General features: G+C 40.9%; 199 protein-coding genes, 8 tRNA genes, 1 other RNA gene and 1 pseudogene (2 of these 209 only partly in view). 106 read left to right on the top strand and 103 right to left on the bottom strand.

Features of this window, described 5'->3' with window-relative positions:
- The 6 genes from BST86_RS09630 to BST86_RS09605 form a co-directional block, all read right to left on the bottom strand.
- Window positions 1-18 carry the start of a deoxyhypusine synthase family protein gene (locus BST86_RS09630; RefSeq protein ID WP_105983065.1) on the bottom strand. The gene continues 951 nt to the left of window position 1, outside the view, so only the first 18 of its 969 coding nucleotides appear in the window; the start codon lies at window positions 16-18; the stop codon falls past the left edge of the window.
- Window positions 19-36: 18 nt separating this feature from the next.
- Window positions 37-975, bottom strand: a complete 939-nt coding sequence (gene speB, locus BST86_RS09625) for an agmatinase (RefSeq protein ID WP_105983064.1) — start codon at window positions 973-975, stop codon at window positions 37-39.
- 52 nt (window positions 976-1,027) lie between these two features.
- Window positions 1,028-2,419, bottom strand: a complete 1,392-nt coding sequence (locus BST86_RS09620; protein ID WP_055411013.1) for a type III PLP-dependent enzyme domain-containing protein — start codon at window positions 2,417-2,419, stop codon at window positions 1,028-1,030.
- Between the two features lie 74 nt (window positions 2,420-2,493).
- Window positions 2,494-3,474 carry a pseudouridine synthase gene (locus BST86_RS09615; protein WP_105983995.1) on the bottom strand — a complete coding sequence of 327 codons (981 nt, stop codon included), beginning with the start codon at window positions 3,472-3,474 and terminating at the stop codon, window positions 2,494-2,496.
- 197 nt (window positions 3,475-3,671) lie between these two features.
- Window positions 3,672-4,625: a carbon-nitrogen hydrolase family protein gene (locus tag BST86_RS09610; RefSeq protein ID WP_105983063.1), complete on the bottom strand. Its 954-nt coding sequence runs from the start codon at window positions 4,623-4,625 to the stop codon at window positions 3,672-3,674.
- Window positions 4,622-5,560 (bottom strand): geranylgeranylglycerol-phosphate geranylgeranyltransferase, encoded by a 939-nt coding sequence (locus BST86_RS09605; protein WP_082438498.1) that lies wholly within the window; start codon window positions 5,558-5,560, stop codon window positions 4,622-4,624. The genes BST86_RS09610 and BST86_RS09605 overlap by 4 nt, the downstream gene beginning before the upstream one ends.
- Window positions 5,561-5,748: 188 nt before the next feature.
- Here BST86_RS09605 and BST86_RS09600 point away from each other — a divergent pair, with 188 nt between their 5' ends.
- Window positions 5,749-6,375 carry a hypothetical protein gene (locus BST86_RS09600; RefSeq protein ID WP_146126750.1) on the top strand — a complete coding sequence of 209 codons (627 nt, stop codon included), beginning with the start codon at window positions 5,749-5,751 and terminating at the stop codon, window positions 6,373-6,375.
- Between the two features lie 100 nt (window positions 6,376-6,475).
- On the opposite strand, the gene BST86_RS09595 is transcribed toward BST86_RS09600, so the two are convergent.
- The 3 genes from BST86_RS09595 to BST86_RS09585 form a co-directional block, all read right to left on the bottom strand.
- Window positions 6,476-7,414 (bottom strand): mevalonate kinase family protein, encoded by a 939-nt coding sequence (locus BST86_RS09595; protein ID WP_105983061.1) that lies wholly within the window; start codon window positions 7,412-7,414, stop codon window positions 6,476-6,478.
- Window positions 7,415-7,424: 10 nt separating this feature from the next.
- Window positions 7,425-8,483, bottom strand: coding sequence for a diphosphomevalonate decarboxylase (locus tag BST86_RS09590; RefSeq protein ID WP_105983060.1), 1,059 nt, complete (start codon window positions 8,481-8,483; stop codon window positions 7,425-7,427).
- Window positions 8,484-8,554: 71 nt separating this feature from the next.
- Entirely contained in the window at window positions 8,555-9,814 is a 1,260-nt protein-coding gene (locus BST86_RS09585; RefSeq protein ID WP_105983059.1) for an ABC transporter permease, read from the bottom strand.
- A 211-nt stretch (window positions 9,815-10,025) separates the two neighbouring features.
- On the opposite strand from BST86_RS09585, the gene purH reads away from it, so the two are divergent.
- The 6 genes from purH to rodA are packed head-to-tail and all read left to right on the top strand — an operon-like array spanning window position 10,026 to window position 17,199.
- Window positions 10,026-11,573: a bifunctional phosphoribosylaminoimidazolecarboxamide formyltransferase/IMP cyclohydrolase gene (purH, locus tag BST86_RS09580; protein WP_105983058.1), complete on the top strand. Its 1,548-nt coding sequence runs from the start codon at window positions 10,026-10,028 to the stop codon at window positions 11,571-11,573.
- A gap of 53 nt (window positions 11,574-11,626) precedes the next feature.
- Window positions 11,627-12,658 carry a rod shape-determining protein gene (locus BST86_RS09575; protein ID WP_055411006.1) on the top strand — a complete coding sequence of 344 codons (1,032 nt, stop codon included), beginning with the start codon at window positions 11,627-11,629 and terminating at the stop codon, window positions 12,656-12,658.
- A 6-nt stretch (window positions 12,659-12,664) separates the two neighbouring features.
- The gene (gene mreC / locus BST86_RS09570) at window positions 12,665-13,489 is read left to right on the top strand and encodes a rod shape-determining protein MreC (protein WP_105983057.1); all 825 of its coding nucleotides are present in this window, start codon (window positions 12,665-12,667) and stop codon (window positions 13,487-13,489) included.
- 55 nt (window positions 13,490-13,544) lie between these two features.
- Window positions 13,545-13,985 (top strand): hypothetical protein, encoded by a 441-nt coding sequence (locus tag BST86_RS09565; protein WP_242446506.1) that lies wholly within the window; start codon window positions 13,545-13,547, stop codon window positions 13,983-13,985.
- A 5-nt stretch (window positions 13,986-13,990) separates the two neighbouring features.
- The gene (gene mrdA / locus BST86_RS09560; RefSeq protein ID WP_105983056.1) at window positions 13,991-15,913 is read left to right on the top strand and encodes a penicillin-binding protein 2; all 1,923 of its coding nucleotides are present in this window, start codon (window positions 13,991-13,993) and stop codon (window positions 15,911-15,913) included.
- Window positions 15,913-17,199 carry a rod shape-determining protein RodA gene (gene rodA, locus BST86_RS09555; RefSeq protein ID WP_242446505.1) on the top strand — a complete coding sequence of 429 codons (1,287 nt, stop codon included), beginning with the start codon at window positions 15,913-15,915 and terminating at the stop codon, window positions 17,197-17,199. Before mrdA ends, rodA begins: the two co-directional genes overlap by 1 nt.
- 2 nt (window positions 17,200-17,201) lie before the next feature.
- Here the strand turns inward: rodA and BST86_RS09550 are convergent, their stop codons facing one another.
- The 3 genes from BST86_RS09550 to BST86_RS09540 are packed head-to-tail and all read right to left on the bottom strand — an operon-like array spanning window position 17,202 to window position 21,255.
- Window positions 17,202-17,999, bottom strand: coding sequence for a DNA/RNA non-specific endonuclease (locus tag BST86_RS09550; RefSeq protein WP_105983055.1), 798 nt, complete (start codon window positions 17,997-17,999; stop codon window positions 17,202-17,204).
- Window positions 17,996-19,099: an ABC transporter permease gene (locus BST86_RS09545; protein ID WP_394340886.1), complete on the bottom strand. Its 1,104-nt coding sequence runs from the start codon at window positions 19,097-19,099 to the stop codon at window positions 17,996-17,998. The genes BST86_RS09550 and BST86_RS09545 overlap by 4 nt, the downstream gene beginning before the upstream one ends.
- 2 nt (window positions 19,100-19,101) lie before the next feature.
- The gene (locus BST86_RS09540; protein WP_105983992.1) at window positions 19,102-21,255 is read right to left on the bottom strand and encodes a carboxy terminal-processing peptidase; all 2,154 of its coding nucleotides are present in this window, start codon (window positions 21,253-21,255) and stop codon (window positions 19,102-19,104) included.
- 123 nt (window positions 21,256-21,378) lie between these two features.
- Between BST86_RS09540 and surE the strand changes: the two genes are divergently transcribed.
- The 5 genes from surE to BST86_RS09515 are packed head-to-tail and all read left to right on the top strand — an operon-like array spanning window position 21,379 to window position 26,333.
- Complete coding sequence (surE, locus tag BST86_RS09535) at window positions 21,379-22,161, top strand: 5'/3'-nucleotidase SurE (RefSeq protein ID WP_105983053.1); 783 nt, start codon at window positions 21,379-21,381, stop codon at window positions 22,159-22,161.
- A complete protein-coding gene (locus BST86_RS09530; protein WP_105983052.1) occupies window positions 22,151-22,450 on the top strand; it encodes a hypothetical protein in 300 nt (99 codons plus the stop codon). The genes surE and BST86_RS09530 overlap by 11 nt, the downstream gene beginning before the upstream one ends.
- Before the next feature lie 3 nt (window positions 22,451-22,453).
- Window positions 22,454-23,581, top strand: coding sequence for a lipid-A-disaccharide synthase (lpxB, locus tag BST86_RS09525; RefSeq protein ID WP_105983051.1), 1,128 nt, complete (start codon window positions 22,454-22,456; stop codon window positions 23,579-23,581).
- Window positions 23,582-23,636: 55 nt separating this feature from the next.
- Entirely contained in the window at window positions 23,637-24,242 is a 606-nt protein-coding gene (locus BST86_RS09520) for a C40 family peptidase (RefSeq protein ID WP_172443342.1), read from the top strand.
- Window positions 24,243-24,254: 12 nt separating this feature from the next.
- On the top strand, window positions 24,255-26,333 hold the full coding sequence (locus tag BST86_RS09515; RefSeq protein ID WP_105983049.1) for a ComEC/Rec2 family competence protein: 2,079 nt from the start codon (window positions 24,255-24,257) through the stop codon (window positions 26,331-26,333).
- Here the strand turns inward: BST86_RS09515 and BST86_RS09510 are convergent.
- From BST86_RS09510 to BST86_RS09500, 3 genes are all read right to left on the bottom strand, one after another.
- Window positions 26,330-26,857, bottom strand: a complete 528-nt coding sequence (locus BST86_RS09510) for a thioredoxin family protein (RefSeq protein ID WP_105983048.1) — start codon at window positions 26,855-26,857, stop codon at window positions 26,330-26,332. The genes BST86_RS09515 and BST86_RS09510 overlap by 4 nt on opposite strands.
- A gap of 76 nt (window positions 26,858-26,933) precedes the next feature.
- Window positions 26,934-28,559: a peptide MFS transporter gene (locus BST86_RS09505; RefSeq protein WP_105983047.1), complete on the bottom strand. Its 1,626-nt coding sequence runs from the start codon at window positions 28,557-28,559 to the stop codon at window positions 26,934-26,936.
- Between the two features lie 24 nt (window positions 28,560-28,583).
- Window positions 28,584-30,737 carry a S9 family peptidase gene (locus tag BST86_RS09500; RefSeq protein WP_105983046.1) on the bottom strand — a complete coding sequence of 718 codons (2,154 nt, stop codon included), beginning with the start codon at window positions 30,735-30,737 and terminating at the stop codon, window positions 28,584-28,586.
- Window positions 30,738-30,887: 150 nt separating this feature from the next.
- Between BST86_RS09500 and BST86_RS09495 the strand changes: the two genes are divergently transcribed.
- Window positions 30,888-32,195, top strand: coding sequence for a hydroxymethylglutaryl-CoA reductase, degradative (locus BST86_RS09495; RefSeq protein WP_105983045.1), 1,308 nt, complete (start codon window positions 30,888-30,890; stop codon window positions 32,193-32,195).
- Entirely contained in the window at window positions 32,195-33,139 is a 945-nt protein-coding gene (locus BST86_RS09490; protein WP_105983044.1) for a GYDIA family GHMP kinase, read from the top strand. The genes BST86_RS09495 and BST86_RS09490 overlap by 1 nt, the downstream gene beginning before the upstream one ends.
- Window positions 33,140-33,212: 73 nt before the next feature.
- Here BST86_RS09490 and BST86_RS09485 read toward each other — a convergent pair whose 3' ends face one another.
- The 11 genes from BST86_RS09485 to gldJ all read right to left on the bottom strand — a co-directional run bounded on the left by BST86_RS09485 (window position 33,213) and on the right by gldJ (window position 44,268).
- A complete protein-coding gene (locus BST86_RS09485; RefSeq protein ID WP_105983043.1) occupies window positions 33,213-35,330 on the bottom strand; it encodes a SurA N-terminal domain-containing protein in 2,118 nt (705 codons plus the stop codon).
- 208 nt (window positions 35,331-35,538) lie between these two features.
- On the bottom strand, window positions 35,539-36,813 hold the full coding sequence (locus BST86_RS09480) for a hemolysin family protein (RefSeq protein ID WP_105983042.1): 1,275 nt from the start codon (window positions 36,811-36,813) through the stop codon (window positions 35,539-35,541).
- Window positions 36,813-37,007 (bottom strand): hypothetical protein, encoded by a 195-nt coding sequence (locus BST86_RS09475; protein WP_055410989.1) that lies wholly within the window; start codon window positions 37,005-37,007, stop codon window positions 36,813-36,815. Before BST86_RS09475 ends, BST86_RS09480 begins: the two co-directional genes overlap by 1 nt.
- On the bottom strand, window positions 37,000-37,572 hold the full coding sequence (gene lptC, locus BST86_RS09470) for an LPS export ABC transporter periplasmic protein LptC (protein WP_055410988.1): 573 nt from the start codon (window positions 37,570-37,572) through the stop codon (window positions 37,000-37,002). Before lptC ends, BST86_RS09475 begins: the two co-directional genes overlap by 8 nt.
- Entirely contained in the window at window positions 37,573-38,931 is a 1,359-nt protein-coding gene (locus tag BST86_RS09465) for a hypothetical protein (RefSeq protein WP_105983041.1), read from the bottom strand.
- Window positions 38,932-38,967: 36 nt separating this feature from the next.
- The gene (locus BST86_RS09460) at window positions 38,968-40,218 is read right to left on the bottom strand and encodes a BamG family beta-barrel-assembly machinery protein (protein ID WP_242446504.1); all 1,251 of its coding nucleotides are present in this window, start codon (window positions 40,216-40,218) and stop codon (window positions 38,968-38,970) included.
- The gene (locus BST86_RS09455; RefSeq protein WP_105983040.1) at window positions 40,215-40,934 is read right to left on the bottom strand and encodes a type III pantothenate kinase; all 720 of its coding nucleotides are present in this window, start codon (window positions 40,932-40,934) and stop codon (window positions 40,215-40,217) included. Before BST86_RS09455 ends, BST86_RS09460 begins: the two co-directional genes overlap by 4 nt.
- A 13-nt stretch (window positions 40,935-40,947) precedes the next feature.
- Window positions 40,948-41,022: transfer RNA gene (locus tag BST86_RS09450), tRNA-Val, on the bottom strand.
- Between the two features lie 58 nt (window positions 41,023-41,080).
- Window positions 41,081-41,153 (bottom strand) — tRNA-Phe (locus BST86_RS09445).
- Between the two features lie 89 nt (window positions 41,154-41,242).
- Entirely contained in the window at window positions 41,243-42,496 is a 1,254-nt protein-coding gene (locus BST86_RS09440; RefSeq protein ID WP_105983039.1) for a UDP-N-acetylmuramoyl-tripeptide--D-alanyl-D-alanine ligase, read from the bottom strand.
- Window positions 42,497-42,588: 92 nt separating this feature from the next.
- Window positions 42,589-44,268, bottom strand: coding sequence for a gliding motility lipoprotein GldJ (gene gldJ, locus BST86_RS09435; protein WP_105983038.1), 1,680 nt, complete (start codon window positions 44,266-44,268; stop codon window positions 42,589-42,591).
- Between the two features lie 192 nt (window positions 44,269-44,460).
- On the opposite strand from gldJ, the gene porU reads away from it, so the two are divergent.
- The 8 genes from porU to BST86_RS09395 all read left to right on the top strand — a co-directional run bounded on the left by porU (window position 44,461) and on the right by BST86_RS09395 (window position 55,476).
- Window positions 44,461-48,291, top strand: a complete 3,831-nt coding sequence (gene porU, locus BST86_RS09430; protein ID WP_242446559.1) for a type IX secretion system sortase PorU — start codon at window positions 44,461-44,463, stop codon at window positions 48,289-48,291.
- A gap of 40 nt (window positions 48,292-48,331) precedes the next feature.
- The gene (gene porV, locus BST86_RS09425; RefSeq protein WP_105983036.1) at window positions 48,332-49,516 is read left to right on the top strand and encodes a type IX secretion system outer membrane channel protein PorV; all 1,185 of its coding nucleotides are present in this window, start codon (window positions 48,332-48,334) and stop codon (window positions 49,514-49,516) included.
- Window positions 49,517-49,519: 3 nt separating this feature from the next.
- Window positions 49,520-50,002, top strand: coding sequence for a cytidine deaminase (gene cdd, locus BST86_RS09420; RefSeq protein ID WP_172443373.1), 483 nt, complete (start codon window positions 49,520-49,522; stop codon window positions 50,000-50,002).
- Between the two features lie 151 nt (window positions 50,003-50,153).
- The gene (gene pdhA / locus BST86_RS09415; protein WP_105983035.1) at window positions 50,154-51,152 is read left to right on the top strand and encodes a pyruvate dehydrogenase (acetyl-transferring) E1 component subunit alpha; all 999 of its coding nucleotides are present in this window, start codon (window positions 50,154-50,156) and stop codon (window positions 51,150-51,152) included.
- Between the two features lie 3 nt (window positions 51,153-51,155).
- Entirely contained in the window at window positions 51,156-52,859 is a 1,704-nt protein-coding gene (locus BST86_RS09410) for a pyruvate dehydrogenase complex dihydrolipoamide acetyltransferase (protein ID WP_105983034.1), read from the top strand.
- Between the two features lie 126 nt (window positions 52,860-52,985).
- Window positions 52,986-53,981, top strand: a complete 996-nt coding sequence (locus BST86_RS09405) for a M20/M25/M40 family metallo-hydrolase (protein ID WP_105983033.1) — start codon at window positions 52,986-52,988, stop codon at window positions 53,979-53,981.
- Complete coding sequence (locus BST86_RS09400; protein ID WP_105983032.1) at window positions 53,974-54,657, top strand: SDR family NAD(P)-dependent oxidoreductase; 684 nt, start codon at window positions 53,974-53,976, stop codon at window positions 54,655-54,657. The genes BST86_RS09405 and BST86_RS09400 overlap by 8 nt, the downstream gene beginning before the upstream one ends.
- 81 nt (window positions 54,658-54,738) lie before the next feature.
- A complete protein-coding gene (locus BST86_RS09395; protein WP_146126747.1) occupies window positions 54,739-55,476 on the top strand; it encodes a hypothetical protein in 738 nt (245 codons plus the stop codon).
- A 63-nt stretch (window positions 55,477-55,539) separates the two neighbouring features.
- Here BST86_RS09395 and purK read toward each other — a convergent pair whose 3' ends face one another.
- Window positions 55,540-56,688: a 5-(carboxyamino)imidazole ribonucleotide synthase gene (gene purK, locus BST86_RS09390; protein WP_105983030.1), complete on the bottom strand. Its 1,149-nt coding sequence runs from the start codon at window positions 56,686-56,688 to the stop codon at window positions 55,540-55,542.
- Window positions 56,689-56,958: 270 nt separating this feature from the next.
- On the opposite strand from purK, the gene BST86_RS09385 reads away from it, so the two are divergent.
- Together BST86_RS09385 and obgE are read left to right on the top strand one after the other, a co-directional pair.
- The gene (locus BST86_RS09385; RefSeq protein WP_105983989.1) at window positions 56,959-58,062 is read left to right on the top strand and encodes an adenylate kinase; all 1,104 of its coding nucleotides are present in this window, start codon (window positions 56,959-56,961) and stop codon (window positions 58,060-58,062) included.
- A gap of 77 nt (window positions 58,063-58,139) precedes the next feature.
- A complete protein-coding gene (gene obgE / locus BST86_RS09380) occupies window positions 58,140-59,147 on the top strand; it encodes a GTPase ObgE (RefSeq protein ID WP_105983029.1) in 1,008 nt (335 codons plus the stop codon).
- Between the two features lie 13 nt (window positions 59,148-59,160).
- Here obgE and BST86_RS09375 read toward each other — a convergent pair whose 3' ends face one another.
- The gene (locus tag BST86_RS09375; RefSeq protein WP_105983028.1) at window positions 59,161-59,604 is read right to left on the bottom strand and encodes a DUF1569 domain-containing protein; all 444 of its coding nucleotides are present in this window, start codon (window positions 59,602-59,604) and stop codon (window positions 59,161-59,163) included.
- A 16-nt stretch (window positions 59,605-59,620) separates the two neighbouring features.
- The gene (locus BST86_RS09370; protein ID WP_242446503.1) at window positions 59,621-60,874 is read right to left on the bottom strand and encodes an exo-beta-N-acetylmuramidase NamZ family protein; all 1,254 of its coding nucleotides are present in this window, start codon (window positions 60,872-60,874) and stop codon (window positions 59,621-59,623) included.
- 16 nt (window positions 60,875-60,890) lie between these two features.
- On the opposite strand from BST86_RS09370, the gene BST86_RS09365 reads away from it, so the two are divergent.
- The 29 genes from BST86_RS09365 to BST86_RS09225 all read left to right on the top strand — a co-directional run bounded on the left by BST86_RS09365 (window position 60,891) and on the right by BST86_RS09225 (window position 98,810).
- Window positions 60,891-62,153 carry an ABC transporter permease gene (locus tag BST86_RS09365; RefSeq protein ID WP_242446502.1) on the top strand — a complete coding sequence of 421 codons (1,263 nt, stop codon included), beginning with the start codon at window positions 60,891-60,893 and terminating at the stop codon, window positions 62,151-62,153.
- Window positions 62,154-62,296: 143 nt separating this feature from the next.
- A complete protein-coding gene (locus tag BST86_RS09360; RefSeq protein WP_105983988.1) occupies window positions 62,297-63,283 on the top strand; it encodes a PLP-dependent cysteine synthase family protein in 987 nt (328 codons plus the stop codon).
- 297 nt (window positions 63,284-63,580) lie between these two features.
- Window positions 63,581-64,852, top strand: a complete 1,272-nt coding sequence (locus tag BST86_RS09355; protein ID WP_105983025.1) for a DUF2851 family protein — start codon at window positions 63,581-63,583, stop codon at window positions 64,850-64,852.
- A gap of 37 nt (window positions 64,853-64,889) precedes the next feature.
- Complete coding sequence (locus BST86_RS09350; protein ID WP_055410969.1) at window positions 64,890-65,117, top strand: PspC family transcriptional regulator; 228 nt, start codon at window positions 64,890-64,892, stop codon at window positions 65,115-65,117.
- An 8-nt stretch (window positions 65,118-65,125) separates the two neighbouring features.
- Window positions 65,126-66,127 (top strand): potassium channel family protein, encoded by a 1,002-nt coding sequence (locus BST86_RS09345; RefSeq protein WP_105983024.1) that lies wholly within the window; start codon window positions 65,126-65,128, stop codon window positions 66,125-66,127.
- Between the two features lie 89 nt (window positions 66,128-66,216).
- The gene (locus BST86_RS09340; RefSeq protein WP_105983023.1) at window positions 66,217-68,301 is read left to right on the top strand and encodes an amino acid carrier protein; all 2,085 of its coding nucleotides are present in this window, start codon (window positions 66,217-66,219) and stop codon (window positions 68,299-68,301) included.
- 9 nt (window positions 68,302-68,310) lie between these two features.
- A complete protein-coding gene (locus BST86_RS09335) occupies window positions 68,311-69,165 on the top strand; it encodes a helix-hairpin-helix domain-containing protein (RefSeq protein WP_105983022.1) in 855 nt (284 codons plus the stop codon).
- Between the two features lie 23 nt (window positions 69,166-69,188).
- Complete coding sequence (locus BST86_RS09330; protein ID WP_105983021.1) at window positions 69,189-70,358, top strand: acyl-CoA dehydrogenase family protein; 1,170 nt, start codon at window positions 69,189-69,191, stop codon at window positions 70,356-70,358.
- A 104-nt stretch (window positions 70,359-70,462) separates the two neighbouring features.
- On the top strand, window positions 70,463-70,657 hold the full coding sequence (gene rpsU / locus BST86_RS09325; RefSeq protein WP_055413606.1) for a 30S ribosomal protein S21: 195 nt from the start codon (window positions 70,463-70,465) through the stop codon (window positions 70,655-70,657).
- Between the two features lie 64 nt (window positions 70,658-70,721).
- On the top strand, window positions 70,722-71,606 hold the full coding sequence (locus BST86_RS09320) for a tyrosine-type recombinase/integrase (RefSeq protein WP_105983020.1): 885 nt from the start codon (window positions 70,722-70,724) through the stop codon (window positions 71,604-71,606).
- A 156-nt stretch (window positions 71,607-71,762) separates the two neighbouring features.
- Window positions 71,763-71,836 (top strand) — tRNA-Thr (locus tag BST86_RS09315).
- Window positions 71,837-71,867: 31 nt separating this feature from the next.
- Window positions 71,868-71,948 (top strand) — tRNA-Tyr (locus BST86_RS09310).
- A gap of 32 nt (window positions 71,949-71,980) precedes the next feature.
- Window positions 71,981-72,053: transfer RNA gene (locus BST86_RS09305), tRNA-Gly, on the top strand.
- A 102-nt stretch (window positions 72,054-72,155) separates the two neighbouring features.
- A tRNA-Thr gene (locus BST86_RS09300) sits at window positions 72,156-72,227 on the top strand.
- A gap of 116 nt (window positions 72,228-72,343) precedes the next feature.
- The gene (tuf, locus tag BST86_RS09295; protein WP_055413604.1) at window positions 72,344-73,531 is read left to right on the top strand and encodes an elongation factor Tu; all 1,188 of its coding nucleotides are present in this window, start codon (window positions 72,344-72,346) and stop codon (window positions 73,529-73,531) included.
- Between the two features lie 131 nt (window positions 73,532-73,662).
- A tRNA-Trp gene (locus BST86_RS09290) sits at window positions 73,663-73,735 on the top strand.
- Between the two features lie 102 nt (window positions 73,736-73,837).
- Window positions 73,838-74,035 (top strand): preprotein translocase subunit SecE, encoded by a 198-nt coding sequence (gene secE / locus BST86_RS09285; protein WP_082438647.1) that lies wholly within the window; start codon window positions 73,838-73,840, stop codon window positions 74,033-74,035.
- A gap of 9 nt (window positions 74,036-74,044) precedes the next feature.
- A complete protein-coding gene (nusG, locus tag BST86_RS09280; RefSeq protein WP_105983019.1) occupies window positions 74,045-74,599 on the top strand; it encodes a transcription termination/antitermination protein NusG in 555 nt (184 codons plus the stop codon).
- Between the two features lie 69 nt (window positions 74,600-74,668).
- Window positions 74,669-75,109, top strand: coding sequence for a 50S ribosomal protein L11 (gene rplK, locus BST86_RS09275; protein WP_055413601.1), 441 nt, complete (start codon window positions 74,669-74,671; stop codon window positions 75,107-75,109).
- 11 nt (window positions 75,110-75,120) lie between these two features.
- Entirely contained in the window at window positions 75,121-75,822 is a 702-nt protein-coding gene (gene rplA, locus BST86_RS09270) for a 50S ribosomal protein L1 (RefSeq protein ID WP_055413600.1), read from the top strand.
- An 11-nt stretch (window positions 75,823-75,833) separates the two neighbouring features.
- A complete protein-coding gene (gene rplJ / locus BST86_RS09265; RefSeq protein WP_055413599.1) occupies window positions 75,834-76,349 on the top strand; it encodes a 50S ribosomal protein L10 in 516 nt (171 codons plus the stop codon).
- Window positions 76,350-76,402: 53 nt separating this feature from the next.
- Window positions 76,403-76,777, top strand: coding sequence for a 50S ribosomal protein L7/L12 (gene rplL / locus BST86_RS09260; protein ID WP_055413598.1), 375 nt, complete (start codon window positions 76,403-76,405; stop codon window positions 76,775-76,777).
- Window positions 76,778-76,900: 123 nt separating this feature from the next.
- Complete coding sequence (rpoB, locus tag BST86_RS09255; protein WP_055413597.1) at window positions 76,901-80,710, top strand: DNA-directed RNA polymerase subunit beta; 3,810 nt, start codon at window positions 76,901-76,903, stop codon at window positions 80,708-80,710.
- A 93-nt stretch (window positions 80,711-80,803) separates the two neighbouring features.
- A complete protein-coding gene (gene rpoC / locus BST86_RS09250; protein ID WP_105983018.1) occupies window positions 80,804-85,111 on the top strand; it encodes a DNA-directed RNA polymerase subunit beta' in 4,308 nt (1,435 codons plus the stop codon).
- Window positions 85,111-85,416 (top strand): DUF3467 domain-containing protein, encoded by a 306-nt coding sequence (locus BST86_RS09245; RefSeq protein WP_055413595.1) that lies wholly within the window; start codon window positions 85,111-85,113, stop codon window positions 85,414-85,416. Before rpoC ends, BST86_RS09245 begins: the two co-directional genes overlap by 1 nt.
- 312 nt (window positions 85,417-85,728) lie before the next feature.
- Window positions 85,729-86,661, top strand: a complete 933-nt coding sequence (locus BST86_RS09240; protein ID WP_105983017.1) for a hypothetical protein — start codon at window positions 85,729-85,731, stop codon at window positions 86,659-86,661.
- A complete protein-coding gene (locus BST86_RS09235) occupies window positions 86,658-95,816 on the top strand; it encodes a T9SS type B sorting domain-containing protein (RefSeq protein ID WP_105983016.1) in 9,159 nt (3,052 codons plus the stop codon). Before BST86_RS09240 ends, BST86_RS09235 begins: the two co-directional genes overlap by 4 nt.
- Before the next feature lie 51 nt (window positions 95,817-95,867).
- Window positions 95,868-96,800 (top strand): PorP/SprF family type IX secretion system membrane protein, encoded by a 933-nt coding sequence (locus tag BST86_RS09230; RefSeq protein ID WP_082438646.1) that lies wholly within the window; start codon window positions 95,868-95,870, stop codon window positions 96,798-96,800.
- Window positions 96,801-96,818: 18 nt separating this feature from the next.
- Window positions 96,819-98,810, top strand: coding sequence for an OmpA family protein (locus tag BST86_RS09225; protein WP_105983015.1), 1,992 nt, complete (start codon window positions 96,819-96,821; stop codon window positions 98,808-98,810).
- Between the two features lie 71 nt (window positions 98,811-98,881).
- Here the strand turns inward: BST86_RS09225 and BST86_RS09220 are convergent, their stop codons facing one another.
- Window positions 98,882-100,483 carry a peptide chain release factor 3 gene (locus tag BST86_RS09220; RefSeq protein WP_105983014.1) on the bottom strand — a complete coding sequence of 534 codons (1,602 nt, stop codon included), beginning with the start codon at window positions 100,481-100,483 and terminating at the stop codon, window positions 98,882-98,884.
- Window positions 100,484-100,619: 136 nt separating this feature from the next.
- Here BST86_RS09220 and idi point away from each other — a divergent pair, with 136 nt between their 5' ends.
- Genes idi through BST86_RS09200 form a run of 4 tightly spaced genes read left to right on the top strand, consistent with a single transcriptional unit; the run spans window position 100,620 to window position 102,816 of the window.
- A complete protein-coding gene (idi, locus tag BST86_RS09215; RefSeq protein ID WP_105983013.1) occupies window positions 100,620-101,132 on the top strand; it encodes an isopentenyl-diphosphate Delta-isomerase in 513 nt (170 codons plus the stop codon).
- Complete coding sequence (locus BST86_RS09210; protein WP_105983012.1) at window positions 101,129-101,539, top strand: 6-pyruvoyl trahydropterin synthase family protein; 411 nt, start codon at window positions 101,129-101,131, stop codon at window positions 101,537-101,539. Before idi ends, BST86_RS09210 begins: the two co-directional genes overlap by 4 nt.
- Window positions 101,536-102,510: a type I phosphomannose isomerase catalytic subunit gene (locus BST86_RS09205; RefSeq protein ID WP_105983011.1), complete on the top strand. Its 975-nt coding sequence runs from the start codon at window positions 101,536-101,538 to the stop codon at window positions 102,508-102,510. The genes BST86_RS09210 and BST86_RS09205 overlap by 4 nt, the downstream gene beginning before the upstream one ends.
- Before the next feature lie 39 nt (window positions 102,511-102,549).
- Window positions 102,550-102,816 carry a hypothetical protein gene (locus BST86_RS09200; RefSeq protein ID WP_055413588.1) on the top strand — a complete coding sequence of 89 codons (267 nt, stop codon included), beginning with the start codon at window positions 102,550-102,552 and terminating at the stop codon, window positions 102,814-102,816.
- On the opposite strand, the gene BST86_RS09195 is transcribed toward BST86_RS09200, so the two are convergent.
- The 5 genes from BST86_RS09195 to BST86_RS09175 form a co-directional block, all read right to left on the bottom strand.
- Complete coding sequence (locus BST86_RS09195; RefSeq protein ID WP_105983010.1) at window positions 102,813-103,523, bottom strand: DUF4369 domain-containing protein; 711 nt, start codon at window positions 103,521-103,523, stop codon at window positions 102,813-102,815. The genes BST86_RS09200 and BST86_RS09195 overlap by 4 nt on opposite strands.
- A 43-nt stretch (window positions 103,524-103,566) precedes the next feature.
- Window positions 103,567-104,883 (bottom strand): DUF819 family protein, encoded by a 1,317-nt coding sequence (locus tag BST86_RS09190; RefSeq protein ID WP_105983009.1) that lies wholly within the window; start codon window positions 104,881-104,883, stop codon window positions 103,567-103,569.
- A gap of 99 nt (window positions 104,884-104,982) precedes the next feature.
- The gene (locus BST86_RS09185) at window positions 104,983-105,930 is read right to left on the bottom strand and encodes an alpha/beta hydrolase (RefSeq protein ID WP_105983008.1); all 948 of its coding nucleotides are present in this window, start codon (window positions 105,928-105,930) and stop codon (window positions 104,983-104,985) included.
- Window positions 105,931-106,039: 109 nt separating this feature from the next.
- Window positions 106,040-106,336: a TIGR03643 family protein gene (locus tag BST86_RS09180; RefSeq protein ID WP_055413584.1), complete on the bottom strand. Its 297-nt coding sequence runs from the start codon at window positions 106,334-106,336 to the stop codon at window positions 106,040-106,042.
- Window positions 106,337-106,379: 43 nt separating this feature from the next.
- The gene (locus BST86_RS09175) at window positions 106,380-107,057 is read right to left on the bottom strand and encodes an alpha-ketoglutarate-dependent dioxygenase AlkB family protein (protein ID WP_242446500.1); all 678 of its coding nucleotides are present in this window, start codon (window positions 107,055-107,057) and stop codon (window positions 106,380-106,382) included.
- A gap of 9 nt (window positions 107,058-107,066) precedes the next feature.
- Between BST86_RS09175 and BST86_RS09170 the strand changes: the two genes are divergently transcribed.
- Window positions 107,067-108,074: a 3-oxoacyl-ACP synthase III family protein gene (locus BST86_RS09170; protein WP_105983007.1), complete on the top strand. Its 1,008-nt coding sequence runs from the start codon at window positions 107,067-107,069 to the stop codon at window positions 108,072-108,074.
- A 236-nt stretch (window positions 108,075-108,310) separates the two neighbouring features.
- Entirely contained in the window at window positions 108,311-108,673 is a 363-nt protein-coding gene (locus BST86_RS09165) for a CoA-binding protein (protein ID WP_055413581.1), read from the top strand.
- Window positions 108,674-109,118: 445 nt separating this feature from the next.
- On the opposite strand, the gene BST86_RS09160 is transcribed toward BST86_RS09165, so the two are convergent.
- Complete coding sequence (locus tag BST86_RS09160; protein WP_105983006.1) at window positions 109,119-110,600, bottom strand: sodium:solute symporter; 1,482 nt, start codon at window positions 110,598-110,600, stop codon at window positions 109,119-109,121.
- A gap of 94 nt (window positions 110,601-110,694) precedes the next feature.
- On the opposite strand from BST86_RS09160, the gene recR reads away from it, so the two are divergent.
- The 4 genes from recR (at window position 110,695) to BST86_RS09140 (ending at window position 114,384) form a co-directional block, all read left to right on the top strand.
- A complete protein-coding gene (gene recR / locus BST86_RS09155) occupies window positions 110,695-111,312 on the top strand; it encodes a recombination mediator RecR (protein ID WP_055413579.1) in 618 nt (205 codons plus the stop codon).
- A 1-nt stretch (window position 111,313) separates the two neighbouring features.
- The gene (locus tag BST86_RS09150; RefSeq protein WP_105983005.1) at window positions 111,314-112,489 is read left to right on the top strand and encodes a glycosyltransferase family 2 protein; all 1,176 of its coding nucleotides are present in this window, start codon (window positions 111,314-111,316) and stop codon (window positions 112,487-112,489) included.
- Window positions 112,490-112,618: 129 nt separating this feature from the next.
- Window positions 112,619-113,977 carry a dihydrolipoamide acetyltransferase family protein gene (locus tag BST86_RS09145; protein WP_105983004.1) on the top strand — a complete coding sequence of 453 codons (1,359 nt, stop codon included), beginning with the start codon at window positions 112,619-112,621 and terminating at the stop codon, window positions 113,975-113,977.
- A gap of 122 nt (window positions 113,978-114,099) precedes the next feature.
- Window positions 114,100-114,384, top strand: coding sequence for a hypothetical protein (locus tag BST86_RS09140; RefSeq protein WP_105983003.1), 285 nt, complete (start codon window positions 114,100-114,102; stop codon window positions 114,382-114,384).
- 30 nt (window positions 114,385-114,414) lie between these two features.
- Here BST86_RS09140 and BST86_RS09135 read toward each other — a convergent pair whose 3' ends face one another.
- Window positions 114,415-115,554, bottom strand: coding sequence for a glycosyltransferase (locus BST86_RS09135; RefSeq protein ID WP_105983002.1), 1,140 nt, complete (start codon window positions 115,552-115,554; stop codon window positions 114,415-114,417).
- Between BST86_RS09135 and BST86_RS09130 the strand changes: the two genes are divergently transcribed.
- Window positions 115,516-116,436, top strand: a complete 921-nt coding sequence (locus tag BST86_RS09130) for a glycosyltransferase (protein WP_146126745.1) — start codon at window positions 115,516-115,518, stop codon at window positions 116,434-116,436. The genes BST86_RS09135 and BST86_RS09130 overlap by 39 nt on opposite strands.
- A 12-nt stretch (window positions 116,437-116,448) precedes the next feature.
- Window positions 116,449-116,844: a sugar 3,4-ketoisomerase gene (locus BST86_RS09125; RefSeq protein WP_105983000.1), complete on the top strand. Its 396-nt coding sequence runs from the start codon at window positions 116,449-116,451 to the stop codon at window positions 116,842-116,844.
- On the opposite strand, the gene BST86_RS09120 is transcribed toward BST86_RS09125, so the two are convergent.
- Genes BST86_RS09120 through BST86_RS09110 form a run of 3 tightly spaced genes read right to left on the bottom strand, consistent with a single transcriptional unit; the run spans window position 116,827 to window position 119,208 of the window.
- A complete protein-coding gene (locus BST86_RS09120) occupies window positions 116,827-117,762 on the bottom strand; it encodes a glycosyltransferase family 2 protein (RefSeq protein ID WP_105982999.1) in 936 nt (311 codons plus the stop codon). The two genes, BST86_RS09125 and BST86_RS09120, sit on opposite strands and share 18 nt — an antisense overlap.
- Before the next feature lie 4 nt (window positions 117,763-117,766).
- Window positions 117,767-118,510 (bottom strand): glycosyltransferase family 2 protein, encoded by a 744-nt coding sequence (locus tag BST86_RS09115; RefSeq protein WP_105982998.1) that lies wholly within the window; start codon window positions 118,508-118,510, stop codon window positions 117,767-117,769.
- A 14-nt stretch (window positions 118,511-118,524) separates the two neighbouring features.
- A complete protein-coding gene (locus BST86_RS09110; RefSeq protein WP_105982997.1) occupies window positions 118,525-119,208 on the bottom strand; it encodes a cell division ATP-binding protein FtsE in 684 nt (227 codons plus the stop codon).
- A gap of 125 nt (window positions 119,209-119,333) precedes the next feature.
- On the opposite strand from BST86_RS09110, the gene BST86_RS09105 reads away from it, so the two are divergent.
- The 3 genes from BST86_RS09105 (at window position 119,334) to BST86_RS09095 (ending at window position 125,889) form a co-directional block, all read left to right on the top strand.
- Window positions 119,334-122,369 carry a tetratricopeptide repeat protein gene (locus tag BST86_RS09105; protein WP_105982996.1) on the top strand — a complete coding sequence of 1,012 codons (3,036 nt, stop codon included), beginning with the start codon at window positions 119,334-119,336 and terminating at the stop codon, window positions 122,367-122,369.
- A 1-nt stretch (window position 122,370) separates the two neighbouring features.
- Window positions 122,371-124,107 (top strand): TonB-dependent receptor, encoded by a 1,737-nt coding sequence (locus BST86_RS09100; RefSeq protein WP_242446499.1) that lies wholly within the window; start codon window positions 122,371-122,373, stop codon window positions 124,105-124,107.
- Window positions 124,108-124,254: 147 nt separating this feature from the next.
- Entirely contained in the window at window positions 124,255-125,889 is a 1,635-nt protein-coding gene (locus tag BST86_RS09095; protein ID WP_105982994.1) for an amidohydrolase, read from the top strand.
- Here BST86_RS09095 and BST86_RS09090 read toward each other — a convergent pair.
- The 9 genes from BST86_RS09090 to BST86_RS09050 all read right to left on the bottom strand — a co-directional run bounded on the left by BST86_RS09090 (window position 125,883) and on the right by BST86_RS09050 (window position 132,398).
- Complete coding sequence (locus tag BST86_RS09090; protein WP_105982993.1) at window positions 125,883-126,320, bottom strand: YkvA family protein; 438 nt, start codon at window positions 126,318-126,320, stop codon at window positions 125,883-125,885. The genes BST86_RS09095 and BST86_RS09090 overlap by 7 nt on opposite strands.
- Window positions 126,317-126,733, bottom strand: coding sequence for a VOC family protein (locus BST86_RS09085; protein ID WP_105982992.1), 417 nt, complete (start codon window positions 126,731-126,733; stop codon window positions 126,317-126,319). Before BST86_RS09085 ends, BST86_RS09090 begins: the two co-directional genes overlap by 4 nt.
- Before the next feature lie 63 nt (window positions 126,734-126,796).
- On the bottom strand, window positions 126,797-127,339 hold the full coding sequence (locus BST86_RS09080) for a ClpP family protease (protein ID WP_105982991.1): 543 nt from the start codon (window positions 127,337-127,339) through the stop codon (window positions 126,797-126,799).
- A gap of 58 nt (window positions 127,340-127,397) precedes the next feature.
- Complete coding sequence (locus BST86_RS09075; RefSeq protein ID WP_105982990.1) at window positions 127,398-128,420, bottom strand: AI-2E family transporter; 1,023 nt, start codon at window positions 128,418-128,420, stop codon at window positions 127,398-127,400.
- A gap of 1 nt (window position 128,421) precedes the next feature.
- Window positions 128,422-128,661, bottom strand: a complete 240-nt coding sequence (locus tag BST86_RS09070; RefSeq protein ID WP_055413562.1) for a Rho termination factor N-terminal domain-containing protein — start codon at window positions 128,659-128,661, stop codon at window positions 128,422-128,424.
- Window positions 128,662-128,702: 41 nt separating this feature from the next.
- The gene (locus BST86_RS09065) at window positions 128,703-129,539 is read right to left on the bottom strand and encodes an alpha/beta fold hydrolase (protein WP_242446498.1); all 837 of its coding nucleotides are present in this window, start codon (window positions 129,537-129,539) and stop codon (window positions 128,703-128,705) included.
- A gap of 9 nt (window positions 129,540-129,548) precedes the next feature.
- Window positions 129,549-130,094, bottom strand: coding sequence for a hypothetical protein (locus tag BST86_RS09060; RefSeq protein ID WP_055413561.1), 546 nt, complete (start codon window positions 130,092-130,094; stop codon window positions 129,549-129,551).
- A 121-nt stretch (window positions 130,095-130,215) separates the two neighbouring features.
- Entirely contained in the window at window positions 130,216-131,736 is a 1,521-nt protein-coding gene (locus BST86_RS09055; protein WP_105982989.1) for a helicase HerA-like domain-containing protein, read from the bottom strand.
- A gap of 83 nt (window positions 131,737-131,819) precedes the next feature.
- Window positions 131,820-132,398: a hypothetical protein gene (locus BST86_RS09050; RefSeq protein ID WP_146126744.1), complete on the bottom strand. Its 579-nt coding sequence runs from the start codon at window positions 132,396-132,398 to the stop codon at window positions 131,820-131,822.
- Between the two features lie 277 nt (window positions 132,399-132,675).
- On the opposite strand from BST86_RS09050, the gene BST86_RS09045 reads away from it, so the two are divergent.
- Entirely contained in the window at window positions 132,676-133,305 is a 630-nt protein-coding gene (locus tag BST86_RS09045) for a 7-carboxy-7-deazaguanine synthase QueE (RefSeq protein WP_105982987.1), read from the top strand.
- Here the strand turns inward: BST86_RS09045 and BST86_RS09040 are convergent.
- Window positions 133,302-133,841 (bottom strand): DUF2911 domain-containing protein, encoded by a 540-nt coding sequence (locus tag BST86_RS09040; protein WP_105983985.1) that lies wholly within the window; start codon window positions 133,839-133,841, stop codon window positions 133,302-133,304. The two genes, BST86_RS09045 and BST86_RS09040, sit on opposite strands and share 4 nt — an antisense overlap.
- 164 nt (window positions 133,842-134,005) lie before the next feature.
- On the opposite strand from BST86_RS09040, the gene gyrB reads away from it, so the two are divergent.
- The 5 genes from gyrB to BST86_RS09015 all read left to right on the top strand — a co-directional run bounded on the left by gyrB (window position 134,006) and on the right by BST86_RS09015 (window position 142,042).
- Entirely contained in the window at window positions 134,006-135,943 is a 1,938-nt protein-coding gene (gene gyrB / locus BST86_RS09035) for a DNA topoisomerase (ATP-hydrolyzing) subunit B (protein ID WP_105982986.1), read from the top strand.
- Between the two features lie 87 nt (window positions 135,944-136,030).
- On the top strand, window positions 136,031-137,113 hold the full coding sequence (locus BST86_RS09030) for a DUF6588 family protein (RefSeq protein WP_105982985.1): 1,083 nt from the start codon (window positions 136,031-136,033) through the stop codon (window positions 137,111-137,113).
- Window positions 137,114-137,259: 146 nt separating this feature from the next.
- Window positions 137,260-138,180 carry a malate dehydrogenase gene (mdh, locus tag BST86_RS09025; protein ID WP_055413555.1) on the top strand — a complete coding sequence of 307 codons (921 nt, stop codon included), beginning with the start codon at window positions 137,260-137,262 and terminating at the stop codon, window positions 138,178-138,180.
- A 261-nt stretch (window positions 138,181-138,441) separates the two neighbouring features.
- Window positions 138,442-141,507, top strand: a complete 3,066-nt coding sequence (gene secDF / locus BST86_RS09020; protein ID WP_105982984.1) for a protein translocase subunit SecDF — start codon at window positions 138,442-138,444, stop codon at window positions 141,505-141,507.
- Window positions 141,508-141,751: 244 nt separating this feature from the next.
- Window positions 141,752-142,042, top strand: coding sequence for a Bor family protein (locus BST86_RS09015; protein WP_105982983.1), 291 nt, complete (start codon window positions 141,752-141,754; stop codon window positions 142,040-142,042).
- A 251-nt stretch (window positions 142,043-142,293) separates the two neighbouring features.
- Here the strand turns inward: BST86_RS09015 and lgt are convergent, their stop codons facing one another.
- From lgt to folE, 4 genes are all read right to left on the bottom strand, one after another.
- Entirely contained in the window at window positions 142,294-143,229 is a 936-nt protein-coding gene (gene lgt, locus BST86_RS09010) for a prolipoprotein diacylglyceryl transferase (protein WP_105982982.1), read from the bottom strand.
- 69 nt (window positions 143,230-143,298) lie between these two features.
- Window positions 143,299-143,523, bottom strand: coding sequence for a membrane protein insertion efficiency factor YidD (yidD, locus tag BST86_RS09005; RefSeq protein WP_105982981.1), 225 nt, complete (start codon window positions 143,521-143,523; stop codon window positions 143,299-143,301).
- Window positions 143,524-145,011 (bottom strand): cysteine--tRNA ligase, encoded by a 1,488-nt coding sequence (gene cysS / locus BST86_RS09000; RefSeq protein WP_105982980.1) that lies wholly within the window; start codon window positions 145,009-145,011, stop codon window positions 143,524-143,526.
- A 77-nt stretch (window positions 145,012-145,088) separates the two neighbouring features.
- Window positions 145,089-145,760: a GTP cyclohydrolase I FolE gene (gene folE / locus BST86_RS08995; RefSeq protein ID WP_055413550.1), complete on the bottom strand. Its 672-nt coding sequence runs from the start codon at window positions 145,758-145,760 to the stop codon at window positions 145,089-145,091.
- A gap of 168 nt (window positions 145,761-145,928) precedes the next feature.
- Here folE and BST86_RS08990 point away from each other — a divergent pair, with 168 nt between their 5' ends.
- Window positions 145,929-149,939: a T9SS type B sorting domain-containing protein gene (locus tag BST86_RS08990; protein ID WP_105982979.1), complete on the top strand. Its 4,011-nt coding sequence runs from the start codon at window positions 145,929-145,931 to the stop codon at window positions 149,937-149,939.
- Between the two features lie 87 nt (window positions 149,940-150,026).
- Here BST86_RS08990 and BST86_RS08985 read toward each other — a convergent pair whose 3' ends face one another.
- Together BST86_RS08985 and BST86_RS08980 are read right to left on the bottom strand one after the other, a co-directional pair.
- Entirely contained in the window at window positions 150,027-151,550 is a 1,524-nt protein-coding gene (locus tag BST86_RS08985; protein ID WP_105982978.1) for an OmpP1/FadL family transporter, read from the bottom strand.
- Between the two features lie 14 nt (window positions 151,551-151,564).
- Complete coding sequence (locus tag BST86_RS08980; protein ID WP_146126743.1) at window positions 151,565-152,620, bottom strand: hypothetical protein; 1,056 nt, start codon at window positions 152,618-152,620, stop codon at window positions 151,565-151,567.
- A gap of 107 nt (window positions 152,621-152,727) precedes the next feature.
- Here BST86_RS08980 and proS point away from each other — a divergent pair, with 107 nt between their 5' ends.
- The 3 genes from proS (at window position 152,728) to rpsT (ending at window position 154,651) form a co-directional block, all read left to right on the top strand.
- Window positions 152,728-154,206, top strand: coding sequence for a proline--tRNA ligase (proS, locus tag BST86_RS08975; RefSeq protein ID WP_105982976.1), 1,479 nt, complete (start codon window positions 152,728-152,730; stop codon window positions 154,204-154,206).
- 78 nt (window positions 154,207-154,284) lie between these two features.
- Window positions 154,285-154,356 (top strand) — tRNA-Glu (locus BST86_RS08970).
- 43 nt (window positions 154,357-154,399) lie between these two features.
- Window positions 154,400-154,651, top strand: coding sequence for a 30S ribosomal protein S20 (gene rpsT / locus BST86_RS08965; RefSeq protein WP_105982975.1), 252 nt, complete (start codon window positions 154,400-154,402; stop codon window positions 154,649-154,651).
- A gap of 132 nt (window positions 154,652-154,783) precedes the next feature.
- Here rpsT and BST86_RS08960 read toward each other — a convergent pair whose 3' ends face one another.
- A complete protein-coding gene (locus tag BST86_RS08960; protein ID WP_105982974.1) occupies window positions 154,784-155,371 on the bottom strand; it encodes a hypothetical protein in 588 nt (195 codons plus the stop codon).
- A 244-nt stretch (window positions 155,372-155,615) separates the two neighbouring features.
- Entirely contained in the window at window positions 155,616-157,391 is a 1,776-nt protein-coding gene (gene rho, locus BST86_RS08955) for a transcription termination factor Rho (protein ID WP_105982973.1), read from the bottom strand.
- A gap of 208 nt (window positions 157,392-157,599) precedes the next feature.
- On the opposite strand from rho, the gene BST86_RS08950 reads away from it, so the two are divergent.
- The 5 genes from BST86_RS08950 (at window position 157,600) to BST86_RS08930 (ending at window position 161,876) form a co-directional block, all read left to right on the top strand.
- Window positions 157,600-158,010 carry a DUF4293 domain-containing protein gene (locus tag BST86_RS08950; RefSeq protein ID WP_105982972.1) on the top strand — a complete coding sequence of 137 codons (411 nt, stop codon included), beginning with the start codon at window positions 157,600-157,602 and terminating at the stop codon, window positions 158,008-158,010.
- Between the two features lie 171 nt (window positions 158,011-158,181).
- Entirely contained in the window at window positions 158,182-158,934 is a 753-nt protein-coding gene (locus BST86_RS08945; RefSeq protein WP_105982971.1) for a LytR/AlgR family response regulator transcription factor, read from the top strand.
- A complete protein-coding gene (locus BST86_RS08940; protein WP_105982970.1) occupies window positions 158,921-159,316 on the top strand; it encodes a two-component regulator propeller domain-containing protein in 396 nt (131 codons plus the stop codon). Before BST86_RS08945 ends, BST86_RS08940 begins: the two co-directional genes overlap by 14 nt.
- Window positions 159,307-159,918, top strand: coding sequence for a hypothetical protein (locus BST86_RS08935; RefSeq protein WP_105982969.1), 612 nt, complete (start codon window positions 159,307-159,309; stop codon window positions 159,916-159,918). Before BST86_RS08940 ends, BST86_RS08935 begins: the two co-directional genes overlap by 10 nt.
- Window positions 159,919-159,944: 26 nt before the next feature.
- Complete coding sequence (locus tag BST86_RS08930; RefSeq protein WP_105982968.1) at window positions 159,945-161,876, top strand: histidine kinase; 1,932 nt, start codon at window positions 159,945-159,947, stop codon at window positions 161,874-161,876.
- Between the two features lie 173 nt (window positions 161,877-162,049).
- Here BST86_RS08930 and BST86_RS08925 read toward each other — a convergent pair whose 3' ends face one another.
- Entirely contained in the window at window positions 162,050-162,538 is a 489-nt protein-coding gene (locus BST86_RS08925) for a metallophosphoesterase family protein (RefSeq protein ID WP_105982967.1), read from the bottom strand.
- 298 nt (window positions 162,539-162,836) lie between these two features.
- Here BST86_RS08925 and truA point away from each other — a divergent pair, with 298 nt between their 5' ends.
- Genes truA through BST86_RS08910 form a run of 3 tightly spaced genes read left to right on the top strand, consistent with a single transcriptional unit; the run spans window position 162,837 to window position 165,831 of the window.
- Window positions 162,837-163,595, top strand: coding sequence for a tRNA pseudouridine(38-40) synthase TruA (gene truA / locus BST86_RS08920; RefSeq protein WP_105982966.1), 759 nt, complete (start codon window positions 162,837-162,839; stop codon window positions 163,593-163,595).
- Complete coding sequence (locus tag BST86_RS08915) at window positions 163,588-164,055, top strand: hypothetical protein (RefSeq protein WP_105982965.1); 468 nt, start codon at window positions 163,588-163,590, stop codon at window positions 164,053-164,055. Before truA ends, BST86_RS08915 begins: the two co-directional genes overlap by 8 nt.
- Window positions 164,056-164,058: 3 nt before the next feature.
- The gene (locus tag BST86_RS08910; protein WP_105982964.1) at window positions 164,059-165,831 is read left to right on the top strand and encodes an ABC transporter ATP-binding protein; all 1,773 of its coding nucleotides are present in this window, start codon (window positions 164,059-164,061) and stop codon (window positions 165,829-165,831) included.
- On the opposite strand, the gene BST86_RS08905 is transcribed toward BST86_RS08910, so the two are convergent.
- The 3 genes from BST86_RS08905 to folP are packed head-to-tail and all read right to left on the bottom strand — an operon-like array spanning window position 165,828 to window position 168,297.
- Window positions 165,828-166,673 (bottom strand): DUF3667 domain-containing protein, encoded by an 846-nt coding sequence (locus BST86_RS08905; RefSeq protein ID WP_105982963.1) that lies wholly within the window; start codon window positions 166,671-166,673, stop codon window positions 165,828-165,830. The genes BST86_RS08910 and BST86_RS08905 overlap by 4 nt on opposite strands.
- Window positions 166,673-167,449: a diadenylate cyclase CdaA gene (gene cdaA / locus BST86_RS08900; RefSeq protein ID WP_055413534.1), complete on the bottom strand. Its 777-nt coding sequence runs from the start codon at window positions 167,447-167,449 to the stop codon at window positions 166,673-166,675. Before cdaA ends, BST86_RS08905 begins: the two co-directional genes overlap by 1 nt.
- Window positions 167,450-167,466: 17 nt before the next feature.
- Entirely contained in the window at window positions 167,467-168,297 is an 831-nt protein-coding gene (folP, locus tag BST86_RS08895) for a dihydropteroate synthase (protein WP_105982962.1), read from the bottom strand.
- Window positions 168,298-168,351: 54 nt separating this feature from the next.
- Between folP and BST86_RS08890 the strand changes: the two genes are divergently transcribed.
- Together BST86_RS08890 and BST86_RS08885 are read left to right on the top strand one after the other, a co-directional pair.
- Window positions 168,352-168,897 (top strand): DUF1599 domain-containing protein, encoded by a 546-nt coding sequence (locus tag BST86_RS08890; RefSeq protein WP_105982961.1) that lies wholly within the window; start codon window positions 168,352-168,354, stop codon window positions 168,895-168,897.
- A 13-nt stretch (window positions 168,898-168,910) separates the two neighbouring features.
- A complete protein-coding gene (locus tag BST86_RS08885) occupies window positions 168,911-169,891 on the top strand; it encodes an AbiH family protein (RefSeq protein ID WP_172443339.1) in 981 nt (326 codons plus the stop codon).
- Window positions 169,892-169,912: 21 nt separating this feature from the next.
- Here BST86_RS08885 and BST86_RS08880 read toward each other — a convergent pair whose 3' ends face one another.
- Window positions 169,913-170,467, bottom strand: a complete 555-nt coding sequence (locus tag BST86_RS08880; RefSeq protein ID WP_105982959.1) for a thioredoxin family protein — start codon at window positions 170,465-170,467, stop codon at window positions 169,913-169,915.
- A gap of 126 nt (window positions 170,468-170,593) precedes the next feature.
- Here BST86_RS08880 and BST86_RS08875 point away from each other — a divergent pair, with 126 nt between their 5' ends.
- Together BST86_RS08875 and BST86_RS08870 are read left to right on the top strand one after the other, a co-directional pair.
- The gene (locus tag BST86_RS08875; protein ID WP_105982958.1) at window positions 170,594-170,914 is read left to right on the top strand and encodes a phosphoribosylpyrophosphate synthetase; all 321 of its coding nucleotides are present in this window, start codon (window positions 170,594-170,596) and stop codon (window positions 170,912-170,914) included.
- Window positions 170,898-171,239, top strand: a complete 342-nt coding sequence (locus BST86_RS08870; RefSeq protein ID WP_105982957.1) for a tRNA-binding protein — start codon at window positions 170,898-170,900, stop codon at window positions 171,237-171,239. The genes BST86_RS08875 and BST86_RS08870 overlap by 17 nt, the downstream gene beginning before the upstream one ends.
- A gap of 4 nt (window positions 171,240-171,243) precedes the next feature.
- Here the strand turns inward: BST86_RS08870 and BST86_RS08865 are convergent, their stop codons facing one another.
- Together BST86_RS08865 and rlmF are read right to left on the bottom strand one after the other, a co-directional pair.
- On the bottom strand, window positions 171,244-171,414 hold the full coding sequence (locus tag BST86_RS08865; RefSeq protein WP_055413526.1) for a Lacal_2735 family protein: 171 nt from the start codon (window positions 171,412-171,414) through the stop codon (window positions 171,244-171,246).
- A 31-nt stretch (window positions 171,415-171,445) separates the two neighbouring features.
- Window positions 171,446-172,279: a 23S rRNA (adenine(1618)-N(6))-methyltransferase RlmF gene (gene rlmF / locus BST86_RS08860; protein WP_105982956.1), complete on the bottom strand. Its 834-nt coding sequence runs from the start codon at window positions 172,277-172,279 to the stop codon at window positions 171,446-171,448.
- A gap of 221 nt (window positions 172,280-172,500) precedes the next feature.
- Here rlmF and BST86_RS08855 point away from each other — a divergent pair, with 221 nt between their 5' ends.
- Window positions 172,501-173,850, top strand: a complete 1,350-nt coding sequence (locus BST86_RS08855; protein WP_105982955.1) for a DEAD/DEAH box helicase — start codon at window positions 172,501-172,503, stop codon at window positions 173,848-173,850.
- A 109-nt stretch (window positions 173,851-173,959) separates the two neighbouring features.
- On the top strand, window positions 173,960-174,484 hold the full coding sequence (locus BST86_RS08850) for an OmpH/Skp family outer membrane protein (protein ID WP_146126742.1): 525 nt from the start codon (window positions 173,960-173,962) through the stop codon (window positions 174,482-174,484).
- A gap of 153 nt (window positions 174,485-174,637) precedes the next feature.
- Here the strand turns inward: BST86_RS08850 and BST86_RS08845 are convergent, their stop codons facing one another.
- The 6 genes from BST86_RS08845 to BST86_RS08820 all read right to left on the bottom strand — a co-directional run bounded on the left by BST86_RS08845 (window position 174,638) and on the right by BST86_RS08820 (window position 179,372).
- Entirely contained in the window at window positions 174,638-175,363 is a 726-nt protein-coding gene (locus BST86_RS08845) for a heavy metal translocating P-type ATPase (RefSeq protein WP_105982953.1), read from the bottom strand.
- Between the two features lie 6 nt (window positions 175,364-175,369).
- A complete protein-coding gene (locus tag BST86_RS08840; RefSeq protein WP_105982952.1) occupies window positions 175,370-176,596 on the bottom strand; it encodes a permease in 1,227 nt (408 codons plus the stop codon).
- Window position 176,597: 1 nt separating this feature from the next.
- A complete protein-coding gene (locus BST86_RS08835) occupies window positions 176,598-177,476 on the bottom strand; it encodes an NHL repeat-containing protein (protein WP_105982951.1) in 879 nt (292 codons plus the stop codon).
- Window positions 177,476-178,108: a heavy-metal-associated domain-containing protein gene (locus BST86_RS08830; protein WP_105982950.1), complete on the bottom strand. Its 633-nt coding sequence runs from the start codon at window positions 178,106-178,108 to the stop codon at window positions 177,476-177,478. The genes BST86_RS08835 and BST86_RS08830 overlap by 1 nt, the downstream gene beginning before the upstream one ends.
- 17 nt (window positions 178,109-178,125) lie before the next feature.
- The gene (locus BST86_RS08825) at window positions 178,126-178,890 is read right to left on the bottom strand and encodes a hypothetical protein (RefSeq protein WP_105982949.1); all 765 of its coding nucleotides are present in this window, start codon (window positions 178,888-178,890) and stop codon (window positions 178,126-178,128) included.
- A 68-nt stretch (window positions 178,891-178,958) separates the two neighbouring features.
- On the bottom strand, window positions 178,959-179,372 hold the full coding sequence (locus tag BST86_RS08820; RefSeq protein WP_105982948.1) for an HYC_CC_PP family protein: 414 nt from the start codon (window positions 179,370-179,372) through the stop codon (window positions 178,959-178,961).
- Window positions 179,373-179,488: 116 nt separating this feature from the next.
- Here BST86_RS08820 and BST86_RS08815 point away from each other — a divergent pair, with 116 nt between their 5' ends.
- Entirely contained in the window at window positions 179,489-181,216 is a 1,728-nt protein-coding gene (locus BST86_RS08815) for a mechanosensitive ion channel family protein (RefSeq protein WP_105982947.1), read from the top strand.
- On the opposite strand, the gene BST86_RS08810 is transcribed toward BST86_RS08815, so the two are convergent.
- Together BST86_RS08810 and BST86_RS08805 are read right to left on the bottom strand one after the other, a co-directional pair.
- On the bottom strand, window positions 181,213-181,629 hold the full coding sequence (locus BST86_RS08810) for a response regulator (RefSeq protein WP_105982946.1): 417 nt from the start codon (window positions 181,627-181,629) through the stop codon (window positions 181,213-181,215). The genes BST86_RS08815 and BST86_RS08810 overlap by 4 nt on opposite strands.
- Window positions 181,626-182,954 carry an ATP-binding protein gene (locus tag BST86_RS08805; RefSeq protein WP_105982945.1) on the bottom strand — a complete coding sequence of 443 codons (1,329 nt, stop codon included), beginning with the start codon at window positions 182,952-182,954 and terminating at the stop codon, window positions 181,626-181,628. The genes BST86_RS08810 and BST86_RS08805 overlap by 4 nt, the downstream gene beginning before the upstream one ends.
- 448 nt (window positions 182,955-183,402) lie before the next feature.
- On the opposite strand from BST86_RS08805, the gene BST86_RS08800 reads away from it, so the two are divergent.
- Window positions 183,403-184,782, top strand: a complete 1,380-nt coding sequence (locus tag BST86_RS08800) for a DUF7467 domain-containing protein (protein ID WP_105982944.1) — start codon at window positions 183,403-183,405, stop codon at window positions 184,780-184,782.
- Between the two features lie 155 nt (window positions 184,783-184,937).
- Here BST86_RS08800 and ssrA read toward each other — a convergent pair.
- Window positions 184,938-185,336: a transfer-messenger RNA gene (ssrA, locus tag BST86_RS08795) on the bottom strand.
- 217 nt (window positions 185,337-185,553) lie between these two features.
- Between ssrA and BST86_RS08790 the strand changes: the two genes are divergently transcribed.
- Window positions 185,554-186,786: an NAD(P)-dependent oxidoreductase gene (locus BST86_RS08790; protein WP_105982943.1), complete on the top strand. Its 1,233-nt coding sequence runs from the start codon at window positions 185,554-185,556 to the stop codon at window positions 186,784-186,786.
- Between the two features lie 93 nt (window positions 186,787-186,879).
- On the opposite strand, the gene BST86_RS08785 is transcribed toward BST86_RS08790, so the two are convergent.
- The 4 genes from BST86_RS08785 to BST86_RS08770 form a co-directional block, all read right to left on the bottom strand.
- Window positions 186,880-190,155, bottom strand: a complete 3,276-nt coding sequence (locus BST86_RS08785) for a S41 family peptidase (RefSeq protein ID WP_105982942.1) — start codon at window positions 190,153-190,155, stop codon at window positions 186,880-186,882.
- Between the two features lie 212 nt (window positions 190,156-190,367).
- Window positions 190,368-190,844, bottom strand: coding sequence for a GIN domain-containing protein (locus BST86_RS08780; protein WP_105982941.1), 477 nt, complete (start codon window positions 190,842-190,844; stop codon window positions 190,368-190,370).
- 397 nt (window positions 190,845-191,241) lie between these two features.
- A complete protein-coding gene (locus tag BST86_RS08775; protein WP_105982940.1) occupies window positions 191,242-192,312 on the bottom strand; it encodes a hypothetical protein in 1,071 nt (356 codons plus the stop codon).
- A 461-nt stretch (window positions 192,313-192,773) separates the two neighbouring features.
- The gene (locus BST86_RS08770; protein WP_105982939.1) at window positions 192,774-193,463 is read right to left on the bottom strand and encodes a T9SS type A sorting domain-containing protein; all 690 of its coding nucleotides are present in this window, start codon (window positions 193,461-193,463) and stop codon (window positions 192,774-192,776) included.
- Window positions 193,464-193,796: 333 nt separating this feature from the next.
- Here BST86_RS08770 and BST86_RS08765 point away from each other — a divergent pair, with 333 nt between their 5' ends.
- Entirely contained in the window at window positions 193,797-196,067 is a 2,271-nt protein-coding gene (locus tag BST86_RS08765) for a tetratricopeptide repeat-containing hybrid sensor histidine kinase/response regulator (protein ID WP_146126741.1), read from the top strand.
- Between the two features lie 282 nt (window positions 196,068-196,349).
- Here BST86_RS08765 and BST86_RS08760 read toward each other — a convergent pair whose 3' ends face one another.
- The 7 genes from BST86_RS08760 to BST86_RS08730 all read right to left on the bottom strand — a co-directional run bounded on the left by BST86_RS08760 (window position 196,350) and on the right by BST86_RS08730 (window position 201,723).
- Window positions 196,350-197,009, bottom strand: a complete 660-nt coding sequence (locus tag BST86_RS08760; RefSeq protein WP_105982937.1) for a hypothetical protein — start codon at window positions 197,007-197,009, stop codon at window positions 196,350-196,352.
- Between the two features lie 281 nt (window positions 197,010-197,290).
- Entirely contained in the window at window positions 197,291-198,112 is an 822-nt protein-coding gene (gene kdsA / locus BST86_RS08755) for a 3-deoxy-8-phosphooctulonate synthase (RefSeq protein ID WP_105982936.1), read from the bottom strand.
- Window positions 198,113-198,154: 42 nt separating this feature from the next.
- Window positions 198,155-198,472, bottom strand: a complete 318-nt coding sequence (locus tag BST86_RS08750; RefSeq protein ID WP_105982935.1) for a rhodanese-like domain-containing protein — start codon at window positions 198,470-198,472, stop codon at window positions 198,155-198,157.
- Entirely contained in the window at window positions 198,469-199,869 is a 1,401-nt protein-coding gene (locus BST86_RS08745) for an MBL fold metallo-hydrolase (RefSeq protein WP_105982934.1), read from the bottom strand. Before BST86_RS08745 ends, BST86_RS08750 begins: the two co-directional genes overlap by 4 nt.
- Window positions 199,870-199,938: 69 nt before the next feature.
- Complete coding sequence (locus BST86_RS08740) at window positions 199,939-200,655, bottom strand: thioredoxin family protein (RefSeq protein WP_105982933.1); 717 nt, start codon at window positions 200,653-200,655, stop codon at window positions 199,939-199,941.
- On the bottom strand, window positions 200,652-201,128 hold the full coding sequence (locus tag BST86_RS08735; protein WP_105982932.1) for a TlpA disulfide reductase family protein: 477 nt from the start codon (window positions 201,126-201,128) through the stop codon (window positions 200,652-200,654). The genes BST86_RS08740 and BST86_RS08735 overlap by 4 nt, the downstream gene beginning before the upstream one ends.
- A 103-nt stretch (window positions 201,129-201,231) precedes the next feature.
- The gene (locus tag BST86_RS08730) at window positions 201,232-201,723 is read right to left on the bottom strand and encodes a YkgJ family cysteine cluster protein (protein ID WP_105982931.1); all 492 of its coding nucleotides are present in this window, start codon (window positions 201,721-201,723) and stop codon (window positions 201,232-201,234) included.
- Window positions 201,724-201,821: 98 nt separating this feature from the next.
- Here BST86_RS08730 and BST86_RS08725 point away from each other — a divergent pair, with 98 nt between their 5' ends.
- On the top strand, window positions 201,822-202,595 hold the full coding sequence (locus tag BST86_RS08725; RefSeq protein WP_105982930.1) for a hypothetical protein: 774 nt from the start codon (window positions 201,822-201,824) through the stop codon (window positions 202,593-202,595).
- A gap of 4 nt (window positions 202,596-202,599) precedes the next feature.
- Here the strand turns inward: BST86_RS08725 and BST86_RS08720 are convergent, their stop codons facing one another.
- From BST86_RS08720 to ffh, 3 genes are all read right to left on the bottom strand, one after another.
- Window positions 202,600-203,079 (bottom strand): hypothetical protein, encoded by a 480-nt coding sequence (locus BST86_RS08720; RefSeq protein ID WP_105982929.1) that lies wholly within the window; start codon window positions 203,077-203,079, stop codon window positions 202,600-202,602.
- A gap of 97 nt (window positions 203,080-203,176) precedes the next feature.
- Window positions 203,177-204,067, bottom strand: coding sequence for a bifunctional 5,10-methylenetetrahydrofolate dehydrogenase/5,10-methenyltetrahydrofolate cyclohydrolase (locus BST86_RS08715; RefSeq protein WP_105982928.1), 891 nt, complete (start codon window positions 204,065-204,067; stop codon window positions 203,177-203,179).
- 26 nt (window positions 204,068-204,093) lie between these two features.
- Complete coding sequence (gene ffh, locus BST86_RS08710; RefSeq protein ID WP_055413464.1) at window positions 204,094-205,422, bottom strand: signal recognition particle protein; 1,329 nt, start codon at window positions 205,420-205,422, stop codon at window positions 204,094-204,096.
- A gap of 337 nt (window positions 205,423-205,759) precedes the next feature.
- Here ffh and BST86_RS08705 point away from each other — a divergent pair, with 337 nt between their 5' ends.
- Both BST86_RS08705 and BST86_RS08700 read left to right on the top strand, forming a co-directional pair.
- Window positions 205,760-206,524: a bacteriorhodopsin-like gene (locus tag BST86_RS08705; RefSeq protein ID WP_105982927.1), complete on the top strand. Its 765-nt coding sequence runs from the start codon at window positions 205,760-205,762 to the stop codon at window positions 206,522-206,524.
- A 150-nt stretch (window positions 206,525-206,674) separates the two neighbouring features.
- Window positions 206,675-207,052 carry a PH domain-containing protein gene (locus BST86_RS08700; RefSeq protein ID WP_105982926.1) on the top strand — a complete coding sequence of 126 codons (378 nt, stop codon included), beginning with the start codon at window positions 206,675-206,677 and terminating at the stop codon, window positions 207,050-207,052.
- A 191-nt stretch (window positions 207,053-207,243) separates the two neighbouring features.
- On the opposite strand, the gene BST86_RS08695 is transcribed toward BST86_RS08700, so the two are convergent.
- From BST86_RS08695 to BST86_RS08675, 5 genes are all read right to left on the bottom strand, one after another.
- A complete protein-coding gene (locus tag BST86_RS08695) occupies window positions 207,244-207,675 on the bottom strand; it encodes an FKBP-type peptidyl-prolyl cis-trans isomerase (RefSeq protein WP_055413461.1) in 432 nt (143 codons plus the stop codon).
- A 386-nt stretch (window positions 207,676-208,061) separates the two neighbouring features.
- Entirely contained in the window at window positions 208,062-208,760 is a 699-nt protein-coding gene (locus BST86_RS08690; protein WP_105982925.1) for a hypothetical protein, read from the bottom strand.
- 500 nt (window positions 208,761-209,260) lie between these two features.
- Window positions 209,261-210,250 carry a hypothetical protein gene (locus tag BST86_RS08685; protein WP_105982924.1) on the bottom strand — a complete coding sequence of 330 codons (990 nt, stop codon included), beginning with the start codon at window positions 210,248-210,250 and terminating at the stop codon, window positions 209,261-209,263.
- 218 nt (window positions 210,251-210,468) lie between these two features.
- Entirely contained in the window at window positions 210,469-211,287 is an 819-nt protein-coding gene (locus tag BST86_RS08680) for a hypothetical protein (RefSeq protein ID WP_172443338.1), read from the bottom strand.
- A gap of 402 nt (window positions 211,288-211,689) precedes the next feature.
- The gene (locus BST86_RS08675; protein ID WP_146126740.1) at window positions 211,690-212,223 is read right to left on the bottom strand and encodes a Riean_0653 family protein; all 534 of its coding nucleotides are present in this window, start codon (window positions 212,221-212,223) and stop codon (window positions 211,690-211,692) included.
- Window positions 212,224-212,613: 390 nt separating this feature from the next.
- Here BST86_RS08675 and BST86_RS08670 point away from each other — a divergent pair, with 390 nt between their 5' ends.
- Together BST86_RS08670 and BST86_RS08665 are read left to right on the top strand one after the other, a co-directional pair.
- The gene (locus BST86_RS08670) at window positions 212,614-213,579 is read left to right on the top strand and encodes an IS110 family RNA-guided transposase (RefSeq protein WP_105981876.1); all 966 of its coding nucleotides are present in this window, start codon (window positions 212,614-212,616) and stop codon (window positions 213,577-213,579) included.
- 248 nt (window positions 213,580-213,827) lie between these two features.
- Complete coding sequence (locus BST86_RS08665; RefSeq protein ID WP_105981876.1) at window positions 213,828-214,793, top strand: IS110 family RNA-guided transposase; 966 nt, start codon at window positions 213,828-213,830, stop codon at window positions 214,791-214,793.
- Window positions 214,794-214,920: 127 nt separating this feature from the next.
- Here BST86_RS08665 and BST86_RS08660 read toward each other — a convergent pair whose 3' ends face one another.
- Both BST86_RS08660 and BST86_RS08650 read right to left on the bottom strand, forming a co-directional pair.
- Window positions 214,921-215,616 (bottom strand): hypothetical protein, encoded by a 696-nt coding sequence (locus tag BST86_RS08660; RefSeq protein ID WP_146126739.1) that lies wholly within the window; start codon window positions 215,614-215,616, stop codon window positions 214,921-214,923.
- Window positions 215,617-216,012: 396 nt separating this feature from the next.
- Window positions 216,013-216,333, bottom strand: a complete 321-nt coding sequence (locus BST86_RS08650) for a carboxypeptidase-like regulatory domain-containing protein (RefSeq protein ID WP_172443337.1) — start codon at window positions 216,331-216,333, stop codon at window positions 216,013-216,015.
- Between the two features lie 349 nt (window positions 216,334-216,682).
- Here BST86_RS08650 and BST86_RS08645 point away from each other — a divergent pair, with 349 nt between their 5' ends.
- Entirely contained in the window at window positions 216,683-217,648 is a 966-nt protein-coding gene (locus BST86_RS08645; RefSeq protein WP_105981876.1) for an IS110 family RNA-guided transposase, read from the top strand.
- A gap of 127 nt (window positions 217,649-217,775) precedes the next feature.
- On the opposite strand, the gene BST86_RS08640 is transcribed toward BST86_RS08645, so the two are convergent.
- The 6 genes from BST86_RS08640 to BST86_RS08615 form a co-directional block, all read right to left on the bottom strand.
- Window positions 217,776-218,606 (bottom strand): hypothetical protein, encoded by an 831-nt coding sequence (locus BST86_RS08640; RefSeq protein ID WP_105982918.1) that lies wholly within the window; start codon window positions 218,604-218,606, stop codon window positions 217,776-217,778.
- 466 nt (window positions 218,607-219,072) lie between these two features.
- Window positions 219,073-219,723, bottom strand: coding sequence for an LA_2272 family surface repeat-containing protein (locus BST86_RS08635; protein WP_146126737.1), 651 nt, complete (start codon window positions 219,721-219,723; stop codon window positions 219,073-219,075).
- A gap of 194 nt (window positions 219,724-219,917) precedes the next feature.
- Entirely contained in the window at window positions 219,918-220,895 is a 978-nt protein-coding gene (locus BST86_RS08630; RefSeq protein WP_105982916.1) for a hypothetical protein, read from the bottom strand.
- A gap of 666 nt (window positions 220,896-221,561) precedes the next feature.
- Window positions 221,562-222,299: a hypothetical protein gene (locus tag BST86_RS08625; RefSeq protein WP_105982915.1), complete on the bottom strand. Its 738-nt coding sequence runs from the start codon at window positions 222,297-222,299 to the stop codon at window positions 221,562-221,564.
- A gap of 603 nt (window positions 222,300-222,902) precedes the next feature.
- Window positions 222,903-223,202 carry a type II toxin-antitoxin system RelE/ParE family toxin gene (locus BST86_RS08620; RefSeq protein WP_105982914.1) on the bottom strand — a complete coding sequence of 100 codons (300 nt, stop codon included), beginning with the start codon at window positions 223,200-223,202 and terminating at the stop codon, window positions 222,903-222,905.
- Complete coding sequence (locus BST86_RS08615) at window positions 223,195-223,443, bottom strand: type II toxin-antitoxin system ParD family antitoxin (protein WP_055413791.1); 249 nt, start codon at window positions 223,441-223,443, stop codon at window positions 223,195-223,197. Before BST86_RS08615 ends, BST86_RS08620 begins: the two co-directional genes overlap by 8 nt.
- Window positions 223,444-223,856: 413 nt before the next feature.
- Here BST86_RS08615 and BST86_RS08610 point away from each other — a divergent pair, with 413 nt between their 5' ends.
- Window positions 223,857-224,822, top strand: a complete 966-nt coding sequence (locus BST86_RS08610) for an IS110 family RNA-guided transposase (RefSeq protein ID WP_105981876.1) — start codon at window positions 223,857-223,859, stop codon at window positions 224,820-224,822.
- 248 nt (window positions 224,823-225,070) lie between these two features.
- Window positions 225,071-226,036, top strand: coding sequence for an IS110 family RNA-guided transposase (locus BST86_RS08605; RefSeq protein ID WP_105981876.1), 966 nt, complete (start codon window positions 225,071-225,073; stop codon window positions 226,034-226,036).
- Between the two features lie 123 nt (window positions 226,037-226,159).
- Here the strand turns inward: BST86_RS08605 and BST86_RS08600 are convergent, their stop codons facing one another.
- Both BST86_RS08600 and BST86_RS08590 read right to left on the bottom strand, forming a co-directional pair.
- The gene (locus BST86_RS08600; protein ID WP_105982913.1) at window positions 226,160-227,338 is read right to left on the bottom strand and encodes a TlpA family protein disulfide reductase; all 1,179 of its coding nucleotides are present in this window, start codon (window positions 227,336-227,338) and stop codon (window positions 226,160-226,162) included.
- A gap of 963 nt (window positions 227,339-228,301) precedes the next feature.
- A complete protein-coding gene (locus tag BST86_RS08590; protein ID WP_105982911.1) occupies window positions 228,302-228,640 on the bottom strand; it encodes a hypothetical protein in 339 nt (112 codons plus the stop codon).
- Window positions 228,641-228,809: 169 nt separating this feature from the next.
- Between BST86_RS08590 and BST86_RS15035 the strand changes: the two are divergent.
- A pseudogene (locus tag BST86_RS15035) lies at window positions 228,810-229,643 on the top strand (tyrosine-type recombinase/integrase).
- Window positions 229,644-230,081: 438 nt separating this feature from the next.
- Window positions 230,082-230,686, top strand: the 5' portion of a protein-coding gene (typA, locus tag BST86_RS08580; protein WP_105982910.1) for a translational GTPase TypA. It continues 1,201 nt past the right edge of the window; 605 of the gene's 1,806 nt are visible here — the first part of the coding sequence; it begins with the start codon at window positions 230,082-230,084; its stop codon lies off the right edge, out of view.

Here is a 230,686-nt window from a genome sequence, read left to right as displayed (position 1 = left end):
AGTAATTGGTTTACTCATGGATGTGTTTTTGAGGATCTAGTCCTCGTTGATATTTTTCATTTTCTTAAGTCCGGCTTTTGCAAAACCTTTGTCTGCATCATAGCCTTCTTCACCTTCTAGTGCGATGTCTTTGAATTTGTAGCTCAGCATCTTGTAGTACAATTTTGCCGCAAGAAAATCTGACGACTTCTCATTAGGATTAGGACATAATTCTACGATGTCAAAACCTACGACGTTCTTTTCTTCAAAGACGCCTCTCAAAAAGTCTAGGGTCTCGTACCAAAACAAACCTCCAGGTTCTGGTGTACCGGTAGACGGGCAAATGGATGGATCAAAACCGTCAAGATCGATGGTGATAAAAACGTTTTCAGTCAACGCTTCAGTTGCTTTTTCTGACCAGTAATCATCCTGCACCATTTCATGCGCATAGAATATTTTTTCTTCATCATTGATGCCTAGCTCAATGCTGTCCATACTGCGTATACCTACTTGAACAAGATTTGTATTTTGGCTGGCTTCATATACAGCACATGCGTGGTTGCAGCTGCTGCCATCATAGGTTTTACGCAGATCTGCGTGAGCATCGATCTGCAGTACGCTCAAGTTTTCAAACATCTCGTTAAAGGCGCGAATGCTACCTATGGAGATGGAATGCTCGCCACCAAAAAGCGTTACGAACTTATTTCTCTTGATGTATTTTTTGGTTGCGGCATGAACGGCATCCACCATTTTTTCTGGAGAAGAGTTCTCTGAAACTGGATCTGCCAGATAAATACCGTGTTGATACACTTCAGTATCTGTTTCAATGTCATATAATTCCATGTTGCGACTCGCGTCGAGAAAAGCATCTGGACCTTTATCGGCTCCTTTTTGCCAGGTACTGGTTCCATCATAGGGAACAGGGATCAAAACTATGGATGCGTTATCCAATCCAGCATATTGATCCTCGATGCCGGCATAGTTAGATGTACTCATGATAAATTATTTAATGTCAAAGGTTTAAATATAATAAATATGACTTGAGGATTTAGTATCCCAAAATTTCAAGCATCTGTTCAGAGGTTTGCTGGTCTCTAAACAACTCTGTCACGATCTCGCCATTCTCATCTCTATCGATCAAAACATGCTTAGGCGCTGGTATCAAACAGTGCTGAATACCTCCATAACCGCCTATGGTTTCCTGGTATGCACCTGTGTTGAAAAAGCCTATGTAAGTAGGTTTGTCCTTGTGATATTTAGGTAGGTAAATGGCATTGACGTTTTGCTCACTGTTGTAGTAGTCATCACTATCGCAAGTCAACCCTCCTAAAAGGACGCGTTCATATTCATCATTCCAGCGGTTAAGAGGCAACAAAATAAAGCGTTTGCTTATCGCCCAAGAATCTGGTAATGTGGTGATAAAAGAGCTGTTGATCATGCTCCATTTCTCACGGTCGTTTTGCTGCTTTTGGTGTAGAATCTTGTAGATCGCGCCACCGCTTTCTCCAACGGTAAAAGATCCAAATTCTGTGAAAAGATCTGGAACTGGCACTTCTGCATCGTCACAAACGATTTTGATCTGGCTCACGATCTCTTCAATCATGTATTCATAATCAAAATCAAAAGCTAGACTGTTTTTGATAGGGAAACCACCACCTATATTCAAGCTGTCCAGAGATGGACATATTTTTTTAAGACCTATGTAAACCTTCAAACACTTGTGAAGTTCGTTCCAGTAATAAGCCGTGTCGCGTATACCGGTATTGATAAAAAAGTGAAGCATTTTGAGCTCTACTTGATCGTTACCTTCAATCTGGTTTTTGTAAAATGCATTGATGTTTTTATAGCCTATTCCCAATCTACTGGTGTAGAATTCAAATTTTGGCTCTTCCTCACTGGCAATGCGTATTCCTACTTTGAATTTCTTTTCCGTCGCTTGTTGAAGTAATGGCAACTCTTCATGATTGTCAATTACAGGAATACAATTGTGCTGTCCAGAATCAATCAGGCTAGCGATATTCTCTATGTACAAATCACGTTTGAAGCCGTTGCAAATCACAAAAGTATCCTTGGTGATCTTACCACTTTCTCTAAGGCTCTTTACAATATTAATATCAAAAGCACTACTGGTCTCGACATGGATATCATTTTTGAGCGCCTCATCCAGCACGTACTTAAAATGGGAACTCTTAGTGCAATAGCAGTAACGATATTTTGCTTGATAGTCCGCTTTCGCGAAAGCGGATTCAAACCATCCTTTTGCACGGTTGATGTTCTCTGAAATTTTAGGTAGATACGTGAACTTCAATGGGCTGCCATATTCCTGGACCAGTTTCATGAGGTCAATACCGTGGAAGTGCAGTTGCTTTTCTTTGATGTCAAACTCTTCCGTAGGAAAGTGGTAGGTCTGATCAATGAGATCGATGTACTTAGTATTCAATAGGTTGTTTTAAATGTAATTTAAAAGGCTAATATCTTATTTGCTCGCAACTTCTATGTTATACAAATATTAAATTATGCGAGCATTTTAAGGTTGATAATCTCTTGTTTGCTTAGTAATCTATAGTGACCACGAGGCAAGTCTTTTTTAGTCAGGCCACCTATAACGACACGATCCAGAGTCACCACTTCATAGCCTACACTGTCAAAGATACGTTGTACGATGTTGTCCTTGCCGCTGTGCACCTCGATACCTATCTCGTTGTTCTTGCCGCCTTCCACATAATTTATGTCCTCGACTTTAATTTCTTCGCCCTCGATGGTGACACCGTTGCGTATTTTCATGAGGTCTTCATGCTTGAAGCTGCGGTCCAGAGCGACATGATAAATTTTGCGCAAGCGCTTTTTAGGATTGTTCATGATATTTGCGATCTCTAGATCGTTGGTAAATATCATGAGTCCTAATGATTTTCTGCCTAGTCGTCCTATATAGTGCAACCTGCTGGATGAGGCCGTTGCCATCAAATCCATCACGGTTTTGCTTTGCTTTTCTCCGGTTCTAGGTGTGATAAAGCCTTTAGGTTTATTGAGTAGGAAGTATTCTTTTCTTTTAGGCTCTATAGAACGGCCGTCAAATTTCACCTCGTCAGATGGCTGCACTCGGAAACCCATTTCGGTTACCGGCTTGTCGTTTACGGTTACGCTTCCTGCAGCGATGTAGATATCAGCATCGCGACGGCTGCAAAGACCACTGTTCGCTATATATTTATTCAATCTTATTCCAGTTGCTGAGCTCTTTTTGCTGGTAGAGTTCTCTTTCTTCTTGCGATTGATGTATTCCTTTTTGGTTACTGGATTTCCAGATCTGGAAGTACCTATCACCTGGTTTTTACCACCGCGTGTATTTTTTGTGGATGCTCCACCACGACCTGAGGTGTTGCTTTTATGGTCCTGAGAACCAGCATTTCTTCTGTTTCCGCCTTTACTACTGGATCCAGACTTGCCGCCTTGACGGCCACTGCCTTTACCACTAGATCCTTCATTGCCTCTGCTCATCACTGTAATTTTTTGCAAAGATAACTTTTTGATAAATGCAAGGTTCAAAAGAAATTTTAAATGAATATGCTGATCCTAAAATAAATAGAAGGAAAGTGGAGAGAATAGTAGGAGATGTCCTTGTGATTCCTTTCGTACTTCCATTTTAGAACTTCAAAACGCAACTATTTCGATCACTATATCAACGCATCAGGATATCAATCCTTAAACTTCACCGTTGTTTGTCGCTCTCTATTGACGTTTAACTGTGTGACATCAGGTCTGGAATAATGGCCGGCAGCGTCAAAACTCTGTCGTTCTTCAAACACCCGATTTAGATCTAGCGTGGCATAAAGTACTTCTTCCTTGCCTATTTGCGGCTCGATGATCCATTCGCCATCTGGACCTGCGATGCAACTGCCACCATTAGCCAGTACGGCTGGTGCATTTGCCAGAATTTCTTCCAGATGCGGAGTGCCAGCAGGAAAATCTTCTTTGAACATCATGCAGGAAACCGACAACACATACGTTCTTCCTTCTCGTGCGATAAATCTCGTGATGTCCTTTGTGTTGTGATCGCTGCCAGGCCAGGCTGCCACATGCAGATTGGTACCTTGCGCATACATGGCAGCTCGAGGTAAAGGCATCCAGTTTTCCCAGCAGTTCAGGCCACTTACCGTAAAGTCCTCGAGTTTGTGTGTTACCAGTCCATTACCATCACCAGGCGACCAGGTAAGTCGCTCGTCATAGGTGGGCTGTAGTTTGCGATGTACGCTTTGGATTACGCCGTTTTGGTCAATGTAAACCAGGCTCGCGTACAGGGAATGACCGCCGCGATCGCTAGGACGTTCAATGATTCCTAGATAGATTGCTATTCGGTTCGCTTTCGCGAAAGCGCAAACATCCTCCAAATCTCCACGGTCGATGTCCACCGCATTGAGCGCATAATGTCTGTGCAGTTCCTTCACCACGCTTTTGTTCCAGGCAGCGCCATCTGTTAAGGCCAGCCAGAACGGATAACCCGGCAATAGTGCCTCACCGAAAACCACCAGCTCAGCACCATTTGTTTTGGCTTCCTTTAGGGTTTCCAAAACTTTGTGCAGTGTGGCAGCATGATCCAGCCAGACCGGAGCTATTTGTGCGAGAGCTACTTTGATGGTAGAAAGATTCATAAAAAGGTTTGTATTCTATTGACAATGGCTGGTAAATCAATCAGTAAAATGGAAAAGACGCCAGCTACAATAATCACTTTGAGAATGAAATGAATAAGTAAATACTCGCGCTTGCGTCGTGAGGACCATAATAGCGGTAAACAAACGAGCAAAGCACCCGTAATAAACGCAAAATAATAATTCATGTAACCGGTTTCAAATCTCAATATGAGCGCCGCTATGGGAACAATGGTAATGACGGTGAGCACCGTGTAGAACTTCTTTGAGGCACGCTCGCCCAGTACCACAGGCAAAGTCTGGTAATTTTGGGCCAGATCGCCGCGCAGGTTTTCCAGATCCTTGATCAATTCGCGCATACCTATGATGAGAAAGAGAAACAACCCATGAACCAAAATGACTGGATAGAAATTTTTATAGTACATGAACAATACAAAAAACGGACTCACAGCCAGTGCTGCGGCCATCAAGTTCCCTACAAAAAGTACTTTCTTGATCTTGTGTGAATACAACCACATGGCAGTAATATAGAGCGCATAAAAAAGCCCGGCGCGCCAGGAAACGATCATTCCCATCACAAACGCCGCGCCATTGAGTGTGAAGTAAACGGTCCATAAAGTGGACTGTTTTACCTGATTTTCCAAAAGCGTTTTTTGAGGCCTATTGATCAAGTCCTTCTCTCGGTCGTAAAAGTTATTGATGATATAACCACCAGCGATCGCGGCAGCAGATGCGATTATGATGAGCCACAACCTGTAGTCGCTTAAAATTTCTAATACTGGTGTATCTGGCGCGATGATGAAAATAGTGGCAAACAGCTGCGCGATAGCTATCAGACCTATGTTATACAAGCGAACGCTAGAAAACAAGCTCAATACCTTGACGGTAAGAATCCGCGTGCTGGATCTGTTTTTAGTCATCGTTTGTGTTGCTGGCATGAATCAAAGTTAGGTATTTCAAGATAGAGGTAAATTGAATTGAGAGCTGATTTTTCAGCAATATATGAGATACTCAAATAATACTGTCAAAGTTGTTCCTCATATAAGAATAGCAAGTTCTTAATGATCTGAATTAAATATTTATGATATAAATTGACTGTAAATTTTAAAGATTCTGAAAATTGAATGTGAAGATCAGTTATGAAATATTACAATCACTTCCTGCATACGGACCAATGTATATTCCGGTAACACAAAATGGAGAACCTTTCTATCAAGAAGGTTTTGTAGTTAGGTTCTATAAAAAAGATGGGACAGATTGGGTAGCAAATTTTCAACCAGGTTGGAGTAATCTAAATGAGGTTTATGATTTCCCTGAAAAGAACATAGTTGTAGTACTTTCTGGTGGCTTAGGTTATGTCATGAATCCAGAATTTTCAAAACCTCTTCTAACCTTTGGTCTAGATATAACTGATGTGTTTCAAACCGAAAACGGCAGTTTGATTTGCGTTGACTCTACAGCAGTTCAAATTTTGGACAATAAAAGCGGAGAGATTTGGAAAAGTGAACGAATTTCATGGGACGGTTTCAAGGATTTACTTTTTCAAAATGAAGTTTTAAGTGGGTTATCGTTTGACCCGACCAATCCGAATAGGCAATGGGAGAAGTTTTCTTTAAATGTGACCAATAGGAAATTGACCGGTGGAAGTTTCCGCGAATTTTTGAAACTAAATGGAGATTTGGAAATGAAAAATCAACTTGAGATTCAAGAGAGAACAATTCAAAACAAACCTTGGTGGAAGTTCTGGAAGTAACATTCGCAAAAAATGGATTGTTTAGTTATATGGAACTCTGTAGCAAAAAAACTCCGAGTCTTAAAAGAATCGGAGTTAGATTATATCAATGTTGCTGATTTTAGAAATTATAAACTACTTCCAGTTTATAATCCTTTAATGCTTTTTGTGCTTTGGGCAAATCTTCAGTAAAACCGAGGATGTAACCACCACCACCAGATCCACATAGTTTTAAATAGTAATCACCAGTGTCTAATCCTTTTTTCCATAGCTCGTGGAATTGTGCAGGAATCATAGGCTTGAAATTGTCCAGTACGGTTCCAGAAAGTTTTTTGACATTGCCAAAAAGTCCTTTCACATCGCCACTCAAGAAATCCTCCACACAAGAATCGGTGTATTTTACAAATTGCTCCTTTAACATCTTACGGAAACCTTCTTTCTTCATGTTTTCCATAAAAATGTTGACCATAGGCGCCGTTTCTCCCACAACTCCAGAGTCCAATAAGAAGACCGCTCCATTACCGGTAGCAAGTTGCGATGGTATGCCAGCAGGTTCAATATCTTCCTTACTATTTATAAGAATAGGAAGGCTCAAATAACTGTTTAATGGATCCAAGCCAGAACTTTTCCCGTGGAAAAAACTCTCAATCTTGCCAAAAATATCTTTCAGGATCAATAATTTTTCACGCGTTAGGTTTTCTAAAACCGTGATTTTATTGATCGCATACTTGTCATAAATAGACGCTACAAGAGCACCACTACTTCCTACACCATAACCTTGTGGTATGCTACTGTCAAAGTACATACCTGCATCCACATCTGCTCTCATGGACTTGATATCAAACGCTGGAAAGTCCATGTCGTTCTCTACCAGTTGTTCAATATGGTCTGCAAGTCTGGCAAGGCTAGCGTTGGATGCTAGAGCCTTTTCGTCCGGTGTTTCGGCGATTTTAAGCGCTCCTTTGTAAAAATTGTAGGGAATGGAAAGTCCTTTGGAATCCTTGATGATGCCGTACTCGCCAAAAAGAAGAATCTTTGAATAGAATAATGGTCCTTTCATAAAATATGGTCTAAACAGCGCTGGCGCCGTTGCCTATATAATCACAAATATAATGTTCATTTTGACAATACTGCGCTAATTTACTCTTAATCAATTCTTCAACAGCTTGCTTATGCGCCGCAGGATACAGCATGTGTACGTTTGCACCAGCGTCCAGCGTGAAACACACGGAAGTATTTGTACTGGATCTAAATTTCCAGATCTCCTCGATGATCGACAGCGTGTTGGGCTTCATGAGGATAAAATAGGGATGAGACGTCATCATCATGGAGTGCAGTGTGAGTGCTTCACTTTCGGTGATTTTAATGAATCCTTCCAGGTCGCCGTTGAATAAATACTCCTTGATTTTTGATAAGTTGGAATGGGCTTGTTGGAATCTCGCTTTCGCGAAAGCGTGCCCGTTCATAAGCTCATGACCTACTGTAGAACTTACTGTTTTCTCGCCTTTGTCCACTAACAAGATGGTGTCTTGAAAATCCTGAAAAATAGGATGAAGCTTCTCGCTCACGTCAATACCGTATAGATCTGAACTGCCTGCGGTATCTTCATGATTACCCCAAACGACCAGTTTACCTTCAAGACTTCTACAAGCGCTTCCAGAGCCCAAACGTGCCAAAAAACTGGCTTTCTTCTTGTCAATGGCTGTACCGGTTAAGTCACTTTCCATGGCAACAATACACGACGACATCGCAGCCATACTGCTCGCACTACTAGCGATACCGCTGCTGTGCGGGAACGTGTTGCTGGTCTCTATCTTGAAATGATAGTTTTTGATCCATGGCGAGTAGGCCTCAATACGCTCGAAATAAGCTTCGATTTTTGGCGCAAAAGAAGGCTTTGATGTGCCGTCTAACAAGACTTCAAAACCGTGTTTTTCAGATTGAGTAGCGGTCATGGTAGTGATCGTACGGCAATCATTGAGTGTAAAACTAATCGACGGATTTGCAGGCAACTGCATGCCATGCTTGCCCCAATACTTGACTAACGCAATGTTGGATGGTGCTTGCCAGGAAGCACTAAGTTGTGATTTGGGCTGAGGTGTTGCGGTTAGTTGAAACTGTTCTTCCAAGAGAGTTGGGTTTGCTGCAAATATAGTAGTTAGGAGGAAAGAATGGATGCAGTTGAGCGCGATTCCGTTTCTTACATTCCTGTGCGGATAGCCTCTACAGGATCCATGCGCGATGCTAATATTGCAGGAATGATACCAGCCAGCAAACCGACTCCAGCAGATATGCTAGTACCTAGAATAACATTGTAGGCAGAAAGAATAAACTTAAAATTTTCGGACATGGAGTTTGCTACAATAGTACCCAGCCAGACAAATAAAAGTCCAAACAATCCACCGAAAACGGCAAGAATGACAGATTCAAATAGAAATTGTGAAAGTATAAAGCGACTTTTGGCACCTAGGGATTTTTGAATTCCTATGAGGTTAGTACGTTCCTTGACGCTCACAAACATGATGTTGGCAATCCCAAATCCGCCTACCAGCATCGAGAATCCAGAAATGATGACACCTATCAAGGTCATGACTCCAGTGACTTGATCAATAAAATCTGCAAAACCCTTTAATGGATTGATAAAGAAGGTGTTGATGTCTTCACTTTTCAATCCTCTAGCAGTACGCAAACGTTGCTCTACCGTTGCCATGAACTCATCAAGATCAGTTCCTGGTTTGGGCTTCATGATCATGGCGGTGGTCGTGTTTTGGTTTTTATCGCTGTAGATACGACGTATGAAGTTCACGGGAATGTAGGCAGATTCGTCTTTTCCTGGTCCCATGCTCACACCAGATGCTCCTTCTTTTTCCAGTACACCTATAACGGTAAACTTATTACCGTAAAGCCTAACGCGCTTCCCGATGGGATTTTGGTTATCAAATAGATTTTGGGCTATTTCATAACCTAAAACGACGACTGGAGAACCGCTCAAGTCTTCTGATTCATTAAAAAAGCGACCGTCCACCAGTTTAAGACTTTCCAGATCATAGAAATCTGCTGTATGCGGTTGAATATTGACGCCAGTCACGGTATTATCTTCAAACTTGACGTTTTCTGGAGAAGTAAAGAAGGTATAGCTTATGGCGGCTAGATCTGGTACGCTGCGTTTGAGCATGAGGTATTCCTCGTAAGAAACATTGGGGAACTTTTGGTATTGGTAAGGCTCTAACTCTGTAGGGCCAAAGGATATTCGCAACACATAAATTGTTGAAATGTCCAGTGAGCTCAAACCATCCTGAATCTCATTCTCTAGGGAATCGATCGCTGCCAGTACACCTATGATCGCAAAGATCCCTATGGTCACGCCTAGCAATGATAAAAAGGTTCGCAATAGGTTGGTGCGCAATGCATTGAGTGCAAAAAAGAAACTCTCTTTAAGAACTCTAAGATAGATGAGCATGCGCGCGGTTTAATTCAGGTTACGGTTGATTAGACAAGGTGACTGGTAATATGTTACAAAAGTCTTGAAAAAATCGATGATCAATACAAGCTGGATCGCATAAATGTTAACCAACGGTTCAAAACAGATGTAAGCTTATTCGCTAGTTTGACTTTTATAGAATGTCATTGCTTTATTTTTGTATGCTTCATTAACACGCTAGCCTAAAATCATGAGCCAAATCAAAGCAAAAAGTGCCTTAATATCTGTTTTTCATAAAGACGGACTCGCTCCAGTCGTCCAGAAAATGAATGAATTGGGAATCACTATTTATTCTACTGGTGGTACTGAAAAGTTCATCAAGGAATTAAATGTTCCTGTGACTCCAGTCGAGGATGTTACGAGCTATCCATCAATTTTAGGTGGTCGCGTGAAGACTTTGCACCCTAAAGTTTTTGGTGGAATTTTGAATAGGCGTGACCATGATGGCGATCAATCCCAAATTGAGGACTACGATATACCGCAAATCGATATCGTAATCGTGGATCTTTATCCGTTTGAAGATACGGTAGCGAGTGGCGCGAGTGAGCAGGATATTATTGAGAAAATTGATATAGGTGGTATCTCATTGATACGTGCCGCTGCCAAAAACTACAAAGACACCGTTTGTGTGGCTACTATGAACGACTATGAAGAGTTGCTGGAAGTTCTAGAAGCTGGAAACGGTGAAACAAGCCTTGAGCAACGCAAGAAATTTGCAACCACGGCATTTAATATTTCCTCGCATTATGACAGTGCGATCTATAGTTATTTCGCTGGCGATGATGCAGAAAAGGCCCTTAAGGTAAGCGAGCCGCATGTGATGCCGTTGCGCTATGGCGAGAATCCACACCAGCGTGGTTGGTTCTATGGGAATTTTGATGAGATGTTTACTAAGCTTCATGGTAAAGAATTGTCTTATAATAACTTACTGGACGTCGATGCCGCTGTCAATCTGATGAGCGAGTTTGTGGATGATCAACCTACGTTTGCCATTTTCAAACATAACAATGCCTGTGGAGTAGCGCAGCGCGACACGATCCACCAGGCTTATGTAGATGCTTTGGAAGGTGACCCAGTTTCTGCCTTTGGAGGGATTTTGATATCCAATACAGAAATTGATGTCCCGACAGCAGAGAAAATTCACGAACTCTTCTGCGAGGTAGTGATCGCGCCATCTTTTGACCCTAATGCACTGGATATTTTGATGGGTAAAAAGAATAGGATCATGCTGGAACTTGGAGAAGGTGCGCTTTCGCGAAAGCGAGATACCAACAAGCTGGAAGTGCGAGCTTCATTGAATGGTTACCTCGTCCAAGATCCTAACCTCAAAACCGATGAAAAGCAGGATTTGAAGAACGCCACAGAGCGAACTGCCACAGATAGCGAGATTGAAGATCTTCTTTTTGCTTCTAAAATTTGCAAGCATACCAAGTCGAATACCATCGTGCTTGCCAAGGGAAAACAACTTTGCGCCAGTGGTACTGGGCAAACCTCACGTGTTGACGCCTTGAACCAAGCTATTCACAAGGCACAATCCTTCAAATTTGATCTGGATGGTGCGGTCATGGCGAGCGATGCGTTTTTTCCTTTCCCAGATTGTGTAGAAATCGCTGATAACGCGGGAATCAAGGCGGTCATCCAACCTGGTGGCTCGATTAAGGATCAACTTTCCATCGATTATTGCAATAAAAATCAAATTGCCATGGTTTTTACGGGTACAAGACACTTTAAACACTAGAATTGTTTTAGTTTTGCAAGACCCTAATAACTAATGTTTTTCCACTGATTTTTATGGGATTTTTTGATTTTCTTACTGAAGATATTGCCATCGATTTAGGTACGGCAAATACACTCATTGTCCACAACGGTAAAGTTGTCGTGGACAGTCCATCCATTGTCGCTCGTGATCGAACTACAGGCAAGATCATTGCTGTAGGTAAGGAAGCTGCGATGATGCAGGGAAAAACGCATGAAAATATCAAAACCATTCGCCCATTGAAGGATGGCGTTATTGCAGATTTTGATGCCAGTGAAAAGATGATTTCCATGTTTATCAAGGAAATTCCTGCTCTTAAGAAAAAACTCTTTACACCATCCTTGAGAATGGTGATCTGTATACCTTCAGGAATTACTGAGGTTGAAATGCGTGCAGTTAAGGATAGTGCAGAGCGTGTGAATGGTAAAGAAGTGTATTTGATACACGAGCCTATGGCAGCTGCTATCGGTATTGGTATTGATATCATGCAGCCTAAAGGGAACATGATCGTGGACATAGGTGGTGGAACGACAGAAATCGCTGTAATTGCCTTAGGAGGTATCGTTTGTGATAAATCGGTCAAGATTGCAGGTGATGTATTCACCAATGATATTGTTTACTACATGCGCACCCAGCACAATTTATATGTAGGTGAGCGCACTGCAGAGAAAATTAAAATCCAAATAGGAGCAGCGACTGAAGACCTTGAAGTGCCACCAGAAGAGATGAACGTTCAAGGACGTGACTTACTTACCGGTAAACCTAAAGAAGTAAAGATAGGTTATCGCGAGATCGCCAAGGCGCTTGATAAATCCATCCTGCGTGTTGAGGATGCCGTTATGGAGACCTTGTCCCAAACGCCACCAGAACTCGCAGCCGATATCTACAATACGGGTATTTATCTTGCCGGTGGTGGATCCATGTTGAGAGGTCTTGATAAACGACTGTCGCAAAAGACAGACCTGCCAGTGTATATTGCAGAGGATCCATTGCGAGCGGTAGTAAGAGGTACTGGACTAACGCTCAAAAACCTGGATAAATACAAAAGCGTATTAGCTAACAAGTAATCCACAATGCAACATATCATCAATTTTCTGATCAAGTACAGAAACTTGCTGTTGTATCTATTCTTGTTTACTGTAGGATTGGTGTTTACCATCCAGTCGCATGAATATCATCGCAATTCTTTTATTCACTCCACAGGTAACGTGACGGGAAATATTCTCCAAGTGAGAAATGATGTCTATTCCTATTTTGATCTGAACAGACAAAACACCTATTTAAGCGAGGAGAATGCTAGACTGCGCATGAGATTACTGGCCGTAGGTGATACTCTTTTAGGAGATGAGGCGACCTTAATGTTTTCGGACGGTCTTCCTTATAAAGTGATGCCTGCTAGAGTGGTCAAGAATAGCTACGATAAGTTGGATAACTTTATAACGCTGGATATAGGTTCCAGTGAAAATATCCAGCCCGATATGGGTGTGATCACCAGCAATGGAATCGTAGGTATCGTTGATGTTACAAGCGATGAATTCTCACGAGTTATTTCGGTTTTAAATTCTGAGATATCACTCAACGCCCAAATTAAAAATACGGCTACGATAGGTTCGTTAGTTTGGGATGGATCAGATCCTTATAAGATGAGCTTGATTGACGTCCCAAGACTGGCAACAGTTTCTAAAGGTGATACCATTATTACTGGACAACAATCCACAACGTTCCCACCAGATATAGAAATAGGAGTTATTGAAGATGCAGAGCTTATTGACAACGGATCCAGATATAGAATTGATGTGAGGTTATTCAATGACATGACAGATTTAGGTCATGTCTATGTCATCAAAAATCGAGACACTGAGGCGCTCAAGGTAATAGATACATTGACTAATGAATGATTTTCTTAAGATAGCGTTTCGTTTTATAGGGCTGCTATTCGTGCAGATCTTTGTCATGGATCAAATTAATTTCTTGGGATTCATCAATCCCATGATTTACGTGCTATTTATTTTCCTTTATCCCTTTGAAAATAACCGCTTGGCATTTTTATTGATCTCTTTTGGGTACGGCTTGATTATGGATACATTTCAGGATACAGGTGGCGCTCATGCCGCTGCTTGTGTCACCTTGACTTTTTTTAGACCCTACTTATTGAAATTGGTGTATGGAGAAAGTTATTTGATGAAAAACATCAAGGTATTGACGACAAGTCTGGATAGAATTTTTCTGTTCCTTGTTATTGGTATTTTTCTGCACCACTTAGTCTTTTACGGCTTGGTAATTTTTAACGCTTCACAAATATGGGAATGGCTTAAAATGACGTTTGCTGTTGGGACCGCATCAGTAATTTTAGGAATGGTATTGCTACTTATTATTAAACCCAAGCGTTCTTAATACATATGAAAAAATTATTGCTTCTCTTTTTTGTTACACTCACAGGAGTCATCTTCTTAGCAAGATTGATTTACCTGCAGGTTTTTAGTGAAGAACTGAAGCTCAAATCTGAACTTAATGCTGTAAAAACCGTATTTGATTATCCAGAACGTGGTTTCATATATGATCGAAACGGGAAATTAATGGTCGCTAACCAGACCGCTTATGATGTTATGGTAGTGCCTCGTGAGGTCAAAGTTTTTGACACCTTGGAGTTGTGTAATCTTCTCCAAATGGAAAAACCAGATTTGATCAAGCAAATTGAAAAGGCAAAGAATTGGTCCTGGCGCAAACCTAGTGTCATCATGCCACAGCTTACCCAAATGGAGTACGCTCCATTACAGGAAAAGCTCCGCAAATTCCCAGGTTTCTATACGCAACGTCGATCCCTTAGAAAATATTTGGTAGATCATAGCGCCAATGTTTTAGGTTATATACGTGAGGTAAATCAAACTGAGATCGATAGGGATGATTCCTATGAAATGGGTGACTTGAAGGGTAAAAGCGGTATCGAGGCTCAATATGAAAAGGAATTAAGAGGCAAAAAAGGAGTAAAAAGATACTTGAGGGACAACTTTGGTAGACCTATTAGCTCATATGAAAACGGATTGTACGATACCATACCGCAGGCTGGTGTCAACCTTACGATCACATTAGATAGTAAGTTGCAGGAGTACGGCCAGCAATTAATGCAAAATAAGCGCGGTGGTATTGTGGCGATTGAACCTAAAACTGGTGAGATTCTAAGCCTCATCTCAGCACCATTTTACGACCCAAGTATTACCATGGGTCGCGACCGTTCTAAAAACATCAATGCTCTTATAAGAGATACGATCACCAGACCAACGTATGATCGTGGTCTCCAAGCTCAATATGCGCCTGGATCTCCATTCAAGGTTTTGAATGCCCTTATTGGGCTCCAAGAAAATGCCGTAAAACCTACGGATCGATTTTACTGTGCCCATGGTTATGCCTATGGTGGTAGAAAAAAACTAGGCTGTCACAGCCATAGCAGTCCATTGTCCATGGAGCGAGGCATCGCCGAGTCCTGCAACGCCTATTTTGCTCAAGTATATCGCAGGATTATAGAAGGACATAAAAACAGCCATGAAGGTATGGACGCCTGGAGTGACCATGTAAAATCCTTTGGTTTGGGTAATTTTTTGGGTTACGATTTACCAGCTGGTAGAAGAGGTAATGTACCTGATAGTGAGTATTACGATAAGTGGTATCCAGATGGTAATTGGTACGCTACCACGACCATATCCAATAGTATAGGACAAGGCGAGGTATTAGCGACGCCTATACAGCTCGCAAATATGACCGCAGCAATCGCTAACCGTGGTTATTTTTATACACCTCACATCGTTAAAAAGAAGGATGGAAAGGATATTTCAGATCCTAAATACACTTCAAAAAGATACACTACCATAGATGCAGAGCATTTTGAACCGGTCATTGAAGGGATGAACCAAGTGTACAAAACAGGAACGGCTTCTACCGTTCAAATTCCAGGAATTGAGATTTGCGGGAAAACAGGAACGGCAGAAAATTTTGCCAAAATCGACGGTGTCACCACACAGTTGACAGACCACAGTGTATTCATCGCTTTTGCTCCTAAAGATGATCCGCAAATCGCTATTGCGGTATTTATTGAAAATGGATATTGGGGTTCTAGATATGCTGCAAAAATTGCCAGCTTGATGATTGAGAAACACCTAAAAGGCGAGATCACTAGAACAGACCTAGAAAGTTGGGTGCTCAATCATACGCTGGAGCAGGAATATGAAAAACCATATAGTGGTAAACCTTTCCAGATCAATGGGCCACCAGTACCTATTGACGGTCCCAAGGTTACCATTCAAGATCCTTCCCAAATTTTATTTTAGTGTTAGACAGTGCCATAGGTGACAAGCCCAAGTTTGACGTCAGTATTATCCTGATCTATCTGGCATTAGTGCTCATAGGTTGGGTAAGTATCTATAGCGCGGCACCCGTAGAAAGTCACGGTTCAATCTTTGACATCAACGAAGTTTACGGCAAGCAATTCTTACGTATCATACTGGCGATCATCATGATCGTTGTCATTTTTGCCATTGAGGTCAAGTTCTTTGAACGTTTTGCAGGAGTGATTTACGTCATCTCTTTGATTTCGCTTATGGGCTTGTTTGTTTTTGGAGTAGAGATTTCTGGAGCGCGATCATGGTACGGCTTTGGTGGGTTGCGGTTACAGCCCAGTGAGTTTGCAAAGTTTGCCACGGCACTGGCACTGGCAAAATATTTGAGTCAGCTGGATGTTTCTGTAAAAGAGGTAAAGCACTTTTTGATCGTTGCGCTTATCGTGCTGCTACCAGCCATTTTAATTGTGCCACAACCAGATCCTGGAAGTGCACTTATTTACGTTGCCTTTTTCTTTGCGCTAAATCGCGAGGGCTTATCGGTCTGGTTCCTCATGTTGGGACTTATCGGGCTCACTGTTTTCTTGGGTACTATATTAGTAGGTCCATGGTGGATCGTTGGAGCTAGTGTCGTGGTGGTGGCGGTACTTTTTTCGCTTTCGCGAAAGCGATATAAAAAAAGGCTTTCCAAAAAACCTAAAATATCGCTTTACCTACTAGCCATGATTGCCTGTATAGGCCTTGCATTTGCCGTAGGCCCTATTTATGAAAATGTCTTTAGTGAACGGCACCGTAACCGTATCGATATCGTGCTGGGTAGGGTTGAGGACAGTCAAGGAATTCAGTATAATATTATTCAAAGCGAGATCGCGATAGGCAGCGGCGGCATTACTGGTAAGGGATTGCTTAAGGGAACGCAAACGCAAGGGCAGTTTGTTCCAGAGCAACATACCGACTTTATCTTTTCTGCGATAGGTGAGGAATTTGGATTGCTGGGTGCAGGTCTGGTGGTTATCCTTTTCATGCTACTCATCTACCGATTGATCATCATGGCAGAGCGCCAGCGCAACCAGTTTGCCAGAATTTATGGCTACAGCGCCGCAGGAATCTTTTTCCTGCACTTTTTTGTAAATGTAGGTATGGTGCTGGGACTTTTACCTACCGTAGGTATACCGCTACCGTTTCTAAGCTATGGTGGTAGTAGCTTGTGGGGTTTTACTTTGCTACTGTTCATTTTTGTGAAGTTGGATGCTCATAGGATGAGTTACCAGCATTAGAACTACCAACCCGATCGGTCTGTGCTTTTCTCCAGCTCATTTTCTATAGCATCAGGTAATTGTGCAAAGAAATCGGTTCCCGTGATTTGCTCAATGGAATCTACGGGCACCACAAAATCATATATGGATTGTGACGCTTCCTGATGCGGCATTAAGAAAGCCAGCATGGATGGTTTGCCATTATGTTGCTTGTAAATGATCTTGTAAAATTGGTTGGGCACGCTCACATTTTCTGATCCTATACTTTGCAGGCCATCCTCCAAAATGGATCCAGTGACCACATAAATAGCATTATTGCGTTGGGCATAATACCTCACTTTTTGCTCCAACCTATTCCATATTCCCGAATTGAAATCATGACGTTGTGGGCTTATATTGCTGGTGAGAAACGTTTCCTCATAATCTTCATAGGATCCACGCCTGTCGCCCGCAGGGACTAAATGGCCGCGATCATAACCGCTATTTTTGTAATTGCGCCAGCTTGCCGCACCAGTGCTGACCATATCATCTATCTCAAAATAGGGTCTTTCATAGTCAACTGCTTTGATATCGCTGGGTCTTAGAATATGAACGGTCCATTCGGCTTGTTCGTGTTGCTCATTATAGGACAAACTATAAGACTTATGGTGTACGATCTGGTTGTTGGAAACAGGAAGGAAATCGGCGTGAGATAAATCTGTATTGTTTTGTGAAGCATTCTCGATATTCTCATTGGAAATGCTCGTGTTCTGATAGCGTTGTACAAAAAACAAGGCGACCAAAATCCCAATGGCAATTATGGTATAAACGACTTTCTTCATGAGGTAGATTTCACGTCCAGTGCATCTCTTAGGGAATTGCCCAATAACATAAACGCCATGACCAAAACCATAATGGCAACGCCTGGAACAATTGCAAGATAGGCTTTGTCGAGTATGATGTATTGATAGTGGTCTTTGATCATGCTGCCCCAAGAAGGTATAGGTGGCTGTGCGCCCAATCCCAAAAAGCTAAGTCCAGCTTCTATCAAGATGGCGGCAGCAAAATTTGCTGCACTAATGACAATCACCGGCGCTAAGATATTAGGCAGGATATGCCTGGTAATGATGCGCAGATCGTTAAATCCCAACGCTCTTGCCGCAGTGACGTATTGATATTCTTTGGCAACAATCATTTGTCCTCGCACCACACGAGCGATTTCTACCCACATGGTCAAGCCTACGGCAATAAATACGGTAAGAAATCCTTTGCCCAGCGCAATACTAATAGCAATAACCATCAATAGCGTTGGAATGGACCAAGTGACATTGATGACCCACATGATGGCGGCGTCTACTTTACCACCGTAAAATCCAGCAATCGCTCCCAACGGGATTCCGATCAATAAGGAAATAAGCACAGCCACAAACCCAATACTGATGCTTACTCGTGCGCCAATAATCATGCGGCTAAGCAGGTCTCTACCGTATTTATCTGTTCCTAGTATAAAAGTTTTTTGGGTAGTGTAGCTTTCGCGAAAGCGAGATAACGACATCTCTTTTGCAACTGGAGATTCCAGCTTTTGAAAAGGTTGTTGCTGCCCATCCACATCATAGGGTCGATAATAAATTCCATCTGGTTTTCTTTCCAGGGCCTCGTATGGTATTTCAGTGGTGCTGGCGTCATGGCCATTCCAGAAGTCTGTTAGGGAAGTGGACTGGTTTTGTGCTGGTAATTGTATAAAGTCTGCGGTAAAACCAGGTGGCTGCGAGTGGATGGAAATGTGCATCTGGTTAGCATACCTGCTGCTATCTGGCGCGATAACGTATGCAAACAATGCTATCGCAATGAACGCCAAAATAATGGATAAACTCAAAACGCCCCAGAAACTACTTCTTAGTTTCTGGAGCGTTTTAAATGCTACTGAATTGCTTACCGCCATTATTAATTTTTGATGGTCATGCCGTTGTCCTTGATGGTATTGGTCTTTAAGTCTTTCAAGACATTTACGGCTTCTTCAATGTACATATCCTGATTGATAGTCTCGTGCCATCTCTTACGTTTGTCTGCAAGGCTAGAGTCTTTCTCGATCAATAGTTTTTCATCCTTTAGGGAATTGACCGTTAGCGAATTTTTATACTCATCCAGTTTGTTGAATTGATCAGTTTCATCTTCCAATTTTTTCAAACGCTCTTGATAGGATTTGATGCTCAATGGAATTTCATTTTCATCACGTTGGTCTGCCAACCATTTTGCGTTTTTATCAATCAATTGAAAGTATTCATTGTTGTCAATTCGTTTTTGGGAAGCCGCGATGCTTTCTGCAAGATTGAGGTAACCCTTGAACTTTTTGTATTGCGCTGGCGCAATCTCATCATAAGGCAATGGATAATCCTCATCACGTTCGCCTATTTCTATGTAGCTGTAACGATCTGGAGCTACTACATCACTTTTGACACCTTCTAACTGCGTACTACCACCATTGATTCTATAGAACTTTTGGGTAGTCAACTTTAAGGCACCTAGATCACCAAATTCTGAAGTTTGTACGTAACGATTCAAATCATCAAAATTTTGAACAGTTCCTTTACCAAAGGTTTGCTTGCTACCTATCACAATGGCGCGGTCGTAATCCTGTAATGCCGCTGCTAAAATTTCTGAAGCGCTAGCGCTTAATTCGTTGACTAGAATCACTAATGGACCATTCCATAATACAGCACCATTGTCATCGTCATTTAAAGTTTGAGTGCGGTTATTTTTTAAGCCAACTTGGACTACTGGACCATCTGGAATGAAAAGTCCAGCCATCTCTATTACTTCTCTCAAAGATCCACCACCGTTATTTCTCAAATCAATGATGAGTCCTTCCATGCCTTCTTGCTTGAGCTTGACAATTTCTTTTGCGACATCGTCACCTGAGGCTCTGGCCTCACTATTTTCTGTACTGAAATAGAATTTAGGCAAGTTGATGATACCATAGTTGATCGAGTCATCCTGTATCAAGGCAGTTTTTGCAAATGTTTCTTCAATAAGAACCACGTCTCTTACTAGAGTCACATCCTTGATGCTACCGTCAACTTTTTTCAGGGTAAGAGTAACTTTAGTTCCTTTAGGTCCTTTGATCAAGTCAACAGCATCACTAATGCGCATTCCTACAATACTTGTGGCAACCGTATCTTTTTCTTGAGCTACTCTTAGGATTTGATCACCTTTTTCTAGTTTACCACTCGTCCATGCCGGTCCACCAGAAATGATTTCCAAAATTTCAATGTTATCCATCTTCTTTTGAAGTCTGGCACCAATTCCTTCTAAAGTACCGCTGATGGATGTGTCAAATCTATCCTTGGATTGCGGTGCAAAATAATTGGTATGTGGATCAAAGTGAGTCGTAATGTTGTTCAAGAACAAAGAGAAATAATCCAATCGCTCCACATCATCATTCAAATCAAAATTTTCTTCCATGGATTTTTTGACTTCCATGCGAGCCTCCTTTTCTAATTCGGCTAGGGATTTCTTTTTGTCTAGTGACAACTCGCCATTTTTGATTTTTTCTTCTTGGGTTTCAATCTTGTCGTTGAAAATCACAATCGTAGAACGCTTTAACAGTTTCCTCCAGTGATCTTTGAGTTCCTTGCGGTTCTTCGCATAAGGCATTTTCTCAAAATCGGCATCGATGCTTTCTTCCACGGTAAAGTCAAATGGTTTGTCAATGACTTCTTTGAATATTTGTTCAGATTCTTTTTCTCTTTTAAGTAAACGTTCATAAACAATGTTGAACAAGTCCACACGTCCATCGCGTATCTGGTCGTCTATTAAAAATTCAAATGTCTTGAAGTCCTCATAATCGCTAGCTAGGAAGTAACGTTTTGCCGGATCGAGTTCGTAAACAAAATTTTTGAAGACATCCTGCGAGAATTGATCGGTGAGATCTGCGGGCTGATAGTGGTTGCGGCGCAACACGTGATTGATCAATTCTATAAGAAGTTCCTCTTTTTCCTTATCTCCTGGATCAATTTCATTATTTATAAAACTGCAGCTTGCAGTAGCTACCATAAGCGTGATAATACCTATAGCAATATTATTTTTTAGGAAACTCATAAGTTTGTTCATTTTCTCTTTCTTCAGATGTAAAAATCGTGCCACACTGCAATTGTTGAAAGTAGGTAGCAAAACGGACAGATGACGGCTAATTTACTTAATTTTAACCACCTTAAAGAAGCTATGAAAGATAAAAAGAGACCATTGATACTGGTAACCAATGATGATGGTATTACCGCAAAGGGAATCAGGACACTGGTAGACATTGCAAGCAAGTTAGGAGATGTGGTTGTGGTCGCTCCAGACAAGCCGCAAAGCGCCATGGGACATGCGATCACGATCAACGACACGCTTTATGTTAAGGAGTTCAAGATGCACGATTATGACCACAAGGAATATACGACCAGTGGTACACCGGTCGATTGTGTCAAGATGGCCAGTCATGAAATTTTGGAAAGAAAGCCTGATTTATGTGTGAGTGGCATCAATCACGGCAGCAATAGTGCGATCAATGTGATTTACAGCGGTACCATGAGTGCTGCTATGGAAGCTGGAATAGAAGGCATTCCTGCCATAGGATTCTCACTTTGTGATTATGACGCAGATGCAGATTTTGAACCAGCTCGTCCCTATGTCGAGAACATCATTAAACAAGTTTTGGAAAACGGAATGTCCAAAGGCGTCATTCTAAATGTCAATATTCCCAAAGCCACTGCCGAAGAATTAAAAGGCGTAAAGATATGCCGACAGGCTAATGCCTATTGGGAAGAGGAGTTTGACAAAAGAACCAATCCCTATGGTAAGGATTACTACTGGTTGACCGGTAAATTTGTCAACGATGATAAAGGAGAAGACACTGATGAATGGGCACTGGAACATAATTATATTTCTATCGTACCTACTCAATTTGACCTGACGGCGCACCATTACATCAAGGAACTAAATACTTGGGAATTTGGGAATTAAGATTCTTAAAGGATTTATTCTTGGCCTGTTAGCAAACGCTACAGGTACATTTCTTTATGTATATTTTTTTAGTGACAAGCAGTTTGAATATGTAGTTGAAAAAGGAATCGAGCAAGGTTTTATGGGTTCACTCATTGGTTTGGGCGCTCTTTTGAATGTACTTTTATTCTTCTTTTTCCTTACGGGAAGAATTGGAAAATTTCGCAAGCCAGTGCAACCTTATGAAGCCCGTGGCGTTATCATGGCTACCATACTTGCCGCATTTGTTGTTTTATACTTTGAATTTTAATCCATGAAATACTATCTCATTGCAGGCGAGGCCAGCGGCGACCTTCATGGATCACTCCTTATGAAGGAGTTACAGATAACCGATCCCGATGCCAGTTTTAGATTTTGGGGTGGCGACTTGATGGAACAAGTTGGCGGGACGCTCGTCAGACATTACAGGGATCTTGCCTTCATGGGATTTGTAGAGGTGTTGGGAAATCTCAGGACGATTTTGCGTAATATCAATGAGTGCAAAAAGGATATTGAAGAATTTGCGCCAGATGTGATCATTTACATCGATTACCCAGGATTCAACTTTAGAATCATGAAATGGGCGCGATTGAAGGGTTATCGCAACCATTATTATATCTCGCCACAGATATGGGCGTGGAAGGAAAGCCGCATCAAGGCTATAAAGCGTGATGTAGATGAGATGTATGTCATCCTACCATTTGAAAAGCACTTTTATGAGCAAAAGCATCAGTTTCCTGTTCATTTTGTAGGTCATCCGCTCATCGATGCGATTCATGAGAGAAAACAGGTAGATCACGAGGTGTTTCTTAGAGAACATGGAATGGACGATCGTCCCATTATTGCTTTGTTGCCAGGCAGCCGAAAGCAAGAAATCAAGAATATGTTGAGCGTCATGCTACGTATGGTAGATCGATTTGAGGATTATCAATTTGTCATCGCTGGTGCGCCAGGACAAGAAGCTCAATTCTATACCAGTTTCCTCAAAAAGTATGACGTCAAGCTCATCATGAACAGGACTTACGACCTGTTGAGCCTTTCTCATGCCGCGCTGGTTACCTCTGGAACCGCAACTCTGGAGACAGCGCTTTTCAAGGTGCCGCAGGTGGTTTGCTATAAAGGCAGCATGATTTCCTACCAGATTGCAAAACGCATTATCAAGCTGGATTACATCTCGCTCGTGAACCTCATTATGGATCAACCCGTGGTGACAGAGTTGATTCAAAAGGAATTTAAGCCCGCAGACCTACATCGGGAATTGGATCACATCTTGGATCCTACACATCGCAACCGCATTTTTGCCGATTACTATCAGCTGGAGAAAAAACTGGGTGGCGTCGGCGCCAGTGAAACCACAGCAGGTCTTATTTATAAAGCTATTCATATTGAAGATGGTAAATAGAATTTCGCTTTCGCGAAAGCGAACTCACTCAACCGCTACGTCAACATTTTTGAGAATGTCGTTTCTCTTGGTCTTCACAGCAGCCTTGGTTTCCTGTGGTAGCCAGAAGCCGCAAGTAATCACCACAAAAGCAGAAGCTCAAGAATTAAGCTCGCAAGACCGCACTACCCAAAACACCAATGTCGTTCCCACACGATCAAGAAGAAAGGAGACGACTAGTGACGAGATCGAGTCAGAAATAAACGAAGAGGAAATCGCAGAGTCCACAGAATCGCTCACCACTATTGATGCCGCCATCCAGTATGCCATGGAGTATCAAGGAACGCGTTATCGATATGGCGGTTCTACAAATAAAGGGATGGACTGCAGCGGTTTGATCAACGTTTCTTTTGATAAGGCAGGCGAGCAGGTGCCACGCACCAGCATGAGTTTGTTCCAGGCGACACAGCCTATCGACATCAAAGAAATCCAAAAAGGCGACCTCATGTTTTTTGCCACAGGTAGAGATCGCAAGAAAATCAATCATGTCGCACTCGTGACTGAAGTCACTCCAGCCGAAATACGATTTATCCACGCCACGGTTTCCCAAGGCGTGACCATTTCATCCTTAAATGAACCTTACTGGCTAGGTAAGTACCTGAGCAGCGGCCGATTATTTTAATTAAATTAGTCCATGAAATTGATGGACTATCCGTTTTACCGGCTTACAGCCTTCCTTATTCTGGGGATTCTGCTCCAGTATTTTTTCCATCTGTCTTTTGATTTTTGGTCTTTTGCAAGTGCTATATGTTTCACGATTTGCTTACTGGCTTACTTTATTAAAGCTTTTTCCAGTTTTAGCAAATTACTATTTACTGGTTTTGTGCTCTTGTTTTTTACTGGATTAGGTGGCTTAATGCTATCGCTTAAATCCAGTATCAAATTAGATGAACATTACACGCACTTTGTAAAGAACGGCGAGGACGCGATGGTTGAAATCCAATTGCTGGAGCAATTAAGTTCCAATTCCTATAACCACAGATTTTATGCAATGGTCCAACGCATTAATGACCAGCCTACAAATGGTAAAGTCTTGGTGCTTTTCAAAAGATCTGATAGCGTGGCATTCAAGGCAGGACACACCTTACTGGTTTATGATGATATCAACGATGCCAGCAATGGTCGCAATCCTGGTGATTTTAATTACAAAGAATATTTGGAAGGCATTGATGTTTATGGGCAAATCTATGTCGACAAACCTAGAATCTTAAGCTTAGATTTTAGAGCGTCGTCGCTGCCATGGTATGTACGTTATCGCAATAAGTTGCTTCAAGACCTTGAGAATTCAAACCTAACCAGCGACTCACGTTCTTTGGTCGAAGCACTGGTGTTAGGGCAGCGACAAAATGTCGATCCTACCATCACCCAAAACTTTAGAGATGCTGGAGTGATTCATATTCTAGCTTTGAGTGGTCTGCATGTGGGAATATTGTTATTGATCCTGCAATTCTGTCTTAAGTGGTTAAAAAGATGGCCTTATGGCATCTGGATTCAAACCATCGTAATTCTTGTTTTGCTGTGGTGTTTTGCCTTTTTGACTGGAATGTCACCTTCTATTTTGAGAGCCGTCACGATGTTTTCTTTTGTAGCTATCGGGATGAACATTAACCGAAATAGGTCTGTGTTCCATAGCTTGACCATCTCTGCATTTTGTTTATTGATGTACGATCCGCGGTTGTTGTTTCAAGTAGGTTTTCAGTTGAGTTATACGGCAGTACTGGCGATTGTCTTGCTTCAGCCATTATTCATGAGGCTTTTTCCTAGGATAAAGTATTGGTTGCCTAATAAGATGGTACAAATCTTTACCGTGACTCTTGCCGCACAAATAGGCGTCGCACCGTTGAGCGTGTATTATTTTCATCAGTTACCGTTGGCCTTTTTGGTTGGTAACCTTGTGTTGCTTTTTGTGTTGCCGGTTATTCTGGCATTATCATTAAGCTATATCGCGCTTTTACAATTGGGTGGTCCGGTAAGCTATTTAGGTGAACTGCTCAATTTTATTTTTGAAAGCATTATATCGTTTGTAAGTTATATCAGCAGTTTCAAAGGTTTTGTCTTGAAAGACCTCTACTTAAGGCTGGATCAATTGATTCTGATTTACGTTCTAATTCTATCGATTGTTTTGTTCTTGTCACCAGTATTGCGTCGCAGTAGGCGAGAGCGCTTTAAGATTCAAAGAGCTAATTATGGATTACATCTCGCGCTCATAGCGCTGATTTGTTTGATAGGACTTGATACGATCTTTGATTATAAAACCGAAAATAGCTTTATGGTACTGCATCAGTCCCGAGGCAGTGCTGTGGCGATTTCCAATTCACAGCATTCGCAATTATTGGTTCATTTCCCCAGCATGGATAAAGAAAGGCGCGAGAACAGCTTATCCCGATTACAGCAGATCCAGACTTTTAGGGAGACGCAGCTCGTGGTGGATTCTCTGCCAGCGATTATCGAATATCAAGAAATACCGCTAGTCATCATTGATGAATCGACAGCCTATACAAAAACAGAAAGCCGCGAACCCATTTTACTGATTTCCAATTCTCCTAAAATAAATCTGGATAAGGTGATCACTAAGTTAGATCCTAAGTTAATCATTTCAGACGGGTCTAACTACCGCAATTTTGTGGAAAGGTGGAAAGTGACTTGCGAGCAGCGCGACGTGGAATTTATAAATACTTATGAGGCTGGCGCTGTCAACTTACTAAAGTATTAATCCTGCAACTGGTAATTAAAATTGGCTTGATAATCTGCCCAGTCTTTACCTGTTCTGATCGACTTGTACGTATCATCGGCTAGCATGGTGATATAGATTTCAAGTTTTTTTGGTCCCATTTTGCCAGGTACTGGATTGATTACATCGGCATTTTCATCAAAGAAAATGAGTGTAGGATACTCAAAGATCTTCATGGCTTCTGCAAACTCGTGTTGCGCGCCAGGGAATTTTTTGTAATTCTTGTTACCGTAGCTTATGCCCTTGTACGTGATCGGTTCCTTTCCTTCGGCATCAAATTTCACGGGATAATAGTTGGCATTGATGAAAGATGCTATTTCCGCTTTCGCGAAAGCGTGCTTATCCATCCACTTGCAATTAGGACAAGTCTCTGTATAAGTCTTGAACAGGATCTTGCGAGGCTGCTTTTTTTGTGCCGCCAAAGCTTCATTCATCGTCATCCAATTGACCTGCGCAGAGCAAATCCCTGCCGAAAAAAGAAATATGATAAAAAGAAATCGTTTCATGCTGCAAATTTACAGTCTACCAAAGCAAAAAACGCACCAAAGAGGTGCGTTTTAAGAATCATTATATTATGGTAGCCTATCGTATACCATGCATCATTTTGATGACCCATTTGCTAATTGCTAGCATAATTATTCCAGCCGCTATTGGTATCAAAGTAAATATCAGAAAGAAGCTAGTTAAACCGTAATCCTCAAGCATAGGATCCATAAAACCTGCGGTCCAACCGCCGATTATACCAGCCAAAAAGTTAGCGATAAACCACACTCCAAACATTAATCCTACTAACCTCACAGGAGCTAACTTACTTACGTAGGATAATCCTACAGGCGACACGCAAAGCTCTCCTAAAGTGTGGAAAAGAAAGGCAAGAATTAGCCATATCATACTTACTGAGGCCGTTTTAGCGCCTTGTGGGATATCTAAAGAACCATAGGCAAGTGCAGCAAATCCAACGCCGACTAAAATCAAGCCTAAAGCAAATTTAACGGGACCTGAAGGATTGAACTTACTTTGCCAAATTTTGGAGAATAAAGGTGCAAAAATGATTATGAATAGTGAATTCAATACTGAAAACCATGAGGCAGCAACCTCGGTAGAATCAGATCTAAATTCTCTAACAAGCATCCAAATTACTATTCCCCAAATGATGACAAAACTCGTTCCTAGAAATAAATTAGATAGGGCATATTTTTTAAATGTTTGTTTGAAAAGCATTAACAACACTATTGTAATCACAGCAAGAGGAACAATTGTGATGACCGTATTGATAATTTTAAAGGTAAGAGCAGCATCGCCCTGTAGAGCTCTATCTGTGTAATCTGCGGCGAAAATTGTCATGGATCCACCAGCTTGTTCAAAAGCCCACCAAAAGAAGATGGTAAATAATGCAAAAATGCTTATTACAATAAGACGATCCTTAACTACTTCCTGAGATGGTTCAACTTCATCCTGAGTATCCATCTGTTGCCTCTGCTGTTCTTTTGAAGATGCGTTTACTGTCATATCTGCTGGGTTATCAGCATCGGCATCAACATAGTCTGCAGCGTTTTTAGGAGATAATCCAATTTTACCAAATATTTTTTGGCCAAATTGAAATTGGAGCATCCCAAAGAACATAAAAACACCAGCAAGTCCAAAACCATAGTGCCAACCGATTTGCTCGCCTATGTAGCCGCAAAGTAAAATTCCTAAAAACGCGCCAGCGTTGATTCCCATATAAAAAATTGTATATCCTGCATCTTTTTCTTTTCCTTGAGTCTTGTATAATTGACCCACAATGGAAGAAATGTTGGGCTTGAACATTCCGTTTCCTAAGATCAAAAGGATGAGACCTATGTAGAAAAAAATATCGGCAAAAAGCTCCAACGCCATAGCTGCGTGGCCGAGTGTCATAACAAATGCACCAATAACAATTGCCTTTCTGTATCCAGTAAATTTATCTGCTATGTAACCACCTATCACAGGAGTTAGATAGACCAACCCAATATACCACCCATAAAGTAATGTCGCGTCAGCGCGTTCCCAACCCCAACCAGAATTTTCTCCAGTAAGATTTGCTACTAAAAAGAGAACTAATAGGGCTCGCATGCCATAGTAGGAAAAGCGTTCCCACATTTCTGTAAAAAAGAGGATGAACAATCCAGAAGGATGTCCTAATACAGTCTTTTGGTTCGTTATTGAGCCTCCATATTTATATTCCATAATAATTATTTGTAATTAGAATCTTTAAAGGTTTTCCTTAATAAAGTTGGTCATCTTGTTGTATAAGTGAATGCGTGTGTTACCGCCATAGATGCCATGGTTTTTATCTGGATAGATCGCCCAGTCAAATTGCTTGTTAGCTTGAACCAGAGCTTCAATCATTTGCATGGTATTTTGCACATGGACATTATCATCAGCGCTACCGTGAACCAGTAGATAATTTCCTTTTAATTTATCTACATGGTTGATAGGGCTATTTTCATCATAACCGGTCGAGTTTTCTTGTGGTGTGGTCATGTAACGTTCTGTATAGATCGTATCATAATATCTCCAGTTGGTCACTGGTGCGACTGCGATGGCAGTGCTAAAGACATCATTACCTTTTAAAATACAGTTGGAACTCATAAAGCCACCATAACTCCAGCCCCAAATGCCTATGCGATCTGCATCGATGTAATCCATGGCGCCCAATTGTCTTGCGGCCTGGATTTGATCTTCGACCTCATATTTACCCAATTCCTTTTGAGTCATTTTCTTGAAATCGGCACCTTTGTAGCCTGTACCTCTAGGATCTACACATGCAATGATATAACCTTCATTTGCTAACATACTGTGCCAGTAATCATTGGAGCCGTACCAAGAATTTGATACCGATTGGGAACCTGGACCACTATACTGAAACATCAATACAGGATATTTTTTGGCAGGATCAAAGTCCAAAGGCTTCATCATATACATGTTCAGATCATTGCCGTTGACATTGATGGTAGAGAATTCTTTAGGAGAAAGTTGATAATCCTCCAGCTTTACCAACAGATCATTGTTGTTTTGAATCTCGCGTACCTGCTTTCCATCTTTAGCTTGGTTCAAGGTATATACAGGTGGTCGGTTTGCGCTGGAATAGGTGTTGATAAAGTAGGTAAAGTTGTCGCTAAAGGAAGCACTGTTGGATCCGATTTTAGAGGATAGTTTTTTCTTGCCTTTCGCCTTGAGCGATATGGAATAAATACCACGATTGATGCTACCATCTTCTGTACTTTGATAATAGATGCGTTTAGACTTAGGGTCATAACCGTAATAAGAGGTAACGTCCCAATCGCCGCTGGTGATCTGGCTTTTCTCTTTACCGTCTGCATCGTATAGGTAGATGTGTCTCCAGTTGTCCTTCTCGCTGGTCCATAAGAAGCTGCCATCATCTAAGAATGTAAGATCGTCGGTCACATCAACATAGGCGTCATCTTTTTCTGTGAACGCGATGCTGGCATTTCCTTGTTGGTCTACATAGTAGAAATCCAACTCATTTTGATAGCGGTTTAGTACTTGAGCGGCAAGCTTGCCGTTAGGTGAATAGTTGATGCGAGCGATGTAAAATTCTCCATCACGATCTAGATCAATCTCTTTTCTGGTTTTAGAAGCGACGTCGTAAACGTTTAGGGCAACGACACTATTATTTTCACCAGCTTTAGGGTATTTAAATACGTAAGGTCTTTGATACAATCCAGTTCCATAAACATCCATCGAGAATTCTGGAACTTCAGTTTCATCAAAAGAAATAAAAGCAATTTGTTTTCCATCTGGGCTAAACTCATAGGCGCGTACCAGAGAGAATTCCTCTTCATACACCCAATCGGTCACACCGTTAATCAATTGGTTGGTAACACCATCATCTGTCACTTGCACGGTTTCACCGTTAGTCAAATCCTTGTAATACAAGTTGTTTTCAAAAACATAACCTACTTTCTTGCCGTCTGGAGAGAAAGAAGCGCTACGCACAAGGTTCTCACTCAATGGCGTGAGTGTTTTAGTATTCAAGTTATAGATATGCACCATACTGTTGGCAGACCTTCTAAAAATTGGGATGCGCTGTGATACAATCAACATTTGTTGCTCGTCCTCGCTCAAGATGTAATTGCGTATAGGTAGGTTCAAGTCATTGCTGGAAACTAGCGTTGCTATTTTTTCACCGGTTTCATAGCTGTATTTATCCACGGTCTGGCTGCGATCTGCATTGTAGTTCAATACCAGGTATTCCGTTCCGTTTTTTAGGGAATTAAGGGATTGAAGTCCCTTAGTTGAAAAAGTTCCCGTGTAAATATCTTCTACCGTAATATTTTGCTGCGCAATGGCATTGCCGCCGACCAGCAAAAAGGTCAGTAGAAAAGCGATGTTTTTAATCATGAAATAGGTTTAAATTGTTCGTAAAGTAGAAATCCTCTACAAGGCCTTCAATTTTAGTAAAAATTTCCCAATTAATGAGGGTTTTTGAGCGATTATACACTGGACGGCTTTCTACTGCGCATCGTATATTTACATATTTAAACGCCATTTATGAACCAACCCATTCAAGGTTTTTCCAAACTCTCCAAATCTGATAAAGTAGACTGGTTGATTTCCAACCATCTTGGCAACGATGCCACTGCGCGAGAAACAATTTTACAATACTGGAACACCCATGAGAAGTTGCAGGAACTGCACGACGGTTTTAGCGAGAATACGATTACCAATTACTATTTGCCCATGGGTCTGGCGCCTAATTTTTTGATCAACGGCCAGCTCACGACCATCCCTATGGTCATTGAAGAAAGTAGTGTTGTAGCTGCAGCAAGTAAAGCGGCCAAATTCTGGTTGGATCGCGGTGGCTTTAAAACGACCATCAAGGGCACGACAAAATCTGGGCAAGTGCATATCAAATATGATGGATTGCGCAGTGAGATGGAAGCATTTTACGCTTTCGCGAAAGCGGACTTACTACAATCTGTAGAGCACATCAATGCCAGCATGAAATCTCGAGGTGGTGGCCTGCTAGAACTGCAACTGGTTGATAAAACCGAAGCCTTGAGAGGTTACTACCAACTACATGCGACCTTTGACACACGCGACGCCATGGGCGCCAATTTTATCAATACCGTGCTGGAACAACTCGCGACCACCTTCAAACAAAAAGCTGCCGATTTTCAAGGCTTTTCCATCGCACCACCAGAAGTGATCATGTCCATCTTAAGTAACTACGTCCCAGAATGTGTGGTGCATGTTGAGGTTTCTTGTGAGGTGGATGAAATTGGTACTATTAATAGCGTCACTGGTGACCAGTTTGCACGCAAATTTGTGGAAGCGGTCGAGATTGCTACCGTAGAACCCTACCGTGCGGTCACTCACAATAAAGGAATCATGAACGGGATTGATGCCGTGGTTCTTGCTACTGGTAATGATTTCAGAGCTGTGGAAGCTGGCGTTCATGCCTATGCTACTCGTAGTGGTCAATATCGCAGTCTTACCGCAGCTCGAGTAGAAGATGGTAGATTCACCTTTGAAGCAGGTTTCCCGCTGGCCTTGGGAACTGTTGGTGGTTTAACTTCTTTACATCCATTAGCAAAGTTGTCACTGCAGATTATGGGGCAACCTGATGCGCAAGAATTGATGTCCATCACGGCAGTATGTGGTCTTGCACAAAACTTTGCCGCTTTGCACTCCTTGGTAACGACTGGTATCCAGTCAGGTCATATGAAAATGCACTTAACGAATATGCTGGAGCAAATAGGTGCAACAGATGCAGAGAAAAAAATGTTGAGAAAGGAGTTTGCAGACAAGACGCCTAGCTTTTCTGCATTGAAGGAATCTCTACAAAAGTTGCGATAATGAATCCCGAAGCCTCTTTGTTTTCTGTCAAGAAAGCATCTTTTTCTGCTCATGGTAAGTTTTTGCTTACTGGAGAATATGCCGTTCTGGACAATGTGGATGCACTAGCCATACCTCTAAAGTTGGATCAACGATTGGAGATTCATCCACGAACAGACGAGCTTATTACATGGACCAGCTACAATGCAGATGGTTCAATATGGTTTGAAGATAGTTTCCTGATAAGTCAGCTGACTGATGTAAGATTCAAAGGTGAAAAGGAAGTCACCAAAAAACTGGTACAAATATTACGAACTGCTTTAAAACTTATAGAGGCTACCAATTTTGATCAAGGATTTGACGCATTGACTCGATTGGATTTTGATTACCAGTCTGGAATGGGAACAAGCTCCACATTAATTTCTATGGTCGCGCAATGGTTGGGTTGTGATGCGTATGCCTTGCAGTTTGAATGTTTTGGTGGTAGCGGCTATGATATTGCATGTGCCCAAGCAGATTCTCCAGTAGTGTATAATTATAATGATGGACAGCCACAAGAAGTTCCCATTAGCTATAAGCCATCATTCAAGGATCAATTATATTTTATCTATCTCAATCAAAAGCAAAACAGCCGCGATTCTATCGCCAGCTTTGATCCACAACATCTCACTGATGAGAACCGAGAACGGTTGAATGAAATGCCCAAAAAGTTTTTAGAAACTGAAGACGATCTAGAGGCCTTTCAAGAGGTAATTGGGAAACACGAACAAATCATTGGTGAACTGATAGGAGTAGAGCCAGTAAAACTACGGTTGTTTCCAGACTATAAAGGAGCCATCAAATCCCTAGGCGGTTGGGGCGGCGATTTTGTTCTAGTCACTGGAGATGAAGAAGCTATGAAATATTTTCAGGAAAAGGGATATCAAAAGATGTATCGCTGGAAAGAAGTGGTATTGGATTCTTAAAAATCGATCTGGTTTAAATTAAAAAAGCCTTTACGGGAATCGTAAAGGCTTTTTTATGGAACTGAGTTTTCTATTAATAGAAGACTGCTCTTTTGTCCTCAATATCTGTGGCTTTTTTCAAAGCCTCTACTAATGCAGAAGTGGATTGATTAGCCGTACGCTGTGCTACTGTTCTAGCATCACTGGTATAGTTGTCAAGATCTGGAGCGTTGTCAATGCCAGTAAGTTTGATGATAAAAACACCTTTCTCACCTGCAATAGGTCCAGAAGTTTGACCTTCTTTAAGTCCAAAAGCAGTTCCTACTACTTTAGGCTCCTGACCTACACCTGCAAGAACTGGTGACTTGCGATTCACTGCATTTGCAGTACTAACTTGTTGCTTCTGGTTGGTAGCGATGGTGTTAAGATCGGTAGACTTGATTTTAGCCATGATCATCTCCGCTTTTTTCTTGTTTCTCAAAATAGGAGTTACCGTTGGACTAGCTTCTTCTACACTCATAAGACCTTCTTCACCTATGCGAGTCAATCGTGCTACTACATAACCTCTAGGAGTTTCAAAACGCTCTACATCGCCCACTTCACGCTCATTGTTAAATGACCATTTCACGATGTCACGGTTACGGCCTAAAGCAGGAAGACTCTCGTCAAGCGACTTTAAGTTTCTAACAGGCGTAGCGGTCACTTCATATTCCTTAGCAAGCTCCTCAAAATTTCCTTTCTCTGCTGCTTGTTGGAATTTTTGGGTTTTAGTGTATAAGGATTTGCTGGTTGCTTTTGATGCGTTTACTTTTTTAGCAACGGTAGCAAGTTTGATAGCTTCTCCAGCGCCAGCGGTCTCATCAATTCTGATGATATGGTATCCAAAAGAACTTTCTGCAACACCAACTGTACCTTCATTATTGTCGTATAAGAATTTTGTGTAACCTGGAGCGAATTGCGCTGCATTACCAGAGTAAACCACCCAACCTAAGTCTTGCGCTAAGATTTGCGGCTCGTTTTCTTGATAGTACTCATATTTCTCGTCGTAGTTGTCTTTGCTTTGACCTATGGTCGCAAGAATGCTGTCTGCCATTTTCTTTGCCGCAGCCTTGTCACGAGTTACGTCAGATCCAGCTCTGGAAGCTCCAGCAAAAGGAACTAGGATATGTCTGTTCTTAATGCTGTCGTTGATGGTTTTTCTGTCTTCAACTTTAGAGATTTTAGCATACTCACCATCGTTAAACGGGCCGTAGATTTCGCCTACACTCACGTTGTTAAGTTCACGTTGCGCTGGTGTCAAGCTAGAAACCATGGTGTATCTGTTAGAGTAAGGCAAATCAGAATTAGCGTTGATGAAAAGCTCCACATTTTTAGTGTCTCTCAATCCTGCAACGGTTTCTGTTTTTTTAGTTTGCTCATTGTACTGGTTTTCTTTACCGTTGATCAAAGCATTCAATTCTTTATTGATTGCAGCAATATCCTCGGTAGAGGCTTTGTCTTCAAAAAGTACATATTCAATATCACGTTGGGCATCTGCTTGAAACTGCTTCTCGTGCTTCTTGATGTAATCTTTAATGTCTGATTTCGTTATCTCTACGGCAGAATCTGAAATAGTAGAATAAGGTATGTTGACATATTGAAAGTCACGCTTATCGTTTTCCAGTCTGTAGGCAAACTCACCATCAGTTCTTGTACCTATTACACCACTTTTAAGTAATGTAAACAACTTTTGCTGGCGCACTTGATTCTCTGCACTGGCAAGATCCTGTGCCCATCCTCCTGGGTTTTGCGTTGCGGCTTGATTCACATATTGTGCAAATAAAGCGTCAGAGAACTGTCCGTTTTCATCTTGAAATTGCGGGAATCTAGCATAGGCTGCCTTCATGTAGTTGGAAACCTCTTCATCAGTGACCTGGATACCGGCATCCTCGACTTGCTGCTTCAAGACAGCATCGCGTACCTGCTGGTCCCACACACCATTAACAGCTTGGATGGTGGACATCCCAGAACGTTGGTTCATGGTAGCTTCTACCTGTCTGGTAAATTGTTGACGATCCAGCTCTGTATCGCCTACATAACCTATGACGTTTTGATCCTCACTTGTAAAACTTCCCTGACGTATCAAATCACCTATGATAAAGGCAAAAAGCGCTAGTGCAATAATGATGATCAGGATCAATCCTTGAGACCTGATTTTACCTAAAATGGCCATGCTCTGTATTTTAAATTTAAACGGTGGCGAAAATAACGTTTTCCACCCAATTATGGAAGCCGTAACTTCTTTAAAAGTCCTGTTTTAAAAGGATCGCTAATTACTTGTTATTGTGGTAGGTGTGAAGGGTACGCTTTCGCGAAAGCGAACTCATTTTAAACTCTAAGACAATTCTAAAAATGTGGAACTAAAAAATAGCTCTTGCGATCTACTCTTCTGGGATAATGTTGAGTTCTACCAGGTCGATTTTGTTGTTGGACTTCTCTAGAATTTTGAAGGAATATTGATCGACGATGACCTCTTCTAATTCGGCTGGGATATTTTCGGTTTCATGGACGATGAGGCCGCCTATGGTCTCGTATTGCTCGCTTTCTGGTAGGTCCAGTTTGAAGCGTTCGTTCACATAGTCCACCTCAAGTCTGGCGCTCAATTTGAAGCAGGTATCGCTCAACTGGCTCTCGATAAGCTGGTCAGAATCGTGCTCGTCTTCAATCTCTCCAAAGAGTTCTTCTACAATATCCTCAACCGTGATGAGTCCTGAAGTACCGCCATATTCATCCAGAACGATAGCAATACTTTTATGGCGTTTGATCAAGAGGTTCAAGACGTCCTTGACCAGCATGGTTTCTGGTACATTGATCACGTCGCGACGCACATCTATGATGGATGCTGGCGATTTGAAAAGGTCAAAACTGTGCACATAACCGCTTATGTCGTCGATGGTGTCGACATGCGTTAATATCTTGCTCAGGCCAGTGGAGACAAACTTTTTGCTCAGTTCTTTAATGTCTGATGTTTCTTGAACCGAAATCATCTCAGTGCGTGGAACCATGACCTCGCGGGCCTTAAGACCACCGAAGTCTAGTGCGTTCTGGAAAATTTGAATCTCTGTGTCTACATCTTCTTGTTCTTGGGCACTTTCCATCTGTTCTGTGATGTAGTTCCCTAACTCTAGTTTGGAAAAAGAGAGTTGGACCTCATCGCCTTTGGACTTGAAAAAGGTTTTCAGCACAAAGTCTGATAACTGGATGCAGAACCAGGAAACTCCCCAAAAAAGTAGGTAAAAAAGGTAGGCTGGAATCGCAAAGAATTTAAGCAATTCGTTGGCATAGATTTGAAAGAACACCTTAGGTAAAAACTCTGCCGTCAATAGAATCACCAAGGTGGAAATCACTGTTTGAATCAACAGTAACTGGAATGCATTGTTTACCAGTGCCGGATACCAATTTGAAAGCTGTACCGTCAATAAATCACCCATGGCAAAACCATAAATAACCAACGCCACGCTGTTACCTATAAGCATCGTGATGATAAACTTAGAAGGTTGAACGGTCAAATTGCGCAGTACACGGCCTATAAAATCCTGCTGTCGCTTTTCAAGTTCAATGTGGATCTTATTGGAAGAAACATAAGCGATCTCCATTCCAGAAAAGAACGCGCTCAAAATGAGCATGCTTATGATGAGAAGTATCTGTTCGAGCATTATTGTTTGTTGCGATCTTCAAATCTACGACGAAAACGTCGTTTGAAGAAAAACATAAACACGGCTAGACCAGCCATTCCAAACATCAAGTAGGAACGTTGCGGTGTGTCTCCATATTCATAAATACCGGTCGCTATAAACAGCACGGCAAAGAATAAATAGGCGTACTCAAAATATTTGAAGAATTTACTCATTGATAGGTTTTACGTAGTATTGGTCTCTGGCATTACGCACGAGTGCCTGAGTCAGTTTCTCGTTGGAATCGATAATATCTCCAGAAGTTTTGCTACTATTTTTTAAATCTGTATTGAAGGGCTCATTGGTAAAAATCCATTTGGACTTTTGATCCCAATACAGCTGGTCTCCATAAAAAGTATTCCCATCAGATGTGACAATGGTCACATTACCTATAAGATCCACAAGGTCGGTATCGTTATAGATCACCCCATAGTCTGAGGTAATGGTCGTTTTTTCAGCTGGTGATTTTTTAGTGTCGTAGACTTCAACTTGAAGACCTTCTGGAAACTCCGTATAAGGAAACTCATCATTAGAATAATCCAACATGAGTTTGCCGGACAATGTGATTTTAAGCATGCCGCTATCGGTATGTTTAAGTAATAGATTTTCTACCTCGTTAGTGGGCTCGTTAGAGACCGTATTCATTTTGGCAATTTCTTCCAGGTTATCTGTACATGCTAAAAAACAGATCACGGCAAGTGCCGTGATCGTGAATTTTAATATGTTGTTGAATGCTGTCACCTATGGTACTCTTACTGATTCTCCTATCCAACAACTGAAAGATATGGTGGATCCAGATTTATACTCTTTACTCATGAATATTTCTTGGCTTTGTGGAGCACTACCATTGTAACTTGCTGCAGCTTGCAACGCGTTACTCTTTATGGAAGGATCTACCGCTGCAGCTTTGTTTGCATATCTAGCAGCTACCCAGTAAACTGCTCTTTTTTCAAATGGAGTAGTTCCACAACTGTTGGCACTATTAGCAATCATACTCGCAATTTGCAGGTATGGTGCGCCAAAGGATGGCTTTGCATTATTTGCTGCAATAAACTCTCTTTTCGCACTGCTGTACTGTCCTTGATTTTTGTAGGCAATACCTTTCTTGTAATAAATTTTAGACTCAAGGTCCTTGCTTACACCTAAAGATATAGCCTGATCCCAATATTTAAATTTTTCTGATTGTGTACTCGCAATGTTACCTAGACCATAAGCTGTTTTTGCACTAGGATTGATCTCGTGCAACGCTTTTACAGATTCAACATATAATGGAGCATCAGTACATTCTTTTGCTTGAAGTCTTCTCAATACGTTAGATAACCATTTCTCATCGCTCTTTTTATTGTCAAATTCTGCTTCATATAATGGGATCAACTTATCACAATCTGCTAGAGAACCTAGAGTAGCATTTACACTACCCATAACGATACCATAGTTTTTGATGTTTGTTTCTTGCGCCTCTTTGTCGCTCAACTCATCATCAGTCAACGTACCTGCAGCCTCTTTGTCTAGATAATTGTTAAGGATCATACCTCTTTCATCTTGAACATTCTCAATTTGTAGCGTCAATTCATCATAGATGTCAAAGAAACCTTGTAGATCAATTTTCTTGTCATTGTAACGGTTTTCAGCTAGTTTGAAGTAAGTAATCATCGCGTTAGGATCTGTGAATTCCTCTGGATTGTCTCTAAACTCTTCGTCAAGAATAGCATATACCTCATCTTGCGTACCGATGTTGTATTTATACATCGCACGAGCTTTTTCAACCATCTTTTTACTAACGTTGACCTTATCTGCAAATCGGTTAATTTGCCCGTCAAACATGGCAATAAGTCCAACTGCGTTTTCGTTCTCGTTTCCTATATTGTTTCTAAGTCTGTGCTCATAGATGCGCTCACCGTATTGATATATGGCGGCACTTGCATCTGGACAATTGGTTACTAGTGGTGCTAGTTGCTTGTATGCCTCGTCATAACTTCTGGCCTTTGCGTTTTCTGCAAATATTTGAAGCATTACCGTACAGTCGTCTGCTTCTTGCGCTTTCGCGAAAGCGAAACTGAAAACAGCTATAGCTACTAGTAAGATGCTTTTCTTTTTCATAGTAATGGTTTTATGGTAATTGTTGTTTTTTGGTTTCTAATTGTATCTTCTTTTCTGGAACCAGCGGTCGTTAAATGATAAACCGATGGATAAGCTAAAAAAGTCTTCTTTGATTAAACCTGCGTTTTGGGTGCCTCGCTGTCCATATTCAAACCCTATGTTTGCGTTTGAGAAAGCTCCTGCACGTCCTATAGGTAATCCTAATCCAAAAGATATGCCAAACTCATTGATCTCTTCATTGTTGATGATAAGACCGTTCTCTTCATAGCGCACGCCGGCTCTATAAACCACTCTATCCCAATAGCTTGAAATACTATTGTAGTTAGGGATATAATATCCGCCTACACGATAGGAGGAAGCATCTGTAAAGGAGCTGTTGTCCGGAGCAAACGATCTTGCAGCACTAGAACTTGAGCCACGCAAAGAATATTCTGCCGCAAGATTCCATTTGCGAGGCAGTCCATAACCAACACCTACAGTAACCTCGCTAGGTAATTGAAGTTCCTGTCGGGTCTCATCGCCAACTCTGGTTCTGTTAATGGACTCGTTTAGATCTGTGGTCAACACAAATGTGCTCAGTCTGCGCACATTTCTAGCAGTGATATCACTTTCTGGCTGGTACACGACGGATGCGTTGAAGCTGTGTCCGTCTGCTAGAATACTCTCGTAGTTCAGTGCTAAGTTGAAAGAGATACCGCTTAGATCGGTTTCGTTTTCTTCATTAGTTCCCAGCTCTACACCGCTCAAAGCAATGCTTGAAGAGTTTATTTCTTCCCCAAAGTTGTATCTAAATTCACCACCTATGCTCAGGCCTTTGAACAATTCATGGCCCAAAGAGAAATAGGCGCGGTTCAACGATCCCTCTCCAGTAAAATTGGTGTAAACACCGTCTTCGATCCCGCCAATTCTATATCCAACTGATTGGAAAGGGACTAATCCAAAACCAAAGGCCGTTTTAGAACTCACTGGTATACCTATGCTGATGTACTCGATAGAAGTGGCGTCGTATTGATCGTCGCCTTCATCTGCACGGGCAAAAGTTTCTGTGTGCTCCAGTCCTATGGCATAGGTAGTTAGTCTAAGCTTGCTATACGATGCCGGATTTTGAAGATTCATGTGAATACTGTCAGAATAGCTGCGTATGCCAGCCATGCTGCGATTCTCTATGGTGCCTCTAAATGTCTGCTGACCTAACCCAAAAAAGGAATAAGGTGAGGAAGTACGTGATTGCGCCCAGCTACCCGTTAGGGCCAGAAGGAAAATCACGGTTAAAATACTTCTTATCATGAATTGATTTTGTAAATGTTATGGATGCCATACAGCATCAAAAAAGGCGTGGCAAAGAAACGGTTTTTCATTTGCTTTACCAACAGATCTGCATCACCGCCGGTTATAATTACGTTAAGATCTGGATGCTGTTTTTTGTATTTTTTGACCATGCCCTTAATCTCAAAGGTGAGACCATTGACCACACCACTTTGAATGGATGTGCTGGTCGTGTTGCCTATTAACTGTTGATTAGGTTCTGGTTGTAGTAACGGTAAGTTTTTTGTGAAATTATGCAAGGATTCAAACCTTAGTCTCAATCCTGGTGATATCGCACCGCCATGATAGGTATTGGTATCATCAATAAAGTCATAAGTGACACAGGTGCCTGCATCAATGATGAGCGTGTTCTGGCCTTTGTTTTTTACTGCGCCAGCAACTAACGCCATGCGGTCATTCCCTAGGCTATCAGATTGATAGTTATTGGAAAAAGGTAGTTTGGAGTCTTTGGTTATATAAGTCACATTCAATAGACGCTCTAAACTATCCAAAAGTTTAATGTCTATTTTACCTACTTGACAAATACAGGCATCGGTAAGGTCTGGATAACTGGAACAAAAGGATTTGACATGGCTGATAAACTCCTCTTGTGACGTGCGAATTAGATCGTAAACCGAAACGTCATCAACTACTGCTAGTTTGATGGCCGTATTTCCTATGTCTACTGCCAGTATCATACAACTTGAATCGTGTGGAATACTGGATTCGAACCAGTGACCTCTACCCTGTCAAGGTAGCGCTCTAAACCAACTGAGCTAATCCCACTATTAAAAAGACCAATGTCTTTCAACAAAAAACCCAATCATCGCGATCGGGTTTACTGTGGTACCTCCAGGAATCGAACCAGGGACACATGGATTTTCAGTCCATTGCTCTACCAACTGAGCTAAGGTACCTTTTGCTTTTAAAGCGGTGGCAAATTTACATAAATTATGTTTTGACAAAAGGAAATAAGCGATTTTATTTCAGGTTTTTTCAAGTCGCTCTATATCAGGTCCAGAACACGTTCCAGTGCCATGCCACGCGATCCTTTGATTAAAATCACTTTGTTAGAAGAAGAATCCAGTGGAGTCCAGGACTTTGAAAATGTATTGAAGTTCTCATATTTCTCGTGGGATCCTGCTTGTGTCTTATAGAAATTCTCACCTATAAGGATGACTCTGTCTATTTTAAGTTCGTCAGCGAGGTCTGCGATATTTTGATGCTCATCACTAGCATATATACCCAACTCGAACATATCGCCCAGTATTGCTGTTTTATGTCCAGACTGTTGCGATAGGTTTTCTAGAGCAGCCCGCATGCTCGTTGGATTAGCATTGTATGCATCCTTAATGATCGTCAGACCATTCTTTCTGATTATTTGGGATCTGTTGTTTTCAGGAGTATAGAGGCTTAGGCCGGTAACGATTTTTTCTTTTGGTATATTCATTTCAAGACCTACGGCCGCGGCAAGTTCCATATTGCCCACGTTATAGATGCCGGTTAGATTGGTTTGAAATTCCAGCTCGTCCCACACAATACTAAGTGGCTGCGACGATTGAATTCTAAAGATAGGAGCGAGGCGCCTGTCGATATCAGCGCTTCTCTTGAGTTGCTCTGCATCTTGTTGTCTTACCATCACTTTTCCCTTGTTGCCAGCGATATAATCGTAAAGCTCGCTTTTACCTCTTTTAACTCCTTCGATGCCGCCAAACCCTTCTAAATGTGCTTTACCAAAGTTCGTTATCAATCCATAATCAGGTGCTGCAATCTCGCTCAAGGCCTTGATTTCTTTAAGATGGTTGGCACCCATCTCGACTACACCTATCTCAGTAGATTCATCAAATGACAACAGAGTCAAGGGAACTCCAATATGATTATTTAGGTTGCCTTTAGTTGCACTAACCTTATATTGTTGGGATAGAACGCTAACGATCAGTTCTTTAGTAGTCGTTTTACCATTACTTCCGGTTAAAGCCACGATGGGAGCTTTAAGTTGCTTGCGATGATAGTTGGCAAGCTCTTGTAGGGTCTTGAGTGCATTCTCTACGACCGTGACATTCTTATGGTCCGCATGGGATTTATCGGTGCAGATAATGTGATTTGCACCTTTTTCAATAGCGGTAGATACGTATCGATTTCCATCAAAATTATCACCAGACAGTGCGACGAACAGCTCACCTTTCTTAAGTGTTCTCGTATCTGTTGAAATACCTTCGCTTTCGCGAAAGCGATTATATAATTCTTCTATTATTTGCATAAAATAAAATTACAGAACTTGACACGAACTTTATCTAAATAATAAAGCCGAATTCCAACGGAATTCGGCTTTTAATTTATTCGTTTCAATTCTTAATTACGTGGGCTCTTTGATTTTTTTGATTTAGAACCTATACGTGACATCGCACAACGGAATCCAAGGTCATCCTTTGCCATGTCTTGTGGGTAGAATCTACGTGTTGCTGGATCCAACCAGTATTCACGATCTCTCCATGAACCACCCTTGATCACACGTACTTCATTATCAATAAGTGTGCTTCTAGTATTGGCCTGGTCGTATTCTCTAATGACGTTACCATCTGCATCCACACTTACACGGTGTTGCGGTGAGTCGTACATTCTTTGTTCTGGATCAAGTTCATCTGCCGTTCCAAAATATTTAGAAGACTGTGAGTCACCATCACGGAAGTTTCTGTTATCACTACGGTCAAAGTTGGTTCTCAAGTAAGTTTCCTCATCATCGACAGCAACTTGCTTGATCTCACCAGGAATGGTTCTAGCAATCAATTTACCATTACTCAAAGTGTCGTAGTCAATAGAGTCTGCAGATACTACTTCAACTTTACCATCAGGGCCTATACTATTTTTAGTATACACGTTACCACGGTAGTAGTTAAAGTCATTGAATTCATCATCAACGATAGGACGATAAACGTCTGCAACCCATTCAGACACGTTACCTGCCATGTCATAGACTCCAAAGTCATTAGGCTCGTAAGACTTGATAGGTGCTGTAATATCTGCACCATCATCGCTCCATCCTGCGATACCACCATAGTCACCATCACCTTGCTTAAAGTTAGCTAAATGGTCACCTCTTGTTTTACGGTCACCGCTACGCGTGTATTGACCGTTCCATGGATATTTCTTTCTACCACGGTAAGCATTGTATTCTCTAACGCTTCCCATGCCTAGAGCAGCATATTCCCATTCTGCCTCGGTTGGTAAACGGTACGCTCCTGGTAAAAGAATTCCATCTTCTCTTCTTACGTAAAGACCTGTAGTGTCTGTATCGCGGCGCTCGGCAAGTTTTCCTCTCGTTTTTTCAAGTTGTTCAGATCTTTTTCCACCACGAGTAATGCTGTCATTCCCACCATATACTAAGGTAGGAGCGTTAAGGTAGGTTTCAGTATTAAAAAGTTCTGTAGCTGTAGCTTTTCCTAATTGGTCTTTAGGAACATAGCCTTGATCTACTAATATTTTCTCGTTAACACGGTCTGTTCTCCAGTTACAGAATTCTACTGCTTGAATCCAAGACACACCTACTACAGGATAGTTGGCATAAGATGGAAAACGTAAATAGTTTTTGGTCATTTCCTCGTTGTACCCTAGACGATTTCTCCAAACTAAAGTATCTGGTACGGCGCCGTTATAGATGCCACGGTATTGCTCATCTTCTGGTGGGAAAACTCTTTTTACCCAATCCAGCATTTCAAGGTACATACCATTGGTTACCTCAGTCTCGTCTATATAAAAGGATTGCACGTGTTGCTGGTTAGGTGTATTGTTCCAGTCGTGCATAGGGTCATCTTTAACGCGACCCATGGTAAACGTACCACCTTCAACAAACACAAGTCCTGGAGCTGCGTCCTGGTCTTTGTACTTAGTCTTAAGTTCAAAACCGTTCTTGCCGGTAACATCCCAGCCAGTACCTCTTGATGTGTTAGTGTAATCGTTACCACCACCACAGCTCACCATAAGAATGGAGCACACTGCAATTGCGGAAAGATGAATTATAGAGTAATTTTTCATTTACAATTATGATTTGAAAATCGACACGCAATATAATAACTTCGCTCTTTAGATAGTAGGGTTTTGCGTTTATTAAAAAAGTTGCGCTGTTAAAAAATAAAAAACGTTCCACAAGCCTCTTTATTTTATTCCATTCCATTTTTTTTGAAATCGGCGGGATAATATCTCTACGAGCCTAACGTTTATTCCTTGATGAAGCACTTATCCATTCTCGTATTCCTTATTATTACTGCGATGGGCACTGCCCAGCAGCAAACGATCAATCTTGAATGGAATGGCAGCACCGCTTTACAAATAGGTGATCAAAGCATTGATTTGCCGTATTTTGAGAACGGATTTGTCTATGAATCTGAAAAGTTAAATTTTTCACTGCTTTTATCGACGAACGGTAAAATAGATCCATTATCGGCAGTTTTTTCCAATATTGACTCTCAACCTATCCCTAATTTTGAGCTGCTGGATCTCGATCGGTCTAAGATTCCTACCAGTGCAGAAATGATGTTGAATAATGCGCTTTCGCGAAAGCGTAATTACGTTCAAATTCAAATGAACCCTATATATAGATCAGGAAATACGTATCGCAGGATCAATTCTTTTACGGTGAGTTATACGACGGCACCACCGGAAGCGGTTGCCAAAAACAGCAGTTTTACCAACTCTGCTCTTGCTAGCGGTGACTGGTATAAATTCAAGGTGGAAAAAACAGGTGCGCATCGCATTACTCGCGGTTTTCTGGAAAACCTGGGAATGGATGTTTCTAGAATAGATCCCAGAAAACTTAAGATTTACGGACAAGGCGGTACGTCCATGCCACTTATCAATCAGGAGAATTTACATTATGATCCTGCTCAGGTTGCGATAACTGTTACCGGAGCAGAAGATGGAAGCTTTGATAATGGAGATGAGATTCTATTTTATGGTATTGCGACCGACACAGAATATGTGGCGGAGAATGACAGCTTCATCAACCCTTACACTGACGATTCTATCTATTACATCACTGCCAGTGGTGGTGATGGCAAACGTATTTTACCTCAAATCAATGCTGGTGGTACACCTGCAGTGACCTATGATTATTACCAATCAACCAAATTTCATGAGGTGGATGAACGCAATATAGGACTCATAGGACGCATATGGTATGGAGAACGATTTGCGATTGAACCAGAACAGACTTTTGAGTTTGAATTTGATAACCTTATTACTAGCCGTCCAGCGACAGTACGTATCGCTACTGCTGCTATTAGCGATGTAGTCACTAGAATGACTTACACGATTAATGGACAAGCGCTGGGTAATTCTACTTTTACTGGTTTGGCAAATGATAACAATTCGGTTGCTCGCAGGGCTTTGTTGGTCGATCCTAATGTGACACTTTCAAGTGGGAATGTGTCAGTGAATCTGACTTACGACAATGGTGGCATTCCTGCCTCCCAAGGCTATCTGGATTATATCAGGATTGATGCATTTGAGTCATTGACGGGAACTGGAGAGCAATTTAGCTTTACGGTGCCAGAAGCGGCAACTGCAAGCGGTTTAGGTAGATATCAGTTGAGCAATGCATCAGAGATAAGCGAAGTTTGGGAAGTAACCGATAGATTCAACATCACCAAGATTGAGAATACAGAAGGTTTAAGTGATTTCGCGTTTACCAGTTCATTAGGAACAGCAAGAAAATTTATAGCCGTAGACAGATCTGATCTTTATGCGCCAGTTTCACTAAGAGATTCAAGAGTGCCTAATCAAAACCTGAAAGGAACGATTTTTAATGATGCTTCTGGAAATTTTAGGGATATTGATTATTTAATCATCACACGACCATTCCTGCAAAGTCAGGCGCAACGACTGGCTAATTATCATATTAGAGAAAGCAATCTAAATGTAAAGGTGGTACTTCTAGATCAAATTTATAACGAGTTCTCTGAAGGCAAACAAGACATCAGCGCCATTAGGAATTTTGTTAAATACGTCTATGATAATGCATCAGATCCTTCCAGGAGAGTTCAATACTTGAACATGTTTGGTGATGCTAGTTATGATTATAAAGATCGCATTCCTGTAGAAGACAATATTGTTCCGTCTTTTCTTTCTGCAAATAGTACTTCCCTCACCAGTTCCTACGTAACTGATGATTTCTTCACCTATATGGATCCGCAGGAAGGTACGGTGGCGACCAATAATCTAATGGACCTTGCCGTAGGCCGTATGATTGTAAGTACGGTACAAGAAGCCAGAGAAATGGTAGATAAAATTGAAAGCTACACCTCAATTCCTGCATTTGACAGATGGCGTAATAATGTTACCTTAATAGGAGATGATGTAGATGAAGCTGGTGATGCCATCCTGCAAAAAAGTGTCAATCAGCTGGGTGATGATATTTTTAGTAATAGGCCTGATTATAACGTTCGTAAAATATTACTGGACAGCTATGAACAAATCAATACAGCTGGAGGTCCACGATATCCAGAGGCAGTGGACGATATCAAAAATGCCTTTGAACAAGGATCGCTAGTGATCAATTATTTTGGACATGGTAATGAAGATGGACTTGCCCAGGAGTTTGTAATTACTCAAACGTTGGCAGAGCAGCTTAGAAACCCTACCACTTTACCGTTATTCATAGCAGTAACTTGTGAGTTTACCAGATATGATAATCCGCAACGGGTAAGTGGTGGAGAACGCACCTATTTGAATCCTAATGGTGGTGCCATCGCTATTGTTGCCACGAATAGATTGATTTTTATATCTACTGGTGTGACTTTGAATGATACACTGGATGAATATCTTTTTGGGTTTGAGAATGTCGAGCCTATTTCTATGGCGGAAGCTTTGCGTCTTGCCAAAACAGATCCATCGTTAGCTAATAACGGGACCAGAAGAGTCGTGGCATTTATAGGCGATCCAGCATTAAAATTGGCTTTTCCTACTCCTAGAGTAGTTTTAACTCAAGTCAATGGGCAACCTGTTAGTACCAGTGAGCCTCTTAGAGCATTGGATCGTGTTAGCCTTTCTGGTGAGGTCAGAACAATTTCAGGTAACCTAATCAATGATTATAATGGTGAAGTAAGTATTACCGTTTTTGATAAAGAGATTGAGCGAACTACCTTAGGAAACGATGGCATTGTCATAGGTGGAACCCTAGAGCAAATTGATTTTAGGCAGCAAGGTGAAGTGCTCTTTAGAGGGCAAGCCACCGTAGAAAATGGTTTGTTTAGTGTGGATTTTGTGATGCCTCGCGATACACAGATTCCTTTAGGAAATGGACGAATTTCCTTTTACGCTAAACGAGCCAACCTACCTGAAGATCAAAATGGATTTTCTGAAGATGTTCGTATAGGTGGAATTAATGAAAATGCACCGCAGGATGATTTGGGTCCAGAAATAGAGTTATTCATGAACGACCGCAACTTCGTTTCGGGCGGTATTACAGATGAAAATCCTTTTATTTTAGCTTTTTTAAATGATGTAAGTGGCATCAATACGGCCAGCGGTATAGGACACGATATCATAGGGATCATAGACGGCGACGAGACAAATCCATTTGTACTCAATGATTATTATGAGGCAGATGTAGACGACTTTACATCTGGAAAGGTATATTTTCCATTGCGTGGTATCGCTCCAGGTTTACATACCTTGACGGTTAAAGCTTGGGATACCTATAATAATAGCTCCACCCAAGAAATTCAATTTGTTGTGGCCAGTGGTGATGGTATCGAGTTGACTCGAGTGCTCAATTACCCTAATCCATTCACGACTTACACTGAGTTCTGGTTCAACCATAATCGACCTTTTGAACCTTTAGAAGTTCAAGTGCAGGTGATGACGGTTACAGGAAAAATTGTTTGGACTCAAAATCAATCGGTAACCACATCTGGATTTACTTCCAGAGAAATTACTTGGGATGGCGTGGATGATTTTGGACAACGTTTAGGAAAAGGTGTTTACATTTATAAGATTACCGTAAAAAGCACGTTATCCAATGAGACTGCGAGTAAAATCGAGAAACTCGTCATTCTATAAAGTATCATTACCATATATTTACGGATATTAAACCAACTTCATGAAAAGAGTTTTTTTACAGTTTTTAGTAGTCATAATGTTTTTTGCAGGTCTTTTGACGTCAAAAGCTCAAGTCAGAACTCAGGATTCTAGGGTAGTTACAACAGCACTACCTTTCTTGAGAATTGCAGGCGATCCTAGATCAGCTGGTATGGGAGACATGGGTGTTGCTACGAGCCCAGATGCTTGGAGCCAGCAATGGAATCCTGCTAAATATTCCTTCATGACTCGTGAGCAGGCGGTAGGAGTGGCTTACACACCTTACCTGGGACAGTTGGTAAATGATATAGGAATCGGTCAATTAGCCTATGCTAACCGTATCAATGAGCAAAGTGCTTTTGCAGCCAGTTTAAGATACTTTGGCTTGGGAACCATTTTTATTACTGAAGACGGAGAAACTGGATTTGAAGAAAATCCAAATGAATTTATACTTGATGGTTCCTACTCACTTAAATTATCAGACCAGTTTTCCATGGCGGTGACCGGTCGTTTTTTACGTAGTGATTTAAGATTCCAGGCCACTGATCAGGATGCCAGCGCGGCAAGCAGTTTTAGTGTTGGAATTTCTGGTTATTATCAAAGTGAAGAAGTGGCCATAGGCGATATGTATGGAAGGTATCGTGGTGGATTTAATATTTCCAACATCGGTCCAAAGATATCCTACGATGTAGGCGGTAGAGAAGATTTTCTACCTACTAACCTAGGATTAGGCGGTGGCGTTGACTTTTATCTCAACGATGGTTTTAGTAAAATAGGAATTACGGCAGAGTTTAATAAGCTCTTGGTTCCGACTCCACCTATTAGAGAAGATGGTGACGAAAATGATAATGGAGTACCTAATGAAATCATAGAAGGTCAAGAAGACGATGTAAGCTTTTTTAGCGGGATTTTCCAGTCCTTTGGTGACGCTCCAGGCGGCTTTTCTGAAGAGTTGAAAGAAGTTACTTGGGCTCTTGGTGCAGAATATACCTATGATGACAGTTTTTCTTTAAGAACAGGTTACTTTAATGAGGCAGATGAAAAGGGCGGTCGTAAATTCCTTTCCTTGGGAGCTGGCTTTAAGTTTTCAGAAATCAATGTAGATTTATCCTACTTATTCTCAACCAGTCGTGTAAGATCACCGCTTGAAGGAACCTTAAGATTTGGGTTGACCTTCAACTTTGGGGATGAGTACTTAGAATACTAGACTATCAAACAAATCACCATAAATACAGTCATCGACGTTTACGATGACTTGAAGGAGCTGGATCCAGAGGCACAAAAGCTTATGGAGCAAGCTATTGAAGCAAGGTCGAATGCCTATGCGCCATATTCCAAATTCACGGTAGGATGTTCGCTATTGTTGGAAAATGGCGAGATCATCAAAGGTAATAATCAGGAAAATGCAGCCTATCCGTCAGGATTGTGTGCAGAGCGAGTAGCCATATTTGCAGCCGGTGCAAACTATCCAGGAGTCGCCATTACGAGAATGGCCATTACCGCGAGCCCTATAGATGACAGTTTTGCAAAACCAGTGCCGCCTTGCGGTGCCTGTCGTCAGTCCATTGCAGAGTATGAGTCCAGACAGCAACAGCCTATTGAGATTTTCTTCATGGGAGCCTCCGGCACGGTTGCAAGATCCAACTCGCTGGCCGATTTATTGCCACTCATTTTTGACCGTAATTATCTTTAAATAATTCCGCGGGATTTAACCGTTCAATTGGTTTTCCCTTATTCTTTTTTCAGTTATTTTTGTTTTCCTTTGAGAAAAGATTGAACTGGTTGTCCAGATGGATGATGTTTAGTTCGCTTTCGCGAAAGCGAAATAAAAACCAATACCTTACATGAAAAAAGTAACTAAAGAAGTCTTACTGAACTGGTACGAGGACATGTTGTTCTGGAGAAAGTTTGAGGACAAACTGGCGCAGGTGTACATCCAGCAAAAAGTACGCGGATTCCTGCATCTTTACAACGGTCAGGAAGCGATACTTGCAGGTGCATTGCACGCAATGGAACTGGGCAAGGATAAAATGATTACAGCATACCGCAACCACGTACAGCCTATAGGAATGGGTGTGGACCCCAAGCGTGTTATGGCAGAACTTTATGGAAAAGCTACCGGTACATCGCAAGGTCTAGGTGGTTCCATGCACATATTCTCAAAAGAATTTAATTTTTATGGTGGTCACGGTATCGTTGGTGGGCAAATCCCGCTAGGTGCTGGTATCGCTTTTGGTGATAAATATCACGATCGTGATGCGGTGACTTTGACCTTTTTTGGTGATGGTGCTGCAAGACAAGGATCTCTTCACGAGACATTCAACCTTGCCATGTTATGGAATCTTCCCGTAGTATTTTGTGTGGAGAACAACGGTTATGCCATGGGAACCAGTGTCGCAAGAACTGCCAACCATACAGATATTTGGAAGCTAGGTTTAGGATATGAGATGCCATGTGGTCCAGTGGATGCCATGGATCCCGAGAAAGTAGCCGAGGCTATGCATGAAGCTATCGAGCGCGCGCGATCTGGCGGTGGACCAACATTCTTGGAGCTTAAAACATATCGTTATAGAGGTCACTCGATGAGTGATGCTCAAAAGTATCGTACTAAGGATGAGGTTGCAGAATACCAAAAAATTGACCCGATTACACAGATCAAGGATCGTTTAATGAAAGAGCACGATGTCAAGGAAGACGAGATCAAAGCAATCGACAAACGTGTCAAGGCAAAAGTTTCTGAATGTGAGAAGTTTGCAGAGGAGTCTCCATTCCCAGAGAAAAGCTTGATGTATGACGCTGTTTATGAACAGGAAGACTATCCATTTTTACCTTCAAAACTATAATCAATGGCAGAAGTAATCAACATGCCACGCTTGAGCGACACCATGGAAGAAGGTGTGGTAGCAACGTGGTTGAAAAAAGTAGGAGATAAAGTAGAAGAAGGAGACATTCTTGCTGAAATTGAGACCGATAAGGCCACGATGGAGTTTGAATCGTTCTACAATGGAACCTTACTTCACATAGGAGTTCAAGAAGGTGAAACTGCACCGGTTGATCAATTGCTTTGTATTCTAGGTGAAGAAGGTGAGGATATTTCTGATTTATTGGACGGCTCAGCAGATGCTGGAAAGAAGGAGTCCAAGGAAGATGAATTGAATTCAAATGAATCTGAGGCAGATTCTCAAGATGAAGAAGAATCCAGCAATGAAGAAAGCTCTGCCGATGCAGATAGCGACGATCTTCCAGAAGGTGTAGAGATCATTACCATGCCACGATTGAGTGATACCATGGAAGAAGGTACAGTTGCATCATGGCTCAAAAAAGAAGGTGATGAGGTTGCTGAAGGCGATATCCTTGCTGAAATCGAGACCGACAAAGCTACTATGGAGTTCGAATCTTTTTATAAGGGTACCTTATTAAAGATTGGTATTCAAGAAGGTGAAACCGCTGCGGTAGATTCTCTACTAGCTATCATAGGCCCAGAAGGAACAGATGTTTCTGGAATTGATATTAAAGGTGGATCTTCAGGTGGAGCCAAAAAGGAAACAAAGAAAGAGGAGCCTAAAAAAGAAGAACCTAAAAAGGAATCAAAATCAGAACCAACTGCAGACAAGAAACAGCAGTCAGTTCCAGATTATTCTGGACCTAAGGAAAGTTCAAAAGAGTCTACAACTCAAAGCAACGATGGCGGTCGCATTTTTGCATCACCTCTTGCCAAGAAAATGGCGGCAGATAAAGGTATCGACCTAGGTTCTGTGAAGGGAACTGGAGAGAACGGTCGTGTAACCAAAAAAGATATTGAAAACTACAAGCCTAGTGCGTCCTCTGCAGGTTCTGCAGCAGCACAAGACTATCAGCCTGTAGGTCAGGAAGAATGGGAAGAAATTCCTAACTCACAAATGCGCAAGACGATCGCCAAGCGTTTGGGACAATCTAAATTCACGGCACCACATTACTATCTAGGTTTAGATCTAGATATGGATAACGCCATTGCAAGTCGCAAGGCGATCAATGAATTGCCAGATACTAAGATTAGCTTCAACGATATGGTGATTAAAGCAGCGGCTATGGCGTTGCGTAAACATCCTAAAGTAAACACCTCATGGACTGACGCAGCTACAAAAGTTGCAAAACACATTAATATAGGTGTTGCCGTAGCCGTTGATGACGGTTTGCTAGTACCTGTGTTGCCTTTTGCAGACCAAATGAGTATGCAGCAAATTGGTGGCAAGGTGAGAGAACTAGCTGGTAAGGCACGTGACAAGAAGCTACAACCTAAAGAAATGGAAGGAAGTACGTTCACTATTTCTAATTTGGGAATGTTCGGTATAACAGAGTTTACCTCGATCATCAATCAACCCAACAGTGCGATAATGTCGGTAGGCGCCATTGTTCAAAAACCAGTGGTCAAGGATGGTCAGATCGTTATAGGTAACGTGATGAAGATCACGCTAGCTTGTGATCATAGAACTGTAGATGGTGCTACTGGAGCAGCATTCTTGCAAACATTCAAATCTTATATTGAGAACCCTATCGTTATGTACGTATAGATTATCTATAGAGAATAGAATTAAAACGCTGGTCATTGATGCCCAGCGTTTTTCTTTTCTGGACTCCGTCCGTCCATATCTTCATTCGGTCTACAATTCCTTATTTTTATCAAATAAATATTTTCCATGAAAAAAATGATTTTTATCCTAATGGCAGCAACTTTAGTTGCCTGTGGAACCTCTAATCGTATCAATCAATTGTCTACGGAAACGTTGACCAGTAAAAAGCAACGTGTTAAATTGCCATCGAGCAACCCTACGCAAATTGCGATTGATGTACAATATTTATCAAGTGATGAGCTTCAAGGACGCGATACGGGTAGTAAAGGAATTGAACTGGCAGCCACTTATCTCAAGGAACGTTTTGAATCACTAGGGATTGAGCCTTACGGAGATTCCTATATGCACCCGTTTCAAACCGATAAAGCAACTGGTAACAATGTGGTGGCTGTACTTAATGGCTCTGACAAGGAGTTGATGAAAGAAACCATCGTTATAGGTGCACATTACGATCATATAGGAATTATACAAGCAGTTGCTGGCGATAGCATCGCCAATGGTGCTAACGACAACGCTACGGGAACAGCGAGCGTTTTGGCGGTGGCAGAAATGTTCAAAAAGCTGGACTTTAACCGTCGCAAGGTGGTTTTTGCATTGTTCTCTGCTGAGGAAAAAGGCTTGGTAGGCTCTCGCGAGCTGGCTAAGCAAATGAAGGTCAATGGTGAGAATGTGGTCGCGATGATCAACTTTGAAATGACGGGAACTCCTATGGTTGGAAAGAATTACATCGCTTACTTAACAGGTTACGACACCTCAAACATGGGCGATATCTTCAATAAGGAAAATGAAACCCGAACCGTAACGGCAAAACTTCCTGCGGCAGCACAAATGAACCTTTTCGCAAGATCCGATAATTATGCGTTCTATGAAGTGTTTAAGGTGCCTTCACAAACGCTGAGCACCTTCGATTTTACCAATTTCAACGAATACCATAAAGTAGGTGACGACATCACAGGCGTCAATGCACAGCATATGTCGCAAGTCGTAGATGCCACTTTCCCTGGGATATTTTTTATGGCAAACGAGCAAGGTTTGAAATTGAAAGCAATGACAAATGAGTAAAAACATAGTGATTACTGGCACAAGCCGCGGCATAGGATTTGAGCTGGCACAACTTTTTGCTGGTAATGGTGATCAGGTTATGGCGCTTTCGCGAAAGCGAGATTCCATCAAAGATCTCAACAATAATAACATCACAGCCGTTGCTTGTGATCTTGCAAGCGAGTCCAGTATTGCAGAAGCCGTGGATCAAATCAAAAACACGTTCGATCGTGTCGATATCTTGGTTCATAACGCTGGAATGCTTGTTAATAAACCATTTACAGATTTGACCAAAGCAGATTTTCTAAACTGCTATGAAGTCAACGTTTTTGGTGTCTCCCTATTAACACAGTCCTTGTTACCATTAATGAATGCTGAATCGCACGTAGTCGCGATCAGCTCCATGGGCGGCATTCAAGGCAGTGCAAAATTCCCTGGACTTGCAGCATATTCTAGTGCAAAAGCAGCCGTTATCACACTCTTTGAGCTCCTTGCTGAAGAATTTAAAGACAACGGTCCGTCATTCAATACACTTGCCCTAGGCGCCGTACAAACCGAAATGCTTGCAGAGGCTTTCCCAGGCTACGAGGCACCACTGCAACCCAAAGAAATGGCCCAATACATCAAGGATTTTGCGCTTACTGGGAATAAGTTTTATAATGGTAAGACGTTGGAGGTAAGTAGTAGTACGCCGTAAATAAAAGAGCTTTTCGAGAGTTACCACCAACTAATATATGATACACAAAAGAGCGTAGGGTTTTAAAATATTTCTAAAATTATGAAGGCTTTACGTGTTACTTTTTGCTTGATTTTATTCTTTCTTTTTTACAGTTGTAAAGATGACTACCCTGTCTCAAATCAAATGGAAAGTAAAGATTATTTAAAAATAGAAGAGAAAGTCGAAAAACAAAAGACAGGCGAATTTACTTTTGAGAATATTGATAGATACGATAAGCTTATTGATAGTTTAGTTAACCTTTATCCTGATCCGATTTCAAAGTTTAACTTGAGACAAGTTTCTTGCAAAAATTTGAATGATGACTTTTTAAATATTTATTACAAGGATCAAAAAGTGAGAAATGAGGGTGTAGGTAATATGGAAACTGTTGACCACGAAAATCTACAAAATCTTGTGTCAATTATTGAAAAATGCGGTTTTCCTAAAAGTGGACAACTTAGAGATTTTAGAGGATATCTAGGAATATTTGTAGTGCTTCAACATTCAGATCCCGAGTGGATTGCTTTTTACTACAATGATTTCAAAGATTTGGTAAATAACGGCAGCATTCCAAGAGACTTTCTTGCGTTGCTCCAAGATCGCTTTTTATTGTTAAATGATCAACCTCAAATTTATGGAACTCAAATGCAAAATGGGAAACTATATAAATTAGTTGATCCAGAAAGTGTAGGGCAGCGCCGCCGCAATATGGGTTTTACTGAAACTTTAAGCGTTTATTTATCTAAGCATGGATTAAAATTGAAAGATGAACTTAAAAGATTGAGCAGCATAAAATAATACTCAAAGAATTCAAGAAAGTGATTTTTTGACAGCAATAGAGCTGTTATTTTTTCTTAACTCTTAACCAGCAAGAGCTACAACCTTTATTTTACCCTTAACAACCTCGGCTAGCTCACGAGCTTTTTCAATCTCTTTTGCCACGATTGTGACATGACCCATTTTTCTAAAAGGTCGCGTCTGCTTCTTCCCGTAAATATGTGGTGTTACGCCATCCATCGCGAGAATCTCCTCAATACCGTCATAAACGACATTTCCTGTGTGACCTTCAGTACCTACAAGGTTGACCATAACGGCAGGTAGCACAGTGTCAGTTGAACCTAGAGGTAAATTCAGAACACAACGCACTTGCTGCTCAAATTGATCTGTCACTGCACCTTCAATGGAGTAGTGTCCACTGTTATGCGGTCTAGGAGCGACTTCGTTTACCAGAATTTCGCCGCTTTTAGTAAGAAACATTTCGACTGCAAGTAGTCCCACATGATCAAAAGCTTCAGAAACTTTTAAAGCAAGATCTCTGGCTTTTTTAGAAACCTCTTCAGGGATTCTAGCTGGGCAAATCACATATTCCACCTGGTTGGCCTCTGGATGAAATTCCATCTCAACTACTGGGTAGGTTTTCATCTCGCCTTTGGCATTGCGAGCGACAATCACGGCAAGTTCCATATCAAAATCCACCATATCTTCATAGATGCATTCCGCAGCTGGAAGATCTTTAAGGTCTGCTGCAGATCTGATGACTTTAACGCCTTTACCATCATAACCACCTTCTGCACTCTTCCAGATAAATGGGAACTCTCTTGACGTATTTACATCGGGTTGATCCATCGCTTCAAAAGGTGCGGTAGGCAAACTCTTTTCTTGGTAGAATTTTTTTTGCGTCGCCTTGTTACGTATCAAATTAAGCACTTTAGCACTGGGCGACACGGCTATGCCTTCATCTTCCAGATCTTGTAGCGCTTTGACATTGACGTTTTCGATTTCAATGGTAAGCACATCTACTTGACGGCCTAATTCCATCACGGCTTCATAATCCATGATGTCACCTTCAAAAAAAACGGTACAGCCCTCAAACGCAGGTGCGGTATCATCACTGTCCATGACGTAGGTTTGAATATCCCATTTACGCGTGGTGTATAACATCATCTTGCCCAGCTGTCCACCACCAAGAATCCCAAGTCTAAAATCTGAAGAGAAAAGTGTTTGTTCCATGGGATAAAAATACAAGTTCCGATTTGGATTTAAACTACATTTCTTGACGAGCTAACCTTGCGTTAGTGATTGTAGTGAAAATCCTTTTTGATAGTCGTGCATCCTATGCAATGACTATCAAAAAGATCGTAACGCAAAGCACGGCCGCAGGCAACGCCCTTGAAACTTTTAAATACGATCATAAATAGAGAGTTCAAGGTGCTTACAAATACTGCGGGCTTCAAAAAGTCTCGTGCGGTCAAATCATTATCTTTGCAGAAAATTACCACAGTGATCCAACTTCATGATCTATATTTCAAGCCGTTCCTAAGCGTCCATGAGATCGATAGTGCCGTAGAGAATCTTGCATACCAAATCAACAGGGATTTAAAGGATAAAACGCCCGTTTTTCTAGGGATTCTTAATGGTAGTTACATGGTCCTGGCAGATTTAACCCGAAAATTCAAGGGTGACTGCGAGATAGGTTTTTTGCGCACCAGTAGTTATTCTGGAACCGCATCGACCGGCGAGATCAGGCTGGATATGGAACTGGATATTGATTTGACAGATCGCGTGGTGGTCATCGTGGAAGATATTGTGGATAGTGGATTGACGGTAGAGGCGCTTTCGCGAAAGCTGAAAACCCACAATCCTGCTGCTCTTTATATAGCTACCTTGTTCCTCAAGCCAGAGGTTTACAACCGGGACTTGAAAATTGACTATGTGGGACAGAATATTGAGAACAAATTTGTCGTGGGATACGGCATGGATTATAATAACCTAGGGCGCAACCTGCCCGAATTATACGTACAGACCAAACCAATGAAAAACATCGTACTTTTTGGACCTCCAGGAGCAGGAAAAGGAACACAGGCCGAGCGCTTGAAAGAAAAATACGGACTGGTGCATATCTCTACCGGCGACGTTTTTAGATACAATATCAAAAATGCCACAGAGCTGGGAACACTGGCCAAATCCTTTATGGATAAAGGCAATCTGGTGCCTGATGAAGTCACCATCAAAATGCTTAATGCAGAGGTTGAAAAGCATCCAAATGCGGCCGGGTTTATTTTTGATGGTTTCCCTAGAACAGATGCACAGGCAAAAGCGCTAGACGAGTTGTTGGAGAGCAAGGATACGCAAGTGAGTGGAATGGTAGCTTTGGAAGTGGATGACGAGATCCTGGTCCAGCGTTTGTTGGAACGTGGCAAAAGTAGTGGTCGTCCCGATGATGCCAATGAGACGGTCATACGCGATCGCATCAAGGTATATTACAAACAGACCGCACCACTCAAAAACTATTATCAAGCTCAAGACAAATATTACGGTGTAGACGGTGAAGGCTCGATAGACGAGATCACAGATCGCTTGAGTGCGGAGTTTGATAAGCTATAGACCATAAATACTCTGAAATTGCGGTAAGTAATTTCTAACTAATACACGTTCTGTTTACAGACGATAAAGAAACAACCATGACTGAAGGAAATTTTGTAGACTATACTAAGGTTCATCTGGAATCCGGTCGTGGCGGTAAGGGAAGTACGCACCTGCACCGTGAAAAATATATTGATAAAGGTGGTCCCGATGGTGGTGATGGCGGTCGTGGTGGCCACATTATCATTAGAGGTAATAAAAACTTATGGACCTTGTATCACTTTAAATACAAGCGACATTTTAAGGCTTCGCAAGGTGGTAATGGTGCTAAACAGCGCCGTACAGGTGAAGATGGTGAGGATATATATATCGACCTACCGTTAGGAACCGTGATCAAGAATACCGAGACCGGTCAGATCATTCATGAAGTACTGGATGACGGTGATGAGTTTATCATTGCAGAAGGTGGCATGGGCGGTAAGGGAAACTGGCATTTTAAAAGTTCTACCAGACAAACGCCGCGATACGCACAACCAGGAACTGAAGGTGAAGCACTAGAAGTAACTTTTGAGCTTAAGATTCTGGCAGATGTTGGTTTGGTTGGATTTCCCAATGCCGGTAAGTCCACATTATTGTCAGTAGTTACCGCGGCAAAGCCCAAAATTGCCAACTATGAGTTCACGACTTTAAAGCCCAATTTAGGAATCGTGGAGTATCGGGATTTTCAGACTTTTGTCATGGCTGATATCCCTGGAATTATTGAAGGAGCTGCCGAAGGTAAAGGTATAGGCCACCGATTCCTGCGTCATATTGAGCGTAATTCTACTTTATTGTTCATGATCCCAGCAGATGCTAAGGACATCAACGAACAGTATCAAATTCTGCTTAATGAGTTGCGTAAATACAATCCAGAAATGCTGGATAAAGAACGCTTCGTTGCAATTTCCAAATCTGATATGCTGGACGAGGAATTAATGGCAGAGATGAAGGAACATTTAGATAATGAAGGCGCTTTTGACGGTGCGCCGTATATGTTTATCAGTGCCATAAGCCAATACAACATCCAGCAATTGAAAGATCGATTGTGGCAGATGTTGAATGAATAATTGAATATTTAGGCTAAACCCCAAACTGCCTGAAATGGTGGTCCAGATGCTTCCATTGCAGGATGCCCCATTGTTCTTTAGTAAATGTTCCAAAAACAGGATGCGGTCTACGATTATCATTGTGACGATCATACCACAGTTCCTGCATCCATTGATCCAGTTTTTCCTTTTCGCTTTCAAAATCCTTAAGATCAGCCACCTTTAAGGAAGGTGCTGTGGGCAGATTTTTACGAAATGGTTTTGGGGAATACAGTGATTTTTTGAAAAACACCTTTGCTAGCCAATTGGATTTTAAATCAACCTTTTCCTTACCCATGGCAATTTGAATAGGGAATTGACAGTGCTTGAGCATTTGAGCCGCGTCCATTTTGCCCCATTCAGGCGACTTGCTGGCATCTATATGTTGTAACCGTTCCCGTAATTTTCGATAGGTGGGTTCTTCAAAAAAGGATTCCATTGGCACAAGGTTTTGGTTAGTCGTACAATAGGTATTTCTCTCGGGTGATCATAAAATCTGCAAGGCCTTCCTTCCAGGTGGCTGCAATTTCTTCGGCACTCATACCTTTCTCGATCTGTTTTTGCAACAGGTCGGTACCTGCCAGTTTTGTAAAAAAGAAATTGAAGAAGGATTGTTTGTAGGGCGCTTTCGCGAAAGCGTCCACCACAAACTCTAGGTTCAATCGATCCAGTTTGGGATAATCCCTCAAATCCACACCGAAGCATTTTTTACCGTTGAACAATGGTCTTTTAGCACCACGATTGGGCGTAGGTGTGAAAGCAAAGTCTCGGTATTTTGCCAGTGACGGTGAACCATACACTTGGAATTGCATGTCTGTGCCGCGACCTACGCTTACATCAGTACCTTCAAAAAAGCACAAACTGGGATATAGATTGATGGATTGCGCATTAGGCAAATTAGGCGATGGCGCAATGGGCAGCTCGTATGGCGTGTCGTGAGTATAGTCCTTTATGGGTAACACAATTAGATCTGCTTTTTTACCGTATTCCAGCCAGCCTTCACCATTGATCATTTGCGCATACTCGCCTATGGTCATGCCGTGTACCACTGGTACGGGATGCATGCCTACAAAGCTTTTATGATCGCTATCGAGAATAGGACCATCTACATAATGGCCATTGGGATTAGGTCGGTCTAGGATGTAAACTGTTTTATTTTGCTCAGCCGCTGCTTCCATGACATAGTGTAAGGTAGAAATGTAGGTGTAGAACCTGGCGCCTACGTCCTGAATATCAAACAGTATCACATCGACATCTGCTAGCTGTGCTGCAGTAGGTTTTTTGTTATTGCCATATAATGACACAATGGATAGGCCAGACCTTTTGTCCACACCATCTGCGATGGCAGCACCAGCGTCTGCATCACCTCTAAAACCATGTTCTGGAGCAAAAACTTTTTTTACGGTTACACCTCTCGATAATAACGTGTCCACGAGATGAACGTAGCGTACTTTAATGGCTTGATCCCATGTACGGCGCTCTTTGATGGAACTACTGCTAACAACGCTGGTTTGATTGCCCACGATGGCAACGTGTTTGCCATCCAGTTTTTGAATCCAGGTTTCCAGCTGGTCTGCGGCTGGAATAGGTTTGTTTTGCAAGGGCTTTAACAATCTGGTACTATCAATGGCGTTGTAATCCAGATCTACGATATCATTGGGCTGCGTTTTATTCTTGTTATTGATGCCCGCATCGCAGGAAGTAAGCACCAAAGCAAAAGCTATTATGGTATATTTGAAAATTGAAGGAAAAGTATTGAATCTAGAGTATTTCATAGCGCGTCGCGTACAGCATAGTACAGAATATAAAAATAGCGTAAGTGCGCCGATAATTAAAATCGCCACTGCAGCCATTGCCATAGGAATGATTGTAATGATCATCGCCGTTGCGACCGGTGTAGGCCTACAAAAAAAGATTAGGGAAAAGGTGAGTGCCTTTAATGGCGACATTACCATCTCACTATTTGATCGCAATAACTCCATCACGACCGTCAAGCCTATTGATATCAACCAAGAATTTTATCCTGATTTTAAAAGCGTACCGCAGGTCACGCATGTACAAGCCGTGGCGACTAAAGGAGCCATGATCAGGACGGCTACAGATTTTGAAGGTGTTATCCTTAAAGGTGTTGGAACCGATTATCGCTGGGAAAGCTTTAAAGATTTCCTGATTGAAGGATCTTTACCAGATGTATCTCAAGAGGCTACCTCAAAAGATATTTTAATCTCTGATGACATCGCAAGGCGTTTACAGCTCAAAGTAGGTGACAAGGCACCTACCTATTTCATGAAGGAAAATGAAGAACCTCTTGCACGGGCGTTCAATGTCATAGGTATTTACGATAGCGGCCTGGCAGAATATGATACAAAATTCATTGTAGGCGACATACGCAACATTCAAAAAATCAATAAATGGGAAGATAATCAGATAGGAAAATTTGAGGTGTTCATTGATGATTTTGGAAACGTTGATGAGATAGGAAGAAACGTCTTTTTACAGGTTCCACAGCTTCTCGATGCCAGGACTATTAAAGATCAATATCCAACCATCTTCCAGTGGTTAGCCTTATTGGACAGCAATGTTTACGGGATTATCGCAATTATTTTGATTGTTGGAATCATCAATATGATCACCGCTTTGCTTGTGCTTATTTTAGATCGTACTGGTATGATTGGATTGCTCAAATCATTAGGCGCTACAGACTGGACCGTACGTAAAATATTTCTCTACAATGCTATGACCTTGATTCTGCGAGGCTTGTTTTGGGGCAATCTGATTGGGTTGGGCTTGGTAGGATTACAATACTTTTTTGCACCACTCACACTGGATCCATCGACCTATTACGTAACCGAAGCTCCTGTGTACATCTCTTGGTGGCACGTGCTGTTGCTCAACGTGGGCACTTTTATGATCTGTCTGCTGGTGCTTATCATTCCTACCTATATCGTTAGTCGCATCTCGCCAGTCAAGGCGATGCGTTTTGAATAGAAATTTTTTAGTTCGCTTTCGCGCTTGCCTGCCGGTCAGGCAGGAAAGCGAAACCATCAACCTTCCTATCCATAGAAATAAGCTGTAGGTTTTACCTGCAAACCTTGCTGCAAAATCCTAAATTTGCAGCGCAAAATAAGATCATGAAGTACGCTGAAAATATACTGGAAACTATAGGCAACACGCCTTTGATAAAAATGAACAAGTTGGTTGAGGACCTACCGTGTCTGGTTCTGGCCAAATATGAAACCTTCAATCCTGGCAACAGCGTCAAAGATCGCATGGGGCTCATGATGATTGAAGATGCAGAGGCTGACGGCCGTCTAAAGCCAGGTGGGACGATTATTGAAGGAACCAGCGGTAACACAGGAATGGGTCTTGCACTGGCTGCGATCATCAAGGGATACAAATTGATCTGTGTGTTGAGCGATAAACAATCCAAAGAAAAAATGGATATTCTGCGCGCGGTAGGCGCAGAGGTGCATGTATGCCCAACCGATGTAGCTCCAGACGATCCGCAATCATATTATTCCACCAGCAAGAGGTTGAGCGAAGAAATACCTAACTCTTGGTACGTGAATCAATATGACAACCCGTCGAATTGTAAAGCGCACTACATGAGTACTGGTCCAGAAATCTGGGAACAGACGGATGGTAAAGTGACGCATTTTGTAGTAGGAGTTGGCACAGGTGGAACCATTTCTGGCGTAGGGACCTATTTGAAAGGCAAGAATCCAGATATTAAGATTTGGGGAATCGATACCTATGGATCTGTATTTAAAAAATACCACGAAACCGGAATTTTTGACGAGAATGAAATCTACCCATACGTCACTGAAGGAATAGGCGAAGATATCTTGCCCAAAAACGTGCGTTTTGAAGTGATCGATGGTTTTACTAAAGTCACTGACAAGGATGCGGCTATCTACACGCGTCGTCTGGCTAAAGAAGAAGGAATGTTTCTGGGAAACAGTGCTGGCGCAGCCATCAAAGGATTGTTGCAAATCCATGAAGAAGTAGGCTTTACCAAAGATGATGTTGTCGTCATTCTTTACCATGATCACGGTTCCAGATACGTTGGTAAATTCTTTAATGATGAATGGATGGCAGAGAAAGGCTGGCTGGAGTAAATTGTCGGTTGCTAATTGCCTGTTGCCCGTTGCCAGTTTTTAGTTATCAGTTACCAGTTGTCGGTTACCTGTTGCCCGATTGTCTATTTTCAGTTCCCAAGCCCAAAAATTTGCATAACTCTCAAATTCACTAGAGCTAAGCACAAGTTTGTGAGCACGATTTTTTAAATTTTCCTCATTCCTCATTCCTCATTCCTCATTCCTCATTCCTCATTCCTCATTCCTCATTCCTCATTCCTTATTCCTTGAGCCGTAAATCCTAAAACTTCTTAACTTAGTCCATTCACCTAGTGGCGCATGCGGGAAGATTTTATCCATTACCTCTGGAAGTTCAAAAAGTTGAGTGGTCTACAGCTGCGTACCACTAAGCATCAATTGGTAGTGATCAAGAACCTAGGGCATCATAATCACCATTCTGGACCAGATTTTTTCAATGCACAGGTAGAGATCGATGGTCAATTATGGGCTGGAAATGTAGAGATGCATGTAAAATCCAGCGACTGGTACAAGCACGGCCATGATGATGATCCAGCTTATGACAACGTTATCCTACACGTGGTCTGGAAGCACGATGCAGAGATCACGAGGCGCAGTGAGATCGACATACCAGTACTTGAGGTATCGACATACGTGCCTGATGATGCGATTCTCACCTACACAAAGCTATTCGCCTACAAAAACGATCAATTCATCAATTGTGAGAAACTCATCCATCAGGTGGATTCTTTTCAGGTTGATATGTGGTTGGAAAAGGTCTACATCCAGCGACTGGAGCAGCGCTACCAGCGCATCGAGAAAAGCTTGAAACAGAACAATAATGACTGGGAAGCCACCTTTTTTCAAATGCTGGCACGCAGTTTTGGAACTAAGGTAAATGCAGATGCCTTTGAGCAAATCGCAACGGCTATGGATCAATCTGTGGTGCGTAAACTGGCTGCCGACGCTTTCCAGCTGGAATCTGTTTTGATGGGCTTATTGGGATTGCTGGACACACCGCGAGAAGATCGATATTTTAGCCTGCTTGAGAAGGAGTTCGCTTTCGCGAAAGCGAAATTTCAATTAAAACCTATACCAACAGATTTAAAGTTTTTCAGGTTGCGACCAGCAAATTATCCAACCATTCGCCTATCTCAACTTGCTATGTTGTATCATAGAAATCCTATGCTGCTTGCTCAGGTCATTTTGGCAAAATCCAAAGCAGAAATTAGCGCGGTGTTTGACGTGAAAGCTGCAAAATATTGGGACACGCATCATGTATTTGACAAACAAACCGAATCTAGAGAAAAGGTCTTAACACAATCCTTTATCGACCTGTTAATTATCAATTGCATCGTGCCCATCAAATTTGCCTATGCTCGCCATCATGGGAAAGATAATACCGATGAATTGCTGGGAATCATAAGCGATATCCCGATGGAAAAAAATACGATAACACAAGGATTCAAGAAATTGATTGGCATTAAAACTGCTTTGGAATCTCAGGCTGTGCTGCAGCTTAAACCTAATTATTGTGAGCAGAATTTATGTCTTAAATGCGATATAGGTGTGCGATTAATGAGCGGTCAATAGCTAGGAAATATTAGGTTCTATAGAGTACATTTGACATATGGGCGTTGTTACAGAATTAAGACATTACATGGAAAAGTATGGTTTCTATGTAAGCACACGAATGGCAGACCGATTGGGCATGCGTGCACGTAATGTGCGCATCACATTTATCTACTTTACATTTGCTACTCTAGGAGCTGGATTTGCAGTTTATTTGATCATGGCGTTTTGGTTGCGCATAAAGGATTTGATTTATGTCAAACGCAGTTCTGTTTTTGATTTATAGGCACCACTATGCGTAACAAAATAACGATAGCAATAAGCCTTCTTACCTCTGTCATGGTAACAGGTTGTTTGGGGTATAAATTCATGCTGGGCTTGTCATGGATTGATGCCTTGTACATGACGGTGATCACTATTACCACCGTTGGTTATCGTGAGATAGGAGATCCTAGTCCAGAAGCCAAACTATTCACCATATTCATCATCTTGACTAGTGTGGTGATTGTAGGTTATTCAGTATCTGTAATTTCCGAATATCTGCTAACCAGAAACTCGCTACAGGCGAGAAGAGCTCGCGAAAAGAAAAAATATCTTAACTCTATGGAAAATCACATCATCGTTTGCGGGTACGGCCGTAATGGGAAACAGGCAGTGGCTAAACTACAGGATTACAAGCGTGATTTCATAATCATTGAAAAGGATCAACAGGTAATTGATGATTGCCAGCTCGATAACAAGTATTTCTACCGCGGTAATGCGAATGAGGATGAGGTATTACAATCTGCTGGGATAGGTAAGGCATCTGTTCTGATTACGGCACTTCCAGACGACGCAGACAATCTTTTTATTGTTTTGAGTGCAAGACAGCTTAACAAAGATCTCAAAATCATTTCTAGAGCTAGTGAAGAAACCAGTTATAAAAAACTAAAGCTCGCTGGTGCTGACAACGTAATACTTCCAGACCAAATAGGTGGCCAGCATATGGCATCATTAATTGTAAGTCCGGATCTGATTGAATTCTGGGATAATTTGAGCTATGGTGGTGATGATGGGGTCAATCTGGAACAGGTCTCATTTGAGCAGATGTTTGACCACCAGAATAAATGTACTATCATCGATCTCAACCTGCGTCAAAAAACGGGCTGTACAATTATAGGTTACAAATCTCCTGACGGAGAATATGTAGTAAATCCAAGTCCAGAAACCGTCATTGGTACTGGGTCTAAAATCATCGTTGTGGGAAATTCCCAACAGATCGCCCAGCTACAAAAATCTTATCGAATTCACGAGTAGCCTGCTATAGCTTTACTATTTCTTAACAAAACTTTTAAAAGGCAAGATTTTTATGCATCTTGCTTGCTTAATCCGAATTGATTCTACAAATGAACAAACTATTAAGTCTATTTAGCTTTTTGTTGATTGCATCATTTACTAATGCACAACAAATTGAACTGACTGCAAAAAAAGTAAACCCAACAACAGAAATTAATGATGGTGAGATTTCCATCATCGCAACTGGAGGTCAAGAGCCATATACTTATAAATGGTCAAATCAGTCCACGCCAATCGATGCAAGCACGGCAAGAGGTCTTACTGAAGGAATCGATTATACAGTTGAGGTGACAGATGCACAAGGTGCTTCTGCGTCTGGTGTGTTTAAAATTGAAGCAGAACACATCACCGAAATCCTTAATGGTGCGGCAGTACCAGCGGTAGAAGCAATGGGAAGTATTCTTTTTTGGGATCCGTTCTCAGCAACTGGATTGTATGACCCTGTAGTTTACGCTGAAGGAAAGAATATAGCAATTCCAGGATGGGAGGCTGGAGACTCTAACAAATACATACTTAAAACTTGGTTGGCTCCTAACGGCAAACAAATTAAAGTAGGCGAGCCCATCGCAATCGTATCAAAAGAAGGCGGTGAGGATCTTACCGTAGTATCACCATCAAATGGTACGTTGCAATACTTGCAAAGTAGAGGTGAAGATCTTAATGAAGGCAATGTTATTTATAATGGAGCTGTGAGCGGAGATGTCGTTGAGACTGGAGCACATCTATTTGCACGAGTTGAGTACAGTGATAAAGTACCTCTATTACATCCTAATGGTGATGTTCAACAAAAAGGAATTCCTTTTATCGTTGTATGGTTGGTTTTAGGGGCATTGTTTTTTACCATTAGAATGGGCTTTATAAACTTTCGAGGATTTAAGCATTCGATTGATCTTGCAAAAGGAAAATATGATGACCCAACGGCACCTGGTCAGGTAACCCATTTTCAAGCCCTTGCAACAGCAGTTTCAGGGACAGTTGGACTAGGTAATATCGCTAGTGTTGCAGTAGCCATTTCTTTAGGTGGTGCAGGAGCTACATTCTGGATGATACTTGCAGGACTACTAGGTATGTCCTCAAAATTTGTTGAGTGTACCCTAGGTGTAAAATATAGATTTATTGCAGAGGATGGTTCCGTTTACGGCGGTCCAATGAACTATTTGCGCTATGGACTAGCAAAACAAAATAAAAAAGGACTTGGAAAAATTCTGGCTGTTATGTTTGCTGTTCTTTGTATTGGTGCTTCTTTTGGTGGAGGTAATATGTTTCAATCCAATCAAGCATTTGCTGGTCTAGCTACTCAGTTTGAATTTTTAGATGGATATGGTTTTTGGTTCGGAGTGGTTACCGCGATCTTGGTCGGTTTTGTAATCATAGGTGGAATTAAGAGTATTGCCAAAGTGACTGAGAAAATTGTTCCTTTCATGGCTAGTGTTTACGTTCTCGCTGCTCTTGCAGTAATAATCATTAATATTGAAAACATCGGGCCTGCGTTTAGTGCGATCATTGATGGGGCTTTTAGTCCGTCGGCAATTAAAGGAGGAATCATTGGTGTTCTTATCGTAGGCTTTCAAAGAGCTGCTTTTTCAAATGAAGCAGGAGTTGGGTCTGCTGCAATTGCGCATAGTGCTGCAAAAACACACCATCCACCATCTGAAGGTTTTGTAGCCTTACTAGAACCATTTATCGACACAGTGGTAGTTTGTACGTTGACTGCTTTGGTGCTCATTTTTACGGGTATGCATGAGGTTGAAGGCATTGCAGGTGCACAACTTACTTCAGATGCTTTCGGTAGTGTTATTTCTTGGTTCCCTTATGTCCTTGCTGGTGCAGTATTCTTATTTGCATTCAGTACAATGATTAGCTGGTCGTACTACGGTATGAGAGCTTGGACATACTTGTTTGGTAAAAGTAGAACCATGGAAATAGTTTACAAAGTCATTTTCTTAGTGTTTGTAGTAATAGGTTCTTCTGTTTCTTTAGGTGCTGTATTAGACTTTTCAGACATGATGATTCTTGCTATGTCGTTTCCAAATATAATTGGGTTGTTATTGATGTCTAGCGAGGTGAGACGCGATCTAAATGATTATTGGAAAAAGCTTAAATCAGGAAGTTTAGGTCTTAAGACTGATGCCTAGCAAACAGCTATGAAACATTTCAAATCCCTCTTTTTGTTCAATAGGCGACAACAAAGAGGGATTTTTATTTTACTCATTTTATTGGTGGTCGTTGTGGGAATTAGATACTATGCCGCCACTAAACCAACGTCAGATATCGTGTTGAGTGACGTTTCTAAATACCAGGCTCAAATTGATTCTATCAAGATGGCCACGGCAAAGAGAAAGGACACCATTTATCCCTTCAACCCCAATTATATCACTGACTATAGAGCCTACATTTTAGGTTTGAATGAAGCAGAGTTGGATAGGCTGTCTCGCTTTCGCGAAAGCGGAAAATTCATCAACACGGCTGCTCAATTTCAACAAGTCACTAAAGTAAGCGACAAGTGGCTGGATAGCATCTCGCCCTATTTCAAATTTCCATCATGGGTCAACGAGCCTAGGAAAAGCTACTCCAGCGACTTCTCCGACCGAAAAATAGTTGCCATGGATATTAACAAGGCATCGCTGGAGGATTTGCGCAAAGTATATGGAATAGGACCTGCGCTATCTGGCCGGATTGTGAAAGAACGGGAAAAACTTGACGGTTTTATTGACATCATGCAGGTACGTGATGTTTACGGACTTTCAGATTCTACTATGGTCGAATTGCGTAAACACTTTTATGTCACACCAAAGGCTGGCTTTAAAAAGTTAGCGCTCAATAACGCGACCAGCGACCAGCTGTCAACAATCCCATATTTTAACGACTACCTTGTCGATAAACTCATAGAGCAGCGCACCTTACGGGATGGTTTCAAAACCTGGAAGGATGTAACGCTCACCTCAAGATTCCCAACGGAAAAATTGGCTTTAATTCAGCTATATTTGACGTTGGACTAAAAAAAACGTATTTAAAGCATTTTATGTATTCAAAATATTTTACCGAAGAACACAATTTCTTCAGACAAAGTTTCAGAGATTTTTTAAATAAAGAAGTCGTTCCTCATGTGGATCGCTGGGAAGAAACCGGCCAGATAGATCGCGAGATTTTCAAGAAGATGGGTGACATGGGCTACTTCGGGTTGTATTACCCTGAAGAATATGGCGGTCTGGATCTGGACTTTTTCTACACTGTTATATTTTTAGAAGAGATGCAGCGTGTTAACTCTGGTGGTTTTGCTGCTGCCATGTGGGTACAGGCATTCTTAGGTGCGCAACACCTATTGAAAGAAGGAGACGATAGGATTAAGGAGGAATACTTAGTCCCTACACTTACCGGTGACAAAATAGGTTGTCTTTGTATAACTGAACCCTTTGGCGGTAGTGATGTAGCAGGTATGCGAACCACTGCCGTAAAGGATGGTGATCATTATGTGATTAACGGTTCAAAAACCTTTATTACGAATGGTGTTTATTCAGATTATTTAGTAGTAGCTGCCAAAACCGATCCAGATGCAAAAGGTCGTGGTATCTCCATATTCTTAATGGATAGAGAAACGCCAGGCATAAGCGCCACAAAATTGAACAAATTAGGATGGCGCGCCAGCGATACGGGCGAGATAGGTTTTGACAACGTGCGTGTGCCAGTTGAAAATCTTATGGGTGAAGAAGGTAAGGGCTTTCCATATATCATGCAGCACTTTGCCCTAGAGCGATTGATCATGGCTATCAATGGTCATGCAAGAGCAGAATACGCGTTGGAATATACCATAGGTTATATGAAAGACCGTACAGCCTTTGGTAAATCCCTCGATAAATTTCAGGCATTGCGTCACAAACTCGCAGATATGTTGAGTGAGGTAGAGATGGCAAAGAATTTCAACTATTCTATTGCTGAGGAACTGGATAAAGGTCTGTATCCCGTAAAGGAAGCCAGTATGGCAAAACTTCTATCGACTAAAGTCGCCGATGAGGTAATCTACGGCTGCCTGCAATTCCTTGGTGGTTATGGATATATCGAGGAATATCCACTAGCCAGAATGTGGCGTGATAGTAGATTAGGTCCAATAGGTGGTGGTACCAGCGAGATCATGAGAGAGATCATTGCAAAAATGACTTTAGACGGTAAGGACTATAAGCCTGCAGCACATTAGAAAAAGTTATTTCGCTTTCGCGAAAGCGAAAAACCATATAAATAGTTTGGGATCATAAATAAAAATGTATTTTTGCCGTCCCAAAGAAAGGAGGTGATGACACTATGTTAATTATACCAGTTAAAGACGGAGAAAATATCGACAGAGCCCTGAAGCGTTTCAAACGTAAATTTGATCGTACAGGAAAGATGCGTGAACTACGTAGAAGACAGCAGTTCACTAAACCATCTGTTGCAAAAAGAGCACAGAAAATCAAAGCAGAATACATCCAGCATTTGAGAGATGCAGAGAACATGTAAGCTTTTATTAGAATACTAATTACGACGATCCGATAAATGATTAAATTTATCGGATCGTTTTTTTATGCACATTCCTGAATATAAAAATTACCTCACGCTAGAAAAACACTATAGCGTGCATACTAGTGAGTCCTATCTGCGGGACCTGAATCAATTCAAAGAATTTCTTGAGGATTATGATTCGGCATTAGGTACTGCGACATATAATATGGTAAGGCAGTGGATGGCACAGCTCATGGAAGAAGGGATGAGTCCGAGAAGTGTCACCCGTAAAATGTCTTCCTTAAAATCCTATTTTAAATTTCTGCGCAATCAAGGTTTTGTGGAACATAATATTATGACACTTCATAAAAGCCTAAAGGTATCCAAGAAAATTCAGGTGCCATTTTCTCAAAAAGAAGTAAGCGAATTACTGGATACAGATTATGATCTATCTTCTTTTATTGAGGTAAGAGATAGAGCCTTAATTGAATTGCTATACGTGAGTGGGATGCGCAGGGCAGAATTATTAAGTCTAACATTAGCATCTGTAGATCTGGAAGCCTCGCGTATGAACATAATAGGAAAGCGTAACAAGCAGAGAATTGTACCGCTTATGAATTCTACCGTTAAGGTGATGAAGAATTATCTCAAGGTAAGAGAAGTGGTAGATCAATATAATGACCAAAGTTTTTTCCTTACTGAAAAAGGAAAGCCTATTTACGCATCCTTAATATATAGAATCGTCAATCATTACTTTAGGAAGGTGAGCCTAAAGACTAAGGTAAGCCCGCATGTGCTGCGACACACATTTGCCACTCATCTTTTGGATAAGGGAGCAGACTTGAATGCCATCAAGGAACTGTTGGGACACGCCAGCCTTGCCAGCACTCAAGTGTACACTCACACCAGTATGCAGGCGCTCAAAAACGTTCATGCCGCTGCGCATCCTCGCAATAAGAAGTCTTAAGGTATTTGGTAAACAGGCGTGTTGGTCCAGTTGGAAAATAAATTATTACTCCGCAATATATTTTTATCCAAATATTTTTTGGTAATTAAAAAATAGGCTTACATTTGCAGTCCGTTAGAAATAACGGGAGCGTGGTGCGCTTAAAATCTATCATAAGCCGATGTAGCTCAGCTGGCTAGAGCAGCTGATTTGTAATCAGCAGGTCGTGGGTTCGAGTCCCTCCATCGGCTCTTTGTTTTTTGAAAAATTGAAGTAATTATTGGGGAGATACTCAAGCGGCCAACGAGGACGGACTGTAACTCCGTTGGGAAACCTTCGCAGGTTCGAATCCTGCTCTCCCCACATTAATTACAGCCATTCTAGAAATGGTAATTGCGAGAGTAGCTCAGTTGGTAGAGCGTCAGCCTTCCAAGCTGAATGTCGCCGGTTCGAACCCGGTCTCTCGCTCTAATTATTCCGCAATAGCGGTGTCAGGCTAGGTGAGATTTCTTTACCGTGTTCTGAAAAGCCTTTGGCTATTTCGCTTTCGCGAAAGCGTTAACATCATAAGCCGGTGTAGCTCAGGGGTAGAGCGTTTCCTTGGTAAGGAAGAGGTCACGAGTTCAAATCTCGTCATTGGCTCGATAGAAATTGAAAGAAAGGTCTCTTTATGAGGCCCTAAATAGTATAAGCTGATTTGGTTTTGTATCCGTGTCAGTTTTTAAATTGAAACACTAATATAAACTAAGATTATAATTATGGCTAAAGAAACGTACGATCGTTCGAAACCGCACCTTAACGTAGGAACTATTGGTCACGTTGACCACGGTAAGACTACTCTTACTGCTGCAATCACTAAAGTACTTGCAGATGCTGGTTACTCTAAGGCAACAAGTTTTGATCAAATTGACAATGCTCCAGAAGAAAAAGAACGTGGTATCACGATCAACTCTTCACACGTAGAGTATCAAACGCTTAACAGACACTACGCTCACGTAGACTGTCCTGGTCACGCGGATTATGTAAAGAACATGGTAACTGGTGCTGCCCAGATGGACGGTGCTATCCTTGTAGTTGCTGCGACTGATGGTCCTATGCCACAAACACGCGAGCACATCCTTCTAGGACGTCAGGTAGGTATTCCACGTATCGTTGTTTTCCTTAATAAGGTAGACATGGTAGATGATGAGGAGCTTCTTGAACTAGTAGATATGGAAGTTCGTGATCTATTGAATTTCTATGAATATGATGGTGACAATGGTCCTGTTGTTTCTGGATCTGCTCTAGGTGCATTGAATGGTGAAGAAAAATGGGTAAATACAGTTCTTGAGTTGATGGAAGCTGTTGATACTTGGATCGAAGAGCCACAACGTGAGGTTGACAAGCCTTTCTTGATGCCTATCGAGGATGTATTCTCTATTACAGGTCGTGGTACTGTTGCAACTGGTCGTATTGAGACTGGTGTAGCTAACACAGGTGATCCAGTAGAAATCATCGGTATGGGTGCTCAAAAATTGACATCTACGATTACTGGTATTGAAATGTTCCGTCAGATTCTTGATAGAGGTGAGGCTGGAGATAACGCAGGTATCCTTTTAAGAGGTATTGAGAAGTCTCAAATATCTCGTGGTATGGTAATTACTAAGCCAGGATCTGTAACTCCGCACGCTAAATTTAAGGCTGAGGTTTACATCTTGAAAAAAGAAGAAGGTGGACGTCACACTCCATTCCATAACAACTACCGTCCACAGTTCTACGTACGTACGACTGACGTGACTGGTAACATCGCTCTTCCTGATGGAGTAGAGATGGTTATGCCTGGAGATAACTTGACAATCACTGTTGATCTTATCCAACCTATCGCATTGAACTTAGGTCTACGCTTTGCAATCCGTGAAGGTGGTAGAACAGTAGGTGCTGGTCAGGTAACTGAGATCCTAGATTAATTCTATCTAATAAATAAAGTATCCTGTCTGAAGTTTTTTTAGACAGGATACTTTCCCTTTATTGGGAAGTATGTTTTGATTGCGCTTTCGCGAAAGCGAAACTATCAACAGCAAACTACTCAATTTAGTTTGCGGATTTAGCTCAGTTGGTAGAGCACTGGTCTCCAAAACCAGGTGTCGGGAGTTCGAGCCTCTCAATCCGCGCAAATTTGGAACGCTGCTAATGATATAGCAGTTATTTAAAAAGATTAAATGTTGTCAAGGCAACATCAAACGTGACTAAGTTCACAATAGACCGTTCAGATTATGGGATTAGCGACATATGTAAAGGAGTCTTACAATGAATTGACCAACCACGTTACATGGCCTACTTGGGCTGAAGCTCAAAAGCTTACCGTGACAGTTGCTGTTTTTTCTGTAGTTTTTGCATTGATCATCTACGGTATTGATACCGTATTTAGTACCGCGATTACTAATTACTTTGAATGGGTTAAACAAGCTTAATACTACAACATGACAGAGGAAAAAGATGTAATGAAGTGGTATGTTGTCCGATCTGTAAGCGGTCAAGAAAATAAGATCAAGGAATATATTGAGGACGAAATCAATCACCATAACCTTAATGATTACCTCCAGCAAATATTAGTACCAACTGAAAAGGTGGTTCAAATACGCAACGGTAAAAAAATCAATAAGGAGAAGGTTTATTTTCCAGGATATATTATGATTCAAGCTCGTCTTGAAGGCGAGGTTCCCCACATCATTAAATCAGTTAATGGGGTTATAGGTTTTCTAGGAGAAACAAAAGGCGGTGAGCCGGTTCCACTTAGAAAATCTGAAGTAAACCGTATGTTAGGTAAGGTTGATGAGCTTGCAGAACAAACGGACAATATAGCAATACCATTCAAGAATGGTGAGACTATCAAAGTTGTGGATGGTCCTTTCAATGGTTTCAATGGAACTATTGAAAAGGTCAATGAAGAGAAGCGCAAGCTTGAGGTGATGGTAAAGATTTTTGGTCGCAAGACTCCATTGGAGTTGAGCTATATGCAAGTAGAGAAAGTATAAGTGTTACAGTTTATAGGCAGTATATAAGGCTTCCACTTTATTTCTGTCAAACTTTGAAATAAATTAAAAATGGCTAAAGAAGTATCTAAGGTTGTAAAATTACAAGTTAGAGGTGGTGCAGCAAACCCATCTCCACCTGTAGGGCCTGCATTAGGTGCAGCTGGTGTTAACATCATGGAGTTCTGTAAGCAGTTTAATGCTAGAACCCAAGATAAGGCAGGAAAAGTATTGCCAGTGGCAATCACAGTATTTAAAGATAAGTCTTTTGACTTTATCATTAAAACTCCGCCAGCAGCAGTTCAAATCCTTGAGGCGACTAAATTAAAAGGTGGTAGTGGTGAGCCTAACCGTAAGAAAGTTGGAACCATAAGCTGGGATCAGATTAAAGTGATCGCAGAAGACAAAATGCCTGACCTAAATGCTTTTACAGTAGAAAGCGCCATGAAAATGGTTGCTGGTACTGCAAGATCAATGGGTATTAATGTTAAGGGCGGAAACGCACCTGCTTAAAACTTGTAACAATGGCAAAATTGACAAAGAAACAAAAGGAGACCAATGCTAAGATCGATAAGTCAACGACTTATTCTGTAGCAGAGGCTTCTAAGTTAGTAAAAGAAGTATCAAATGTAAACTTTGATGCGTCAGTAGATCTAGCGGTTCGTCTAAACGTGGATCCACGTAAGGCCAACCAAATGGTAAGAGGTGTAGTTACACTTCCTCATGGAACGGGTAAGGATGTGAAGGTTCTTGCTTTAGTAACACCGGATAAGGCTGCTGAGGCTGAAGCTGCAGGAGCAGATTATGTTGGTCTGGACGATTACCTTGAGAAAATCAAAGGTGGATGGACTGATGTAGATGTTATCATTACTATGCCTAGTGTGATGGGTAAGTTAGGACCATTGGGACGCGTTTTGGGTCCTAGAGGATTGATGCCTAATCCAAAAACTGGTACGGTAACAATGGATGTCGCAAAAGCAGTTTCTGATGTTAAAGCTGGTAAGATCGACTTTAAAGTTGATAAGACTGGTATCATTCATGCATCAGTAGGTAAAGCTTCATTTGAAGCAGAGAAAATTGCAGGTAATGCAAGAGAATTAATCAACACGTTAGTCAAATTGAAACCGACTACCTCGAAAGGTGTATATATCAAAAGTATATACATGTCTAGTACCATGAGTCCTAGCATCCAGATCGATACGAAGCGTTTCGCAACAGACGACTAAAAATCTAGATCATGACAAGAGAAGAAAAAGCAACTGTTATACAGGATTTGACTGCAACGTTAGGTGATAGTTCTACTATTTATTTAGCAGACATCTCTGGACTTAATGCATCAGATACATCGAACTTACGTAGAGCTTGTTTTAAAGCAAACGTAACTCTTTCAGTAGTGAAGAACACTTTGCTTGCAAAAGCAATGGAGGCTTCTGACAAAGACTTTGGAGAGCTTCCAGAGTTGTTGAAAGGGAACACATCAATAATGCTTTCAGAGGTGGCTAACGCGCCAGCTAAGGTTATTGAGAACTTCAGAAAGAAATCGGCTAAACCGGTTCTTAAAGGAGCATATATTGAAGAGGCGATTTATGTAGGAGACGATAAGATCGAAACCTTAAGTAATATCAAATCTAAAGAAGAGATGGTCGGTGAAATCATCGGTCTACTTCAAAGCCCAGCTAAAAATGTTGTTTCAGCACTTAAATCAAGTGGTGGCAAATTGGCTGGAATTCTTAAGACCCTTTCTGAAAAGTAGGGCACAAAATAGTACGCAATTAATTATTTATAAATTTTATTAAAACGATAGAAATGGCAGATTTAAAAGATTTCGCAGAACAGTTAGTTAACCTTACTGTGAAAGAAGTAAACGAATTAGCGACTATACTTAAAGAAGAGTATGGAATCGAACCAGCAGCAGCGGCAGTTGCTATGGCTGGACCAGCTGCAGGTGGCGGAGAAGCTGCTGAAGAGCAAAGTGAATTTGATGTAATCCTTAAAGCTCCAGGTGGTGCTAAGCTTGCTGTAGTGAAACTTGTAAAAGAACTTACAGGTGCAGGATTGAAAGATGCAAAAGAACTTGTTGACAATGCACCATCTCCAATCAAGGAAGGTGTATCTAAAGACGAGGCAGAAGCACTTAAGGCTCAGCTAGAAGAAGCTGGTGCTGAGGTTGAGTTGAAGTAATTCTTCTTACCTGAACATTATCGGTTTAGACCTGTGGGCAAGGCCCACAGGCCTAGACCATTTTGCGTATAAAGATGAGACGTCGTCGATAACGCTTTTTTAATCATTTAATACCGTGCATTGATGCTAGCAACAAACACAGAAAGAATTAATTTTTCAACGGTAACTTCTAAGGCAGAGTATCCTGATCTGCTGGATATACAAATCAAATCGTTTCAGGATTTCTTTCAATTAGAAACTAAGTCTGATAGACGTGAAGTAGAAGGTCTCTACAATACCTTCATGGAAAACTTCCCTATTACTGATACGCGCAACCAGTTCGTATTAGAGTTTCTTGATTACTTTGTAGACCCACCACGTTACTCTATACAAGAATGTATCGAGCGTGGACTTACCTACAGCGTGCCACTTAAATCACGCCTTAAATTATATTGTACTGACCCAGAACATGAGGATTTTGAAACTATCGTACAAGATGTTTATTTAGGGACGATTCCTTACATGACTTCTTCAGGTACGTTCGTAATCAATGGTGCAGAACGTGTTGTAGTTTCTCAACTACACAGATCACCTGGTGTATTCTTTGGACAGTCGTTCCATGCTAATGGAACAAAACTTTATTCAGCTCGTGTGATTCCTTTCAAAGGTTCATGGATTGAATTTGCGACAGATATCAACAGCGTTATGTACGCTTATATCGATCGTAAGAAAAAGTTACCAGTTACAACCCTTTTCCGTGCGATAGGATTTGAAAGAGATAAGGATATCCTTGGAATTTTTGACCTTGCGGAAGAAGTTAAAGCAAGTAAAACAGGTCTTAAGAAATACCTAGGCCGTAAACTTGCTGCTCGTGTTTTGAAAACATGGCACGAAGACTTCGTAGATGAAGATACTGGTGAGGTTGTTTCTATTGAACGTAACGAGATTGTACTTGATCGTGATACGATTCTAGAGAAACAACATATTGATGAGATCATGGAATCTCAGGCTAAAACCATTCTTCTTCACAAAGAAGATAACCAGTCTGCAGATTACGCGATCATCCATAATACACTACAAAAAGACCCTACCAACTCTGAAAAAGAAGCGGTAGAGCACATATATAGACAATTACGTAACGCTGAGCCGCCCGATGAAGAAACAGCGCGTGGAATTATCGATAAGTTATTTTTCTCTGACCAGAGATATAACTTAGGTGAGGTAGGACGTTACAGAATGAATAAGAAGTTGGGTCTTGATATCGCTATGGACAAGCAAGTGCTTACCAAAGAAGATATCATTACCATCATCAAGCACTTGATCATGTTGATCAACTCTAAAGCAGAGATTGATGATATTGACCACCTATCAAACCGTCGTGTGCGTACCGTAGGTGAGCAATTAAGTTCACAATTTGGTGTTGGTCTTGCTCGTATGGCAAGAACTATACGTGAGAGAATGAATGTTAGGGATAACGAGGTGTTTACACCTATTGACCTTATCAACGCTAAGACATTGTCTTCAGTAATCAACTCATTCTTTGGAACTAACCAGTTATCTCAATTCATGGATCAAACAAATCCATTGGCAGAGATTACTCACAAGCGTCGTCTTTCGGCTCTTGGACCTGGTGGACTTTCACGTGAAAGAGCAGGATTCGAGGTACGTGACGTACATTATACACACTATGGTCGTCTATGTCCTATTGAGACTCCTGAAGGACCGAATATTGGTTTGATCTCTTCGCTAGCAGTTTTCGCGAAAGTGAACAGTATGGGATTCATTGAAACTCCATACCGCACAGTTAAAGATGGTGTTGTGAATCTTAAGGATGATCCAATCTATCTAAGTGCTGAAGAAGAAGAAGGAATGCACATTGCTCAAGCAAACTTACCACTTGATAACGGTAAGATTACAGCAGACAATGTAATTGCACGTATGGAAGGTGACTTCCCAGTTGTAGACCCTAAAGAGGTAGTCTATGCAGACGTTGCACCTAACCAGATTGCTTCCATTTCTGCATCATTGATTCCGTTCTTGGAGCATGATGATGCAAACCGTGCCCTGATGGGATCAAACATGATGCGTCAGGCCGTACCACTATTAAGAGTTGATGCTCCTATCGTAGGAACAGGACTGGAACGTCAAGTAGCAACAGATTCTAGAGTATTGATCAATGCAGAAGGCGACGGTACTGTCGTTTATGTTGATGCTCAAAAAATAGTTATCGAGTATGATAGAACAGATCGCGAGAAACTGGTAAGCTTTGAGCCTGATGAAACGAGCTACAACTTGATCAAATTCCGTAAGACGAATCAAGGTACTTCCATTACATTGAAGCCTATCGTACAGAAAGGTGACCGTGTAAGTAAAGGACAAGTACTTTGTCAAGGTTACGCAACTGAGGCTGGAGAGCTTGCTTTAGGGCGCAACATGAAAGTGGCATTTATGCCATGGAAAGGTTACAACTTTGAGGATGCGATCGTTATTTCTGAAAAGGTAGTAAGAGAAGATATTTTCACTTCTATTCACGTAGATGAGTACTCTCTAGAAGTTAGAGATACTAAACTGGGTAATGAAGAATTGACGCCAGATATACCTAACGTATCAGAAGAGGCTACGGCAGATCTTGATGAGAATGGTATGATCCGCATCGGTGCAGAGGTGGAGCCTGGTGATATCTTGATAGGAAAGATTACTCCTAAAGGAGAATCTGACCCAACACCAGAAGAGAAACTTCTTAGAGCCATCTTTGGAGACAAGGCAGGTGATGTTAAGGATGCTTCTTTGAAAGCTTCTCCATCATTACGTGGTGTAGTTATCGATAAAAAATTGTTCTCTCGTGCCGTTAAGGATAAGAAGAAGAGAGTACAGGATAAAGAAGACATCGCAAGATTGGAACAAGAGTATCAAGCTAAATTTGATGATCTTAAAACAAGACTTGTAGATAAGTTATTCGAGATAGTTAGTGGTAAAACATCTCAAGGTGTATTTAATGACCTAGGAGAAGAAGTTCTTCCTAAAGGTAAGAAGTACACGCTTAAAATGTTGAACTCAGTTGACGACTTTACACACTTGGTTTCTGGAACGTGGACAACCACTCAAGAAACTAATGACACGGTTGCTGACTTGTTACACAACTATAAGATTAAAGAAAACGACCTTCAAGGTTCATTGAGACGTGAGAAGTTTACCATCTCTGTAGGAGATGAGCTTCCAGCTGGTATTATCAAACTTGCCAAGGTTTACGTTGCTAAGAAACGTAAGCTTAAAGTAGGTGATAAGATGGCGGGACGTCACGGTAACAAAGGTATCGTTGCTCGTATCGTACGTGCAGAGGATATGCCATTCCTTGAGGATGGAACTCCAGTAGATATCGTGTTGAACCCACTAGGTGTACCATCTCGTATGAACATCGGTCAGATTTATGAGACCGTTCTAGGATGGGCTGGTGAGAAGTTAGGCAAGAATTTTGCGACACCTATTTTCGATGGTGCAACTCTTGATCAAATCAATGAGTACACTGACGAGGCTGGAATCCCAAGATTTGGTCATACCTATCTATATGATGGTGGTACTGGTGAACGTTTTGATCAACCAGCAACCGTTGGTATCATTTACATGTTGAAACTAGGACACATGGTAGATGACAAGATGCATGCACGTTCTATCGGGCCATACTCATTGATTACCCAGCAACCACTAGGTGGTAAGGCACAATTTGGTGGTCAGCGATTTGGTGAGATGGAGGTTTGGGCACTTGAGGCCTATGGAGCATCCAGCACACTTAGAGAGATCTTGACCGTTAAGTCTGACGACGTTGTAGGACGTGCTAAGACTTACGAGGCGATCGTGAAAGGTGAGCCTATGCCAGAACCAGGACTTCCTGAGTCGTTTAATGTATTAATGCACGAGTTGAAAGGTCTAGGACTGGATCTAAGACTCGAGGATTAATTTTTCAGTGAGGACTGTGTTGAGTTCGCTTTCGCGAAAGCGTAATAAATCCACAATCCCTCACTAATTATAACTTAAAATAGTACCATAAATATGGCTAGATATAACGAAACCCAAACGCAGAAGAAATTTTCAAAGATTTCCATAGGTCTTGCATCTCCAGAATCCATTCTGGCAGAGTCAAGAGGTGAAGTCTTGAAACCTGAAACGATTAACTATCGTACCCACAAACCAGAGAGAGATGGTTTGTTCTGCGAGCGCATCTTTGGTCCTGTAAAGGATTATGAGTGTGCGTGTGGTAAATACAAAAGAATCCGATACAAAGGAATCGTTTGTGATCGATGTGGTGTAGAGGTAACTGAAAAGAAGGTGCGACGTGACCGTATAGGGCACATCAACCTTGTGGTTCCTGTGGCACACATCTGGTATTTCCGTAGTTTGCCTAATAAGATAGGTTACCTATTAGGATTGCCGTCAAAGAAACTGGACATGATCATTTACTACGAGAGATACGTAGTAATTCAGCCAGGTATCGCAAAGAATGAAGATGGTGATGAGCTACAAAAATTAGACTTCCTTACTGAAGAAGAGTACCTAAACATCCTTGATACATTGCCGCAAGAGAATATGTATCTGGATGATTCTGATCCCAACAAGTTTATTGCAAAAATGGGTGCAGAGTGTCTAATTGACTTGCTACAGCGTATAGATCTTGAGACATTGTCTTATGACTTGCGTCACAAAGCAAACAACGAGACTTCTAAGCAACGTAAGATGGAGGCTTTAAAACGTCTTCAAGTTGTTCAAGCACTTAAGGAATCTAACGAGAATCGTGAGAACAATCCAGAATGGATGATCATGAAAGTCGTACCAGTTATTCCACCAGAATTGCGTCCATTGGTACCATTAGATGGTGGTCGTTTCGCAACTTCTGACTTGAATGACTTGTATCGTCGTGTGATCATACGTAACAACCGTTTGAAGCGTTTGATGGAAATCAAGGCTCCAGAGGTAATCTTGCGTAATGAGAAGCGTATGCTTCAAGAAGCTGTGGACTCATTGTTGGATAACACTAGAAAATCTAGTGCAGTTAAGACAGATTCTAACAGACCATTGAAATCCCTTTCTGACTCCTTAAAAGGTAAGCAAGGACGTTTCCGTCAAAACTTACTTGGTAAGCGTGTAGATTATTCGGCTCGTTCTGTAATCGTCGTTGGACCAGAATTGAAATTGTATGAGTGTGGATTGCCTAAAGACATGGCTGCAGAGCTTTATAAGCCTTTCGTTATTAGAAAGCTTATCGAGCGTGGTATTGTCAAAACGGTAAAATCTGCCAAGAAAATTATAGATAAGAAGGAACCCGTAGTATGGGACATTCTGGAAAACGTTCTTAAAGGACATCCAGTGATGTTGAACCGTGCTCCTACGTTGCACAGACTAGGTATTCAGGCTTTTCAACCTAAGTTGATTGAAGGTAAGGCAATCCAGTTGCACCCATTAGTATGTACGGCATTTAATGCCGACTTTGATGGTGACCAGATGGCGGTACACTTACCATTAGGACCAGAAGCAATTCTTGAATGTCAATTGTTGATGCTTGCATCACACAACATTTTGAACCCTGCGAACGGTAGTCCAATCGCAGTACCTTCTCAAGACATGGTCTTGGGTCTGTATTACATGACTAAATTAAGAAGATCTGAACCAGACCACATCGTTAAAGGTGAAGGTTTGACGTTCTACGGTCCAGAAGAATTGGTTATTGCATTTAATGAAAAGCGCGTTGACATCAACGCACCAGTCAAGTGTAGAATCAACTTGCTACAACCAGATGGTTCTTATAAAGCTGAGATTATTGAGACCACTGCTGGTCGTGTAATCTTTAACGAGAAAGTTCCTAATGAAGCTGGTTATATCAATGAGGTCCTTACTAAAAAGGCACTTAGAGATATTATAGGTGATATTCTTAAGGTGACTGATGTGCCTAGAACAGCGGCTTTCCTTGATGAAATTAAAGACTTAGGTTATGGATTTGCATTCCGTGGTGGATTGTCATTCTCTTTGGGTGATATCATGATCCCAGAAGAAAAGCAATCCATGATTGATGCTGCAAACAAAAAAGTTGATACGATACGTGGTAACTACGGTATGGGTCTTATTACCCAAAACGAGCGTTACAATCAGGTGATCGATGTGTGGACAGCAACTAACGCACAGTTGACTGAGCTTTCGATGAAAAACATTAGAGAGGACCAGCAAGGGTTCAACTCTGTGTATATGATGCTTGACTCTGGAGCACGTGGATCTAAAGAACAGATTCGCCAGCTTACTGGAATGCGTGGATTGATGGCCAAGCCTAAAAAATCCAACTCTGGTGGTGGAGAAATTATTGAGAACCCGATTCTTTCCAACTTTAAGGAAGGACTATCGATTCTTGAATACTTTATCTCAACTCACGGTGCACGTAAAGGACTTGCAGATACCGCATTGAAAACGGCAGATGCTGGATACCTAACGCGTCGTCTACATGACGTTGCACAAGATGTTATCGTCAACACGGTAGATTGTGAAACACTTAGAGGTATCGATGTTAGTGCATTGAAAAAGAATGAAGAGGTGATGGAGCGCTTAGGTGCAAGAGTCGTAGGACGTACTGCCCTTAATGATGTAATCGATCCAGCTTCTCAAAATGTTCTTGTAGCTGCTGGAGAGTTGATTACAAATGAAGTCGCAGATCAGATTGATGCTTCTGGATTAGAGTCAGTAGAGGTTAGATCTCCATTGACTTGTGAGGCTGATAAAGGAGTTTGTGCTAAATGTTATGGTCGTAATCTAGCGACTAATAGAATGGTAATGCGTGGAGAAGCTGTTGGTGTGATCGCCGCACAATCAATCGGTGAACCAGGAACACAATTGACATTGCGTACGTTCCACGTTGGTGGTGTTGCAGGTAACGTTTCTGAAGAGAACACAATCATTGCTAAGAATGACGGTATACTTGAAATAGAAGATATCAAAACAGTGAAAGGTGAAAGCAGTGATGGTAGCCCAGTTGAAGTTGTTATTTCAAGAACGGCAGAATCTAAGTTGCTACACCCAAAAACTGGAATTCTTTTGAACTCTAACAACATTCCTTACGGTTCAGAACTTTATGCTAAAGTTGGTTCTACCGTGAAGAAAGGTGATCTGATTGCTAAATGGGATGCCTTTAATGGTGTGATTATATCTGAATTTGCAGGTAAGATCAAGTTTGAAAACATCATACAAGGAACGACCTTCCAAGTAGAGACTGATGAGCAAACTGGTTATGAAGAGAAAGTAATTTCTGACTCAAGAGATAAGAAGTTGATTCCAACGCTTCACATTGTTGATGCTAAAGGAGAAACTCAGATCAGTTATAACTTACCGGTAGGTGCACACTTAATGGTGAATGATGAAGAGAAGATCAAGGTAGGTAAAGTGCTTGTTAAGATTCCACGTAAGTCTGCTAAGGCAGGTGATATTACTGGAGGTCTACCACGAGTAACTGAACTATTTGAAGCTCGTAACCCATCTAATCCTGCTGTAGTAAGTGAGATTGACGGTGTTGTTTCATTCGGTAAAATCAAGCGTGGTAACCGTGAGATCATCGTTACTTCTAAAACTGACGAGGTTAAGAAATATCTAGTAAAACTTTCTAACCAGATCTTGGTACAAGAGAACGACTACGTTCGTGCTGGTATGCCACTTTCTGATGGATCTATTACTCCTAAGGATATTCTTGCGATCAAAGGTCCTAGTGCTGTTCAACAGTACCTGGTAAATGAAGTTCAAGAAGTATATAGGTTACAAGGAGTTAAGATCAATGATAAGCACTTTGAAGTTGTTGTAAGACAAATGCTTAGAAAAGTGAAGATTGTTGATCCAGGTGATGGAGTATTCCTAGAGAACCAATTGGTTCACAAAGAAGATTTCATCAAGGAGAACGACAACTTGTATGGAATGAAAGTAGTGGAAAATGCAGGAGATTCTGCAACTCTTAAAGAAGGGCAAGTAATCACACCACGTCAATTGCGTGACGAGAACTCCATCTTGAAGAGAGAAGATAAAGCATTAGTAGAAGCACGTGATGTAGAGCCAGCAACGGCAGAGCCAGTACTCCAAGGTATTACTCGAGCATCGCTTCAAACTAAATCCTTTATCAGTGCAGCGTCCTTCCAAGAGACTACAAAAGTATTGAACGAGGCTGCGGTAAGCGGTAAGGTAGATACTCTAGAAGGTCTTAAGGAGAATGTAATTGTTGGTCATAGAATTCCAGCAGGAACAGGAATGCGTAATTATGACGATATCATCGTAGGCTCTAAAGAAGAGTTCGAAAAATTGTTACAGCGTCGTGATGAACCACAAGTGAACTATAACTAATGGCTGATAATAAAGATCATAAAATCAACATTGAAATAGATCCTGAAGTGGCTGAAGGTCAATATAGCAACCTCGCTATTATTAACCATTCGGTATCAGAATTTGTGGTAGATTTTGTGAATATAATGCCTGGGAATCCTAAATCAAAGGTGAAGTCACGGGTAATACTAACTCCACAACATGCTAAGAGACTGGCACAGGCTCTTGCAGATAACGTGAGAAAGTTTGAATCCATGCACGGCGATATCAAAGATTATGATAAGCCGCCGATACCTTTAAACTTTGGACCTACCGGTCAAGCCTAATAAGAAAAAGCCCGATGAATTTCATCGGGTTTTTTGTTTATCGTAGTGAAGTAGTTGGTCAAGTTCGCTTTCGCGAAAGCGAGATTCCTACAAATATTGATCAACTATACTTAGACATAATTTTATAGTACTTACCTCTTTGGAGGTTGTTATCAATGGCAATTTACATAACACAAATCTACTTTAATAACCAGATAAAGTGTAGTTCGTCGATATGTTGTGCTACATATCTTAAAACTTTGCTAATTAAATTTAGAGAAGCTTATTTTATTAGTTCATTGAGCCTCAACGAGGTGAACTAATTGTATACGAATGGAAATCCCTACTCTTCCTACGGTTGTTAGCCGTTACATTTCTAACATCGTTCTTTCCTTATTCTTCTTGATTGCGATAATAACACCTCCTACAGTTTTGGGTCAAGCGAGACCTACATTTAATCTGTCGCAAGGCCCAACACTGCTACCTAATGGAGCAGCAGCCGAACAGATCGGAGCCAGGTATATTTACCAAAACGTCGAGGTTTCTCAAGATGGGTTTGTCGTAGACGCCATCGTTACCATTATTGATAAGGTCAATGTAGAAGAGCCTACAGCAGATTCGTTTATTGTTGATTCAGTAATTGGGCTTGACAATAGGTTTGAACCTACCATCAACACGGGTCCTGGTATTGGATATGTAGAATGGCAAGTTGAGTTTGTTATAGATGGCACGGTCGTCGATGCAAATGACGTGGGGACACTTGCGAGACTAGATTCGTTTACTGTAGAGGCCATTGACGTGGATGGTTTCTTTGAAGCCATTATCACAGATTCTTATACATTAGAAGGTGGCACTAATCCAGCTACGGAATTGGTAGTGTCACAGAATGGAGAGTTTACAAGATTTCAAAGCGATGTCGATTTTGCTGCAGGTATTAGTGAGAGCAATACGGAATATGTTGTTCGTATTAATTATAACAACATCAGTTCGATCAGATTCCGTAATGGTAGTTCCAACGATAGTAACAATAGACAGAATTCTGTAAGCTTCTTAGGAGAGGTCACATTTAATGTGGCAAATACGACTCAAGTAAACAACCCGCCTACGGTTCTCGACAATTTAGGTAATGTCATTTTCTCCAATGAGAGTTATCAGGCCAACTTACTTGATGGTGCCTCAGATCCTGAAAACAATATTGATCCAACAACGATTGTTCTGTTTGATCCCAACGACACTTCAAATAGAGGAAGTTTAAATAACCGTTGATTATTCCAGGTGTTGGGACCTATACGGTTGATGGGTCTGGTAACCTAACATTTGTTCCAGCTCAAGATTATTTAGGTGATGCCTCCATATTATTTTCTGTTCAGGATGACTTAGGGGTTAACTCTGATCGAGCAACATTGGAAATTAACGTCGTTGATCAGTGTGACGCTGTAGCTTCAGGTAATCCAGATAATGATGGTGATGGGATATCAGATATATGTGATTTAGATGATGATAACGATGGTATTCTTGATACAGAGGAATGTGAAGATCAACCACAATCAGTTACATTAAATCTTTCTCAAGCAAACGCTAATTTCAATCAAAACGGCGCTGGAAGTGATGGTGTTGGGGCTTTTACAACATATACAAATGCTACTACATTCAATGGTCAAAATGTAGACTTAAGATTGACTGTTCTGCGCAACTCAAGCCCTGCAAATTTAACGGTAGATATTTCTGGATTTTCGTTTACTGATACAGCTACAAACATTACCTATTATTATCCAATCATTTTGGACGGAGCAAATGCAGATGGATTTGCAGAATTTGAAATAGAGTTTTTCCTATCGGGCACCAACACACTTATTGAGGTGCCAGTAGAAATTACATTTCTAGATATTGATAATTTAGGCGTTGGAGAAGGAATAGAATTTTCTCGAGAGGATATTTCTTCCTATACCCTTTCAGGCACACCTGCAACTTCCATCACATTAAATAATTCCACTTCATCATACTTTTCTGATCCAGGATCATTTGTAAGATTTTTAGGTAATGCAGATGGTTCGCCAGATGACGAAAATCTATGGGTTGCGGTTGACCTACTACAATCATCAAATATTGACTTTACAGTCAAGAAAAGAGGTGGTATCACGGGTTATGTATTTGATAATGTAAGTTTTGCTAATCCAGGCCCAACAGTATTGGTGAATGGAGCGATTTGCGATTTAGATACAGATGGTGATGGTCTTCCAGACTACTTGGACTTAGATAGTGATAATGATGGAATTTATGACGCGGTGGAAAATGGAACATCTGACCTTGATGTTAATAATGACGGTCAGATCGATGGTCCAGTAGGTGCTAACGGTGTTCCGAATGCTGCCGAAATAGGTGGTGGAGAATCTGGAATTGTCAAGGATCCAGTGAATTCAGATGGAGTTGGTCAACCAGATTATCAGGTACTCGACTCTGATGGTGACGGTTGTAGTGATTCAAATGAAGCTTATGATCAAATAAATGCAGAAGGTAATGACGCGGGTCAATTCGGTACAGGAAACCCTGCACCTACTGATGCCGATGGTACGGTGACGGCCGCCAGCTACATTACTCCAGCTGATCGAAATAACAACTCCATTGCTGACTTCCAAGAATCAGGGCCAGACTTGGACAATGATGGTATTGCAGATGCTTGTTTGCCGCCAGTAGATACAGATGGAGATTTAGTCTTTGACAATCTAGATATTGATGATGATAATGATGGGATCATAGATACCCGTGAAGACTTGAATCTGGATGGTGACAACAATCCAGCAACAAACCCTACTGATACTGACGGTGATGGTGTTCCAGACTATCTAGATCTAGATTCAGATAACGATGGTATTACAGACAATGTAGAGGCACAGACCACTTTGGGCTATGTCGCTCCTCAGGATAGTAACAATGACGGTATACCAGATGTGACGGCAAATGGGTTGCCGGTTTCCTATGACAATGCTGGCCAGGAGCTAGGTATTCTACCTGTAAATACAGACCAGACAGATAATCCAGATTATCGTAATACAGATTCCGATAATGATGGTGAATCAGACAATATAGAAGCCTTTGACCTTAATGGTGACGGCGTTGTAGGCGCAGCTTTAACGGGTCTAGACGATGATGGTGATGGTTTTGATAACGCATATGATACTCGTAATGATGGTTATGCAGACCCTAATGGTACCATAGATGATCCTAGATTACTACCAGACTCGGACAACGATTTGAATCAAGGAGGTAATGTAGACTATCGTGACGCTTTTAACCCATTGGACTTTGATGGTGATGGAGTTGATAATATAGAAGATCGAGACGACGACAACGATGGTATTGATGACGTTTTAGAAGGTTACCAGTTTATTGCAGATAATGATCCTGCCATCTGCACGGGCTCTAGTTATTCGTTTACCAACAGTGCGTTGATTGCTGGTACTGCTGGTCAAGTAGGCGCTCGATACAGGTTTACCACCGTAGCACCTGGATTGGATGCTATTGTAACAATTACAGCAAAATCAGCAGGGACTACACTTGTCAATATAAACGGACAGGCAGAAGGTGATGCAAGCGCATTCCAACCAGTAATTCAATACGATGCTAACGCATCTGGCGATCGACAAATAACCTTCAATGTTCGATTTGTTAATGCTGGCGGCTTGACCAGTGCCGTAGTTCCTAGTGTTGGCGGTTTCTTTCAAGACGTAGATGGCGAAAGCTTCGATCGTGAGTTTTACCGCGTCAACAACATTGTGGGATTCACTATCGGTAACCCTTCAAACATATTGGCTTCAGATCTTGGGTCTGGAGTGACACAATTTATTGCAGACGGTACAGGATCCGTCGTGGCAAGCTCAACAAATGCTATTTCAAAAGACAATGCACATCGCGTCTTCTTTCAAAAGCAAGACATCAACCAGCTCAATTTTACCATCGGTATTAAGAAGAATACCAGTACCGCAATTACACGTTACTATTCGTTGTTGTTTGACGAGTGTGAGTTGGCAAATTATAATGACCCATCACACCAGTTTACAGATGCAAACGCACCAGATACAGACGGCGATGGCATCCCTGATTACAAAGATCTTGATTCAGATGGTGACGGCTGTAACGATAGTATAGAGGCAGGATTTATTGACGCTTTCGCGAAAGCAGATGAAGACGGACGCCTGGGTAATACCAGTCCAGTCACGGTAGATGTTAATGGCCTGGTAACATCTGGCGAAAACGGTCAAGGCTATACAGAATCAGTAGATTCTAATGCAAATGGCAATTACGACTTTTTGGAAAACTCCATAAGCGTAGCTTGTAACGACCGCGACTTGGACGGTATCACTGACAGTATTGACCTGGACGACGACAACGACGGTATATTGGACACTGTGGAGAACGGCGGTATCGATCCCTTTGGTGATGCTGACGGTGATGGCATCCCCAACTTCAGTGATGTAGGAGCGACCAATGATGCCAATGGCGATGGGGTCGTGGACAGCTTTGATACGGATGGCGACGGTATCATCAATCAGTTCGACCAGGACTCCGATGGCGATGGGATCCCAGACAACGTGGAGGGCCAGCCTACCACGGGCTATACGGCGCCGGACGGTGTGGATGCCAACAACGACGGTTTGGACGATGCCTACCCGGCAGGCGGCATCACACCAGAGAACACGGATGGTGCGGACCAGCCGGACTACCTTGACACGGACAGCGACAACGATGGCATCCCAGATGTGGTCGAGGCCTCGGACTTTAACAATGATGGAGTGGCAGATATCGCTTTCGCGAATGTGGATAGCGACCAGGACGGCCTGGACGACAACTTCGATGGCGATACCACGGGCTATGGAGACCCCAACGGTACCCCAACGACCACAAATCCAGCAGGCGAGCTGAACAACACCGACGGTACCGACGAGCCGGACTACCGCGACACGGACGATGACAACGATGGCGTTGATACCGATGCTGAAGTCATTGACAACAACAACCCTGAAGATGCCGACCTTGACGGCACACCCGACTATCTGGACGTGGACGATCTGGACGGCGATGGGGTACCGGACAGCGCCGACCTGGATGACGACAACGACGGTATCCTGGACAGCGTGGAGGACGCGAACCTTGATGGGGACAATAACCCATATACGGACCCAACGGACAGTGATGGCGATGGTATCCCGAACTTCCAGGATCAGGACGCCGATGGCGATGGGATCCCGGACAACTTGGAGGGCCAGACCACTTCGGGCTATACGGCGCCGAGTGGAGTGGACGCTGACGGCAACGGGTTGGATGACGCGTATGAGAACACGCCTGGCTCCGGCGAGGGCATCAGCCCAGAGAACACGGATGGCGTGGACCAGCCGGACTACCTTGACACGGACAGTGACAACGACGGCGTACTGGATGCTACGGAAGGCTTCGATGTGAACAGTGATGGAGTGGCAGACACCCTACCGTCAGGCAACGACCAGGACGGTGACGGGATCGACGACAACTTCGATACGGACCCGAACGCGGCCTACACGGACCCTAGCGGTACTGTAGTGGACGCGGCACCAGGCGTTCAGCTGAACAACACGGACGGCGCGGACGAGCCGGACTACCGTGATACGGACGATGACAATGACAATGTACTTACCCTTACGGAGGACGTGGATGCAGATAGAGACCCTACCAATGACGATACGGACGGCGATGGTACACCAGACTATCTGGACACCGATGATGATGGCGATGGCGTGGATACGGCCCTGGAGGACTACGATGGGGACACGGACCCTACCAACCAGGACACCGATGGAGACGGTACACCGGACTACTTGGATACCGATGACGACGGCGATGGATTCTTGACTGTCAATGAAGATGCAGATCCTAACGGTGATGGTAATCCTGATGATGCGATTGACAGTGATGCAAATGGAATACCTAACTATTTAGATCCTGATGTCCTTGACACTGATGGCGATGGAATATTGGATAGTGTTGATATAGACGATGATAATGATGGCATTCTCGACGTTGTAGAAGGGACACTGGACACGGATCTTGACGGAATTATTAATTCTTTGGATCAGGACTCAGATGGCGATGGAATTCCAGATAATGTTGAAGCACAATCGACAGCAGGATACTTTCCTCCATTGGGAATTGATACTGATAACAATGGTCTTGACGATGCTTATGAAACTACACCAGGTTCTGGTGAAGGTTTGACGACGGTAGATACTGATATGGATCTCATTGCCGATTACATCGATATTGATAGTGATGGTGATGGTATTGTTGACGCTACTGAGGCATTTGATTTTGACTCTAATGGTATTCCAGATATCGTTCCTTCTGGTAGTGATGTGGATCAAGATGGACTTGACGATTCCTTTGATGGTGATAACACTGGATATGGAGATCCTAACGGAAGTCAAGTGGTATCTAATCCATTGGATGATTTAGTAAATACCGATGGTGCAGATGATTTAGATTTTAGGGATACAGATGATGATAACGACGGCATCGCATCCATTGATGAGTCCAACGACCCTAACGGTGATGGATTAGCAAATGATGCAAATGACGCTGACGGTGACGGAATACCAGATTATCTAGATCCAGACAATGCAGATAATGACGGTGATGGCATACCAGACAATCTTGACCTTGATGATGATAATGATGGAATCCTTGATAGTGTTGAAGGTGATGGTGACTTTGATAATGATGGCATCATCGATAGATTTGATCAGGACTCTGACAATGATGGTATACCAGACAATATTGAGGCACAGACCACAACTGGCTATATTTTCCCGATAGGTATTGACTCAGACAGTAATGGACTTGACGATGTTTATGAGAGTACACCTGGCGCAGGTGAAGGCATTACACCGGTTAATACTGACGGTGACGGTAATCCCGATTATCTCGACGTGGATTCAGACAATGACAACGTGGACGATTTCATAGAAGCATTTGATTACAACAATGATGGTCTTCCTGATATCGCTTTCGCGGAAGCGGATATAGACAACGACGGTATCGACGATGCATTTGATGGTGACACCACAGGTTACTTCGATCCTAATGGTATCGTGGTTGAAAATGACCCTTTACTTGATCTCAATAATTCTGACGGTACTGATGATCTAGATTATCGTGATACAGATGATGACAATGATGGTTTACTGACATTTGACGAAAATCCAGATGTTGACGGCGATCCTAACACCGTCGATCCAGGAGATGCAGATGGTGATGGTGTGCCAGACTATCTTGACTTCAACGACAATGATCAGGATGGTATAGGTGATGGTATCGACATCGATGATGACAACGATGGAATTCTGGATAGCGTAGAAGGTACCAGTGACTTTGACAACGATGGTATTATCGATGCATTTGACCAGGATACCGACGGTGACGGTATCCCAGATAATATAGAGGCTCAATCTACAACGGGATACATCGCACCTAGTGGTAACGATGCAGATGGAAACGGTCTAGATGATAATTATGAGACGGCACCTGGAAATGGTGAAGGACTCACACCTAATAATGAAGATGGTGATGGTAATCCAGACTATATAGATATCGATTCTGACAACGATGGTGTGTTTGACTTTATAGAAGCCTTTGACTTCAATAGCGATGGTGTTAGTGATATCGCTTTCGCGGAAGCGGACATAGATCAAGATGGATTGGACGATTCATTTGACGGCGATACTACTGGATATGGTGATCCTAATGGATTACAAGTAGTTACAAATCTAGTGAATGACCTTAATGATAATGATCGTGACGCAGCCACTGGTGGCCCATTGAATAATCTTGATTTTAGAGATGTTGATGACGACAATGATGGTATACCTACCGTGGATGAAGATTTAAACAACAACAATGATTATGCTGATGATGATTCTGATAATGATGGTATCCCTGATTATCTAGACCTTCCAGACAATGATCGTGATGGTATTCCAGATGTTGACGATTTAGATGATGACAATGACGGTATACCGGATAGTGTTGAAGGTACTTTAGACACAGATAACGATGGTATAATCGATTCATTTGATCTTGATAGTGATAACGACGGTATCCCAGATAACGTAGAAGCACAATCGACTGATGATTACAATGCACCATCAGGAATAGATGCAGACAACAATGGGTTGGACGATGTATACCAGTCTGGGCTAGGAGCTGAAGAAGGAATTACACCAGTAAATTCTGATGGATTGGATGTGCCTGATTATCTAGATAATGATTCTGATAATGATGGAGATTCCGATAATGATGAGGCGTTTGATGGACAAGTAGCCTTAGGAGATTCAAATAATAATGGACTTGATGATGCCTACGAAACTGTTGATGCTACTGATCCTTACGGCGATCCTAATGGTAACTTGGAAAATGGAGCGGCAGATACCAATAATGATGATTTCCCTGCAACGGGTGAAGTTGATTACAGAGAAGCATTAGGTACAATCACAGGATTCGTCTTTGAAGATGTAGATGGTGATGGATCTTATGACGCTTCTGTCGATAATTTGTTCCCAATAGGAACTCAAGTAAATGTGACAGATAACGATGGAATCGTAACTACTGTAGATGTCAATGCCGACGGTAATTGGGCAGTAGTTGTTGCCATTGGAAATTACACAGTTGATCTTGATGAAACTACCTTACCAAATGCAGGAGTAGGTTATGTTTTAACTACCACAGGATCTGATCCTGAAACAGTAATTTCTGAATTCGGTAGGGTCAATGCAACCACGGCAGATGGTTACCAGGCCACTGGAACGATCACCGGCTTCGTCTTCAATGATGTGGATGGTGACGGCACCTATGATGCGGCGATCGACAGCTTGTTCCTAGTGGGAACCGTGGTGAACCTGACGGATGTGAACGGAACGGTGACACCGGTAACGGTAGGCGCCGACGGAAACTGGACGGCAGATGTAGCTGCAGGCGACTACACGGTAGATGTGGACGAGACCACGCTTCCAAACGGTGGTGCAGGCTTCAACCTGAGCACCGCTGGATCAGACCCTGAATCGATCACGGTAGCTGCCGGAGCGACAGTGGATACCACGGCAGATGGTTACCAGGCCACTGGAACGATCACCGGCTTCGTCTTCAATGATGTGGATGGTGACGGCACCTATGATGCTGAGATCGACACCTTGTTCCCAGCGGGAACCGTGGTGAACCTGACGGATGCGAACGGAACGGTGACACCGGTAACAGTAGGCGCTGACGGCATCTGGAGGGCAGATGTAGCTGCAGGCGACTATACGGTAGACGTGGACGAGACCACGCTTCCGAACGGTGGCGCTGGCTTCAACCTAAGCACTACAGGATCAGACCCTGAATCGATCACGGTAGCTGCCGGAGCGACAGTGCAGACATTATCTGATGGTTATTTGATTGCAAATGATAATGACAACGATGGAATCCCTGATGATGTAGATCTTGATGATGATAATGACGGTATACCAGACTCGATTGAAGGTGATGTAGATTCTGATATGGACGGTATTATTGATTCGTTTGATCAGGATAGTGATAATGATGGAATACCAGATAATGTAGAGGGACAATCAACAGGTGATTATATTGCTCCGTCTGGCGTTGATAGTGACGGCAATGGACTTGACGATGCCTACGAAGAAACTCCAGGAAGCGGTGAAGGAATCGATCCAGTTGACTTTGACGACGATGGATTGCCAGATTATTTAGATGATGATTCTGATGATGATGGTATTCCAGATTTCATTGAAGGATTTGATTTTGATAACGATGGTGTAGCAGATATCCTTCCATCTGGAAACGACGTAGACGGCGATGGTCTTGATGACGCATTTGATGGTGATAACAGTGGTTATGGAGATCCTAATGGCTCTGTTGTAGTCGATTCACCTGCAGATGATCTGAACAATACAGATGGTGATGACGAGCCAGACTATCGTGATATCGATGATGATGGTGATGGAATCCTAACAGCTATTGAGGATGGAAATGGCAATGGAAACTTCCTTGACGATGACAATGATGCAGATGGCACACCAGATTATCTAGATGCAGACTTAAGGGATATTGAAATTTTCAACGTGTTGACGCCTAATAATGATGGTGACAATGACTTCTTATTCATAAGAGGTATTGAAAACTTTGAGAACAATGTCAAAATCTATAACCGTTGGGGAGTTGAAGTGTTTAATGTGGACGGCTATGACAACCGTAACAATGTCTTCAGAGGTATTTCAGAAGGTAGGGCTAACGTCGCACAAGGTGATTTACTTCCAGTAGGAACCTATTACTATGTGATTAGTTATGTCAATGACAATAACCAGACGATTGACCTAGCAGGCTACTTATACATAAATAGATAAATGAATCGGGCGCAAACCCCATAGCGCCCGATTAATTTTAAAACATACAAGATGAAGAAATTGTTAATAGGTTTGATTGTTTTCGCTTTCGCGAAAGCGGTAACAGCTCAACAAGATCCACAATATAGTCAGTACATGTATAATCCGCTTGTTGTGAATCCAGCGTATGCCGGTAACCGTGGTGTTACCAGTATCGTGGGATTACACCGCAGTCAATGGGTAGGCCTGGATGGAGCGCCCAGGACACAAAGCATATCCATCCATTCACCTATACAGAATAGCCGCGTAGGTTTAGGGCTAAGTGTTGTAAATGATGCTTTGGGACCTACAGATGAGACTTATTTTGCAGCAGATTTTAGCTACACCATACCTGTTAGCTATGATGGTAATTTGAGTCTAGGTTTAAAAGGTGGAGCACATGTCCTCAATGTGGATTTTCAAAGATTGAATGCGTTGGATCCTGATATCTTGTTGCAAAACAATATCGACAATAGGTTATCGCCTACGGTAGGTGTTGGTGCTTATTATCATACGGATAAGTTTTATGTGGGATTAAGTACACCTAACTTGTTAAAGACCGAACATTTTGACCCGTCCAACAATAATAACAGTTCAACTGCTATTGCAACCGAACGAATTCACTATTTTGCAACCGCTGGATACGTCTTTGATCTTAATGACAACATTAAGTTCAAACCTACAACACTTGTCAAGGCTGTTGCGGGTTCACCCCTACAAGTTGACGTCACGGCAAACTTTTTAATCAATGAGAAATTAACGTTGGGAGCAGCTTATAGATGGAGTGCTGCCGTCACAGGTCTTGTTGGGTTTCAAATAAGTGATCAAACTATGATAGGCTTTGCGTATGATAGGGAAACTACTGAATTGGGAAATTCAACATATAACGATGGTAGTTACGAACTCTTTATTAGATTTGAACTGTTCAACCGTTACAGCAAATTGATCACACCACGATTCTTCTAATAATAGTATGTAGAAACTATGATGAAAAAATTATTTATTGTTTTACTAGCGCTGGTCGCTACCACTGGTGTAGCTCAAGAACGCAAAGTAGAGAAGGCAAGTAAAGACTTTGCAAACCTCGCTTTTATAGATGCTCAGGAATTGTACTTGAGAATTGTAAAAAACGGTTACTCAAGTCCAGAGATTCTGGCTAAGCTAGGAGATACTTACTATTTCAATGACGACTTGCAGGAAAGTTATAATTGGTATAACCAGCTTTTTGAAAATTACAGCGATAACATAAAGCCAGAATATTACTTTAGATATGCACAGGCGCTCAAGTCAGTGAGAAGGTATGATGAGGCAGATGTCTTGATGGCTAAGTTCAACACCTTCAAAGGTTATGATAGTAGAGCAGATAATTATTCCAAGCAACCGGATTACCTTCAAATCATAGATTTTCAATCTGGCAGATTTGAAGTTCAAAACGCTAGAGAGATCAATTCTTTTACGGCAGACTTTGGACCTTCATTTTATGATGATCAAAACCAAGTAGCTTTTGCAACCGCAAGAGATACTGGATCTTTCATTAAAAGGGTACATGAATGGAATGAGCAAGCATTTCTTCAACTTTACACTGCAGATGCTGATAGTGATGGAAAGTTGGATAACGCCCGTAGTTTAAGCTCTACATTAAACACAAAGTGGCACGAGAGTACTCCAGGATTTACAACTGATGGTGAGACCGTATATTTTACCAGGAACAATTCTGAAAAAGGAAGATTAAGACAAGATGTAGACGGTCTAACTAAGCTTAAGATTTTCAAATCTACCCGCAAAGGAAATAACTGGACAACACCTGTCGAGGTTAGCTTCAACAGTGATGAGTATAGTACAGCACATCCAGCATTAACGCCTGATGGGAAGAAATTATTCTTTGTTAGTGATATGCCAGGAAGTATAGGTTATGATCCAGATGAAGAATTTACAAGATCTGATATTTGGGTCGCAGATGTAGCTTTAGACGGATCTTTAAGTGAACCTAGAAATGTTGAAGGTATCAATACTAATGGTAGAGAAACCTTTCCTTTTGTAAGCAAGAACAACGTCTTGTATTTTGCGAGTACGGGTCATCAAGGTCTTGGAGGACTAGATGTTTTTGCCAGTACCATCAATGCAGACGGTACAATGAGCGAAGTCATTAATATAGGTAAGCCTATCAACACACCATATGACGATTTTAGCTTTATTGTAGATGACGATACCAACTTAGGTTATTTTAGTTCAAATCGTCCAGGTGGAATGGGAGATGATGATATTTACCGCTTCAAACAAACAGAGCAACTGCGTAACATGTGCGAGATTTTGCTAACTGGTACGGTAACAGATGCTCAAACCGATGAACCTATAGAAGGAGCCGTGGTCAGTATTATGGATTCCAATAACAATCAAATAGACCAGATTACCACAAGAGCTAATGGTAAATATGTTTTTAAACTGGAATGTGATAAACAATACTTTGTTAGAGGTGCTAAGGAAGATTACACTCCAGATGAAGAGCTATTTACAACTCCAGCAACAAGTGATTTCTTAGACATACCGTTAGAGCTTTCTAATTCTAAGATTCCAGTACTGGAGTGTGATGATCTTGCTAAGATTCTTGATATCGAACAAATCTATTTTGACTTTGACAAATCAAACATCAGAAGTGATGCTGCAGCAGAACTTGCAAAAATTCAGGCGTTCCTAGAATTATATCCACAAACCAAAATCGAGATTCGTTCACACACAGATAGCCGTGCAAACGATGCCTACAATGATGCCTTATCAGAGCGTAGAGCTCAAAGCACCAGAAGCTGGTTAATAGAAAAAGGTATTGATGCCAATAGAATTACAGCCAAAGGTTTTGGAGAACGACAGCTGGTGAACAGATGTTCTAATGGCGTTAAATGTACTCCAGCTGAGCACCAATTAAACCGTAGATCTGAATTCATCGTTTCTGGATTGGAAAACTATACAGAATGTGAATAGTGATCTTCAAGATGTTTATTAAATAAAAAAGGCTTCCATTTGGAAGCCTTTTTTCTTATTCTATCAAGCTACTATTCTGCAATACTATCGAACTCTGATACAAAGTGGAATTTAATGCTTGGGTATTTTTGTTGCGTCATTTGCAACGAGAAAGCAGAATCTGCAAAAAATACGAGTTGACCACGTTTGTCATGAGCTAAGAACTTAGCCTTAACTCTCTTGAAGTCCTTGAATTCAGCTGAGTTTTTATCTGCAGTGTCCACCCAACATGCCTTGTGGACATTCAAATTCTCATAGGAACACGTGGCGCCATATTCATGTTCCAAACGGTATTGAATGACCTCAAACTGTAGTGCTCCTACGGTTCCTATAACTTTGCGACCATTCAGTTCTAGAGTAAACAATTGGGCAACGCCTTCATCCATAAGCTGGTCCACACCTTTGGCCAGTTGTTTGGACTTCATAGGGTCTGCATTGTTGATGTATCTAAAATGCTCTGGAGAAAAGGATGGGATTCCTTTATAATGCAGATCCTCGCCAGCCGTGAGCGTGTCACCTATTTTAAAATTACCGGTGTCGTGCAAACCAACGATATCACCAGGAAAGGACTCATCAACAATTTCCTTTTTTTCAGCAAAAAAGGCGTTAGGGCTGGAGAACTTCAAATTTTTATCGAGCCGTACATGTTTGTAGGCAGTATTACGTTCAAAAACTCCACTTACAACTTTTACAAAGGCAAGTCGGTCTCTGTGTCTAGGATCCATGTTAGCATGAATCTTAAAAACAAACCCACTGAACTCTTTCTCGTCTGGCTGTACGATTCTTTCTTCTGCTTTTTTAGGCCTTGGTGAAGGCGCAATATCTATAAACCCATCAAGCAATTCTTTCACTCCAAAATTATGCAACGCACTTCCAAAAAAGATAGGTTGTAATTTACCATCAAGATATTCCTGACGATCGTAGTCAGGATATATTCCTTCCACAAGTTCAATTTCTTCCCGCAAGGTTTCGGCGGCTCTACTGCCTACGAGTTCATCCAGTTTAGGATCTGTAAGATTATTGATGGAAATAAGGTTTTTGCGTTGTTTGACAGAATCTCCCGTGAATAGGTTAACATTTTTCTTACCAATGTTGTAAATCCCTTTCAAGTCATAACCCATTCCTATTGGGAAACTTAAAGGTGTCACTCTCAAATGAAGCTTTTGCTCAATTTCATCCATGAGATCAAAGGCATCTTTACCTTCTCGATCCATTTTATTGATAAAAACAATAATGGGAATGTTGCGCATGCGACAAACTTCCACCAGTTTTTCTGTTTGTTCCTCAACACCTTTTGCCACATCGATAACGACAATTACACTATCCACAGCTGTCAAGGTTCTAAAGGTATCCTCAGCAAAGTCTTTGTGACCTGGCGTGTCTAGAATATTGATTTTTTTGTTGTCGTATTCAAAGGCAAGTACAGAGGTAGCGACAGAAATCCCACGCTGTCTCTCAATCTCCATAAAGTCACTGGCAGCACCTTTTTTAATTTTGTTGGACTTTACGGCTCCAGCTTCTTGAATGGCGCCACCGTATAGAAGCAGCTTTTCAGTAAGCGTGGTCTTTCCCGCATCTGGGTGAGATATGATACCGAAGGTCCTTCTTCGGGCAATTTGATCTTTGAATTTCATAGATAATTTAATCGTCTGCAAAAATACGTTTAAAGCACGATCTTGTAAAGAGCAATCAAAATTTCGACAACATGGTAGGAAAGTGATACATATTGGTAGTTGATCCTTTCGTATTTTTGAGACTGAAAGCAAAACATTGGAAGAAAAAGTTATACTCGTTAATGAAAAGGATGAGCAAATAGGGCTCATGGAAAAGATAGAGGCGCATGAAAAGGCTTTATTGCATAGGGCATTTTCTGTTTTTGTCGTGAATGACCAGAACGAAATCATGCTCCAGCAGCGAGCTCATGAAAAATACCACTCACCAGGATTGTGGACCAACACATGTTGCAGTCACCAGCGTGAAGGAGAATCAAATATAGCTGCTGGTAAACGTCGCTTGATGGAAGAAATGGGCTTTACTACAGAGCTTAAAGAGCTTTTCCATTTTATCTACATTGCACCCTTTGATAATGGATTGACAGAACATGAGCTGGATCATGTCATGGTAGGTACATTTAATGATGAACCCAATCTAAACCCACATGAAGTGGCAGACTGGAAATGGATGACCGCTAGTGATATTAAGGCCGATATGGAACAACAACCTGAGATCTATACCGAGTGGTTCAAGATCATCTTTGATCAATATTATAATCACATCTCATGAGAATTACAGCCTATAGAAAAGCCCATTTCAATGCCGCGCACCGTTTATACCGCAAGGATTGGGATGATCAAAAAAACCTAGAGGTTTTTGGTAAATGCAGCAACCCACATTATCACGGTCATAACTACGATCTTGAAGTTGGTGTGAGCGGAACGGTAGATCCTGAAACTGGTTTTTTGATCGATTTAAAAATTCTCAAGGACATCATTAAGGAACACGTAGAGGATGCTCTAGATCACAAAAATCTCAACGAGCAAGTTGCAGAGTTCAAAAATTTGAATCCTACGGCAGAAAATATCGCGTACGTTATCTACAACAAAATAAAAGAGCAGTTGGATCCTAAGTACGATCTAGAAGTTAAATTGTACGAGACACCACGTAATTTTGTGGTTTACAGAGGTGAATGATGGAATGGTACCCGCTTATATTTGAGCCCATTTATAAGGAAAAAATATGGGGCGGCAGTAAGCTTAACGAGCTCAAATCCATTGATCCTGCTATTTCAAACCTAGGCGAAAGCTGGGAAATAAGCGATGTAGACGATACTATTTCCATCGTAAAGAATGGAGTACTTGCCGGCACTTCAATCAAAGAATTACTTGAGCTTCATGGTAGCGAACTTCTGGGTAAACCTGTTTTTGAAAGATTCGGCTCTAGGTTTCCTTTATTGATCAAATACATCGATACCGCGCAGGACCTATCCATCCAGCTGCATCCAGACGATCAACTGGCACAAAATAAACACGACAGCTTTGGCAAGACAGAGATGTGGTACATCATGGATGCAAGTCCAGAGGCACAACTCACGTTGGGTTTTAAAGAAGCTAGTGATGAGTTCGCTTTCGCGAAAGCGATAACATCCAATCAACTGCTTAATTTATTGAACAGGCATCAAGTTACACCAGGTGAGTCTTTTGTGATCAAGCCAGGTTTTGTACATGCCATCGGCGCAGGAATCACGCTAGCCGAAATACAGCAAAGCAGCGATATCACTTACCGCGTCCACGATTATGGTCGTGAAGATGCTCATGGTAACCAGCGCGATTTGCACGTTCAAGAAGCGATCGCCGCTGCAGATTATAGCAAGGCCAGCGACTATCAATTGCACTATAACGAGGATCAATACGACCGTCAACAGTTAGTCAAAACAATATATTTTAAAACAGATATCCTTCGATTTAAAGAAGCGTGCCCCATTGAGCTGTCGACAGGTTTCAGCTTCACGATTCTTATGAATGTAGGTGCGTCCTGCGAGCTGGTCCACGCTGGAAAAACCTATGTATTTGAATCTGTACAAACTTATTTGATACCTGCCGCTGTGGAGAACATAAGCGTCACGCCTCATGGCGAAGGCAAATTATTGGTTGTGTCTGTATAGCACAATAATTGCGTATTTTTGCATCAAATTTGAAAACCCATGGCAAGTATAAGAGACCTCAAACAGGACATCAATTATGTTCTAGGAGATATTATTGAAGCGGCGCTTATTTCACAGGCAGTAAATCCTGAAAAGAATGAAGCTGAAGCTGAAAAGATCGTTGACGACAGCATCGAAACATTTGACGAATTGATCGCGAGAGTCAATGATAAGAAAGTAGAAAACAGAGCTGCCCACTTAAAGCAAGTGCGTGCAGACTTAGAAACTGAAGGTAAAAAGCTTATTGAACGAGTGAATAAACTCTAATTAAGTTTTGCTTTTTGAATCATTTCAGACAAGCCTTTTCCATAAAAACTTGTCTGAATTTTTTTTGGCATCATATTATAGATGCTGTCCAGCAATTTAGGGTTGGCATCAAAGCCTTCCTGCAATAAAATAAAAGGCGCCACTTCATTTTCCTTGTGAACGCTGGCATAGTTAAGGGCATATAAAATGCGTTTTCTAAGATACTTGTCGTATTCTGTGTTCAACGCCTCAATGTCTGCGGTCGCAGGATCTTCTACTTTGCTCAACTCCATGCTACGTCTCATCAAATCTGTATAAACGAGATTCAATTTTGAGGTGTTTGCCTTGAAGGCTTCCAGCAATTCCTGATTTTTGGATCCTGAAATGACGGCATCTTTTTCATAGTTCTTGAGATTGGAGTTGATAGTCATGATGGTGTCCTCTGCAAAAAAGGCGATGCGGTCGTCGTATTTGGAACCGTCCTTGACATCAAGATATAGATATAAAAGCTCGGGTTCCTCAAGACTGTAGGTAAGCTTATAATCGCTTTGGCCATCTAGAACAACGCTGTCTAAGGTGATTAATGTAGAATCTTGAACCTTTTGTAATGCTATGGTTCCTACCTTCAAACCTTCAATGGTTCCTTGAACGACAAAGTTGTTTTGGGTTTCTGGCTCACATGAGCTCAACATCAAAATGGAAACGAATAGAATTAGGGTAGATCTCATGCTTTTCAATTAGGGCTGCAAATATGCAGCAAACTTTTAAAATTTATGCAGGTGCGGCTATTTGCATTAAGATCGTACATAAAATAGCACCAACGGTTCCTACCACATAACCAAAAACCGCTAGAAGAACACCTACTGTCGTTAGCGATGGATGAAATTCTGCAGCGACGACAGGTGCGCTCGCAGCGCCACCAACATTGGCTTGGCTACCTACGGCCATAAAGAAATACGGTGATCTGGTCAATTTTGCGACAAGTATGAGCAACCCTGCATGGATGGAAATCCATATCAAGCCTACCAAGATCAACCAAGGGTTTTCCAAAATCTGTCTCAGGTCCATTTTGACACCAATGGTGGCAACCAATATGTAGATAAAAATGCTACCTATTCTGGATGCGCCTGTACCTTCATATTTCTTTACGGGTGTATAGGATAAAATAATTCCTATGATAGTGGCTATGGAAATCAACCAAAAGAATTGGCTCGTTAAAAAGCTTAAATAAATATTCTTACTTATGGAATCGATGCCTTCCATCCAGGCCGATAAATAATTGCCTCCAAAATGAGCCAAACTCACAGCTCCGAAACTTAGACCCAACATCACCATAATATCAGTTAAAGTGGCCTCGCGTTTGACGCTTAACGAATAGTCAGTGATTTTTTTCTTGAGCGTTTCAATGGATTTCACATCGGCACCAGTCCATTTATCAAACCTTGCTGCATAGCCTATTCCCAATAGAAGAATCGCCATCCAGATGTTTGCTACTACAATGTCCACGAGCACCATACCGCCATAAAGATCATCGTTGAATTGATAGACTTCGAGCATTGCAGCCTGATTAGCGCCACCACCTATCCAGCTACCGGCAATCGTACTCAATCCACGCCAGACGGCATCTGGACCAGCACCACCAACAGTTTCTGGGCTAAAGGTAGATACGATCAATATGGCGATAGGACCACCTATAACGATTCCTAAAGTTCCCGTTAGAAACATGATCAATGCTTTGGGACCTAAATTGAAAACAGCTTTTAGGTCAATACTTAGGGTCATCAAAACTAGTGCTGCGGGCAACAGATAACGAGAAGCCATGAAATACAATGAGGAACTGTTTTCAACCAGCTGTCCGTCCTCAACGGTTTTCCATTCTGAGGCAATCAACCCGGTAGAACTCAATATGGACGGTATCAAATAAAACATCAACAGAGCAGGAACTACTTTGTAGAATTTCTGCCAGAATCCAGTTGTTTTTGATGAGGTGTAGAATACAAAACCCAGCGCCGCCATCAATAATCCAAACACGATCGTGTCTTGTGTAATGATGGGTGATGTATCCACTAATGCGTCCTGAAAATTCATAAAAATCTGCTTAAACCGGAAAAATACGATTTTAGCCAGCTATAAGTAGGTAGAAATTGTAATGGGGCACGCTTTCGCGAAAGCGAACTCTTTAAAACATTATTGCTTGACAAAAGCTAAGATCTCCTCAACCAGTTCTGGGTGCAATGGGAAACTGGGATCTGTATAGCTCTTGGCGGCCTCAATATCATCGTTACCTACCTTTTTAAAAAGATGGTCCATTCCTTCAATGATGACCAATTTTGATTCTGGTAATGCATTATGAAGTTTTTCAGCTTGATCGATGCTTACTTGACGATCTCTAGTTCCATTTAGGATCAAGGTTGGTACGGCAACATCTTTGATGAGATCAGTAGGATGATACGCCATCCACGATTTCATAAAAGGTTGTATGCCAGGACCAACTACAGACATAAGGTACGGATTGACTTTAGTAACCACGCTGTCTTGGGTTTTCATCTGGGCAAAAACAGCTGCTGCTTCTTTGTCCAGTCCAGGCGCTTGGGCCGCAATTTGCTGGACTATGATTTGATCAATAGGATCTGCTGCACCAGCAAGCGATATAAAGCCATCTACATTTTTATCTATGGATAGTAAGGCTACCAGAGACCCTTGACTGTGACCAGCCAGAATGATCTTGGAAAATCTCTCGTCATTAGCAAAATGAGCCACGACAGTTTGAGCGTCAGTTACAAAATCGTTGAAGCTAATGTCGTCTGTAGGTTTTCTTTCTTTAACTAGTGTAAAGCTGCGCTTATCATAGCGATAGGTGGCGATTCCATTTTCCATTAGGACTTTAGCCAATTGCTTGTGGGAATCATTGCGGGTCATCATGCTGTTCCCGTTGCGATCGTTGGGACCACTACCTGTAAATAAGATAACTAATGGAACTTGATCTGCACCTTCAGGAGTCCAGAGTGTACCTTTTATAAATTCATTAATGTCCACGACAGATGGATCGGTGGTCGTTTCCTGCTTGTCCATTTTAAAGGCATTTTGCCCTAAGGCAAAAAATGGAAGTAACAACAGTAGAATTAATTTATTCATTGGTGAGTATTTTTAACAGCACATGACGATGCATCACTTAAAGCAATGCCTATGCCAATGTATAAATGTAATGTGAATCGAAAGATAAAAGAGGAGAAGCTATGAAAAACTACCTCTTAGAAATCTTATTGTGTGTAATATGGCGTTGGCGGCTGCATTTAAATCGGTCCATTTCTGGATCGCGCAGTGCCACATGTTTTGTAGGTCTGTCCTGAACTCTGGCGCGCCACATTCTAAAGCTACTGGGCTTCATCTGGTCGCGCATGATCTTGATTACTTCTGCTTCAGTGACGCCAAATTGGAATTCTATCGCGCTAAAAGGTGTGCGGTCTTCCCACGCCATTTCAATGATGCGGTCGATGGAACGTTCGTCTAGGTCTGCTATAAGTTCTTTTGCTCTGGCCATAATGTTGTAGTCGTGGCAGCTGCCGTTGGATTACAATACAAATTTAAACACTGGCATCCACGACTTTTCTAAAGGTCAGGTTAATACGTGGTCGGATATCACGTTTGGTTTTGGCAATCTGGTGTTTGTAAGTGTGTTGGGTCGCACCAGCCATGAGTAGCAGGCTACCATTTTTGAGCGGGAATTTGTACCTCCATTCCTTATTCTCACTGTGGCGCAAGTGAAAGAAGCGTTCCTGTCCTAGACTTACAGATGCGATCACCGGATTCTTGCCCAGTTCTGGTTCATTATCGGCATGCCAGCCGTTGGAATCTGCACCGGTTCTGTATAGGTTGACCAGGCAAATATTGAATTGATGACCAGTTGCAGCTTCAACATCTTCTTTGATTGATTGTAGCAATGGCGACCATTCCAGCGCTTTGAAGGTAATGCCACTGTAACTGTATTCCATTTGATCGTCACCATAGAGTTGCGTGAGTCGTGGCTCGTCATAGGTCTTGCCAAAAACGGTAATCTTATTTTGTCGCCATGGCGTTTGTTCTTGCAAGGTGGTGAAAAGTTGTTTCGCTTTCGCGAAAGCGAAAAATCCTTCATCATAGTACACTTGAGCATCAGGAATCTCGAGTTCAATAAGTGAGTTGGACTTGTTATGCATGCATACTAAAATAAAGTGGTTTTCTAGGGCAATGATGGGTCTAGGCGTATCTTGCCAGACATTCAAAAATACAATATGTACACTTCAAGAATTGCCGGAATGGGCAAGTATGTTCCAGAAAATGTCGTCACTAATGACGATCTAGCGAGCATAATGGATACCAATGATGCGTGGATTCAAGAGCGCACCGGTATCAAGGAACGTCGCCATATCCAGAAAGGTGACGACAACAGTACGGCAACCATGGGCGTGAAAGCGGCCAAAATTGCCCTGGAAAGAGCTGGTATTTCTAAGGATGATGTAGATCTGATTGTTTTTGCCACACTTTCTCCAGATTATTATTTTCCTGGTTGTGGTGTTCAAGTACAAGAATTGCTGGATATCCACACGTGTCCAGCGCTGGACGTGCGTAATCAGTGTAGTGGTTTTATCTACGGGTTGTCTGTCGCAGATCAATTTATCAAGACTGGAATGTACAAGAATGTTCTAGTAATAGGATCAGAGAACCACAGTGGTGGTCTGGACTTTACGACACGTGGTAGAAGTGTGAGTGTAATTTTTGGCGATGGTGCAGGAGCAGCGATCTTGACCAGATCAGAAAAAGAAGGTCATGGTATTCTATCGACGCACCTTCATAGTGAAGGAAAACACGCGTTGGAACTTTCACTAAAAGGTCCATCTACAGAATACTGGGTGCCTCAAATTATTGAAGATGATCCGCAAGAGGATATTCCATATTATCCATACATGAACGGACAGTTTGTATTTAAAAATGCCGTGGTACGTTTTAGTGAAGTGATCATGGAAGGTTTAAAAACAAACAACCTGCAAGTAAGCGACATCGATATGCTGATACCGCACCAGGCGAACTTGCGCATCTCTCAGTTTATTCAGAAGAAATTCCAATTGAGCGACGACCAGATGTACAACAACATCCAGAAATACGGTAATACCACGGCAGCATCAATTCCTATTGCGCTTACTGAAGCCTGGGAAGAAGGTAAAATTAAAGAAGGTGATACGGTTGTGCTAGCAGCTTTTGGTAGTGGGTTTACTTGGGGTAGTGCCGTTATAAAGTGGTAATAAGCCTCACGAGCATTACGATTAAAAAACAAAATCCCGAGCCTGCAAGCTCGGGATTTCTAGTAACCAAATAATAACACTAACCATTAATTATGAGTTATTTGGTTATTAACATGAGGCATGGTTAATCAGACGCATGCCTAGTTACTTATCAAATAAATCAATAAAGGATAATCACTACCTTCACGTAATAGACGAGTCATAAACGCAATTGTTACAGTAAGATCATTAAAATTATGTCAAAGAAAACACTGGTGTTGGGAGCATCGCTTAAGGAACAACGTTATTCAAATGTTGCCATTTACCGGTTGAGAAAATTCAATAATGATACGGTAGCTATAGGCTTACGATCTGGAATTGTAGATGACGTCAAAATTCATACAGAACTGGTGCCTTTTACAGACATCGATACAGTGACCTTGTATTTGAATCCGCAGCGTCAGGTGCCTTACTATGATTATATTTTAAGCTTGAAACCCAGCCGTGTCATTTTTAATCCTGGTACTGAAAATCCAGAGTTTTACCAGATGCTGGAGAACAACGACATTGAAGTTGAGGTCGCTTGCACGCTGGTGATGTTGAGTACCAAGCAATATTAGAATCGAAATCAAAAAGCAAACTAAAAACAGCGAGCAACGCAAGACACTCTACTTTACAGTAATTGCTTTAGTGGCTGCAGGTTTAGCCTATTTTGGCAACATATCTCTAGGTGTTGAATTTGTCAATGGTTGGAGTTTGAATTTTCTTTACTTTCCGCTGATCCTATGTGTGCCTCTTTATCTGTTTTGGGGTTTTGAAATCCTTCTGGATTTTGCCGATTCTAAATTGAAGAAGAAGTAATGGAAAAGGAAAAAATTGCCAATTCTAGATTTGCTCGAGTTTAGCAAGCTACTAATCCTATGACGGGGAAGCTATCGTAAAGGCTGGATATGAGTGAATTTATTTTAGCAATCAGCCTCTATCTTGCCGTGTAAATTTCACAGGTATTTACAATTATTGAAGTTTACCTCATACCTCATACCTAATACCTCATCCCTTAAAACTCTAAGAATGAGCAGCAAGTGGCTCAGCGTTAGCTTGAGGACTAAACAAACTAGCCACCAATAAGCCTATAAAGGTAACGGCACCATTCAACAGCAACACAAAGAAACCAAACTCAAAGCCACTATACGTGGATGATAGATAACTGATAAGGTAGGTGAGGAATGGTGATGCAATCGCAATAAACGGAATGATTTTGTGGTAAACACTCCTTTTTGTCAATATCCCAAACCCAAATAATCCCAACAGCGGTCCGTAGGTATATCCTGCAAATACAAACAATTTGTTGATCACACTCGCGTCCTTGATGACATATTCAAAACTCACGATCACCAATATCAAAATCACAGAAAACCCGATGTGAAACAATTTGCGCAGCAATTGCTGGCGTCGCTCTGTGAATCTGGTTTCGATTTTTACGATATCTACAGAAAAAGATGTGGTGAGTGAGGTCAGTGCGCTGTCTGCACTGGAATAGGCCGCGGCGATCAATCCTAGCAGAAACACCAATCCCATACCTATTCCCAGGCCACCGTTAATGGCAATCGCAGGAAATAAATCGTCCTTTGTGGCTGTTATGGATTCCGCTTTCGCGAAAGCGGTAAGCAGCACGCCTAGGGCTAAAAAAACAAAGTTGACTGCTGTTAAAACAAGTGTGAACCAGAAAATGTTCTTTTGAGCATCCTGAAGGCTGCGACAGGTTAGGTTTTTTTGCATCATGTCTTGGTCCAGCCCGGTCATCACGATAGCTATAAACGCACCTGCAAGGAATTGCTTGACAAAATACTGATCGCTTTTCCAATCGTCCCAAAAGAAGATTTGAGACAGGTCGCTATCATTGACAAAATTCACGACACCACTAAAACCGCCCAAATCCAAACTATCTGATATAAAATATATCGCGGCACCCAAAGCAATGAGCATAAAAAGGGTTTGCAACGTATCTGTCCAGACAATGGTCTTGATTCCTGATTTAAAAGTGTATAGCCAAATCAACAAAACGGTAAAGGTCACTGTCTGCCAGAATGCTATGTCCATCTGGTCAAATACGAAAGTTTGCAAAACACCAGCCACGAGATACAATCTAAAGCTTGCGCCTACGATGCGCGACAAGAGAAAAAAGCTACTGCCGGTATATTGCGCGGCGCTGCCATAACGATCACCTAGATAACTGTAAATGGAAGTGAGATTCATGCGGTAGTACAATGGCATTAAAACCAACCCAATCACTGCATAGCCCACGATATACCCGAGGACGACCTGAAAATAATTCATCGCGCCAGCTTCAACGGCACCAGGAACTGAGATAAAGGTTACGCCGCTCAATGAGGCACCTATCATTCCAAATGCTACAATGTACCAAGGCGAGCTACGATTACCTCTAAAAAAAGTGGCGCTGTCGCTCTTGCGGCCCACGATAAATGAAATCCCAACGAGAACCGCAAAATAAACGGCGATAGTGATTAAAATTTGGGTAGAAGTCAATGTTTTGGTTTTGTGGCTAAATTAATATTATTCTAGCGTCTATTGGTAATCGCCTTCTATTAGAAACTTGCGCGAGTGTGTATATTTGTAGGACATGAATTTCTCCTCAAAAATCCTGGAAGAAGCCGTAAATCAGGTTTCTCAGTTACCTGGAATAGGCAAGCGTACCGCATTAAGACTAGTATTACACCTTATGCGACAACCAGAGCAAAATACAGACCTGTTGTCAGATGCCTTACTTAAGATGCGCCATGATCTACAGTTTTGTAAAAAATGCCACAACGTCAGTGATACAGATCTTTGTGAGATTTGCGCCAGCAACAGCCGTGACGAGACCATTGTTTGTGTGGTAGAAGATATTCGTGACGTGATGGCGATTGAAAACACCAGCCAGTATCGTGGATTGTATCATGTTTTGGGTGGTAAAATCAGCCCGATGGATGGTGTTGGGCCGCAGGATTTGAAAGTTGGCTCATTGGTAAGACGCGTTAAAGAAGATGGAGTGAAAGAAATCATTTTTGCCTTAAGTCCTACGATAGAAGGCGATACCACAAACTTCTATATATTCAAACAGCTGGATGGCTTACAGATTAATACGTCAACGATTGCTCGTGGTATTGCGGTAGGAGATGAGCTGGAATTTGCAGATGAGGTCACGTTGGGACGCAGTATCCTGCATAGAGTCCCATATGAGAATTCATTGAAAAATTAGAATGGACCTTTCTGTCATCATATTGAATTACAACGCAAGGGTTTTTCTGGAACTATGCGTTGCTAGCGTCCTGAGAGCTACTGAAAATCTCCATGCAGAGGTCATTGTTGCAGACAATGATTCTACAGATGATAGTGTAGAGCGACTTCTCAAGGCATTTCCTCAGGTAAAAGTGATTCGGTTGGATGACAACTACGGGTTTTCCAAAGGGAACAATGTCGCTGTAGAACAAGCAAGAGGTACGCACGTATGTCTCGTCAACCCAGATGTAATTGTAGGTGAAAAGGTATTTGCAAATTGCCTGGATTTCTTTCAAAGTAAGGCACTGGAGGTTGATGGGGAAACCGCTTTCCTTGAGCAAAGCGATAAAGAAGTTCATACCGAGCGTAGTCGAGGTACGAAAGCGAACTCTCAAATAGGCTTTCTAGGAATCCAACTTATTGATGGAAAAGGAACCTATTTACCAGAAAGTAAGCGTCGCGTTCCTACCCGAACTGGGATCTTAAAAAAGATCCTTGGCTTTTCGGGCAGCTACTACGATCAGCGACTCGAACAGAATCAAGACGGCCCGACTGAAGTGCTGGTAGGCGCTTTCTTGATGGGGAAACGAGAAGTTTATAATCGTTTGGGAGGTCTGGATGAGCGTTATTTTATGTATGGAGAAGATATCGACTTAAGTTTTACTGCGATTAAAGATGGGCTTCAAAATTATTATTTGGGATCACAGACGGCTATTCATTTCAAAGGAGAAAGCACCATAAAGGATGCTAAGTATTTTGAGCGATTTTATGGAGCCATGCATCTTTACTATGAAAAACATTACCCTAAGGGAAAATGGTTGACCGGTCTTTTGCGGTACATGACCAGATTTTTCAAAAGTCGCGATACAGATATTGCATCTATTACAAAGGAATTACCTGTTGTTTGCGTTACCAATGATGCTGCTTATCAACCAGATTGGGCCTCACGATCCATTTCCTTCAAAGAATTTATTCAAGAAGGCATGAGCAGCTCTAAATATATTTTTGATTTAGGCTCATTAGAAATTGACAAGCTGATAGAAACCCTAGCTTCAACTTCTAATAATCAAGGTCAATATCGATTCTTGACCTGGAATAGAACCGCTTATGCGGGCAGTGATACCAGCACAGAACGTGGCGAGGTGAGAATACTTTAAGGATTAAGGAAGATTTTTGAGGTATTACGATTGATATCTTAAATATTTCCTATCACAATGCGATATTCATAATCAGTTGGGTATTATTAGTACTTTTGCAAAATATTAAAACAACCAAGTTTTCAAGATATGGCTCGATTTGAATTGAAATTGCCCAAAATGGGAGAATCCGTAGCAGAAGCTACCATTACCTCATGGCTCAAGAATGTAGGAGATGCCATTGAAATGGACGAACCTGTTCTGGAAATCGCCACAGATAAAGTGGACAGTGAAGTTCCCAGTGAAGTGGATGGCAAACTCGTAGAAATTCTTTTTGAAGTTGATGACGTGGTCCAAGTAGGACAAGTTATAGCCATCATTGAAACAGATGGAGAAGAATCAGAGACCAGCGATGAAAGTAGCGAGGTAGATGAGGTAACAGTAGAAGATGGCGCTCCAGCAGGATATGCTCAAGAGGCCACAAAAACTGCCGAAGCTCAAGTCGATAAAGGAATGCAAACCGCTGGTAAGAATGATTACTCTTCAAGTGAATCCTTCTACTCACCACTTGTAAAAAATATTGCGAAAGAAGAGAACATTTCTATAGAAGAGCTTGAATCCATTGCCGGTACTGGTAAAGATGGACGAGTGACCAAAAATGATATTCTCAAATTTGTTGACGATAGAAAAAGTGGTAAAGTCAAGCAAACTTCTACTGCCCCTCAAAGTCCAGCCTCACCAGCAAGTCACAGTGCAGCACCTAAACAAGCTCCTAAGGCTGCACCTATATCCGTCAACGGTGGAGACGAGATCATAGAGATGAGCCGCATGGGTAAAATGATTTCTCATCACATGGTAGCGTCCGTGCAAACTAGCGCCCATGTGCAAAGTTTCATTGAGTGCGATGTTACAAACATCTGGAACTGGAGAAAGAAACATAAAGAAGCGTTCCAAAAGCGCGAAGGTGAGAACCTCACGTTTACACCTATTTTTATGGAAGCCGTGGCGCAGGCCATCAAGGAGTTCCCAATGATAAATATTTCTCTGGATGGAGATAAGATCATCAAGCGAAAAAACATCAATTTAGGTATGGCTGCGGCATTACCAGATGGCAATTTGATCGTACCAGTCATCAAGAATGCAGACCAGCTGAATCTTGTTGGAATGGCCAAAGCCGTGAACGATCTTGCAACAAGAGCTCGTGATGGGAAATTGAAACCAGACGATACTCAAGGCGGCACTTATACGGTTACTAATGTGGGAACCTTTGGATCGATTATGGGAACCCCTATAATCAATCAGCCACAGGTCGCAATACTCGCACTTGGTGCCATCAGGAAAGTACCTGCCGTAGTAGAAACACCATCAGGTGATTTTATCGGGATACGTATGAAGATGTTCTTATCGCACAGTTATGACCATCGTGTGGTTAATGGCGCCTTGGGCGGTCAGTTCGTCCAACGAGTGGCTCAACTGTTGGAAGGATTTGATCCAGATAGATCCATTTAAAATTTTAATGATGATTTGTTTTCGCTTTCGCGAAAGCGAAACAATGACCTATAAAGAATCACAAGCCAGTCACACTCGACTGGCTTTATCTTTATTAAATGCTTAAAACGTATTTTTACAATATGGCAGATCAATTATATCTAGAAGATTTCGACTATTTCAAAGGCGCAAAAGTCCTGCATTACTTTGAGTTTCTAGAACCCCAAAAAGTCAAGGATGAATATTTTGTAGAGCATGACGTTCATGCGTTGACCATATGCGATTATGATGGAGAAGAAACCATGCTGTTCTATTTTGACGATGATCTTGAAGTTATTATGGAATTTGAATTCATGATTCCCAGCCAGGCTAAGGAAAAAGCGGCCGAGGATTTTCAAGGTATCGACATCCAGTGGAAGAATAAATAAAAGCAAAAGGCACAAGGATGTAGCCTTTGCTTATTCCTGATAGTATTGCAAATAGCGCTCTGCAATCATGACACTTTCATGATGTTGTAATACATGATTGCGGGCGGTACGACCTATTTCAAGAATGGAAATAGGATGGTCAATGAGTTCAGATAATTTTCCTACTAGGTAATCTACATCTGGTTGCGCGTCTATTGCGGGTACACTGGTAAGTTGATGCGCGGTTAGATAAACTTCTCCGGCACCGCTAAAAACCACTTTTCCCTGTAACATCGCCTCCAGAGCATTGTAACCTTGATCATAGCAAAGCACTTGATCCAGTAAGATATGCGCCTTCTTGTAAATCTTTACATACTCGTTATATGGCAGATTTTCTGCTGTCATGACTTCTACCTTAGAGCCATATTTTTTCTTTATAATTTCTAGAGTTTCTTCAAAATAATTGATTCCTTTTTTCCAATAGTTGGACCTATTGATTCCCACAAAGATTTTGATAACGCTTAGGTCTGCGTTTTGATCCAGATGTAATGCACCACAGTTGATGGCCGCTGGTATGATAGGAATAGCTTTAGGGTTATGAGTTAGCGCCATGGCATAATCCACATTGCTAGGTATCACATGTGTAGCCACATCAACTAGGCGGTAATAGTTGTCTCGATAGGCAGGTTTCAGGTATTTATAGGAGTATTGAAAATCTGTTTGTTGCTGCTTGCCGTGCTTGACGGCTTCAAGAATGCTGTAGCCTTGGTGCTCTTCTGTGAGGTATTTTACATATTCGTGATCATCACCGCAGGCAGCAAGAAAAAACCTTTTGTTTTGAGCGATAATCGATTCTAACATTTTCCGCTCCGTACGTGCACCACAATTAAATGGATTGGAATTGATGAACTGTACGATATCATAATGCTTGAGAAGAGGTTCGCTTTCGCGAAAGCGAGATAACTTTAAATAATCTGCTAGATGGTAGCCCGTGATTTTCCATAATCCAACCTTGAGCTTGCGCGTGAACCAAGAGCGTTCCAAGAAATCGTTCCCGATATTAATATCTACGGGAAACCGCTTGAAACCATCGCCATCGCCTATGATGGTGACCTCATGTCCTAAAAATTCCAACCCATATTTGAGTGAGTTGTGGAAATTACTGTACTCGCCTACCAGCAAGATGCGCATAAAAAGTACCTTTGGGTTAAAGATAAGGCCTTGGCGAGTTACACCACAGACGATATTGAAATTCTCATCGCGACCATGGATCGTGAGGATCTATCTTTTTTGGAGCGGATCTTTTCGTTGCCGGTGAGTCAGATCACGCAACCTATACTTATCGTGAATCAAAGTAAAACGCGGCAACTGTCGAGCAACATCGATTCTATCAGAGTAATTAATGACGCGAATTATGGATTGTCCAGAAGCAGAAACATTGCGCTAGAAAATGCCACTCGCAAATATGTCTGGATACTGGACGACGATGTTCAAATATTACCGACTGCAATGACTCATATCCTTCAAGCGATCCATAAACATCCTGATACCGCTGCCTTGACTTTCAAAATGCAATTACCTAATGGCAAGCCTAAAAGGTCATATGCCGCAGAAGAATTTGAATACCGCAAAACACATCTCTCGCATGGACCAGCATCCATTGAAATCGTTCTTAACGTGAAACGAATGCAAACGTCAGGTGTGCGTTTCAATCAACGATTTGGTTTAGGAGCACAATTTCCACTAGGTGAAGAGCAGGTTTTGTTTACAGATTTGCTTCATGCTGGAGAGCAGGGACGATTTATCCCTGAATTTATCGTGCAACATGATGAAGTGAGTAGTGGAATAGATCCAACCAGTAAGAAAACCATTTATGCCCGTGGCGCAGTCGCCGCGCATAGCAATCAACTTAAAGCCATCTTTCTCAATTTTAAATACGTCTTTTTTTTATGGCGCAAGGGTTATGTCAAAAACTGGAGCAAATTGATTGAGGCATACTGGCTTTTTGATCATGGAGTAGAAGATTATGCTACCGGTTTTGAGGGACACCGCAATCTCCATCTAGATCTATAGTATATTTGAGATATGAACTATCAAATCATCGATATACCTAAAATCACAGACCCACGCGGAAATCTAGCGGTGGTGGAAGGTGATACTATACCTTTTGAGATCAAGCGCATCTATTATCTTTTTGATGTACCCAGTGATAGTCATCGCGGCGGTCATGCGCATAAGGTCTGTCGATCTGTATTGATACCGTTGAGCGGTAGTTTTACCGTCAAGCTTTACGATGGCAACAAATGGAAAAGTATATTATTGAATAAACCAGATAAAGGTTTGCTTATTCCCACCATGCTATGGAGAGAATTAGAAGATTTTTCCAGCGGTGCCGTTTGCTTATCCATCGCATCGCACAATTTTAATGAATCAGATTATATCAGGGAATTGGAGGAATTTGAACTAGCGACCCGTTCTTAGTCTAAACCCTAGATTTCCTAAAATACGTTGCGTCCGTTTGAGCGCTTTTAATTGTCTGCTGCTCATGGTCAACAAATTTTGCTGTTTTCCCGTGAGATTGTTGGTGTCTATTTTGTGTTGATACAACGCAGCATTTTTGATATCGTTTTGAAGTCGGTAACCTATAGCAACAGAAAAGCGATTGATGTCCAGAAACTTTTTCAAACCAGGAACTTCAGGATATTTTTCCTCATATTGATCATAATCGGTGATAGTTCTTTGTTTTAATGGAACATTTCCAGATCTGTTTTTTCCTGTTTTATCTATGATTACGGTGGTTGTTGGGTTAAACACAATCTTCTTTTCAAGACCAGCTCTAATCATAAAGTCTGTATCCTCAGTATGTGTGAGGTTCTCTTCGTAAAATAAAGGATCTTCATTTTGAACAGACATTGCGAAACTAGACGAACTGAGTATGGAGTTGAGCCCATTATAATCAAAAAAGGAATCTAGAATCTTGGGTTCGTCGGCATTCCAGTTGGAGAACTTTGTCTTTGAAAATTTCTTGGGGCTAAACTTGAGCTTATAGTTGTTTGCTATAATTTGAGCGCTGGGAAAAGCGGCCATGCACGAAGAAATCTCGGTCAAATGATCCGGCATCCAGTAATCGTCAGCATCCAGAAAGGCTACAAAATCATACTCATTTTTTTTAGCATTTTTGATCCCAATATTGCGAGCATGACTCACGCCATGGTTTGATTGCTGAATTACAGTAATTCTATCATTCTTAATTTCTGATAAATTAGCTAGACTTGCATCTGTTGAGCCATCATCGACGACCAAAATGTCGCAAGCCACCGTTTGACCTAATGCAGACTCTACTGCTCTTTTAATCGTATCAGCTTTATTATATAGTGGAATTACAATGAGTATGTTCATAAATTTATCTGGTAAGTCTAGAGAATAAACCTCTTAACATTAACGAAAGAGTACCGATAATACTGTGACGAGATCTTGCCAAAAGATAATACATTGTTATCATCTCTACTCTAAAAGAATTGTCAACTTTTCTCGAGCTCAAGCCACCTGGCGCAAAGAAGGCTATCGACCTTTCAAAATAATGATGTGAGACCGTTGGATCAAAAAACCACTTGAGATTCAATGCCCAGTCGGCATGTACTTTGAATTGTAAAGGATAGATTCCAACTTTTTCAAATACGTTCTTTTTGTAAAAAATAGCTTGATGGGCGATGTTTTTATGAAAGATTTTAGCGTCGCTAAAAATGCCATCATATTGGTGTCCTAGAACAGGACTGTTGACGTTACCATAAAGAACAAATATGTTTGATTGATCTAGAGTTCTTCTTACATCTGCCAAAACTTCTGGGTCCACTAAATAATCATCAGCTCCCAAAAAGTATAGAAATAAACCTTTACTGATGGCAATCCCTTTATTCATGGCGTCATAAACGCCTGTATCATCTTCTGAATGAATGCGAATTCTATCGTCTTTGGATTGAAACTCCTTGATTATTTCAATGGTACCGTCAGTAGATTTACCATCTAGGATCAGTATTTCAAAATCCTTAAATGATTGATCTAGAATGCTTTTTATAGCAACTTCTATAGTTGATTTGACATTGTAGGTTGGGATAATTATACTGAAAAATGGTAGCGATTGGATCATTTTTCAGTAATCGATCAAACCGTTTTTTGAACCACCTCAAACACTTCACCATCGTCACATTTGAGTGTTTTTGATGGATACTTTAGGATCAAGGCATAATCGTGGGTTGCCATGAGAATCGTATTGCCATTTTTATTGATCGTCTGGAGCACTTCCATGATTTCCACGCTGGTTTGTGGGTCCAGGTTTCCAGTAGGCTCATCTGCTATGATGAGTTCTGGGTCGTTCAATAGAGCTCTTGCAATGGCCACACGTTGTTGCTCACCACCAGAAAGCTCGTGTGGGAATTTAAAGCCTTTGGTTTTCATGCCTACTTTATCAAGAACCGCATCGATACGGTCCTGCATTTCGGTTTTGTTTTTCCAGCCAGTGGCTTTCAAAACAAACTTTAAATTGTCTTGAATCGTCCTGTCCGTAAGCAATTTGAAGTCTTGAAAGACGACGCCTAGTTTGCGACGCAGGTAGGGAATTTCGCTTTCGCGTAAGCGAGATAAATCAAAATCTACAATGCTACCTTTTCCCTTTTTAAGCGGTATGTCGCCGTACAAGGTCTTCATCAGGGAACTTTTACCGCTACCGGTTTTCCCGATGAGGTAGACAAACTCACCTTTATCAATGTTGAGGTTCACATCTTTAAGGATCAAGTTGTCCCGTTGGAAGATATCGACCTCTGATAGTGAAAGCACGTGGTTTGACATAGTATTCATTTGATGGGTAAAAATACACAAAGCTGTGGATAACCTCGCGCATAATTAAATCGTAAAAGCGCCGTTAACATTGTGTAGGATTTTAATTTTACCAACTTAGACTAACGATAACTCACATGAGGAAATTTGCACTCGCAGCCCTAGCAATGGGATTCTTTACGGCTGGATTTGCCCAGCAATCCAAAATTTTTACAGACCAGTTGCGCAACTATAACACGGCAGTAGATCTCTATCAGGAAGATCAATATGTTGCGGCGCAACGTCTTTTTGAGCAGGTCATTGACCAGTCTGCAGACGAGACGATCAAAGGCAATGCGGCTTACTATGCGGCTAATTGTGCCGTGAGATTAAACCAGCGTAATGCAGATGAAATGGTGGAGAGTTTTGTAGAACAATACCCAACTTCCACAAAACGCAATAGCGCTTTTATAGACGTGGCGGATTATTATTTTGAGAACGGTGATTACCGCAAGTCTGCGCAATGGTATGAAAAGGTAGATGAGAGAAACCTTTCTCGTGAGCAAAAAACAAAATTCTACTTCAACAACGGGTACACCTTGGTACAAAGCAAGAAGTTTGATGAAGCAAAGCCATTTTTGAACAGAGTTAGTGACGATCCAACCTATGGATCGCAAGCCAAATATTACCTGGGTTACATCGCTTATGAAGGTGATGATCTGGAAACAGCAGATGAACTCTTTAGCGAGGTAGAGCAAGCGCCAGAGACAGACGATAAGCTGTCCTATTATCAGGCAGATTTAAATTATAAATTGGGACGTTTTGATGAGGCTATTGCTTTGGCACAAAAGCAAATGTCCAGTTCCAACCGTCAGGAACAATCCCAACTCAATCGTATTATAGGACAATCACTTTTCAATCAGGAAAAGTATGCGGAAGCTCTGCCTTACCTACAAGCCTATGAAGGTACTCGTGGTAAGTGGAACAACAATGATTACTATCAGTTGGGTTATACCTATTACAAACTCAACGATTTTGAAAATGCAGTTGCCACATTCAATAAAATTATTGATGGCGAGAACAAAACGGCACAGAACGCCTATTACCATCTTGGGCAGAGCTACATCAAACTCAACCGCAGCGAGGACGCACTCAACGCCTTCAAAAAAGCAAGTGAGATTGCACTTGACGAAGAAATTACCAAGGATGCCATGTACAACTATGCAAAGCTTAGTTATGAGAACGGCAATCCTTATGAAAGCGTGCCACAGGTGATCCTTAATTACATGGAAGCCTATCCAGATGCTGACAATAAGGACGAGATGAACACCTATCTCATCGACTCGTACTTTACCTCAAAGAATTATGCAGAGGCACTAGAACTTCTGGAAGATGGTCGCATAAGAGGTAATGAGAATGTGTACGGTAAAGTAGCGCTATATCACGGCCTCAATCAATTCACGGCTGGCGATTATAAAGAAGCCCAAACCAGTCTAGATAAGGCGATCAAGTATTTAGAAGAAAACGACCTCAAGAAAAAGGCAAGATTCTGGAGAGCCGAAAGTTTGTACCAACTGAATGATTTCAAGGGCGCGATTGCAGAATTTGACCGTGTCAAAAGTAGCAATGCCCGTATAGAAGAGGACGATCTGTTGGATTACGACATGGGTTACACCTATTTTAAATTGCAGGATTATGATGCCAGCATTAATGCCATGCAACGATTTGTGGCTAGTGCCAATGACCCTGTAAGAAAAAACGACGCCTACATGCGCATAGGCGATGCAAATTTTGTTTCAAAAAAATACTGGCCAGCCATCGAGTCCTATAATGAAGCCATAAAAGCTGGTGGTTCCAGCGCAGATTATGCCAGTTTCCAAAAAGGAATGTCATACGGTTTTATCCAGCGCGTGGAAAGTAAGATTGAAGAGCTCAATAAATTCTTAAGCAATTACAAAACCTCGCAATATCGCGACGATGTGATGTATGAGTTGGGAAATACCTACATCAACAACGGTCAGGTCAATAATGGTATCAAGACCTATGATCGATTGATTTCAGAGTTTCCTAACAGCCGATACACGGCACCAGCCATGATGCGTAAAGGCCTGCAGTTCTACAATGATAACAGGTTGGATGAGGCTTTGGGTGTGTTTAAGCAAGTGGCTTCAAAATATGCAGGTACGCCGCAAGCGGTTGAGGCTGTGAGCAGTGCCAGATTGGTGTACATCGATCAGGGAAAAACTGCGGAATATGCCAACTGGGTGCGCGGTCTCGATTTCATTGACGTGAGCGACAGTGAGCTGGACGACACGGCTTATGAGAGTGCAGAGCGTCCATTTTTACAGGGAAATATGAGCAGTGCGATACGCGAGCTCAACAAATATTTGGAGCAATTCCCTAACGGGAAATATGCATTGCAGGCGCATTTCAATCTGGCGCAAGCCTACTTTTCTGAAGGCAATAAAAAAGCCAGCATACCGCATTATGAGTACGTGGCAAACCGCGAGCGCAGCGAGTATTCCGAGCAGGCACTGGCGCGATTGAGTGAGTTATTCCTCAATGATGCGGTGAGCGACGGTGTGGATAGAAAGTCCGCTTTCGCGAAAGCGATACCCGTATTAATCAAACTGGAAGCCACGGCAGATTTCCCACAAAACAAGGCCTATGCACAATCCAACCTGATGAAAGCCTACTATGAAACCGAACAATACGACAAGGCTGAAAGTTATGCCAACAAGGTGTTGCGTGACAGCGGCACAGACAGTACCGTGCGCAGTGATGCAGAGGTGATCATCGCAAGATCTGCTTTCAAAAACGGTAACACGAGCGCAGCAAAAAGTGGATATGCCCAGGTGTTGAAAAGCGCGAATGGTGCCATAGCTGCAGAGGCTACCTATTACAAAGCCTATTTTGAGAATCAAGATGGCAAGCACGAGCAGGCAATCAATACCGTTCAAGGCTTATCCAAAAACTACGGTAGCTATAAATTATGGAGTGCCAAAGGTCTGGTCGTGATGGCAAAAAGCTATGACGCGACCAACCAGACGTTGAATGCCGTGACCCTACTGCAAGGCGTGATCGATAATTTCTCTCAATATCGAGAAGTAGTTGCCAACGCAAAAACCGAACTGAACCGCATCAAAGCGGTACAAGCCAAAACTAATTCTTCCATAGCTCCATCAAATAATTAATATGTTCCAGAACTTGAAATATATAACGACAGCAGTTGCTGTTGCTCTGATTGCAAACATCGCAAGCGCTCAAACAACTGAAGAGGACAAACTCAACGGTGGTACGATCACGGTTGTCAAGGCTTACGATCCATCTGTGGCAGATGCTTTTAAAGTAAAGAGTACACCACAATTAAATGACACCACAAAAATCCAGAAGAAAGCTGTTACCTACAGCATATTTTCTGTTCCTGTGGCATCAACCTTTACACCAGCAAAAGGAAAGCTGTCAAGATTGAAGCCTAGACAACGACCTACCTATTACGATAATTATGCTCGTTTGGGCTTTGGTAACTACGGCAACATTGTGGCAGAATTTGCAGGGAATATTGAAGTGGATAAAGACAGTGATTTTGGTATATTCCTCAATCACAATTCCTCTCTAGGTGGTATTGATGAGGTGCTTCTTGATGATTCTTACCTAGATACGGCATTGGACCTTTCATTTGGTCATCGATCTAGATCTGCTAGTTATAGCATCACGGCTGGCGCTAGATACCAAGGTGCAAATCTATATGGTGTGAACCCTTTCTTTACACAGCAATTGATCAATCAAGATCTGGACGACAAGGATGTAGGCGTGAATTACCTTTCTTATGGTTTGGGCGGTAATCTTGATTTCTTTGATTCGGTTTTTAAAAGTTTACAGGCTAAAGTGACTGGGATCACCAGTAATATGGATGGCAGTGAGATACGTGCGATGATTGAGCCACAGCTTGCTTTTGACATCGAGGGAACTGAAGTAGAATTGGGAGTTTCGGTAGATTATCTATCAGGTAGTTTTGATGATCAAGGTCGTTTACCAGCACAAACAAATTACTCTTATGTAAGTTCAGGGATCAATCCTAGCATCAATTTGTATGGTGATCTTTATAAAGTAGAGTTGGGCGCGACCGTGAATTACTTATCTGATATTGAAAATAGCGACGGTCAACTTAATATCTATCCAGATATTCTTGCGACCTACAAATTGTTGGATGATCAGATTATTGCTTACACCCAGATTTATGGTGGTCTGGACATGAATAGCTTGCAGCAGTTTGCAGACGAGAACGTTTTTCTAGCTCCAGCTATTGATATCAAACCTACTAACCGCGTCATCGACGCACAACTAGGTTTGAAAGGAAAAATCACCAACAACGTAGGTTATAAATTTTACGGTGGTTACAAAAAAGAGAACGACCGCTACCTCTACACTAAGGATGTAGGTCGCGTGATTGCAGCACAAGCTCCCAAGGATGAATTGGGTAACGTGTTTTTCACGGAGTATGCAGATGTTGCCACGACCTTTTTTGGTGGATCTTTGAGTGTAGACATAAGTTCTAAGTTCAATATGACGCTCAACGGTCGCAGCATGAATTATGATGTCACAAATGCTGCAGATATAGAGAACACGGCTTCACAACTTCCAGAATTCACTGCAGATGTGGTAGGAACCTATCAAATCACTGATAAGTTGGATATAGGTACAACGGTCTATTTTGTAGGGGAACGCGATGTATATAGAACTGGTTTGGGTGTGGAATCTCTGGACAGTTTTGTGGACCTTAATGTGGATGCTAATTACAAGATCAACCCTAGATTGACGGTCTTTTTGAGAGGAAACAACTTGACAGGCGGCAACTATCAATATTACTTGGACTATCCAGTGCAGGATTTACAGGTATTGGGTGGAGCGGTTTATAAATTTGATTTTTAAAAATATGTTGGCTTTCCTGTTTGCCTAAATGAAAGCGCGAAAGTGGCAATAACACAACTCTAGAGAAGGAAAAAAGAAGCTATCTATTAAGGTAGCTTCTTTTGATTTTATAGGAGATCTCAAAATTTTGTGTCTTATTTTTATGCCATGAAAAGAATCTTCTTCCTCTTAATAGTTCTAGTGCTGGTATCCTGCAGAAATGAAAATGCAGATAATTATGTCGATGCCATTTATACCAATGGTAATATCTATACTGTCGATGACGCATTCAGCGTGGCGACGGCTATGGCAGTAAAAGACGGTAAAGTCTTTGCTATCGGAACTCAAGATGAAATCGATGCTCTTAATTTGAAGTCAGATAGCATTATAGATCTAGAGGGTCAATATGTATATCCAGGGTTGATTGACGCGCATTGTCATTTTTACAGATTTGGTGAGCAATTGCAGCAAGTAGACCTGGTCGGGACGACCAGTTATCAGGAAGTACTGGATAAGGTAAAAGCCTTTCAAGACAAAAACAATAAAAGCTACATCATAGGTCGTGGTTGGGATCAAAACGATTGGGATGTCAAGGAATATCCCACAAAGGCAGAATTGACTGAACTTTTCCCCAACACACCTGTAGCTCTTACCCGTATTGATGGACATGCGATGATTGTAAATCAAGCAGCGCTTGATCTAGCAGGTATTGATGAGCAAACGGCTTTTTCAGGTGGTGATATTGAGCAAATCAATGGACAGCTTACTGGAATATTGGTGGACAATCCCATGGAATTGATAGAAAAAACTTTTCCTGCCGCAAGCCGTGAAGCCGATATCGAAGCGTTGATGGATGCTCAGGAAATCAACTTCAGCTATGGGCTGACAACGGTAGATGACGCTGGTTTGAATCGCAACACCATTGAATTGATCGATAGCCTACAACAGGCTGGATCTTTAAAAATGAAGATTTATGCTATGGTGAGCAACACACCAGAAAACCTAGATTACTATCTGGATAAAGGCATTATCAAAACCGACCGATTGAATGTTAGATCTATCAAGTTTTACGCAGATGGTGCTCTAGGATCTCGTGGTGCCGCGATGAAAGAAGAATATTCTGACCGTGAAAACCATTTTGGAGCACTCCTTAGTAGTGTGGAAGATTTCAAAAAAACAGCAGAGCGTATTGCCGCGACAGACTATCAAATGAACACACACGCCATAGGCGATAGTGCCAATGTTGTTGTTCTTAAGACGTACCGTGAATTACTCAATGATATGCCAGACAGAAGATGGCGTGTGGAGCACGCGCAAATCATTAGTCCAGCAGATTTTGAATATTTTGATCGCGATAGGATTTTACCATCGGTACAACCTACTCATGCCACAAGTGATATGTACTGGGCTCAGGATCGAGTAGGTGCAGAGCGCATTAAAGGTGCCTATGCCTATCAAAAATTGTTGGATCAGTCAGGAATGCTCGCTTTGGGAACTGATTATCCTGTAGAACAGGTCAATCCTTTTTTAACTTTTTATGCCGCAGTTGCCAGACAGGACACCACTGGTTATCCTGAAGGTGGTTTTAATCCGCAGGATGCTATCTCTCGAGAAGATGCTTTGCGAGGCATGACTATCTGGGCAGCTTATTCCAATTTTGAAGAAGAGGAAAAAGGAAGTCTGGAAAAAGGAAAATCGGCAGATTTCATGATTCTTAAGGAAGACCTCATGAACATGCCGATTCAAAATGTGCCCAACCTTAAAGTAGTTGGAACTTATATCAATGGTGAAAAGGTTTATTGAGCCTCTTCTATTTTGTCAATTTCATCCGGAGTCGTGTGATCTTGGGATATTTTCCAGTCTAGATAACGGTGTAGGTCTGAATCTATCCAGCCCACAACAATTGTCAGTACGGTAATGTCATCTATATAACCCAACCCAGGAATAAAATCTGGAATAAGGTCATAGGGACTAATTACGTACAGCAAAGAACCACCTATGGCAGCAATAGTAAACCATGGTACTGCAGTATAAACACCTTTACGGTAATCCTTGATCATCATCATCATAACATCGACGAGTTTGTAATACTTTTTAAGCATTTTGACCGTCGACATAAGAAAGGACAGTTTTCCTTCTCTTTTGATCACCTCGTCCACATCTTCTGTGGTGGTTTCATTAGTTTTTTCCAGCACATAGTCTTGGTCTGGTGTAAAAAAATCTTTCAGATTCATGTTGCAAAAATTTGGTTGAAATCCTTGAACGATTTGAATTCCAGCGCATTTCCGCTAGGATCTTTGAAGAACATCGTGGCCTGCTCGCCCGGTAATCCTTCAAATCGTATGTAGGGCTCGATTATAAATTCGATGTTTTTGTTTTGTAACGCTTTCGCGAAAGCGTGGAAATCATCCCATTCCAGTACCACACCAAAATGAGGAACTGGTACAGACTTTCCATCTACAGCGTTGGAAACCTCTGGTGCAATATTGTCGCTCACGTGAATGACGAGTTGGTGGCCAAAGAAGTCAAAGTCCACCCAATGGTCACTACTGCGGCCTTCTTTCATGCCCAAGGTGTCACGGTAAAATGCTCTGGTGGTAGTGATTTCCCTCACGGGAATCGCTAGGTGAAATGGTGTTAGACTCATGTTCTAAATGTATAAAAAAAGCCGTCCTTGTAAGAAACGGCTTAGGTTAATGTATTCTCAATATTAGAGGATGCCATCCACGATGCCGTACTCAACGGCCTCGTCTGCGCCCATCCAATAATCACGGTTAAAGTCCTTCATCACCTTTTCAAAGCTTTGTCCACAATTATCTGCTAGGATTCGTGCGCTAAGTTCCTTGGTTTTGAGGATCTCTGTAGCTGTGATTTCAAGGTCTGCACCGGTACCACGAGCGCCGCCACTAGGTTGGTGAATCATCACACGGCCGTGTTTTTGTATAAATCTTTTTCCTTTGGCACCACCAGAAAGTAGAATACTTCCCATTGAAGCTGCCAGACCACTACAAACAGTACTTACTGGGCTGCTTATTTGTTGCATGGTGTCATAGATGGAAAAACCAGCAGTGACATAACCGCCTGGACTGTTGATTACAAAAGTGATTTCTTCATTACTTAAGGAATCCAGATACAATAGTCTGTCAACACAGTGTCTCGCGGTACGGTCATCTACCATTCCCCAAATGAACAACTTGCGTTGCTCAATGAATTTTTCATCTATTTTATCCTGGAGTTTTATCGCTTTACTCATTCAATTTTTGTTTGGTATAAAAATAAGAAAATATAGGTTGGCAGCTGTTGTAATGATCTTAAATGGTTTCATCTCGGTCACCATATTCATTCTTGTAGATTTTAATCAAAAGTAAAAACAAGCTTATCAATAAAGGACCAAAAATAAGTCCTATAAATCCAAATAATGGAACACCTATCACCACACCGATTAAGGTAATCAAAGGATGAATATCAGCTAGCTTTTTTTGAACGATGAGTCTAAATAGATTGTCTGTAGAGCCCACTACCACAGCACCGTAAATTAGAACACCTATGGCAGCTTCTGTATTTCCTTGAGCCAATAGCAATATGACTACTGGACCTATACCTAAGGCAGTCCCAACAAAAGGGATCATACTACCTATCACTGTAACCCCAAACCAGAAAAATGGATTCTCCACTCCAAATATGTAATATCCAATCAAAGCTACAGCACCTTGCATAATGGCTACTAGTGGTATGGCAATGGCGTTGGATTTTACCAGATCAATACTTTCCTTGCCTATAGCTTCTATGTTTTTCTTTTTGAGTGGCAGATATCTTAGGGTAGCGTTTTGCCATGTTTTCCTTTCAACTAGCATATAATATAAAATGAAGAACATAACACCTACCGCAATAAATATGGTCAAACTGGAGCTGGCAAAGTTGCTAAACACGTAAGAAAGCGTACTTTTTACTTGATCTCCATTTATGGCTGGAATCACATCAAAACCAACATATTCTTCAATCTGCACGATTTGAGCCTTGATTTGTTCTGTAATTTTATCACTGTTTGCGAGCGCATCTTTGATCTGCGAGGTAAACATCAAAGCCAATCCTGCAATAGGTAATAGGATGACGATAATACTCACTACGAGTAATAATGTTGCTGCTATCCACGGTTTCCATCCTTTTTTTTCAAAGAATCGTTGCGCAGGAACGAGTAAGACATAAAGAGTTACGGCGGCAAGTACACCACCTAAATAGGGCAACATCTCATAAATAATTAACACTGCTGCCATCAGGAGTGTTAACACTACAAAAATCTGTCTTATGATGCTGGCTGGTATTTTTTTGTTCATTCTAGTTGTTCCGTAGGGCTTCTATAAGTTCTTGCTTATTCATTTTGGAACGCCCATCGATACCTACTTTCTTGGCTTGTTGGTATAGATCTTCTTTGGTTCGATCCTCGTATTTCTTGGCTTCACCACCTTTTTCTCCGCTATCAGGCGTGTTGGCGATACGTGCCGCTTTTTCTTGAGAGTAGCCTTTATCTCTTAAGGCTTCATACTGGTCTTCGTTTTTGATGCTAGGTCTGCCCATCTTTTTATTTTAAAGATACTGTGAACCTTGAGCTATTTTTCCTATAAAAAGGCTAAGATTTGATCAACGACTTCTGGAGTATGCAGACTGTGGCCACCAGTTTTGGAAGTGTAAGTGGATGCATTTTTCAATCTAGAGGCAATAGATGGCATACTTTCATAACTTACAATCGCGTCCTGCTTACTATGAATAAGAAGCACTTGTGCATTAATATCTTGCACAAAATCTGCAGAATTAAACTCTGAAATATGGAAACCATACGTTTTGAGCAATAAGTCATCAATGGCTTGATAGACCTTATTGTTGAATCCAGTCAATTTTTGATATCCATTCATAATCTTGTCAAAGCGATCTGGACCACCCAACAAAATAATTTTTTCTATAAAATCATGAGGATGTTGAGACTCTTGATAAATTGTCGCCATGGCACCAACACTATGGGCGATGATGATTTCTGGCTGGTATAGTTCTATGACCTTTTTAATTTCTCTAGAATATTTCACAGCTGTAAAGTCTGTGCCACTTGACGCACCATGGGCCGGCGCATCTATAGAAATGATATTATAATCTAGTTCACGCAATGGATCAATCAAGTACTTCCATCGCCAAGAATTGGATTCCCAACCATGGATCAGTAAGATGGTTTTCCCTTGACCTTTCCAATGGTACAGTTGTACAAAGCCCTCTTCTGTAATCAGTTTTTGTTTTCTTGCCGTGTTTAAAAATTCGTTTTGGAACGGCTGTATTTTTCCTGCTCGTGGATGGCTAAACACGTGCAACGCCTTTTTTCCAGCTTTCTCTTGAGAGAACAACGAGATGAGGTTAAAATAAAAGCCGTACAGTTTAGGTACGGCTTTGTTTAAAAAACTTTTAAGCATAATATGAGATTACCAACTTATGAAAACGTACTCTGGTTTTGCGGTATCAGGAATCATCGTTTTCTCAATTGTTGCGCTTACGTCATAAGTGACTTCCGCAGGTAATTCTTCCTTGTCGATTGTGAAATAAAAATTTTGTTCGTCTACCCAGATCACGGCGCTGTTGATCATGTTGTCAATACTGCTCACTTTGTAGGTGTCGCTAATGGTTTTAAAATCGCTGTCGATGCTTATACCTTCTGCAGTGACATATCTATTGTCTCTTACTCTAATATTTTCAATAGTTGAGGTGCTATCAGATTCATAAGGCGTTAATGACAATAAATGCTTGCCACCTTTTTCATAGATCTCAATAACGTTGGGACCATTGGCATATTCATCGTCTTGAACAGGATTTACAATGCTGTCCATTGCAAAAAGGCTGTCGATTTGATACACCATAGCATCTTTGGTCAACATTCCTATGCGGTCCTTGTTCCATTCAAATGGGTCCTGTTCTTCCGCGCAACTGGCTAGAACGGTAATGGTAACTAGTATAAAAAGTAACTTTTTCATATAAAATTTTAAGGTTGTAAAATTACGTTGACTGTTGGGACTAGCCAATTATAAAATGGTTTGTTTAAGGCAAAAGATTTGGAGAGTTTCGCTTTCGCGAAAGCGGAATATTCTACCACCATTACTTCAACGCCTTACCTAGAATTCCCATCACGCCACGAATGAAGGTAGCGCTGGTGAGCACTTTGATAATGGGGTTTTGTCGAGTGCTTCTTCTGCCTGATGAGCTTGAACTGGAAGTTCTGGCACGTTCTTTTTGAGCCTTTTCCTTGATCTCATCCTCGTGGGCTTGATCCATTTTTTCCTGAAGCATTTCCTCGGCGCTCTCGCGGTTGATGGACTCATTGTATTTGTCTGTCAATTCAGAGTCTGCAATGAGGTCGTCCAGTTCACGATTTGTCAAAACGTCCATGCGACTTTCTGGTGCACGTAGCAGTGTTGCCGCTAGCGGGCTAGGTCGTCCTTTCTCATCCAGAGCAGATATCAAGGCTTCACCTATTCCTAGTGAGGTCAATACTTCTGCAGTGTCATAATATTCTGTGATGGGATAGTTTTGTGCCGTGAGTTTGATGGCTTTGCGATCTTTGGCAGTAAAGGCACGCAAGGCATGCTGCACCTTGAGACCCAACTGGCTCAAGACGCCTTCTGGTATATCGGTAGGGTTTTGAGTAACAAAATATAGACCGATGCCTTTTGAGCGAATCAGTTTTACGATACTTTCAATCTGATCCAGTAATGCCTTGCTGGCATTGTCAAAAATCAAATGTGCTTCATCAATAAATAAAACCAATTCAGGACGGTCGCTGTCACCTTGCTCTGGGAACGTGCTGTAGATTTCGGCAAGTAGGCTTAACATAAAGGTCGAGAATAATTTAGGCCGGTCCTGAATGTCTGTGAGGCGTATGACGTTGACATAGCCGTCACCATTCTTATCCTTGCGTACCAAGTCTTTCACTTCAAAACTGCGCTCGCCAAAAAACAATTCGGCGCCCTGTTGTTCCAGCTCGACTAGTTTACGCATGATCGCACCAGTAGATGAGGTTGATATGCGTCCATATTCTGCCTGGAATTCGTCCTTACCGGCACCCGTTGCAAATTGAAGCACCTTTTTTAGATCTCTAAGATCCAGTAATGGCAATTTGTTGTCATCACAATATTTAAATACAACGCTTATGATTCCGGCTTGTGTTTCTGTCACATCCAGAATTCTAGATAGCAATACTGGGCCGAACTCGCTCACCGTGGCTCTCATGCGCACACCATCCTGTTCAGAAATGGTCATAATTTCTGTTGGGCTGGCTCTCTTTTTAAAGTCCAAGCCTATGGTCGCGTGGCGTTCGTCAATCTTCGGGTGGCCATCGCTAGCGGCAGCGATACCAGAAAGATCACCTTTAATATCCATCAATAATGATGGCACTCCTTGCTGCGATAATTGCTCTGCAATGATTTGTAAAGTTTTGGTTTTACCAGTTCCAGTTGCACCAGCGATCAAACCATGGCGGTTCATGGTTTTTAAAGGGATTTTTACATGTGCTCCTGTGATGGCGGTTCCATCCAGCATCGCGGCTCCCATGATGATGCTATCACCTTTGGGACTATAACCTTCTTCAATGCTTTTTACAAAATCTACTTTTCTGGACATAGGTAAAGCTTTGAAACAAAAGTAAAAGAAAAAAGAGCCTGTTTAAAGGCTCTTTTTTCTTGAATGGTAAATGTGGAACAGATTTACAGTTTGATAATACCGATATTTACAAAATCACCGATTAGGTCTGCATTAGTCGGGTTGGATAAATAATATTGAACTTCAATAATGTCACCTGCATTATAATAATTTTGAAATACTCCAGAGGTTCCCCAATATTGATCTCCTGATGGTATACGTGCATAACCTCTAGATAAGTACCCATTCCTACCTCCATTTTTAAAAACCGCGAGGATATATTTGTTATCACCAGCTTTAAAATTTCTAACCGAAACTCCAGCAGATATTTGGTATACTCCGGCTTTCTTTACTTGAATTCTACCATCTGAAAGGACTTCAAACACATCTGTATCTATTGATTCAATGTCAGATGCTGTCGCACCTACAGGAATGTTTTGAAAAGTGCTATTCCCTTTCAGGCTTATATTTCCGTTGATGTTTCTGTATAGGGTTACGTTAGGAATGACCGTAGCGTTTGGTTTTGTAGTATCAAATAGAACCCATTTGGACCCATCATAAAGAGCTAATGAATCAAAATCTAAGAAAAAGGCAATAGAGCCTTCTAACGGATTGGTAATTAATGCTGCCTGAGCAGAAGTCATTCTGGGTGGAACAAAAGTTCCAGTTGTACTGTCAATTTGTAGAACAGAGGACGGATCTGGATTTACAGTGTTAATTCCTACTTGGCAAAATGATAGAAGGCTAAACAGAGATATGAAAAAAAATAGCAGTTTACTTTTCATCGGTTTATTAATTGTTTGCGTCGAACAAACATAATTGATTTTGTCGGTTTGCTTTTTAACTTATGTTAATCACAGATGAATTACTTTAGGCTTGAAGGTTTTTTCTGAACAGCTAATGAATTATTTTTGCAGCCGCATGAAAGACACGATTGAAAATAAGGTAGATGCTGGGGTAATGTTGCCACTTATGGAAGAATTCTACACCATTCAAGGTGAAGGATTCCATACAGGTACGGCAGCATATTTTATAAGAATAGGTGGCTGTGACGTTGGTTGCCACTGGTGCGATGTAAAGGAAAGCTGGAATGCCGAAACGCATCCACCTACAGCCATCGAGCACATTGTGGAAAATGCAGATAAATGGAGCAAGACTATTGTGATCACTGGCGGCGAGCCGCTCACTTGGAACATGCAACCGTTGACCAATGCGCTTAAGGATCGTGGCATGACGGTGCATATCGAGACCAGTGGTGCATATCCATTGACGGGAACCTGGGACTGGATTTGCCTATCTCCCAAAAAGGTGAAAATGCCCGTTCCAGAAATCTATAAAGAAGCAAACGAGCTTAAGGTAATTGTGTATAACAAGAATGATTTCGCTTTCGCGAAAGCGGAATCTCAAAAAGTAACTTCTTCATGTCAATTATTCCTGCAGCCAGAATGGTCCGTGCGGGAAAAAATGATCCCATTGATCACGGAATTTGTCATGGAAAACCCAGAATGGCGCGTGTCTCTACAAACGCACAAATATTTAAATATTCCCTAGTTAGCGGCCACGTCAAAGTGTAGACTGGCGATGCGATCGTCCCAACCCATAAAGATGGTGCCGCCGTCAATCTCATCAATAATCCTGATGGAGAAATTCTCAATGGTTTCTGGAGCTGGCGATACCTTCATGTCGGTCGTGAAAATATCATATTGATTGTCATATCTCGTTCCCCATTGGGTAGTCTGACTGTTCAAGATAAATTTCCAGTTCTCTTCTCCTGGAATTGTGAAAATACTGTAGGTGCCTGCCTCGACAAGTTCATCATTAATGGTCACATCTTTGTAAAAAGTAATTTCAGTAGCTTCATTGGCTCCGGTTCTCCATACCTGACCGTAGGGAACCAACTCGCCAAAAACGACTCTATCGCGCTTTGCTGGCCTGCTGTAAATAATGCGGGCAATCGCTGCCTGATCATCACCTCGATACATCACTACATCCAGCGGACTTTTGTCCAAGCCGGAAAAGGCGAGGTCCTGAGAATTTGATAATTGACTAAGAAACAATAGGCTGAAAAGCAGAATGAAATATTTCATAATGAGGTCGTTTTTATCACAACCAAAATTCATCAATAATATTGCCGTCCGTTATTAATAATTTGTTAATAACTTAAGCAGTCGAATAGCGCCTAACAACCTATAAACACTAATGGTTCACTATATTTGTTTATTACGCATTATAGCAAAATTTACTAGGATTTATGAGCGAGGATAACAAGAAAAATTACGGTGCCGATCAGATTCAGGCGCTTGAAGGAATGGAGCACGTGCGCATGCGTCCATCCATGTATATTGGAGATGTGGGAACCCGTGGTTTGCACCACTTGGTTTATGAAGTAGTCGATAACTCTATTGATGAGGCGCTAGCCGGTCATTGTGATAATATCGAGGTAATTATAAATGAGAATAACAGCATCACGGTAACTGATGATGGTCGTGGTATCCCAGTAGATATCCACAAGAAAGAAGGAGTTTCTGCACTACAAGTGGTAATGACTAAAATTGGTGCTGGAGGTAAATTTGACAAAGACTCTTATAAAGTTTCTGGTGGCTTGCACGGTGTAGGTGTAAGTTGTGTGAACGCACTTTCTGATCACTTGAAAGCAACCGTTTATCGCGATGGAAAAATTTACGAACAGGAATACGAGCGCGGTAAGGCGATGTATCCTGTTAGAGAAGTAGGAACTACAGATAAAAGAGGTACGGTAATCACCTTCTTGCCAGATCGCAGCATCTTCCAACAAACCACGGAATATAACTACATCACTCTTGCAAACAGACTGCGTGAGCTATCCTTTTTAAATAAAGGAATTCGCATCGTTCTGATTGATAGAAGAGTTAAGGATGAGAATGGAAACATCATTGAAGAAGTATTCCAGTCTGAAGAAGGATTGAAGGAATTTATCCGCTTCCTAGACGATACACGCCAGCCTATTATTGCAGACGTGATCTCTATGGAAGGTGAAAAGAATGACATTCCAGTTGAGGTAGCCATGATCTACAACGACAGTTATTCTGAAAACCTACATTCTTATGTCAATAACATCAATACCCATGAAGGTGGTACGCACCTAAGCGGTTTCCGTCGTGGATTGACAACAACACTCAAGAAATATGCTGACGCCTCAGGTCTATTGGACAAACTGAAGTTTGATGTTTCAGGAGATGACTTTAGAGAAGGTTTGACAGCGATTATTTCTGTGAAGGTTCAAGAACCTCAATTTGAAGGTCAGACGAAAACGAAATTGGGTAACCGTGAGGTCACTAGTGCAGTTTCTCAAGCGGTTTCCACCATGTTGGAAGACTATCTTGAAGAAAACCCAGCTGACGCCAAAACTATTGTCCAAAAGGTGATTCTTGCCGCAACCGCCAGGCACGCAGCTCGCAAGGCCCGTGAAATGGTACAGCGCAAGACAGTCATGAGTGGTGGTGGATTGCCAGGAAAGCTTTCTGACTGTTCAGAAACTGATCCAGAAATCTGCGAGGTATTTCTAGTTGAAGGTGACTCCGCAGGTGGAACGGCAAAAATGGGTCGCGACCGTAATTTTCAAGCTATCATGCCATTGCGTGGTAAAATCTTGAACGTGGAAAAAGCGATGCAACACAAGGTCTTTGAAAATGAAGAGATCCGTAATATTTATACAGCATTAGGAGTTACCATTGGAACTGAGGAAGATTCCAAAGCGTTGAACCTGGACAAACTACGTTACCACAAGGTAGTCATCATGTGTGATGCAGATATTGATGGTTCGCACATTGCAACATTGATCTTGACCTTCTTCTTTAGATACATGAGAGAATTGGTAGAGAAAGGATACGTCTATATCGCCACGCCTCCATTGTATCTTCTTAAAAAAGGAAACAAAAAACGATACGCATGGTCCAATAAAGAGCGTGATGAAATCAATGAAGAATTTGGTGGATCTGCTGCCATACAGCGTTACAAAGGTCTAGGAGAAATGAATGCAGATCAATTATGGGATACGACCATGAATCCTGAATTCAGAACCCTTAGACAAATCACCATTGAAAACTTGCCAGAAGCAGATAGAGTTTTCTCCATGCTTATGGGTGATGAGGTACCGCCACGACGTGAGTTTATTGAAAAGAACGCTATTTATGCCAACATCGACGCATAACATCCAGCTTATTTAAAAAGTAAAAATCCTGACTCTAAACTAGAGTCAGGATTTTTTCGTTTATGAAATAACCCTCAAGCCACCACTATGAAAAAATATATTGTTGCCCTAACAATCTTATTGACATCAACGTATTCCAACGCACAGGATGGACTTTCTGAAGTTCTTGCTGCTGGACTGGACGCAGCAACCTCATTTACCAACTCTTATGCAGAACCAGCTGCCAAAGCCTTTTCCTATAATCTATCTGCTGGATGGTATGATGACGCTCGAGCCTTGCCAAAAGGAAAATTCAATGTCACTTTAAGAGCGCAGGCTACTTTTTCTAGTGACGATGAAAAATCTTTCCTATTAGATCCTGCCGTGTATGAAGGACTGATTCAAAATTCGTACGACAATACTAACAGTCCACCTGCAAATATTCGTGTCACTTTTGGTGATGGCAGCATTACGCCACGATTGATTGCTACTGCTTTAGGAGAGAATGATCCATCTCAGTCACTGGTGGTTATTTCTACAGATCGCACCACGGGCATTGAAACCAGCCGGTCGGTTATTGAATTACCGCAAGGATTGGGCAATGCTGGAGTGGACGTGGTACCATCGGCTTTTTTACAGGCTGGATATGGATTGGGCGCTGGACTGGAATTGAAGGCCAGATTTGTACCTAAAATACAGATCGACGAGGCAGAAATCGCCATATACGGTGGTGCTGTACAGTGGCAGTTGACAGAAGTTTTGGACAAAAATGATGTGCTGCCGGTGGAGGTTTCTGTTTTGGCAGGTTACAGCATATTGGATGCCCTGTATGATTTTGAGGATGGCGCCGTGGTCGATGGCTTGGACCAGCGACTGGAAACAAAATCGGGTAGCTTTACATTATCATTAATTGCAGGAACAGACTTTAAAGTGCTCAATTTTTATGGTGGACTCAATTACAACGCTGGCACCACACAGACAGATTTGCTGGGAACGTACACCGTTCGCAATTCGGGCAGTATCTTCCCGGTATCCCAAACTTTTGAAGATCCCATAACGGTAAAAACGGACGTGAGCTCCATGCTGGGCACGGTCGGGACTAAGCTTACATTAGGTTTTTTCCAGGTCGACGCGAGCTACACACTGGGCGCGTTTGATACGGTCAACGGTGCTATTGCCTTCAAATTTTAGCAGTTACCTCAAAAATTTATGGGTAAGACCGACGCAACCTTTGAGATAGATTTAATTATTAATAAATACGATTTCAATATCTTTAAGGCTTAAAAGAAATTCGCTTTCGCGAAAGCGAGATAATTAATCATCAATAAACACATTTTATGAAAGTTACCGTAGTAGGAGCAGGCGCAGTAGGCGCGAGTTGTGCAGAATATATCGCCATCAAGAATTTTGCTAGCGAAGTTGTTTTGCTGGATATCAAAGAAGGTTTTGCCGAAGGTAAAGCGATGGACCTGATGCAAACCGCATCACTTAATGGTTTTGACACTAAGATTACTGGTGTGACCAACGATTATTCCAAGACTGCAGGTAGCCATATTGCCGTCATCACTTCAGGAATACCGCGCAAGCCTGGTATGACCCGTGAAGAGTTGATAGGAATCAATGCTGGGATCGTGAAATCGGTTTCTGAGAGTATCGTAAAGGAATCACCAGACGTGATTTTGATCGTGGTTTCCAACCCGATGGATACCATGACTTATCTGGCACATCAATCTACAGGATTACCTAAAAATCGCATCATAGGAATGGGCGGCGCACTGGATAGTGCCCGTTTCAAATACAGACTGGCAGAAGCTCTTGAAGCTCCTATTTCTGACGTTGATGGAATGGTGATAGGTGGTCACAGTGATACGGGTATGGTGCCATTGACCAGACTTGCGACACGCAACAGTGTCCCGGCAAGTGAGTTCTTAAGTGAAGACCGCTTGAATCAAGTTATGGAAGACACTAAAGTAGGTGGAGCTACATTGACTAAATTATTGGGAACAAGCGCATGGTACGCACCAGGTGCCGCAGTTTCTGGACTGGTACAAGCGATTGCCTGTGACCAGAAGAAGATTTTCCCATGTAGTACGTTGCTAGATGGTGAGTACGGTTTGTCTGATCTTTGTATAGGTGTTCCAGTGGTATTGGGCGCTAATGGTATTGAGAAGATCGTGGAGATCGACCTATCAGACGAAGAAAAAGAACACCTGCACAAGAGTGCCGAAGGTGTGAAGGCGACCAACGCATTGTTGTAAAGACCTTTCCTTAAATAATTGAAACCGCTCATTTTGGGCGGTTTTTTTATGTCCAGATTTGAGCGACGGTAATATGAAAGTTGTTACTAGCTGGGATTGTGGAATGTACGCTTTCGCGAAAGCGATGACCACACAAGCCTACAAATAAATTTTAAAACGTTGTTTTCCAGTAGGGTTGCGATTTAAATTTTAATTGCTAGAAGATGCTCGAAAGCCTATATTTGCTCGTTCAAATTTTAACAACAATTAAAGATTTAAAGAATGCAAAATAAAGGACTGATCAGATTCTTTGCGATCATTTTTGCAATTGTGAGTATCTATCAACTTACGTACACTTTTATTACCAACAAAGTTGAGAATGATGCAGAGGCTTATGCTGAGAGAATCGTGGATGCAGACGCGCCTAATTCTTCATCGCTTATCGAGGAAGCTAGAAAGAGATATCTAGATTCTGTAGCGAGCAAGGACGTTTGGGGTGGCTACACCACGTATGCTGGTGCAAAGGATAATGAGCTTAAAAAAGGTCTGGACCTTAAAGGTGGTATCAATGTGATCCTTCAAATCTCTGTTCGTGACCTATTAATAGGTATGGCAGATGGTTCTACTGATGGAGACTTCCGTACCGCACTGGATCGTGCAGATGAGCGCATCAAGGATGGACAGCAAAGCTATTATGACTACTTCATTGAAGAGTTCAACGCTATAGATGGTGCACAGCTAGCTTCTCCAGATATTTTTGCCAATCAAGAAATGGAAGGCCGTATTGACTTTGATATGTCAAATGGTGATGTTGAGCCTATCTTGAGAGAAGAGCTACAGTCATACATGGTGAGTGCTTTTGATGTATTGAGAAAGCGTATCGATAAATTTGGTACGACTCAGCCTAACATCCAGCAGCTAGGAAACACGGGACGAATCCTGATCGAGATGCCTGGTGAAAGAGACATTAAGCGTGTTGAGCAGTTGCTTGTAGGTACGGCTTTGTTAGAATTCTGGCATGTGTATAAAGCTGGAGATTTAAATCCATATTTATATGCGGCAGACACTTACTGGGCAGATAAGATTGCCAGTGAAAAAGGTGATGTTGTTACAGATTCAACGGCTGTTGAGCAAGTAGCTGATACAATTGCTGTACAAGAAGAACAAGACAACTCTTTAGAGTCTCTTTTAAATGATAATGAGATTGATAGCGAAGACCCTATTGATGAACTTGATGAGGCACAATATGATGCCAACCCAATCCTTTCTAGAGTACTTGCTCCAGGACGACCTGATGGTCCTATCATCGCTACTTTTAGAGCAGCAGATCAAGAGTTGATCCAAGGCTACCTTGATGATCAACAAGCAAGAGCAAAATTAAATCCAGCACAACGCTATGTGAAATTTGCTTGGGGACGACCTGAGTTGAATGACGAGTTGGGTTATGAACTGATCGACCTTTATGCGATACGTTCCAATGCGCAAGGTGAGGCTCCACTTTCTGGTGGCGTTATTACTAATGCAAAGCAAGATTATGACATCAACGGTAAAGTAATCGTTAGTATGTCCATGAATAGTGAAGGTGCAAAAGTTTGGGAAGAAATGACCACCGAAGCCTTCCAAAACCAAACACAAGTTGCGGTTGTTCTTGACAACACGGTTTACAGTGCACCAGGAATCAACGATGGTCCTATCGCTGGCGGTAACAGCCAGATATCTGGAGACTTTAGTGTTGCAGAGGCAGAAGATCTTGCTACCGTTCTTAAAGCTGGTAAACTTCCTGCAAGGGCAGAAATTATCCAGAAAGAAATCATAGGCCCATCATTAGGTCAAGAAGCGATCAACGCTGGTTTATGGTCATTTGCTATTGCTTTGTTGTTGGTATTGGTATGGATGTTCTTCTATTATGGTAGAGCTGGATTGTATGCAGATATCGCATTGTTGGTCAACATTCTTTTCATCTTTGGTGCATTGGCATCCTTTGGTGCGGTATTGACCTTGCCTGGTATTGCGGGTATCGTATTGACCATAGGTATATCGGTAGATGCTAACGTACTGATCTTTGAAAGAATACGAGAAGAGCTGGCAAAAGGTAAATCACAGGCAGACTCCATCAAAGATGGTTTCAATAATGCCTTGAGTTCTATTCTAGATGCTAACATCACGACCTTCTTGACGGCAGCGATTCTTTACATCTTTGGTACTGGACCTATCCAAGGTTTTGCAACTACTTTGATGATAGGTATCCTGACATCATTGTTTACCGCGATCTTTATCACGAGATTATTTATTGACGGTTACGGTAAAAACGGTAAGTCACTAGCATTTACAACCAGCTTCACTAAAACCTGGTTTACCAACATCAATATCGATTTCCTTAAGAAAAGAAAGACCGCTTACATTGTTTCTGGATTCTTGATTATCGCGAGTATCATTTCTCTTGCGACCTTGCAGTTAAACTTTGGTATCGACTTTACAGGTGGTCGTAAGTACACGATACGTTTTGAGCAGGATATGAATGCGACTGAGGTAACCAGCATATTGAGCAGTCCAGAAGTATTTGGAAGTGCCGAAGCTAAAACTTATGGAGCAGAGAATCAGCTAGCAATCAGTACCAAGTATAAGATCGATGGCGAGGACAGTGAAGTAAGCGCAGAAATTGAGGAGAAGCTATTCAACTCCTTGAAGCAATTCTTCCCAGCAGACTTGACCCAAGAGGAATTTGCAGATGTAAGTGAAGTGGACAAGGATTATGGTATCATGTCTAACTTCCAGGTAGGACCTACTATTGCAGATGATATCTTGACAGGATCCCTTTATGCGATCTTTGGATCGTTGATCGTGGTATTCCTTTACATCTTGATACGTTTCCGTAGATGGCAATTCTCCTTAGGTGCGGTAGCGGCAGTATTCCATGATGTGATTATCGTATTGGGTGTATTCTCAGTGACTTATAAAATCATGCCATTTAACATGGAGATTGACCAGGCATTTATCGCTGCGATCCTGACGGTAATAGGTTACTCACTCAATGATACGGTGGTTGTGTTTGATAGAATTAGAGAGTTCATTGCAGAGAAGACTAATTGGGAATTCGGTCGTACCGTGAATGGTGCGATAAGCAGCACCATCTCTAGGACCTTGAATACTTCCTTGACCACGTTGATCGTACTATTGGCGATCTTCATCTTTGGTGGTGAATCTATTAGAGGTTTCATGTTTGCATTGATTATAGGTGTGGTTGTAGGTACGTACTCATCGGTATTCATCGCGACTCCTATCATGTATGACTCATTGAGAAAGACTAAAGACAGACCTAGAAAAGCAATTCCAGAGAAGGAAGCGTAATAGTCTAATTATAAATACATAAAGCCCGAACATCTTGTTCGGGCTTTTTTATGCGTTGATTACAGGTTTTGATGTGGTTCGCTTTCGCGAAAGCGAATTAAATTAAGCTATAATAAAATAAAGATTTAATCTTTTTATTTACTGGTCTAAAATTCTATTGGCACATTCATAAAAAAGTCAGAATAAAATTTTTAGGATTTCATTTAAGGGTCTATGTTTGACGACTAACTAAAATTAAATTAAAATGAAACAAACAAAACAATTTTTGGCACTCGTAGCTCTTGTAGTTTTATTATCATCCTGCTATGCCCAAACTATGGTAGTGGGTCAAGGTGCGCAAGGTAATACGACGGTTTCTCAATGGAATCACTACTTAATTGGTGGTCTTGCTCCTATCGATGTGAGTAAGCCAGAGGAGATGGCAGCGGGTAAAGAAGACTATACCGTAGAGACAAAACACTCTTTCGTAAATGGTCTGTTGAATGTGATAACTTTTGGTATCTATACACCTACAACTACAACAGTTAAATATTAATGCTTTTAAGAGTCCTTTTTTTTATACTAGTTTTTGTGATTCTTAGATCTGTTTACGTCTCAGTAAGACTGCTAAGTTTCAATGTTCAAAACCTAAATGATTACGGAATGGGCACTTTGATTGGGCATTTAATCTTAATTGCCGTTTTGACGCTGATTACAATTCTCTTGGGAAAAAGAATCTGGCGTAAAAACTAAAAAAAAAGAGCCTCTCATGAGGCTCTTCTATATTTTTATGGGTTCCTAAATAATCTAGTCCTCACGCTTGATCCAGCTCTCAGGTCTAAACATGAGTAGTAAACCTAATAGGATAAATGGGATACTCAACATTTGTCCTGTATTGAGGCCAAAAATAAAGTTCTCGCCACCTTCTACCTGCTTGATCTTCACAAACTCAATAAAGAATCTCGCTACAAATAAGCCCACAAAAAACAATCCTAGCAAGTAGCCTACTTTCTGTTTTTTGTCCGTTTTCCAGTAAACAAAATAAAGTAAAACGAAAAGCGCTACATAGCACAACGCTTCATAAATCTGCGATGGGTGACGCCATGGTATGGACTCCAATAACGTTGCATATTGCGGATCGTTGACCACAGCCTCAATAGCCTTATCGGTATCCTTGATTCCTGTGGCGTAGAGCGCATCGCGCACCGCAGGATCTGAAGTGTCTCTTACAAATTTAAATGCCCAATCCACATCAGTTACCTTACCTACAATCTCACTATTAAGCAAGTTACCCATACGCACAAAAGCACCACCTATGGCGGTAGGAATGACAATACGGTCCAGGATCCAGAACATATGCTTTTTCAAATGCTTGCGACTGTAGAAATACATAGCAATCATGATACCTATAGCTGCTCCATGACTGGCCATTCCAGCAAAACCGGTCCACTCAAAAGGGCTCAGTTTGAAAGGGAGAAAGACGTGTAGTGGGTCTGTGAACAATACTTCTGTTTCATAGAATAAATAGTGACCTATACGTGCACCTGCAAGACAGCCTATGACCGTGTACATAAATAAAGGATCCAATTTCTCATGGCTGATACCATCCTTTGTAAAAATGGGCTTGATGATGTACCATCCCAAAACAAAGGCAACCACATAAGAAAGGCTGTAAAAATGAATGGTAAAAAACCCTAGGTCTATACCTTCTAACGGATTCCAAATGACTTTAAGTGGTAACATGTATATGGTTTAAAAAGGGTCTAAAATACTATTATTAATTCGCTTAAGCTACGGTCAAGATTGGAGTTGTTAGGGTACTGGATCGTAACCTTTGCCGCCCAAAGGATGGCAACTTGCAATCCTTTTGATTCCCAGCCAGGTGCCTTTAAAAAGGCCATATTTCTTCAGGGCTTCAACGGTATAATGGGAACAAGTAGGTTGATATCTGCAGGTAGTTGGCAAGAAAGGCGATATCCCAGTCTGGTAAAATTTGACTAACCAGATAAGGGGTTTTGCAGCGCCTGTTGTCTTCATTTATTTAGTGGTAAACGTGGTGCCTTCAGCGCCGTCTTTTAATTGGATCCCAGCCGCGGCCAACTCGTCTCTTATCTTGTCACTGGTTTCAAAATCTTTTCTTGCTCTAGCCGTGGCACGTAAATCAATGATCAGCTTCATAGCCGCATCCATATGTTTACCGCTGGTCGCATCTTCATTTTCACTTGCCGACTTGACACCTAAAACATCATAGAGAAAGGCATGAATCGTTTCTTGAAAAAGTTCCAGATCTGACTGTGTGATGGTCTCATTACTTTCATTAATAGAATGAATCATTTTTGCACCTTCAAATAATTCTGCAATAAGAATAGGTGTATTGAAATCATCATTCATCGCGTCATAGCATTTTTGAACCCATGCTGGGATGTCAATGCTGGAGGATGACGATACTTTTAAATGATCCAGTAAGCTTATCGCTTCCTGCAACCTGTGTAGGCCTTTTTCTGCTGCAAGGATCGCATCATTGCTAAAGTCCAAAACAGATCTATAATGCGCTTGCATCATAAAGAATCGAACGACTGCTGGAGAAAAAGCCTTCTCCATAAAATCGTTTTCTCCCGTAAAAAGCTCTTCTGGTAATATGGAATTGCCTGTCGACTTGGACATTTTTTTACCTTCAAGGGTGAGCATATTAGCATGCATCCAGTAATTCACGGGACTATGTCCATGCGCTGCTTCACCTTGGGCAATCTCACATTCATGGTGTGGAAACTTCAAGTCCATACCACCACCATGTAGGTCAAAGGTCTCGCCTAAATATTTTGAACTCATTACCGTACATTCCAGGTGCCATCCTGGAAACCCATCGCCCCATGGACTAGGCCATCTCATGATATGTTGCGGCGAGGCTTTTTTCCACAATGCAAAATCCTGCGGATTCTCTTTCTCACTTTGAGCCGCCAGTTCACGAGTGTTGGCAATCATGTCTTCCAGATTGCGACCACTCAACCTTCCATATTGATGATCTTCATTGAATTTAAGTACGTCAAAATAGATGGAGCCGTTACGCTCATAAGCATAGCCCTTTTCAATGATCGTCTTAATGATTTCAATTTGCTCTACAATGTGCCCAGTAGCGGTAGGCTCAATGCTAGGCGGCAAGCTGTTGAAACGCTTCATCACGTTATGAAAGTCCAGCGTGTATTGCTGTACGACTTCCATGGGTTCTAGTTTTTCAAGCCGCGCTTTTTTGGAAATTTTGTCCTCGCCTTGATCGGCATCATCTGTCAAGTGACCGGCATCTGTAATGTTACGTACGTATCGCACCTTGTAGCCCAAATGGGATAGGTACCTGTAGATCATGTCAAAACTGATAAACGTACGACAGTTACCTAAATGCACATTGCTGTAAACGGTAGGTCCACAAACGTACATTCCCACGCGGCCTTCGTGGATAGGTACAAACTCCTGTTTTTCACTGGCGATGGAGTTGTAAAGTCGCAGTTTTTGCTGGTTGTAAAGTGCCATGATCTTATGATGTGTGGATTATTTTGAAGTATATCGCTTTCGCGAAAGCGAACTTCTCAAAAATCCAGGTGCTTTGTTTAAAATTTGGTTTCAAGTTTAATGTAATCGAGAAACTCGCTTTTCACTTGTGGGTCCTTGAACTTACCGCCAAACTCGCCTGTTACCGTGCTGCTGTCGATATCGCGTATACCGCGACTGTTCACGCACAAATGCTTTGCATCGATCACGCAGGCTACATCTTCTGTATTCAATACCTGTTGCAATTCACGTACAATCTGGATATTTAAACGCTCCTGTACTTGTGGGCGTTTTGCGTAGTAATCTACAATGCGGTTCATTTTGGAAAGGCCCACGACATTGCCGTTGGAAATATAGGCAACATGAGCGCGGCCCACGATAGGCAATAGGTGGTGTTCACAAGTAGAGTAGAGGACGATGTTTTTTTCAACCAACATCTCGTTGTACTTATACTTATTTTCAAAAGTAGAGGCGCTGGGCTTCATTTGAGGTCGTAACCCTCCAAATATCTCATTGACAAACATTTTTGCCACGCGGTTGGGTGTGCCTTTGAGACTATCGTCTGTCATGTCCATTCCTAGCGTGACCAGAATCTCATGAACATTTTTCTTGATGGATTCTATCTTTTCTGCATCAGATAATTGAAAAGCGTCCTCTCTTAAAGGAGTTTGCTCGTTAGAGGATAAGTGATCCTGGTCTTCCATATTATCTAAAAAATCTTCTACTTTCATACAAATCTTGCAGTATTCCTGCGGTAAAAATTAAACTGCAAATTTACAAATTACAAAGAGAAGACCACTTGTAAATCTAAAGAGACTAAATCAACGATTCTAACGTTTTTTAAGGACCGTCTTATTGTCGATATTTACGCTAACGGTTTTCACTGCGATAAAAACTCTATGAAGTCTTTTTTACTCCTACTTGCATTTTTGTTTTCTACTATCATCACGGCGCAAACCGTGATCGAGATGCCAGGTAGTGGTTTTAGTACTAGAGAAAGATATAACGGTTGTGGTGAAGCTATATTTACGGATAATGGTAATCGTGGTTCTAATTATGGTAACTCTCAAGATTCAGAGATAATATTTTGTCCTATTGTAGAAACGGATCGTATGGTGCTAGATTTTACAATTTTGGAACTTTTATCTGGTGATTTTTTAAGAGTTTATGACGGCGATTCAACGGCATCACCTTTACTTAACACTTTTACAAATACTACTATAGCTCCTGGCGCCATAGAAGCCAGCGCTTCCAATTCTACGGGCTGTTTGACTTTTGCTTTTCAAAGTAATTCAAATAATACTGCAGCTGGCTGGGAAGCATTTAGACGCTGTATTGATCCCTGTCAGAGTATTATACCAAATATTAATTCGGTACCTAGCATTGATCCAGATGGCATATTAAGAGTCTGCCAGAATGAAGAAGTCGATTTTCAAGGATCTGCGACCTTTAGCAATTCTGGCGCTGGTGCTATTTATGAATGGGATTTCAATCAAGGTGATGGTTTCGTGTCTGGGCAAAATGTTTCAGCAACTTTCACAGAACCGGGCTCCTACCAAGTAAGGTTTAGGGTTACAGACACGCAGGGTTGTACAGATCGAGAGTCAATTGATCTAGTAGTACAAGTCTCAAATGATCCAGACTTCACAGGAACGGTGGCTTCTTCAAACGATATATGCATAGGTGAATCGGTTACTCTTTCAGGTATGGTATCAACAATGGAGTTTGAGGTGGTAACGGCACCACCCGTTTCTGGAACAACTTTTTTGCCAGATGGTTCCGGTGTGAGTTATCAAACTTGTATAGATGTAGACGCATTTGAACCTGGAGCAGTGATCAGAAATGCTTCTGATTTGATTTCTATGTTCGTGAATATGGAACATAGTTACACTGGTGATCTAGATATAATTTTATCTGCTCCTAATGGTAGTGTCATAAGAATACTTGATGCAGGAACGACAGGAGAGAGGTTTTTAGGAACTCCTGTCGATCCAATAAATGAACCAGATAACACGGAACCAGGTACAGGCTTTACTTACGTAATCACTGAAGCTGCAAGTACGACACAGAGTTTTCAAGGTGGATTACAATCCATAAACAATTTTCAATCCTTGCCAGCAGGTGATTATTTAGCTTCCGATCCTTTTTCAAACTTTATAGGCTCTAGTCTAAATGGAAGCTGGTGTTTAACGGTCACAGATAATACAGTATTTGATAACGGTTACATTTTTGAATGGGGTTTAAATTTTGATCCATCGCTATTACCTGCAAATCTTTCTTTTGAGCCTAATAAAGTGAGAGAAGAATGGCAGGCAGATCCTACCATTATCGCTACCAATGGTAACGAAATCACCGTGCAACCAGATGTAGCTGGCACAAAATGTTATACGTATGAATTTGAAGATAGTTTCGGCTGCATTTATACCGAAGAAGTTTGTATTCAAGTAAACCCAACTCCAAACCCTAACGATCCCGAAGATTTAATGATTTGCGATACTGTCGGATCAGTAAATACGGTAGATCTTACCCAAAACACAGCGATAATGCTCGCTGGTCAAAACAGCAACAATTTCCAGGTGGCTTACTATAGACAGTTAACTGATGCTGAAAACCTGACCAACCCTATTGCGAATCCTTCGCAGTTTGCCGCACAAAATACTGCTGAAACCATCTATACGTCCATCACTAATGGTACTAGTGGCTGTTCTGTCGTTCGTGACTTTCAGGTCTCTATCAATCAAGCGATCTATACATTCCCTGGTAACCTTTCTGTTTGCGATGACGCGTCCAACGATGGTGTAGCAACCTTTGACCTTTCTGCGCAAACGCCGACTATCCTTGGAACTCAATCTACTGCTGAGGTAACCGTTACTTATCACAGAACACAAGCCGATGCTCAAAGTGGAGCCAATCCAATTGCTAATACTACTAATTACAGTAATGAAAACTCCCCAACGCAGATCGTTTATGTAAGAGTAGAAAATAACATTGATAATGGTTGTTTTGCTACAGGTGACTTTACCTTGACTGTTGGTGGTAACCCTGTTGCAAACCCGATAGCTACTTATAGGGTTTGCGATGATGCATCTAACGATGGTCGAGCGGTATTTCAATTGCAAACTAGGGATTCAGAAATTTTATTGGGTCAAAGCGCTGCAGACTATGAAGTGACTTACTATCTGTCTAGTAATGACGCTGCGTCGAGACAAAATCCTATTGACAAAACCAGTTTTCAAAACACCACAAACCCGCAAAATATTGTCGCTCGTATTGACAGTCGTTTCAATACTTCTTGCTTTGAAACCACAGACTTTGATCTCGTTGTGGATCCTTTACCAGTATTGCAAAGGCCCAATCCATTAGTGAGCTGTGATGATCCTTCTGGTGATGGTAGTGAAGTTTTTGACTTAACCTCTAACAACACATCCATTCTAAATGGATTGAACAGTGCAGATTTTGATCTTACCTATTACTTATCACAAGCAGATGCAACCGCGGCAAACAATTCCATTGCTTCTTCATATACCAGTAATGTTCCAACAGACATTATTTATGTAAGAGTTGAAAATGACCTTACCGGTTGTTTTTCCACCACAGATTTTGAGATCATCATCAATCCAGTTCCAGCTGTCGCAGCGATACCCAATCTAGAAACTTGCGATACAGATAATAACGGGACAGCTATTTTTAGATTAAACGATCGCCTGGATCAAATACGTAACGGACAATCTGGTGTTGAGGTCACATTTTTTAATTCACAGGCAGATGCCTTATCAGGCAGCAATTCTCTAGACGCAGAGTCCTATTCCAGCAGTAGTTTGGAAACCATTTTTTATAGAACAGAATTTACATCTACTGGTTGCTTTACAACTTCCAGTTTTGATATTGAAACGATTACGCCACCCGTAGCTGCAGGCACGGCAGCTGTTGAACTTTGCGATTCTGGTGACGGGACTGCTGTATATAATCTGGCCAATAGCGATGCGCAAATTCAAAATGGTCAAACCAATACCACAGTCACTTATTATCAAACACAAGCAGATGCTGAGGCAGATCGGTCTGCGATTGATAAGAATTTCTCTTTTAGTGGCGATGTGACTTTATTTGCTCGACTGGAAAACAGTAGTGGCTGTTACACGACAACTATTCTAGAATTGAGATTCGGTCAATTGCCCTTGCCACAGTTGGAAGATGAGGTCGTATTGTGTCGTGACCCTCAAGGGCAGTTAGTGAATGGACCTGCCGTACTTGATACTGGATTAAGCGATGCAGATTTTGATTTTCAGTGGCGTTTTGACGGGCAATTATTGCCTATGGAAACGAATTCTGTACTTATCACAGAGCAGCAAGGAACATATGAAGTTACGGCATTTAATGCGGTTACAGGATGTTCTGCTATGGCTATGACCGTAGTGAGGCTAGCGGGCGCACCAGATACCTTTACGATTGACGTTACCAGTGAGCCTTTTGACTTGAATCAACAAATCGTCATTGATGCTGCAGGACCTGACGATTACTGGTTCCAGCTGGATGATGGCTTGTATCAGGACAGCAATATATTTGAGAATGTCTCGCCAGGTGTTCATTTTGTAACCATTGCAGAGCGTAATGGCTGCGGTAGCGTGACAACACAAATATTTGTTTACGGCTATCCTAAATTTTTCACGCCTAATTTTGATGGTTTCAATGACACCTGGAACGTAGCCGCTGGCGATCGATTGCCGATATTGAACATTTACATTTATGATAGGTATGGTAAATTTCTCAAGCAACTGGATCCTACTGGTGCCGGTTGGGATGGAACCTATTTAGGTGAGCTATTGCCCAGTTCTGACTATTGGTTCAAGCTGGAATATGAATATGAAGGCACTACAGGCACTGCAAACGGGCACTTTTCTCTAAAAAGATAAAGGCATCTAATGGATAGATGCCTTTAGTTGTAATAAGTATGTTTTGGAGTTCGCTTTCGCGAAAGCGAAATTATCTCCAGCCTAGATCTAAAAATTAAAGCCCAAACTTACCATGACATTACTGGTGTCGTTGTTGATGTTTCCTCTAGTCGTAAGGCCAGTATCAAATAATTGCTGGCTGTAGTTTCTTTCTGAATAATCGTAAGAAACATCAAGAGTAGTATTTCCCCAATTGTAACCCAATCCCAAACTGAAACCGTTAAGGTCATCCATGATGGATTTATCTTCATAAGGTGATTCTACTGAGCGATAACCACCACGCAGCGTCAATCGCTCTATACGATATTCACCACCGATTCTTATGGTATTTGCACGTTGCAGATTCTCATTGATGAATAGATTGTTGTTGGTAAAGTTGTCATCGATGCCAGTTTCAAATTGAAGCTGGGAATAATCTCTAGTGGAATAGTCAAAGCTTATCAATCCAGAAGTACCGAATATATAGGCAATACTTCCAGTCAAACTACCTGGCGTTCTCAACTCGTAAGAAGGGTATATATTGATGATGTTGGGACGAACGAAAGCATTTTCAAAATTTCCATTTTCAATTCTTGTTGTGGAGATATCTTGAGTCAAGGTTTCATCGATACTATACCAGGTAGGTGATTCATAAGTGGCACCTATTCGTAAAGATTCCGTTAGGTTGCCTATAGCTCCCAATTGGAAAGAAAATCCTGCTCCTTCCACATCCAGACGGTTGTCAAAACGAACATCGGTAGTGGTAGCATCAGCATTACTGTTTGCTTCTTGAAATGAGGTAAATCTTGCATAATCGATAAAATGACTATTAAGATTAAGTCCAAAACTCCATTTTTCAGCAAACTGTCCCGCGATATTCACCGACGTTTTCCCTTGCGAGCCTGCAGTCTCTACTTGGTATGCCTGCGTGAATGCACCTGTGCCTGTGTTCGATACATATTGGGTATTATTAGGATTAGCATCATCAACAGCATCAATAACAAACGCTTCATAACCTAGGAATCCTTGTTGCGCATCGAATCCTACTTGTTCTCCTAAGAATTGGTACAAATCAGTAATTGTCTCGCCATTTCTAACTTGGAAATTATCTACCGTAAAACCGTTTGCGTTGTTTAAAAAATACTGAGAGATAGAAGTGTCTCCAACACCTCTTAAAAAAGTATTGTCATCATACTGTCTTGTAGTGTCGTAATTAAGACCTATTGCAAATTTGTTCAATAGGTTATCCTGCACGCTATTAAATACCAATACACCTCCAAATTGATTGAAGTTGATGTCGCTTTCATCTGCAGTGGTATTACTACCAAAGTAATTGCCGTCGTTGTTTTTTTTATTGTATCCCAAAGTAAAACTCGCATAATGATTAGCAAAAATCGCTGAACCTGCAGGGTTTTGTCCGACAGCCGTCAAGTCACCACCTAATGCGCCAAAGGCACCACTTAAGGCGCGGTACCTTGATGTTCCATAAAGGTTGTCATTTTGGCCATAAATTAGGCCATCATTTACTGTTTGTGCTGCACAAAAAAGCGCACCTGCAAATAGTGCGCTTAGGGTTAAAATGTAATTTTTCATAGTTTTTCTTTAATTTATCCTCTTCCTCCTGATCTGCCTCCAGAAGAACGACTTCCAGATGATCTGCCTGAAGACCTTGAGCCTGAACTAGATCTAGGAGATGAGGAACGTGTTGTTGTAGTTGGACGAGTTGATCTCGTTGAACTACTTCGGGTAGATGATGAACTTCTAGTTGGCGAAGCAGTTCTCGTAGGAAAACTCGATCTTGTAGTAGAAGTCGATCGTCTCGTGGTGGTTGGGACACTTCTGCGAGTAGACGTGCTTCTTCTAGTGGTATTAGTAGGTACAGATGATCTGCGAGAAATTGTTGATCTTGTATTACTAATTCTTGACGCTGGCCTCGCTACACTTCTACTATTGCTACTGCGAAATCTATTATTATAAGCATAATTGTTTCGATTTCCACGGTAAAAGTTATTTCCATAAAAACCACCAACGTAAGGGTTGAACGCAAAGCCACCAAAGAATGGATCGTAATAACCGAATGGCGGTCCGCCAATTGCATATCCAAAAGAACTTACTCCAAATGGCAATCCCCAGAAAGAACCATTAGCGAAACCAAAATGGTTAAATCCAAATCCGAATGGGTATCCAAAGCCATAACCGAAATTGTTTAATCCATAAAATCTACCGTAACCAAAATTGTTGAATCCAAATCCGAATGGGTACCCAAATCCTAAACCAAATCCAGGATTACCATAAAAGTTAATGATAGTTTCAGAAGGATTAGTTCCCCATGCCGGTTGAGCTGCATAGTCTAGAACGTATTCACCATTCTCTTGGTCATATCCTTGATCTGAATAATTTTCTACGTCGATAAATATTTCATCTTCAGCTCCGCCAGAATATTGTGATGCTTCTAATGCAAAAAGTTGTTGGTAATAGTTTGAGGAGTTCTGTTCATAAGTATCGCTTAAAACTTCCTCTTCTTGATTAATGACTGTGCCACCATAAATACCATCATTATATGAAGAATCAGTGTAAGAACCACACGAGGTCAAAAAAGCAATTGCTAGACCCAAGCCAAAGACTTTGGTTGCGGCATTTTTGAAAGTAGTATTTGTTTTCATGGTGTGAATTTTTAAAAGCATTTAATAAAAATAAGTAGTTTTGCCAGCAGCTGAAAGCTTTTAACAGAACCCTAATTAAGGTACAAGTTTTGTGCCAAATCCCATATATGAGTAAAAACCTAACAAGTAGATCAGAAGACTATTCAAAGTGGTATAATGAACTGGTGGTCAAGGCCGACTTAGCCCAAAACAGTGCTGTTCGCGGTTGTATGGTGATCAAGCCTTATGGGTATGCCATCTGGGAAAAGATGCAAGCAGAACTGGATCGTATGTTTAAGGAAACAGGACATCAAAACGCTTACTTCCCACTTTTCGTACCAAAAAGTCTTTTTGAAGCAGAAGAGAAAAACGCAGAAGGTTTTGCTAAAGAATGTGCCGTGGTAACTCATTATCGTTTGCAAAATGATCCTGATAATCCAGGAAAGCTACGTGTGGATCCAGAAGCGAAACTGGAAGAGGAATTAGTTGTGAGGCCTACAAGTGAGGCGATCATCTGGAGTACTTATAAAGGCTGGATACAGTCTTATAGGGATTTACCCTTGTTGATCAATCAGTGGGCTAATGTGGTGCGATGGGAGATGAGAACGAGGTTGTTCCTTAGGACGGCAGAATTCCTATGGCAAGAAGGGCATACCGCTCATGCCACAAAAAAGGAAGCGCTAGCTGAAGCTGAATTGATGAACAATGTCTACGCAGATTTTGCTGAGAACTTCATGGCCATACCTGTTATCAAAGGAACTAAAACAGAAAGCGAGCGTTTTGCGGGTGCTGATGAAACTTATTGTATTGAAGCGCTGATGCAAGACGGTAAAGCTCTACAAGCTGGAACCAGTCATTTCTTGGGTCAAAATTTCGCCAAGGCTTTTGATGTGAAGTTTGCCAATAGTGAAGGTACACAAGAATATGTTTGGGCTACTTCATGGGGTGTTTCCACAAGATTAATGGGAGCGCTGATCATGACACATAGCGACGATCAAGGATTGGTCCTGCCTCCAAATCTAGCGCCTAATCAAGTAGTAATTGTTCCCATTTACAAAGGAGCAGAACAACTTGAAGAGCTTTCTAGTACAGTTCAAGGCATTATGAAAGGTTTGCGAGCTTTAGGAGTAACGGTGAAATATGATGATAGGGATACCTTTAGACCTGGAGCTAAATTTGCCCAACATGAATTACAAGGTGTACCGTTGCGCATTGCAATAGGTGCAAGAGATTTGGCTAATGGGACTGTAGAACTGGCAAGAAGAGATACGTTGACGAAGGAATCTGTCGCGTTGGAAGGAATTGAGCAGCACGTGAAGGATCTTCTCGACGAGATTCAAAACGCCTTATTTGAAAAGGCATATTCTTATCGCGAAGAACACATTACTGAAGTGGATACCTTTCCAGAATTTAAGAAGGTACTCAAGAATAAGGGTGGTTTTATATCGGCACATTGGGATGGAACCGCAGAAACCGAAGATAGAATCAAGGAATATACTAAGGCCACCATACGTTGTATTCCAATCGATGGGAAAAAAGAAGAGGGTAAATGTGTGTTGACAGGAAACCCTTCTAAACAAAGAGTTCTTTTTGCAAAAGCATATTAATTCAAGAAAAATTTGCAAGACGTTTGCAGGATTAAAAAAAGTGTTTATTTTTGCATCCGCTTAACGAGCAAAATTAATGGCCCGTTCGTCTATCGGCTAGGACGCATGGTTTTCATCCATGTAAGAGGGGTTCGATTCCCCTACGGGCTACTATAACATAATCGGTTTCTTGAGAAACCTAGTTTAAAAAGATATGGCAAATCACAAAAGTGCTTTAAAGAGAATTCGTAGAAATGAGGCTGCAAGAGTGCGTAACAAGTACCAGCACAAGACTACACGTAACGCTATCAAGAAATTGAAAGAGACTGAAGATAAATCTGCGGCAGAGAAAATGTTTGTAGAAGTAACTTCAATGATTGATAAGTTAGCTAAGAAAAACGTTATTCACTGGAATAAAGCAAGTAACCTTAAATCTAAATTAGCAAAGCACGTTGCTTCTATCTAGATTGTAAGTTCATTAGAATTTTTAAAGCTTCTCATCAAGGGAAGCTTTTTTTTATTTTATCATAGTTCAATTCATAAAAAAGTTCCAAGCTATTTAAGGCCTGGAACTTTTCGTATTTTAAAAATAAGAAGTTTAATTAGCTGTTTTCAAACGGGACAGCTTGTTACGCTCATCCTGTAATTGTCTTCCCAGACGTTGTTTTTCTTCTATGGACTTGCGACGCAATTCTTCAAGTTCTGCCTCGCTAGTGGCAAGCTCTGCTTTAGCTTGTTGGGTTACCGCATTGCTCTTGCGATATTGCAAGACGATTGATACAAGAGCAATGGCTAGCAAACCGACGATGGACCATACCATAATGTTGTACACATCTTTATTCATCGCTATTCCCAGTAAGGAGATGGCATCTTTTTCTGCATTTAACTGTTCGACGTTGGTATTTGCGGCAGTTAATTGCTCTTGCAATGGAATTTGAGCTTGCTTTTCAAGAGCAACGCTTTCTTCTAGTTGCTCAATTCTCTCATTAAGCTCTAGGATGTAGGTAGAGGTATTTACTCTTAAGTTTTTTAGATCACTTTCCTTAACGACTTTATAGTTGTTGAAGTTATTGCTTTCAGAAATTAGTTTTTCAAACTGATTGTCTATAGGATTCTGATCCATGGTTTGATCCTGCGCGATGCCTATGGCGCTTATGAACAAGCCGGTGTAGATGAGGTTTTTCATGTTAATTACTTTAGGGTTTTATAGGGTAGTTACTGGAACAACGCACAAACGACTGCCAGATTATGATCTGGTCCTGAAATTTTCAGAAGTTTTTAAAATAGTCTTTATTGGATGTAATTGATGTTGTCAAATACCCATTCCATTAGGTTCATGGATGAGGTTTTCGAGAAATTCGCTTTCGCGAAAGCGAACACGAAAAAAGCCCCACAATTAAGTGAGGCTCTAGGTAGGATATTATTTGAATCTAGTCGTTCATGGTCGCAAGAAACTCCTCATTGTTACGAGTTTGCTTGATACGTTGAGACATGAATTCCATAGCTTCTACAGGATTCATATCGGCCAGGTATTTTCTCATGATCCACATGCGTTGTACTGTGTCTTTATCGAGTAATAGGTCATCACGACGTGTCGAGGATGAAGTAAGGTCAATGGCTGGGAAGATGCGACGGTTGGAAATGTTGCGATCCAGTTGCAGCTCCATATTACCGGTTCCCTTAAATTCTTCAAAGATTACCTCGTCCATTTTAGAACCAGTCTCTGTCAATGCTGTAGCGATAATCGATAGTGATCCACCACCTTCTATGTTACGAGCCGCACCAAAGAATCTCTTAGGTTTATGCAATGCATTAGCATCCACACCACCAGAGAGTACTTTACCACTAGCTGGTTGTACCGTATTGTAAGCTCTTGCAAGACGCGTGATGGAGTCCAATAGGATCACGACATCATGTCCACATTCTACCATGCGTTTTGCCTTTTCAAGAACGATGTTAGCCACACGTACGTGGTCATGAGCTTCTTTATCAAAAGTAGAGGCGATCACTTCACCGTCAACGTGACGTTGCATGTCGGTTACTTCTTCTGGACGTTCATCAATCAAAAGGATCAATTGATACACTTCAGGATGGTTGGCAGCGATAGCATTAGCGATGTCTTTTAATAGCATCGTTTTACCCGTTTTAGGTTGTGCCACGATCATACCACGCTGTCCTTTACCTATCGGTGCAAACAGATCCATTACTCTTGTGGAGACGCTTGCGCGTCGCTCTGCCAGGTTGAATTTCTCATCTGGGAACAATGGTGTCAAGTGCTCAAAAGAAACACGATCACGCACCACACTTGGGTCTAGACCGTTGATTTGTGAGATCTTGATGAGTGGGAAATACTTTTCACCTTCTTTAGGTGGACGTACCATTCCTAGTACCGTATCACCAGTCTTCAGCCCAAACAATCGTACTTGCGATTGAGATACATAGATATCATCTGGAGATGCTAAGTAATTGTAGTCACTACTGCGCAAGAAACCATAACCATCTGGCATCATGTCTAGAACACCTTCACTCTCGATGATTCCATCAAATTCAAATTCTGGATCGCGGTAGCGATTACGGTTATCCTTATTGCCTTTAGGCACATTGTTTTGGTTGTTGTTGCGTTGGTTCTTTTGACGTGGATTGCGGTTGTCGTTGCCATCCTTATCATTATGATCGTTACGACGATTATCATTGCGATTATCATTGCCGTCCTTATCATTCTTGTTGTCACGACGGTTATCGTTACGGTTGTCATTACCGTTCTTGTCGTTTCTGTTATCAGAATCCTTGTTGTCGCGTGGTTTATTTTGTCTAGGATTCGGTTTGTTGGTAGAATCCTTGCTTTTTACTTGACGTGGATTAGGCTTGTTATTGGCCTTGTCGTTTTTGGAATCGGCATCGTTTTGATCAGACGACTTATCGTTTGAGTCATTTTGATTTTTTGCCTTACGCTCTTTAGGTTCACGCTTTTTGGGCGCTGGTCTAGGTTTACGTTCTTTAGGTGCGTCTTGCTTAGGAGATTCTGGCGTTGAATTATCGTCAGTATCTAATTTTTTCACCACATCTGGATTAGCGGCCTGTAGGTCAAGGATTTTGTAGACTAGGTCCAATTTGCGCATTGTGCGAAATTTTGGAACGTTCAATCCTTGAGCAATTTCCTGTAGTTCAGGAAGTTTCTTTGATTTTAAATCAGCTATTTGAAACATGTAATTATGGAAAAGTGTATGTAAATTTTCTTGAGGGATAAATGAGACTGGAATCTATCAGAAAAATTTTCAGTCCCTAGTTAACCTAATAAGAGGTGGTTAACTGAAATGTCCTACAATGATACGCTAAAAAAAGTTTACCAACCCTTGTTTTTTGCCTGTAAACTGTATTTTTGTCCATCTTTAAAGAAAATTTAGGCTTTACACCATGATACAAAGAATACAGACCATATGGTTGATCCTTGCCGCTGCTTGTAGTGGTGGTTTGATATTTCTGGTAAGCCTATGGATTGATGGTGAGGGAAATGAAGTTGTGGCGATGGATGAAAATTCCTATTTTGGTGCCTTTGTGGCAAGTGCCATAATTTCGATCTTTGCTATTTTCTTGTATAAGAATAGAAAGCTACAAACCGTGATCAACCGTTTGAACATAATGTTGAATTTCATTTTGCTAGGAGTTTTCGTATATCGAGCCCTAACGATGTCTGGAGCGACGGCGGTTGCAGAGAAAGGCATTGGGATGTTCATTCCTATCCTATCTATCGTTTTACTGGTCCTTGCAAATAGGGCTATAAGAAAGGATGAACAACTCGTAAAATCTGTGGATCGACTACGATAAACACAAGAATCTTAGTACTATTAGTGTGAAAACCTGTAGGGCGCCACCCTGCAGGTTTTTTGTTTTATGAGGCTTTTATTGAGTTCGCTTCCGCGAAAGCGAATTCACTTTTAATCTGCATTACTTCCTACCAGCTCATCATCTGCCATTTCTTTTTCCTACATTTAAAACATGATTAATGTGGTAATTATCGATGATGAGGTAAACGCAAGAATGTTTCTTGCCAACCTTCTAGAAAAGGAGCTGGGCGCAAAACTGCACCTGGTGGAAAGCTGTAGCTCTGTCCAAGAAGGAGTCCGGGCCATCAAGAATAATAAAGTGGATCTCGTTTTTCTGGATATACAAATGCCAGAAGAAGATGGTTTCCAGCTCATGCAGTATTTTGACGAGATAAATTTTGAGGTCATTTTTGTGACGGCCTATGATCGCTATGCTATCAGAGCCTTTGAATGCAGCGCATTACATTATTTACTCAAGCCGCTAGATCCAGAAAAGGTAGGCCAAGCCATCACCAGATTTCAAAAAACACGTGAGCACAAACAAGCTATTCTAGAGAAATTTGATGTCTTTACAGATTATCTGGATAATAAGCGAAGTAAGGAACGGATCGTATTCAATACGCCTACAGGATTTGAAGTGGTGGTGCTCAAGGATATTTTACATGTGGAGGCAGCCGGAAATTATTGCCAGTTCTATTTTCAAAACAAGGCTAAAAAACTCGTGACTAGTTCCATGAAGGCTATTGAAGAGTGTCTTCCAGAAAAGGATTTTTGCCGCGTGCATAATTCATATATCATCAATCTAAACGAAGTGCGATCTTTTGTAAATGCAGATAAAGAGGTGAAGTTGCGAGATGGTACGTTAGTGAAAGTATCAGAACGTAAACTGGCTTATTTCAAAAACCGCATTAGTGAAATGGCATAATTTACTCTGTTGCCTGCTGGTTTCTTTAGTTGGTTTTACGCAACAATATCCATCTACTCAATTTTCTGATCGCGACATCCTACCTAACAATACGGTGCGCACTCTATTTATTGCCAAGGATGGCGCATTATGGATAGGAACTGATAACGGTCTGGTCAGGAAATTTAACGATCAGGTAGATTCCTATTTCAAGGAAGATGGCCTTACCCAGAATAATATCTGGGCAATTAATCAAGATGATTATGGGAATATCTGGATAGGCAGCTATGGTAAAGGGTTATTTACTTTAAGGACAACAAAATTCTTCCCTACGCTCATAATGATCAATTACCAGATCAAGAGGTTACCCAGCTATTTATTCACGATGAATGGTTGTACGTAGGAACCAGCGATGGACTTGCGGTGATCGACATGAGTCGTCCTGACCGAATCATGACCTACGATCCTAATTCCAACCCTGACGATCCCTTCAACGTTCAAGGATTTTTAGAGCTCAAAAATGAGGTTTATGTGATCACCTATGATGATGGGATTCACAAGGTGGCACTCGATGAGGATAAAATCTCATTAAATCGCGTTCGGGCGGAAAAGTATCTCTATGGCGCTTCTCAGTTTAAAGATTCTATCTATTTAAGTGGCAAGCAGTATTATAAAACTGTTTCCATAGCAGGCTTTTCAGATATAACAACATTGAGAAAAATGAAACCTGAAGGCAATTCTATTTTCTGGGATTATGAGCCATTGGAGGATAGGCTTTTTGCAGCTGGTTGGGGAATCTATTCTAAGGATGGTGGGATTTATGAGTTAGTGCCAGGTGGGTTTGAATTGCGAAATGAGTTCTTTGATGTTGAAAGTGCTCAAGTAACATCACTTGCGGTGCAACGTGAGTTTGATTTGTTATATGTTAGTACTTTGGATAATGGGTTTTACGAAATCAGACTGGATCAATCAGTCCATTTGAAAAATCAAATCACGATAGGGTAGTCGATTTTGCGCAGCTGGACGGTGATATGATTACCCTATACAATGATGCGTTGCGAATAGGCAGCATTACTATTGACGCTAACCAATTCAAAAAATGGCAAGTAGAATATGTTGAGAGCAATCCTAATGATCTGCCTAAATACGAGGATTACTTTTATGAATTAAGGTACGATACTCCTGCAACGGACATTGTTTTCTATAGCATCAAAGAAAACGGTGGTACTATTTGGGTAAACACTTCTATCGGTATGTATCATTTTGATGGGTCTGGAGCACTCATCAACTATATGCCTGTTCACGCTTTGGAATTCAATTTTACAGCAGATGGCCAATTGATAGAGCCTAATTTTTATCATGGCACGCGGGTTTATCATAGTGTTTCTCCCATACGTTACACGTACTACGATGAGTCCAAATCTATGGAGAACCCTAGGTTTGTGGTTGGCAACTTTCAAAATGGGAATAAAACCTATCTCACTTCTATATTCAATGGTTTATATGTCTATGAAGATGGACAGTTTATCTCATTAGCAGAAAACAATATTTGGAACGAGAAACGATTAAGGTTCATTACTCGACTAAACGACGGTAGGAAAGCGGTCACCAATGAAGACGGTGATGTATTTATTATCAATGACGACTCAACATTTAAAGCAAGCCAGATCCATCGTGATCCATCACATGGTAAAACCATCACCTTTCTTTCTTCCTACAAGGATTTCATCATTCTGGGCACATCACAAGGAATAGTATTTCACAATGGTGATCGTGAGATATTTATGAATCAGGAGCAAGGAGTCGATTCTAAAATCTACAATGGTTTTGTAAATGATGGCATATTGCATCTAGCAAGTGATCACGGTAGCTATTCTATACAACTGGATGCAGTTCTCAATCAGAAAAATAGGGTAGACCACATAGGCCTGCAATCTTTGATGATCAATGGTACAGAGATCAACGCAGCTGAAATGATCAACGGTAAAATCAATTTGAATCATGATCAGAATTCGCTAGATCTTCAATTGAGTACCAACAACCATCCGTTCCCGGGAAAACTGAAATATAGTTACCGATTATATGAGAGCAATTCGTGGATAGAATTACCAGAGAATAAACTTACGTTGCCTTTTTTGGATTCTGGCGATTATCAATTATTTGTCCAGATCGATGATGCTTCAACGGGTTACAAAATGGATCAGAAAATCCTAGAGTTTCATATCGCAAAGCCATTTTACAAAAGCAATCTGTTTCTAGCAGTGATCTTTTTAGTGTCTATGGTGATTTTGATAGTTTATTTTCGCTTTAAGCGAAAACGTGCTTATCAAAAAGCTCTAGAAAAGGAGTCTGTCACTAAGAGAATTGAAGAAGTTAAAATGGAGGCGTTGTTATCTCAAATGAACCCACATTTCATCTTTAATTCACTCAACTCTGTCCAGTATTTTATTAGTAATAATGAGAATGATCGGGCCATGAAATACCTGGGCACATTTTCAGATTTGATCAGGTCCAATTTGCACAACACAGAACGGCCCTTGAATACGTTAGAGGATGAGATCGCGTATTTAAAGAGATACATAGATCTTGAAAATGCCAGATTCTCAGACCGTATTGAGGTTACATTCATTGTTGATCCTGAGCTGTCGTTGACACAAACGCATATACCAACAATGATCTTGCAACCTTTTGTTGAAAATGCGTTTATTCACGCCTTTCCCTCGCGCATAGAATCACCGCAAATAAGAATAGAATTTGCCGTCATCAACTCGCAGACCTATCAATGCACGATCACAGATAACGGAATAGGTGACGCCAGTTTCCATAATAACAAGCATCACGTTTCCAAGGGCACGCAACTGGTTCGGGAACGATTATCTTTTTTGGGTTATGATCCAGAAAAGTCTCTACAGATAAGCTATTCACAACATGGAACTCTGGTAAGGCTCGAATTAGAGCGATAGCAGTTATCCTGAAATAGGCGGCAGTTATGTATTGTAAATAAAACCTCTAAGAAATTGAATTAGGTTTGAGGAATCAAATCGGTTCAAGAAATTTTGGGGGATTTTTCTTGATAGTTTGAGGTTAAAAAGCTGGAAGCTCAATTCCGGCTTTTTTATGTTGTAAGCTTTTCTAGTTACCGATCCTTTTCAATAACCTCCAAATTTGAAATCTTCCCAGCAGTAATCTTAAACCTGAGCATGGTTCGTTTTTTATGGAAGCCATGAATGCCTATAGCGCCTGGATTCATGTGTAGGCAATCGATCTTTTTATCATTGATTACCTTGAGAATGTGGCTGTGCCCGCAAATAAACACATCTGGCGGGTTGCTATAGATTTCCTGTCTGATGTTGGGATTGTACCGTCCAGGATAGCCGCCTATGTGGGTGATCCACACATCCATTCCTTCGCATTCAAATCGATTATGCAAAGGAAATTGGGTTCTTGCCTTATCGTCATCAATATTTCCATATACGGCTTTTAAAGGTTTGAGAGCAGCTATCTTATCAGTCACTTCTAGATTGCCAATATCTCCGGCATGCCAGACTTCGTCAGCCTGCAGGATATATTTTTCCATAAAGGCATCGTAATGACTGTGTGTATCTGAAAGGAGTAGAATTTTCATGAAGCGAAGTTAGGATGGCGAATTTATAAAACACGAATTTTGAAGTTGAAGTTGAAGTTGAAGTTCAAGTTCACGATTGATGATTGAAATCAAGAAACACGAGGTCAGGTCAAGACAACCATACCTCGACTGCCGCTCGATACTGGTTTTCATGCTGATGATTCCAGGATTATAGCTGCTTATCGATTTTACCCTTTTTAACTTTCCATTTCAATTTTAAGTTCGAGTTCGAGTTCGAGTTTGAGTTCGGGTTCAGTTCGAGTTCGAATTCAGATTCTGAACAACTACCTTTGCAGTCATGCAAAAACAGCGCTATTTTATTGAGCTTGCCTATGACGGTACGGCCTATCATGGCTGGCAGCGACAACCGCAAAGTATTTCCGTGCAAGAAGTGCTGGAAGATGGCTTGTCAAAAATGCTGCGAGCGAAAACCTATGTCACTGGAGCGGGCAGAACCGATACGGGAGTTCATGCGACCCAAATGTTTGCGCATTTTGATTTGGAAGGTGAATTGGATCCCATTCAATTGACGTATCGTCTCAATCGCTGGTTCCCTAAGGATATTAGTGTCTTTGAAATAAAAAAAGTGACCGACAAAGCGCATGCGAGATTTAGTGCAACACATCGGTCTTACGAATACCGCTTTCATCTTAGACCAGACCCTTTTAAAAACAAATCAAGGTATATCTTATATAGAATACCTGATATAGCACTCATGCAAAAAGCAGCAGACATTCTATTGGACTATACTGATTTTGAATGCTTCTCGAGAACGAACACAGACGTAAAGACCTATCTTTGTGACATCAGTGAGGCGCGCTTTGAACAAAATGGTTTTGAACTAATTTTTCACATCACCGCTAATCGTTTTCTTAGAAATATGGTCAGAGCAGTGGTAGGCACTTTGTTGGAAGTAGGCTACCGGAAATTGGAAGTTGAAGATATGCATCGCATTCTCAAATCGAAAGATAGAGGCAAAGCTGGCGCCAGTGCACCGGCTCAAGGTTTATATCTTACCAGAGTGCGCTATCCTCAAGAAATTTGGATCGATGAGTAATGTTTTATTTAAAGAAGAACAACGTTTTGATCAGTGGTGGTTAAAGCTGCTCATTGTGTGTATCATGTTGGTAATTGCGGTCAGCGCTTTTGTGGAGATTGGACAATCATCAGATATGATCGTCACGACAGCGACAGCGCTAAGTTGTTTATTGGGAATTGTGTTGATGGGCTCCATTTTTTACATGAAACTCACAACAACCATTACCGACGAGAAAATACATATCAGGTACTTTCCGTTTTTGAATAGAGAATGGAAGTGGAGCGACATCCAAACAGCAAAAGTCATTGACTATGGTTTTGTAGGTGGTTGGGGAATCAGAATTTGGACAGGAATGGGAACGGTTTACAATGTCAAGGGATCTAAAGGTCTCCATTTCAAAACCGATTCTAAGGAATACGTGATAGGTACACAAAAAGAAGAAGAATTGCGATCCAGTGTCGCGCATTTGCTCAAATAATTTATGGCATCAACTACAGGTAATGCATTTGACCTGTCGCTCTTTAAGCGACTTTTATCCTATACTAAGCCTTATAGGCTTACCACCATTTTTGTAGGCGTAAGCGCGATACTCATCGCGGTCGTGGCTCTAGGGATGCCCTATCTTATCAAGGTATCCATTGATCAACACATCATACCACAAGAATTTGAAGGTTTTGATACTGTCATTTATATGATGATAGGTGTCCTGATGGCAGACGTTCTACTACAACTTAGCTTTATCTTTTATGCCAACTGGTTGGGACAGCAAGTGATACGCGACTTGAGAACCAAGTTGTTTGACCACATGATGGGCTTCAAAATGAAGTATTTTGATACCAGCGCCGTTGGTAAATTGGTCACCAGAGCGGTAAGTGATATAGAAACCATAGCCAGTATATTTTCAGAAGGCTTGTTCGTGATTATTTCTGACCTGCTTAAAATGATTGTAGTCCTAGGATTTATGGCGTTTTCCAGCTGGCAACTCACACTTATTGCGCTTATCGTTATGCCGTTTATTCTTTACGCTACTAGGTTGTTCCAAAAAGCGATGAAAATCGCCTTTGAAGAGGTGCGTAACCAGGTAAGTAATTTAAATTCCTTTGTACAGGAGCGCGTGACAGGAATGAAAATCGTCCAGATTTTCAATCGCGAGAAGGTAGAGTACCAGCACTTCAAAGAGATTAATGACAAGCACCGCAAGGCCTGGATCAAAACCGTGTGGTACAACAGTATCTTTTTCCCTATTGCAGAGATGTCTTCCAGCATCGTGATAGGTCTCATCGTGTACATAGGCGTCATCATGAATATAGGGTCAGAATTCAGACTGGTGGAAATAGGTACCATCGTCATGTTCATTGACCTTTCCCAAAAGCTTTTTAGACCACTGCGACAAATTGCAGACAAATTCAATACCCTACAAATGGGTATGGTGGCGGCTAACCGCGTGTTCAAGATACTCGATACCGATTCTAGGATTGAGGATAATGGCACCTTGATCGCCTCCAATCTTAAAGGTGACATTGAGTTCAAGAATGTAGATTTCGGTTATGTTGAGAATGAATTGGTGCTCAAAAACCTTAGTTTTAAAGTGAATGCCGGTCAAACGGTGGCCATAGTAGGTGCTACCGGCGCAGGAAAATCTACGATCATCAATTTGCTTTCCAGATTCTATGAGATCAATGCAGGAGAGATTGTGGTGGATTCCGCTTCCGCGAAAGCGTACCAATTAGAATCATTGCGGGCTCAAATTGCCGTGGTGCTTCAAGATGTTTTCTTGTTTGCAGACACCATTCTAAACAACATCACTTTAAAGGACGAAAGCATCACCGAAGAGGACGTGATCACTGCCGCCAAAAAAATTGGCGTACACGAGTTCATCAATTCATTGCCTAATGGGTACCATTACAATGTGAAGGAACGTGGCGTGATGTTAAGTTCTGGACAGCGACAATTGATTGCCTTTTTGAGGGCCTACGTTTCCAATCCCAGTATTTTGGTACTTGATGAGGCCACCAGCTCTGTGGATGCCTACAGCGAGCAATTGATCCAGGACGCTACTGATATCATTACAAAAGACCGCACGTCCATCGTCATCGCCCATAGGCTTGCCACGATCAAAAAAGCCGATAAGATCATCGTTATGGATGCAGGAGAAATTGTGGAAATGGGAACGCACCATGAACTGCTTCAAAAAGAAGGTGGTTATTACAAAAATCTTTATGAAGTACAGTTTCTACAGCAAGAAGTGGCTTAGGTGCCAAAATTACTTGCAAGAAAACTTTCTACATCATAACCTAATTTTACTGCTATAAATGTTGCTGCTATGATAAGTAACAGTATGACTATTATAGAGATAATGAAAAGGAAAACAAACACTACTATAGAAATAAGACTTCTTAAAATAATTTGCTGTAGATCCAGTTGAAAGCATCTCTGGTAAGAATAAGCACTTTGCCAAAGTAAAAATAGATAGCCCAAAAAAGACCAATAGAAAAAGACTTGCGGTGAAACATAGATAAGCAAAATACTGATGGGAGTTGTCGCGATCACCATGTGCGCATAATTGTACAAGTAAAAGACCACCTGCTCTGTAAAATTATAGTATTGCTTACCCCAGAAGGTGATGCGCCCTACTAAAGCAAGTAGTGGAATAGTAAGTAGTAATATAACACCTTGATAATCCATTGCTGTAGAACTAAAGGATTTTTGTCTTTCAAGCTGTTCAGGACTGTATTGAGCAAATGCAGGAGAGTCTGCCATACCGGCAATATCCATGTAGTCCTCCATGATATTGGTTTGTTTGAGAACAAATACATAGATACCAGTGATGAATAAGGCGACTAATAAATACCTAACGGCATCCATATAATAGACACGTCGACCGTTGATGTATCCGTTGATAACGGCTTCTGGTTTTCTGAATAAATCTATAAACGTATGTCCAAACTTCGTATCGAGGCCCAAGTACATATCGCTAAAATCAGAAGCGACATTGCGCATGGTGATTCTGTTCTGGATCCATTTGGCACCACAGCTAGCGCAGTGTGTGTGTCCCACATATAGCATGTGACCGCAATTCTTACATTCTCGTTCCATTAGTCCAGATGTGTTTTGATCTTGTCTGCTAGATCGTCCATATCTTCATAACTTTCAAAGGCTCCATCCATAACCAGAGAAACCTGTCCGGTTTCTTCACTCACGATAATCGCCATGGCGTTACTGCGTTCGGTCAGTCCTAAAGCTGCACGGTGACGCAAGCCAAATCGCTGCGGGATTTTTCTATTGTCAGAAACGGGTAAAATGACTCGTGTGGCGGTAATCTTATTGCCTTCTATGATCATCGCTCCATCGTGTAACGTACTGTTTTTATAGAAAATGCTTTGGATGATGGGTGCATTCACAACAATGTCCATGGTGTCTCCAGAATTTTTAAGAAAATCCAGCGAGCCATCGCGTTTGATGGCAATCAGGGCACCTGTTTTAGTGGCGCTCATACGTTTGCAGGCAGTCACAATTTCATCGACCACGCCGCTGTTGGAGTCTATGTCTTCCTTAAAAAAACGCAGCTGTCTTAGAAACCTTCTTTTAGAAGTGAATTGGGTGGAGCCCAGCATAAGTAAAAAACGCCTCAATTCTTGCTGGAACACCACGATCAAGGCAAAAACGCCAGCACCTGTAAAAGCGCCCAACGCTCTGGACAACATTTCCATTTTCAAGAACAGCGTGACCTCATAGATCAAATAGATGATCACGATCCCTATGAAGATGTTGATCGCCGCGGTGCCCTTTACCAGTCTATACAAGTAGAATATCAATGCTGCAAAAAGCAAGATATCCACAAGGTCGATGATTCTAAATTCTGGTAACTCCATACCTCGTAAAAATAGGATTAATTATTTTGAATGGATTGATGCAATTGTATCACTTCCATAGCTTCCTTGACATCGTGAACCCTTAGGATTTTAGCGCCTTGATCCAGACATTTCATGTGTAGGGCACTGGTTCCATTGAGCGCCTCGCTAGCAGTAATTCCTAGGGTTTTATAGATCATGGATTTGCGCGATACACCTGCAAGAATGGGAAGACCGTGAAAATGTAAGAGATCTAGATTCTTAAGCAACTGGAAGTTTTGTTGGGTCGTTTTAGCAAAGCCAAAACCAGGATCTATAAGGATATCTTTTATGCCAGAAGCTCTAGCAACGTGGACGCGCTCGGCAAAATATTGGTTGATTTCTAGAACCAGATCGTCATAGTGGGTTAGGGATTTCATGGTTTGCGATGTGCCGCGCATGTGCATCATGATGTAAGGCACGCCTGCGTTGCCTACGGTTTCCATCATTTTGGCATCCAGATGTCCTGCGCTTATGTCATTTACGATTTCAATACCGTGTTGTAGTGCTCTTGCTATGACGCTTTCGCGAAAGCTATCACAACTTATCACTGCGCTAGGAAAATGCTTTTTGACCAGATCAATGACCGGTATAACACGTTGGATCTCTTCTTCGGCTGAAATATCCTCACTATCAGGCCTGCTGCTATAACCTCCTATATCGATGAAGGTCGCGCCATCTGCCAGCATAGTTTCTACCTGATTCAAAATATCTTTATCAGATTTGAGCGCTCCACCATCATAAAAGGAATCTGGTGTGATGTTGACGATGCCCATCACGTGAGGTGTTGAAAGATCAATCAATTTACCGGCGCAATTTATCGTGGACATAGGATAGGTTATCGTATTTTGTGGGCTCAATTTACACCAAATTATAGAGTCTTTATGAGTACCACCAGCCAGCAATATGATCAAGTTATAAGCACGTGTCGGGATCTTTTTACTAAGAAAATGGCAGACTACGGCAGTGCCTGGCGCATTTTGAGACTGCCATCGCTTACAGATCAGATCTTTATCAAGGCGCAACGCATACGCGGTTTACAAACCCTAGCCGAATCCAAAGTAGACGAAGGCCAGGAAAGCGAGTTCATTGGCATCATCAATTATTCCATCATGGCATTGATCCAGTTGGAAAAAGGCGTCGTAGAACAACCAGATCTCAACTTAGAACAAGCCACCGAACTCTATGATAAACACGTCGCGATCACCAAGCAATTGATGATGGACAAGAACCACGACTATGGCGAGGCCTGGCGTGATATGCGCGTGAGCTCTCTTACCGATTTGATCCTACAAAAATTATTGCGCGTTAAACAAATAGAAGACAATGCGGGCAAGACCATCGTTAGCGAAGGCCTAGAAGCTAACTATCAAGACATGGTCAATTATGCGGTTTTTGCGATGATTCATTTAACCAGCACTACTGAATAAATCCTTTATGGCCATGAGGACAGTATTTTTAATAGGAAATGGATTTGACCTAAATCTTAATTTGAAAACTTCATACAGTGAGTTCTACAAATTTTATATAAATCAGGAATCAAACAAAAAGGTTGTTGCTTCTTTGAAAAGGTCGATAAATTCAAATCTATCAAATTGGGCGGATTTAAAATTAGAACTAGGTAATTACACTGTAAATATCGATAACCAATCAGATTTTGATTTGATATTTGATGATGTAGGTGAAAACCTTGCTAAGTTTTTAATTGATCGAGAAAAAGAATTAGATATTAATTCCTTAAATCCTTCAGTTTTATTTACTGATTTATGTCAAGCAGAAAAGCATCTTTTACCTTCTGATCGCCGAAAAGTTTTAGCTTTTAAAAATGAATTTGGAAGCGTTGAACATGCTGTGGATATTATTAATTTTAATTATACCAAAACTATAGAAACGATACTTGAAAACAATTATCAAAACTTAAAGCTAGGATTGTTTAGAAACAAGAATCCTGTTATCCTAAAAAACATTTATCATATTCATGGATTTACCGACGATAGAATGGTTTTTGGAGTTAATGATAAAAGTCAAATTGCAAATGAATCTTTCCATAGTAATAAAGATATCTTAGAATCCCTAATAAAGAATGAATGTAACATAGCCCACAAGCATACTGTTGAGGAACAGTGTCAAAATCTAATTAAAAATGCAAATGTTATATGTGTTTTTGGAAGTTCACTTGGTGATACTGATAAAATATGGTGGGAAGAAATTGGATTAAGGCTTAAGCATAGCAATGCTAGACTAATCATTTTTTACAAGGGTGAAACTATACCTAAGAGAATTAGTCATAGAGCAGCTAGATACGAGAGAGCGATTAAAGAAGATTTTCTAAATAAAGCTAATGTCGATGACGAAATTAGAGAAGTAATTGATAGCAGAATATTTTTTTGCTACAACTCTAAGGTTTTTAGTCTTGTTAAATAATGCTATTTTTCAGCATTCAAATCACTTCCACTTAATCCCACAACCCATACTAGGTTTTTGGTTTTCTGGAACCTTTTTGTTTCCCAGCAGGGCATCAAGTGCTTCACGTATAGATCTTCCTGTTAGAGGTATGCCGTTTTTAGGTCGGGAATCGTCCAGCTGGCCGCGGTAGACCAGTTGGCCTTCGTTATCAAACACATAAAAATCTGGTGTGCAGGCCGCGTCGTATGCTTTGGCAACTTCTTGAGTCTCGTCGTATAAATAAGGAAAAGGGTAATCATTCTTCTCTGCTACTTCATACATTTTTGCAGGGCCATCTTGTGGGTAGGTCGTTACATCATTGCTGGATATTGCCACAAAGCCAAAACCAGTCACACGATAATCATTAGCCAGGCGTACTAGTTCTTCATTGACGTGAATCACATACGGGCAATGATTGCAAATAAACATGACGACGGTTCCTTTTTCACCTTTGATATCTTCATAGCTCAAACGATTGCCAGATACGGTATCCAGCAATTCAAATGATGGAGCAATAGTTCCCAAGGGCAGCATGGTAGATGGAGTTAATGACATAGAATAGTTTTAATTACTGTATAGGTCGCATATCGCTAAGATATGTAACCTAAGCTTATATTAAAGTTTTGAAAACCGTACACTAGGGACGACATTCAATTCATAGCTTTATATAAAATAACCAACATGAGTAAGTTTAAAAACGGATACGACACACTTTCGCTAGCTGTAGAAGATCTACAGTCCATGGGCTATACTATCGATTATGATCTTGTCGAGGATGGCCTCAAATCAAAAGACTTAAAAAAGAAGTGGAAAGCAGAAGAGCTTGAAGTGGTCAAGTTCTACCGCTTTGAAGGTATTTCTGATCCTGCAGATAATACCATTCTATATGCAATAGAATGCAACGATGGCAATAAAGGGCTATTAGTTGACGCTTATGGAGCAGATGTCTATATATCTCCAGAGATGATTGAAAAGCTAAGAATGAATGAAGAAAAACCTTAATTGGGAAGAATTTTCTAGAATCGATATGCGCGTCGGCACCATTGTCGGCGCGCAGTTGTTTCCAGAAGCTCGTAAACCAGCCTACAAGTTAGAAATCGACTTTGGTGAAGAGCTGGGAATTCTTAAAACTAGCGCACAAATTACAGACCATTACCAGCCAGCAGATCTTAAAGGCAAACAAATCATTGCCGTGGTGAATTTCCCACCTAAACAGATTGCCAATTTCATGAGTGAATGTCTGGTGTTAGGCTCCGTTGATGAGAAAAACAAAGTGATTTTATTACAACCAGAACGTCATGCCCAGAATGGTGACCGCGTGAGTTAAAAATCTATTTCTTGTCCAGTAAATCCAGTTTTTTGGAAATCTCATCAGCCTTTGCATAGGCTGCGTCACTGGCAGCACGATCTGTAGAAGATAGGCGATGATAATCGGCCATCAATTTTTTGTACTGCTCCTGTAATTTTTCAGCTTCTGACTTCTTATTGAATAATCCGAACATGGTTTTTTCTTTAAGTCGCAGCCATCACGGTTTAATTACCAAACTTCCACGCCAGTATGCGGCTCTCCTTGTTTCCCGTTTGCATGGGAATGACCTTCACTTCAGCATTGAGTTTTGTGGCTAGTTTTTGAAGTTTTGGTAAGTTACGCTTTCGCGAAAGCAGACTCGTAAACCATCCTACCTGTTCCTTAAAGTCTGCAGATTCCTTAATCAGCCGTTTTACAAAAAGTGCCTCGCCACCGTTACACCACAGCTCGTGCGACATACCGGCAAAATTGCGGCTTTCCTCCACGGTACCTAGTTTACGTTGTTTTTTCAGATTTTCCTTTTCAGCTTCCTCGGCGCTGGCATAGAATGGTGGATTGCACATCACAAAGTCAAAAGTTTCACCATCCTTGATGATGCCCTGCAATATGTTGGATCGATTTTGTTGATGTCTTATTTCAATGGCGGCATTTTTAAGCGTGTTATCTTTTGCATGAGCGATACTATTCTCATCAACATCGCTGCCTACCATTTTATAATCATAAATCGCATTTCCCAGAATGGGATAGATCGCACTGGCACCGCAGCCTATGTCCAGCCCGGTTTTCTCGCCTTTACCTATCAGGTCTGCAATGTGGTGGATGTAATCTGCCCGTCCAGGAATAGGTGGATAGAGGCTGCCGGCCGGCAGTTTCCAGTAACGCACATTATAGTGGTGCTTGAGCAGCGCAGTATTGAATTCCAAGATGGAGTCTGGCTTGCTGAAATCAATGGTGGTGGCTCCATCAGGAGTTTTGGTAAAATGGGATTCCAGTGCTGGATGGGCTTCGGCTAGTTTGACAAAATCATAACCGTACCTGTGAACGTTTCTTAAATGCATGTTGCAAAGGTAAATGAAGTTGAACTTGAACTTGGGCCTGAATTTGAACTCGAATCTGAATTGAACTTGAATTTGAACCTGAATTTGAATAGGTCGTGAAGAACTTTTATCATGCATAGTAGTGGATTAGTAGTTACGCTTTCGCGAAAGCGAACTCATCATGGATATTTCAAGTTCAGGTTCGAGTTGCGAAAGAAGTACCTTTGCAAAAAATTACCGTCATGAAACACTTCAAGGAACTAGGTCTAAAAACACCTTTACAGAACGGTCTGGACGATCTAGGCTTTGACACCATGACGCCTATTCAAGAAGAGGCTTTTCCAGCGATTCTATCGGGTCGTGATGTGATAGGTATCGCGCAAACGGGTACTGGTAAGACTTTGGGATATATGTTGCCCTTGTTGCATGAGCTCAAATACAGCGAGAGTCTTGACCCAAGGTATTTGATTCTGGTCCCTACACGTGAACTTGTGGTACAGGTTGTTGAACAAATTGAGGCCTATGCCAAATACATCAACGTACGTGTTATAGGTGTGTATGGCGGTACCAACATCAATACACAGAAAAAGGCTCTAGGCGATGGCTGCGATATCGTGGTAGCCACACCTGGTAGGTTATACGACTTGATCGTCGCACAGTCCGTTAAATTTAAATTTTGCAAGAAGGTCGTGATTGATGAGGTGGACGTGATGCTGGATCTAGGTTTTAGGTTCCAGCTGAATAATATTTTTGACCATTTACCTACCAAAAGGCAAAACATCATGTTTTCTGCCACCATGACAGATGATATTGAGGAGTTTATAAGATCCTTTTTCTCAAACCCTTTAAAGGTAAGCATAGCCGTTTCAGGAACGCCTTTGGAAAATATAGAGCAATCCAGTTATCCGGTGCCTAATTTTTATACTAAGGCAAACCTGCTCATGCATCTGCTTTCTGATGCTACGGTTTTTTCCAAAGTGTTGGTCTTTGTTCCCAATAAAAAAAGCGCCGACCGTTTACAAGAAGTCATGGCGCCGCATTATGGTAAAGAGATTGCCGTCATACATTCCAATAAAACGCAAAACTACAGGTTGCGCAGTATCGAGCTATTTGATTCTGGTACCTGTCGCATTTTGATAGCGACAGATGTCATGGCACGTGGACTGGATCTTTCCAAAGTCTCTCACGTTATCAATCTTGATGTCCCTAGGTTTCCAGAGAACTATATGCACCGTATAGGTAGAACTGGTCGCGCCGAACAAAAAGGAAAGTCCATTCTTTTCTTTACTGAAGATGAAGCACAAAACAAAAAAGACATTGAAACCTTGATGAATCAGCCTATAGAGGTGTTGCCTTTTCCAGAGGATGTTGAGATTTCTAAGCAAAAGACGCCAGAGGAAAGTCCCGTATTGAGAGAAATTCACAATCCACACAAAACCATGGAAGAGGAGCGTGGCGATTCCTTTCACGAGAAGAAAGACAAGAATAAAAAAGAGAATCTGGGCGGTAGTTATCGCAGGGAAATTGCCAAAAAATATAAGAAACCCAAGACGCGAGGAGACAAAAATGCCAACCGCCGCAGAAAGAAATAATTCTATAATTAAACGATCGCGTTTAAAAGTGGTCTAGTATTTGAAATACCCCTGAAAATTAGTCTCAAAATAAGTGATTGCTTATCTTGCGGCCTTTAAAATCCTTAAAATGAAAAAAGTACTTTTATTATTATTTTTAGTAGCAGGAACTGCAATGGCACAAACAGGTTTTGTACAGTATGAAGCCATTCTAGCCAGCATGCCAGAAGTAGAGCCTATTCGTAAAGAATTAGGAGACCTAACCACAAAATTGCGTACAGACCTAGAGAGCGCTGAGGCAAAATCCGCACAGAAACTTCAAGATCTGCAGTACCAAGCACAAAAGCCAGGAACAACTCCGGAGCAGAAGCAAGGTCTTGCAGAGCAGGCGCAGGCATTGCAACAAGAGTTTGCCAATGCATCTAAAGCTGCAGAACTTCAATTAGGTGCTAAGGAAAATGACTTAATGAAGCCTATCCTTACTAAGTTGAATGAAGCCATTCAAGCGGTAGCAAAAGAGAAAGGATTAAAGTTAGTTGTCAACGCATCTCAGGTAGTTTATTCTGAGCCAGGTGCCAACATCTCTATAGATGTTGCAAAACGTCTAGGTATCAAAATTGATGCTGACGGTACTGCAGCAGCGGCAGGAAACTAAGTTTTTTGACATATTATTAAAGTCCAGCTCATTGAGCTGGACTTTTTTTGTTTAAAATATTTACACCTCGATTTGAAACTACTACATGAATCGGTGTGAAGTTTTATCGCTTTCTTGTCTGCCGACAGGCAGGTGCGAAAGCGAAATAACCTTCTACATCATGAGCATCAACACAGCCATGACAATCATGATGGCATTTTCAATAAAAGTAGCCTCAGTCATGGGAAGTTTGAGCGCCGTGCCCAGACAGGCGCACTGAATGGACTTTTTATCCAAAAGTGTTTTGGACACTCCTATAGTCGTTATTCCCAGGACCACAAGCGTTGCGATCAAAGCGATATCGATCTCAAAACGCATGAGGAACATCAAACCCAATGCGGTTTCAATAAATGGATAGATCCATCCGTATGCTGGAAGGACTTTAGCCAGCGGATCGTACATACTAAAGCTTGCAGGGAAACCTTTTAGATCCAGGATTTTGAAAAAACTAAATACGATAAAAAACAGTCCCATAAAATCTAGCATTGCCGTGCTCCAGGAATCTTTGGAATAATTGAGTAACACTGTAGCAATAGTGATGTATCCCAAAATTATAAAGAGTGGTTGCAGCTGCTTTAATTTTGAAGGCTCACTGGTATTGGTCTCAATAGAACTGTTTGTAAAAACATTGGTTTCCTGTTTTTGCTTTATGGTATATTTTTCTGGAAGTGCTTTTTGAAAGGTGTCTAGATTTATATGACGCTTCATTTCAATACCAACAGTCTCACTTTCAAGATCTACAGTGGTACTAGTTACACCTTCTACCTTATTGAGAACTTGCTCGACATGGGTACGACAGCCGTTGCAGGTCATGCCTTTGATAGTATAGGAATGTTTCATAATGTTCTAAAGGATAAAAAATTTGGTGATTAATCCACCGGTAAGCCATAAGTAACAAGCTAGTGCAGCAAATTTCATCATGCTTTCCAGAAGTGCGCTTTTAGGCGCCATTTCACTCGTCTTGTGATCTACGTCTTTCTTTTTGAAAAAGCCCAAATAAACCAAATAGCCTGATATCACCAAGAAAGCAAGGTTGAGGTAAAAGGTGTAGTCAATCTTAAAATATGTACTGTCTTGAATTTTGACCTGACTGGGATCTGGTAGCATGTTGAGTAAGTCAAAACCATAATGAAGGGTTAGCGCTGCACCTATCAAAGCAATAAATAGTAGAAATAATATGAATAATGACATCTTCCAACCGTAATATCTCGCATTGATGCGCAAAACCGGGAAAACCACTAGATCACTAAAAATAAAGGCCATCACTCCAGCAAAGCTGACTCCTTTACCAAAGAGCAAGCCTGCTAATGGTATATTACCCATGGATCCAATAAATGTCAAAAATGCAGCCACTGGGCCAACAATGATGTGTTCCAAAATTTCAAAAAAACTAAAATCAGTATTGCCGGCACCGCTATTGATGAACAGGGTTTGGAAAAAGGAATCCGGTACAAAGGCCGCCACGATTCCTGCGATGGTAAAGCCTACCGTGACATCTTTCCAGACCATTTGCCATTCCATTTTGTATTTTTTGGAAACGCGAGCCCAACTTTCCTCTTTTACAATCTGCTTTTTCCAATCTTTTGAAGCTTCTTCAGATTCGTCTTGATCGTCCTTTAGATTGTTGCGGGCTTTATCAATAAGCTTTTTAGGGTTTATAATCCTGATAAGCAACCAACTTATCAGGATTAAAAGAATACCACCCAAATACTCACCTACAACAAACTGCCATCCCAAAAATATGGAGATGATAATTCCCAGCTCGATCACAAGATTAGTTGATGCTAATAAAAATGCCATGCTAGATATAAAGCTGGCACCTTTTTTAAAAATGGACTTAGTAGATGCCAGTGCGGCAAAGCTGCAGGAACTGCTTATAAATCCAAAAAAAGTTCCGAAGAGCACGCCTTTACCTTCTGCACCGCCCATGGTTTTTTGCATGCGCTTCTCAGTTACAAAAATTTGGATCATGCTGCTTATGATATAACCCAATGCAAAAGCCCATAATGCCATCCAGAAAAACCCTACCGACGTGTAGGCGGCCTCACCCCAGTTTTTTAGGAAGTTATTCATGTTATTTCTCCATAATAGGTTTTAGAGCATAACGTATCATCTCACCATTACGATAATTCGTGATGTATAAAACATCCTCGATAACCATCAAGTCTGTTGGTTTGTCAATTCCAGATTCCAATACTTGCTTCAATTGATAATCCATCCCAAATACAAGAACGCGATCATTTTCAAAATCAGTTAGAAATATTTCTGAATCGCTCACGTATATTCCTGTGGCTGCATTGAAGTTTTGGTCCTGTCCAAACTCTGTCAACACTTTCCCAGTTTTATCAAAAACCTGCCCGCGATTGTTGTAAGCATCTGCTACAAAGATCTTGTCTGCCGTGATTTGAACATCAGTTGGGTAATAGAAATCGCCCAAGGCTTTTCCTTCTTTCCCAAAACTGATCCATTGGCTACCATTGTAGTATAGAATCCTGTTGGTGTAGAAATCTGCGATTGCAATTTCATTTTCATAAACACTTATTCCAGCAGGTGCGTCCAGAGAATCATTAATGACGAGATAATCCATTTTGTTATCGCGCATCACAGCAATGGAATCACGTCCATATTCTGGGACAAACAAGGCTCGCTCCTGGAGCATGGAAGTGGTCATCTTATCAGTGATCTGCAGGTCTGCTTTCCCAAAATCAAGGTGCATGGGACGATCAAAACCTTCCATCTCAAAAAGGATCTCACCATCGGTATTTACCTTGAGAACACGGTTGTGGTCTCCATCACTTAAGAAGATATCGTTACCATCTGCAGTGATGCCTATAGGGTTGATACCGTCTAATGCAATCGTTTTTTCAAACTGCCATTCTTTGGGTTGCTTTACTTGTTCATTACAAGAAATCATCCCGAATAATATCGGGATGATGTATATCAAATTCTTCATTATATGGCTCTTTTATAGTGACAACAAGCAGGTAATGCATCATAGGTAGCATCGCTTGCCTTTGCGGTTTTTGTGTCGTGACCTACCTTGGCCATGCTGGTAGCTACAGCCTCTCTATTGGTTTTTGAAGCGTCGTGAGCAATGGTTAACATATAGGTCTTGACATCCCATTCTGCGGTAGAAACACCTGCAAGACTGGATGCAGCTTTCTCGATACGTGCTTTACACATGCCACATTTACCGTTGACGTACATTTTAATCGTGGTCAAGTTTGTTGAAGCCACCGCATCTTTTGAGGTAGCGTTGCTTTCCACTTTTCCATTGGCTCTATTGATAGTGGCCAGTTTAGGTGTATAACCTGCTTTTTCCACTTGAGAGACTACAGCGTCCATGGTCAATTCCTTATCTGCTGGATAGCTGAATGAGAAATCTCCTGTTTCAATATCTATTTTGACATCTTTGATGCCTTTGAATTCCTTGAACTTTTTTTCAAGACCGTAGGCGCAAAATGGGCAGCCTAGACCGTCGACTTGTACCTCAAATTGATCTCTTTGATTTGATTTTTGTGCATCCGCTTTCGCGAAAGCGAACAAGCTAAAAGCTATGCTCAGTAGGATTGCTATATTTTTCATGTTGTTATTTTTTAAAATTAAAATGTGTAGCGTGTGCCCAAAAACACGGAATAATTTAGGGCACTATTATCTGGAATATCTTGTACCAATGGCAATTGTAAAGCAAGATCAAAAGTGATGTTCTTGCGCGCATACTGGATACCTTGTGCATAGAGCAACTGGTACCAGTCACGTTCATGCAACCAGGCGCTGGTATATTCAAAATAAAGATTTACTTGTTTATTGGGATACTGTGGCTTGAGTAATGGCAATCCAAAACCTAACTTGGTGCGGAATTCATCCATCGTTCCATTAGGCATGGAGTTGTAACCTATCTCTGACGAGATACCATACTTAAGGGTTTCCAGCCCAGCGACCACGCCATAGTAGCCTGCATATTTACCAGTACTAAGATCCATAAGATCCAACTCTTCTCCAGTAGGTAAGGTTTGCAGCGTTTTTGCCACCATACGGAAGGTTTTTCCCGTTCCATCCTTGCGGTAAAATTGGTATTTACCTAAAAGCTTAATGTCTGCTAACGAGCTACCATTCGCATCATCTAGATTATAATTGATGTATGGCAAATGAACCGCTACCAGGCTATTAGAAGTAGGCAAATAGTGAAGCATGAGCGGCACATAAATTGCCGTACCGCGCTCTGTATTGCGTATTTCAGTTAATGTTTTTGTTGTAAAACTGCCGCCACCTAGCATGATGGGTTTATCTGCAGTTATAGGTGGTCCTTGAGAGTACGCTTTCGCGAAAGCGAAAACCATACAAGCCACCATTAAAAATTGTTTCATTGTGTATAAAATTGAGTTTGACTTAAGGTTAGAACGAAATCAATCATTCCATGAAAGGCAAAAACAATCTAAATAAGAAAGGAATCGTGTAATAAAAAGAGGTCGCGACCCGGTAATGGCGGCGACTCTTTAATGAGTCTGTTTTTTGCAGTATCCAAATCCTGTTCCAATAGAACGGCATAAGAATGTGCAAAAGCAGTGATAAAGACCAGCTGGTCTAGTGAGAAGTCAAATGTATTTTTCTGAAAGTCCTGATCACTATCAGAAACGATCTGCTTGTCCTTGCAGCAACCCATATTCTTCATGGCATTGTGCATTTCAGGATCGGTGTCCTGCATCTCGCAACTGCGAGCATCATCGTAAAAAGCGATGTCCACAAGGTGGTCACCACAAAAATGCGCCGCAATACTAAACGACGTTGTGGTAAGCAATAGCAATAATGCCATTGTGATGGAAACGGACTTGTGAATCAGCGATTTCATAACTACAAAGCTACAAAATGAATGCCATTGTGTTACATAGGTCTTCTTAAATAAATGGAAAAGGAGCAGCCGACGGGATTCATATCAATATATTTAAAAATAAAACCGATCTATCCATGCACTTTGTACGATTCCTTTATTGTTTTTTGCTCTTTAATGTAGGTGTTGTCCACTCTCAAACTCCAGCGGACAGCACCCAACAAGAATCGCAACTGCCAAGTAAAGAATCCATCGTTGATGTAAATGCAGATTATGGTAGTAATCCAATACTGGAATATAACGACTCCTATTATATTCTTTCAAGAATCAATGAAAATATTGGTCTGCCTCCTACAAAATTCAATTACCGAACGCCGCAGGCGACCCTGGAAGAATTTGTCCAAGCATGTCGTGATGAGCAATTTGAGGATGCCGCTTATGCATTGAACCTGAATAGGATGCCCAGCAACCTGACGATTGAGGATGCTGCCGTACTTGCAGAGAAGCTATATTTTGTGATGAACCAGCGCGTCAATATTGAATGGGGTTCCATATCTGACCGTCCTGACGGGCAAATCGATATACAGACCGCTACTAATAAGGCTATAGCGGGCAGCCCTAGACGTAGTGTTTATTTTGGCGAACTGGACCTGGAAGGTCGCGACGCGACCCTAAGGTTGCAAAGAGTTAAGTATAAAGACTTTGGTGCATTCTGGCTCATCAGTGCTGATACAGTAGAAAATATAGAAGAGTTGTATCGTATTTATGGGCCACGTCAACTTGAGTTATTGATACCTGAATGGGCGCGATTTGGTGTTTTAGGTTTACCTGGATGGAAGATTTTAGGAACGCTGCTTTTGATTGGACTTTCCTTCTTGATCGGGAAATTGGGTTCCTATATCGTGCGTAGATTGTGTCGTAAGAGTAGGTTTGCGTGGTTAAAGGTAGTAGGTAAAAACCTGGCAACACCTTCTGGGTTTGCAATCGCCGTGTTGTTCTTTTACATCACTCTTAATTCACTCATTAGTTTTAGTGGTCCTTTTGCCAGTTGGCTCTATTCTTTACTGCTAATCACGGTCATATCTTCCATCACTTGGCTTATTATGAAGTTTATAGATAGCTTCATGATCTACATTGCTGAAAATAGGATAGGAGACACCAACCCAGAGGAAAACAGCGAGGCTAGACAGATGTTGACTTATGTAAGTGTTGCTCGTCGCGTCGTGACTTTTGTCGTGATTATAATAGGTATCACGGTGATCATTTCCCAGTTCCGTTCTTTAGAGAAGCTTGGGATTTCTTTATTGGCTTCGGCTGGTGTGTTGACTGTCGTTCTGGGAATTGCAGCTCAAAGTACACTGGGAAATATTATCGCTGGTATACAGATCGCGTTGACCAGTCCAGCAAAAATAGGTGATACGGTAATCATCAATGATGATTGGGGTTATGTAGAGGATATTCGCTTCACCTATATGGTCGTAAGAACCTGGGACCAACGCAGACTTGTCATCCCATTAAAGCATGTCATTAGCAATATTTTTGAAAATTGGTCAATGACAAATCCGCATCAAGTACGACCGATAATTGTACACGCAGACTATAGAATTGACGTCCAAAAAGTCAGAGAGAAATATGAATCGTTGTTGCGCAATCACGATTTGTGGGACGGTGAGCACGAGCCAGTAATTCAAGTTGTGGAGGCCGGTGAGGACACCATAGAGATGCGAGCACTTTGCTCTGGAAAAGATGCCAGTACTACATGGGATTTACATTGTGAGCTAAGAGAACAGTTGGTAGCCTTTATAGCTGATCTAGAAGATGGCTTATATCTCACTAAAACCCGTGTGGAATTAAAAAACGACTAGTCGTATTCTTGTTCCAATTTTTGAAGAATTTCTCTCAACATGCTCTCATTTACAGGTTTGATGATATAGTCTGTAAGTTCGCTAATGGATTTAGCTCGTTCTACATCAGTTGGGTCGATTGAAGATGACACCATGTAAATCGTAATTTTCTTACCTACCTTAGGTTTGAGCTTTATATATTCTTCCATAAACTCAAATCCATTCATGATGGGCATATTGATGTCTAGAAAGATTACATCAGGAAGTTCTTGTGCATTGGCAATGTTATCAATCATAAAATTGATGGCTTGCTCTCCATCAGAGAACACTAAAACTTTTTTGGCAAATCGCGATTTTTCTACGGTGCGCTTGAAACCATATTGATAGATTTCGTCGTCATCAATTAAACTTAGAATAAAAGGTTTTGCACTCATGCGGTTTGTTTTTTGAAAGTTACAATAAATGTAGATCCTTTATTTGGAATACTATGCACTTCGATCGACCCGCCTAAAGATTCGACTTGATTTTTAACAATAAACAGTCCTATACCTTTAGAATTTTTATTCCTGAGGAAGGTCTGATGTAAACCGAATACTCTTTGAGCTTGACGTTTCAAATCGATTCCCAGTCCGTTATCTTGAACGTACAGTTTAATTGCGTTCTTTTCGTTCTCGGTTCTCAAATGTATTTCTGGAGTTCTCTTAGCATCGCTGTATTTTAAAGCGTTGCTTAGTAAGTTGAGCATAATGCTTTCCAGATATACCTTGTTATAAACTACGAATGGAGCATCTGAAAAGTTAGCAGTGATTATCGCTTTTTGGTCTAATATCTCGCCGACTAACAAGTCCTTCGTTTGACCTAACACCTTTTCAAAGATTAGTTTTTGAGTTGGAATTTGCTCTTCGGTTTTTGTTTTAATTCCTGTTAGTAAAACATTTACCGTTTCGTCTAAATACTGAATCACGGTATCAAATTTCTGGAAGAGTTCTGACTTTTCCTCTTCGCTATCGGTATCCTTGTAGAAATTAGAGAGGAAAATCAAATTGCCAATAGGTGCTCTCAAGTTATGTGCGGTTATCTGAGCATAATCGGATAATTGCTTATTGGCGGCAGACAAGCTTTCATTCTTATCACGCAGGTGACGTTGTGCAGGAAGAAGTACGAGAAAAAATTCAGCCATAATAATAATTAGTGCGATACCAGTCAGAACATAACAGATGAGCATGGCGAGTTCATTTTTCCTTTCTGACTCCTTCTGCAACCAAAAGGTAATTTGTTCCATATGGTCAAGGAACTTACCTTCAATTGAAATGATTAAGGCGACTTGAGACTTTAATTGAAACTTTGAATCTGCGCTTAGGATTCTATCAACAGCTTTGCTAATTTCTTCAATTTGAAGATTTGTTATTTGAAGAACTGAATCTACCTTTTTGAGATGGTCGTTCGTTTTATTTTTCTGGGATAAAAACTGTTGTGCCTCTTGTAATTCGTGAACGCTTTTAAGTAGCATATCGTTGCTGTAAGGTGTTGAATCTTCCGTATTTCCTAGCAAATTGTACAATACTTGTTTGGTAATGCGTTGACTCAACATTCGTTGGCGTCCTGACTTATTAATTAGAATTGCGTCTTCTTGCTGCAGCGATATAAAGTATGCCAGGGTTACCGCGATCAATATGATCATACCTGTAATCGTGATCGTAAAAACAGTGTAAGAAGTTTTGAGATGTTTTGTGAAATTCATAGGGATGATAGAAAACATCAATATTAAATTAACGGAATGTAGCTCAACTACGTGTAAATATAAGGATGTCAACTAGTCTTAAGACCTTGTCTTTTCGTTGCATTTAAAATAATAATAAGTTAGTAAATGCAAATTTCAAATAGCCTTAATCATTTTGAATTAAACAAATCTTACTTAATCAAATGATTATCAGTGTTTATTAGTTCTTCCAAAACGTTTTTCTGTTTAATTATTTGACCTTTATGGTGCTTGTTGTCAAACAATGAGCACTAAGAACGTTAGACCTTACAATCTTAAGTGCACTAATGTTTAATAGTGAATTTCTAAAATTGAGAAATAGGCAATTTGATCGGTATAACTTGTATTTGCTGCATGTGATTCTTAGAGGTCGAATATAATTCCCTCATGTAGAATTCTTATCAAACGCTTAATAAAGCTCGTTAACTTTCTCCTCTAAACTAATACTATGAAAAACTTTACTAAAATTTTTGTTTTAGGATTATTGGCAATGGTGCTTGCCTGTAGTCCAGAAGAGTTGGATGAGTTTGAGAACACTCCTGAGGTACAGGAGTCCAACTTAGAACTAGGTATGAAAAGTGCCAAAAATTCTAAAATAGAAGGAATACGGGTCACCTATAAGCTTAAGGAGGCAGATGTTCCTGGAATATCGGGTTTTATAACGATTAGAGATGCTGGAAAAAAAGGTGTTGAAGCCTTCATTAAACTCAAAAACACAACGCCAGGATTGATGCATCCAGTTCATATCCATGAAGGCGTATTTGGTCAAGAAGGAGCTCGTGCCAAAACATTGAATCCTGTTAATGGAACTACCGGTATCTCCCAAACTTATTTTACTCACATGGATAATGGTGATGTAGCAGATTTTGATGAGTTGGTCAATCAGCGTGAGTACTATGTAGGACCCCATTTTAGTATGGAGGATATGGAGACCATACTTGCAGTAGGTAACATAGGTGTTTTGGATCCACCAGTGACTTGTTCTGATTGTAGCGGTGGTCTTGATAGATTAGCATTTCAGTACAACGGAGATAAAACGGCTAGAGTACAGATCAAGCAATCCAATGGACACGTCATTTTTGACGCTCATGTAGATCCAGCAGAGCAATTTACTATTGTAGGCACTAGAGAAGATGGATCCTTTGGAGACAAAGTCTACATCTATGTGAATCACTGTAAAGTTGCTAAAGTCGTTACAAATTGTGATGAAGCAGTTTTAGTGGGTGACACTTTTGGAGACTTTGAAGTTGTAGATGGAAACAGCGTTTTAGGTGGTCCTATATGTGATGCTCCTGAAGAGCCAGAGCCAGAATGCAATGACTGCGATGGTAAGGTGAACTACCTTTCTTTAAAATATACGGGTAGCCATGGCGCAAAAATTACCATTAAACAATCGCAGGATTATAAATATGTATTTCACGACTACGTCAAGCCAGGTGAAGTCATTAAGATTTATGGTAAGGCACATGATGGTTCGTTTGGTAAGGAATTGAAAACCTATTTCAATTTCATTTGTAAAGATAAAATTGATACGAGCTGTGATGAAGCTATAGGCCCAGGTAGCACATACGGTAATCTAACCGTAGTGGAAGGAACTAGTACAAACGGCGGAGAATTGTGCGAGGTAAGCGGCGACGATGATGACGATGACGATGACAAAGAATGTAAAATCACGGACTGGTGGCACAAACACTCATCTTGGTGTCAAAAGAAGACTTATTGTTCCAGCTACGGATGGTGGCATAAACACGACTATAAGTGTTACAAAAAACCATCAAAATGCAAGAATAAAAGCAGATGGCACAAGCATAGTTCAAAGTGTTCTTAATCAGTAATATTTAAGAATTTACAATTTCATCTAAAAAGCCCGATCACAAAATGATCGGGCTTTTCTTGTCATATGTTTATACAGCTTAGTTACAAACCAGTGTAAAAAGCTCATGAATAAAAAAAACACCATACTTTTTCGTATGGTGTTTTGATTTGTGGAGTCGGGCGGATTCGAACCGCCGTCCAAACGAGCGACTTCATCGCTTTCTACATGTTTAGTCATCATTTAATTTCAGTCAATGCACCGGTCGATAACTACCAAAGCACCGCTTGTCTTCGCTTAAGTGTCTCCTCAACATCAAAGCCCTGATGAGGATAGGTCTATTTTTACGAATTCTCTAAATCAAGTGCCATAAACCAAGGCCTTTGAGAGAATTCCTGCTTGCTCACCTTGTGAGCCGAGGCATTATCCTACTATGATTCGGATTATGCAGCTAGGGCGTAGTTATTCTCGCCGTTTAAAAAAGATGAATCATGAGATTTAAGAGCTATGGCCCAGCGCTCTACATGCTTACGATCAACCCAGTCTCGCTGTCAAAACCAGTCGACCCCATTTTACTCATCAAAATTTGATCAGCAATCCCAAAGCAATCTCTCGATTTGGGTTGACAAAAGTAACCTAATATCAACGATTTTGTGTAAAAACCATGCCAAAACACCTATCACACACATGCCGTGCTACACCTATATAAAACCTGTATTTTAAAAGTTTCCAGTTTCCATCACAGGGCTTCATTTAGTATCTTTCGGCAATACAAAATTGTCTGTTATGAAGTTCGCATTGATTCAGGAACGCAAGAGTCCACCAGATAGAAGAGTGGTGTTGTCGCCTGTTCAAGCGGCTGTTTTTAAAGACGCTTTCGCGAAAGCGGAACTAGTAGCAGAGTCCTCTACAATTAGAATATTCAACGATGCCGCCTACATGGCAAAGGGCATTGAAGTAGTCACCGATGTCACCGATGCAGACGTTCTGTTAGGCGTTAAAGAAGTGCCTATCGATGCGCTGATTGCTGGGAAGAAATACTTTTTCTTCTCTCATACCATAAAGAAGCAACCCTACAATAGAGACTTGCTGCGGGCAATTTTAGACAAGAAAATCGAGCTGTACGATCACGAGACCATTGTGGATGAGAACAACAATAGGCTGATAGGTTTTGGTAAATATGCTGGACTGGTAGGCGCTTACAATGCTTTTAGAGCATTGGGATTGCGAGATGGATTGTTTGAAATGCCTAAGGTGAATGACTTGGCAGATTTTGATGAGGTAAAGATAGAACTTAATAAAATCAAGAATCAGTTGCCGCCTATCAATATCGTTATCACGGGAAGCGGTAAGGTCGCTGGTGGTATTTTGGAAATACTAGAGATTCTGGAAATCAAACAACTATTACCCAAAGAATTCCTTCAATTGGGGCAGTTTCAAAACAATCAGATCGTTTTTACGCAGCTTGACGTAGAAGATTACTATACTAGAAAAGATGGCTTTAAACCTACAAAAACCGAATGCTACAATACTCCAAAATTGCTGGAGTCTGATTTCATGAAGTTTGCAACCGTAGGCGACATGTTGATCACGGGTCATTTCTATGGTGACGGCGCACCCTATTTTTTCACCAGAGAAGACATGAAAGCTCCAGATTTCAATATCTCACTGGTGGCAGATGTAAGTTGCGATATTGATGGGCCTATTGCCTGCACGCTGCGAGCATCTACGATTGAAAATCCCATCTATGGATATGATCCAGCTACAGAGACTGAAGTTCCTTTTAAAACAAAGAACTCCATAACGGTTATGGCTGTAGACAACTTGCCCTGTGAGTTGCCCAAGGATGCTAGCGAAGGTTTTGGTGACATGTTTATCGATCGAGTCTTACCAGCATTTTTCAATAACGACGCTGACGGTATCTTGGAACGCGCTAGAATGACAACCCATGATGGGAAATTGACACCTAGGTTTGAATATTTAGAAGACTACGTATACGAGCCTAAGACAAAATTTTAGTCACAACAACTTTCCTATGCAGTAATTTAGTTTTGCTTTCGCGAAAGCGAAAACCTTTTAAACCTTTATCCATAACAGGATTTTTGTGAAATGTTAATTGTCCTTGTCGTAGCCTTCAGGGCGTTTCCATCTCACCGGAGCAGCAGGCTCTGGCTTAAATTTGAACTCCTGAGATGGCAGTAGCTTCAAGGCTTCCTCAACGGCGCGTTCCAATTGTGGGTCTTGACCTTGGGACGTTAGGATAGGTTTTTGAGTGACCTCGATGTCTGGTGCAACGCCTTCGCCTTCAACAGCCCATTCACCATTGAGGTCGTAAAAGCCACCGCGTGGCGCCACCATTCTACCACCATCGATAAATGGCGGCGTGTCCCACGTCCCGACCAGGCCGCCCCAAGTCCTAGTGCCCACTAGCGGTCCCAGGTTTTGCTGTTTGAACATATAGGGCAGTAGGTCGCCGCCAGAGCCTGCACGCTCATTGATGATCATGACCTTTGGACCAAAAATACCAGCCATGGGTGTGGTCCACGGTCTATTGTCATTTGCCTTGCTATTGAAATACCCGAAAGGCTCTCTCTTAAGGATATCGATCATATAATCTGCCGCGCTACCGCCGCCATTGTTGCGCTCGTCCAAAACGATCCCTTTTTTATCCTGCTGGCTGAAGAGGTACCTGTTGAAAGAGGTGAATCCAGGTTGACTGGTATTGGGAATGTAAACGTAGGCCAGCTTGCCGCCTGATAATTCATCGACTTTCCTGCGGTTGCCTTCTACCCAATCGATATAGCGCAAGCCACGATCACTGGAAATGGGTTTAACAAGGACTCGCTTGCTGGCAGTACCGTTGGCGTTGTCACTTACCTCTATCATAATCTCACGACCAGCGGTTTGTTCCAGTAATTGGTAAGGATTGAGGTCTGCGGTGAGTTCTTTACCATTGATGGAGATCAAATAACTTCCTTCTTTGACATTGATTCCCGGTAGGCCCAACGGGCTTTGCATATCAGGGTTCCATCGCTCACCGTTGTAAATTTTTGAAATTCTGTACCGATTGTTTTGAACTTCTAAGTCTGCGCCTAGAAGACCTACTGGTATTCTTTTGGTATCTGGAAGGTCACCACCAGAAACGTAGGAATGTCCTATCGCAACTTCACCACTCATGATATCTACCACATAGTTCAAATCGGTACGGTGTCTTACATCTTTGATCCATGGCGAGTACCATTTATAAATATCATCCCATGGGGCACCGTGCACGTTATCTACATACAGAAAATCACGCATGTATCGCCATCCTTCTTTAAAGATTTGCCTGTACTCTGCTCGTGGATCAATCTTTACTTTGACATTGGTGTCAATTTTGCCATCTCCTGACTTGATGGGTGCCTTAGTGGCGTTTATGGAATAGCTGTTCCCATGATTTATTAGAACGTGCTTACCATCATAACTGGTCTGCAATCCTTGAATTCCAGTGGTGAATTCGGTGGCTTCCTGCTTTTTGGTATCATATAAATGCAGCTTGAATCCGTCTGTATTTTGGATTTGTTCCATGACAAAGACATTTCCTTGTTCCGCTTTCGCAAGAGCGATATAGTTTCTATCGGGCAGGCTCATAGCCACGATACGATCAAATATGCCGTTCTCGTCGATAACGACATTTATTTTGGCAGGCTCATCTGTGGCAGCGTCAAATCCTTTTTTCTCGCGTTCTTTTTTCTCTTTCTTTTTCTCCTCAACGACACCTTCTATGGTTTCTTCATCAGATTCTGGTAGGTTGGGTGCCTTCCCATCGCTGGAAAGTACGATGGCGTAAAGGGAACGTGTGGTGGATGGATCGAAAGAGCTCATATCCAGCCATCCCGAATTTAAGCCGTAATTGGTACTTGCAAGCGTGAATAAGTATTTACCGGACTCGTCCCAGACTGGCGTGATAGCATCTGCCAAGGGGTCTGTGATTTGAATGATATTTTTACTGCTAATGTTGTAGGCGTAAACTGCCTTAAAGTGGGATTGTTGTTGCTTCGCATAAGCGATCCACTGGCTGTCTGGCGACCATACGGGATTCATCGCACGATTGGGATGTGCATAGCTATCTGTATCTGCTTTAACGCTTTTACCGCTGTTGACGTTGGTAATCCAAATATTATAATGTGTGTCTGTGTAGGCAATGTGATTGCCGTCTGGCGACCATTGAGGATTGAAGTAGAAGGTAGGATCGTTAAATGATATACTCTTGATAATGGTGCCGTATTGATCTGCGATGACCAGTTCATACTCGCCACTGGCATCAGAAAACCATGCGATCCTATTCCCTTGAGACGACCAGACAGGACTACGCTCTGCAGATCCTGGTGCATTGGAAAGGTTGCGCCATGTTCCATTTTCTTTGGGTACGCTAAAGATCTCGCCTCTGTATTCAAAAAGGGCGCGCATACCGTTGGGCGAAAGGGTAGCGTTGTTTAGGTCTCTGGCACTAGCGTCTTCCCAGCGTTCTCTTGAGGTGTTGAGGTCTGCGTTTACCGTTATGGGAATGATTCTCATGTTGCCAGTTGCAGGATCCAATAGGTTGAGGTGACCACCATGTTCATAGACTATGCGGCTATCGTCTGCATCCAGACTTTTGACGTCAAACTTTTTATGAAAGGTTACCTGGGTTTCTTTTTTGGTTTGTGGGTCATACGACCAGATGTTGCTTGTATAATCACGCTCTGAAAGGAAATACACCTTGCCGTTTAGCCATACGGGATCGAGATGACGCTCCTTTGTGGGCTGCGAAGTGGTTTGAAGTTCCATGGTCTTCAGGTTTACGATCCAGATGGGCATGGCCTGTCCACCGCGGTAATTGCGCCATTCTGGATCCCAAGAAGTAATGGGCGTGTAGGCGACATAGTTGCCATCTGGCGAGATCTCACCATAAGCCGCTCTGGCAAGTTTCATAGAGACTGGATAAGAATCATTCATGCCAATGGTAAAGAACTTAGTAGTTTGTGTGGGCGTTCCCTCACGATCTGATCTAAACAATACCTTACCGTCAGGCGTCCAGCCTGTAACAAAGTCACCGCCTGGATGATAGGTAAGTCGCTGAGGTGTGCCACCCATGGATGGTATTACAAATACATCTATGTTGCCATCATATTCTGCAGTAAATGCGATATGGTTTCCATCTGGTGAAAAATGTGGCACGCTTTCATAGCCTATATCACTGGTCAATCGCTGGGTGGTGGTGCCATTGACGGTAGCTTTCCACAGGTCGTTTGCATAGACAAAGACAACCTGGTCACCGTGAATGGTGGGCTGTCTTAGCAATTTAGTTCCTTGAGAGAATCCCAATAGGCAGGTTAGTGCAAGGACGATTTGGAGTACAGATTTCATGGGCTTTGTTTATGGGAACCCTAAGATACTCAATACTCGTTAAAATGGAGTTGTCGCTTTCGCGAAAGCGAAATATTCATATCAATAAGTCGATCGATCTCTTAATATTAGCTAATGTTATTTTATAACGTACCGGGTTATTGCGGAAAGCTGGAATATCCAGTCATAAAAAATGCCTTGTGAACAAGGCATTTAAAGATGGTAAACCGCATCTATTTTGATGAAACTACTACTCCATCTTTAATGACAGTTTTTGAAGTTGCACCGGTAGCGGTTACATTACTATTGCCACTTTGGTTAATGGATAGATTATTTATTCTCGTATTTCCTAGATCTAAACTTGCACTTTCATTAGTCATTACTGTAAGTCTGTCCAGTGCGTTAAAACCATTCACAGTAACACTTGCTGCACCAGATATTTGTATGGCATTCAAATCTCTAGTGTAGATTCTGATTTTTGTGGCAGAATTACCACCATTTACCTGTAATCTATTTGAAGTGGAAGAGATCATAGATTTCATATCTTCCATACTTCCATTGAACTGAATCTTAGAAGTTGGCGCGTACCTTATCTCTATTATGGCGTCACTATCAATTTTAATGGAAGAAAACCCATCTATTTCCATTGAGACTTGAGCGGTGGATATGCCTGCGATAGCCAGCATGATCCCTAAAAGTAGATTTTTCATAAGTAGCAGATTTAAAGATTGTTATCTAGCAGTAATTTACTATTTATTTCTGAATATATTTATTAATACGGCAATTACTTAAGATTATAATTACCGTATCGATATTTTTGATCCAAATAAATTATGGAATCATGACTCATGAAATTTCGAAAACTTATGTTTTTAAGATATTGCGATTGCTAGACCATCAACTCTTTCGTGATTTTTATTCGAACCTGAGAATAAGGATAGCCAACTGATATATTGGACTCATATTCCAATACACATATTTCAAAATTGTATTAGGAGATAATATCGGTATTCTTCACTTTAAATTTTAGAACCCTTTACAACATAAATTAAGATATGTATAAAGCGTAACTGAAAACAGCTATTAAGTCGTAGCAGTTCAAAGAATTTAATCGCGATAGATGATCTCGCGGTTTGTGGTTTGAATCAATTTGTTAGCTTGATTGGGAACTAGTTGATAAGCGCGTCTTTCAGTCCAGTTTCCTTGTGCGTCGTACTCGTATTGATATTGATAGGTCTGGCTTGTAGTACGACCAGATGGATAGCTTACTTTTTCAGTGACCTCAGTCAACAATTTAGCAGAATTAAAGATTTTTAATTCCTCATAGACTCTGTTATTTTCTTCATATTCCTTTGTAACCTGTAATTTATCACCGATTTCTTTATAGCTGTATGTTACCTCATTAAATCCCTCTGAACTCCCATCTGGACGTTTTTTTGTCATAAAGGTTTTTACAAGCCTCATTTCATCATCATAGGAAAATGACGTGATACGAGATAGATAAAAGGGAGTGTTTTTTACTGCAGTGGCTAAACCGTTGCTTTTAATTTTATTGCTGACCTTGCTGTAGCGTCTTTCTTTGAAGAGTTTACCTTTGTTATTATACACCCGCTGAATCTTAAAATTATCGCCTATGTAAATCATGACTTGCATCAGGCTTGTGGTATCAAAGGTGATCTTGCCATCTTCTGTAATGTAATCGTAATCAAAGGTGATTCTAGGGTCTTCTTCTTTAAAACTATTTGTAGTGGACTCGTCCAAAACACTGTTTTCGATGTATAGGATCTTGCCGTTTACAATTGCTTCATTACCGTAACCATAATTGACTTTTTTGATGGTTTGCGGCCTTTGTTTTGGTTTCTTCCTCAACCGTAATTTTGAACGTATGTAGCCGTTGCGCTCAAAGGTGATGGCATTGGCGTATAGGTATTCGTTTTCCTGACTCTTAAGACTGTATCCTTTTTTATAATCGTATTCCAGAGCACGTATGTTACCTTTAAGCCCAAGCTCCTGAGCCGTACGCGGTACCATCTCATATTCTTGTGTTACTCCATCGTTTACATAATAAAAGGGTAGGTAGTTGTGGCATTTTCTCCATTCACTTTCTTGGGCCCATAAAGGTGTAGCTAATTGGATTGCGATAAAAAAGATTATAAAAAAAGCCTTTTTATATTTCATGATAACGTTTTAAAGGGATCGTTTCCAGAATGTCATGAGAACTGCACATCATATCGACTACCAAAAATTGCATATGAATTTGAGATAAATACAATAACAAAACTCAAAATATGACATCAAAATAACAAAAATTCAAAAGAGAAACAATTGTGGGTAATAGCTTATCGCAATAACTACCGAGGTTTGTAGATATTCGAGGAGTAATTGGTTATAAAATGCAATTCCATTCGATGGTTAAAAATGGATTGTCATGATATCTCCAACAATATTAAAGGGCTTAGCGGTCAATAATTTGCTCCGGGAAATTTGATGTTATCGCTTTCGCGAAAGCGATATAACTGAAAATCATCGCAACGATAGGGCAGGAATAATGATTCAGATGTCAATCTAAATCACAGGTGATCACGTAAAACTAAGTTTTTGCAACAGAATCAATATCTTGATGATATAGAGTTCTCTAACTACTTTTTAATGATTTTTTTATAGATTGAGTCTTGTGTTTGTTGATCTGTGATTTTGATCAAATAAACGCCTGAACTTAAGTTTGAAAAGTCAATTTTTTTCTCAGAGGTTTTGAATAAAGAGCTTCCTTGAAGGTTGTAGATTTCTGTCTCAACTTCACTATTATATTCAAGAGTTAAAGTAGAAGTTGTTGGGTTTGGATACAATTGTAGTTGTGCTGAATCAAAACTATTACTACTTGCTGTTTGTTTTTCACTTACAGAAATTCCAGATATGTTAGTTGGGCTAGAAAAACCAAAACCTATTGTGCGGCTACCTTGATCTAAATTACTGTCTAGGCCGATCCATTCTGAATTGACATCTCTTATGATCAATCCTAAGGATGACTCTTCCAGCTGGTTGAGATCCTGATTGCCGTAATGAAAATATATCATGCCTTGGTAATCTTCAACTGGGCTAGACCACTCTATAACTTTATTAATACTTCTGGGACTGGTCAATGCTGTTTTAGTTGTAGTCACCTCATTGGGTCCTACCAAATCATAATTCACAGAAGGATCTAATTCCGCACCATTGATATATAACGATCCACCATCGTTAATCGATAAACTACTGGTACTGGTTAAAGTCAGATCTTGCGCGGTCGCGATAGTTGCAGCGAATAGCAACAGAAAAGTAATTTTCAACATAAAGAAATCTTATAAGATAATGGTGATCAATGGTTTCCATCACCTACAATAATAAGGTTAATTAAGATGCTTTGGGCATAAATTCGATTAACGGTATCTTTTTGATGAAATTAAAAGATCTTTTGAATCTCGAAAGGTGCATTCATCGAATTTTGGATTCAATTAATAATTGATTTATTCAATTATTTTGACTGATTTTCTATTTAATCATGATTTCTAAGAGTAAAGTCATAATGTTTAACTTTAAAAAGTTGTTAATTGTAGTTTACAAGCTACCAAAATCTAGGAAAGTTGTATTTTCATTTTTGGCAATAACTGAAAACCATCCAATCCTTGTTTACAATCAAATCACGTTTCAATCTACTCGTCCTAAGGATGTTTTTCTTGTTGATTTGCCTATGCTTACCTTTTGGGATTAAGGCTCAAGGAGAATCTCAAAGTGAATATTCTCCAGAGGAACTGAAAAAGGAGCAGCAATTGCGGGAAATTTTAGGAGAGATTCGTCAGAAGTATGGGTCTCAGGATTTTGTTAATACCATTTCTTTAAGTCAAAAAGGAAGAGCTTTAAGTGATACGCCAAGATTTTACAATTATTATGTAGGTATTTCCAGTAACTTAGGAAACGCCTTATTCCAAATTGGCGATACATTACAAGCAATAGAAGTATTCGAAGAATCTTTGGAAAAGGCTGAATCATTTCAAGACACCAAATTTCCTATTGCAAGAAGATATAAGACTTTAATTACCGCTAATATTGATTTGGCAAATATTAGTGCGTTAGTAGGAAGGTTTGAAGAGGCAATAGCTAAGTATAAGGCTGCCTTACAATTAACTGATGATACTGATATACACGGCCTCTTTATTACAAATTTTAATATAGCTGAATCATATATACAGTTGGATAAAATAAGCCAAGCAGCTCCATTTGTTTATGAATCAGAAAAATTATCGAAAACCATTGGTATAGATGCGTATGCAGCAAGCTCAAAACTATTATTAGGAAAATTTTTCGTTAAATCAGGTGAATACACACGAGCTTCCCAAGAATTACAGCAAAGCGTTGATTTTGCAATGGCTTCTAGTAACAAAGAGGTTTTAGTAGACGCCTACAGAAATTGGGCTGCTTCTGAAGCTAATTTGCAAAATTGGAAAAAGGCGTATGAACTTTCTGAAGCTTTAGACATACTTGAAAAGGAAAAATTTGAATCTGAGAGTGTAGAAGCATTACAAAATGCCAGAGCTAAATTTAATGTGGACGAAGTGGAGCGCAGGATGCAGGCAGAAATGGAGGCTGAACAACTAAAAGCAGAGAACATTCGTGCGAAGGCGCTTCAAGAAAATACGGTCCTGTGGTCGTCGATCGCTTTATTCATTGCCATCATTCTAATCATAGCGCTCTTTATAGGATTCAATAGGCGAAAAAAATTGAATAAGGAGTTAGTTGTCAAAAACACAATCTACTTGAAGGAGAAGGAAAAAAGCGATCAATTGCTCGTTGCAAGAAATGCTCTGTTCTCCAGAATTAGCCATGAATTAAGAACTCCTATGTATGGTATCGTAGGAATTTCTAACATGTTGATTGACGATAAAGACATCAAGGGAGAGAATAAAAAGAACGTTCAATCTCTAAAATATAGTGCAGATTATTTATTATCCCTGATAAATAATGTCCTAGAGATGAATAAGCTCAACAGATCATCCAATCTAACCTTGGCTCAAGAGAATTTTGATATTCGAGAACTTTCTCATCATGCGGTTGAGTCTGCAAAGTTTATCATGCCACACCATACGAATACTTTCAAAATAAAAATTACGCAGGATGTCAAACAGGTGTATAATGGAGACGCCGTCAAGCTAATGCAGGTACTTATCAATGTTTTGGGTAATTCTAATAAATTCACTAAAAATGGTGTTGTTACGTTGAATATCTCTAAAGTTAGAAGTGAAGAGCATTTTGATTTACTTGAGTTTTCAATAAAAGATACTGGAAAAGGAATTGAGAAAAGAAAACTAAAGGATTTGTTTGACGAAAATAAATTTATCAATCACAATGAAGAAAATGAAGGAACGGGCTTAGGGTTGCCTATTTCTAATAAAATTTTAGAATTGCAAGACTCTCAACTAAGTGTTCAAAGTGAGCGAGGCAATGGAACTGAAGTCAAATTCGAACTAAGATTGCAAAGAGTCGATGTTATAAAAGAAAAGAAGACTGAAAAGAATATTTCTCGCTCTAAGACTCTGAACGGTTTAAAGGTGCTCATTGTTGAAGACAATAAAATAAATCAGCTTGTGACGAAAAAGATTATTAAAGGGCTAAATGGAGATTATGATTTAGCAGATTCAGGCGCTATGGCCATTGAAAAGGCAAGGGAAAATGAATATGATTTGATATTAATGGATATCAACATGCCGCCAGGAATGGATGGGTTTGAAGCAACAATAAAGATTAGAGAATTTAGACCTGAGGTTCCTATCATCGCTCTAACGGCTGTGGAACAGATAGAAATTGAAGAACGTATGAAGAATTCTTCAATGAACGACTATCTTATCAAGCCTTTTAAGAGTGAAGATTTCTTAAGCAAAATATTTAAGAATATTAAATAGGCAAATAGTATAAGTCTTAATCTCTGGTGACATCCCGTAATTTCTATTTACCACGCTTACTAAAGTGAAAGACCTATCAATCTAATGCTCTATAATCGCTCTTTCAATTTTGATATTTTGGCTTTCTATCGCACTAGAGTAACATAAGCTCTTTAGTTTGGAATAGGATAGTTGTGATGCTATTCATGAAATCAAAATGGCAAATAAGAACTACACCACATAAAAAAGCCTTGACAGTTTTTGTCAAGGCTTTTTCTATAATTCCATAAGATGTTAATTCATCTAATGCTTCGATACAACAATCCACTTTTTGATCTCGCCATCATACATGAGCAACATCATTTCGTTTTTCTTTATATTATGATCATTTTCTCCAGCAATTCTATTTTCTGGCTGTGATTCATCGCTATCTTTTTTTAATTGAATATCACCAGAGGTTGGATATATAAAAGCCATAGTACCATCTGGGACTGCTTTAAAACCTGTAATATCTACTTTAGCATCGTTATCGCCATTTGGCAGTCTAATTACCGGCCAGGTACCTCGACGGTCTCCTGGTAAAATAACTATACCTAAATCTAAATCGTTTATGACTCCATTCTCGCCAGGAGCATAATTATCTTCTAAATTAGTTCCGTTAGGTAATTCGGCTATTGATGTTTCAACTTCTGGAAGTTGAACTCTAAGCTTGTTGCCTTCTAACACAATATTTTCATCAATTTCAATCGGGATTACCTTACCATTAGCATCCACACCCATGATGTAAACTACATCTCCAGTCGCCTGAAAGCTTTCGTTAGTCTTATCCAAGCTTCTTACCCTTAGGGTACCATTGACGTCAAGGTTTGCGGTTGGAGCATTTGTATTAACCCCAATTTGCGCTTGTGCAAAAAAGCCTGTAGATAGGGTTACGGCCATTATTAGAGTAAAGATATTTTTCATTTGGGTCAATTTAGTAACTACAAAAGTAAATTTGTTACTTACAAATCACTTTGAAAAATTAATTAATCGACGTAGGACTATGAAAAATAACTTTAATCGATACAATCACTCGTTAAAATGAAGCTTACTTCAAATTATTTTGATTTTGTGAAGAAAATATGGTCGTGAATGAAGCTCAAATAGCTCTATTTTAGGTGTTCAAAAGCTATTTAAACGGTTATTTAGCAAGACTATGTCTAACGAAACCCCTATAACTATTCACTTTTTTGCCAGCATCTATCTTATTCAAAAGAGTTGATGGTTTTTCTAATGCTTACTAACCTAGTCAGCAAACCCTCCAAATATTTTAAGTCCAGCATGTTTGCTCCATCGCTTTTAGCATTAGCGGGATCAAAGTGTGTTTCGATAAATAGACCGTCCACTTGGTTGACAATACCTGCACGTGCAATGGTTTCAATCATATCTGGGCGGCCTCCGGTAACACCACTTGATTGATTGGGCTGCTGCAAACTATGTGTGACATCTAGAACTGTTGGTGCATACTGGCGCATGGTAGGAATACCTCTAAAATCTACAATCATATCTTGATAACCGAACATGGTTCCACGATCTGTAATCATCACTTGTTCGTTTCCAGAATCAGTTACTTTCATTGCGGCGTGTTTCATGCTCTCTGGAGACATAAATTGTCCCTTCTTAAGATTCACGACCTTACCCGTTTCTGCAGCGGCGACCACAAGGTCTGTCTGTCGTACAAGAAACGCAGGGATTTGCAGTACATCTACATATTCTGCAGCCATGGCGGCATCACTTACTTCATGAATATCAGTGACGGTAGGAACGTTAAAAGTCTCGCTCACTTTGCGCAAGATCTTTAAGGCTTTTTCATCACCTATTCCCGTGAAACTATCGATTCTACTGCGGTTAGCTTTCTTGAAACTTCCTTTGAAAACGTAAGGTATCTCAAGCTTCGCCGTGATTTCCACCACTTTCTCTGCAATTCGCAACGCCATTTCTTCACTTTCAATGGCACAAGGTCCAGAGAGTAGAAAAAAGTTGTTAGCGTCTAGATGTTGAAGCTGTGGTATTTTAGATAGATTCATATAACAATATGGAATAGAAATTAATAATGGGAATCGGTATGTTTATTCAGGAATAACGGTATCACCATCCCAATTGCTGTAACCACCAGTTAAATTGTAGAGGTTATCAAGTCCTGCCTGCTTCATGATCTGGCAAGCCTGTACACTACGACTGCCTGCTCTACAGTAAACGTAATAATTTTTAGAGGCGTCCATTTCTTGGATTCCGTTCATAAATTCTTGTGGCTGGTATAAGTCCAGTTGCTGGGCTCCAGGAATGATTCCTTCTGCTACTTCTTCATCGGTACGAACGTCTAAGATGACTTTGTTGTCATCTTTTTCAGTCAACTCTTTCCACTCTTGATTGCTTAGATTTTTCATAATGCTTGGGTTTCTACGGGTGCACCCGCAATGTTTTTGATGGCTCCATAACCACCTTCTACGTTAATCATGTTTTTAAGTCCTTGAGACTGTGCCATACTCGCATATATCACAGATCTATATCCGCCAGCACAGTGAACATGGTAAGTGGTATCTGCTTTCAGTTTTTTGATATTATCGTGCGCCTCGTCTAAGGTATACAAAGGGACATTTTTCAAGTGGGATTTTTGATATTCCACAGGTTTTCTTACATCAAGAACTTGTTGTACCTGACCTTGCTCTAGTTTTCTAACAAAGTCAGCTGCCGAGATATTTTCAATAGTCTCCACTTTAAATCCAGCTTCTCGCCAGGCCTCAAAACCTCCTTGCAAAAATCCGTTTACGTTATCATAGCCTACTCTGGCCAGTCTGGTAACCGCTTCTTCTTCACGTCCATCTGGCGCTACTAGAACTATTTTTTGATCAATATCCTGAATCAATGAACCTACCCATGGTGCAAACTGTCCATCAAGTCCTATAAACCACGATCCTTCAATGTGACCTGCGGTAAATTCTTGCGGGCTTCTAACATCGAGGACTAAATAAGCCTCATCTTCTGCTAGGCTTTTAAAGGCTTTGGGTTTGATGGCCGTTAATCCACGTCTCAGCACCTCGTCGATGCTAGAGTTGACACCACGATTCATCTGGACGTTCATAGGGAAATAGGCTGGTGGTGGCGCAATACCTTGGGTGACCTCTTTAACAAAGTCTTCTTTACTCAAATCTGCTGCAAGAGCATAGTTGGTAGCTTTTTGATTGCCTAAAGAATCGCTAGTCTCGCTGCTCATATTTTTACCACAAGCACTACCAGCACCATGAGCTGGATATACAATAACATGATCTGGCAATGGCATGATGACATTGCGCAATGAATCATATAATAATCTTGCAAGGTCTTCCTTGGTCAAATCAGATTTTACGGCAAGATCTGGTCTTCCCACATCACCTATAAACAAGGTATCTCCGGTAAAAAGCGCTTTGGCTTTGCCAGTATTATCTTTTAATAAGTAGCAGGAAGATTCCATCGTGTGACCAGGTGTATGTAGCAAGGTAATACTGACGTTTCCAATGGAGAAAGATTGATGGTGTCTCGCTTTCGCGAAAGCGTAACTCGTCTCAGCATTGGGACCTATAACAATCGTGGCACCTGTTTTTTGAGCAAGGTCTACATGACCGCTCACAAAATCTGCATGAAAATGGGTTAAAAAAATATATTTAATAGTGGCATTATCCTCGCTCGCGCGATCAATGTATTGCTGTACTTCCCTTAAAGGATCAATTACCGCAGCCTCGTTTCCCGAAGAAATATAATAGGTTCCCTGCGCCAGACATTTTGTATAATATTGCTCTAATACCATGTCAACTGTTTATGCAAAAATACGCATAATCTTGTGGGTTGAGAGGAAATGGAGAAGAAGCCTAGCCCTCTACTTTTTGATGGAACAACCTATCGCCACGGTAGTTTTAGGCTCAATCTCTCTGTTGTTAAGCAGTGCATCCAGGGCATCTCTCAAAAAGTGGTTTTTAACCGCGCTGGCATCTTTATGGTTATCATCGATGGCACCTATATAACGTACCACGTTTTTGTCACTTTCTTTTTTCAACAGGAATACATGAGGTGTTTTAGTCGCGCCGTATTGCGGATAGATGTCTTGCTTTTCATCAAATAAATAAGGAAACGTAAATCCCTTTTCTCTCGCACGTTTTTTCATGTTCTCAAAGCTATCCTCTGGATATAACTCTGGATTATTGGGATTGATAGCGATCACTGGATAACCCTTCTTTTTGTATTCTTTATCAATGGCGATAATCCTATCTTCATAGGCTTTGCTATATGGGCAGTGATTACAGGTAAAAATGACGATAAAACCTTGCGCTTTTGGGTAATCACTCAATGATTTATAGGTACCATCGATATTTTTCAATTTAAAGTCGGTTGCTACATCACCTATTTGATAGCCTGCTAGTTCCTCAACTTGATCGATTTCATAATTGGGATCTTCATCGACAACTTCGGTATCGCGGTCCTTCTCAGGATTGTCGGCGTATAATTGATCTGATGACGTGTAATCCATCACACCAAAAAGGATCGCCGCCGATAGTGCAATCAAGCATACAACAGTTAATATTTTGAGCGTTTTCATAGAAATTTATTGACTTCTTCTTCCAACTCTGTAGCAGTGAAAGAAGTGTTATAGAACATTTTTTTTGAGCCTTTTTGAATCAATGTCGCTGGAATGGCTCCATCCCAATGCTGATCTACCATAGGAATCCATTCTGCCGCATAGGGATCGTCCAACAATTTGACGGTTGCGGTAATGTTGTTTTCTTGTAGAAAGGGATTGACCAATTCCTCCACATTTTCAACATCGTCAAGACTGATTAAAATCACCTCGACCTTTTCATTGTCATCAATGGCAACAAAGGCTGGCAATTCTTCCACACAAGGTAGACACCAGGTTGCCCAAAAATTGATCACTTGAACTTTATCAGTTGCCGGTTGATCGATCAACTGAGTAAGGTAGTCTCTTTGGACTACTTCAGTAATGCTTGGCTCCCTAGTTGTACAGGAAACTGCTGCGATCGCTATCAATAATAAAAGGGTTATTTTTTTCACGTGCGGAAGATAATTCAACAGTGTAATTTGATATTGATATTTAACTAACCTTAGCTATATCGTGACAAATATTGTAGGAATTTAATAGGTAAAATATTACAAATCAGGATTTAATCAATTCCTTCATGCGCTCTACCACCTGAAAGGCAGCAGGGCAGATAAAAGTATTGGCAATGGTGAGCGATGCGATCTGTGTAAGCTTCCTGCGATCTGTATGTGGATACTCACTACAGGCTTTAGGACGAACTTCATAAATCCCACAATAATTATCAGCGCCTAAAAAGGGACAAGGAACCGTTTGTAACACATAATCCTGATCCTCGTCAATGCGCAAATAGGTATCGATAAAGGCTGCTGGCTTCATTTTGAAGTGTTTTGCAATCCGGTTGATGTCATTTTGCGTAAATAATGGTCCAGTGGTTTTGCAACAGTTGGCGCAAGTAAGGCAATCTATTTCTTCAAAGGCTTCATCGTGAAGTTCTTGAGTAATGGAATCCAGATTCTTAGGCGCTTTGCGCTTCAATTTCTTAAAAAAGGCGACATTCTCTTTTTTGCGTTGTGCAGCTAATGATGGAAGATCTTCTGGTGAAATCATGCAGGGCTCAAGGCCATTTCTTAAAGTTATGGCAATTTAAAAAGAAGCTTTTGGCTTTTAGGTGTGATCCACCTAATTTGTAACTATAATACTTAAAAATGAAAAAATTAATAACGCTTTTATTCGCCATCAGTCTAATGGGTTGCTCCAGCGATGATGGTAATAATCATGTGGATAACGGTAACAACGCAGGCAATGGAAATGCTAACCTAAGGGCTACCGGTGCCAGTGCAGAAGAGCTACTAAGATCTGCAGAATATGATCAACTTGAGATTGAGGTGATCTATATCAACGGTGCAAGACCAGAAACGGAAACGCTAGTGAACCTAAGAACGTTTTTGCAAGAGCGACTTAATAAACCTGATGGTATTACCATCATTGAACGCAACATTACAGACAGCACTGGAGAGAACTACACTATAGAAGAAATTGACGATCTGGAACAAGCGAACAGAACGAGTTTTACTAGAGATAATACTATCGCCGTGAGCATCATTGTGGCAGATAAACCTAATGAAAGAGATGAAGGTAATTCTGTGGTTTTGGGAACCGCGTATCGCAACACATCGCTGGTCATCTATCAAAGTACCATCGAGCGTTTTAGCGGTGGTTTGAATCAGCCATCACGAGTGAATCTGGAAACCACGGTTTACAACCATGAGTTTACCCATCTTATGGGCTTAGTCAATCTAGGTACACCTTTACAAAGCCAGCATGAAGATGCCGATAACGAGAATCATTGCGATGTACAGGGTTGTTTGATGTTTTTTGAAATTAACGGTGGTAATGTTCTAAACATGATGAACATGAGCAGCATACCACAACTCGATGCACAATGTCTGGCAGATTTGCGTGCGAATGGCGGCAGGTAAGCTTCTAGATTTCTTGTACGATTCTCAGGTAGGTGACAGGGCCAATACAGCTGGCATTTGGTGGGCAATCAGGTTCAAGAGTTAATTCTTGACCTGATTCATTTAAAGTGTAGAAATAAACTGGATCTCCAGAATTGGTTCGTTCAAGATTTTCCCTTGTAGTATAACCACCATCGGTACTTATCTCAAATACCTCCAGATAAAGCTCGAGTTTGTTGCCATTGATGGCAACCCATCGACCTTCTTCATACTTCTGGAAACCCAGAACCTCTTGGGTGCCGAGATCGATTCCCGTAACGCTGTAGATGTAGGTACCATCAGCCCTAAAATTGAAAAACTCCTTTCGTTCAATATCACCATCGGTGGTGACATGTTCCCAAGTGCCCACAAGGTCTTGATTAAAAACAGAATCTTCGTCGCACTGGAAAGCCGTGGTTAATAGTACCAGGCCCAATAGAATGGAGTAAACACGAACAGCTTTCATAGATTGGTTTCTCTATAGATGATCCATTCCTCAAAAGGTTGCGTAGGGCAAGATGATATTTTTAGTTCGCTTTCGCGAAAGCGAACTCAACAAACCACTATTTTTTTGCAGCTTCTCTATGTCTTTCTCTAGCTAAAAGCGTGTTTTTCAACAACATGGCGATAGTCATAGGACCAACACCGCCAGGAACTGGAGTGATGTGACTGGCTTTTTTGGAAACGTTTTCATAGTCCACATCTCCCGTGATGTAATAACCGCGCTCGCGGGTTTCATCTGGAACGCGTGTGATTCCCACATCGATGATAACGGCGCCGTCTTTGACCATTTCGGCTTTAAGGAAACCTGGAACTCCCAAAGCAGTGATGATGATATCTGCCTGAGAGGTGATCTGAGTAATATTTTTAGTGTGACTGTGCGTTAGGGTCACGGTAGAATTACCTGGGAACCCTTTTCTACCCATCAAGATACTCATGGGACGACCCACGATATGGGAACGCCCTATAACTACGGTATGTTTCCCTTTTGTAGAAACCTCGTAACGCTCCAGCAATTCCAGAATACCAAAAGGCGTTGCGGGAATAAAGGTGCTCATATCCAGCGCCATGCGGCCAAAGTTGGTAGGATGGAATCCATCCACATCCTTATCTGGGTCTACGGCCATCAAGACTTTTTGGGTATCGATTTGCTTGGGTAATGGCAACTGGACGATAAAGCCGTCGATGTCTGGATTGTTGTTCAGTTTATGGATCTCACGCAGTAATTCCGTTTCACTAGTGGTGTTGGGCATGCGTACCATGGTACTTTCAAAACCTACACGCTCACAAGCGCGAACTTTTGAACCTACATAAGTCAAACTCGCACCATCGTTTCCAACAATTACCGCGGCCAGGTGTGGTACCTTCTCACCATTGTTCTTCATTTCCTGGACGATCTCTGTGATCTCGTCCTTTATATCATTTGAAGTTTTTTTACCGTCAAGAATAATCATTGGATCTTTTTTAAAATTTACTGGAATTACCTCATTTTACTCATGGCCTGCATCATCGCCTTGCCTTTGCCGCCTTGCATCATCTTCATCATTTTACTCATCTGGTCAAATTGTTTTAACAGCTGATTGACCTCTGTTACTGACGTACCACTACCGGCAGCAATGCGTTTTTTACGGGAGCCGTTGATGACTTGTGGCTGTGTTCTTTCCTGCACGGTCATGGAATGGATAATGGCTTCAATACCTTTAAAGGCATCATCGTCAATATCCACATCTTTCAACATTTTACCAGCGCCAGGAATCATTCCCATGAGATCCTTCATGTTTCCCATTTTCTTGATCTGCTGGATCTGGTTCAAGAAATCATCAAACCCGAATTGATTTTTAGCAATCTTCTTACTCAGCTTGCGGGCTTCCTCTTCATCAAACTGCTCTTGGGCACGCTCTACCAGTGATACGACATCACCCATTCCCAGAATACGATCTGCCATACGTTCTGGATAGAACACATCGATCGCTTCCATTTTCTCACCAGTACCAATAAACTTGATAGGCTTGTCCACGACAGACTTGATCGACAAGGCCGCACCACCGCGAGTATCACCATCAAGCTTAGTTAAGACGACACCATCAAAATTTAGGCGCTCGTTAAAGGCCTTGGCCGTATTGACCGCATCCTGACCCGTCATGGAATCTACTACAAATAAGGTCTCGTGTGGTTTGACCGCAGCATGAACGTCTGCAATCTCAGTCATCATTTGCTCATCAATGGCAAGTCGACCAGCGGTATCTATAATCACCGCATTAAATCCGTTTTGCTTGGCATAGGCGATCGCGGCTTGAGAGATCTTTACAGGATCTTTCTCATCACGATTGGAAAATACTTCAACACCTATTTGTTCACCTACAACGTGCAGCTGGTCGATCGCCGCAGGACGATAGATATCGCAGGCAACCAACAAAGGTTTTTTACTCTTTTTGGTTTTAAGGAAGTTAGCCAGTTTACCAGAAAAGGTCGTTTTACCAGAACCTTGTAGACCAGACATCAAGATGATGCTAGGGTTACCAGAAAGATTGATGCCCTCTACAGAGCCGCCCATTAGTTCTGTTAACTCGTCCTTGACAATTTTAGTAAGCAGCTGTCCCGGTTTGAGGGTTGTGAGAACGCCTTGACCTAGTGCCTTTTGCTTTGCCGTTGCGGTAAATTCTTTGGCAATTTTATAATTGACATCGGCATCTACGAGTGCGCGACGTATTTCTTTTAGTGTATCTGCAACGTTGACTTCTGTGATGCTACCGTGTCCCTTAAGGACGTGCATCGCTTTGTCCAGCTTATCCGTTAAATTATCAAACATATTCTATACTCGTTTTTGAAGATAGCAAAGATAGAATTTCGTTGCATGGCGTTCAAGGTTTTACAATGTTAATCTACTAGATATGGCAATGGGTGTGTTCGCTTTCGCGAAAGCGAGATCTTGCTTCAAGAAAATAATCTGCTATATCATAGAACAGATATGGTTGTTTATGGTATTTGTAGGAAAACAGGGTGTAAGTTTAGATTATCGTGATTTATACAGTATCTTAATCCTGAATAATTAATAATTTCTAAAAAATTATCTTTTTTCAACAAAACGGCGTTAGCTTTAATTGCTAACGACGACATTAACCAAATAACAACAAAACTATTATTTTATGAAATCTTTACTTTTAAGTTTGGACGTAGCGCAAATGGCTACCGACGATTATGTTGGTTTTACCTTTTTTGTAGGTAGTATGGCCATGATGGCCGCCAGCGCATTCTTCTTTTTGTCATTGAGTAATTTCAATACTAAATGGAGAACATCTGTGTTAGTTTCTGGTTTGATAACCTTTATTGCAGCAGTGCATTACTTCTACATGAGAGATTATTATTCCTCATTTGACGAGTCTCCAACGTTTTTTAGATACGTTGACTGGGTATTGACCGTGCCACTTATGTGTGTGGAGTTTTATCTTATTTTAAAGGTAGCTGGTGCAAAAGTAGGCTTGATGTGGAAGTTGATTTTCCTATCTGTAGTCATGCTGGTAACAGGATACTTTGGCGAGGTTGTAGCTTTAGGAAACCCGACAGCGCAATGGGTTTGGGGATTGATCTCAGGTATCGCATACTTTGTGATCGTTTACATCATCTGGTTTGGTGAGGCTAAGAAACTTGCCGTATCTGCAGGTGGGTCCGTCTTAAAAGCGCACAAAATACTTTGTTGGTTCGTTCTTGTTGGATGGGCGATCTATCCACTAGGATACATTTTAGGAACTGAAGGTGGTTTATTCGGTCTACAGTTAGTAGAAGATCCTAAGGCGGCTCAAGAGTCTATGGATGTGGTGTACAACATAGGAGATGCCATTAACAAAATCGGTTTTGGTCTAGTAATTTATGCTCTGGCAACGAGCTCTATGAAGGAGAAAGAAACCGCATAAGTTTTTTAAATACTAATAAACGAGCCACTTTCCTTTTGGGAAGTGGCTTTTTTAATTTATGAATCGGACGACATTCTTTAACACCATTATACCATGCTTGCTGCTAACTATTTCTATTTTTATTACAAATCAATAACTAGGTAATAGCACATGAGTTTTATAGATAAAATGTTAGGTAATGCAGGAGAAGTTACTGCAGAAGAATTGTTGAAAGAATATGGACATCTCCTTATTGAAGGCGAAACTATTGAAATGGGATTTGTCCTTTTTAGAGATGTATTCCTGTTTACCACAAAGCGCTTGATCTTGATTGACAAACAAGGGCTCACGGGAAAAAAAATGGACATGAAGTCCATGCCTTACAAAAGCATCTCAAGATTCTCACTGGAGACTGCTGGGACCTTTGACCGTGATGCAGAACTTAAAATCTGGATCTCAAGCGAGAACTTGCCCAGTGTAAGTAAGAAATTCTCAAAGGCAGTAGATGTTTATAAGGTACAAAGACTGCTGGCGACGAAGACATGCTAGAATAAGATCTAGCCATCCATACTACCACATAGGTGATTTCAGTTCAATCCTGAAGTTTTAGATTTTGATATCAGATAATCTTTTCATCACGAGTATTGATAAAACCGTGCTGATTGAGGACCAAAGAAAAATCCCTTCTGTAGTTTATACAGAAGGGATTTTTTATTCAAATCTCAATTGAGATCCAACTTCTAGTTGATACCGACAACTTCTAGTTCAAATACTAGGTCTTGTCCGGCAAGTGGGTGATTGGCATCTACAATGATAAAATCATCCTTCACATCTGCAACGCGCAATTGACGCTCAGACCCATCTGGATTTTTTGCCATCAATCCCATTCCTACTTCTGGTTTGATTTCTTCTGGCAGTTGATTGCGTTCAACTTTATGGAACAATTCTTTTTGAACATCACCGTAGGCTTCAGCCATAGGGATTTCAATTGTTTTTTTCTCATTCACTTTCATTCCAGTCAGTCCTTTTTCAAAACCTGGAATCAATTGGTTCTGGCCCAATTTTGCTTCTAAAGGTTCTCTATTTTCTGATGTATCAAAAACACGACCGTCATTTTTCAATTTACCCGTGTAATGAACTTTTACCGTATCGTTTGCTTGTACTTGACTCATAATAATTCACTTTTTTGTGTGAGTGGTAAAGGTGAAAAATGCAATGGCCAAACCCAAACTAATCCCATGATAACCAGCTGGATTAAGAAAGACTTAACAGCTTAACACGCTGTTTGTTAAATGACAGCGTGATTGGGAACCAAATTTTGTTCAAATGGAGTAATTGTTTACTTGTACTTGAATGTTTGACTGCTTTGAATTGACGGTGTAAGGCGATTTTCTCAAATGGTGACTCATGTGGTACATATGGCATTGCTATGTATGAAAAGAGGAATGCGTGCTGGATGGGTTTTAATTGCTCTTCTTATCAAAGCGAAAATCCGAGAGGATTTTCGTAAGTAGGCTAGAACTAGCAATAAATTATATACGGTGTTGCCAGTAGTTTTTTATTCATCAGTTCCTATATATTGTAATTCGTTTTCTGTCTTTGAAAGTTGAAAATGAAAGTGAATAGTTCCATCTTCCATAGGTTCTTTTATATAGTATTCTCGATTAAGATAATTCTCCGTTTCAAAATTCAATTTTTCAAAAGTTTCATAGTCCGCTGAAGGGAAATTATTTTTAAAATCTACAATCTTTAAAAACCCTTTGGATTCTCTTATTTCCTTTTCAATTCTCGATTTGTCAGAATCCGAGATTTGAATTTTTAGAGTGTGTGTGTAGTCCATAAATCCGCCACTTTCATTATTCAGGATTTTAAAATCGTCTTTCAATTCAATATTATGTTGCGCTAATAATTTTCGTGCATCATTTTTGGTAAAAGTCCAGTCACTTATCCAAGGTGACATACATAATAAGATGAAACCCAAAGTCAAAAAAGTTGAGACATATTTTCCGATTTTCGGTCTTTTAAATACTCTAAAAGTCCAATAAGTCAGAAATATGATTTGAAATGCCAAAATAAATGGCCAAATAAAAATCACAAGAAATTCCAATTCTGCTAAAATTGTCCAAGCAATAATTATGAACAAAATAATTCCAGTTATAATTCCAGTTCGTTTATTTCCTTCTTTAAATGGAAGCCAAATACTAAGGACTGTTAATCCTAATAAAATTAAACTCGATATGAGGTTGAAGTGGTTCATTTAAATTACTGGCAACGGCAAAGGTATAATGCGTGTGAGGCGTTCCCTCACCTTTGGCTGTTACCTTGCCATATATTGGTTTTGATGGATGAATATAGTTAATGTTGTTGAATAGAAGCCTCGCGTGGAGCATCCTGCATCCGACGAGCACAGCGAGAGGAATGCGTGCCTTATTCGCTTCATGCTATGTTCGTGCCAGTTGGTGGAGGAAGCTTGGCCTTGCCAAGTATACACTTACCTATTGATCAAGGCGTTTCACACCTTTGCCGTTTATGTCTCCGACGAGCGAGGTAGGAGCGAGAGGAAGACACATGAGTAAATTGGGAGCCTGCCGGCAGGCAGGTCTTGAAATTTTGAAGCTCTTCAGGCTGATTAGTAGTTTTTACCCCTACTCACATTCGAATTGATTGGTGCTCAAGCCTTAAAATCAAAATTTCATAGCGGAGAGCTACGGCCGCAGGCAATTGGCCTGAACGGTCTCGGCTATGCGCAGTGGCGGTTTAAGACCACATGCGTTTCAGTTTTGACCAAATTTTTGATTTAACTTCTGACTTTCCTTCTTCCACTTCATCCGCCATTGCCGTATAGCCAATGTTGGCAGTAGTATTTTCTTTTCCAGTTATTCCTTTTCCATTAAAGTTGAACTCTACATCCTGTTGAATAGTCTTTATCCCTTTCATTTTCCAACTTTTACTGTAGAAGATACCAGAAACTGGGACATTCGTTCTTAGTTTGTATAGGTTTGACTCATTATCAAAATTGATAAATGTCCATTGGTTTAGAAGTCTACCAACAGCAGCAGATGAATATCCTTTTGCATTGAACAAACAGAAGTTGTCAGATGTAACAATTTCTTCCAAAGGTTCAAAACCAAATACTTCACCTGGAGAAATAATCTCAAAAGTCTCATATTTTTTTGTGTCAGTATTATAGTTTAATATTCTTTGAACTCTGTCGGTTCTGGGTGAAACCATTAATCTAATTGTAACGGAGTCAATCCAGTATGAATGGTTAATTTCATTTGGTTTATATGGTATCTCAATTTCTGTCGATTCGTTACTGCTACAATCGAAAAGAAAGATTTTTGTGTAACCTGAGATTAAGACTGTTTCTGTATTAGGAGCAAATTGATTACTCATTAAAGCTCCTTTTATATTTAATTCTTCTTTAGTTAAATTTTCGGTGTCTATGACAATAAGAGAAGGGTTGTCAAGAATAGGACAAGTCGGAATTAAACAGTATCTGCCACTATTGGAGAAAGGTTCGTAATTATTCGGTAAAGTCGCTAAAAAGTTTTTGGTCAATAGCTGGCTTGAAATGTTCTTTACGTTCTTATAGATTGATAAGTCACTTGCCCATAGACCCATTCTTATTTCATCTTCTTCTGAAAATTTGAGTTCAAATCCTTTTCCATTAGAGTATAAAACAGGTTTTGGTTTTGAAAACTTCTGTTCAACATAACCAATGATATTTATTCCGTCTTTCTTCATTTCATATTACTGCCAACGGTCGTGGCTATAAGTAGTGCGGGCGCAAACACGCACTTTCCTTTCGGTTGAGCACAGAGCCAAAACCTTGTTTTCTGGTTTTTTATCTTAATATTTCAAAAAGCCAAAACAAGGTTTTGGCGGTCGTTGCAAAATAGCTATTTCTTTTCGGTTAAGCACCTAATCCCGCATTACTTATAGCCGTTGTTGTGCATAGTATTTTACACGAAATGCTCAATCAATCGAAAAATTATCAGTTCCAAATATTCATCTATTGAATACTTATTTGGTCTGAATTCGTTGAAACCCTCAAAATTACTTTTTCTTTCAATTTTTGCTTTATGATAGAGTTTCGTATTCTTAAATTTCTCAAATTGTTTTTCTTTAAGTTTTTTAAACCGTCTGTGATTTAAGTCAAACTCTTTTAAAATAAGACCATTTTTAAAATCAAAAATTAAGTAGCTTTTGTTATGTATATCTGTCCAGCCGTTTTTAGTTACTTCGACCATTTTCCCATATGGTATAACCTGAATATTTGAATGTTCTTGCATTAATATTTTATCTGAGTTTGGGAAGTAGTCTTTAAATACAGATTTGTCAGCAAGTTCAGGAACATAATTTTCTCCATATTTGACATGTTTTTCAATCAAGATTTCAACGTCTGTTAGATAAAGCGCATTATCAATAATAGAATATGTGTAAATGAAAATCCCATAATTTGCTGTTGTTTCTAATGCATCTTTTGGCGGTTCAAAGTTATTTTTCTCAAAATAGTCATATGCTGGACTAATACCACTCCATTCGTATTCTTTACCGCCATAGATGAGTTTATCTGGGATTTGTGGTGTCGTGTTAGCGAATGCCTTAAATCCAAATGCCAGAATTATGATTAAAAAACTGTATTTCATAATATTATGCACAACGGCAAAGGTATAATGCGTGTGAGGCGTTCCCTCACGTTTGGCTGTTACCTTGCCATTGATTGGTTTTGTGTGATGAAGATAGTTAATGTTGTTGAATAGAAGCCTCGCGTGGAGCATTTGGAACGCCTTATGCGCTTTATGCTATGTTCGTGCCAGTTGGTGGAGGAAGCGTAGCCTTGCTAGGTATAAACTTACCTATTGATCAAGGCGTTTCACACCTTTGCCGTTCAGGCCAATTGAGTAGATTGGGAGTCTTGAAATTTTGAAGCGCTTCAGGTTGATTAGCGGTTTTAGCCATATTCACATTCGAATTGATTGGTGCTCAAGCCTTAAAATTAAAATTTCATAGCGGAGAGCTACGGCCGTAGGCAATTGGCCTGAACGGTCTCGGCTATGAGTAGTTGCGTGGGTTAGCACTTAATTTTTCAAGTACACACCAAACTGAAAATCCGCTAGGATTTTCAGAAGTAGGCGAGGACAAGCAATTACGTATAGCCATTGTTGGCAAATCGTTTTTTATTAATATTTTAAATCAAATTCTCCTTCTCTTATTTCAATAACTTCTCCATCTTCATTTACTGCATCAAACTCAAAACGACCACCTAAAATATAATTATCAATGTCGTGATATAAAATTTCTAAAGTTCCAAAATATATGTCATTCGTTTTGAAAACAGAATTGGCGGTATCAATATTGTATTCTCCTTGATTTGGTTCATTACCAAGATTATAAATATTTCCGACCATTGAAGTCGTTGTGCTAACGTCAGTAACTTCTATTGTTACAAATTGGTCTATGAAATCAGGTGATTGACCTCTATTCCTAAACGAAAGGTACATACGATTTAAATCATCATAGTCAGCTATACTGAACCAAACGGATCTAGCACCTGGACTTGTTACTACAGATGGTTTTAATAGGTTACCGTTAACCTCACATTTCACGCCTCCTCGTCCGTCAAATACATAGTTTTTATCGTCTAAATCGACAGACGCTGTATCGCAAGCAATGAATGTCAATATTGATAAAATCAGAATCAATTTATTTTTCATAATTCTATTTATTTGTAGATGAGATTCCATTTATAAGGTTGCGTCAAAATGTTTGCCAACGGTCTCGTATAACCGTAAGTTACGGGATTAAAGTTAATGATTTTCGGTTAAAAACTGACGTTAGCAATTCCGGGTGGATTCGGACGTAGTCGAATCCGCCGTAATTGCGGTTATACATCTTAATCTTGTATTCTCTTTATTTTTAAAATCAAACAGAAAGAACAAAAGGGAAGGTTAAGGTACAGATATACATTGAAGCATTGGACTTCGTCAACATTGATTACCACTTCCCTTTTTCTACAGTACTACGTTCAGTTCTATGAGACTTGAGATCTCGTTTTTAAGTTGTTGTAATGTCTGTAGAATCGTCCTTTCATAAAACTATTTATTATGGATAAATATACAGAAGTCTTTGGAGTAGACATCAGCAAGGACCACTTTGATGTCTTTAGTGAGCGTTATGGACATGAACGTTTCAGTAACAACGATGATGGGTTCCATAGGTTTCTGGAGGGTCTGTACGATACGGACCTGGTGGTCATGGAGGCAACGGGATATTACCACGTTTTGTTACTTGAGTTCCTGAATGGTTTTGGAGTACCGTCATCCCTTCTCAATCCTCTGTCGGTAAAGCGTTTTATCCAGATGAGATTGAAGCGTGTAAAGACGGACAAGAGCGATGCAGAGATGATACGCAGCTATGGCCTACAGGAAAAGGTCGCCATTTATCAGAATAAGAGTGTGGAATCCAAAGCAATGCTTCAGACCTGTAGTATGCTGGAGGTGTACCTGAAGCAGCGTACGATGCTGAAGAATAAGCTACACGGTGAGAAGACCCTTGGTGAGCCATCCGAGGTATTGGTCAAGAGCCTACAGTGCAGCATTACGCATATGGATCAACAGATACAAGTGCTGGAAAACGAATTGGCAGATCTGGTCAAGATGCTCTACGGCAATCAAAAGGCCCATCTGTGCAGCATCCCTGGAATAGGAGACCGCACGGCTATCTATCTTTTGGCACTGACCGATGGCTTTTCCCGTTTTCAAACGGCCTCACAGCTCATCAGCTATGCCGGGATGAGTCCGGTGATACGTGAATCGGGCAGTAGCGTGAGAGGTCGCAGCAGGATCAGCAAGATGGGCAACAGGAGGCTGCGCAATTTGATGTTCATGTGCGCCTTTAACGCCTGTAAGCACAATCCAGGATGCAAGGCAATGTATGAGCGCATCACGGCAAAGGGCAAGAGCAAGAAACTGGCTTTGATAGCTGTTGGGAACAAACTGCTCAGACAGGCCTTTGCGATAGGTAAGAGTGGCCTGCCTTTCGATCCGGCATACGTGAGTCGAGTAGCCTAAAAGGTCTCACTTTAGAGAGAAATACATATCCAAAGGGTCATCAAATCTTTGGAAGGGAAACTTATGGGCTAATTTAAATTAGGAAATAGCTTGTTTTTTACCTCAGTTCTTTGAAGCATTGGACTTCGTCAACATTGATTACCACTTCCCTTTTTCTACAGTACTACGTTCAGTTCTATGAGACTTGAGATCTCGTTTTTAAGTTGTTGTAATGTCTGTAGAATCGTCCTTTCATAAAACTATTTATTATGGATAAATATACAGAAGTCTTTGGAGTAGACATCAGCAAGGACCACTTTGATGTCTTTAGTGAGCGTTATGGACATGAACGTTTCAGTAACAACGATGATGGGTTCCATAGGTTTCTGGAGGGTCTGTACGATACGGACCTGGTGGTCATGGAGGCAACGGGATATTACCACGTTTTGTTACTTGAGTTCCTGAATGGTTTTGGAGTACCGTCATCCCTTCTCAATCCTCTGTCGGTAAAGCGTTTTATCCAGATGAGATTGAAGCGTGTAAAGACGGACAAGAGCGATGCAGAGATGATACGCAGCTATGGCCTACAGGAAAAGGTCGCCATTTATCAGAATAAGAGTGTGGAATCCAAAGCAATGCTTCAGACCTGTAGTATGCTGGAGGTGTACCTGAAGCAGCGTACGATGCTGAAGAATAAGCTACACGGTGAGAAGACCCTTGGTGAGCCATCCGAGGTATTGGTCAAGAGCCTACAGTGCAGCATTACGCATATGGATCAACAGATACAAGTGCTGGAAAACGAATTGGCAGATCTGGTCAAGATGCTCTACGGCAATCAAAAGGCCCATCTGTGCAGCATCCCTGGAATAGGAGACCGCACGGCTATCTATCTTTTGGCACTGACCGATGGCTTTTCCCGTTTTCAAACGGCCTCACAGCTCATCAGCTATGCCGGGATGAGTCCGGTGATACGTGAATCGGGCAGTAGCGTGAGAGGTCGCAGCAGGATCAGCAAGATGGGCAACAGGAGGCTGCGCAATTTGATGTTCATGTGCGCCTTTAACGCCTGTAAGCACAATCCAGGATGCAAGGCAATGTATGAGCGCATCACGGCAAAGGGCAAGAGCAAGAAACTGGCTTTGATAGCTGTTGGGAACAAACTGCTCAGACAGGCCTTTGCGATAGGTAAGAGTGGCCTGCCTTTCGATCCGGCATACGTGAGTCGAGTAGCCTAAAAGGTCTCACTTTAGAGAGAAATACATATCCAAAGGGTCATCAAATCTTTGGAAGGGAAACTTATGGGCTAATTTAAATTAGGAAATAGCTTGTTTTTTACCTCAGTTCTTTGTTGTACAACGTACTTTATTTTTCATTATCAATAAGCCAAGGTTGCTCAAATTCCGTTGTTTTTATTAATTCCTTTTTTAATTTTTCTCGGTCTAATTCAAATTCAGAATATTCTGCTCGTTCATAGAGTAGATTATAAGCCGATTGATTAAGTCCGTATTTTTTTAATATGTAAAAATTCAATTCCGCTTTTTTAGAATTCAGATTGTCAATGTCAAACTCAATTTGCAAAAGGTCAACTAATGTGTCGTTTACAGACTGATTTTCATAATTAAGCTGTTTCTTGTCCGATTTCATAGAGTTGAATTCTCGGATAATTTCATAAACGATTGAGTCGTTTTTCTCCGCTTTTCTGCGATTCCAAAATTCAGCGTAATATTTTGTTTGTCTTTCTGGTTTGTTATAGGTCAATTCTAAACTGTCTATTAAATTCTCGAAATTCCGTTTTATGTAAATTCCTTGAATTAAAAATTCGTTATCGCTTTTAAAAATCAGATTTTCGAGTTTTTCGTAACCAAATTTTTTAAATGATTCGTGAACCATTTTTAGATTTTCAGGTTTTCTAATCCACGAGTTTTTTGTCCAGTCTCCATTTCTCAAATCAAAAAACGAAGTTTGGTTTTCTGCGTAAAATTCCAATTCAGATTTCTTGTCGTTTTTACAAGACAGAAATAAGAAAGTCAGAAGTAAAATTGTTAGCAGTTTTTTCATTTCGGGTATGTTGTACAACGGTTTGCATATGGCTTGTGGCGGTTTCGAAGCACTTTCCTGTCCACCGAAACCAAAGTTGGCTACGGAGCGAAAGCCTTGCTGGCAGCCGTTCACCCGCCATAAGCTATATGCGTTGTTGCCACCAGTGCTTTTTTAATTTTCTTGTCAGTCGGTAGATTATATATACAATTCCAAGTATGTTTATTACATGCCATGCATTCAGTCCGATATAAGTGATTTTTTCTGTGGTTGTCATGCTCGCTAAACTCCAATATTCACCTTCACTTTCGGTGTAGAAGTCGTCATAGTTCATGAGCAATAGTCCGAGTAGGATGTAAACTGTCAAGTCGATAATGACTATTCCAATTCCGAGCATAATATGTTTCCACGAAATGGTCATTCTATTTTTTGAAGCTTTATCGTTTCGTGTTGGGCATTGTCGATTTCTAATGTTTTTGACTCGTATCCTTCTTTACTAACAATAATGGTCATTGGAGGACAACCAAAAATTCCACCTGAAATGCTCATTATTTCAAAGTTGCCTTTATCGTCTGTGTCTGCTTGGTCATTTTCCTTATTTTCCTTCTGGACATGCGCGTTCTGAATTGGTTGCTCAGTCTGTTCGTCTATGACTGTCCCTGTTACATTTTGTACGCAATCACACGAGGTAAAAGTCGCGAGTGTCGCAAGGGTCAGTATTATTGTTAATGTTCTCATTTTTCGCATTGGTGGCAACGGTGAAGTATAACCGTCAGTTACGGGTTAATATGCGTTAATTTTCGGTTTAGCACAGACGTTAGCAATTCCGAGTGGATTCGGACGTAGTCGAATCCGCCGTAATTGCGGTTATACATCTTAATCTTGTATTCTCTTTATTTTTAAAATCAAACAGAAAGAACAAAAGGGAAGGTTAAGGTACAGATATACATTGAAGCATTGGACTTCGTCAACATTGATTACCACTTCCCTTTTTCTACAGTACTACGTTCAGTTCTATGAGACTTGAGATCTCGTTTTTAAGTTGTTGTAATGTCTGTAGAATCGTCCTTTCATAAAACTATTTATTATGGATAAATATACAGAAGTCTTTGGAGTAGACATCAGCAAGGACCACTTTGATGTCTTTAGTGAGCGTTATGGACATGAACGTTTCAGTAACAACGATGATGGGTTCCATAGGTTTCTGGAGGGTCTGTACGATACGGACCTGGTGGTCATGGAGGCAACGGGATATTACCACGTTTTGTTACTTGAGTTCCTGAATGGTTTTGGAGTACCGTCATCCCTTCTCAATCCTCTGTCGGTAAAGCGTTTTATCCAGATGAGATTGAAGCGTGTAAAGACGGACAAGAGCGATGCAGAGATGATACGCAGCTATGGCCTACAGGAAAAGGTCGCCATTTATCAGAATAAGAGTGTGGAATCCAAAGCAATGCTTCAGACCTGTAGTATGCTGGAGGTGTACCTGAAGCAGCGTACGATGCTGAAGAATAAGCTACACGGTGAGAAGACCCTTGGTGAGCCATCCGAGGTATTGGTCAAGAGCCTACAGTGCAGCATTACGCATATGGATCAACAGATACAAGTGCTGGAAAACGAATTGGCAGATCTGGTCAAGATGCTCTACGGCAATCAAAAGGCCCATCTGTGCAGCATCCCTGGAATAGGAGACCGCACGGCTATCTATCTTTTGGCACTGACCGATGGCTTTTCCCGTTTTCAAACGGCCTCACAGCTCATCAGCTATGCCGGGATGAGTCCGGTGATACGTGAATCGGGCAGTAGCGTGAGAGGTCGCAGCAGGATCAGCAAGATGGGCAACAGGAGGCTGCGCAATTTGATGTTCATGTGCGCCTTTAACGCCTGTAAGCACAATCCAGGATGCAAGGCAATGTATGAGCGCATCACGGCAAAGGGCAAGAGCAAGAAACTGGCTTTGATAGCTGTTGGGAACAAACTGCTCAGACAGGCCTTTGCGATAGGTAAGAGTGGCCTGCCTTTCGATCCGGCATACGTGAGTCGAGTAGCCTAAAAGGTCTCACTTTAGAGAGAAATACATATCCAAAGGGTCATCAAATCTTTGGAAGGGAAACTTATGGGCTAATTTAAATTAGGAAATAGCTTGTTTTTTACCTCAGTTCTTTGTTGTAAAACGTACTTTATTCAATACCTTGTTTGTTTTTTATGTAATTAATGTGCCATATCAGCCTTTGATACGAACCATTATCCAAAGCTCTTTGTCCAGTCAACATACTCGTAAAGAAAAATGCATTATTTTTATATGTATAAGTTCCAAAATTTTCATTCCAGACAAAGTCATAGCCAATCCAATGATTACTTTTTTCAGTCGGTTCAGATAAATGATATTCTCCTAAAAGTTCTCTTGCTAAAGTATTATTCACAACAAAAATTCGTGGGTTATTTCTGTCGATTATTTTATCCAAAATAATTTTTGAAATCATACATTGTTTATAGATGAAATCAACACCACGTTCAGTTTTTAGTAAACTAGAGACTTTTTTTTGATTTGTCTCTCTATTATAAAGCAAGTCCATATGTCCCCAATTCAGTCCTGTTTTTTCAGCAATGTCAAAAAACTTTTTGAAGTATCTGTAATCAAGGTTAACATCGTAAGAAAGTTTATGAAATTCACAGTTGATGTCATTTTTTTCAATCAATCTTTCCTTTACTTTATCAGTCATTGATGGATTGATTCCAATAAATACAATTCCATCATTTGGTATTTCCGCAATTGAATTCGGTGAAAATTGGCAATATTCTTCGTTGCTAAATTCTTTCCAGAGTGAATTAATTTTTTCTTCAACTATTGGTTTTATTTCAATCACAGGTGTTTCTTGGGTATGTTTTACAACGGCAAAGGTATAATGCGTGTGAGGCGTTCCCTCACGTTTGGCTGTTACCTTGCCATTGATTGGTTTTGTGTGATGAAGATAGTTAATGTTGTTGAATAGAAGCCTCGCGTGGAGCATCCTGCATTCGACGAGTGCAACGAGAGGAATGCATACCTCATACAAGTTGGTAGAGGAAGCAAGATCCTATCCAGGTAAGCCCATAACTTATGAAAAGGCGTTGAATCACGGTTGTCGTTTCTGTCTCCGACGAGCGAGGTAGGAGCGAGAGGAAGACACAAGAGTAGATCGGGAGCTTGCCTGCCGGCAGGTCTTGAAATTTTGAAGCTCTTCAGGCTGATTAGCGGTTTTAGCCATACTCACATTCGAATTGATTGGTACTCAAGCCTTAAAATCAAAATTTTATAGCGGAGAGCTACGGCCGCAGGCTATTGGCCTGAACTTGTTTGTATATGATTTGTTGCGTGGTTTAAGCACCTAATTTAGCAAATAAACACCAGATAGCAAATCCGAGAGGATTTTCGTAAGCAAGTTCGAACTAGCCATTAATTATACACTGTGTTGCCATTAGTATTTTATTTCCGTTCTAAAAATTCCAATTAATTATCGGTAGTTTACGTTTTTCGTTAATATTCCAAAGTCCTAATTGAATTCCTTTTGTATTTTTACTTTCATTCCAAATTCCAATTTGTAGACCAACCATTTTTTCGTTCGCATAATTCGCGCCACCAATTTGAATTCCTGACATATATTCAGTTGAATTCGATAATGCAATTTGAATTCCGTTGCTATATGTTGTTTCGTTGAGCAATCCAGAAATTTGAATTCCGTTTGAATTGTCCATTCCATTCCACAAACCAGCAATTGCAATTCCGTTATTTTCAGTTCCACTTTGAACTAAAAAAGCAAGCGTAATTCCATTGAAAGAAACATTTCCCATTGTTCCACCTGAAATATTCAAGCCATTTATTATTTCATCAGTTTCTTCTTTTCTAATTAAACTACCATTTGCTAATAATCCTATAAGTCCAAGTCCAGGGATTTCAAGTCGTATTCCATTTGTTCTAACAAACCTTTTTTCGTCATTGAATTGCGGAAATGCTCCAACTGAAATTCCATTTATAGTTGTATTTTGTGTATGGAAAGTTCCAAATAAAAATCTTGTTTTCTCATTGAAATCTTGAGCAAAGACTTTAATGGAAATTAGAAATATGACTAGAATCGTAGTGTTTTTCATATTAATGGCAACGGTTGTGTATATGGCTCCTAGCGTACAAATTATCCATAACCATTCAGTTAAACACGAGCCGAATCTTTTAATTTTCTTATTACCTTTTCTTTTCAATAAGCCAAATTAAAAAAAATGGCGAACTTCACAATATACCTCAACTTCCTATTATACAACTACCTAGATATGAGATATATACCTTGTTACCCGTAGTTATTTTTCCTCATTGGTATTTTAAAAGCAAAATCTACGCTTATTAAATGCTCATATTTAAAATCAATGGTAGGATTTATTCTTATGAATGTAGGTCTATAAACTACACCAGCAAATAGGGATTTTCCAAATTGGAAGTAAGTGTTAGCTGTTAATCCAAAACTCTGGTTTTTTCTTCTAAATTCTATGTTTTCGTCTGGATAAGTCTGGTCGATAAGGCGATAGTTATTTACTGAATAGTTTATTCCATAACCAAAATTCAATCTTCCTAGCTTGTAATTATCTGTCAAGTCAATATATGTAGTACTTAAATCTTCTCTTACATCATCCAATGTTGCCGCAGCTGGTATCGGAACGAAAAAATCTGTTGCTGCAACAAATTTTAAAGCAACGTACTTGTCATCTCTATAAAAGTATTCAAGTCCAGCAGATATTCCCCAAAATCCAGTATTAACTTTTGTTCCTATTTCATTTGGTTCAAAATTAAAACCATTGATATATGGTATCGATAATGATAGATTAATATGTTCTTTATTTTTCGGATATTTCTTTCCAAAATACTCATTCCAAAATTTTCTGACTGGTGGATGTATTATTCTTGTTGTATCATTAGTATTGAGGTAGACATTGTCGCCATAGTAAAACCTTTTTTGATTAGTCAAATCAATAGCATAATATGCTGGTGAAAGTTGCATTCCAAGTGAGTTCAAATAAAGAAAAGTAGGATTTGGTGATGATTTAACAATGTAATCAAGATTTAGAGTATCAGAAATCAAGGTTAGTTTTAAATCTTTCTTTGACCTAACTACTTTTATGTTATTTGGTAAATCGTATAGACTATCATATACTTTCACTTTCGCATTTCTAACATTCGATGTAACCCTTAAATCATAATCTTCTTTCTTTAAAATCGTTGCGCAAGATGTCAGAAAAAGACAAGCAGAAATAATAAGCCAGATGTTTTTCATAAATATGGGTAACGGCAAAGGTATAATGCGTGTGAAGCGTTCCCTTGCCTTTGATTGTTTTTGGTTGATGAAGATAGTTAATGTTGTTGAATAGAAGCCTCGCGTGGAGCATCCTGCATCTGACGAGCACAGCGAAAGGAATGCATACCTGATGCGCTTTATGCTATGTTCGTGCTAGTTAGTCGAGGAAGCGAGATTCTAGCGAGGTAAACACCTACCTTTTGAAAAGGCGTTGAATCACGGTTGCCGGTTCTGTCTCCGACGAGTGAGGTAGGAGCGAGAGGAAGACACAAGAGTAGATCGGGAGCCTGCCTGCCGGCAGGCAGGTCTTGAAATTTTGAAGCGCTTCAGGCTGATTAGCGGTTTTAGCCATATTCACATTCGAATTGATTGGTGCTCAAGCCTTAAAATTAAAATTTCATAGCGGAGAGCTACGGCCGTAGGCGATTGGCCTGAACGTTTGTGGCTATGAGTAGTGCGGGCGCAAACAGGCGATGTCTATTCAGTTGAGCACAGAGCCAAAACCTTGTTTTCTGGTATTTTATTTTATTATTTCAAAAAGCCATAATGAGGTTATGGAGGTCATTGCAAATTAGCGATTATTTTAGATTAAGCAACTTAGCCCGTATTACATATAGCCCATGTTGTAGGCAGTGCTTTGTTCATTTAATTATCAAGGTCTCCAACAATTCTATCTGCTTCTACATAACCTTCTTCTATCGGCATTTCTGACATCAATCTTTTTATTTCATTCGGTTTTGTAGCAAACTCTTCATTTTTTTCCATTAACTCATTTATGAGATTTCGCCATTCCAAATATGCTCCTTTTTTATTTTCGATTAGAATATCTTGAAGAATCGTACCCCAAATTTTTCTCATTCTCTCATCCCATTTATTCTTAGCCGTTGTGAAAAACATAGTATTTACATTGTTAATCTCCATTTTGGCTTTTGTCTCACTTAGTTCTCTTCTCAAAGCTCTTGAGCACATTTCAGCGACATCGAAAAGCAATTTATGAACTTCTAATTCTGATGAATTTTCAGAAAGTTTGCAGGAGCAATTTTTACAAAATACTGGAGCGATATAAGATTTGTCATCGCCCTTTCGTTTTCTTATTCTTTTTGACAGGTGTGATTTAGGCACATCAACAATTCCCTTTAACTCGATAGTGCCAGACATTTCCCAACCATATTTTTCGTTGAATTTTTCGCAATCTTCATTTGATTTTGATTTAAAATCCGAGTAGCTTAATTCAATGTTCGGTTGCCAAAATAGGTTGTCGTCATTCTCTATTCGCACATTAATTTGGGCATTTAGTTTAATCGATAAAATGCACAGTAGAAAAATGCAGCAGATTTTATATGCTATTTTCATTTGATTTTTTTCTAAATTTTTGTTTCTCATTACTTACAACAGCAAAGATATAATGCGTGTGAGGCGTTCCCTCACGTTTGGCTGTTACCTTGCCTTAATTGGTTTTGATGGATGAAGATAGTTAATGTTGTGGAATAGAAGCCTCGCGTGGAGCATCCTGCATCCGACGAGTGCAACGAGAGGAATGTATGTCTTATGCGCTTTATGCTCTGTTCGTGCCAGTTGGTGGAGGAAGCGTAGCCTTGCCAAGTATAGACATACCTATTGATCAAGGCGTTTCACACCTTTGCCGTTTCTGTCTCCGACGAGCGAGGTAGGAGCGAGAGGAAGACACAGGAGTAGATCGGCAGCCTGCCTGCCGGCAGGCAGGTTTTGAAATTTTGTAGTAATGTCACTGTTTGAAAATCTTGCTAATGCAGGCACTCAAATGTTTTGGGATTCGAAGCCTTAGCTTCAAAATTCATAGCGGAGAGCTACGGCTGCAGGCAATTGGCCTGAAAGGTCTCGGCTATTAGTAGTTGCGTGGTTTAGCACTTAATTTTGCAAGTAAACACCGAACTGAAAATCCGTGAGGATTTTCAGAAGTAGGCGAGAACAAGCAATTACTTATAGCCATTGTTGAGTGTAGTTTTTTTATTCGGTTATTCTGTTTTTCAAATCCATTTGACCGTGTAAAATTCTTGTTATTTCAATCGGATGGTCAATTCTTTTTCGATAAAATATTATGTGTCGATTTGCTTTTAATCCGAAAAGGTCAGATTTAATCCCATTATAGTTTTTTCCTAATTCTGGATTGTCAGCTATATCTCGGCAAATATCAAGAAGCATATCGTAGTATCTGTCAGCTTGATTTTCAGACCAATTCTCAACTGTATACTCCCAAATTCTATTTAAGTCAGCTACAGCCTTATTGGTCAATTCGTATTTAGCCATTCTTTTTGCGTTTAGCTTTTAATTCCTCAAGATTTTTTTTTGGGTCGAAATCGTGAGCAATTCCACTATCAATTCCTTCTTGAATAGCATTTCTTAACGCAATTACTTTGCTTTCCTCATTTTCTAAAAGTCGAAGTCCAGCTCTGATTACTTCGCTTACATTTTTGTACCGTCCAGCAGAAACTTGGGTTTGTACAAACTGGTCAAAATAATTTCCGAGCGATATTGATGTATTTTTCATTTTAATCATTTTTATCAAACATACCAATTTTTGGTAAAAAATCAAATTTTCTCGATTTTCGCTCAAATCACACCGAACAGCTAACGGTCTCGGCTATGAGTAGTTGCGTGTTTTAGCACTTAACTTTGCAAGTACACATCAAACTGTAAATCCGCGAGGATTTTAAGAAGTAGGCGAGGACAAGCAATTACTTATAGCCATCTTAATCTTGTATTCTCTTTATTTTTAAAATCAAACAGAAAGAACAAAAGGGAAGGTTAAGGTACAGATATACATTGAAGCATTGGACTTCGTCAACATTGATTACCACTTCCCTTTTTCTACAGTACTACGTTCAGTTCTATGAGACTTGAGATCTCGTTTTTAAGTTGTTGTAATGTCTGTAGAATCGTCCTTTCATAAAACTATTTATTATGGATAAATATACAGAAGTCTTTGGAGTAGACATCAGCAAGGACCACTTTGATGTCTTTAGTGAGCGTTATGGACATGAACGTTTCAGTAACAACGATGATGGGTTCCATAGGTTTCTGGAGGGTCTGTACGATACGGACCTGGTGGTCATGGAGGCAACGGGATATTACCACGTTTTGTTACTTGAGTTCCTGAATGGTTTTGGAGTACCGTCATCCCTTCTCAATCCTCTGTCGGTAAAGCGTTTTATCCAGATGAGATTGAAGCGTGTAAAGACGGACAAGAGCGATGCAGAGATGATACGCAGCTATGGCCTACAGGAAAAGGTCGCCATTTATCAGAATAAGAGTGTGGAATCCAAAGCAATGCTTCAGACCTGTAGTATGCTGGAGGTGTACCTGAAGCAGCGTACGATGCTGAAGAATAAGCTACACGGTGAGAAGACCCTTGGTGAGCCATCCGAGGTATTGGTCAAGAGCCTACAGTGCAGCATTACGCATATGGATCAACAGATACAAGTGCTGGAAAACGAATTGGCAGATCTGGTCAAGATGCTCTACGGCAATCAAAAGGCCCATCTGTGCAGCATCCCTGGAATAGGAGACCGCACGGCTATCTATCTTTTGGCACTGACCGATGGCTTTTCCCGTTTTCAAACGGCCTCACAGCTCATCAGCTATGCCGGGATGAGTCCGGTGATACGTGAATCGGGCAGTAGCGTGAGAGGTCGCAGCAGGATCAGCAAGATGGGCAACAGGAGGCTGCGCAATTTGATGTTCATGTGCGCCTTTAACGCCTGTAAGCACAATCCAGGATGCAAGGCAATGTATGAGCGCATCACGGCAAAGGGCAAGAGCAAGAAACTGGCTTTGATAGCTGTTGGGAACAAACTGCTCAGACAGGCCTTTGCGATAGGTAAGAGTGGCCTGCCTTTCGATCCGGCATACGTGAGTCGAGTAGCCTAAAAGGTCTCACTTTAGAGAGAAATACATATCCAAAGGGTCATCAAATCTTTGGAAGGGAAACTTATGGGCTAATTTAAATTAGGAAATAGCTTGTTTTTTACCTCAGTTCTTTGAAGCATTGGACTTCGTCAACATTGATTACCACTTCCCTTTTTCTACAGTACTACGTTCAGTTCTATGAGACTTGAGATCTCGTTTTTAAGTTGTTGTAATGTCTGTAGAATCGTCCTTTCATAAAACTATTTATTATGGATAAATATACAGAAGTCTTTGGAGTAGACATCAGCAAGGACCACTTTGATGTCTTTAGTGAGCGTTATGGACATGAACGTTTCAGTAACAACGATGATGGGTTCCATAGGTTTCTGGAGGGTCTGTACGATACGGACCTGGTGGTCATGGAGGCAACGGGATATTACCACGTTTTGTTACTTGAGTTCCTGAATGGTTTTGGAGTACCGTCATCCCTTCTCAATCCTCTGTCGGTAAAGCGTTTTATCCAGATGAGATTGAAGCGTGTAAAGACGGACAAGAGCGATGCAGAGATGATACGCAGCTATGGCCTACAGGAAAAGGTCGCCATTTATCAGAATAAGAGTGTGGAATCCAAAGCAATGCTTCAGACCTGTAGTATGCTGGAGGTGTACCTGAAGCAGCGTACGATGCTGAAGAATAAGCTACACGGTGAGAAGACCCTTGGTGAGCCATCCGAGGTATTGGTCAAGAGCCTACAGTGCAGCATTACGCATATGGATCAACAGATACAAGTGCTGGAAAACGAATTGGCAGATCTGGTCAAGATGCTCTACGGCAATCAAAAGGCCCATCTGTGCAGCATCCCTGGAATAGGAGACCGCACGGCTATCTATCTTTTGGCACTGACCGATGGCTTTTCCCGTTTTCAAACGGCCTCACAGCTCATCAGCTATGCCGGGATGAGTCCGGTGATACGTGAATCGGGCAGTAGCGTGAGAGGTCGCAGCAGGATCAGCAAGATGGGCAACAGGAGGCTGCGCAATTTGATGTTCATGTGCGCCTTTAACGCCTGTAAGCACAATCCAGGATGCAAGGCAATGTATGAGCGCATCACGGCAAAGGGCAAGAGCAAGAAACTGGCTTTGATAGCTGTTGGGAACAAACTGCTCAGACAGGCCTTTGCGATAGGTAAGAGTGGCCTGCCTTTCGATCCGGCATACGTGAGTCGAGTAGCCTAAAAGGTCTCACTTTAGAGAGAAATACATATCCAAAGGGTCATCAAATCTTTGGAAGGGAAACTTATGGGCTAATTTAAATTAGGAAATAGCTTGTTTTTTACCTCAGTTCTTTGTTGTGTGCAGTTATTTTATCCATTTATTTAGTAAACTATCGATCTCCTTTTCATTCTTTTCACTATGTCCAATTTTTGAATAAACAATTTCGCCATTAGTATCTATAATATAAAAAGTTGGATATGCTCTAACATTATATATTTTAGTGACTTCATTATCAACAAATATCGTTGGATAATTCATTTCATTTATTTCGATGAACTCTTCAAGTTTCTCCTTATCCTTTTCTTTATTGTCGTATGGATTTAATCCGAGAATCGCCAAATCATTTTTTGAATATTCAGTTCGTATTTTATTTAATGAGGCGATTGCTTTTATACAGGGAAAACAATCCTTGTACCAAAAGTCAACCAAAACATATTTGTTTCTGTAATCTTTTAAACTGATGGAGTCATTAAGTTGAAAATTAAAGCCTTCAAATACTGGTGCTTCAATTCCGTTAGCTATAGGTTCCATTTCTTTTGGGTCAGTTTCTTTATAATCTTCGATTTTGTAGCTGTCAATTAGATTGCTTAACTCTAATTGTAAATCACTATCGGTTATGCTGTTATATTTCTCATTGGTGAAATGCCATTCATTGTATTGATGCTCATTTTGAAATTTAACTGAGTAGATTATATTTTTTAAGTTGTCATCTTCGTTGAAAAAGAAAATCTTTCTTTGTTTTTCAATTGGTAAGTTGTCTTTAAATCTGAATTTTATAGCATTTCTATTTGAATCTCGAAAAATTGTATCAGTTAATCTGGCAACTGTGGTAGAGTCTTTCCAGTATTTTGATAATCGATTTGCTTTTAAAAAATAAGAATCTAGAACACCACTTATTGTATTTCCATTAATTGCCCAATCTTGACCTTTGTGTGGAAAGAATTTAGTTATCTTTTTCTGTTTGTGATTGATAATATAGATATTTTCTAAGTCGTAGTATCTGTCAATGCTATCGTTTTTTATCCAAAAACTTCCACCGAAAATGGTGTCATTTTTATGTTTTATTAATCGAACATTTGAATTATAGTTTAAAGTATCTTCATCGGAACTAAAGTATTTCATCTTGTAGTTAATGTCATATTCCCAAGATTTATTCTTTTCAACTTGCTTTTCAAAGTTCTCAATAATCAAATCAATTGACTTTTCTTCTTGGCAACTTAATAGAAAGGTCATAACTGTAAGAAAATAAATTAAATGTTTCATATGTTGGTTTTTAATTGTGCACAAGGTGTTTGTGTATAATTATTGGCGTCTTTAATTCACTAATTTAGCAAATACAAACCGAATAGAAAGTCCGCGAGGATTTTCAGAAGTAGGCGAGAACAAGCAATTACTTATAGCCATTGTTAGGTGCAGTTAAGGTTAAGGATTACAAATGCCCTAATTGTGGAAAATGGCATAATGATAGTGACGAACAATATGAAGTGAACAACGAGCAATATCCAAAATGCTTTAATGAAAGTAAAGGCTCAACTATGGATGGTAGTTATTGGGATTGGGAAGAAGTACATTGTTGCGAAGATTGTGAAACGAAATATTGGTTTAGTAATGGTGCGTACTAATTGCACCTAACGGCAAAGGTATTATGCGTGTGAGGCGTTCCCTCATCTTTGGCTGTTACCTTTCCATTGATTGGTTTTGATGGATGAAGATAGTTATTGTTATTGAATAGAAGCCTCACGTGGAGCATCCTGCATCCGACGAGCACAGCGAGAGGAATGCATACCTTATGCGCTTTATGCTATGTTCGTGCCAGTTGGTGTAGGAAGCGAGATCCTAGCCAGGTAAACACCAACCTTTTGAAAAGGCGTTTGATCACGGTTGCCTTTTCTGTCTCCGACGAGCGAGGTAGGAGCGAGAGGAAGACACATGAGTAAATTGGGAGCCTGCCGGCAGGCAGGTCTTGAAATTTTGAAGCTCTTCAGGCTGATTAGTAGTTTTTAACCATACTCACATTCGAATTGATTGGTGCTCAAGCCTTAAAATTAAAATTTCATAGCGGAGAGCTACGGCCGCAGGCAATTGGCCTGAACGGTTTGGGCTATGGTTTCGTTGCGGAATGATTCGGCAGAATTATTCCGCCGTAAACCAAACATTGCAAATACGCAGGAATTTCCGAGAGGAAATTCCGCCGCAATGAACTATAGCCGTTGTTGTGTGTAGTGTTTATTCGACGTAAGCTATTCGTTCTCCGATTTTATACCTCATAATTTTTTTATCGGCTTTTTCAGAAATCTGGATTGCTCCATCGATTGTAAACTGTGCTAATCCGCTAACAATAATTTCGTTCGTTTCTTTGTTCAAGAGTATTTTTTCTGCTTTTTCCAATTCAATAATGTCAGTTTTAAAACTAACATTTCCTAATAATTCAATTGTGTTAGTTTCTTTATTAAATTTAACTACATCACATTTGAATTCAGGTTTGTCATTTTTAATTTCGGTTTTGTCTTGAGCAAAGGAATTTAATCCAATAATCAGAGCAATTGCAAGAAATAAATTTTTCATAATTATATAATTTAATTTGTTAATAATTTAATTTTCGTTTGTCACATTACACACAACTAGTGTATAGAAGCAAGTTAATACTTAACCCCAATTAAATCAATACCTTCTTAACTTAATATCATAAGATATATCTCTTTTTGCATGATATTTATCCTACAAAAATATCAGCATGTTTGAAGACTTTAAAACGCTACTACAGATTAAAAAGTACAGTAATAACACTATCAGGTCTTATATCGGCTTATTACACGTATTTCAAGACTTTGTAGGCTTTCAAACACCTATAGAAAAGTTAGATAACTATTACCTTTTTGACAAATTAGGCGAACTGATCCTTATCAAAAGTTACGTATATACAACTCAAAAGCAATTGTTGAGCGCCGTCAGGTTGTACCTGTTTGAAATGCACAAAAGAGAGGTGGATTTTAAGAAGTTACAACCTCGGGCTCCGCAGCAAGTATTACCGCAAATCTTGTCGTTAGAAGAAGTAACGCTACTGCTCAATAAGACAGAAAATAAAAAGCACAAGGCCATGCTGGCCACAATGTATAGTCTTGGGCTTAGAAGTGGTGAACTTATCAATCTCAGGATATCTGATCTGGACAAAAACCGCAATTGCGTTTTCATTAGTCAGTGAAAAGGTCGTAAAGATAGAATCGTACCATACCCAGATTCCCTAAAGCCTATTTTAAAAGCCTACTATCAAGAGTATAAGCCTAAAACCTATCTTTTTGAAGGTCAAAAAAGGGAACAATATAGTGCGGGATCCCTACGAGCCGTTTTCAACAATGCATGCAAACGCGCTGGAATTACCAAAGATGTAACCTGTCATAACCTGCGACACTCCTATGCCACGCATTTGTTAGATTCAGGAACAAACCTAAAAGTCATACAGAATTTATTGGGACACAATAATATTAAGACAACACTGCTCTACACCAGGGTTTCTGACCGTAATATCGCAAATACGACCAGCCCACTGGATTTTTTAAAACTTACCTAAGCATTAACAATAGCATAGCTATCCCTAGGGACCTTGAAAATATAATTTTAAGGCTATTTCCCATTTCAGATACCAGGGAGATACTAGGGAGATACTTAGGGGATAGTGTATGGTTAGTGTATGGTTAGTGTATGGCGAGTGTATGACGAGTGTATGGCGTTCTCGACAAATAAGTATGGATCAAGTATAGATCAAGTAACCTTGAGTTATGCTCTGGTCTTGACTTTATTATTTTCTTTCCTGGGTACTAGGCGTTATGATGCAAAAGCAAGGAGAACGCATGGAGAATGGCAAAAAAGCGTAGACACTACCACTCGTGTTGGTTGATAAACAATAGTTGATTATCAGATTATTACCTCAACACCTACTTTAACGCATCAAAGGCTTAAAAACCAATAAATAAGACTACTTTTGCAGCCGCTAAGAAGCGCTATTTTTATGAAAGATATTAGAAACATTGCGATTATTGCTCACGTTGACCACGGTAAAACCACACTGGTTGATAAGATCTTGCACCACTGTGAGATTTTCCGTGAGAATGAAAATACGGGAGAATTAATCCTTGATAACAACGATATTGAAAGAGAACGTGGGATCACGATTCTTGCAAAGAATGTATCTGTAATGTACAAGGGTACTAAAATCAATATCATCGACACACCTGGTCACGCAGATTTTGGTGGTGAGGTAGAACGTGTATTGAACATGGCAGATGGTGTGTTACTGTTGGTAGATGCCTTTGAAGGTCCTATGCCACAAACCCGCTTTGTATTGCAAAAAGCTATCGACCTTGGTTTGAAGCCTTGTGTCGTGGTTAATAAAGTAGATAAGGAAAACTGTACACCAGACGAGGTACACGAGTCTGTTTTTGACTTGATGTTTGAATTGGGTGCAGAAGAATGGCAGCTGGATTTCCCTACCGTTTATGGTAGTGCAAAAAACAACTGGATGTCAGAGGACTGGAAAAATGAAACAAGCAATATCGAGCCATTGCTGGATATGGTGATTGAGCATGTTCCTGCCCCAAAGGTAGAAGAAGGAAC

The sequence above is a fragment of the Nonlabens agnitus genome (assembly GCF_002994045.1).
In the GTDB taxonomy this organism is placed as follows: domain Bacteria; phylum Bacteroidota; class Bacteroidia; order Flavobacteriales; family Flavobacteriaceae; genus Nonlabens; species Nonlabens agnitus.
The sequence above is the reverse complement of the archived record's forward strand: the minus strand, read 5'-3'. Positions and strand labels throughout refer to the sequence as shown.

Coding starts and splice junctions, on each gene's coding strand:
- speB (WP_105983064.1), bottom strand. CDS start 975: ATGAGTACATCTAACTATGCCGGCATCGAGGATCAATATGCTGGATTG.
- BST86_RS09615 (WP_105983995.1), bottom strand. CDS start 3,474: ATGAGCAGAGGCAATGAAGGATCTAGTGGTAAAGGCAGTGGCCGTCAA.
- BST86_RS09610 (WP_105983063.1), bottom strand. CDS start 4,625: ATGAATCTTTCTACCATCAAAGTAGCTCTCGCACAAATAGCTCCGGTC.
- BST86_RS09605 (WP_082438498.1), bottom strand. CDS start 5,560: ATGCCAGCAACACAAACGATGACTAAAAACAGATCCAGCACGCGGATT.
- BST86_RS09595 (WP_105983061.1), bottom strand. CDS start 7,414: ATGAAAGGACCATTATTCTATTCAAAGATTCTTCTTTTTGGCGAGTAC.
- BST86_RS09585 (WP_105983059.1), bottom strand. CDS start 9,814: ATGCTCATCTATCTTAGAGTTCTTAAAGAGAGTTTCTTTTTTGCACTC.
- purH (WP_105983058.1), top strand. CDS start 10,026: ATGAGCCAAATCAAAGCAAAAAGTGCCTTAATATCTGTTTTTCATAAA.
- BST86_RS09575 (WP_055411006.1), top strand. CDS start 11,627: ATGGGATTTTTTGATTTTCTTACTGAAGATATTGCCATCGATTTAGGT.
- mreC (WP_105983057.1), top strand. CDS start 12,665: ATGCAACATATCATCAATTTTCTGATCAAGTACAGAAACTTGCTGTTG.
- BST86_RS09565 (WP_242446506.1), top strand. CDS start 13,545: ATGGATCAAATTAATTTCTTGGGATTCATCAATCCCATGATTTACGTG.
- mrdA (WP_105983056.1), top strand. CDS start 13,991: ATGAAAAAATTATTGCTTCTCTTTTTTGTTACACTCACAGGAGTCATC.
- BST86_RS09550 (WP_105983055.1), bottom strand. CDS start 17,999: ATGAAGAAAGTCGTTTATACCATAATTGCCATTGGGATTTTGGTCGCC.
- BST86_RS09545 (WP_394340886.1), bottom strand. CDS start 19,099: ATGGCGGTAAGCAATTCAGTAGCATTTAAAACGCTCCAGAAACTAAGA.
- BST86_RS09540 (WP_105983992.1), bottom strand. CDS start 21,255: ATGAGTTTCCTAAAAAATAATATTGCTATAGGTATTATCACGCTTATG.
- surE (WP_105983053.1), top strand. CDS start 21,379: ATGAAAGATAAAAAGAGACCATTGATACTGGTAACCAATGATGATGGT.
- lpxB (WP_105983051.1), top strand. CDS start 22,454: ATGAAATACTATCTCATTGCAGGCGAGGCCAGCGGCGACCTTCATGGA.
- BST86_RS09520 (WP_172443342.1), top strand. CDS start 23,637: ATGTCGTTTCTCTTGGTCTTCACAGCAGCCTTGGTTTCCTGTGGTAGC.
- BST86_RS09515 (WP_105983049.1), top strand. CDS start 24,255: ATGAAATTGATGGACTATCCGTTTTACCGGCTTACAGCCTTCCTTATT.
- BST86_RS09510 (WP_105983048.1), bottom strand. CDS start 26,857: ATGAAACGATTTCTTTTTATCATATTTCTTTTTTCGGCAGGGATTTGC.
- BST86_RS09505 (WP_105983047.1), bottom strand. CDS start 28,559: ATGGAATATAAATATGGAGGCTCAATAACGAACCAAAAGACTGTATTA.
- BST86_RS09500 (WP_105983046.1), bottom strand. CDS start 30,737: ATGATTAAAAACATCGCTTTTCTACTGACCTTTTTGCTGGTCGGCGGC.
- BST86_RS09495 (WP_105983045.1), top strand. CDS start 30,888: ATGAACCAACCCATTCAAGGTTTTTCCAAACTCTCCAAATCTGATAAA.
- BST86_RS09490 (WP_105983044.1), top strand. CDS start 32,195: ATGAATCCCGAAGCCTCTTTGTTTTCTGTCAAGAAAGCATCTTTTTCT.
- BST86_RS09485 (WP_105983043.1), bottom strand. CDS start 35,330: ATGGCCATTTTAGGTAAAATCAGGTCTCAAGGATTGATCCTGATCATC.
- BST86_RS09480 (WP_105983042.1), bottom strand. CDS start 36,813: ATGCTCGAACAGATACTTCTCATCATAAGCATGCTCATTTTGAGCGCG.
- BST86_RS09475 (WP_055410989.1), bottom strand. CDS start 37,007: ATGAGTAAATTCTTCAAATATTTTGAGTACGCCTATTTATTCTTTGCC.
- BST86_RS09465 (WP_105983041.1), bottom strand. CDS start 38,931: ATGAAAAAGAAAAGCATCTTACTAGTAGCTATAGCTGTTTTCAGTTTC.
- BST86_RS09460 (WP_242446504.1), bottom strand. CDS start 40,218: ATGATAAGAAGTATTTTAACCGTGATTTTCCTTCTGGCCCTAACGGGT.
- BST86_RS09455 (WP_105983040.1), bottom strand. CDS start 40,934: ATGATACTGGCAGTAGACATAGGAAATACGGCCATCAAACTAGCAGTA.
- BST86_RS09440 (WP_105983039.1), bottom strand. CDS start 42,496: ATGCAAATAATAGAAGAATTATATAATCGCTTTCGCGAAAGCGAAGGT.
- gldJ (WP_105983038.1), bottom strand. CDS start 44,268: ATGAAAAATTACTCTATAATTCATCTTTCCGCAATTGCAGTGTGCTCC.
- porU (WP_242446559.1), top strand. CDS start 44,461: ATGAAGCACTTATCCATTCTCGTATTCCTTATTATTACTGCGATGGGC.
- porV (WP_105983036.1), top strand. CDS start 48,332: ATGAAAAGAGTTTTTTTACAGTTTTTAGTAGTCATAATGTTTTTTGCA.
- pdhA (WP_105983035.1), top strand. CDS start 50,154: ATGAAAAAAGTAACTAAAGAAGTCTTACTGAACTGGTACGAGGACATG.
- BST86_RS09410 (WP_105983034.1), top strand. CDS start 51,156: ATGGCAGAAGTAATCAACATGCCACGCTTGAGCGACACCATGGAAGAA.
- BST86_RS09405 (WP_105983033.1), top strand. CDS start 52,986: ATGAAAAAAATGATTTTTATCCTAATGGCAGCAACTTTAGTTGCCTGT.
- BST86_RS09400 (WP_105983032.1), top strand. CDS start 53,974: ATGAGTAAAAACATAGTGATTACTGGCACAAGCCGCGGCATAGGATTT.
- BST86_RS09395 (WP_146126747.1), top strand. CDS start 54,739: ATGAAGGCTTTACGTGTTACTTTTTGCTTGATTTTATTCTTTCTTTTT.
- purK (WP_105983030.1), bottom strand. CDS start 56,688: ATGGAACAAACACTTTTCTCTTCAGATTTTAGACTTGGGATTCTTGGT.
- obgE (WP_105983029.1), top strand. CDS start 58,140: ATGACTGAAGGAAATTTTGTAGACTATACTAAGGTTCATCTGGAATCC.
- BST86_RS09375 (WP_105983028.1), bottom strand. CDS start 59,604: ATGGAATCCTTTTTTGAAGAACCCACCTATCGAAAATTACGGGAACGG.
- BST86_RS09365 (WP_242446502.1), top strand. CDS start 60,891: ATGGTATATTTGAAAATTGAAGGAAAAGTATTGAATCTAGAGTATTTC.
- BST86_RS09360 (WP_105983988.1), top strand. CDS start 62,297: ATGAAGTACGCTGAAAATATACTGGAAACTATAGGCAACACGCCTTTG.
- BST86_RS09355 (WP_105983025.1), top strand. CDS start 63,581: ATGCGGGAAGATTTTATCCATTACCTCTGGAAGTTCAAAAAGTTGAGT.
- BST86_RS09350 (WP_055410969.1), top strand. CDS start 64,890: ATGGGCGTTGTTACAGAATTAAGACATTACATGGAAAAGTATGGTTTC.
- BST86_RS09345 (WP_105983024.1), top strand. CDS start 65,126: ATGCGTAACAAAATAACGATAGCAATAAGCCTTCTTACCTCTGTCATG.
- BST86_RS09340 (WP_105983023.1), top strand. CDS start 66,217: ATGAACAAACTATTAAGTCTATTTAGCTTTTTGTTGATTGCATCATTT.
- BST86_RS09335 (WP_105983022.1), top strand. CDS start 68,311: ATGAAACATTTCAAATCCCTCTTTTTGTTCAATAGGCGACAACAAAGA.
- BST86_RS09330 (WP_105983021.1), top strand. CDS start 69,189: ATGTATTCAAAATATTTTACCGAAGAACACAATTTCTTCAGACAAAGT.
- rpsU (WP_055413606.1), top strand. CDS start 70,463: ATGTTAATTATACCAGTTAAAGACGGAGAAAATATCGACAGAGCCCTG.
- BST86_RS09320 (WP_105983020.1), top strand. CDS start 70,722: ATGCACATTCCTGAATATAAAAATTACCTCACGCTAGAAAAACACTAT.
- tuf (WP_055413604.1), top strand. CDS start 72,344: ATGGCTAAAGAAACGTACGATCGTTCGAAACCGCACCTTAACGTAGGA.
- secE (WP_082438647.1), top strand. CDS start 73,838: ATGGGATTAGCGACATATGTAAAGGAGTCTTACAATGAATTGACCAAC.
- nusG (WP_105983019.1), top strand. CDS start 74,045: ATGACAGAGGAAAAAGATGTAATGAAGTGGTATGTTGTCCGATCTGTA.
- rplK (WP_055413601.1), top strand. CDS start 74,669: ATGGCTAAAGAAGTATCTAAGGTTGTAAAATTACAAGTTAGAGGTGGT.
- rplA (WP_055413600.1), top strand. CDS start 75,121: ATGGCAAAATTGACAAAGAAACAAAAGGAGACCAATGCTAAGATCGAT.
- rplJ (WP_055413599.1), top strand. CDS start 75,834: ATGACAAGAGAAGAAAAAGCAACTGTTATACAGGATTTGACTGCAACG.
- rplL (WP_055413598.1), top strand. CDS start 76,403: ATGGCAGATTTAAAAGATTTCGCAGAACAGTTAGTTAACCTTACTGTG.
- rpoB (WP_055413597.1), top strand. CDS start 76,901: ATGCTAGCAACAAACACAGAAAGAATTAATTTTTCAACGGTAACTTCT.
- rpoC (WP_105983018.1), top strand. CDS start 80,804: ATGGCTAGATATAACGAAACCCAAACGCAGAAGAAATTTTCAAAGATT.
- BST86_RS09245 (WP_055413595.1), top strand. CDS start 85,111: ATGGCTGATAATAAAGATCATAAAATCAACATTGAAATAGATCCTGAA.
- BST86_RS09240 (WP_105983017.1), top strand. CDS start 85,729: ATGGAAATCCCTACTCTTCCTACGGTTGTTAGCCGTTACATTTCTAAC.
- BST86_RS09230 (WP_082438646.1), top strand. CDS start 95,868: ATGAAGAAATTGTTAATAGGTTTGATTGTTTTCGCTTTCGCGAAAGCG.
- BST86_RS09225 (WP_105983015.1), top strand. CDS start 96,819: ATGATGAAAAAATTATTTATTGTTTTACTAGCGCTGGTCGCTACCACT.
- BST86_RS09220 (WP_105983014.1), bottom strand. CDS start 100,483: ATGAAATTCAAAGATCAAATTGCCCGAAGAAGGACCTTCGGTATCATA.
- BST86_RS09210 (WP_105983012.1), top strand. CDS start 101,129: ATGAGAATTACAGCCTATAGAAAAGCCCATTTCAATGCCGCGCACCGT.
- BST86_RS09205 (WP_105983011.1), top strand. CDS start 101,536: ATGATGGAATGGTACCCGCTTATATTTGAGCCCATTTATAAGGAAAAA.
- BST86_RS09200 (WP_055413588.1), top strand. CDS start 102,550: ATGGCAAGTATAAGAGACCTCAAACAGGACATCAATTATGTTCTAGGA.
- BST86_RS09195 (WP_105983010.1), bottom strand. CDS start 103,523: ATGAGATCTACCCTAATTCTATTCGTTTCCATTTTGATGTTGAGCTCA.
- BST86_RS09190 (WP_105983009.1), bottom strand. CDS start 104,883: ATGAATTTTCAGGACGCATTAGTGGATACATCACCCATCATTACACAA.
- BST86_RS09185 (WP_105983008.1), bottom strand. CDS start 105,930: ATGAATAAATTAATTCTACTGTTGTTACTTCCATTTTTTGCCTTAGGG.
- BST86_RS09180 (WP_055413584.1), bottom strand. CDS start 106,336: ATGGCCAGAGCAAAAGAACTTATAGCAGACCTAGACGAACGTTCCATC.
- BST86_RS09170 (WP_105983007.1), top strand. CDS start 107,067: ATGTACACTTCAAGAATTGCCGGAATGGGCAAGTATGTTCCAGAAAAT.
- BST86_RS09165 (WP_055413581.1), top strand. CDS start 108,311: ATGTCAAAGAAAACACTGGTGTTGGGAGCATCGCTTAAGGAACAACGT.
- recR (WP_055413579.1), top strand. CDS start 110,695: ATGAATTTCTCCTCAAAAATCCTGGAAGAAGCCGTAAATCAGGTTTCT.
- BST86_RS09150 (WP_105983005.1), top strand. CDS start 111,314: ATGGACCTTTCTGTCATCATATTGAATTACAACGCAAGGGTTTTTCTG.
- BST86_RS09145 (WP_105983004.1), top strand. CDS start 112,619: ATGGCTCGATTTGAATTGAAATTGCCCAAAATGGGAGAATCCGTAGCA.
- BST86_RS09140 (WP_105983003.1), top strand. CDS start 114,100: ATGGCAGATCAATTATATCTAGAAGATTTCGACTATTTCAAAGGCGCA.
- BST86_RS09135 (WP_105983002.1), bottom strand. CDS start 115,554: ATGCGCATCTTGCTGGTAGGCGAGTACAGTAATTTCCACAACTCACTC.
- BST86_RS09125 (WP_105983000.1), top strand. CDS start 116,449: ATGAACTATCAAATCATCGATATACCTAAAATCACAGACCCACGCGGA.
- BST86_RS09120 (WP_105982999.1), bottom strand. CDS start 117,762: ATGAACATACTCATTGTAATTCCACTATATAATAAAGCTGATACGATT.
- BST86_RS09115 (WP_105982998.1), bottom strand. CDS start 118,510: ATGATCCAATCGCTACCATTTTTCAGTATAATTATCCCAACCTACAAT.
- BST86_RS09110 (WP_105982997.1), bottom strand. CDS start 119,208: ATGTCAAACCACGTGCTTTCACTATCAGAGGTCGATATCTTCCAACGG.
- BST86_RS09105 (WP_105982996.1), top strand. CDS start 119,334: ATGAGGAAATTTGCACTCGCAGCCCTAGCAATGGGATTCTTTACGGCT.
- BST86_RS09100 (WP_242446499.1), top strand. CDS start 122,371: ATGTTCCAGAACTTGAAATATATAACGACAGCAGTTGCTGTTGCTCTG.
- BST86_RS09095 (WP_105982994.1), top strand. CDS start 124,255: ATGAAAAGAATCTTCTTCCTCTTAATAGTTCTAGTGCTGGTATCCTGC.
- BST86_RS09090 (WP_105982993.1), bottom strand. CDS start 126,320: ATGAATCTGAAAGATTTTTTTACACCAGACCAAGACTATGTGCTGGAA.
- BST86_RS09085 (WP_105982992.1), bottom strand. CDS start 126,733: ATGAGTCTAACACCATTTCACCTAGCGATTCCCGTGAGGGAAATCACT.
- BST86_RS09080 (WP_105982991.1), bottom strand. CDS start 127,339: ATGAGTAAAGCGATAAAACTCCAGGATAAAATAGATGAAAAATTCATT.
- BST86_RS09075 (WP_105982990.1), bottom strand. CDS start 128,420: ATGAACAAAAAAATACCAGCCAGCATCATAAGACAGATTTTTGTAGTG.
- BST86_RS09070 (WP_055413562.1), bottom strand. CDS start 128,661: ATGGGCAGACCTAGCATCAAAAACGAAGACCAGTATGAAGCCTTAAGA.
- BST86_RS09065 (WP_242446498.1), bottom strand. CDS start 129,539: ATGCTTAAAAGTTTTTTAAACAAAGCCGTACCTAAACTGTACGGCTTT.
- BST86_RS09060 (WP_055413561.1), bottom strand. CDS start 130,094: ATGAAAAAGTTACTTTTTATACTAGTTACCATTACCGTTCTAGCCAGT.
- BST86_RS09055 (WP_105982989.1), bottom strand. CDS start 131,736: ATGTCCAGAAAAGTAGATTTTGTAAAAAGCATTGAAGAAGGTTATAGT.
- BST86_RS09050 (WP_146126744.1), bottom strand. CDS start 132,398: ATGACTTCTGCTCAGGCAGCATTAATTACCAATCCGTTAGAAGGCTCT.
- BST86_RS09045 (WP_105982987.1), top strand. CDS start 132,676: ATGAAAGACACGATTGAAAATAAGGTAGATGCTGGGGTAATGTTGCCA.
- BST86_RS09040 (WP_105983985.1), bottom strand. CDS start 133,841: ATGAAATATTTCATTCTGCTTTTCAGCCTATTGTTTCTTAGTCAATTA.
- gyrB (WP_105982986.1), top strand. CDS start 134,006: ATGAGCGAGGATAACAAGAAAAATTACGGTGCCGATCAGATTCAGGCG.
- BST86_RS09030 (WP_105982985.1), top strand. CDS start 136,031: ATGAAAAAATATATTGTTGCCCTAACAATCTTATTGACATCAACGTAT.
- mdh (WP_055413555.1), top strand. CDS start 137,260: ATGAAAGTTACCGTAGTAGGAGCAGGCGCAGTAGGCGCGAGTTGTGCA.
- secDF (WP_105982984.1), top strand. CDS start 138,442: ATGCAAAATAAAGGACTGATCAGATTCTTTGCGATCATTTTTGCAATT.
- BST86_RS09015 (WP_105982983.1), top strand. CDS start 141,752: ATGAAACAAACAAAACAATTTTTGGCACTCGTAGCTCTTGTAGTTTTA.
- lgt (WP_105982982.1), bottom strand. CDS start 143,229: ATGTTACCACTTAAAGTCATTTGGAATCCGTTAGAAGGTATAGACCTA.
- yidD (WP_105982981.1), bottom strand. CDS start 143,523: ATGAAGACAACAGGCGCTGCAAAACCCCTTATCTGGTTAGTCAAATTT.
- cysS (WP_105982980.1), bottom strand. CDS start 145,011: ATGGCACTTTACAACCAGCAAAAACTGCGACTTTACAACTCCATCGCC.
- folE (WP_055413550.1), bottom strand. CDS start 145,760: ATGAAAGTAGAAGATTTTTTAGATAATATGGAAGACCAGGATCACTTA.
- BST86_RS08990 (WP_105982979.1), top strand. CDS start 145,929: ATGAAGTCTTTTTTACTCCTACTTGCATTTTTGTTTTCTACTATCATC.
- BST86_RS08985 (WP_105982978.1), bottom strand. CDS start 151,550: ATGAAAAATTACATTTTAACCCTAAGCGCACTATTTGCAGGTGCGCTT.
- BST86_RS08980 (WP_146126743.1), bottom strand. CDS start 152,620: ATGAAAACAAATACTACTTTCAAAAATGCCGCAACCAAAGTCTTTGGC.
- proS (WP_105982976.1), top strand. CDS start 152,728: ATGAGTAAAAACCTAACAAGTAGATCAGAAGACTATTCAAAGTGGTAT.
- rpsT (WP_105982975.1), top strand. CDS start 154,400: ATGGCAAATCACAAAAGTGCTTTAAAGAGAATTCGTAGAAATGAGGCT.
- BST86_RS08960 (WP_105982974.1), bottom strand. CDS start 155,371: ATGAAAAACCTCATCTACACCGGCTTGTTCATAAGCGCCATAGGCATC.
- rho (WP_105982973.1), bottom strand. CDS start 157,391: ATGTTTCAAATAGCTGATTTAAAATCAAAGAAACTTCCTGAACTACAG.
- BST86_RS08950 (WP_105982972.1), top strand. CDS start 157,600: ATGATACAAAGAATACAGACCATATGGTTGATCCTTGCCGCTGCTTGT.
- BST86_RS08945 (WP_105982971.1), top strand. CDS start 158,182: ATGATTAATGTGGTAATTATCGATGATGAGGTAAACGCAAGAATGTTT.
- BST86_RS08930 (WP_105982968.1), top strand. CDS start 159,945: ATGATTACCCTATACAATGATGCGTTGCGAATAGGCAGCATTACTATT.
- BST86_RS08925 (WP_105982967.1), bottom strand. CDS start 162,538: ATGAAAATTCTACTCCTTTCAGATACACACAGTCATTACGATGCCTTT.
- truA (WP_105982966.1), top strand. CDS start 162,837: ATGCAAAAACAGCGCTATTTTATTGAGCTTGCCTATGACGGTACGGCC.
- BST86_RS08915 (WP_105982965.1), top strand. CDS start 163,588: ATGAGTAATGTTTTATTTAAAGAAGAACAACGTTTTGATCAGTGGTGG.
- BST86_RS08910 (WP_105982964.1), top strand. CDS start 164,059: ATGGCATCAACTACAGGTAATGCATTTGACCTGTCGCTCTTTAAGCGA.
- BST86_RS08905 (WP_105982963.1), bottom strand. CDS start 166,673: ATGGAACGAGAATGTAAGAATTGCGGTCACATGCTATATGTGGGACAC.
- cdaA (WP_055413534.1), bottom strand. CDS start 167,449: ATGGAGTTACCAGAATTTAGAATCATCGACCTTGTGGATATCTTGCTT.
- folP (WP_105982962.1), bottom strand. CDS start 168,297: ATGTCCACGATAAATTGCGCCGGTAAATTGATTGATCTTTCAACACCT.
- BST86_RS08890 (WP_105982961.1), top strand. CDS start 168,352: ATGAGTACCACCAGCCAGCAATATGATCAAGTTATAAGCACGTGTCGG.
- BST86_RS08885 (WP_172443339.1), top strand. CDS start 168,911: ATGAGGACAGTATTTTTAATAGGAAATGGATTTGACCTAAATCTTAAT.
- BST86_RS08880 (WP_105982959.1), bottom strand. CDS start 170,467: ATGTCATTAACTCCATCTACCATGCTGCCCTTGGGAACTATTGCTCCA.
- BST86_RS08875 (WP_105982958.1), top strand. CDS start 170,594: ATGAGTAAGTTTAAAAACGGATACGACACACTTTCGCTAGCTGTAGAA.
- BST86_RS08870 (WP_105982957.1), top strand. CDS start 170,898: ATGAAGAAAAACCTTAATTGGGAAGAATTTTCTAGAATCGATATGCGC.
- BST86_RS08865 (WP_055413526.1), bottom strand. CDS start 171,414: ATGTTCGGATTATTCAATAAGAAGTCAGAAGCTGAAAAATTACAGGAG.
- rlmF (WP_105982956.1), bottom strand. CDS start 172,279: ATGCATTTAAGAAACGTTCACAGGTACGGTTATGATTTTGTCAAACTA.
- BST86_RS08855 (WP_105982955.1), top strand. CDS start 172,501: ATGAAACACTTCAAGGAACTAGGTCTAAAAACACCTTTACAGAACGGT.
- BST86_RS08850 (WP_146126742.1), top strand. CDS start 173,960: ATGAAAAAAGTACTTTTATTATTATTTTTAGTAGCAGGAACTGCAATG.
- BST86_RS08845 (WP_105982953.1), bottom strand. CDS start 175,363: ATGAAACATTCCTATACTATCAAAGGCATGACCTGCAACGGCTGTCGT.
- BST86_RS08840 (WP_105982952.1), bottom strand. CDS start 176,596: ATGAATAACTTCCTAAAAAACTGGGGTGAGGCCGCCTACACGTCGGTA.
- BST86_RS08835 (WP_105982951.1), bottom strand. CDS start 177,476: ATGAAGAATTTGATATACATCATCCCGATATTATTCGGGATGATTTCT.
- BST86_RS08830 (WP_105982950.1), bottom strand. CDS start 178,108: ATGAAAAATATAGCAATCCTACTGAGCATAGCTTTTAGCTTGTTCGCT.
- BST86_RS08825 (WP_105982949.1), bottom strand. CDS start 178,890: ATGAAACAATTTTTAATGGTGGCTTGTATGGTTTTCGCTTTCGCGAAA.
- BST86_RS08820 (WP_105982948.1), bottom strand. CDS start 179,372: ATGAAATCGCTGATTCACAAGTCCGTTTCCATCACAATGGCATTATTG.
- BST86_RS08815 (WP_105982947.1), top strand. CDS start 179,489: ATGCACTTTGTACGATTCCTTTATTGTTTTTTGCTCTTTAATGTAGGT.
- BST86_RS08810 (WP_105982946.1), bottom strand. CDS start 181,629: ATGAGTGCAAAACCTTTTATTCTAAGTTTAATTGATGACGACGAAATC.
- BST86_RS08805 (WP_105982945.1), bottom strand. CDS start 182,954: ATGTTTTCTATCATCCCTATGAATTTCACAAAACATCTCAAAACTTCT.
- BST86_RS08800 (WP_105982944.1), top strand. CDS start 183,403: ATGAAAAACTTTACTAAAATTTTTGTTTTAGGATTATTGGCAATGGTG.
- BST86_RS08790 (WP_105982943.1), top strand. CDS start 185,554: ATGAAGTTCGCATTGATTCAGGAACGCAAGAGTCCACCAGATAGAAGA.
- BST86_RS08785 (WP_105982942.1), bottom strand. CDS start 190,155: ATGAAATCTGTACTCCAAATCGTCCTTGCACTAACCTGCCTATTGGGA.
- BST86_RS08780 (WP_105982941.1), bottom strand. CDS start 190,844: ATGAAAAATCTACTTTTAGGGATCATGCTGGCTATCGCAGGCATATCC.
- BST86_RS08775 (WP_105982940.1), bottom strand. CDS start 192,312: ATGAAATATAAAAAGGCTTTTTTTATAATCTTTTTTATCGCAATCCAA.
- BST86_RS08770 (WP_105982939.1), bottom strand. CDS start 193,463: ATGTTGAAAATTACTTTTCTGTTGCTATTCGCTGCAACTATCGCGACC.
- BST86_RS08760 (WP_105982937.1), bottom strand. CDS start 197,009: ATGAAAAATATCTTTACTCTAATAATGGCCGTAACCCTATCTACAGGC.
- kdsA (WP_105982936.1), bottom strand. CDS start 198,112: ATGAATCTATCTAAAATACCACAGCTTCAACATCTAGACGCTAACAAC.
- BST86_RS08750 (WP_105982935.1), bottom strand. CDS start 198,472: ATGAAAAATCTAAGCAATCAAGAGTGGAAAGAGTTGACTGAAAAAGAT.
- BST86_RS08745 (WP_105982934.1), bottom strand. CDS start 199,869: ATGGTATTAGAGCAATATTATACAAAATGTCTGGCGCAGGGAACCTAT.
- BST86_RS08740 (WP_105982933.1), bottom strand. CDS start 200,655: ATGAAAACGCTCAAAATATTAACTGTTGTATGCTTGATTGCACTATCG.
- BST86_RS08730 (WP_105982931.1), bottom strand. CDS start 201,723: ATGATTTCACCAGAAGATCTTCCATCATTAGCTGCACAACGCAAAAAA.
- BST86_RS08725 (WP_105982930.1), top strand. CDS start 201,822: ATGAAAAAATTAATAACGCTTTTATTCGCCATCAGTCTAATGGGTTGC.
- BST86_RS08720 (WP_105982929.1), bottom strand. CDS start 203,079: ATGAAAGCTGTTCGTGTTTACTCCATTCTATTGGGCCTGGTACTATTA.
- BST86_RS08715 (WP_105982928.1), bottom strand. CDS start 204,067: ATGATTATTCTTGACGGTAAAAAAACTTCAAATGATATAAAGGACGAG.
- ffh (WP_055413464.1), bottom strand. CDS start 205,422: ATGTTTGATAATTTAACGGATAAGCTGGACAAAGCGATGCACGTCCTT.
- BST86_RS08705 (WP_105982927.1), top strand. CDS start 205,760: ATGAAATCTTTACTTTTAAGTTTGGACGTAGCGCAAATGGCTACCGAC.
- BST86_RS08700 (WP_105982926.1), top strand. CDS start 206,675: ATGAGTTTTATAGATAAAATGTTAGGTAATGCAGGAGAAGTTACTGCA.
- BST86_RS08695 (WP_055413461.1), bottom strand. CDS start 207,675: ATGAGTCAAGTACAAGCAAACGATACGGTAAAAGTTCATTACACGGGT.
- BST86_RS08690 (WP_105982925.1), bottom strand. CDS start 208,760: ATGAACCACTTCAACCTCATATCGAGTTTAATTTTATTAGGATTAACA.
- BST86_RS08685 (WP_105982924.1), bottom strand. CDS start 210,250: ATGAAGAAAGACGGAATAAATATCATTGGTTATGTTGAACAGAAGTTT.
- BST86_RS08680 (WP_172443338.1), bottom strand. CDS start 211,287: ATGCTCCACGCGAGGCTTCTATTCAACAACATTAACTATCTTCATCAC.
- BST86_RS08675 (WP_146126740.1), bottom strand. CDS start 212,223: ATGAAAAATAAATTGATTCTGATTTTATCAATATTGACATTCATTGCT.
- BST86_RS08670 (WP_105981876.1), top strand. CDS start 212,614: ATGGATAAATATACAGAAGTCTTTGGAGTAGACATCAGCAAGGACCAC.
- BST86_RS08665 (WP_105981876.1), top strand. CDS start 213,828: ATGGATAAATATACAGAAGTCTTTGGAGTAGACATCAGCAAGGACCAC.
- BST86_RS08660 (WP_146126739.1), bottom strand. CDS start 215,616: ATGAAAAAACTGCTAACAATTTTACTTCTGACTTTCTTATTTCTGTCT.
- BST86_RS08650 (WP_172443337.1), bottom strand. CDS start 216,333: ATGAGAACATTAACAATAATACTGACCCTTGCGACACTCGCGACTTTT.
- BST86_RS08645 (WP_105981876.1), top strand. CDS start 216,683: ATGGATAAATATACAGAAGTCTTTGGAGTAGACATCAGCAAGGACCAC.
- BST86_RS08640 (WP_105982918.1), bottom strand. CDS start 218,606: ATGCTCCACGCGAGGCTTCTATTCAACAACATTAACTATCTTCATCAC.
- BST86_RS08635 (WP_146126737.1), bottom strand. CDS start 219,723: ATGAAAAACACTACGATTCTAGTCATATTTCTAATTTCCATTAAAGTC.
- BST86_RS08630 (WP_105982916.1), bottom strand. CDS start 220,895: ATGAAAAACATCTGGCTTATTATTTCTGCTTGTCTTTTTCTGACATCT.
- BST86_RS08625 (WP_105982915.1), bottom strand. CDS start 222,299: ATGAGAAACAAAAATTTAGAAAAAAATCAAATGAAAATAGCATATAAA.
- BST86_RS08620 (WP_105982914.1), bottom strand. CDS start 223,202: ATGGCTAAATACGAATTGACCAATAAGGCTGTAGCTGACTTAAATAGA.
- BST86_RS08615 (WP_055413791.1), bottom strand. CDS start 223,443: ATGAAAAATACATCAATATCGCTCGGAAATTATTTTGACCAGTTTGTA.
- BST86_RS08610 (WP_105981876.1), top strand. CDS start 223,857: ATGGATAAATATACAGAAGTCTTTGGAGTAGACATCAGCAAGGACCAC.
- BST86_RS08605 (WP_105981876.1), top strand. CDS start 225,071: ATGGATAAATATACAGAAGTCTTTGGAGTAGACATCAGCAAGGACCAC.
- BST86_RS08600 (WP_105982913.1), bottom strand. CDS start 227,338: ATGAAACATTTAATTTATTTTCTTACAGTTATGACCTTTCTATTAAGT.
- BST86_RS08590 (WP_105982911.1), bottom strand. CDS start 228,640: ATGAAAAATTTATTTCTTGCAATTGCTCTGATTATTGGATTAAATTCC.